The organism is Arsenicicoccus cauae, from assembly GCF_043162025.1.
Taxonomy (GTDB): Bacteria; Actinomycetota; Actinomycetes; order Actinomycetales; family Dermatophilaceae; genus Arsenicicoccus; species Arsenicicoccus cauae.
Window position 1 is genome coordinate 2,246,469 of sequence record NZ_CP171001.1, and the last position, 228,843, is coordinate 2,475,311.

At 72.7% G+C, this 228,843-nt stretch carries 203 protein-coding genes, 3 tRNA genes, 1 other RNA gene, 1 pseudogene and 2 riboswitches (2 of these 210 running past the window's edge); of the genes and pseudogenes, 116 read left to right on the forward strand and 92 right to left on the reverse strand.

The window, feature by feature from the left end:
- Both ACF3NS_RS10505 and ACF3NS_RS10510 read left to right on the forward strand, forming a co-directional pair.
- On the forward strand, window positions 1-61 hold the 3' portion of the coding sequence (locus ACF3NS_RS10505) for a hypothetical protein (RefSeq protein ID WP_154594032.1). 485 nt of this gene lie to the left of the window's left edge; the window shows 61 of its 546 coding nt (coding positions 486-546); its start codon lies off the left edge, out of view; its stop codon occupies window positions 59-61.
- An 89-nt stretch (window positions 62-150) separates the two neighbouring features.
- Window positions 151-223: transfer RNA gene (locus ACF3NS_RS10510), tRNA-Asn, on the forward strand.
- 144 nt (window positions 224-367) lie between these two features.
- On the opposite strand, the gene ACF3NS_RS10515 is transcribed toward ACF3NS_RS10510, so the two are convergent.
- Window positions 368-1,192 carry a transporter substrate-binding domain-containing protein gene (locus ACF3NS_RS10515; protein WP_392465953.1) on the reverse strand — a complete coding sequence of 275 codons (825 nt, stop codon included), beginning with the start codon at window positions 1,190-1,192 and terminating at the stop codon, window positions 368-370.
- A 115-nt stretch (window positions 1,193-1,307) separates the two neighbouring features.
- On the opposite strand from ACF3NS_RS10515, the gene ACF3NS_RS10520 reads away from it, so the two are divergent.
- A complete protein-coding gene (locus tag ACF3NS_RS10520; RefSeq protein WP_392465956.1) occupies window positions 1,308-2,138 on the forward strand; it encodes a DUF1206 domain-containing protein in 831 nt (276 codons plus the stop codon).
- 13 nt (window positions 2,139-2,151) lie between these two features.
- Here ACF3NS_RS10520 and ACF3NS_RS10525 read toward each other — a convergent pair whose 3' ends face one another.
- Together ACF3NS_RS10525 and ACF3NS_RS10530 are read right to left on the reverse strand one after the other, a co-directional pair.
- Window positions 2,152-3,255, reverse strand: coding sequence for a hypothetical protein (locus tag ACF3NS_RS10525; RefSeq protein ID WP_392465957.1), 1,104 nt, complete (start codon window positions 3,253-3,255; stop codon window positions 2,152-2,154).
- Window positions 3,256-3,354: 99 nt separating this feature from the next.
- Window positions 3,355-3,428 (reverse strand) — tRNA-Ile (locus tag ACF3NS_RS10530).
- Window positions 3,429-3,749: 321 nt separating this feature from the next.
- On the opposite strand from ACF3NS_RS10530, the gene ACF3NS_RS10535 reads away from it, so the two are divergent.
- The 3 genes from ACF3NS_RS10535 (at window position 3,750) to ACF3NS_RS10545 (ending at window position 7,458) form a co-directional block, all read left to right on the forward strand.
- Window positions 3,750-5,288 (forward strand): DUF1800 family protein, encoded by a 1,539-nt coding sequence (locus tag ACF3NS_RS10535; protein WP_392465960.1) that lies wholly within the window; start codon window positions 3,750-3,752, stop codon window positions 5,286-5,288.
- Window positions 5,289-5,300: 12 nt separating this feature from the next.
- Window positions 5,301-6,779, forward strand: coding sequence for a DUF1501 domain-containing protein (locus ACF3NS_RS10540; RefSeq protein WP_392465963.1), 1,479 nt, complete (start codon window positions 5,301-5,303; stop codon window positions 6,777-6,779).
- A gap of 142 nt (window positions 6,780-6,921) precedes the next feature.
- Window positions 6,922-7,458: a DUF3145 domain-containing protein gene (locus ACF3NS_RS10545; protein ID WP_154594037.1), complete on the forward strand. Its 537-nt coding sequence runs from the start codon at window positions 6,922-6,924 to the stop codon at window positions 7,456-7,458.
- 141 nt (window positions 7,459-7,599) lie between these two features.
- On the opposite strand, the gene fabF is transcribed toward ACF3NS_RS10545, so the two are convergent.
- From fabF to ACF3NS_RS10570, 5 genes are all read right to left on the reverse strand, one after another.
- Window positions 7,600-8,853 carry a beta-ketoacyl-ACP synthase II gene (fabF, locus tag ACF3NS_RS10550; protein WP_392465966.1) on the reverse strand — a complete coding sequence of 418 codons (1,254 nt, stop codon included), beginning with the start codon at window positions 8,851-8,853 and terminating at the stop codon, window positions 7,600-7,602.
- 94 nt (window positions 8,854-8,947) lie between these two features.
- The gene (locus ACF3NS_RS10555; RefSeq protein ID WP_019284666.1) at window positions 8,948-9,196 is read right to left on the reverse strand and encodes an acyl carrier protein; all 249 of its coding nucleotides are present in this window, start codon (window positions 9,194-9,196) and stop codon (window positions 8,948-8,950) included.
- 116 nt (window positions 9,197-9,312) lie between these two features.
- Window positions 9,313-10,356, reverse strand: a complete 1,044-nt coding sequence (locus tag ACF3NS_RS10560; RefSeq protein ID WP_154594039.1) for a beta-ketoacyl-ACP synthase III — start codon at window positions 10,354-10,356, stop codon at window positions 9,313-9,315.
- Complete coding sequence (locus tag ACF3NS_RS10565) at window positions 10,353-11,306, reverse strand: ACP S-malonyltransferase (RefSeq protein WP_392465968.1); 954 nt, start codon at window positions 11,304-11,306, stop codon at window positions 10,353-10,355. The genes ACF3NS_RS10560 and ACF3NS_RS10565 overlap by 4 nt, the downstream gene beginning before the upstream one ends.
- 131 nt (window positions 11,307-11,437) lie before the next feature.
- Entirely contained in the window at window positions 11,438-12,616 is a 1,179-nt protein-coding gene (locus tag ACF3NS_RS10570) for a helix-turn-helix domain-containing protein (RefSeq protein WP_311966657.1), read from the reverse strand.
- Between the two features lie 103 nt (window positions 12,617-12,719).
- Between ACF3NS_RS10570 and ACF3NS_RS10575 the strand changes: the two genes are divergently transcribed.
- The gene (locus ACF3NS_RS10575) at window positions 12,720-13,940 is read left to right on the forward strand and encodes a glycerophosphodiester phosphodiesterase (protein WP_392465970.1); all 1,221 of its coding nucleotides are present in this window, start codon (window positions 12,720-12,722) and stop codon (window positions 13,938-13,940) included.
- Between the two features lie 189 nt (window positions 13,941-14,129).
- On the opposite strand, the gene aceE is transcribed toward ACF3NS_RS10575, so the two are convergent.
- Together aceE and fdhD are read right to left on the reverse strand one after the other, a co-directional pair.
- The gene (aceE, locus tag ACF3NS_RS10580; RefSeq protein WP_288798196.1) at window positions 14,130-16,886 is read right to left on the reverse strand and encodes a pyruvate dehydrogenase (acetyl-transferring), homodimeric type; all 2,757 of its coding nucleotides are present in this window, start codon (window positions 16,884-16,886) and stop codon (window positions 14,130-14,132) included.
- A gap of 162 nt (window positions 16,887-17,048) precedes the next feature.
- A complete protein-coding gene (gene fdhD, locus ACF3NS_RS10585; RefSeq protein ID WP_154594041.1) occupies window positions 17,049-17,936 on the reverse strand; it encodes a formate dehydrogenase accessory sulfurtransferase FdhD in 888 nt (295 codons plus the stop codon).
- 156 nt (window positions 17,937-18,092) lie between these two features.
- Here fdhD and ACF3NS_RS10590 point away from each other — a divergent pair, with 156 nt between their 5' ends.
- From ACF3NS_RS10590 to ACF3NS_RS10615, 6 genes are all read left to right on the forward strand, one after another.
- Complete coding sequence (locus tag ACF3NS_RS10590; RefSeq protein ID WP_311966658.1) at window positions 18,093-18,521, forward strand: DUF3052 family protein; 429 nt, start codon at window positions 18,093-18,095, stop codon at window positions 18,519-18,521.
- Between the two features lie 84 nt (window positions 18,522-18,605).
- Entirely contained in the window at window positions 18,606-19,088 is a 483-nt protein-coding gene (locus ACF3NS_RS10595) for a peroxiredoxin (protein WP_154594042.1), read from the forward strand.
- 192 nt (window positions 19,089-19,280) lie between these two features.
- Window positions 19,281-19,353, forward strand: a tRNA-Val gene (locus ACF3NS_RS10600).
- A 1-nt stretch (window position 19,354) separates the two neighbouring features.
- The gene (locus ACF3NS_RS10605) at window positions 19,355-20,284 is read left to right on the forward strand and encodes a Nif3-like dinuclear metal center hexameric protein (protein WP_154594043.1); all 930 of its coding nucleotides are present in this window, start codon (window positions 19,355-19,357) and stop codon (window positions 20,282-20,284) included.
- Entirely contained in the window at window positions 20,274-21,014 is a 741-nt protein-coding gene (locus ACF3NS_RS10610) for a C4-type zinc ribbon domain-containing protein (RefSeq protein ID WP_311966659.1), read from the forward strand. The genes ACF3NS_RS10605 and ACF3NS_RS10610 overlap by 11 nt, the downstream gene beginning before the upstream one ends.
- Window positions 21,011-22,240, forward strand: coding sequence for a bifunctional RNase H/acid phosphatase (locus ACF3NS_RS10615; protein WP_392465975.1), 1,230 nt, complete (start codon window positions 21,011-21,013; stop codon window positions 22,238-22,240). Before ACF3NS_RS10610 ends, ACF3NS_RS10615 begins: the two co-directional genes overlap by 4 nt.
- A gap of 162 nt (window positions 22,241-22,402) precedes the next feature.
- Here ACF3NS_RS10615 and ACF3NS_RS10620 read toward each other — a convergent pair whose 3' ends face one another.
- A complete protein-coding gene (locus ACF3NS_RS10620; RefSeq protein WP_288798181.1) occupies window positions 22,403-23,149 on the reverse strand; it encodes a YaaA family protein in 747 nt (248 codons plus the stop codon).
- A gap of 33 nt (window positions 23,150-23,182) precedes the next feature.
- Here ACF3NS_RS10620 and ACF3NS_RS10625 point away from each other — a divergent pair, with 33 nt between their 5' ends.
- From ACF3NS_RS10625 to ACF3NS_RS10645, 5 genes are all read left to right on the forward strand, one after another.
- A complete protein-coding gene (locus tag ACF3NS_RS10625; RefSeq protein ID WP_392465977.1) occupies window positions 23,183-24,637 on the forward strand; it encodes an RNB domain-containing ribonuclease in 1,455 nt (484 codons plus the stop codon).
- A gap of 13 nt (window positions 24,638-24,650) precedes the next feature.
- Window positions 24,651-25,021, forward strand: an RNA gene (gene rnpB, locus ACF3NS_RS10630) — RNase P RNA component class A.
- Window positions 25,022-25,103: 82 nt separating this feature from the next.
- Window positions 25,104-26,642: a diguanylate cyclase domain-containing protein gene (locus tag ACF3NS_RS10635; RefSeq protein ID WP_392465979.1), complete on the forward strand. Its 1,539-nt coding sequence runs from the start codon at window positions 25,104-25,106 to the stop codon at window positions 26,640-26,642.
- Window positions 26,639-28,066 carry a diguanylate cyclase gene (locus ACF3NS_RS10640; RefSeq protein ID WP_154594047.1) on the forward strand — a complete coding sequence of 476 codons (1,428 nt, stop codon included), beginning with the start codon at window positions 26,639-26,641 and terminating at the stop codon, window positions 28,064-28,066. The genes ACF3NS_RS10635 and ACF3NS_RS10640 overlap by 4 nt, the downstream gene beginning before the upstream one ends.
- 9 nt (window positions 28,067-28,075) lie before the next feature.
- Window positions 28,076-28,723 (forward strand): MBL fold metallo-hydrolase, encoded by a 648-nt coding sequence (locus tag ACF3NS_RS10645; RefSeq protein WP_392465981.1) that lies wholly within the window; start codon window positions 28,076-28,078, stop codon window positions 28,721-28,723.
- A gap of 281 nt (window positions 28,724-29,004) precedes the next feature.
- Here ACF3NS_RS10645 and ppgK read toward each other — a convergent pair whose 3' ends face one another.
- Together ppgK and map are read right to left on the reverse strand one after the other, a co-directional pair.
- Window positions 29,005-29,781 (reverse strand): polyphosphate--glucose phosphotransferase, encoded by a 777-nt coding sequence (gene ppgK / locus ACF3NS_RS10650; RefSeq protein WP_392465983.1) that lies wholly within the window; start codon window positions 29,779-29,781, stop codon window positions 29,005-29,007.
- Window positions 29,782-29,801: 20 nt separating this feature from the next.
- Complete coding sequence (gene map, locus ACF3NS_RS10655; protein WP_392465986.1) at window positions 29,802-30,671, reverse strand: type I methionyl aminopeptidase; 870 nt, start codon at window positions 30,669-30,671, stop codon at window positions 29,802-29,804.
- Between the two features lie 97 nt (window positions 30,672-30,768).
- On the opposite strand from map, the gene ACF3NS_RS10660 reads away from it, so the two are divergent.
- Window positions 30,769-30,984: a methionine aminopeptidase gene (locus tag ACF3NS_RS10660; RefSeq protein WP_154594051.1), complete on the forward strand. Its 216-nt coding sequence runs from the start codon at window positions 30,769-30,771 to the stop codon at window positions 30,982-30,984.
- A 106-nt stretch (window positions 30,985-31,090) separates the two neighbouring features.
- Here the strand turns inward: ACF3NS_RS10660 and ACF3NS_RS10665 are convergent, their stop codons facing one another.
- Window positions 31,091-31,510, reverse strand: coding sequence for an SRPBCC domain-containing protein (locus ACF3NS_RS10665; protein WP_392465988.1), 420 nt, complete (start codon window positions 31,508-31,510; stop codon window positions 31,091-31,093).
- 234 nt (window positions 31,511-31,744) lie between these two features.
- Between ACF3NS_RS10665 and glnA (ACF3NS_RS10670) the strand changes: the two genes are divergently transcribed.
- The 3 genes from glnA (ACF3NS_RS10670) (at window position 31,745) to ACF3NS_RS10680 (ending at window position 38,384) form a co-directional block, all read left to right on the forward strand.
- A complete protein-coding gene (gene glnA / locus ACF3NS_RS10670; protein ID WP_154594053.1) occupies window positions 31,745-33,094 on the forward strand; it encodes a type I glutamate--ammonia ligase in 1,350 nt (449 codons plus the stop codon).
- A gap of 8 nt (window positions 33,095-33,102) precedes the next feature.
- Window positions 33,103-36,153 (forward strand): bifunctional [glutamine synthetase] adenylyltransferase/[glutamine synthetase]-adenylyl-L-tyrosine phosphorylase, encoded by a 3,051-nt coding sequence (locus ACF3NS_RS10675; RefSeq protein ID WP_392465989.1) that lies wholly within the window; start codon window positions 33,103-33,105, stop codon window positions 36,151-36,153.
- Between the two features lie 203 nt (window positions 36,154-36,356).
- Complete coding sequence (locus tag ACF3NS_RS10680) at window positions 36,357-38,384, forward strand: PhoX family protein (RefSeq protein ID WP_392469120.1); 2,028 nt, start codon at window positions 36,357-36,359, stop codon at window positions 38,382-38,384.
- 131 nt (window positions 38,385-38,515) lie between these two features.
- On the opposite strand, the gene ACF3NS_RS10685 is transcribed toward ACF3NS_RS10680, so the two are convergent.
- From ACF3NS_RS10685 to glnA (ACF3NS_RS10705), 5 genes are all read right to left on the reverse strand, one after another.
- Window positions 38,516-39,385: a diacylglycerol/lipid kinase family protein gene (locus tag ACF3NS_RS10685; protein WP_392465990.1), complete on the reverse strand. Its 870-nt coding sequence runs from the start codon at window positions 39,383-39,385 to the stop codon at window positions 38,516-38,518.
- A 41-nt stretch (window positions 39,386-39,426) separates the two neighbouring features.
- Complete coding sequence (gene citG, locus ACF3NS_RS10690) at window positions 39,427-40,356, reverse strand: triphosphoribosyl-dephospho-CoA synthase CitG (RefSeq protein WP_392465992.1); 930 nt, start codon at window positions 40,354-40,356, stop codon at window positions 39,427-39,429.
- On the reverse strand, window positions 40,340-40,813 hold the full coding sequence (locus ACF3NS_RS10695; RefSeq protein ID WP_392465994.1) for a citrate lyase holo-[acyl-carrier protein] synthase: 474 nt from the start codon (window positions 40,811-40,813) through the stop codon (window positions 40,340-40,342). Before ACF3NS_RS10695 ends, citG begins: the two co-directional genes overlap by 17 nt.
- A gap of 78 nt (window positions 40,814-40,891) precedes the next feature.
- Window positions 40,892-41,596 (reverse strand): vancomycin high temperature exclusion protein, encoded by a 705-nt coding sequence (locus ACF3NS_RS10700; protein ID WP_392465996.1) that lies wholly within the window; start codon window positions 41,594-41,596, stop codon window positions 40,892-40,894.
- 75 nt (window positions 41,597-41,671) lie between these two features.
- Complete coding sequence (glnA, locus tag ACF3NS_RS10705) at window positions 41,672-43,096, reverse strand: type I glutamate--ammonia ligase (protein ID WP_392465998.1); 1,425 nt, start codon at window positions 43,094-43,096, stop codon at window positions 41,672-41,674.
- A 145-nt stretch (window positions 43,097-43,241) separates the two neighbouring features.
- Between glnA (ACF3NS_RS10705) and ACF3NS_RS10710 the strand changes: the two genes are divergently transcribed.
- On the forward strand, window positions 43,242-43,706 hold the full coding sequence (locus tag ACF3NS_RS10710) for an RDD family protein (protein WP_392465999.1): 465 nt from the start codon (window positions 43,242-43,244) through the stop codon (window positions 43,704-43,706).
- A gap of 247 nt (window positions 43,707-43,953) precedes the next feature.
- Here ACF3NS_RS10710 and ACF3NS_RS10715 read toward each other — a convergent pair whose 3' ends face one another.
- Together ACF3NS_RS10715 and lipA are read right to left on the reverse strand one after the other, a co-directional pair.
- Window positions 43,954-44,757, reverse strand: coding sequence for a DUF4191 domain-containing protein (locus ACF3NS_RS10715; RefSeq protein ID WP_154594072.1), 804 nt, complete (start codon window positions 44,755-44,757; stop codon window positions 43,954-43,956).
- Window positions 44,758-44,799: 42 nt separating this feature from the next.
- Window positions 44,800-45,810 (reverse strand): lipoyl synthase, encoded by a 1,011-nt coding sequence (lipA, locus tag ACF3NS_RS10720; RefSeq protein ID WP_392466001.1) that lies wholly within the window; start codon window positions 45,808-45,810, stop codon window positions 44,800-44,802.
- Window positions 45,811-45,993: 183 nt separating this feature from the next.
- Between lipA and ACF3NS_RS10725 the strand changes: the two genes are divergently transcribed.
- Entirely contained in the window at window positions 45,994-46,536 is a 543-nt protein-coding gene (locus ACF3NS_RS10725; RefSeq protein ID WP_392466003.1) for an ASCH domain-containing protein, read from the forward strand.
- 49 nt (window positions 46,537-46,585) lie between these two features.
- Here ACF3NS_RS10725 and lipB read toward each other — a convergent pair whose 3' ends face one another.
- Window positions 46,586-47,296, reverse strand: a complete 711-nt coding sequence (gene lipB / locus ACF3NS_RS10730; protein WP_392466005.1) for a lipoyl(octanoyl) transferase LipB — start codon at window positions 47,294-47,296, stop codon at window positions 46,586-46,588.
- 154 nt (window positions 47,297-47,450) lie between these two features.
- Here lipB and ACF3NS_RS10735 point away from each other — a divergent pair, with 154 nt between their 5' ends.
- A complete protein-coding gene (locus tag ACF3NS_RS10735) occupies window positions 47,451-49,184 on the forward strand; it encodes a serine/threonine-protein kinase (RefSeq protein WP_392466007.1) in 1,734 nt (577 codons plus the stop codon).
- Window positions 49,185-49,483: 299 nt separating this feature from the next.
- Here the strand turns inward: ACF3NS_RS10735 and ACF3NS_RS10740 are convergent, their stop codons facing one another.
- The 5 genes from ACF3NS_RS10740 to ACF3NS_RS10760 form a co-directional block, all read right to left on the reverse strand.
- The gene (locus tag ACF3NS_RS10740; RefSeq protein ID WP_392466008.1) at window positions 49,484-50,401 is read right to left on the reverse strand and encodes a TIGR01777 family oxidoreductase; all 918 of its coding nucleotides are present in this window, start codon (window positions 50,399-50,401) and stop codon (window positions 49,484-49,486) included.
- Window positions 50,402-50,482: 81 nt separating this feature from the next.
- Window positions 50,483-52,339 carry a 2-oxoglutarate dehydrogenase, E2 component, dihydrolipoamide succinyltransferase gene (sucB, locus tag ACF3NS_RS10745; RefSeq protein WP_392466011.1) on the reverse strand — a complete coding sequence of 619 codons (1,857 nt, stop codon included), beginning with the start codon at window positions 52,337-52,339 and terminating at the stop codon, window positions 50,483-50,485.
- Window positions 52,340-52,400: 61 nt separating this feature from the next.
- Window positions 52,401-53,777, reverse strand: a complete 1,377-nt coding sequence (gene lpdA / locus ACF3NS_RS10750) for a dihydrolipoyl dehydrogenase (RefSeq protein WP_392466014.1) — start codon at window positions 53,775-53,777, stop codon at window positions 52,401-52,403.
- 169 nt (window positions 53,778-53,946) lie between these two features.
- Window positions 53,947-55,131, reverse strand: a complete 1,185-nt coding sequence (locus tag ACF3NS_RS10755) for a putative zinc-binding metallopeptidase (protein ID WP_392466016.1) — start codon at window positions 55,129-55,131, stop codon at window positions 53,947-53,949.
- Window positions 55,132-55,293: 162 nt separating this feature from the next.
- On the reverse strand, window positions 55,294-56,796 hold the full coding sequence (locus ACF3NS_RS10760; protein WP_392466018.1) for a leucyl aminopeptidase: 1,503 nt from the start codon (window positions 56,794-56,796) through the stop codon (window positions 55,294-55,296).
- A 117-nt stretch (window positions 56,797-56,913) separates the two neighbouring features.
- Here ACF3NS_RS10760 and gcvT point away from each other — a divergent pair, with 117 nt between their 5' ends.
- Both gcvT and ACF3NS_RS10770 read left to right on the forward strand, forming a co-directional pair.
- Entirely contained in the window at window positions 56,914-58,023 is a 1,110-nt protein-coding gene (gene gcvT / locus ACF3NS_RS10765; RefSeq protein ID WP_288799977.1) for a glycine cleavage system aminomethyltransferase GcvT, read from the forward strand.
- 120 nt (window positions 58,024-58,143) lie between these two features.
- The gene (locus ACF3NS_RS10770; RefSeq protein ID WP_392466020.1) at window positions 58,144-59,076 is read left to right on the forward strand and encodes a DMT family transporter; all 933 of its coding nucleotides are present in this window, start codon (window positions 58,144-58,146) and stop codon (window positions 59,074-59,076) included.
- A 7-nt stretch (window positions 59,077-59,083) separates the two neighbouring features.
- Here ACF3NS_RS10770 and ACF3NS_RS10775 read toward each other — a convergent pair whose 3' ends face one another.
- From ACF3NS_RS10775 to ACF3NS_RS10800, 6 genes are read right to left on the reverse strand one after another with little or no spacing between them, the layout of a single operon-like run.
- The gene (locus tag ACF3NS_RS10775; protein ID WP_392466022.1) at window positions 59,084-59,905 is read right to left on the reverse strand and encodes an adenosylcobinamide-GDP ribazoletransferase; all 822 of its coding nucleotides are present in this window, start codon (window positions 59,903-59,905) and stop codon (window positions 59,084-59,086) included.
- Entirely contained in the window at window positions 59,902-60,447 is a 546-nt protein-coding gene (locus ACF3NS_RS10780; RefSeq protein ID WP_154594082.1) for a bifunctional adenosylcobinamide kinase/adenosylcobinamide-phosphate guanylyltransferase, read from the reverse strand. Before ACF3NS_RS10780 ends, ACF3NS_RS10775 begins: the two co-directional genes overlap by 4 nt.
- Window positions 60,444-61,268: an ECF transporter S component gene (locus ACF3NS_RS10785; protein WP_392466024.1), complete on the reverse strand. Its 825-nt coding sequence runs from the start codon at window positions 61,266-61,268 to the stop codon at window positions 60,444-60,446. The genes ACF3NS_RS10780 and ACF3NS_RS10785 overlap by 4 nt, the downstream gene beginning before the upstream one ends.
- A complete protein-coding gene (locus tag ACF3NS_RS10790) occupies window positions 61,265-62,920 on the reverse strand; it encodes an ABC transporter ATP-binding protein (RefSeq protein ID WP_392466026.1) in 1,656 nt (551 codons plus the stop codon). Before ACF3NS_RS10790 ends, ACF3NS_RS10785 begins: the two co-directional genes overlap by 4 nt.
- Entirely contained in the window at window positions 62,917-64,062 is a 1,146-nt protein-coding gene (locus ACF3NS_RS10795) for an energy-coupling factor transporter transmembrane component T (protein WP_392466028.1), read from the reverse strand. The genes ACF3NS_RS10790 and ACF3NS_RS10795 overlap by 4 nt, the downstream gene beginning before the upstream one ends.
- 8 nt (window positions 64,063-64,070) lie before the next feature.
- Window positions 64,071-64,880 (reverse strand): SCO2322 family protein, encoded by an 810-nt coding sequence (locus tag ACF3NS_RS10800; RefSeq protein ID WP_392466030.1) that lies wholly within the window; start codon window positions 64,878-64,880, stop codon window positions 64,071-64,073.
- Between the two features lie 80 nt (window positions 64,881-64,960).
- Window positions 64,961-65,097: riboswitch (cobalamin riboswitch) on the reverse strand.
- Window positions 65,098-65,266: 169 nt separating this feature from the next.
- Between ACF3NS_RS10800 and ACF3NS_RS10805 the strand changes: the two genes are divergently transcribed.
- The 6 genes from ACF3NS_RS10805 to cobM all read left to right on the forward strand — a co-directional run bounded on the left by ACF3NS_RS10805 (window position 65,267) and on the right by cobM (window position 71,705).
- Window positions 65,267-66,457: a hypothetical protein gene (locus ACF3NS_RS10805; RefSeq protein WP_392466032.1), complete on the forward strand. Its 1,191-nt coding sequence runs from the start codon at window positions 65,267-65,269 to the stop codon at window positions 66,455-66,457.
- Between the two features lie 138 nt (window positions 66,458-66,595).
- Window positions 66,596-67,057 carry a cobalamin biosynthesis protein gene (locus ACF3NS_RS10810; RefSeq protein ID WP_392466034.1) on the forward strand — a complete coding sequence of 154 codons (462 nt, stop codon included), beginning with the start codon at window positions 66,596-66,598 and terminating at the stop codon, window positions 67,055-67,057.
- A gap of 55 nt (window positions 67,058-67,112) precedes the next feature.
- Window positions 67,113-68,204 carry a cobalamin biosynthesis protein gene (locus ACF3NS_RS10815; protein WP_311966667.1) on the forward strand — a complete coding sequence of 364 codons (1,092 nt, stop codon included), beginning with the start codon at window positions 67,113-67,115 and terminating at the stop codon, window positions 68,202-68,204.
- The gene (locus ACF3NS_RS10820; RefSeq protein ID WP_392466035.1) at window positions 68,201-69,709 is read left to right on the forward strand and encodes a cobyric acid synthase; all 1,509 of its coding nucleotides are present in this window, start codon (window positions 68,201-68,203) and stop codon (window positions 69,707-69,709) included. Before ACF3NS_RS10815 ends, ACF3NS_RS10820 begins: the two co-directional genes overlap by 4 nt.
- The gene (gene cbiE / locus ACF3NS_RS10825; protein ID WP_288799125.1) at window positions 69,706-70,932 is read left to right on the forward strand and encodes a precorrin-6y C5,15-methyltransferase (decarboxylating) subunit CbiE; all 1,227 of its coding nucleotides are present in this window, start codon (window positions 69,706-69,708) and stop codon (window positions 70,930-70,932) included. The genes ACF3NS_RS10820 and cbiE overlap by 4 nt, the downstream gene beginning before the upstream one ends.
- Window positions 70,929-71,705, forward strand: coding sequence for a precorrin-4 C(11)-methyltransferase (gene cobM, locus ACF3NS_RS10830; RefSeq protein ID WP_392466037.1), 777 nt, complete (start codon window positions 70,929-70,931; stop codon window positions 71,703-71,705). Before cbiE ends, cobM begins: the two co-directional genes overlap by 4 nt.
- 16 nt (window positions 71,706-71,721) lie before the next feature.
- Here the strand turns inward: cobM and ACF3NS_RS10835 are convergent, their stop codons facing one another.
- Window positions 71,722-72,843 (reverse strand): cobalt-precorrin-5B (C(1))-methyltransferase, encoded by a 1,122-nt coding sequence (locus ACF3NS_RS10835; protein WP_154594091.1) that lies wholly within the window; start codon window positions 72,841-72,843, stop codon window positions 71,722-71,724.
- 25 nt (window positions 72,844-72,868) lie between these two features.
- On the opposite strand from ACF3NS_RS10835, the gene ACF3NS_RS10840 reads away from it, so the two are divergent.
- Window positions 72,869-73,618, forward strand: a complete 750-nt coding sequence (locus ACF3NS_RS10840) for a cobalt-precorrin-6A reductase (RefSeq protein ID WP_392466039.1) — start codon at window positions 72,869-72,871, stop codon at window positions 73,616-73,618.
- Window positions 73,619-73,838: 220 nt separating this feature from the next.
- Here the strand turns inward: ACF3NS_RS10840 and ACF3NS_RS10845 are convergent, their stop codons facing one another.
- The gene (locus ACF3NS_RS10845) at window positions 73,839-74,150 is read right to left on the reverse strand and encodes a hypothetical protein (protein WP_392466041.1); all 312 of its coding nucleotides are present in this window, start codon (window positions 74,148-74,150) and stop codon (window positions 73,839-73,841) included.
- Between the two features lie 16 nt (window positions 74,151-74,166).
- Window positions 74,167-75,681, reverse strand: coding sequence for a GAF domain-containing protein (locus tag ACF3NS_RS10850; protein WP_392466044.1), 1,515 nt, complete (start codon window positions 75,679-75,681; stop codon window positions 74,167-74,169).
- A 205-nt stretch (window positions 75,682-75,886) separates the two neighbouring features.
- Between ACF3NS_RS10850 and ACF3NS_RS10855 the strand changes: the two genes are divergently transcribed.
- The 5 genes from ACF3NS_RS10855 to ACF3NS_RS10875 all read left to right on the forward strand — a co-directional run bounded on the left by ACF3NS_RS10855 (window position 75,887) and on the right by ACF3NS_RS10875 (window position 79,438).
- Window positions 75,887-76,930 (forward strand): amidohydrolase family protein, encoded by a 1,044-nt coding sequence (locus ACF3NS_RS10855; RefSeq protein WP_392466046.1) that lies wholly within the window; start codon window positions 75,887-75,889, stop codon window positions 76,928-76,930.
- Window positions 76,931-76,932: 2 nt separating this feature from the next.
- Window positions 76,933-77,730 (forward strand): iron-sulfur cluster assembly protein, encoded by a 798-nt coding sequence (locus tag ACF3NS_RS10860; protein ID WP_392466048.1) that lies wholly within the window; start codon window positions 76,933-76,935, stop codon window positions 77,728-77,730.
- Complete coding sequence (locus tag ACF3NS_RS10865) at window positions 77,727-78,761, forward strand: NAD(P)-dependent alcohol dehydrogenase (RefSeq protein WP_392466049.1); 1,035 nt, start codon at window positions 77,727-77,729, stop codon at window positions 78,759-78,761. The genes ACF3NS_RS10860 and ACF3NS_RS10865 overlap by 4 nt, the downstream gene beginning before the upstream one ends.
- 126 nt (window positions 78,762-78,887) lie before the next feature.
- Window positions 78,888-79,118 (forward strand): hypothetical protein, encoded by a 231-nt coding sequence (locus ACF3NS_RS10870; RefSeq protein ID WP_392466051.1) that lies wholly within the window; start codon window positions 78,888-78,890, stop codon window positions 79,116-79,118.
- The gene (locus tag ACF3NS_RS10875; protein ID WP_154594096.1) at window positions 79,115-79,438 is read left to right on the forward strand and encodes a putative quinol monooxygenase; all 324 of its coding nucleotides are present in this window, start codon (window positions 79,115-79,117) and stop codon (window positions 79,436-79,438) included. The genes ACF3NS_RS10870 and ACF3NS_RS10875 overlap by 4 nt, the downstream gene beginning before the upstream one ends.
- Window positions 79,439-79,616: 178 nt before the next feature.
- Here the strand turns inward: ACF3NS_RS10875 and ACF3NS_RS10880 are convergent, their stop codons facing one another.
- The 4 genes from ACF3NS_RS10880 to ACF3NS_RS10895 all read right to left on the reverse strand — a co-directional run bounded on the left by ACF3NS_RS10880 (window position 79,617) and on the right by ACF3NS_RS10895 (window position 84,131).
- On the reverse strand, window positions 79,617-80,153 hold the full coding sequence (locus ACF3NS_RS10880; RefSeq protein WP_154594097.1) for a DinB family protein: 537 nt from the start codon (window positions 80,151-80,153) through the stop codon (window positions 79,617-79,619).
- A gap of 506 nt (window positions 80,154-80,659) precedes the next feature.
- Complete coding sequence (gene cobJ, locus ACF3NS_RS10885; RefSeq protein ID WP_392466053.1) at window positions 80,660-82,189, reverse strand: precorrin-3B C(17)-methyltransferase; 1,530 nt, start codon at window positions 82,187-82,189, stop codon at window positions 80,660-80,662.
- A complete protein-coding gene (locus ACF3NS_RS10890; RefSeq protein ID WP_392466055.1) occupies window positions 82,189-82,818 on the reverse strand; it encodes a precorrin-8X methylmutase in 630 nt (209 codons plus the stop codon). Before ACF3NS_RS10890 ends, cobJ begins: the two co-directional genes overlap by 1 nt.
- Entirely contained in the window at window positions 82,815-84,131 is a 1,317-nt protein-coding gene (locus ACF3NS_RS10895) for a hypothetical protein (protein ID WP_392466057.1), read from the reverse strand. Before ACF3NS_RS10895 ends, ACF3NS_RS10890 begins: the two co-directional genes overlap by 4 nt.
- A gap of 193 nt (window positions 84,132-84,324) precedes the next feature.
- Window positions 84,325-84,404, forward strand: a riboswitch (cobalamin riboswitch).
- A 48-nt stretch (window positions 84,405-84,452) separates the two neighbouring features.
- Between ACF3NS_RS10895 and cobN the strand changes: the two genes are divergently transcribed.
- From cobN to ACF3NS_RS10940, 9 genes are read left to right on the forward strand one after another with little or no spacing between them, the layout of a single operon-like run.
- A complete protein-coding gene (gene cobN, locus ACF3NS_RS10900; RefSeq protein ID WP_392466059.1) occupies window positions 84,453-88,121 on the forward strand; it encodes a cobaltochelatase subunit CobN in 3,669 nt (1,222 codons plus the stop codon).
- Window positions 88,118-90,265, forward strand: a complete 2,148-nt coding sequence (locus tag ACF3NS_RS10905) for a VWA domain-containing protein (RefSeq protein WP_392466061.1) — start codon at window positions 88,118-88,120, stop codon at window positions 90,263-90,265. The genes cobN and ACF3NS_RS10905 overlap by 4 nt, the downstream gene beginning before the upstream one ends.
- Entirely contained in the window at window positions 90,265-90,879 is a 615-nt protein-coding gene (gene cobO / locus ACF3NS_RS10910; RefSeq protein ID WP_392466062.1) for a cob(I)yrinic acid a,c-diamide adenosyltransferase, read from the forward strand. The genes ACF3NS_RS10905 and cobO overlap by 1 nt, the downstream gene beginning before the upstream one ends.
- A 2-nt stretch (window positions 90,880-90,881) precedes the next feature.
- Window positions 90,882-92,282, forward strand: a complete 1,401-nt coding sequence (locus ACF3NS_RS10915) for a cobyrinate a,c-diamide synthase (protein WP_392466064.1) — start codon at window positions 90,882-90,884, stop codon at window positions 92,280-92,282.
- Window positions 92,279-93,346, forward strand: a complete 1,068-nt coding sequence (locus tag ACF3NS_RS10920) for an aminotransferase class I/II-fold pyridoxal phosphate-dependent enzyme (protein ID WP_392466067.1) — start codon at window positions 92,279-92,281, stop codon at window positions 93,344-93,346. The genes ACF3NS_RS10915 and ACF3NS_RS10920 overlap by 4 nt, the downstream gene beginning before the upstream one ends.
- On the forward strand, window positions 93,343-95,091 hold the full coding sequence (gene cobT, locus ACF3NS_RS10925; protein ID WP_392466069.1) for a nicotinate-nucleotide--dimethylbenzimidazole phosphoribosyltransferase: 1,749 nt from the start codon (window positions 93,343-93,345) through the stop codon (window positions 95,089-95,091). Before ACF3NS_RS10920 ends, cobT begins: the two co-directional genes overlap by 4 nt.
- On the forward strand, window positions 95,088-96,158 hold the full coding sequence (cobA, locus tag ACF3NS_RS10930; protein ID WP_392466071.1) for a uroporphyrinogen-III C-methyltransferase: 1,071 nt from the start codon (window positions 95,088-95,090) through the stop codon (window positions 96,156-96,158). The genes cobT and cobA overlap by 4 nt, the downstream gene beginning before the upstream one ends.
- A 52-nt stretch (window positions 96,159-96,210) precedes the next feature.
- Window positions 96,211-96,432, forward strand: a complete 222-nt coding sequence (locus ACF3NS_RS10935) for a hypothetical protein (RefSeq protein ID WP_154594106.1) — start codon at window positions 96,211-96,213, stop codon at window positions 96,430-96,432.
- Between the two features lie 2 nt (window positions 96,433-96,434).
- Window positions 96,435-97,799: a serine hydrolase domain-containing protein gene (locus ACF3NS_RS10940; protein WP_392466073.1), complete on the forward strand. Its 1,365-nt coding sequence runs from the start codon at window positions 96,435-96,437 to the stop codon at window positions 97,797-97,799.
- 4 nt (window positions 97,800-97,803) lie between these two features.
- Here the strand turns inward: ACF3NS_RS10940 and ACF3NS_RS10945 are convergent, their stop codons facing one another.
- On the reverse strand, window positions 97,804-98,640 hold the full coding sequence (locus ACF3NS_RS10945) for a class I SAM-dependent methyltransferase (RefSeq protein ID WP_392466075.1): 837 nt from the start codon (window positions 98,638-98,640) through the stop codon (window positions 97,804-97,806).
- Entirely contained in the window at window positions 98,637-99,236 is a 600-nt protein-coding gene (locus tag ACF3NS_RS10950) for a DUF3043 domain-containing protein (RefSeq protein WP_392466077.1), read from the reverse strand. Before ACF3NS_RS10950 ends, ACF3NS_RS10945 begins: the two co-directional genes overlap by 4 nt.
- 110 nt (window positions 99,237-99,346) lie before the next feature.
- On the opposite strand from ACF3NS_RS10950, the gene def reads away from it, so the two are divergent.
- The 10 genes from def to ACF3NS_RS11000 all read left to right on the forward strand — a co-directional run bounded on the left by def (window position 99,347) and on the right by ACF3NS_RS11000 (window position 108,187).
- Complete coding sequence (def, locus tag ACF3NS_RS10955; RefSeq protein WP_154594107.1) at window positions 99,347-100,036, forward strand: peptide deformylase; 690 nt, start codon at window positions 99,347-99,349, stop codon at window positions 100,034-100,036.
- Complete coding sequence (locus ACF3NS_RS10960) at window positions 100,033-101,208, forward strand: glycerate kinase (RefSeq protein WP_311966673.1); 1,176 nt, start codon at window positions 100,033-100,035, stop codon at window positions 101,206-101,208. Before def ends, ACF3NS_RS10960 begins: the two co-directional genes overlap by 4 nt.
- A 151-nt stretch (window positions 101,209-101,359) precedes the next feature.
- Entirely contained in the window at window positions 101,360-101,737 is a 378-nt protein-coding gene (gene erpA, locus ACF3NS_RS10965; protein WP_154594108.1) for an iron-sulfur cluster insertion protein ErpA, read from the forward strand.
- Between the two features lie 92 nt (window positions 101,738-101,829).
- Entirely contained in the window at window positions 101,830-102,810 is a 981-nt protein-coding gene (locus ACF3NS_RS10970) for a carbohydrate kinase family protein (protein WP_392466079.1), read from the forward strand.
- Window positions 102,807-103,505: a leucyl/phenylalanyl-tRNA--protein transferase gene (gene aat / locus ACF3NS_RS10975; protein ID WP_311966674.1), complete on the forward strand. Its 699-nt coding sequence runs from the start codon at window positions 102,807-102,809 to the stop codon at window positions 103,503-103,505. Before ACF3NS_RS10970 ends, aat begins: the two co-directional genes overlap by 4 nt.
- 252 nt (window positions 103,506-103,757) lie before the next feature.
- Window positions 103,758-104,564, forward strand: a complete 807-nt coding sequence (coxB, locus tag ACF3NS_RS10980; protein ID WP_375804524.1) for a cytochrome c oxidase subunit II — start codon at window positions 103,758-103,760, stop codon at window positions 104,562-104,564.
- Entirely contained in the window at window positions 104,564-106,330 is a 1,767-nt protein-coding gene (gene ctaD / locus ACF3NS_RS10985) for a cytochrome c oxidase subunit I (RefSeq protein WP_154594110.1), read from the forward strand. The genes coxB and ctaD overlap by 1 nt, the downstream gene beginning before the upstream one ends.
- The gene (locus ACF3NS_RS10990; RefSeq protein ID WP_154594111.1) at window positions 106,330-106,734 is read left to right on the forward strand and encodes a cytochrome c oxidase subunit 4; all 405 of its coding nucleotides are present in this window, start codon (window positions 106,330-106,332) and stop codon (window positions 106,732-106,734) included. Before ctaD ends, ACF3NS_RS10990 begins: the two co-directional genes overlap by 1 nt.
- 364 nt (window positions 106,735-107,098) lie before the next feature.
- The gene (locus tag ACF3NS_RS10995; protein WP_154594112.1) at window positions 107,099-107,611 is read left to right on the forward strand and encodes an Ig-like domain-containing protein; all 513 of its coding nucleotides are present in this window, start codon (window positions 107,099-107,101) and stop codon (window positions 107,609-107,611) included.
- 42 nt (window positions 107,612-107,653) lie between these two features.
- The gene (locus ACF3NS_RS11000; protein WP_154594113.1) at window positions 107,654-108,187 is read left to right on the forward strand and encodes a L,D-transpeptidase; all 534 of its coding nucleotides are present in this window, start codon (window positions 107,654-107,656) and stop codon (window positions 108,185-108,187) included.
- A 19-nt stretch (window positions 108,188-108,206) separates the two neighbouring features.
- On the opposite strand, the gene ACF3NS_RS11005 is transcribed toward ACF3NS_RS11000, so the two are convergent.
- The 5 genes from ACF3NS_RS11005 to ACF3NS_RS11025 form a co-directional block, all read right to left on the reverse strand.
- On the reverse strand, window positions 108,207-108,560 hold the full coding sequence (locus ACF3NS_RS11005) for a metallopeptidase family protein (protein ID WP_154594114.1): 354 nt from the start codon (window positions 108,558-108,560) through the stop codon (window positions 108,207-108,209).
- 98 nt (window positions 108,561-108,658) lie between these two features.
- Window positions 108,659-110,368, reverse strand: a complete 1,710-nt coding sequence (locus ACF3NS_RS11010) for a ubiquinol-cytochrome c reductase cytochrome b subunit (RefSeq protein WP_154594115.1) — start codon at window positions 110,366-110,368, stop codon at window positions 108,659-108,661.
- The gene (locus ACF3NS_RS11015; protein ID WP_230082955.1) at window positions 110,368-111,441 is read right to left on the reverse strand and encodes a ubiquinol-cytochrome c reductase iron-sulfur subunit; all 1,074 of its coding nucleotides are present in this window, start codon (window positions 111,439-111,441) and stop codon (window positions 110,368-110,370) included. Before ACF3NS_RS11015 ends, ACF3NS_RS11010 begins: the two co-directional genes overlap by 1 nt.
- A 52-nt stretch (window positions 111,442-111,493) precedes the next feature.
- Window positions 111,494-112,279: a cytochrome c gene (locus tag ACF3NS_RS11020; protein ID WP_288797639.1), complete on the reverse strand. Its 786-nt coding sequence runs from the start codon at window positions 112,277-112,279 to the stop codon at window positions 111,494-111,496.
- A gap of 76 nt (window positions 112,280-112,355) precedes the next feature.
- Window positions 112,356-113,006 carry a heme-copper oxidase subunit III gene (locus ACF3NS_RS11025; RefSeq protein WP_288797638.1) on the reverse strand — a complete coding sequence of 217 codons (651 nt, stop codon included), beginning with the start codon at window positions 113,004-113,006 and terminating at the stop codon, window positions 112,356-112,358.
- 126 nt (window positions 113,007-113,132) lie between these two features.
- Here ACF3NS_RS11025 and ACF3NS_RS11030 point away from each other — a divergent pair, with 126 nt between their 5' ends.
- Both ACF3NS_RS11030 and trpD read left to right on the forward strand, forming a co-directional pair.
- The gene (locus tag ACF3NS_RS11030) at window positions 113,133-113,570 is read left to right on the forward strand and encodes a response regulator transcription factor (RefSeq protein WP_154594118.1); all 438 of its coding nucleotides are present in this window, start codon (window positions 113,133-113,135) and stop codon (window positions 113,568-113,570) included.
- A gap of 8 nt (window positions 113,571-113,578) precedes the next feature.
- Entirely contained in the window at window positions 113,579-114,646 is a 1,068-nt protein-coding gene (gene trpD / locus ACF3NS_RS11035; protein WP_392469122.1) for an anthranilate phosphoribosyltransferase, read from the forward strand.
- A 61-nt stretch (window positions 114,647-114,707) separates the two neighbouring features.
- Here the strand turns inward: trpD and ACF3NS_RS11040 are convergent, their stop codons facing one another.
- Both ACF3NS_RS11040 and ACF3NS_RS11045 read right to left on the reverse strand, forming a co-directional pair.
- Window positions 114,708-114,989, reverse strand: a complete 282-nt coding sequence (locus ACF3NS_RS11040; RefSeq protein ID WP_288797637.1) for an Lrp/AsnC family transcriptional regulator — start codon at window positions 114,987-114,989, stop codon at window positions 114,708-114,710.
- 9 nt (window positions 114,990-114,998) lie between these two features.
- Window positions 114,999-116,786, reverse strand: a complete 1,788-nt coding sequence (locus tag ACF3NS_RS11045) for a DEDD exonuclease domain-containing protein (RefSeq protein ID WP_154594119.1) — start codon at window positions 116,784-116,786, stop codon at window positions 114,999-115,001.
- A 139-nt stretch (window positions 116,787-116,925) separates the two neighbouring features.
- On the opposite strand from ACF3NS_RS11045, the gene ACF3NS_RS11050 reads away from it, so the two are divergent.
- Window positions 116,926-117,159 carry a hypothetical protein gene (locus tag ACF3NS_RS11050; protein ID WP_154594120.1) on the forward strand — a complete coding sequence of 78 codons (234 nt, stop codon included), beginning with the start codon at window positions 116,926-116,928 and terminating at the stop codon, window positions 117,157-117,159.
- 21 nt (window positions 117,160-117,180) lie between these two features.
- Window positions 117,181-118,467, forward strand: coding sequence for a hypothetical protein (locus tag ACF3NS_RS11055; RefSeq protein WP_154594121.1), 1,287 nt, complete (start codon window positions 117,181-117,183; stop codon window positions 118,465-118,467).
- Between the two features lie 119 nt (window positions 118,468-118,586).
- Here ACF3NS_RS11055 and ACF3NS_RS11060 read toward each other — a convergent pair whose 3' ends face one another.
- Window positions 118,587-120,389 (reverse strand): AMP-dependent synthetase/ligase, encoded by a 1,803-nt coding sequence (locus ACF3NS_RS11060; protein ID WP_392466084.1) that lies wholly within the window; start codon window positions 120,387-120,389, stop codon window positions 118,587-118,589.
- 153 nt (window positions 120,390-120,542) lie between these two features.
- Between ACF3NS_RS11060 and ACF3NS_RS11065 the strand changes: the two genes are divergently transcribed.
- Genes ACF3NS_RS11065 through ACF3NS_RS11085 form a run of 5 tightly spaced genes read left to right on the forward strand, consistent with a single transcriptional unit; the run spans window position 120,543 to window position 123,940 of the window.
- Window positions 120,543-120,983, forward strand: a complete 441-nt coding sequence (locus ACF3NS_RS11065; protein ID WP_392466086.1) for an SRPBCC family protein — start codon at window positions 120,543-120,545, stop codon at window positions 120,981-120,983.
- Complete coding sequence (locus ACF3NS_RS11070; protein WP_392466087.1) at window positions 120,983-121,330, forward strand: hypothetical protein; 348 nt, start codon at window positions 120,983-120,985, stop codon at window positions 121,328-121,330. The genes ACF3NS_RS11065 and ACF3NS_RS11070 overlap by 1 nt, the downstream gene beginning before the upstream one ends.
- Window positions 121,327-122,292, forward strand: coding sequence for an ROK family glucokinase (locus ACF3NS_RS11075; RefSeq protein WP_230082956.1), 966 nt, complete (start codon window positions 121,327-121,329; stop codon window positions 122,290-122,292). The genes ACF3NS_RS11070 and ACF3NS_RS11075 overlap by 4 nt, the downstream gene beginning before the upstream one ends.
- On the forward strand, window positions 122,289-123,266 hold the full coding sequence (locus ACF3NS_RS11080; RefSeq protein WP_392466090.1) for an ROK family glucokinase: 978 nt from the start codon (window positions 122,289-122,291) through the stop codon (window positions 123,264-123,266). The genes ACF3NS_RS11075 and ACF3NS_RS11080 overlap by 4 nt, the downstream gene beginning before the upstream one ends.
- Window positions 123,263-123,940, forward strand: a complete 678-nt coding sequence (locus ACF3NS_RS11085; RefSeq protein WP_392466093.1) for an endonuclease/exonuclease/phosphatase family protein — start codon at window positions 123,263-123,265, stop codon at window positions 123,938-123,940. Before ACF3NS_RS11080 ends, ACF3NS_RS11085 begins: the two co-directional genes overlap by 4 nt.
- Before the next feature lie 50 nt (window positions 123,941-123,990).
- Here ACF3NS_RS11085 and ACF3NS_RS11090 read toward each other — a convergent pair whose 3' ends face one another.
- The gene (locus tag ACF3NS_RS11090) at window positions 123,991-124,530 is read right to left on the reverse strand and encodes a hypothetical protein (RefSeq protein WP_288799356.1); all 540 of its coding nucleotides are present in this window, start codon (window positions 124,528-124,530) and stop codon (window positions 123,991-123,993) included.
- 3 nt (window positions 124,531-124,533) lie between these two features.
- Window positions 124,534-125,295: a carboxylesterase gene (locus ACF3NS_RS11095; RefSeq protein WP_288799357.1), complete on the reverse strand. Its 762-nt coding sequence runs from the start codon at window positions 125,293-125,295 to the stop codon at window positions 124,534-124,536.
- Window positions 125,296-125,359: 64 nt separating this feature from the next.
- Between ACF3NS_RS11095 and ACF3NS_RS11100 the strand changes: the two genes are divergently transcribed.
- Genes ACF3NS_RS11100 through ACF3NS_RS11110 form a run of 3 tightly spaced genes read left to right on the forward strand, consistent with a single transcriptional unit; the run spans window position 125,360 to window position 128,107 of the window.
- Complete coding sequence (locus ACF3NS_RS11100) at window positions 125,360-126,274, forward strand: 1-acyl-sn-glycerol-3-phosphate acyltransferase (protein ID WP_375804521.1); 915 nt, start codon at window positions 125,360-125,362, stop codon at window positions 126,272-126,274.
- Between the two features lie 4 nt (window positions 126,275-126,278).
- On the forward strand, window positions 126,279-127,409 hold the full coding sequence (macS, locus tag ACF3NS_RS11105; RefSeq protein WP_392466096.1) for a MacS family sensor histidine kinase: 1,131 nt from the start codon (window positions 126,279-126,281) through the stop codon (window positions 127,407-127,409).
- Window positions 127,409-128,107, forward strand: a complete 699-nt coding sequence (locus ACF3NS_RS11110) for a response regulator transcription factor (protein ID WP_288799358.1) — start codon at window positions 127,409-127,411, stop codon at window positions 128,105-128,107. Before macS ends, ACF3NS_RS11110 begins: the two co-directional genes overlap by 1 nt.
- 39 nt (window positions 128,108-128,146) lie before the next feature.
- Here the strand turns inward: ACF3NS_RS11110 and ACF3NS_RS11115 are convergent, their stop codons facing one another.
- Window positions 128,147-129,004 (reverse strand): DUF1028 domain-containing protein, encoded by an 858-nt coding sequence (locus tag ACF3NS_RS11115; protein WP_288799969.1) that lies wholly within the window; start codon window positions 129,002-129,004, stop codon window positions 128,147-128,149.
- Window positions 129,005-129,090: 86 nt separating this feature from the next.
- On the opposite strand from ACF3NS_RS11115, the gene ACF3NS_RS11120 reads away from it, so the two are divergent.
- Together ACF3NS_RS11120 and ACF3NS_RS11125 are read left to right on the forward strand one after the other, a co-directional pair.
- Entirely contained in the window at window positions 129,091-130,452 is a 1,362-nt protein-coding gene (locus ACF3NS_RS11120) for a class II 3-deoxy-7-phosphoheptulonate synthase (protein ID WP_392466098.1), read from the forward strand.
- A 34-nt stretch (window positions 130,453-130,486) separates the two neighbouring features.
- Window positions 130,487-131,068 carry a molybdopterin-dependent oxidoreductase gene (locus tag ACF3NS_RS11125; RefSeq protein ID WP_154594129.1) on the forward strand — a complete coding sequence of 194 codons (582 nt, stop codon included), beginning with the start codon at window positions 130,487-130,489 and terminating at the stop codon, window positions 131,066-131,068.
- Window positions 131,069-131,124: 56 nt separating this feature from the next.
- Here the strand turns inward: ACF3NS_RS11125 and ACF3NS_RS11130 are convergent, their stop codons facing one another.
- From ACF3NS_RS11130 to ACF3NS_RS11140, 3 genes are read right to left on the reverse strand one after another with little or no spacing between them, the layout of a single operon-like run.
- Window positions 131,125-132,003, reverse strand: a complete 879-nt coding sequence (locus ACF3NS_RS11130) for a DMT family transporter (protein WP_392466101.1) — start codon at window positions 132,001-132,003, stop codon at window positions 131,125-131,127.
- A 57-nt stretch (window positions 132,004-132,060) separates the two neighbouring features.
- Complete coding sequence (pknB, locus tag ACF3NS_RS11135; protein WP_392466103.1) at window positions 132,061-133,977, reverse strand: Stk1 family PASTA domain-containing Ser/Thr kinase; 1,917 nt, start codon at window positions 133,975-133,977, stop codon at window positions 132,061-132,063.
- A 33-nt stretch (window positions 133,978-134,010) separates the two neighbouring features.
- Window positions 134,011-134,817: a transglycosylase SLT domain-containing protein gene (locus ACF3NS_RS11140; RefSeq protein ID WP_392466104.1), complete on the reverse strand. Its 807-nt coding sequence runs from the start codon at window positions 134,815-134,817 to the stop codon at window positions 134,011-134,013.
- Window positions 134,818-134,992: 175 nt separating this feature from the next.
- Here ACF3NS_RS11140 and ACF3NS_RS11145 point away from each other — a divergent pair, with 175 nt between their 5' ends.
- Window positions 134,993-135,382, forward strand: coding sequence for an Rv2175c family DNA-binding protein (locus ACF3NS_RS11145; protein WP_288799996.1), 390 nt, complete (start codon window positions 134,993-134,995; stop codon window positions 135,380-135,382).
- A gap of 66 nt (window positions 135,383-135,448) precedes the next feature.
- Here the strand turns inward: ACF3NS_RS11145 and ACF3NS_RS11150 are convergent, their stop codons facing one another.
- On the reverse strand, window positions 135,449-136,546 hold the full coding sequence (locus tag ACF3NS_RS11150; RefSeq protein WP_154594133.1) for a polyprenyl synthetase family protein: 1,098 nt from the start codon (window positions 136,544-136,546) through the stop codon (window positions 135,449-135,451).
- Between the two features lie 113 nt (window positions 136,547-136,659).
- On the opposite strand from ACF3NS_RS11150, the gene metF reads away from it, so the two are divergent.
- Window positions 136,660-137,571: a methylenetetrahydrofolate reductase [NAD(P)H] gene (gene metF, locus ACF3NS_RS11155; RefSeq protein WP_154594134.1), complete on the forward strand. Its 912-nt coding sequence runs from the start codon at window positions 136,660-136,662 to the stop codon at window positions 137,569-137,571.
- Here the strand turns inward: metF and ACF3NS_RS11160 are convergent.
- Entirely contained in the window at window positions 137,483-138,181 is a 699-nt protein-coding gene (locus ACF3NS_RS11160; protein ID WP_392466107.1) for a DUF4126 domain-containing protein, read from the reverse strand. The genes metF and ACF3NS_RS11160 overlap by 89 nt on opposite strands.
- Before the next feature lie 262 nt (window positions 138,182-138,443).
- On the opposite strand from ACF3NS_RS11160, the gene ACF3NS_RS11165 reads away from it, so the two are divergent.
- The 6 genes from ACF3NS_RS11165 (at window position 138,444) to ACF3NS_RS11190 (ending at window position 145,767) form a co-directional block, all read left to right on the forward strand.
- Complete coding sequence (locus tag ACF3NS_RS11165) at window positions 138,444-138,734, forward strand: DUF6504 family protein (RefSeq protein ID WP_154594136.1); 291 nt, start codon at window positions 138,444-138,446, stop codon at window positions 138,732-138,734.
- 76 nt (window positions 138,735-138,810) lie between these two features.
- Window positions 138,811-139,251 carry an SAV_6107 family HEPN domain-containing protein gene (locus ACF3NS_RS11170; RefSeq protein WP_289033852.1) on the forward strand — a complete coding sequence of 147 codons (441 nt, stop codon included), beginning with the start codon at window positions 138,811-138,813 and terminating at the stop codon, window positions 139,249-139,251.
- On the forward strand, window positions 139,241-143,047 hold the full coding sequence (locus ACF3NS_RS11175) for a DNA polymerase III subunit alpha (protein ID WP_288798043.1): 3,807 nt from the start codon (window positions 139,241-139,243) through the stop codon (window positions 143,045-143,047). Before ACF3NS_RS11170 ends, ACF3NS_RS11175 begins: the two co-directional genes overlap by 11 nt.
- Before the next feature lie 51 nt (window positions 143,048-143,098).
- Window positions 143,099-143,890 (forward strand): methyltransferase domain-containing protein, encoded by a 792-nt coding sequence (locus tag ACF3NS_RS11180; RefSeq protein WP_392466110.1) that lies wholly within the window; start codon window positions 143,099-143,101, stop codon window positions 143,888-143,890.
- Window positions 143,891-143,902: 12 nt separating this feature from the next.
- Window positions 143,903-145,162 carry a DNA polymerase IV gene (gene dinB / locus ACF3NS_RS11185; RefSeq protein ID WP_288798041.1) on the forward strand — a complete coding sequence of 420 codons (1,260 nt, stop codon included), beginning with the start codon at window positions 143,903-143,905 and terminating at the stop codon, window positions 145,160-145,162.
- Window positions 145,163-145,272: 110 nt separating this feature from the next.
- Entirely contained in the window at window positions 145,273-145,767 is a 495-nt protein-coding gene (locus tag ACF3NS_RS11190) for a DUF3040 domain-containing protein (protein WP_154594139.1), read from the forward strand.
- 25 nt (window positions 145,768-145,792) lie between these two features.
- On the opposite strand, the gene ACF3NS_RS11195 is transcribed toward ACF3NS_RS11190, so the two are convergent.
- A complete protein-coding gene (locus ACF3NS_RS11195) occupies window positions 145,793-146,266 on the reverse strand; it encodes a DUF456 domain-containing protein (RefSeq protein ID WP_288798040.1) in 474 nt (157 codons plus the stop codon).
- Window positions 146,267-146,357: 91 nt separating this feature from the next.
- Entirely contained in the window at window positions 146,358-146,567 is a 210-nt protein-coding gene (locus ACF3NS_RS11200) for a hypothetical protein (RefSeq protein WP_288798039.1), read from the reverse strand.
- Between the two features lie 211 nt (window positions 146,568-146,778).
- On the opposite strand from ACF3NS_RS11200, the gene ACF3NS_RS11205 reads away from it, so the two are divergent.
- The 3 genes from ACF3NS_RS11205 (at window position 146,779) to ACF3NS_RS11215 (ending at window position 151,562) form a co-directional block, all read left to right on the forward strand.
- A complete protein-coding gene (locus ACF3NS_RS11205; RefSeq protein WP_288798038.1) occupies window positions 146,779-148,896 on the forward strand; it encodes a type IIA DNA topoisomerase subunit B in 2,118 nt (705 codons plus the stop codon).
- A 91-nt stretch (window positions 148,897-148,987) separates the two neighbouring features.
- Window positions 148,988-150,460: an APC family permease gene (locus tag ACF3NS_RS11210; RefSeq protein WP_392466114.1), complete on the forward strand. Its 1,473-nt coding sequence runs from the start codon at window positions 148,988-148,990 to the stop codon at window positions 150,458-150,460.
- A gap of 127 nt (window positions 150,461-150,587) precedes the next feature.
- On the forward strand, window positions 150,588-151,562 hold the full coding sequence (locus ACF3NS_RS11215) for a sucrase ferredoxin (RefSeq protein WP_288798036.1): 975 nt from the start codon (window positions 150,588-150,590) through the stop codon (window positions 151,560-151,562).
- Window positions 151,563-151,568: 6 nt separating this feature from the next.
- Here the strand turns inward: ACF3NS_RS11215 and ACF3NS_RS11220 are convergent, their stop codons facing one another.
- From ACF3NS_RS11220 to ACF3NS_RS11255, 8 genes are all read right to left on the reverse strand, one after another.
- Window positions 151,569-154,208, reverse strand: a complete 2,640-nt coding sequence (locus ACF3NS_RS11220) for a DNA topoisomerase (ATP-hydrolyzing) subunit A (protein ID WP_392466115.1) — start codon at window positions 154,206-154,208, stop codon at window positions 151,569-151,571.
- 170 nt (window positions 154,209-154,378) lie between these two features.
- On the reverse strand, window positions 154,379-156,067 hold the full coding sequence (gene ptsP / locus ACF3NS_RS11225; protein WP_154594143.1) for a phosphoenolpyruvate--protein phosphotransferase: 1,689 nt from the start codon (window positions 156,065-156,067) through the stop codon (window positions 154,379-154,381).
- Between the two features lie 7 nt (window positions 156,068-156,074).
- Window positions 156,075-156,344, reverse strand: coding sequence for an HPr family phosphocarrier protein (locus ACF3NS_RS11230; protein WP_019284733.1), 270 nt, complete (start codon window positions 156,342-156,344; stop codon window positions 156,075-156,077).
- A gap of 115 nt (window positions 156,345-156,459) precedes the next feature.
- On the reverse strand, window positions 156,460-158,400 hold the full coding sequence (locus ACF3NS_RS11235) for a PTS fructose-like transporter subunit IIB (protein ID WP_392466122.1): 1,941 nt from the start codon (window positions 158,398-158,400) through the stop codon (window positions 156,460-156,462).
- The gene (locus ACF3NS_RS11240; RefSeq protein WP_154594144.1) at window positions 158,397-158,843 is read right to left on the reverse strand and encodes a PTS sugar transporter subunit IIA; all 447 of its coding nucleotides are present in this window, start codon (window positions 158,841-158,843) and stop codon (window positions 158,397-158,399) included. Before ACF3NS_RS11240 ends, ACF3NS_RS11235 begins: the two co-directional genes overlap by 4 nt.
- Window positions 158,844-158,882: 39 nt before the next feature.
- Window positions 158,883-159,827, reverse strand: coding sequence for a 1-phosphofructokinase (gene pfkB, locus ACF3NS_RS11245; RefSeq protein WP_288798031.1), 945 nt, complete (start codon window positions 159,825-159,827; stop codon window positions 158,883-158,885).
- Entirely contained in the window at window positions 159,824-160,585 is a 762-nt protein-coding gene (locus ACF3NS_RS11250) for a DeoR/GlpR family DNA-binding transcription regulator (protein WP_392466124.1), read from the reverse strand. Before ACF3NS_RS11250 ends, pfkB begins: the two co-directional genes overlap by 4 nt.
- A gap of 254 nt (window positions 160,586-160,839) precedes the next feature.
- A complete protein-coding gene (locus ACF3NS_RS11255) occupies window positions 160,840-161,505 on the reverse strand; it encodes a nitroreductase family protein (RefSeq protein ID WP_154594146.1) in 666 nt (221 codons plus the stop codon).
- A gap of 182 nt (window positions 161,506-161,687) precedes the next feature.
- On the opposite strand from ACF3NS_RS11255, the gene ACF3NS_RS11260 reads away from it, so the two are divergent.
- The 6 genes from ACF3NS_RS11260 (at window position 161,688) to ACF3NS_RS11285 (ending at window position 170,243) form a co-directional block, all read left to right on the forward strand.
- The gene (locus ACF3NS_RS11260; RefSeq protein WP_154594147.1) at window positions 161,688-164,366 is read left to right on the forward strand and encodes a GNAT family N-acetyltransferase; all 2,679 of its coding nucleotides are present in this window, start codon (window positions 161,688-161,690) and stop codon (window positions 164,364-164,366) included.
- A 35-nt stretch (window positions 164,367-164,401) separates the two neighbouring features.
- Window positions 164,402-165,043 (forward strand): DUF5998 family protein, encoded by a 642-nt coding sequence (locus ACF3NS_RS11265; protein WP_392466126.1) that lies wholly within the window; start codon window positions 164,402-164,404, stop codon window positions 165,041-165,043.
- 1 nt (window position 165,044) lies between these two features.
- The gene (locus ACF3NS_RS11270; RefSeq protein ID WP_289033846.1) at window positions 165,045-166,208 is read left to right on the forward strand and encodes an alkaline phosphatase family protein; all 1,164 of its coding nucleotides are present in this window, start codon (window positions 165,045-165,047) and stop codon (window positions 166,206-166,208) included.
- Window positions 166,208-166,876, forward strand: a complete 669-nt coding sequence (locus ACF3NS_RS11275; protein ID WP_154594149.1) for a thymidine kinase — start codon at window positions 166,208-166,210, stop codon at window positions 166,874-166,876. The genes ACF3NS_RS11270 and ACF3NS_RS11275 overlap by 1 nt, the downstream gene beginning before the upstream one ends.
- Before the next feature lie 120 nt (window positions 166,877-166,996).
- Window positions 166,997-169,699, forward strand: a complete 2,703-nt coding sequence (gene ppdK, locus ACF3NS_RS11280) for a pyruvate, phosphate dikinase (RefSeq protein WP_288799646.1) — start codon at window positions 166,997-166,999, stop codon at window positions 169,697-169,699.
- Between the two features lie 139 nt (window positions 169,700-169,838).
- Complete coding sequence (locus tag ACF3NS_RS11285; RefSeq protein ID WP_392466129.1) at window positions 169,839-170,243, forward strand: VOC family protein; 405 nt, start codon at window positions 169,839-169,841, stop codon at window positions 170,241-170,243.
- An 18-nt stretch (window positions 170,244-170,261) separates the two neighbouring features.
- Here the strand turns inward: ACF3NS_RS11285 and sepH are convergent, their stop codons facing one another.
- Complete coding sequence (gene sepH, locus ACF3NS_RS11290) at window positions 170,262-171,908, reverse strand: septation protein SepH (protein ID WP_392466132.1); 1,647 nt, start codon at window positions 171,906-171,908, stop codon at window positions 170,262-170,264.
- A gap of 215 nt (window positions 171,909-172,123) precedes the next feature.
- Between sepH and ACF3NS_RS11295 the strand changes: the two are divergent.
- The 9 genes and pseudogenes from ACF3NS_RS11295 to ACF3NS_RS11335 all read left to right on the forward strand — a co-directional run.
- Window positions 172,124-172,219: pseudogene (locus ACF3NS_RS11295) on the forward strand (trimeric intracellular cation channel family protein); the annotation flags it as partial.
- A gap of 55 nt (window positions 172,220-172,274) precedes the next feature.
- Window positions 172,275-172,751 carry a trimeric intracellular cation channel family protein gene (locus ACF3NS_RS11300; protein ID WP_392469123.1) on the forward strand — a complete coding sequence of 159 codons (477 nt, stop codon included), beginning with the start codon at window positions 172,275-172,277 and terminating at the stop codon, window positions 172,749-172,751.
- Window positions 172,748-173,920, forward strand: a complete 1,173-nt coding sequence (locus tag ACF3NS_RS11305) for a ferrochelatase (RefSeq protein WP_392469125.1) — start codon at window positions 172,748-172,750, stop codon at window positions 173,918-173,920. Before ACF3NS_RS11300 ends, ACF3NS_RS11305 begins: the two co-directional genes overlap by 4 nt.
- Before the next feature lie 26 nt (window positions 173,921-173,946).
- Window positions 173,947-174,822 (forward strand): inositol monophosphatase family protein, encoded by an 876-nt coding sequence (locus ACF3NS_RS11310; RefSeq protein ID WP_154594154.1) that lies wholly within the window; start codon window positions 173,947-173,949, stop codon window positions 174,820-174,822.
- Window positions 174,823-175,048: 226 nt separating this feature from the next.
- Window positions 175,049-175,345 (forward strand): DUF4193 domain-containing protein, encoded by a 297-nt coding sequence (locus ACF3NS_RS11315; RefSeq protein WP_029210022.1) that lies wholly within the window; start codon window positions 175,049-175,051, stop codon window positions 175,343-175,345.
- On the forward strand, window positions 175,332-175,784 hold the full coding sequence (gene dut, locus ACF3NS_RS11320; protein WP_288799478.1) for a dUTP diphosphatase: 453 nt from the start codon (window positions 175,332-175,334) through the stop codon (window positions 175,782-175,784). The genes ACF3NS_RS11315 and dut overlap by 14 nt, the downstream gene beginning before the upstream one ends.
- A gap of 36 nt (window positions 175,785-175,820) precedes the next feature.
- Window positions 175,821-176,570 (forward strand): DUF3710 domain-containing protein, encoded by a 750-nt coding sequence (locus ACF3NS_RS11325; RefSeq protein WP_288799476.1) that lies wholly within the window; start codon window positions 175,821-175,823, stop codon window positions 176,568-176,570.
- On the forward strand, window positions 176,570-176,980 hold the full coding sequence (locus ACF3NS_RS11330; RefSeq protein ID WP_392466134.1) for an OB-fold nucleic acid binding domain-containing protein: 411 nt from the start codon (window positions 176,570-176,572) through the stop codon (window positions 176,978-176,980). The genes ACF3NS_RS11325 and ACF3NS_RS11330 overlap by 1 nt, the downstream gene beginning before the upstream one ends.
- A gap of 2 nt (window positions 176,981-176,982) precedes the next feature.
- Window positions 176,983-177,657 carry a DUF3159 domain-containing protein gene (locus ACF3NS_RS11335; RefSeq protein ID WP_392466136.1) on the forward strand — a complete coding sequence of 225 codons (675 nt, stop codon included), beginning with the start codon at window positions 176,983-176,985 and terminating at the stop codon, window positions 177,655-177,657.
- Window positions 177,658-177,811: 154 nt separating this feature from the next.
- On the opposite strand, the gene ACF3NS_RS11340 is transcribed toward ACF3NS_RS11335, so the two are convergent.
- Complete coding sequence (locus ACF3NS_RS11340; protein WP_154594156.1) at window positions 177,812-178,519, reverse strand: TrkA family potassium uptake protein; 708 nt, start codon at window positions 178,517-178,519, stop codon at window positions 177,812-177,814.
- A gap of 13 nt (window positions 178,520-178,532) precedes the next feature.
- Window positions 178,533-179,195 (reverse strand): TrkA family potassium uptake protein, encoded by a 663-nt coding sequence (locus ACF3NS_RS11345; protein ID WP_288799470.1) that lies wholly within the window; start codon window positions 179,193-179,195, stop codon window positions 178,533-178,535.
- A 79-nt stretch (window positions 179,196-179,274) separates the two neighbouring features.
- Here ACF3NS_RS11345 and ACF3NS_RS11350 point away from each other — a divergent pair, with 79 nt between their 5' ends.
- The 3 genes from ACF3NS_RS11350 to acnA all read left to right on the forward strand — a co-directional run bounded on the left by ACF3NS_RS11350 (window position 179,275) and on the right by acnA (window position 185,676).
- Window positions 179,275-181,314 (forward strand): APC family permease, encoded by a 2,040-nt coding sequence (locus ACF3NS_RS11350; protein WP_288799468.1) that lies wholly within the window; start codon window positions 179,275-179,277, stop codon window positions 181,312-181,314.
- Entirely contained in the window at window positions 181,311-182,732 is a 1,422-nt protein-coding gene (locus ACF3NS_RS11355) for a class I SAM-dependent RNA methyltransferase (protein ID WP_289033420.1), read from the forward strand. Before ACF3NS_RS11350 ends, ACF3NS_RS11355 begins: the two co-directional genes overlap by 4 nt.
- A gap of 160 nt (window positions 182,733-182,892) precedes the next feature.
- Entirely contained in the window at window positions 182,893-185,676 is a 2,784-nt protein-coding gene (gene acnA / locus ACF3NS_RS11360) for an aconitate hydratase AcnA (protein WP_375804523.1), read from the forward strand.
- A 78-nt stretch (window positions 185,677-185,754) separates the two neighbouring features.
- Here acnA and ACF3NS_RS11365 read toward each other — a convergent pair whose 3' ends face one another.
- On the reverse strand, window positions 185,755-187,431 hold the full coding sequence (locus ACF3NS_RS11365) for an NAD-binding protein (protein ID WP_288797468.1): 1,677 nt from the start codon (window positions 187,429-187,431) through the stop codon (window positions 185,755-185,757).
- A 192-nt stretch (window positions 187,432-187,623) separates the two neighbouring features.
- On the opposite strand from ACF3NS_RS11365, the gene ACF3NS_RS11370 reads away from it, so the two are divergent.
- A complete protein-coding gene (locus ACF3NS_RS11370) occupies window positions 187,624-188,616 on the forward strand; it encodes a zinc metalloprotease (protein WP_288797467.1) in 993 nt (330 codons plus the stop codon).
- Window positions 188,617-188,665: 49 nt separating this feature from the next.
- On the opposite strand, the gene ACF3NS_RS11375 is transcribed toward ACF3NS_RS11370, so the two are convergent.
- The 4 genes from ACF3NS_RS11375 to ACF3NS_RS11390 all read right to left on the reverse strand — a co-directional run bounded on the left by ACF3NS_RS11375 (window position 188,666) and on the right by ACF3NS_RS11390 (window position 193,025).
- Entirely contained in the window at window positions 188,666-189,502 is an 837-nt protein-coding gene (locus tag ACF3NS_RS11375; RefSeq protein ID WP_392466140.1) for a carbohydrate ABC transporter permease, read from the reverse strand.
- Entirely contained in the window at window positions 189,499-190,566 is a 1,068-nt protein-coding gene (locus ACF3NS_RS11380; protein WP_392466142.1) for a carbohydrate ABC transporter permease, read from the reverse strand. Before ACF3NS_RS11380 ends, ACF3NS_RS11375 begins: the two co-directional genes overlap by 4 nt.
- A gap of 25 nt (window positions 190,567-190,591) precedes the next feature.
- Window positions 190,592-191,842 (reverse strand): extracellular solute-binding protein, encoded by a 1,251-nt coding sequence (locus tag ACF3NS_RS11385; protein WP_392466143.1) that lies wholly within the window; start codon window positions 191,840-191,842, stop codon window positions 190,592-190,594.
- 154 nt (window positions 191,843-191,996) lie between these two features.
- Window positions 191,997-193,025, reverse strand: coding sequence for a LacI family DNA-binding transcriptional regulator (locus tag ACF3NS_RS11390; RefSeq protein ID WP_392469127.1), 1,029 nt, complete (start codon window positions 193,023-193,025; stop codon window positions 191,997-191,999).
- Between the two features lie 134 nt (window positions 193,026-193,159).
- Between ACF3NS_RS11390 and ACF3NS_RS11395 the strand changes: the two genes are divergently transcribed.
- From ACF3NS_RS11395 to ACF3NS_RS11415, 5 genes are all read left to right on the forward strand, one after another.
- Window positions 193,160-195,277: a glycogen debranching N-terminal domain-containing protein gene (locus ACF3NS_RS11395; protein ID WP_392466145.1), complete on the forward strand. Its 2,118-nt coding sequence runs from the start codon at window positions 193,160-193,162 to the stop codon at window positions 195,275-195,277.
- A 74-nt stretch (window positions 195,278-195,351) separates the two neighbouring features.
- Entirely contained in the window at window positions 195,352-195,720 is a 369-nt protein-coding gene (locus ACF3NS_RS11400) for a hypothetical protein (RefSeq protein WP_392466148.1), read from the forward strand.
- Between the two features lie 100 nt (window positions 195,721-195,820).
- Window positions 195,821-197,674 (forward strand): 1-deoxy-D-xylulose-5-phosphate synthase, encoded by a 1,854-nt coding sequence (gene dxs / locus ACF3NS_RS11405; protein ID WP_392466150.1) that lies wholly within the window; start codon window positions 195,821-195,823, stop codon window positions 197,672-197,674.
- Between the two features lie 48 nt (window positions 197,675-197,722).
- Window positions 197,723-198,712: a TIGR03557 family F420-dependent LLM class oxidoreductase gene (locus tag ACF3NS_RS11410; RefSeq protein WP_289032643.1), complete on the forward strand. Its 990-nt coding sequence runs from the start codon at window positions 197,723-197,725 to the stop codon at window positions 198,710-198,712.
- The gene (locus ACF3NS_RS11415; RefSeq protein WP_288797460.1) at window positions 198,705-199,403 is read left to right on the forward strand and encodes an HAD family hydrolase; all 699 of its coding nucleotides are present in this window, start codon (window positions 198,705-198,707) and stop codon (window positions 199,401-199,403) included. Before ACF3NS_RS11410 ends, ACF3NS_RS11415 begins: the two co-directional genes overlap by 8 nt.
- A gap of 7 nt (window positions 199,404-199,410) precedes the next feature.
- On the opposite strand, the gene ACF3NS_RS11420 is transcribed toward ACF3NS_RS11415, so the two are convergent.
- Window positions 199,411-201,462, reverse strand: a complete 2,052-nt coding sequence (locus ACF3NS_RS11420; protein WP_392466152.1) for a M3 family metallopeptidase — start codon at window positions 201,460-201,462, stop codon at window positions 199,411-199,413.
- A gap of 188 nt (window positions 201,463-201,650) precedes the next feature.
- On the opposite strand from ACF3NS_RS11420, the gene ahpC reads away from it, so the two are divergent.
- The 3 genes from ahpC (at window position 201,651) to ACF3NS_RS11435 (ending at window position 204,887) form a co-directional block, all read left to right on the forward strand.
- The gene (ahpC, locus tag ACF3NS_RS11425) at window positions 201,651-202,214 is read left to right on the forward strand and encodes an alkyl hydroperoxide reductase subunit C (RefSeq protein WP_392466153.1); all 564 of its coding nucleotides are present in this window, start codon (window positions 201,651-201,653) and stop codon (window positions 202,212-202,214) included.
- A gap of 173 nt (window positions 202,215-202,387) precedes the next feature.
- Complete coding sequence (gene ahpF / locus ACF3NS_RS11430; RefSeq protein ID WP_392466154.1) at window positions 202,388-203,968, forward strand: alkyl hydroperoxide reductase subunit F; 1,581 nt, start codon at window positions 202,388-202,390, stop codon at window positions 203,966-203,968.
- Window positions 203,969-203,978: 10 nt separating this feature from the next.
- On the forward strand, window positions 203,979-204,887 hold the full coding sequence (locus ACF3NS_RS11435; protein WP_392466155.1) for a LysR substrate-binding domain-containing protein: 909 nt from the start codon (window positions 203,979-203,981) through the stop codon (window positions 204,885-204,887).
- Between the two features lie 11 nt (window positions 204,888-204,898).
- Here ACF3NS_RS11435 and ACF3NS_RS11440 read toward each other — a convergent pair whose 3' ends face one another.
- The 7 genes from ACF3NS_RS11440 to ACF3NS_RS11470 form a co-directional block, all read right to left on the reverse strand.
- Window positions 204,899-205,861 carry a DUF808 domain-containing protein gene (locus ACF3NS_RS11440; protein WP_154594170.1) on the reverse strand — a complete coding sequence of 321 codons (963 nt, stop codon included), beginning with the start codon at window positions 205,859-205,861 and terminating at the stop codon, window positions 204,899-204,901.
- A gap of 124 nt (window positions 205,862-205,985) precedes the next feature.
- Complete coding sequence (locus tag ACF3NS_RS11445; protein ID WP_392466156.1) at window positions 205,986-207,515, reverse strand: UDP-N-acetylglucosamine 1-carboxyvinyltransferase; 1,530 nt, start codon at window positions 207,513-207,515, stop codon at window positions 205,986-205,988.
- 144 nt (window positions 207,516-207,659) lie between these two features.
- A complete protein-coding gene (locus ACF3NS_RS11450; RefSeq protein ID WP_392466158.1) occupies window positions 207,660-209,777 on the reverse strand; it encodes a 3-hydroxyacyl-CoA dehydrogenase NAD-binding domain-containing protein in 2,118 nt (705 codons plus the stop codon).
- Window positions 209,774-211,051 carry a thiolase family protein gene (locus tag ACF3NS_RS11455; RefSeq protein WP_392466160.1) on the reverse strand — a complete coding sequence of 426 codons (1,278 nt, stop codon included), beginning with the start codon at window positions 211,049-211,051 and terminating at the stop codon, window positions 209,774-209,776. The genes ACF3NS_RS11450 and ACF3NS_RS11455 overlap by 4 nt, the downstream gene beginning before the upstream one ends.
- Window positions 211,052-211,197: 146 nt before the next feature.
- On the reverse strand, window positions 211,198-212,448 hold the full coding sequence (locus ACF3NS_RS11460) for an HRDC domain-containing protein (RefSeq protein ID WP_392466162.1): 1,251 nt from the start codon (window positions 212,446-212,448) through the stop codon (window positions 211,198-211,200).
- A 55-nt stretch (window positions 212,449-212,503) separates the two neighbouring features.
- Window positions 212,504-213,094 (reverse strand): response regulator transcription factor, encoded by a 591-nt coding sequence (locus ACF3NS_RS11465; RefSeq protein WP_288797453.1) that lies wholly within the window; start codon window positions 213,092-213,094, stop codon window positions 212,504-212,506.
- Between the two features lie 106 nt (window positions 213,095-213,200).
- The gene (locus ACF3NS_RS11470; protein WP_392466164.1) at window positions 213,201-213,782 is read right to left on the reverse strand and encodes a DUF3000 domain-containing protein; all 582 of its coding nucleotides are present in this window, start codon (window positions 213,780-213,782) and stop codon (window positions 213,201-213,203) included.
- Between the two features lie 79 nt (window positions 213,783-213,861).
- On the opposite strand from ACF3NS_RS11470, the gene hemE reads away from it, so the two are divergent.
- The 3 genes from hemE to ACF3NS_RS11485 all read left to right on the forward strand — a co-directional run bounded on the left by hemE (window position 213,862) and on the right by ACF3NS_RS11485 (window position 215,731).
- Window positions 213,862-214,923: a uroporphyrinogen decarboxylase gene (hemE, locus tag ACF3NS_RS11475; RefSeq protein WP_289032836.1), complete on the forward strand. Its 1,062-nt coding sequence runs from the start codon at window positions 213,862-213,864 to the stop codon at window positions 214,921-214,923.
- Between the two features lie 93 nt (window positions 214,924-215,016).
- Complete coding sequence (gene secG, locus ACF3NS_RS11480; RefSeq protein ID WP_154594174.1) at window positions 215,017-215,262, forward strand: preprotein translocase subunit SecG; 246 nt, start codon at window positions 215,017-215,019, stop codon at window positions 215,260-215,262.
- Window positions 215,263-215,380: 118 nt separating this feature from the next.
- Complete coding sequence (locus ACF3NS_RS11485) at window positions 215,381-215,731, forward strand: RNA polymerase-binding protein RbpA (protein ID WP_392466166.1); 351 nt, start codon at window positions 215,381-215,383, stop codon at window positions 215,729-215,731.
- Window positions 215,732-215,777: 46 nt separating this feature from the next.
- Here the strand turns inward: ACF3NS_RS11485 and pgl are convergent, their stop codons facing one another.
- From pgl to tkt, 5 genes are all read right to left on the reverse strand, one after another.
- Window positions 215,778-216,554 carry a 6-phosphogluconolactonase gene (gene pgl / locus ACF3NS_RS11490; RefSeq protein WP_392466168.1) on the reverse strand — a complete coding sequence of 259 codons (777 nt, stop codon included), beginning with the start codon at window positions 216,552-216,554 and terminating at the stop codon, window positions 215,778-215,780.
- Window positions 216,551-217,867 (reverse strand): glucose-6-phosphate dehydrogenase assembly protein OpcA, encoded by a 1,317-nt coding sequence (locus tag ACF3NS_RS11495; protein ID WP_392466170.1) that lies wholly within the window; start codon window positions 217,865-217,867, stop codon window positions 216,551-216,553. Before ACF3NS_RS11495 ends, pgl begins: the two co-directional genes overlap by 4 nt.
- Window positions 217,864-219,405, reverse strand: coding sequence for a glucose-6-phosphate dehydrogenase (gene zwf / locus ACF3NS_RS11500; protein ID WP_154594177.1), 1,542 nt, complete (start codon window positions 219,403-219,405; stop codon window positions 217,864-217,866). Before zwf ends, ACF3NS_RS11495 begins: the two co-directional genes overlap by 4 nt.
- An 88-nt stretch (window positions 219,406-219,493) precedes the next feature.
- Window positions 219,494-220,600: a transaldolase gene (gene tal, locus ACF3NS_RS11505; protein WP_154594178.1), complete on the reverse strand. Its 1,107-nt coding sequence runs from the start codon at window positions 220,598-220,600 to the stop codon at window positions 219,494-219,496.
- A 4-nt stretch (window positions 220,601-220,604) separates the two neighbouring features.
- Complete coding sequence (tkt, locus tag ACF3NS_RS11510) at window positions 220,605-222,830, reverse strand: transketolase (RefSeq protein ID WP_311966690.1); 2,226 nt, start codon at window positions 222,828-222,830, stop codon at window positions 220,605-220,607.
- Window positions 222,831-223,097: 267 nt separating this feature from the next.
- Here tkt and ACF3NS_RS11515 point away from each other — a divergent pair, with 267 nt between their 5' ends.
- Window positions 223,098-224,051, forward strand: coding sequence for a heme o synthase (locus ACF3NS_RS11515; RefSeq protein ID WP_392466171.1), 954 nt, complete (start codon window positions 223,098-223,100; stop codon window positions 224,049-224,051).
- Between the two features lie 298 nt (window positions 224,052-224,349).
- On the opposite strand, the gene ACF3NS_RS11520 is transcribed toward ACF3NS_RS11515, so the two are convergent.
- From ACF3NS_RS11520 to ACF3NS_RS11530, 3 genes are all read right to left on the reverse strand, one after another.
- Window positions 224,350-225,291, reverse strand: coding sequence for a heme A synthase (locus ACF3NS_RS11520; RefSeq protein ID WP_392466173.1), 942 nt, complete (start codon window positions 225,289-225,291; stop codon window positions 224,350-224,352).
- Window positions 225,292-225,415: 124 nt separating this feature from the next.
- A complete protein-coding gene (locus tag ACF3NS_RS11525) occupies window positions 225,416-226,162 on the reverse strand; it encodes an ABC transporter permease (protein ID WP_392466174.1) in 747 nt (248 codons plus the stop codon).
- Entirely contained in the window at window positions 226,159-226,866 is a 708-nt protein-coding gene (locus tag ACF3NS_RS11530) for an ABC transporter ATP-binding protein (protein WP_195849242.1), read from the reverse strand. The genes ACF3NS_RS11525 and ACF3NS_RS11530 overlap by 4 nt, the downstream gene beginning before the upstream one ends.
- A gap of 136 nt (window positions 226,867-227,002) precedes the next feature.
- On the opposite strand from ACF3NS_RS11530, the gene ACF3NS_RS11535 reads away from it, so the two are divergent.
- Both ACF3NS_RS11535 and sufB read left to right on the forward strand, forming a co-directional pair.
- The gene (locus tag ACF3NS_RS11535) at window positions 227,003-227,779 is read left to right on the forward strand and encodes a helix-turn-helix transcriptional regulator (protein WP_392466176.1); all 777 of its coding nucleotides are present in this window, start codon (window positions 227,003-227,005) and stop codon (window positions 227,777-227,779) included.
- Window positions 227,776-228,843: the 5' portion of a Fe-S cluster assembly protein SufB gene (gene sufB, locus ACF3NS_RS11540; RefSeq protein WP_154594183.1), read on the forward strand. It continues 354 nt past the right edge of the window; only the first 1,068 of its 1,422 coding nucleotides appear in the window; it begins with the start codon at window positions 227,776-227,778; its stop codon lies off the right edge, out of view. The genes ACF3NS_RS11535 and sufB overlap by 4 nt, the downstream gene beginning before the upstream one ends.

Below are 228,843 nucleotides of genomic sequence, written 5' to 3' on the forward strand. Positions count from 1 at the left end.
TGCCGTTGCTTCGGCCACCGCTGAGCTGCGCGACGCCGTGGGGCTCCCGCCGCAAGACTGACCGGAGTCGTGACGACGCACAGGTGTCAGGCGGATTCGGCCGCGGGCGCACTTGCTGCTAAAGTCTCTCTCGCGCCGCACGCGGTGCGATCCCCTGTAGCTCAATTGGCAGAGCAGCCGGCTGTTAACCGGCAGGTTATTGGTTCGAGTCCAATCGGGGGAGCAGCGAGGCCCTGACCAGCAAGGATACGGTCAGGGCCGTTCTGTTGGCGGTGCCTTCGCCCGAGGCTGTCGTCCTGACCCTGCTGCCCAGCTACCCAGCCCTGCCCAGCCCGCTCCCGGCGCGCAGGCCGGGGCGCGGCTCCCCTCATGAGCAGCCGGTCACCGGTGAGGGCGGCGCAGGGACGCTGCCCACGACGCCTGTCTTGACCAGCTGGTCGGCATACAGCCTGGCCCACGAGCCGTCCTCGATGGACTGCTCCAGGGCGGTCTTGACCCGCCCGCACAACGCGGCGTCCTCGTCCGTGACCCGCAGGTAGTAGTCGATCGTGCCCATGTCCGCCCCGACCACCCGGATGCTGCCCCGGAAGGGTGCCTCCGAGGCGTAGCCGCGCAGCGCCAGGCCCTCGTCGCTGACCGCGTCGACCGTGCCCTGCCGCAGCTCGGTGAGGCAGGTGGACAGGGTGCGGCGCAGCGCGAGCTTGGCCCCGGGGAAGGTCGTGGCCGCCGCGCGGGCCAGGTGGGTGCCGTCGACGAGGCACACCCGGCGACCGGCCAAGGACCGCGGCGTGACCTGACCCTGCTCCCCGGCTCGCACGGCGATGTCCTGCCCGCCGCGCAGGTACGGGCCCACCAGTCGCACGCCCGCCGGAGGCGTCGTCCCGGTGGGATAGGCCGCGACCAGCAGGTCGTAGGGCACGGCTCCGTTGGTCGGGGTGGCGCGGGGCTCGGGGACGTTGCTGAGGTTGACGTCCTTCTTGCCGGGGTAGCCCAACCGGGCGGCCAGGTCCCGGGCCAGCTCGCTCTCGAAGCCTGACTGGTCCCGCAGCACCCGCAGGCCCAGCCCCGGCCGGTCGTAGGACACCCCCACGACCAGGGAGTCGCGCCCGCACGCCGCGGTGACCAGGGCAGCGACCGTGGCGAGCGCCAGGCCCGCGGCGCGTCGACGACGCGGTCGTGGCGTGCGGGGCATCGCGGTCCTCTCCTCGGGGTGGTCCGTGGCCAACCTATCGGCCCTCGGGCACGATCCCGGCAACGGCAGGCCGGAACGGCCCACGCCGAGGACTGGTGACGGGCATCATGTGCCCATGAGCGTGCAGAGACGCAGCGGGTCCGCCTCCGGCGACGTGAGGGACCACCTGGAGGACGTCGCCCAGGCGGCCGGCGACCACCCCGCGACGGAGGCGGCGGTGAGGACGGGCTACGCCGTCAACGGCCTGCTGCACCTGCTGATCGCCTGGATCTGCCTGCAGCTGGCCATGCTCCACGCGACGGGCGACGCCGACCAGTCCGGCGCCCTCGCGGCCCTGTCCCAGCACACGCTCGGCCGGGTCGCGCTGTGGCTGGGGGTGCTGGGCTTCCTCGGGCTCGCCCTGTGGCAGCTGACGGAGGTGGTCGTCCCCGGGCTCGGGGGCGACAGCTGGCAGTCCCGGCTCAAGGACGGCGCCAAGGCCGTGGTCTACGCGATCCTCGCCTGGTCCGCCTTCGGCTTCGCGCGCGGCACGGGCTCGTCGGGCAAGCAGCAGGTGCAGGGCTACACCGCGAGCCTGCTGGGCGCGCCGGCCGGCCGGATCCTCGTCGCGGTGGTCGGGCTCGCCATCATCGGCGTCGGCATCTACCACGTCGTCAAGGGGCTGCGCCGCCGGTTCCTCGGTGACCTCGAGGACGACCCCGGCCCGCTCGCGGTCTACGCGGGGATGCTGGGCTACCCCACCCGCGGGGTCGCCCTGGCCGTCGTCGGCGGGCTCTTCGTCGCGGCAGCCATGGCCAACTCGTCGTCGCGGACCAACGGTCTCGATGGCGCCCTGCGCTTCCTGCTCGTCCAGCCCTATGGTCGGGTGGTCGTCGCCTTCATGGCCCTGGGGTTTGCGGCCTTCGGGGTCTACTCGTTCTTTCGGGCGCGGCACGCGGACGTATGACGGGGGCCCGGCCCTAACGGCCGTAGTCCACGGGGAGCACCTCGAGGCGGTCGATCGGGAACGGCTCGTGCTGGCCGTCGCCGCTGCCGTTGAGCGACTCCCACCCGCTGCCGGCACCGAGCAGCCTCGGGTAGGGGTCGGCCGTGAACGCCGAGGCGTTCTCCGCGCGGAAGCTCACGGCCCCGCTGGTGTCCCACACCACCAGGCCGAACTCCTGGGCCGCGCGGGCGATGGTCCGGGCCGTCCGGGTCAGGCGGAGGGAGTCCAGGTCGAGATCGGCGGGAAGCCGCAGTCGCTGGCCCTGGCGCAGCACCGACAGACCGCGGGGGTTGCGGCCGTCCGAGCGCACCGCGGGCCACGAGTGGGTCGGGGCGGGTGCGGCATACGGGACGGCCACCCCCACGACATGGTCGATGTGCCCACGGCGCAGCTCCTCGGCCCGGACGAGTCCACCGGCGAAGGGAAGCCCGGTGGCCGTCGTGCCGAGGGGGAACGGAAAGACCCCGTCGCTGCGCGAGGCGCCCCGGATCGACCCCCCGCCGCACGCCGTCCACGTCCCGTCCGGCCCGCGGGACAGGCGCCACAGGTCGGTGTAGCGGTCCGTGGCGGGGTCGTGCAGCGCCGCCTCGTGGTCGCTGCCGCCCGCCGGACGCAGGTCGTCCGGGATGCGCAGGCCCCGCAGCGAGGAGACGACGCGAGGGTCCAGCCGGCACCCGGGGGCCGCGCGGACGTCGTGGACCGGGTCGTTTGCGGTGGTGGTCACGAGTGGTGGCGTGTAGTCGTGCGTGTTGAGGGTGACGTTGGGCAGGCCTGGTCGGCCATGCTCGACGGCGGCGACCCGCAGGTCGCGGACGATGGCGGCGCTGTCGGCAGCCGTGGGGGTGGACGCGGGCAGCGGGGTGTACCAGAACGAGGACGCGGCGAACACGCGCTGGGGGACGGGCGTGCGACCAGCCGCCGGCGCCGGCCCAGCGCCGGCGGATCCTGACCCCTCCGTCGTCGTGGGGCCGGACGAGCATGCGCCGAGCGGTGCGCAGAGCAGCGCGGCGAGGGTCAGGCCGACGGTGAGGGCTGCGCGCGGCGGCATACGGCTCCCGTCTGGCCAGTCCTGGGCCATGGAGGTGAGGCCACGGACCACCCTGCGTCGAGTGGCCCGCCCCGAGCTGGTGGGCGGCGGGCCCGGGAGCGAGCGCTCCCGGGCCATGCTCGCCAGGCGTAGGCCGGGTCGGGCTTGAACCGACGACCGACGGATTATGAGTCCGCTGCTCTGACCGACTGAGCTACCGGCCCTGGGTCCGACGAGGGACCCCTCACCCTACCGTCACCGTCGGTGCGACCCCGCGTCGGGACAAGCGTCACCCACCATGGCTCGACCCAACCCCCATCATCGGCAGGCTTACGCTAAGTCAGCGAAGATCGTTCAAGGATTGGGCTGTGCGGGTGATAAGTCCCGCACTTGCGGTCATTCATGGTTACAGAATGTGTACTCCCTCTCGCTCACGAAGGTGGTCGCATGCCTGCCTCCCCCTCCTCACCAGGCTCATCTCGGGGTCGACCGGTCCCACCCCTCCTCCCCGGCCGGCGCCTCGGCCGACCACCACGCCCAAGGTCGTGAACCCGGACCCACGTCTCGTCCACACCGTCCCGGCGGTCGCGACGTCCGTGCACGCCCCCACGCTGCCGCTGCGCACGACCCCCGCGTGGCACCTCGCGCGCCGCGCGGCCCAGGCCCCCACAGCGGCCATCGTCGCCGACATCGAGCGGCTGGGCACGAGGGCGTGGATCAACCAGCAGCTCGACCCGGCGTCGATCCCCGACACGACGTGGGACGGCCTCGTCCAGCGCTGCTTCCCGTGGCTCAACCTGACCAACAAGCAGGTGCAGGACCTGACGGGAGGCGGCTTCCGTGGCAGCCCCGTCATGGCCCACGCCAACGCCGCGCGGCCGTTGTTCACCCACCGGGTTCTCTGGGAGAACGTCGTCACGATGTGGGGCGACCTGCTCTACGTCCCCTACCGCAGCAAGGCGGACAGCTTCACCCTCGAGTACGACTGGAAGGTCCTGCGTCGCCACGCCTTCGGGCGGTATGCCGACCTCCTGCACGCCGCCGTCACGCATCCCGCGATCCTCAACAACCTCGACAACGACGTCAGCTCCAGGGACAACCCCAACGAGAACCTCGGCCGGGAGATCCTCGAGCTCTACACGGTCGGGGTCGGGACCTACACGGAGACCGATGTCCGGCAGTCCGCCCTGATGCTGACGGGACACTCGGTCGACTGGGGCACCCGCGACTACGTGTACCACCCCGGGGCCCACCACGTGGGGCCGATCACGGTCATGGGCTTCAGCCACGCCAACGCCACGTCCGCCGGCGGACCGACGGCGCTGCGCGCCTACACGGACTACCTGGCGCGTCACCCGGCGACCGCGCGTCGCCTCGCCCGCGTGATCGCCACGAGGTTCGTGTCGGACACGCCGAGCGACGCCCTGGTGCAGACCCTCGCCTCGACCTACCTGGCGTCGGACACGGCGATCGTGCCGGTGCTCCGGCGCCTCTTCGACCACCCTGAGTTCTGGGCGTCGGTCGGCCACAAGTGGTCCCGGCCGGCCGAGCTCGCCGCCAAGGCCGTGCGTGCCTCCAAGCCCACCGGGTACTCCTTCGCGCAGCCCATCACCGCGAACCCGTGGGCCATGAGCAACTACTTCTGGTTCCTCTACCAGTGCGGTCACGCACCGCGCGACTGGCCGCGCGTGGACGGCTACCCGGACGACGCCGACGCGTGGCGCAGCACCATCGCCACGCTGTCGTCCTGGAACGTCATGCACGCCCTGGCCTGGGGATGGGGCGACGGGCCGACCTACCCGGACGAGCCGGACCAGGACCCCGGCCAGGGCCTCCCGCACTGGCACACCGCCCTCGGCGTCAAGGAGGGCGACAACGTCCTGGCGACGGCGCGGCGCATCACCTTCGCCCTGACGGGCTACGTCTGGCGGGACGAGGACATCGCCCCCATCGCGTCCTGGCTGTGCAGCTACGGCGAGCGGCCGGCCACGGCGGGGGACACGCTGCCGGACTACGCGGCCCGCGGCTGGCTGCGCGAGGCCGTGCGCCTGATCCTCGCCAGCCCCTACTCCTTCCTGCGCTGATCGGAGAGCACCGTGAGCACCCCCCGCAGCACGTCGACGGTCGCGGCCGACCGTCACGCACCCCTGGTCCATGAGGACCTGGTCACCCCGATGCACCATCACGACGAGTCACGCAATCACCTCGTGGTGCGCACCGAGGACGGGCCTCGGGTCATGTCGGCGGCCGACGCGGCGTCATACATCGCCCACGTCCGTCCCCCAGCCTGTCCGCACGAGGTGACCGAGGCAGCCGGCTGGCGCGGGCCGGTGCGGCGCCGCACCGTCCTGCAGGGCGCGGCCCTCGGCCTCGGGGCGCTGCTGGCGGAGTCCGCCGTGCCGCGCTACGCCTTCGCCGAGACGGCGACCCAGCGCGACCTGCTCGTGGTCATCTTCATCCGTGGTGGGGCCGACGGGCTCTCGCTCGTCCCGCCCGTCCAGGACAGCGCCTACCTCGCGGCCCGACCGACCATCCGGGTCACCGCGTCCCAGGCCCTGCCGCTGGGCGGCGCGGTGGGGCTCAACCCCGCGATGACGGGCCTCAAGGCGCTCTACGACGCGGGGGACCTCGCGGTCGTGCTCGGCGCGGGCAACCCGGCGGTGCGGCGTTCTCACTTCGAGGACATGAACGCCATGGAGTGGGCGGCCCCCGCCAACATGCGTTCGGGGTGGCTCGCCCGGCACCTCACCAGCAGCGGACCCACGACCGGGACCATCCGGGCGATCACCCGGGGGTCCCAGGTCGCCCTGTCGCTCAGCGCCCCCAGCATGGAGACCCCCGCGGTCGCCGAGCTGGCGAGCTTCGGGCTGCAGCCGACCTACACCAAGGACGGCGTCACCCGGGAGCGCATCACCGCCATCGTCGACCAGATGTATGCCCGCGCCGGCGGCGGTGCCGCCCTCACCGCGCGCTCCACGCTCGACGCCGTCGCCCGCCTCGCGGACCAGCGCGCGATCGCCGCCGAGGGCAGGTACGTGCCGGCCAACGGCGCCGCCTACCCCGACACGACCTTCGGCAAGGGCATGCGCGACGTCGCGCAGATCGCCAAGGCGGGCAAGGGGCTGGAGGTCGCCTGCATCGACAACGACGACTGGGACATGCACCGCAACCTCGGCGTCGCGCAGGACACCAACGGGTGGATGTGGCGTCGCGCCGCCGACCTGTCGGCCGGGATCACCGCCCTGCGCGCCGACCTCGGTGACCTCTGGCAGCGCACGACCGTGGTCACGATGAGCGAGTTCGGCCGCCGCGTCCAGGAGAACGGCGACCAGGGCCTGGACCACGGGCACGGCAACGTCATGTTCGTGGCCGGCGGGGGAGTCAACGGCGGCAAGGTCTACGGCACGATGCCCTCGCTCGCTCCGGCCAACCTCGTGCAGGGCGACGTCCCCATCACCACGGACTACCGGCAGGTGCTCAGCGAGGTCGTCGGGGGGCGACTGCTCAACGGCGGCAACCTCGCGACGATCTTCCCGGGCTTCACCCCCAGCGCGACCCCGCTCGGCGTCGTCTGAGGTGCTCGCACGGTGTGTCGTTCACCCGGAAGGCCTGGCGTCTCCAGGAATGATGGGGCATGATTGACGACGCAGCGTGACCAAAGCTCTCCTGGGTCCCGAGGTCGTTGGGGAAGACGTCCCTCGCACACAGGAGGTCCGGATGTCCGTTGCAGCCGATCTGCACAGGGGCGGCGACGCCACCCCGACGACGCGAGGCGTGGTGTTCATCCATAGCGCCTCTACTGCGATGTGCCCGCACGTGGCCTGGGCGCTCGAGGGTGTCCTCGGCACCGCGGTGACCCTCGACTGGACGAGCCAGCCTGCTGACGCGCGCCTCCGGCGCACCGAGGTCAACTGGGTCGGGCCGGCGGGCACCGGGGCCGCCCTCGCCAGCGCGCTGCGCGGCTGGGACTCGCTGCGCTACGAGGTGACCGAGGACCCGAGCCCCGGGTGCGACGGCTCCCGGTGGGCGCACACGCCCGACCTCGGCCTGCACCACACATGGATCTGCGCCAGCGGCGACGCCGTCGTCAACGAGGACCGGCTGCGCCACGCGCTGGCCCAGGCGCAGGGCGACCCCCGCGTGCTGGCGGAGATCGTCGACCAGATCCTCGGGGCCCCGTGGGACGCCGAGCTCGAGGCCTACCGCGAGGCCGGCGACGGTGCGCCCGTCCGCTGGTTGCACAAGGTCGGCTGACCGGAGCGTCACCTGGGCGGTGTGCGCGCCCGGGTGACCGAGACCGTATGCCGAGGGCCCGGCCGCTCCCGTGGTGGGAGGGGCCGGGCCCTCGCTGCTGCCATCCCGCAGTCACGGTCGCGGCAGCGGCGCCACGAGTGCTCAGCCGTGGCTCTTGATCACGAGTGCGACATTGGCCCCGCCGAACCCGAAGGAGTTGTTGAGCGCGGCCAGGTCGCCCTCCGGCAGGGTGCGCGCCGTGCCGGTGACGACGTCCAGGTCGATCTCGGGGTCCTGGGACTCCAGGTTGATCGTCGCCGGGATCGTGCGGTCCCGCAGCGCCAGCACGGCCAGGATCGTCTCCAGGGCGCCGGCGGTGCCGAGGAGGTGGCCGGTCATGGACTTGGTGGCCGTGACGGCGATATCGGCGGTGTGCTCCCCGAACGCCCGGTGGATGGCCCGGGTCTCGGCGACGTCGCCGACCGGGGTCGAGGTGGCGTGCGCGTTGACGTGCACGATGTCCGTGGTGGTCAGGCCCGCGTCCTCGATGGCCTCGACCATGGCGCGGGCGGCGCCGCGTCCCTCGGGCTCCCCGGCCGTGATGTGGTAGGCGTCGGCCGAGGCGCCCGCGCCGGCGATCTCGCCGTAGATGCGGGCGCCACGAGCGGCGGCGTGCTCCTCGGACTCCAGGACCAGCAGTGCGGCGCCCTCGCCGAGCACGAACCCGTCGCGGTCCTTGTCGTAGGGACGCGAGGCGCGCTCGGGCTCGTCGTTGCGGGTCGACAGGGCTTGCATCGCGGCGAACCCGGCGACCGGGAGGGGGTGGATGGCGGCCTCGGTGCCGCCGGCGACGACGACGTCGGCCTTGCCGCTGCGGATGAGGGTGAGGGCCTGGGCGATGCCCTCGGCGCCGGACGCGCAGGCGCTCACCGGCGTGTGGGCGCCTGCGCGGGCGGTCAGCTCGAGCGAGACCGCGGCGGCGGGGCCGTTGGCCATGAGCATCGGGACCGCGAGAGGGAAGACGCGGCGGGGTCCCTTGTCGCGCAGCACGTCCCACTGGTCCAGGAGGGTCTGCACGCCACCGATCCCCGTGCCGAGGCAGACCGCGAGACGCTCGGGCTCGACCTCGGGGGACCCCGCGTCGGCCCAGGCCTCACGCACGGCCACGAGGGCGGCCTGGGTGCTGGGGTCGTTACGACGGACCTCGACCTTGCTGAGGACGTCAGCCGTGGGGACGGCCAGGGTCGCGGCGAAGGTGACCGGCAGCTGGTGCTGCGCGACCCAGTCGTACGGCATGGGGCGGGCGCCGGAACGGCCCGCGAGGATCGCGTCCCAGGTGTCCTGGACGTTACCGCCGACGGGCGTCGTGGCACCGAGACCGGTGACGACGACGCGGCGGCTGCTCGAGGTGGTCATCTCGCTGCTCCTTGGTCGGTGAGGTGGGGGCCGGACGGGGCGGGCCGGGCGTCCAGCCGCGGCTCGCCCCGTCCGGAGGCGGGTGCGCCTCGGGTCAGCCCTGGGCCCCGTTGATGTAGGACACGGCGTCGCGCACCGTCTTGAGGTTCTTGACCTCGTCGTCGGGGATGCGGACGCCGAACTTCTCCTCGGCGTTGACCACGATGGTCATCATCGACAGGGAGTCGATGTCGAGGTCCTCGGTGAAGGACTTGTCCATCTGGACCTCGGCCGCGTCCAGGCCGGTCTCCTCGTTGACGATCTCGGCCAGGCCCTGGAGGATCTCGTTCTCGTTCATGGCCATCTCAGGCTCCTTACTCGGTTGCTCCGACCGTGCGGTGCGGAGGGTGGGATGGTGCGGGCTGACCCGATGGGTCCCGTCGGGCCGCGGGGTACTGGGGGAGGCGCCGGGCGCCACGGTCACGGCAGGACGACGACCTGCGCGGCATAGACCAGACCGGCGCCGAAGCCGATCTGCAGCGCCAGCCCACCGTGCGGTGCCTGGCCCTCGGTCAGCATGCGATCGGTCGCCAGCGGGATCGAGGCGGAGGAGGTGTTGCCCTGGTGCCGGATGTCGTCCGCGACGGGGACGTGCTCCGGCAGCTTGAGCTGCTTGACCAGCGCGTCGACGATGCGGATGTTGGCCTGGTGGGGGATGAAGGCGTCCAGGTCGCCGGCCGTGATCCCGGCCGCGTCCAGGGCCTCCCGGCAGACGGGAGCCATCGCGTAGACCGCCCACCGGAACACGCTCTGGCCCGCCATCGTGAGGTAGGACCACGGCATCGCGTCGCGGGGGCTCTGCTCCTCGAGGCTGCCGACGTGCGCGTGGTCGCGCAGGTCCACCCAGGAGTACTTGTTGCGGATGACGTCCCAGTCCTCGCCCTTGGAGCCCCACACGGTGGGTCCGATGCCCGGGAAGTCCGACGGCCCCACGACGGCGGCGCCGGCGCCGTCGCCGAAGATGAAGGCCGTGCCGCGGTCGTGCTTGTCGGTGAAGTCCGAGAGCTTCTCCACCCCGATGACGAGGACGAACTCGGCAGTGCCGCCGCGGACCATGTCGTTGGCCAGGCCGATGCCGTGGCAGTAGCCCGCGCAGGCCGCCGACAGGTCGAAGGCCGCCGCGGGCGTCGCGCCGATGCGGTGGGCCACGGCCGCGGCGGCGCTCGGCGTCTGGAAGGGGTGCGTCACGTTGGCGACGATGACGGCACCGAGCTGGTCGGCGCCGACGCCGGCCTTGGTGAGCGCGTCCTCGGCTGCGGCGCAGCTCATGTCGATCACGGACTCGTCCTCGCGGGCCCAGCGACGCTCCTCGATCCCCGACCGGCTGCGGATCCACTCGTCGGACGAGTCGATCCACTGGCAGACCTCGTCGTTGGTGACGACACGCTCGGGGCGATAGCCCCCGACGCCCCAGATGCGGGCGTGGGCGGCGCCGGAGCGCTCGGTGATGGTGGGCCTGGTCATGCGCTCGCTCCTTGGGTCGCCGCCTCGCCGTGCTCGCGGATCATCCGGTGCGCGGCCTCGAGGTCGTCGGGCGACTTCAGCGCCAGCAGCTCCACGCCGGGCATGGACCGCTTGGCCAGACCCACGAGGGTGCCGGCCGGGGGGATCTCGATGAGCCCGGTCACGCCCTGCTCGACCATCGTCTGCATGCACAGGTCCCAACGGACCGGGCTCGCGACCTGGCTGACCAGCCGCTGCAGCACCTCGCGACCGTCCCGCACGATCTGGCCGTCCTTGTTGGAGACGATCGGCACCCTGGCGTCATGGCTGGTCACGCCACGGGCGAGGACCTCGAGGCGAGCCTGCGCAGGAGCCATGTGCTCGGTGTGGAAGGCCCCGGCGACGGGCAGGGGGATGACCCGGGCCTTGGCCGGCGGGTCCGCCTTGAGGGCCTCGAGCTGCTCCAGGGTGCCCGCCGCGACGGTCTGCCCACCGCCGTTGACGTTGGCCGGCGTCAGCCCGTGACGCTCGAGGGTGGTCCGCACCTCGTCCGCCTCGCCCCCCAGGACCGCGGTCATGCCGGTGGGGGAGACGGCAGCGGCCTTCGCCATACCGGCTCCGCGCTCGCGCACGAAGACCAGGGCCTGCTCGGCGGTCAGGACGCCGGCGGCGCAGGCCGCGGTGATCTCACCGACCGAGTGGCCGCTGCCCAGTCCGATGGCCGGGTAGCCGGCCGAGGGGTGCTCGAAGAGCGCCAGGAGGCTCAGCAGGCCGGCGCCGACGATGAGCGGCTGCGCGACGTCGGTCTCGGTGATGGTGGGCTTGTCCGACTCGGTGCCGTGGGTGACCAGGTCGGTGCCGGCGACCGCGGAGAACCACTCCAACCGGTCGCGGAATCCGGAGAGCTCCAGCCAGGGGGCGAGGAAACCGGGGGACTGGGAGCCCTGTCCAGGGCACACGATCGCTAGCACCCGACCACTCTCCCCCGAAGCGGCCACCGGCGCCGTGCCGGAACGGCACGAGAATCGGTCTGGTTCCTTGGAGGATTCCTACAAAGCAGGGTCGTATGCCGGAACCTCCCGCGGGAGGGGCCTGCGCTCGCTCATCGCCAGGACTGCGGCGCCGCAGCGCCCAGCCGACCGAGCGCCAGCGCCAGCCGGACCGTGAAGGCGTCCCGGGACGAGGTGAGGTCCTGGCCCGTCACCTGCGCGATCCGCCCGAGGCGGTAACGGACCGTGTTGGGGTGGACGAACAGCACCCGGGCGGTCGCCTCGAGGCTCGCCTCGTCGAGGTACGCCGCTGCCGTCTCGAGCAGGCCGCCCCCGCTGTCGACGAGGGGGCGGTGGATGCGCTCGAGCAGCGCCCGGCGGGCGTGGTCGTCCCCCGCGAGCACGCGTTCGGGGAGCAGGTCCGAGGCGGCGACGGGGCGCGGCGCGTCCGGCCAGGCCCGGGCCGCGGCCAGGCCGGACAGGGCGGCCCTCGCCGAACGTCCGGAGGCGAACAGGTGCGGGACGGTGGGCCCGAGCACCACCGGCCCGTCGCCGAAGTAGGCCAGGAGCCGGCCGGCCGCGTCGGCGACGTCGCCGGTGCCACCCAGGATGACCACGAGGTGGCGCCCCTGGACCGCGCTCAGCGCCTCGACGTGCAGACGTCCGGCCGCTCGCCGCACCGCGTCGATCACCGCCGCGGTGTCCTCGTGCGGGCTCAGCCCCGCCACGACCGTCACGTGCCGGATCGACCCCCACCCGAGCGCGGTGGCGCGCGAGCGCAGCGAGTTGTCGGCCTCACCACGGATGACGGCGTCCACCACCAGGGACTCCAGCCGGGCGTCCCAGGCACCCCGCGACTCGGCGGCCTCGGCATACACCTGGGCGGCGGCGAAGGCCACCTCCCGGCTGTAGCGCAGCACCGCCTCGCGCAGGGCGGGCTCGTCGCCGGCGACAGCCAGTCCCTCGACCTCCTCCTCGACCACCCCCACGACCGACCGGACCAGGTCCAGGGTCTGGGCGAGCGAGACCGACCGCGTCAGCTCGCGCGGTGCCGTGCCGAAGACATCTGCGGTGACCATCGGGGGCGCCGTGGGGTCGCGCAGCCAGCCCAGGAAGCTGCCGATGCCGGCCTGGGCGACCAGCCCGACCCAGCTGCGGTCCTCCGCGCTGAGCGAGCGGTACCACTCGTGCTGCGCCTCGATGCGGGTCGTGGCGGCGGTCGCCAGGCGTCCGGCGCTGTCCTGGACCCGCTGCAGGGTGGCGGGTGAGGGGGCCGGGCGGGGGGAGGGCACGACGGCAGCCTAGTTGTATGACGCCGACAAGCCGTCACGCGGACGGCGGACGTTCACCCGGTGGCCGGGCGACGGTCGCCTGCCAGGGCTAGCGTGCACGCCCATGAAGCGAACCACCACCCTCGCGGCCGTCGTCCTCGCGGCGGCCCTGCTGCCCGTCAGCGCCTCGATGTCCTCCGCCAGCCCGGCCGGGTCCGGTGCCGCGCGCCCGTCGGCCGATGACGACTCGCGCTCGGCGGACCATCGCGGCAAGGACCACGGCGGCAAGGACCGCCGCTACACCGACGCCAAGGGCATGCCGTCGCCGCTCGTGGTCGCGCACCGCGGCGCGTCCGGCTACCGGCCCGAGCACACGATCGCCGCCTATGAGCTGGCGGTCGCGATGGGCGCCGACTACATCGAGCCCGACCTGGTGATGACCAAGGACGGTCAGCTGGTCGACCGGCACGAGCCCGAGATCTCCGGCACCACCGACGTCGCCGCGCACCCCGAGTTCGCGTCCCGCAAGACCACCAAGAAGCTCGACGGCGTCGACGTCACCGGTTGGTTCACCGAGGACTTCACGCTGGCCGAGCTGCGCACCCTGCGCGCCAAGGAGCGTCTGGCCACCGTGCGTCAGCGCAACACGATCTACGACGGGATGTACCAGGTCCCGACCTACGAGGAGGTGCTCCAGCTGCGCGAGCGCCTGTCGCGCCAGTACAACCGCACCATCGGCATCATCCCCGAGATCAAGCACTCCACGTACTTCCACGCCAAGGGCCTCAACCCCGAGCCGGTGGTCGTGCAGCTCACCGAGAGGTACGGCCTCAACAAGCGCAACGCGCCCATGTGGATCCAGTCCTTCGAGATCACCAACCTCAAGGACCTGCGCTTCCGCCACGGCTACAAGGCGAATTCGACCTTTCTCGCATGGACCGGGACCGGCCCGCTGGACGGCCCCTACGACCTGGTGTCGCGCGGCGACAAGCGGCTCTACCAGGACTGGATGACGCCGAAGGGCCTCAAGGAGATCTCCCGCTTCGCCAACGGCATCGGGCCGGAGAAGTTCTTCGTCATCCCCAAGAAGGCCGACGGCACCCTCGGCCAGCCCACGTCCTTGGTCGGCGACGCCCACCGGCTCGGGCTTAAGGTCATCCCCTGGACCTTCCGCAACGAGAACCAGTTCATGGCCAAGGACTTCCAGAACGGCACCAACCCGGCCGACTACGGCAAGGCGGTCCAGGAGCAGGTGACCTATCTGCGCACCGGGCTCGACGGGCTGTTCACGGACAACCCCGACACCGGCGTCGTCGCGCGCGACGTCCTCTGGGGTCGTCTCTAGCCGCCACCTCCGACAGCCCGCGGCCGGCGCCGAGTGGCCGGCCGCGCCGAGGGGTCGCGAAGTCACGCGACACGCCGTGAGACGCGGATCTGCGCCCCCTCGGCGGGACACCGCAGCAGACGTGAGGGCCTGGTCCACGTGGACCAGGCCCTCACGATCTCGGGGCGGGGAGGGGGCGGGGGGCGCCCGTCAGGCGTCGCCGCCCGCGTTGCCGCTGGTGCCCGCCGTGACGTCCGTCAGGCGGTACTTGTCCATCGCCTCCTGGGCGACCGAGCGCTCCACCACACCCTGCTTCGCGAGCGCCGCGAGGGTCTGCACGACGATGGACGGGCCGTCGATGTGCAGGTGGCGACGAGCCGCGGCCCGCGTGTCGGAGAAGCCGAAGCCGTCGGCACCCAGCGTGAAGTAGTCGCCCGGCACCCACGCGCGGATCTGATCCTGCACCGCGCGCATGTAGTCGGACACCGCCACGACCGGGCCCGGACGACCCTTGAGCGCCGTCGTGACATAGGCCTCGGGAGCGTCCTGCGAGGGGTTGAGGAAGGCCTGCTTGTCGACCGCCAAGCCGTCCCGGCGCAGCTCGTTCCACGAGGTCACCGACCACACGTCGGCGGCCACGCCCCAGTCCTTGGCGAGCAGCTCCTGCGCCTCGAGGGCCCACGGGACCCCGACGCCCGACGCGAGCAGCTGGGCCCGCTTGTCGCCCGCGTCACCGGCGTCCTCGGCCTCCTTCAGGAGGTACATGCCCTTGAGCAGGCCCTCGACGTCCAGACCCTCGGGCTCGGCCGGCATGACGATCGGCTCGTTGTAGACCGTCAGGTAGTAGATGACGTCCTCGGCGTTCTCGCCGTACATCCGGCGCAGACCGTCCTGCATGATGTGCGCGATCTCGTAGGAGTAGGCCGGGTCGTAGTGCACGACCGCCTCGTTGGTCGAGGCCAGCAGCGGGGAGTGCCCGTCCATGTGCTGCGTGCCCTCGCCGGTGAGCGTCGTCTTGCCGGCCGTGGCGCCGATCAGGAAGCCGCGGGTGAGCTGGTCCGCGGCGGCCCAGATGGAGTCACCGGTGCGCTGGAAGCCGAACATCGAGTAGAAGACGTACATCGGCACCATCGGCTCGCCGTGCGTCGCGTATGACGTGCCCGCCGCCGTGAACGCCGCCAGCGACCCGGCCTCGTTGATGCCGAGGTGCAGGATCTGACCGTTCTTGGCCTCGCGGTAGGCCAGCATCAGCTCGTGGTCGACGGGGGTGTAGTTCTGCCCGTGCGGGTTGTAGATCTTGATCGTCGGGAAGAACGAGTCCATGCCGAAGGTGCGGGCCTCGTCGGGGATGATCGGCACGACGCGTTGGCCGAACTCCTTGTCGCGCATGAGGTCCTTGAGCAGCCGGACCCACGCCATGGTCGTGGCGATGGTCTGCTTGCCCGAGCCCTTCTTGACCGTCGCGTAGGCCTTGTCCTCCGGCAGCTTGAGGGCCTTGCCGGGGTCGCGTCGCGACGGCAGACCGCCACCCAGCTCCTTGCGCCGCGTCCTCATGTAGGCGATGCGGTCGTCGTCCATGCCGGGGTGGTAGTACGGCGGCTGGTAGGGGTCGTCCTCGAGCACCTTGTCGGCGACGGGGATCTCGAGCCGGTCGCGCAGGTCCTTGAGGTCGTCGAGAGCGAACTTCTTCATCTGGTGCGTCGCGTTGCGGCCTGCGAAGTGCTGCCCGAGGAAGTAGCCCTTGATCGTGTGGGCGAGGATGACGGTCGGCACGCCGGTGGTCTCGGTCGCGGCCTTGTAGGCGGCGTAGACCTTCGTGTAGTCGTGGCCGCCACGGGTGAGACGCCATACCTCGTCGTCCGACCAGCCCTCGACCATCTTGGCCGTGCGCGGGTCGCGACCGAAGAAGTGCTCCCGGACGTAGGCGCCGTCGTTGGCCTTGAAGGTCTGGAAGTCGCCGTCCGAGGTGGTGTTCATGAGGTTGACCAGGGCGCCGTCGCGGTCGGCCGCGAGCAGCGGGTCCCAGCCGCGGCCCCAGACCACCTTGATGACATTCCACCCGGCCCCGCGGAAGAAGCTCTCGAGCTCCTGCATGATCTTGCCGTTGCCGCGGACGGGGCCGTCGAGGCGCTGCAGGTTGCAGTTGACGACGAAGGTGAGGTTGTCGAGCTCCTCGTTGGCCGCCCACTGCAGCGCACCGCGGGACTCCACCTCGTCCATCTCGCCGTCGCCGAGGAAGGCCCACACGTGCTGCTGCGAGGTGTCCTTGATGCCGCGGTTGTGCAGGTAGCGGTTGAACTGCGCCTGGTAGATCGCGTTCATCGGACCGATGCCCATGGACACCGTCGGGAACTCCCAGAAGTCGGGCATCTGGCGGGGGTGCGGGTAGGACGGGATCCCCCGGACCGTGCCGTCCACGACGTGCGAGTGCTCCTGGCGGAAGCCGTCGAGCTGGGCCTCGTCGAGGCGCCCCTCGAGATAGGCGCGGGCGTACATGCCGGGGGAGGCGTGGCCCTGGAAGAAGATCTGGTCGCCGCCGCCGGGGTGGTCCTTGCCGCGCCAGAAGTGGTTCATCCCGACCTCGTAGAGCGTCGCGGCGGATGCGTAGGTCGAGATGTGGCCGCCCACGCCGATGCCGGGGCGCTGGGCACGGTGCACCATCATCGCGGCATTCCACCGCAGCAGGCGGCGGTAGCCGCGCTCCGTGGTCTCGTCGCCCGGGTACCAGGGCTCACGCTCGGGCGGGATGGTGTTGACGTAGTCCGTGGACGTCAGCGAGGGGACGCCGACCTGGCGCTGGCGGGCCCGCTCCAGGAGCTTGAGCATGACGTAGCGGGCACGCTGCCGACCGCCCTCGTCGATGATCCCGTCGAGCGACTCGATCCACTCCTGCGTCTCCTCCGCGTCGATGTCGGGGAGCTGGTTCGGCAGTCCGTTGATGATCGGACCGACACCATCGCGTGCCACCACGCCTGTGTCCTTTCCTAGAGGAACCTCCCGGCGCACCTCGGATCTGGGCGCCGGGCGGGACGATCGCCCCCATCCTCCACCCAAGATGGGGTGCAGGTCACACCGTGGGCCGTTTGCCGGAAGGGCGAGCCCATTTGGCGGGGATCGGGCCGTGCAAAATCAGGCCGCCGTCGTCTCGTCGATCCGGTCGGGACGGCTGTATGCCGTGAACCGGGGCGGCCGGACGAAGGCCGCGAGGGTGACCCCCACGTCCCTGGCGAGGTCGACCGCCAGGGACGAGGGCGCCGACACGGCCGAGAGCACGGGGACCCCCGCCATGGCGGCCTTCTGCGTCAGCTCGAAGCTCGCCCGCCCGCTGACCTGCAGCACGTGACCGGTCAGGGGGAGCAGACCCTCGCGCGCCGCGGCCCCCAGGACCTTGTCGACCGCGTTGTGCCGCCCTACGTCCTCGCGGACGAGCAGCGCCTCGCCCCCGGGGGTGAACAGGCCCGCGGCGTGGACGCCGCCCGTCCTGTCGAAGGCCCCCTGGTGCTCGCGCAGCCTGTCCGGCATACGGACCAGGTCCGTCGCCCGGACGCGGACCGGGTCCGCGGCCACGTCGTGGGGGAGGCGGGTGCGGATGGCGTCGATCCCGGCCTTGCCGCAGACCCCGCAGGAGCTGGTGGTGTAGGTGCTCCGCGTCGCGCTGGTCAGCGCCTCGGCGGACCCGGCCCCGTCGCGCAGCGTCACGTCGACGACGTTGTAGGTCGGGGAGCCGTCCTCGCCCTCGTCCAGGCAGTGCATGAGCCCCAGGACGTCGTCGGCCGCCGCGATGACCCCCTCGGTGACCAGGAAGCCGATCGTCAGGTCGAAGTCGTCCCCGGGCGTACGCATCGTGACCGCGACGACCTCGCCGTGGACCCGGATCTCGAGCGGCTCCTCGACGGCGAGCGTGTCGGGGCGCGGTCGCACCGACACGCCCGGGCCGTCCGTCCCGGCCTGGCCGTCCTGCCCGCCCTCGTCCACCACGAAGCGGGTCGCCGGCACCCTCGTCGTCACGCGTCCCATGCCTGCCAGCGTACGCCGCAGCCGCCCCCGCCTGGGCGAGCGTCCTTGCCATGCGGCCTGCGATTGGGTGGACTAGGCCTCACGACCTCATCGTGGGGCCGTGATCGGAGCGTCCCCCCGGACGCGCCGGATCCGGACGGAAGGACCAGGACGACAGTGACGACGACCGCGGAAGCGGCCGCTGCGGCAGCCCATCTGACCAAGCTGGGGCTCGTCGAGGGCGCGGTGGTGCAGGAGCTCGGCTTCGATGACGACGTCGACCTCGACCTGCGCGACCGCATCATGGACCACATCGGTGCTGACCTCGCCGACGAGGATCACGGCGACGTGGTCGACGCGGTGCTCTTCTGGCACCGCGACGGCGACGGGGACCTCGTCGACGCGATCGTGGACGGCCTGACCGACCTCGACGACCAGGGCTTCATCGTGCTGATGACCCCGCGGGCCGGCCGGGGCGGGCACGTCGACCCGGCCGAGATCGCCGAGGCTGCGACCACCGCCGGCCTGCACGTCTCCGGCGCGCTCACCGGCTCGGCGGACTGGACCGGCACCCGCCTGGTCCCGCCGCGCGCCAAGAAGAAGTAGCCCCGCCGCGCGCCGGGGCGGTCGACGTACGGCACCGTCCCGTCGCTGAGTTGCGCTCGGGGCGCGGGTTGACAGACTGGGGCCATGAGCGACTCCCAGACCGCACCGTCGGTGGGCTCCGAGGCCCCCGACTTCACCCTCAAGAACCAGTTCGGCGAGGACGTGACCCTGTCCTCCTTCCGCGGCTCCAAGAACGTCGTGGTCGTCTTCTACCCCTTCGCCTTCTCCGGGATCTGCACCGGCGAGCTCTGCGAGATCCGCGACAACATCGCCGGCTTCCAGGGCGAGGACGTGCAGGTCCTCGCCGTCTCGTGCGACCCGATGTTCACGCTGCGGGCGTGGGCCGAGGACCAGGGCTACGACTTCCCGCTGCTGTCCGACTTCTGGCCGCACGGCAAGGTCGCCCAGGACTACGGCGTCTTCCTCGAGGGCGGTGGCCTGGCCAAGCGCGGCACCTTCCTCGTGGACCAGGACGGCAAGGTCGCCTGGACGCTGGTCAACGAGCCGGGCGAGGCGCGCGACTTCAGCGGCTACCACGAGGCGCTGGAGGCCCTCCGCACCCGCTGACCTACCGGGGGTAGGGGCATCGACCGGCCTTCGTCCCCCAGGTCGATGATCCCGCCGGGGGCAGGGGCATCAGCCGGGCTTCGTCCCCCAGGTCGATGATCCCGCCCCCGGTAGGCCGCGAGCCGTGGCGCGTCCGCACTCCTCGGCCCTGGCACAATGGGCGACCGCGACGGCCGACGGGTCGTCGCGACGGGGCCTGTAGCTCAGCTGGTAGAGCACTGCGTTTACACCGCAGCCGTCGTCGGTTCGAACCCGGCCGGGCCCACATGGACAGCGCCGCGACCGACGGCCACCGCACCCCCTCGCTCGCCGAGGTCCTCGAGGTGCTGCGTGGCCTCTACCCAGAGGACACCGCCCAGTCGTGGGACCAGGTGGGGCTGGTGACCGGCGACCCCGACCAGCCCGTCAGGTCGGTCCTCCTGGCCGTGGATCCCACGCTCGACGTCGTCGACGAGGCCCGCGACCTGGGTGCCGACCTACTGGTCACGCACCACCCCCTGCTGCTGCGGGGCGTGCACAGCGTGGCCACCACGACGGCCAAGGGCGCCGCGATCACCCGGCTCGTCGTCGCGGACGTCGCGCTCTACTGCGCCCACACCAGCGCGGACGTCGCCGACGCCGGCGTCTCGCCGGCCCTGGCCGACGCGCTCGGCCTGCTCGACGTGGAGCCGCTGGCCGTCGAGGAGGGCCAGCGGCTCGGACGCGTCGGACGGTTGGCCCGGCCGACGACGCTGAGGTCGCTGACCGAGCACTTGGCGCACGCGCTGCCGCCGACCCCCGTCGGCATCCGGGTCTCGGGCCCGGCCGACGCCCAGGTGGCTCGCGTGGCGGTGCTTGGCGGTGCCGGCGACAGCCTGTTCGACGAGGTCCGCGCGAGCGGGGCCGACGTCTACGTCACCTCGGACCTCAGGCACCACCCGGCCCTGGAGATGCGCGAGGAGGCCCGGGGCGGTGCGCCATACCTCGTGGACGCCGGCCACTTCGCGACGGAGTGGCTGTGGCTCGACGTGGCGCGAGAGGCGCTGCTCCAGGGTCTGTCGGCGCGCGGGGCTACGGTGGAGGCCACGGTGTCGACACGCACGACCGACCCGTGGACCTTCCTCGTCCCCACCGACGGCGGCTGCGACAGCGCCGATCACACCCGCACCCAGGGCGCCGGCCCTGCCCGACCCAAGGAGGACGCCGGTGAAGGCTGAACCCGCACGCCAGTGGCGCCTGCTCGACCTCGCCGAGCTCGACACCCGCCTGGACCAGATCGCCCACCGCCTCCGTTCCTCCGACGAGCAGCGAGCGGTCGACGCCGCCACCCAGCGGCGGCAGGCCCTGGACACCGAGCTCGTGCTCGCCCGCACCGCGGTGAGCGACGTCCAGCGCGAGATCACGCGGGCGGAGGACGAGGTCCAGATGGTCCGCGACCGGATGACCCGCAACCAGGGCCGTCTCGACTCCGGGCAGGGCACGGCCAAGGACCTGCAGGCGCTCCAGCACGAGCTCGAGTCGCTGCGCCGCCGCCAGGGCACCCTGGAGGACCTCGAGCTCGAGGTCATGGAGCGGGCCGAGGAGCACCAGGCCACGCTGGACCGGCTCGAGGCCCGGGCGGCCACGCTCCAGCAGGAGCTCGACGAGGCGACGGCTGCCCGCGACGAGCTGGTCCGCACCCTCGAGGCCGAGCGGGAGCAGGTGACCGGCCGTCGCGAGGGCGTCGCGGCCGGTGTCGGGGATGACCTGCTGGGTCTCTACACCAAGGTGCGGGACCAGGTCGGGGGCGTCGGGGCGGCGGCGCTGCGCCAGCGTCGCTGCGAGGGCTGTCACATGGAGCTCAACAACGTCGACCTCGGCCGCATCCGGGCTGCCGCCGAGGACGAGGTCCTCCGCTGCGAGGAGTGCCGCCGGATCCTCGTGCGCACGGCCGAGTCGGGTCTGTGACGCGGCTCGTCGTCGAGGCCGACGGGGGATCCCGGGGCAACCCGGGGGTCGCGGGCTACGGCGCGTTGGTGCGTGACGGCGCCACCGGCCGGGTGCTCGCCGAGCGCGCGGCGCCGCTGGGCAAGCAGAGCAACAACGTCGCGGAGTACTCCGGCCTCATCGCCGGACTCGAGGCGGCGGCGCGCATCGACCTGGCCGCCGACGTCGAGGTCCGCATGGACTCCAAGCTCGTCGTCGAGCAGATGTCCGGCCGGTGGAAGGTCAAGCACGAGGACATGCGCCGACTGGCCCTCGAGGCGCGCGAGCTGTGCCGCGCGCGGTCGGCTGCCGGCGGGTCGGTGCGCTTCACCTGGATCCCGCGGGCCGACAACACGGCGGCCGACAAGCTGTCCAACGACGGCATGGACGGCCTCACGATCGACAGGTCGTATGCCGAGGGCCCCGGCGCGTCGACCAACGACGGGACCCGGCCGGACGCCGTGAGCGACCGCGCCCCCGGGCAGGCACCCGTCATCGAGGAGGAGGCGGCGGACCGTGAGGACGGCGCCGAGGGGGTGCCCCTGACCGACCGTGAGGTCACCGACCCGGTGCCTGGCGCGGCCCCCGACCTCGGGGTGCCCACCCGCGTCCTGCTGGTGCGCCACGGCCTCACCGACTTCACCGTGCGTGGGCGGCTCGACGGGCGCGGGGGAGAGGACCCAGGGCTCAACCAGGACGGCGTAGCCCAGGCGCAGGCCTGCGCGGACGCCGTGCGGCGGCTCGTCGGGCCGGATGCCCGTGTGCTCACCAGCGGGTTGTACCGCGCCCGCCAGACGGGTGCGGCGATCGCCGCGGCCCTCGACGTCGAGGCCACCGAGGACGACCGGTTCGACGAGCAGGGCCTGGGGGACTGGGACGGGAAGTCCATGGGCCAGGTCGCCGCGCGGTGGCCGGACGAGCTGGCGGCCCTGCGGACCGACCCCGCCTACGCACGCCCCGGGGGAGAGAGCCATGACGAGCTGCGCGAGCGCGTCCTCGCCGGGTGGCGGGAGGTCGTGGCCGCCGGAGGGGCCACCGTGCTGGTCGGGCACCGCAAACCCTTCCTCGTGGTGCTGGCCGAGGTGCTCGGGATCCCGCACGACCGCTTCTGGCGGCTGGCGCTCGCGCCCGGCTCGCTGACCGGCGTCGAGGTGTGGGCCGACGGCAACGCCTCCGTGTCGTTCGTCAACCGGACCTCCCACCTCTGACCCTCTGCCAGGCGTCCACCCGGGCCCATTCGTCACCAATGACGTCTTCGCGGGAGACCATGAACGATCCACTCCCGCCAGAGGTGACCACTCGACGAGCGAGGGGCCCCGCCAGAGGTGACCACTCGACGGGGGAACGGAGGCAGAGGTCCGGCGGTCTGCCTAGCGCGGGGACGTGTCGAGGACGAAGGGGCGTCCGACCCGGGCTGGCGGCTCCAGCGTCACGTCGAAGGTCGCCGAGAGCGCGTCGGCCAGCGCCCGCGGGGTGCGAGGCGTCGTGCCCAGCTCGCAGATCGCCCGCGTGACGAGCCCACGTGTGTGCTTGGCCATGTGGGTGGCGCCGGGCACCCGCACCTGCACCCAGCGCCGTGCGAGCTCCCCCGCGGGAGGCCAGGCTGCGGCATACGTGCTGGACCGGCAGTCCACGACCAGGCCGCTCCCGGCGGCACCGGCGAGCAGCGGCTCGACCCGCGGCCGCCACCACGTCGCCAACGGCCCCAGCGCGCCGAGCCGCACGCCCATCGACAGCCGGTACGGCGCCACGCGGTCGGAGAGGCGCAGCGCGCCGTGCAGCGCGGACTGGACCACGACGAACCTCCGGGCCCGGCGCAGCCCCGCGGCGTCCAGGGACGCGAGGTCGAGCGCGTCGTACAGCACGCCGGCGTAGAGCTCGGACACCGGCACGGCGGGGGCGGTGTCCAGGTGCAGGTTCCGGGCGATCTCGTCGGCGAGCCCCCTCGACACGCCGAGCGTCGCGGGGGCGTCCTCGCGGGCGGACACCCGCTCGAGCTCCCGCGCCACCGCGAGCCGGGAGGGGGTCAGCTCCGGCCACGACAACGACTCGGGGCGCCAGGCCCGGCCCCGGGGGCGGGACGACTTCGACTCCGACGGGGGCAGCAGGATCAGCACCGGGACAGCCTAGGGCCCCCTAGAGTGACGCCCATGGCTGCGACCCGCACGATCCTGACCTCCGCCCCAGGGGGCGACGAGCTTCATCGCGCGTTCGACGCGATCCGCGCCGAGCTCGACGTGCCAGGCGAGTTCCCCGCCGAGGCGCTGGCCGAGGCGGAGCAGGCGGCTGGCCGCGCGGTGCGGGTCGGCGCCGACCTGACCGACCTGCCGTTCATCACCATCGACCCGGCGGGGGCCATGGACCTCGACCAGGCCATGCACCTGGAGCCGGACGGCGCCGGCGGCGTGCGGGTCCGCTACGCCATCGCCGACGTGCCGGCGTTCGTGAGCCCGGACGGCCCGATCGACGCGGAGGCGCGCCGCCGCGGCCAGACCATCTATGCCCCGGACCGGCGCACGCCGCTGCACCCGACGCGGCTCAGCGAGGACGCCGCGAGCCTGTTGCCCGGGGTGGAGCGTCCCGCGTTCGTGTGGGACCTGCGGGTCGACGCGGACGGCGCCGTGCGGCTGGAGTCCCTCGACCGCGCCATGGTGCGCTCCAGCGCGAGGCTCGACTACGAGCAGGTGCAGCGCGACCTCGACGCCGGCACCGCCGACCCGATGCTGGGGCTGCTCCGGCAGGTCGGCCTGGCGCGGCAGGCCCAGGAGCGCGCCCGCGGAGGGGCGAGCCTGCCGATGCCCGAGCAGGAGGTCGAGGGTGACGCCGAGCACGGCTACCGCCTCGTGCTGCGGCCGCTCGCCCCCGTCGAGGACTGGAACGCCCAGATCTCGCTCATGACCGGCATGGCGGCGGCCGAGGTGATGCTCGGCGCCGGCGTCGGGATCCTGCGCACCATGCCGCCGGCCGACGAGCGCGACGTCGCCCGGCTGCGGCGCCAGTGCGCCGCCCTCGGCGTCGCCTGGGGCCCGGACCAGCCGTATGGCGAGATGCTGCAGTCGCTGGACCGCACCGACCCGCGTCACCTCGCGGTGATCCACGCCGCCACGAGCCTGTTCCGGGGCGCGTCCTACACGCCGTTCGACGGCGCCGCGCCGGAGCAGACCCGCCACGCCGCCCTGGCCGCGAGCTATGCCCACGTCACGGCGCCCCTGCGGCGGCTCGTGGACCGGTTCGGCCTCGTGGTCTGCGAGGCTGTTGCGGCGGGCCGCGAGGTGCCGGGCTGGGCCCGGGCCGCTCTCCCGGCTCTGCCCGAGCTCATGCGCTCCTCAGACCGGCGGGCCAAGGCCGTCGAGCGCGCCTGCACCGACGCCGTGGAGGCGTCGGTGCTGGCGCCCCGCGTCGGAGAGACCTTCGCCGCCAGCGTCGTCGACCGGTCGGACAAGGGGCCCGCGCTCGTCCAGCTCGTCGACGTGCCCGTCCTGGCCCCCTGCTCCGGCGATGACCTCGAGCTGGGCAGCACCCTCGAGGTGAGACTGGTCGAGGCCTCGGTCGAGCGCCGCCGGGTGGCCTTCGAGGCGGTGGGCTCCCCGGCATACGGCCGCTAGACTGGCCCCGGGATGAGTCGGTCGGGCGATCGCGTCACCGTCATGGTGCCGAGGAACGTCCGGGCTTCGAAGGGCAAGGTGGTGGCTAACGGCCACCCGGGGCGACCCGCGGGACAGTGCCACAGAGAACAGACCGCCACCCGGCTCCGGCCGTGGTGGTAAGGGTGAAACGGTGGTGCAAGAGACCACCAGCGTCGTGGGTGACCACGGCGGCTAGGTAAACCCCACCTGAAGCAAGCTCAGACAGTGCGCGTCCGAGGGCTGCCCGCCCGAGCGCACGGGTGGAGCGCTCGAGGTGGTCGGCAACGGCCACCCTAGATGGATGATCGCCCATCCCCGGGAGACCGGGGTGGACAGAACCCGGCGTACAGACCGACTCATCCCGCCCACGGGCGAGTCACCGGATCACTACACTGCGTAGTCCAGGGTCTGCGGCGCCCCGCCGCCCCCCGAAAGCGAGGTATCGGTGGGACGTTGGTCGACCTCCCTCGGCCTCGGCTGCTTCTATCTCCTGCTGGCCGTCGTGGACCTGGTCACCTCGCGGACCGGGTGGGGCCTCGACCCCGCTCGGACGGTGCGGTTCGCGACGTATGCCGCGGCCTACCTCGTGCTGATGGGCTCCATCGCCTGGGCCCTGCGCCGGCACCCGTCGCGCCGCAACGCGTTCACGTACGCCCTGCTCGTGGCCTTTGGTGTGTACACCGTCGGGGACTACGTCAGCGACCTCACGGTCGACCTCGTCTACGGCCACGACCGGCAGCTGGCCGACCCCGGGGACGCCCTCATGCTCGGTGCCTACACCATCGCCCTCACCGGCTATGTGCGGCTGGTGGCGAGGGCGCGCGAGCGGGTCAGCCTCGCCCGCACCCTGGACACGATGATCCTGACCGTGGCTCTCGGCACGCTCGCGTGGATCACCCTCGTGGTTCCCGGGCTGCGGTCCCCGCTGTTCCAGGGGCACCCGTCCTCGGCCATCGTCTGCGCGCTCTTCCCCGTCCTGGACCTCGTGCTCCTGGCGGTCGGGGCGATCCGCGTGATGTCACGGCTCCCCGTCAGCTGGGGCGCCATCATCGGGCTGGCCTGCCCGGCCCTGCTGCTGGTGGGCGACTGCCTCGACTTCGCCAACCTGATCCGTGACCGCCAGGCGCCGGACGCCGCGCACGTCGCGTGGCTGCTCGCCTACGGGGCCGTGGCCGTCGCCGTCAACGCCCCCGCCGGCGCCAACCTGGGGACCGGCGGCCGGGAGCTGGATGCGCGGCTGACCGCGCGCCACCACGTCCCCTGGCTGTTCGGCATGGGGATGCTGCCCGTCGGCGTCTACGGCTGGCAGCTGGTCCACGCGCCGAGCGGCGGCTCCGTGCCGGACGGGTCGGCGCTGTCGGTGTCGATGCTGCTGATGTTCGCGCTGGTCGTGGCCAGGGCCGCCGGCATGCTCCGCACCTCCGACCAGCAGTCCGAGGTCCTCGAGGTGCTGGCCCGCAACGACCACCTCACCGGGCTGCCCAACCGGCGCACCGGTGACGCCGAGCTGGGCCGGGCGCTCCTGCGGGTGGAGCAGACGGGGGAGCCCCTCAGCGTGACCATCATCGACCTGGACCGGTTCAAGGCCTTCAACGACAGCTTCGGGCACCACGCGGGCGACGAGCTGCTCGTCGGGTGCGCCCACCGCTGGAGCGACCTGCTCGGCCCGGCCGAGGTGCTGGCGCGCTACGGAGGAGAGGAGTTCGTCCTCGTGACCGTGGGGCTGCCCACCTCGGCGGTCCTGGACCTGCTGGACCGGCTCCGAGCAGCGACCCCCCGGCAGCAAACCTTCTCCGCCGGGGTTGCCCAGTGGCAGCGCGACGACTCCGCCGCAGACCTGGTGGCCCGCGCCGACGAGGCGCTCTACGCCGCTAAGGCCAATGGCCGTGCGCGCACCTATCTGTGGGAGACGCGCGATCGTGCCGTCGACGCCGCAGGTGGCGCGAGCGGCGCGCGGCACGGGTCGGGTGGCAGGTCGCGGTGAAGGAGCGCCAGCTGGTCTTTCGCCTGGCGGCGACCATCGCCGCGGGCGTCCTCGTGACCTACCTGTGGGTGCCGGTCGAGGAACGACTCGACCTGGCCCGGGTGGCGATCGCAGTCGTGCCCCTCACCTTCCTCGCCGGCATCCTCCTCTATCGCCCGCCCGGCCGTGCCATCTGGTGGTGCCTGCTGGTCGGGACGGGAGCCTGGGGCCTGCTCACCCTCCCGCTGCCGGCGATGCGCGCGGAGGTCCTCCCGGGGGTGCTGGTGAGCGACCTGCTGTCCATCGTCGGTTATGTCGTGGTCATCGCGGGGGTCGTGTCGGCGTCCGGTCGCGTCACCAGCGAGGCCGCGCGCAGCGTGGCGCTGGACGGCACGATCTTCGGTCTCGGGTGCGCAGCCGTCATCTGGTCCTTCGCTGCCGAGACGCAGGTCGCCACCTCGGCGAGCACCTTCAGCACCGTCACGTCACCGTTGCTCGACCTGCTCGTGATCATCGCCGCGTCCCGGATCGTGCTGACGTCCGGCGGGGCGCCCTCCCCGGTCCTGCTCGTGCTCGGGCTGAGCGCCAAGACGGTCGGCGACGTCCTGCAGGTGGTCGACCCCATCCGCGTCCAGGGTGGCTACTCGAGCGCCATGTTCTGGTATGTCCTCAGCGCGCTCGTCTCCGGCCTGGGGGCCCTCCATCCGTCCATGGCGCGGTTCGCCGTGCGGTCGCACAAGCCGTCCGCCGGGCTCGAGCGGATCCATCTCAGCGTCCTGGCCGTCGCCGCAGTGATGCCGCCGCTGATGCTCCTGCGCCAGCACGACCGGCCCCAGGGGCTGAGCGCCTGGCCCCTGCTGGTCATGACGGCTGTCGTCTTCGGCCTGGTCATGCTTCGGCTGGGCCGGATGATGCGCCTGGTGGACCAGCAGCGCGACCAGCTGCAGTCGCTGGCCCGGACCGATCACCTGACCTCCTTGCCCAACCGGCGCACGGGGGAGGCGGAGATGCACCGGATGGTGGCGGAGGCCATCGAGCAGGACGTCCCGCTGGTGGTGGCCCTGCTCGACCTCGACCACTTCAAGGCCTACAACGACCTGCACGGCCACCCGGCGGGCGACCGGCTCCTCGAGACGACCGCGTCGGCCTGGCGCCGGAGCCTCCCGCCGGACGTCTTCCTCAGCCGGCATGGCGGCGAGGAGTTCCTGATGCTCGCCAAGGGGCGGCACCCGGACAACGTCCGGCTTCTGCTGGAGGGGCTGCGGGGCGCCGCGCGGACCGGCCAGACCTTCTCGGGCGGCGTCGCCGTGTGGGACGGCATCGAGAGCGTCGCGGCGATGGTGGCCCGCGCCGACGTGGCCCTGTATGCCGCCAAGGCCGGGGGCCGTGACGCCGTGCGGTTCTCCCAGACGCGCCCCGTGGTGCTGGACAGGGCCGACGCCTAGGGTTGAGGCATGCGTCTGACACATCTCGGTCATGCCTGCCTGCTGGTGGAGATCGCCGACCAGCGCGTCCTCATCGACCCCGGCACCCTCGCCGCAGGGTGGGAGGACCTGCGCGACCTCGACGCCATCGTGGTGACCCACCAGCATCCGGACCACCTGGACCCCGAGCGGGTGCCCGCGCTGGTGCGGGGCAACCCGGACGCCGCGTGGTACGTCGAGGCCCAGGCCCGCGAGCTGGTCGAGGTGCCCGGCTCGGTAGCCTTGGTGGGGGGCGACGAGGTGAGCGTGGGCGACGTCACGCTCCGCGGTGTGGGCGAGCAGCACGCGGTGATCAACGAGCACGTCCCGCGGATCGGCAACACCGGCGTGGTGCTGAGCGTCGACGGCGAGCCGACGGTCTTCCACCCCGGGGACGCCTACGACGCCGAGCCGGGAGAGGTGGACGTGCTGGCACTCCCGCTCAACGCCCCGTGGTGCGCCAGCAAGGAGACGATCGCCTTCGTCCGGCGGATCGGACCGAGGTATGCCGTCCCGGTGCACGACGCCCTGCTGTCACCTGCGGGGCGAGGCATCTACCTCGGGCATGCCAGAGACTTCAGCCTTGACCGGACCGAGGTCGTCGACCTCGCCGGCGGGGATGCCCGCACCTTCTCCTGAGCCGCGGCAAGGCATACCTACCGGGGGCCGGATCATCGACCTGGCGGACGAAGCCGGGCTGATGCCCTTACCCCCGGCGGGATCATCGACCTGGCGGACGAAGCCCGGCTGATGCCCCTACCCCCGGCGGGATCATCGACCTGGGGGACGAAGTCCGGCTGATGCCCCTACCCCCGGCGGGATCATCGACCTGGGGGACGAAGCCCGGCTGATGCCCCTACCCCCGGCGGGATCATCGACCTGCGGGACGAAGCCGGGCTGATGCCCCTACCCCCGGTAGGTCAGTGGCGGCGGGCGGCCTCGTCCGCCGCCAGCGCCGCAGCACCCACGATCCCCGCGCTGTTGAGCAGGGTCGCCGGGATGATCGGCGTGCGCAGGTCGAGCAGCGGCAGGAACTTCTTGGACTTCTTGGACACGCCGCCCCCGACCACGAACAGGTCGGGCCACAGGAGGTTCTCGAGGTGGGAGTAGTAGCGCTGGAGCCGCTCTGCCCACTCCTCCCAGGTGAGCTCCTTCGCCTCGCGCACGCCGTTGGACGCGCGGGTCTCGGCGTCGCGGCCGTCCAGCTCCAGGTGGCCGAGCTCCGCGTTGGGGATCAGGACGCCGTCGTGGATGAGGGCGATGCCGATCCCCGTGCCGAGGGTCGTGAGGATGACGAAGCCGTCCTTGCCGCGGGCCGCGCCGTAGCGCACCTCGGCCACGCCCGCCGCGTCGGCGTCGTTGACCACGTGGACGTCTCGCCCGAGCCGCTCGGTGAAGAGCTTGTCGGCGTCGCAGTCCAGCCACCGCTTGTCGATGTTGGCGGCCGAGCGCACCACGCCGTGGGTGACGACGCCCGGCACCGTGATGCCCACCGGCGCGTCCGGCCCCACCTCGTCGAGCTCGTCGATGATCTGGGCGATCACGTCGGCGACGGCCTCGGGCGTGGACTCCTCGGGGGTGGGGATCCGCACCCGCTCGGCGGCGAACTCGCCGGTCTCGAGGTCGACGGGGGCACCCTTGATCCCGCTGCCCCCGACGTCGATGCCGAGGGGGAGACTCTTGCTGCGTGAGGTCATGTGGTCCAGCGTATGTCGACTCACGCCGCCGTCAGGATCTGCGCACCGTTGTCGGTGACGACGATGGTGTGCTCGAACTGCGCGGACCGGCTCAGGTCGGCGGTCACGACGGTCCAGCCGTCGTCCCACAGGTCCCAGTCGCTGCCGCCACCGAGCGTCAGCATCGGCTCGACGGTGAAGGTCATGCCGGGCTCGATGACGGTGTCGTAGGCCGGTGCCGAGTCGTAGTGCGGGATGATCAGTCCGCTGTGGAACTCGGTGCCGATCCCGTGCCCGGTGTAGTCCCGCACCACGCCGTAGCCGAACCGCCGGGCGTAGGACTCGATGACGCGGCCGATGACGTTGACCTCGCGGCCCGGCCGAGCGGCCCGGATGCCGCGCATCATGGCCTCGTGCGTGCGCTCGACGAGCAGGCGGGACTCCTCGTCCACGTCCCCGACGAGATAGGTCGCGTCGGTGTCGCCGTGCACGCCGCCGAGGTAGACGGTGACGTCGAGGTTGACGATGTCGCCGTCCTCGAGGGGCCGGGAGTCGGGGATGCCGTGGCAGATGACCTCGTTGACGCTGGTGCACAGCGACTTGGGGAAGGCCTTGTAGCCGAGGGGCGAGGGATAGGCGCCGGCGTCGCAGATGAACTCGTGCACCACGCGGTCGATCTCGTCGGTCGTCACGCCGGGGGCGACCAGCGCCGCCCCGACGGCCATGGCCTGAGCGGCGATCCGTCCCGCGACGCGCATGCGCTCGATCGTCTCGGCGTCCTTGACCAGCCGGTCGCCGTCCTCGCGGATGTCCTGGCCCCGGTCGACGTAGTGCGGCCGCTCGATCTGGGAGGGGACGGCGCGCCGTGCGGAGACGCGGCCGGGGGCGACGGCGGGAGGGCTGATCGACATAGGCTGCAGTCTAGGGAGCCGCGCGCCCGGCTCCCCAATCACGACGGCACGACCGCCGGCTCACGGCACGACCGCAAGCTCGAGGAGGAGACCGACGATGGCCTACTGGTACAACGTGAGGACGAACCAGGTGGAGACCGATCAGGATCGTTCGCGCGACGATGACGTCATGGGGCCCTACGGCTCCGAGGCCGAGGCCCGTGCGGCGCTGTCGACCGCTCGCTCGCGCACGGAGGCGTGGGACGAGGAGGACGAGCGTCGGGCCCGCGAGGACGGCGACGAGCCGGATGCACCGGGGCCACTGGGTCTGTGAGTCGGCTCCGACACACCTGAGGACGGACCTGACGTATGCCGGAGCCGGTCACCCCCAGCAGGGGTGACCGGCTCCGGGCGTGCTTCCCGCTGGCGGGGAGGGTCTGTCAGAGGGCGTCCTGGTCGATGCGCTCGAGGGCGGCCTCCCACCGGGCCTTGAGGGCGTCGCGGTCGGCGTCGGTGTGCAGGTTGCTGTGGGTGACGTCCAGGCGGGTGCTGGACTCGCCGTCCTTGACGAGGTCCAGCTCGACCACGGAGGCAGGGGAGTCGGCTGTGTCGTCGGGGTGCCAGGAGAACCTGATCTGCTCGAGGGGGTGGAAGCTGCGGGCGACACCGTGCGAGCCGTCCGTGGCGCGCCAGGGCTCACCCTTGCTGCCGAGCTCGCCGCCCTCACCGAGGAGGGCCTCCGCGCCGTGCGGCTTCATGAGGACGTTCCACACGCTGTCGATGGGGTGGGACACCACGCGGCTCACGCTCACGGTGGTGTCCACGGCCTTGTCGACCGACTCGCTGCTCTGCTCTGTCATGGCGGACCTCGATCCGTTTCCGATCCTCGTCGACCGGTCCGGGGTGAACCGGCGTGCTGTCACCCTACTCCCGGCCGTGGCCGTCGGCGGGCCCGGGGGTGCCGGGTCACGGGCGGGGCACGAGCGCCGTCGCAGCGCGGTCCCGGGCGCCCGGGCCGACGCTCGCGGCGCGGGTCCGCGACACGCCAGCGCGTCCGTAACGCGGGCGAAACAACTGTGGGGGAGGCTGGGCTCATGAATCGCCAGGAGGAGTTCGTCCTGCGCTCCATCGAGGAGCGCGACATCCGGTTCGTACGCCTATGGTTCACAGACGTGCTCGGGACGCTGAAGTCGGTGGCGATCTCGCCCGCGGAGCTGGAGACGGCGTTCTCCGAGGGCATCGGCTTCGACGGGTCCGTGATCGAGGGGCTGGCCCGGGTCAACGAGGCCGACATGCTGGCCAAGCCCGACCCCACGACCTTCCAGGTCCTGCCGTGGCGCGGCGAGTCGCCGGGCACCGCCCGGATGTTCTGCGACCTGCACTCCACCGACGGGCAGCCGTCGCTGGCGGACCCGCGGCACGTCCTGCACCGCACGCTGACCAAGGCGGCGGACATGGGCTTCACGTTCTACGTCCACCCGGAGATCGAGTTCTTCCTCTTCGAGCAGGACGGCGACGGCTCCCGACGCGTGAGCAACCCGCCGCGCCCGATCGACCAGGGCGGTTACTTCGACCACCTGCCCCAGGGCACCGCCCACGACTTCCGCCGCGCCGCGATCACCATGCTGGAGTCGATGGGCATCTCGGTGGAGTTCAGCCACCACGAGGGTGCCCCCGGCCAGAACGAGATCGACCTGCGCTACGCCGACGCGATGAGCATGGCCGACAACATCATGACCTTCCGCACGGTCATCAAGGAGGTGGCGCTGGAGCACGGCGTCTACGCCTCGTTCATGCCCAAGCCGCTGGCGGACCACCCGGGGTCGGGCATGCACACCCACGTCTCGCTGTTCGAGGGCGACAACAACGCGTTCTACGAGCCCGGGTCCCGCTACCAGCTGTCCAAGGTGGGTCGGCAGTTCGTCGCCGGGATGCTGCGCCACGCACCGGAGCTCACGGCCGTGACCAACCAGTGGGTCAACTCCTACAAGCGGCTGTGGGGCGGTGGCGAGGCGCCGGCCTACGTCTGCTGGGGGCGCGCCAACCGCAGCGCGATGGTCCGCATCCCGCTCTACAAGCCCAACAAGGGCCAGGCGACACGCGTCGAGATCCGCACGATCGACACCGCCGCCAACCCCTACCTCGCCTACTCCGTGCTCCTGGCTGCCGGGCTCAAGGGGATCGAGGAGGGATACGAGCTGCCGGAGGAGGCCGAGGACGACGTGTGGGCGCTCACCGACGCCGAGCGCCGCGCCCTCGGGATCGAGGCGCTGCCGCGGTCCCTGGGTCGGGCGATCGATGCCATGGAGCGGTCGAACCTGGTCGCCGAGACGCTCGGCGAGCACGTCTTCGAGTTCTTCCTCCGCAACAAGCGCCAGGAGTGGGAGGAGTACCGCTCCCAGGTCACCCCCTTCGAGCTCGAGCGCCTGCTCCCGCGGCTCTGACCGGTCGTATGACGAGCGACCAGCCCTCGCCCCGGACCGCCGCCTCGTCGCGGACGGTCTCGGCCACGGGCGCGCTCGCGCGGCAGGGCTTCCACGACCCGACCCGTGCCCAGTCCCTGCTCGACGACCCGGCCCTCACAGGCCTGGTGGGAGACGCCCGCGACGACCTGGTCGCCGCCCTGCCGCCCACCGCGGACCCCGACCTGGCGCTGCTGTCCCTGGTCCGGCTGGCCGAGGCCGTGGCGGGTGACGGCCGCGACCCCGCCCCGTCGCAGGAGCTCGGCCGGTCGCTGCGCGAGGACCCCCTGGGCCGCGACCGGCTGCTGCACGTGCTGGGCGCCTCGTCGGCGCTCGGGGACCACCTCGTGTCCCACCCGCAGGACTGGCGGCGAGCGGCCGGTGCCTCTCGGCTTACGGCCGAGGAGCTCGTCGCCGTCCTGACCGACGCAGTGCGAGACCTCCCGACGGACCGGGCGCACGACGCCCTGCGGGCGACCTATCGCCGGGAGCTGCTCGCGATCGCGGCCCTGGACCTGACCAGCGACGACCCGCTCATGACCCTGCCCGACACGGCCCGGTCGCTCGCCGACCTGGCCGCGGCGGCGCTCGAGGCGGCACACGTCGTGGCCTGCGCCGAGACCGACGGTGCGCAGGGGGTTCGGCTGGCGGTCATCGGGATGGGCAAGTGCGGCGGACGCGAGCTCAACTACGTCAGCGACGTCGACGTGATCTTCGTGTGCGAGCCGGCTGACCCGGCCGTCGAGCCCGGCAGCCCCGAGGAGATGGCGGCGATGCGGGTCGGCACCCAGGTCGCCGGCGCCCTGATGCGGGCCTGCGCGGCCTCGACCGCCGAGGGATCCCTGTGGCCCGTCGACGCCGCGTTGCGTCCCGAGGGCAAGAACGGCCCTCTGGTCCGCACCGTCGCGAGCCACCTGCACTACTACCAGCGGTGGGCCAAGACCTGGGAGTTCCAGGCGCTGCTCAAGGCGCGTCACGTGGCGGGCGACGCCGAGCTGTCCGCCCGCTACCTCGAGGCGGTCACCCCGCTCGTGTGGGAGGCGTCGTCGCGCGACCACTTCGTCGAGGACGTCCAGGCGATGCGCCGACGCGTGGAGCAGCACGTCCCCGCCAAGGAGGCCGACCGGCAGCTCAAGCTCGGACCCGGCGGGCTGCGCGACGTCGAGTTCAGCGTGCAGCTCCTGCAGCTCGTCCATGGTCGGCTGGACCCGAGCCTGCGCTCCGGCACCACCCTCGAGGCCTTGGCGACCCTCGCTCGTGGCGGCTACGTCGGCCGCGACGACGCGGCCGTCCTCGACGAGGCCTATCGCATGCTGCGGTCGCTCGAGCACCGGATCCAGCTCTACCGGCTGCGGCGGACCCATCTGATGCCGACCGCCGAGGCGGAGCTGCGCCGGCTCGGCCGGTCTCTGCACCTCGACGGCGACCCGGCGACGGTGGTCGTCAAGGAGTGGCAGCGCCGGGCCCGCGAGGTGCGCCGCCTGCACGAGCGGCTCTTCTACCGCCCCTTGTTGTCCGCCGTCGCCCGGCTGTCCGCCAGCGAGGGCCGGCTGACGCCGGAGGCCGCCGGCGATCGGCTGGCCGCGCTGGGCTTCCGGGACCCCCGCGGCGCGCTGCGTCACCTGGAGGCCTTGACCGAGGGCATCTCGCGCCGCGCGGCGATCCAGCGGACGCTGCTGCCCGTGATGCTCGGGTGGTTCGCCGACGGCGCCGACCCGGACGCGGGCCTGCTGTCCTTCCGCAAGGTCAGCGAGGAGCTCGGCACCACGCACTGGTACCTCAAGATGCTCCGCGACGAGGGCAGCGCCGCCCAGCGGCTCGCTCACGTCCTGTCGTCCAGCCGGTTCGCCGCGGAGCTGCTCGAACGCACCCCCCACGCCGTCGCGGTCCTCGGCGACGACGTCGGGCTCACCCCCCGGTCCCTGGAGTCCCTGCGCTCGGTGATGCGGTCCGCCGCGCAGCGCAAGGACAGCTCGGAGGACGCGATGCTCGCGGTGCGCGGGGTGCGACGACAGGAGCTCTTCCGGGTGGCCGTCGCGGACCTCGTCGGGCTGCTCCCGCTGGACGAGGTCGGGCGGGCCCTGACCGCCGTCACGGCCGCCACGCTCGAGATCGCGCTCGAGACGGCCGTCCACAAGGTGGAGATGGAGCTGCGCGAGCCGCTCGGCACGCGGCTGCTGGTCGTGGGGATGGGGCGGCTCGGCGGCGGGGAGCTCGGCTACGCCAGCGACGCCGACGTGATGTTCGTCCACGAGCCCGAGGAGGGCGCGGCTCACGACGAGGTCGAGCTGCAGCGACGGGCGACCGCGGTCGTGCAGGAGCTGCGGCGCCTGACCGCCTGGGGCGGTCCCGAGCCGGCCGTCGGCGTCGACGCGGACCTGCGCCCCGAGGGCAAGAACGGTCCCCTCGTGCGGTCGCTGGAGTCCTACCGCACCTACTACGAGCGGTGGGCCCTCACGTGGGAGCGCCAGGCGCTGCTGCGGGCCCGTCCGGTCGCGGGTGACGCGGGGCTGGGGGAGCGCTTCGTCGCCCTCGTCGACCCCTACCGCTATCCCGACGGCGGGCTCGGCGCGTCACAGCTGCGCGACATACGCAAGCTCAAGGCCCGGATGGAGAGCGAGCGGCTGCCGCGGGGAGCCGACCGGCGGACCCACCTCAAGCTCGGGACCGGCGGGCTGAGCGACGTGGAGTGGACGATCCAGGTCATCCAGCTGCAGCACGGCCACGACGTGGCCGGGCTGCGGACCACGGGGACCCTGCCCGCCATCGAGGCCGCGCGGGCCGCCGGGCTGCTCGCCGACGACGAGGCGAACCTCCTGACCGAGGCCTGGGGGTCGGCCTCGCACCTGCGCAACGCCGGCATGCTGTGGCGCGGGCGGCCGGTCGAGAGCGTGTCCACCGACGCCCGCGACGCCGACGGGATCGCCCGCATCATCGGGCGGGGACCCGGCGAGGGGGGACTGCACGTCGACACCTACCTGCGGATCGCCCGCCAGGCCAGGGTCGTCGTCGACCGCCGGTTCTACGGCCACGAGGGGTGAGCGGTCACGCACCGTGAGGGCGGGTCACACCGGCCCGGCCCCTTTCACGGAGCGTTCACCTGGCATCCATCTGCGGGCCCTGACCGGGGCTGGCGGGGCTGGCTAGGTTCGGCCCGAACGTCCGACCCCCGCGTCGGCGTCGCCCCCTCCACCTCGCACCGATCCGGGAGATCATCGTGACCCACGAGCGCACCCTGCTGCCCATGGCCGGCATCACGCACGCCAACCGCAGCGCCGTCACCTGCCACCTCCGCTGCGGCGACGCCTGCTCCAGGCCCACCCCCAACGAGTCCACGCACGAGACCTTCGCCGAGGTCGCCTCCGCGGCGCTGTCCCGCCGTTCCGTCCTCGGTGGCGCGGGCGCCCTGGCCCTGGCCTTCGGTGCCGTCTCGACCGCCGTGGCCGAGCCGGCCGCCGCGCTGGTCGGCGCCAAGGACGACGGTCGCGGTCGCGGCCACGCGGGGCGTCGCGTCTCCGGCCTGTCCTTCATCGGCATCGCCCCGGTCGCCGACGACGTCGACCGGCTCACGGTCCCGGGCGGGTTCACCTACGCCCCGATCATCCGGTGGGGCGACCCGGTCCTCAAGGGCGCCCCGATGTTCGACCCCGAGCACCAGAGCGCCGAGGCCCAGTCGATGCAGTTCGGCTACAACAACGACTACACCGACATCATCGTGACCGACAAGCACGGCAAGAAGGCGCTGCTGGTCTGCAACCACGAGTACACCAACGAGAGCATCATGTTCCCGCCGACCATGGACCCGACCGAGGCGATCCGCACCGCCTGGGCCGCGCACGGCATGTCGGTGGTCGAGCTCACCCGCCCGGCCCGCGGCGAGCGGTGGACCTACCGCCGCGGTGGTCGCCTCAACCGGCGCATCACCCTGGACACCCCCTTCGCGGTCGACGGCCCTGCCGCCGGCAGCCCGCTGCTGCGCACCAAGGAGGACCCGACCGGACGCACGGTCCGCGGCACGATGAACAACTGCTCCGGCGGCACGACGCCATGGGGCACGGTGCTCTCGGGCGAGGAGAACTTCAACCAGTACTTCAAGGCCGAGGGCACCTCCAAGCAGGAGAAGCGCTACGGCCTGTCCCCGACGCAGGACACGCGCGGCTGGTCCAAGGTCGACCCGCGGTGGGACGCCCGTTCCGCCGACTTCCGCAACGAGCCCAACCGCTTCGGCTGGATCGTCGAGATCGACCCGATGGACCCGACCTCCACGCCGGTCAAGCACACCGCGATGGGCCGCTTCAAGCACGAGGGCGCCAACGTGATCGTGGCCGATGACGGCCGCGTCGTCGCGTACATGGGCGACGACGAGAGGTTCGACTACATCTACAAGTTCGTCTCCAGGCGCCGCTACGACGCGCGCCCCGGCAACGCCGCGCGCCAGCACAACCTGCGGCTGCTCTCCGAGGGCGACCTGTATGTCGCGCAGTTCACCGGCGACGGCATGGAGGACAAGGTCAACGACGGGTCCGGCGAGTGGATCGCCCTGACCCAGGGCGGCCGGTCCATGGTCAACGGCTTCACCCTCGAGGAGGTCCTCGTCTACACCCGCCTGGCCGCTGACGCTGCGGTGGGCTCCAACGGCAAGGGCCCCACCAAGATGGACCGTCCCGAGGACGTCCAGCCCAACCTCGTCACCGGTCGCATCTACGCCGCCTGCACCAACAACTCCGACCGCGGCAAGGAGGGCAAGGCCGGCACCGACGAGGCCAACCCGCGGCCGCTCAACAAGGACGGCCACATCGTCGAGATCACCGAGGTGGGCGGCGACCACACCGGCCGCCGGTTCACCTGGGACCTGGTCCTGATCTGCGGCGACCCCAAGACCGCCGGCACCTACTTCGGCGGCTACACCGGGCCCGTCGCCCCGATCTCGTGCCCGGACAACGTGGCCTTCGACAGCCGCGGCGACCTGTGGATCGCCACGGACGGCATGCCGAGCTCGCTGAAGTACAACGACGGGTTGTTCCACGTCGAGCTGGGCGGGCCCGAGCGCGGACGCGTGACCCAGTTCCTGGCCGTGCCGGCCGAGGCCGAGACCTGCGGGCCGGTCATCCACGACGGCGACGGCTCGGTCTTCGTGGCCGTGCAGCACCCGGGCGAGGACGGGACCTGGGCGGACCAGCACTCCTTCTTCCCGGACTACGTCAAGCAGTCCGGTCGGGGTCGCTTCGCCGGTCCGCGGCCGACGGTCGTGCAGGTCACTCGCATCAGCTGACCACGCCCCGGTCGTATGCCGACCGCCCCGGCGCCTCGTCGGATCCCCGTGATCCGGCGGGGCGCCGCCGTGCTGTGCCGTGGCTGTCGGTGTCGGTGCCGGTGCCGGTGCCGGTGCCGGTGCCGGCGCTGTCAGCGGCGCGGAACCAGCAGCCTCACGGCACGGGGGCGGACCCGGATCGTGCAGGGCGTCGTGCCGACGCGCTCCCCGTCGGCATAGACCGGCATCGGCCGAGGTGTCTCCAGCCGCAGGGACGCCACACGCTGGTGCTGCACCGAGCGGTCGCGCAGCGGACGGCGCAGGAGGGTCGCGACCAGACCGACGACGAAGCGCCACCAGGTCCGCGCGTCGTGGCACACCACGTCGAGCAGGCCGTCGTCGGCGACGGCCCCGGGGGCGACCTGGATGCCGCCGCCCTGGCTGCTCGTGCTGGCGACGGAGACCATCCAGGCGTCGAGGGTCGTGCGGGTCCCGTCCGCGACGTGGGTGATGGCCGTCGGCCGCACGAGAGGCAGCAGCGCCACCGCTGCCGCGACATAGATGAACGGGCCCCGTCGGTGGACTCGGTTGGCCTGCTCGTTGATCGCGGCGGTGAAGCCCAGGGTGGCGATCGTGAGGAAGGACTGCCCGTCGACGTCCCCGAGATCCATCCGCTGCTCGGTCCAGGACGGCAGCGCGGCCGCGGCGCGCAGCGGGTCCAGGGGGATGCGCAGGTGACGGCACAGATCGTTGCCGCTGCCGCCGGGCAGGGGAGCGAGGACGGCGCCGGACCTGGCCACGCCCGTCGCGGCCGCCCGCAGCGTGCCGTCGCCGCCCAGCACGACCAGCACGTCGTCGACCGCGGCGCCGGCCGCGACGGCGGTGACGTCCTCGAGGGACTCGCTCGCGACGACGGTGGCGTCGGCATACGGCCCGGTCAGAGCCTGTCGCGCCTGGTCCGGCAGCGCGGGGCGGCGACGCACCGCCCGGCAGGCCGGGTTGACCAGCAGGATGACGGTCATGCGCGGCCTCGGGGTGGGTGGTGGGTCCGGTCTGCGTCAGCCTAGTCGGCGCCGCTCGGCAGGTGCGCGAGCAAGTGGGTGACCGCGAGGAGGTCGGCGCACCCCCCTGGGCTGAGCCGTCGGCGGGTGAGGTCGACGTCGAGCCGGTGCAGCCGGGTCAGGGCGTCCGGGGCCCGGACGCCGCCCGCGTCCAGGAGGTCCCGCGCGCTGCGCTGCACGTGCCGCAGGCCGTCGAGGGAGCCGTCCTTGACGAGGGTGGTGTCGTCGGTCGTGGCCATCAGCACGAGCAACGCCTGCAGCATCGCGCGCCGGTCGTCCCCCGTCGCCTCCAGCACCGCCCGGTAGGCCGGGAGGGCGTGCCGCCGCACGGACGCATACCCGCCGGCGGCCTCGCCCCGCGCGCCGGCCATCCGGTGCTCGACGAAGGCCGCCTCGCCGTAGGTGCCCGGGCACTCCACGGCCGGGAGTTCGACCTCCACGAGGGGCCGTGCCATCCGTGCGGCCAGGTCCGTGAGGGAGCGCGCGGTGACGGGCAGCCCGCCGGCGGCCAGCCGCCCCGCGCAGCCGAGCAGCAGCCCGAAGGCGAAGACCGCCCCCTTGTGCGTGTTGACCCCGCGGGTGGCGGCGAACATCGCGTCCTCGCACCCCATCCCGGGCCTGCGCAGCCGCTGCAGGAACCGCGACGGTGCGTCGCGGTGCCCGGCGCGGCCCGTCTCGTGCAGCACCGGGAACCACGGCGCGATCGCGGTGATGCTCGCCCGGAAGGTCTCGGCGTCCATGTCGTCGTGCGCCCCGCACGACACCGGGTCGACGAGCCCGGGCTTGGGGCTCAGCTCGACCTCGGCGAGCAGGGCCTGCGTGGCGAGCCGGGACAGCCGGCCGGCCTGACCCCGGTCGTGCAGCGCGATCACGGTGGCCCGTGGCGGAGCGTCGCCGGTGGGGGTGGGCGTGGGTTCAGCGGTGGGCAGCACGGAGCACCTCCACGGCGCGCGCCAGGTCCGAGGCGTCGTGGGCCCGCGAGCGGGCGCAGGCGTGCGCCGGGCCGTCGCCCACCAGGCACCGTCGAGGGGGTGGCCCGAGCGACGTCCGCGACAGGGGGTGGTCGCCGTCGTGGACGTCGAGCACCCGCCACCGCTCCCCCTCGACCCCTGCCCGGACCGCGGCGACCGCCTCGTCCCTCGCCCGCACGAGGTCAGGGGAGGTCTTGACGGCGCCGGGCACCAGGAGCGTCACCCCGACGACCTCGCCACCCACCTCGATCGGTCGGGGCACACCGGTGATCGACACCGCCCGCTCGTAGAGCTCGGGGACCGTGGTCAGGGTCAGGCCTGCGGCGCGCAGGCGTTCCTCGACGTCGGGGCGGCCCGGGTTGGCCGTGATCCCGTGGTCGGTGACGAGCACGCAGATGATGTCGAGGTCGTCCTCCACACTCGGGACACTACGGCCCAGGGCTCGCGGCTCCTCCGGCGGGGTGGCCGTATGCCGACCGCCCGTCGCCCCCGTGGGTCACCGAGATCGGGCGTGGGCGAGCGCTCGCTGGACCGCCGGGTCGTGCTCCGGGTCGTCCTCGCGCCGAGGCCGGACGAGATCGATCAGGACCTTGCCACCGGCGACCCACTCGCGGGCCACGCCGTAGGCCCAGACGTTGCGGTCGGCGACCATCAGCGGCGTCCGGACCGACCAGTCGGCCACGCCCACGGCGTCCAGCCCGGCAGCCCGCGCGATCGCCAGGGCCCGCGGCAGGTGGTAGGCCTGGCTGACCAGCGCGATCCGGCGCAGCCCGTAGACGCGGCGGGCGCGCCGGCAGGTGGCGTAGGTGTCGACGCCCTCGCGGTCCTCCACGATCAGTGCCGGGTCGACGCCGTGGTCCTCGAGGTAGCGCCGCATGACCCCCGGCTCGTCGGCGCCGGGCAGGTCGGCGCCGGACACGACGACGACGTCGACGCGCCTCAGCCGCAGGAGCTCCAGCGCGCGGTCCAGCCGGGCAGCCAGGTAGCGGCTCGGCCGCCCGTCCGGCAGCACCCCCGCCCCCAGCACGACCGCCGCCTCGACGGTGGGCGAGCCGCCGGGGGAGTGGATCCGGTCGCGGGCGGACGTCAGGGCCCACGCCCGGGTGCCCGCGACGGCGGCCGCGGCGGCGACACCGCCGGCGAGGGCCGTGAGCGAACCCCAGCGCAGGACGGCGGCGGGGGAGGCGGGGGGCTTCGGCATACGGCTGATCCTGCCACCCGCCCACGCCGAAGGCGCCCCCTGCGGTCGGCAGGTGGGCGCCTTGGGCGTGACGGCTCAGATGGAGAAGTACATCTCGAACTCGTAGGGGTGGGGGCGCAGACGCAGCGGCGCGACCTCGTTCTCGGTCTTCCAGTCGATCCAGGTGCGGATCAGGTCCTCGGTGAAGACGTCGCCCTCGAGCAGGAACTCGTGGTCCTTCTCCAGCGCCGTGAGGACCTCCTCGAGGGTGCAGGGCACCTGCTCGATCCGCTCGTGCTCCTCCGGGGGCAGCTCGTAGAGGTCCTTGTCGATCGGCTCCGGCGGCTCGATGCGGTTCTTGATGCCGTCCAGTCCGGCCATCAGCTGCGCGGCGAAGGCCAGGTAGGGGTTGGCCGAGGGGTCCGGGATGCGGAACTCGATGCGCTTGGCCTTGGGGCTCGTGCCGGCGATGGGGATGCGGATGCAGGCCGAGCGGTTGCGGGCAGAGTAGACCAGGTTGACCGGGGCCTCGAAGCCGGGCACCAGGCGGTGGTAGGAGTTGGCGCTGGGGTTGGTGAACGCCAGCAGGGCCGGGGCGTGCTTGAGCAGACCACCGATGTACCACCGGGCGATGTCGGACAGGCCGCCGTAGCCCTGCTCGTCGTAGAACAGCGGCTTGCCGTCCTTCCACAGGGACTGGTGCGTGTGCATGCCGGAGCCGTTGTCGCCGAAGATCGGCTTGGGCATGAAGGTGGCGGTCTTGCCCTCCTCCCACACGGTGTTCTTGACGACGTACTTGAACTTCATGATGTCGTCGCCGGAGTGGAGCAGGGTGTTGAACTTGTAGTTGATCTCCTGCTGACCGGCGGTGCCCACCTCGTGGTGGCTGCGCTCGACCTCCAGCCCGACCCGGTCCAGGTTGAGGCAGATCCTGTCGCGGGTGTCGGCGAAGTGGTCCACCGGCGGCACCGGGAAGTAGCCGCCCTTGAACGCCGTCTTGTAGCCGCGGTTGCCGCCCTCCTCCTCGCGACCGGAGTTCCAGGCCGCCTCGACCGAGTCGATCGCGTAGAACGAGGTCTGGGCGTTGTTGGCGTAACGGATGTCGTCGAAGACGTAGAACTCCGCCTCGGCGCCGAAGTAGGCGGTGTCGGCGATGCCCGTGGACCTGAGGTAAGCCTCGGCCTTGATGGCGATGTTGCGGGGGTCGCGGCTGTACGGCTCGTCGGTGAACGGGTCGACGATCGAGAAGTTCATGATCAGCGTCTTCTCGGCGCGGAAGGGGTCGAGGTAGGCCGTCTTGACGTCCGGCAGAAGCTTCATGTCGGACTCGTGGATCGCCTGGAAGCCGCGGATCGAGGAGCCGTCGAAGGCCTGGCCCTCCGTGAAGAAGTCCTCGTCGAGCGACTTGGCCGGCACGTTGAAGTGCTGCATCACGCCCGGCAGGTCACAGAACCGGATGTCGACGAACTTGACGTCCTCGTCCTTGATGAAAGTCAGGACCTCTTCAGGGGTGCTGAACACATCGTCCTCCTGTGTGTCGTCGGCCCGACTGGCCGACCCGTTGCCCACCAACCTAGGGGCAGGCCGTTACCCGACCATGACTCCGATGTTTCCCGCGTGTTACACGCTGTCCAGCCGGACCCCTCCCGCCGGGTAGCCTGAGGAGGTGGTGGATCGCAGGGACGTCGGTGGGTGGCTCGAGGGGCCGGGTCGGCTGACCCAACAGGGTGCGTATGCCGGGGAGCGGCTGGGCCTGCCCGCGTCGGGTCCCGGCGCGATGGCCCCGCTCGGACGCCGCGTCCTGGCCCTGCTCGTCGACTGGCTGCTGTGCTGCGCCATCGCGATCGGGTTGTTGCGCATGCCGGTCGGCGCCACGGGCCTCGACTCGTTCATCCCGCTCGTGGTGTTCGCCGTCGAGAACGTCCTGCTCGTCGGCACGGCGGGGTGCACCATCGGGCACCGCCTGCTCGGCCTGCACGTCCGGCGCGTGGCGGGGGGACCGCTGGGAGTCGTGGGGGCCGCGCTGCGGACCCTCCTGCTCCTGCTGGTCATCCCGCCCGTGGTCTGGGACAGCGACGGCCGGGGCTTGCACGACAAGGCCGCCGGCAGCGTCATCGTCCGCACCCGCTGACACGCTCGGTCCCGCGTCCCCCGTCTCGGCTCGCGTCCCCCGTCTCGGGCTGCAGCACGAGACCGACGATGGCCGCCGAGACCCACGACGCCGGCCCGGGCGTGATCCTCGTCCCTCGGATCTAGCCCTGCCCTACGCGCTTCGTCAGCGACCTGCTTGACGCGGTCGCTTCCTCGCACTCCGCTACGGCCGAGGGCCCCAGGCTCGTTCCTCGCCCAGGGCCCTCGACCTCCATATACGCGCTTCGTCAGCGACCGCGCATGCCCTTGCGGTCCACCCGCGTCCGCGTCGGGTCCATCCCCGCCGGGATGCCCGCGCCGGCGCGCATGCCGTTCATGGCCTTGAGGCGCTTGTTGACCACGCCGACCTCCTCCTTGGTCAGCACCGGCTTGAGGCGCTGCACCTTGGAGGCGAGCTTGCGCACAGGCACCACCTCGACGTCCCCGCTCTGCCCCTCGGACTCGGCGTCGCCCACCCGCATGAGGTGGACGGGGGAGCCGGAGGCCAGACGCTCGACCTTGCGGCGCTCCTCGACGAGCAGCTTCTTGGCGCGAGCGGAGGGGCCCTCTGCGACAAGCACGACACCAGGGCGACCCACGGCGCGGTACAGGGTCGCGACGTTGGTGTAGTCCTGCCCCTTGGGTCGCCCGTCGGCGGCGATGGGCTGCTGCTCGATGAACCAGCCGCCCCGGCGGATGGAGGACAGTGCGGCCATGGTGGCGCCGGGCTTGCCCTCGATCATCGAGTAGGCACCGCGGTCGGTGCGTCGGCTCATCACGATCATCGCGGCGAGCGCGGCGAGCGGGATGCCGAGGATGAGGAAGTACCACGGGTGGCCGACGAGGAAGCCGATGGCGACCATCACCAGCAGCGTCAGGAGCGCGGCGCCGACCATCCACCGGGTGATCGTGGGGTCCACCTGCTTGGCGAAGCCGTAAGCCTGCTTCATCTGGGCGACGCGGCCCGGCTTGTTGGGGTCCTTGGGCGGCTTGGGCGCCTTGGCGCGCCCGAACCGCGACGCCTTCGTGCTGCCGGATGCTTCTCGTGCCATGGGGCGGATCTTACCGTTCTGTGGTGGTGGGGCCCGGGGGCGTCAGCGCTGGGCGAGCAGCGAGGACGCCTCCTGGCGGGTGGTCTGGTCGGCGGCGTCCGCGAGGTGCGACAGGTGCTCGGGCAGCGGGCGGCCGAACTCGCGCATCGCCTGGCTGTAGAGCTTGCCCGAGCGGTAGGACGAGCGGACCAGGGGCCCCGCCATGACCGCCTTCATCCCGCGGCCGAGCGCGAGGTCGCGCCAGTGCACGAACTCCTCGGGCTTGACCCACCGGTCGATGGGGTGGTGCAGCTTGGACGGCCGGAGGTACTGCGTGATCGTCAGGATGTGGCAGCCCTCGTCGACGAGGTCGCCGATGGCCTGCTCGATCTCGGCCTCCTCCTCGCCCATGCCGAGGATCAGGTTGGACTTGGTGATGAGCCCGGCGTCCTGCGCCATCGACAGGACGCGCAGCGACTTGTCGTAGGTGAAGGCAGGCCGGATCCGCTTGAAGATCCGGGGCACGGTCTCGAGGTTGTGCGCGAACACCTCGGGGCGGGCGTCGAAGACCTGCCCGACGAGCTCGGGCCTGGCACCGAAGTCCGGCGGCAGGATCTCGACCCCCGTGGTGGGGTTGAGCCGGTGGATCTCGCGGATCGTCTCGGCATACAGCCAGGCCGCCCCGTCGGGCTGGTCGTCCCGCGCGACGCCGGTCACGGTCGCGTAGCGCAGCTGCATCGTCGCGATGCTCTCCGCCACCTTGGTCGGCTCGCCGCGGTCCAGCGCGGTGGGGCGCCCGGTCGCGATGTCGCAGAAGTCGCAGCGGCGGGTGCAGACGTCACCGCCGATGAGGAAGGTCGCCTCGCGGTCCTCCCAGCACTCGAAGATGTTGGGGCAGGACGCCTCCTGGCACACCGTGTGCAGGCCCTGGCCCTTGACGCGCGACTGCATCTCGGAGTACTCCGGGCCCATCCTGGCCGTCGTCCGGATCCAGCTCGGCTTGCGCTCGATGGGGGTCTCCGCGTTGCGCGCCTCGACGCGCAGCATGCGACGACCCTCGGGTGCGACGGTCATGGTGCTCCTTGCGATCGTGTGCGTCAGGCCGTATGCCGACCCCTAGCAACCGGCCGAGTCCCGGGGGACGGGGGCGACCGTTCCCACAGGGTACGCCGCTGCACCGACACACCCCGAATGCGCCCGTGCGGGCTCGCCGGGGTCCCAGGAGCCCGGCATGGCCGCCAGGTCTACCGTGGTCTCATGCAGTCCCGGCCCTCCGACCCGCGCCCCGACCTCGTCGAGGCCTTCTGGACCGAGGCGTGGCTGCGCTCCGGCCTTGCCGGGGAGGAGGTCTATCAGGGCTTCTCCTCGTCCGCGGCCCTGCGGCCACCGGCCTGGTCCTTCGGTGACACGAGGGACATGGCCGACGAGCTGTGCGAGCTGGTGCTGGACGGCCGCAAGACGGCGACCTCGTCGCCGAGGTGGGCCTACCACGACGCGGACGGAGGCACCGACGGCACCGACGGCGCCGGTGAGCCCCTACCCACGGTCGGGTCGGTCACCATCCTCTGCGACGGGTCCGGCGCGCCGCGGGCGTTGCTGCGCACGACCCGCGTCCGGGTGGTGGCGTTCGACGAGGTGGCGGCCGACCACGCGCGCGCCGAGGGTGAGGGTGACCGGTCCTTGGAGGCCTGGCGCCGAGAGCACCAGGCGTTCTTGGAACGTATCGACGACGGCGAGCAGCCGTTCAGCCCCACCATGGAGGTCGTGCTGGAGGAGTTCGAGGTGCTCGCCCGCGCGTGACGGCGGTCCGGTCCGCAGGGGGCGGACGGCGTACGCCGTATGCCGGGGGTCAGTGCAGCAGATCGGGCAGGACCGTGGTCCCGGTCACGGTGCCGCGCAGCCGCGCGGCCTCGACCGCCTCGTCCGTGCTCATGTCGAAGACCCTCGCCAGGTGGTGCTCGGCGAGGGGGAGGATCTCCTGGACCGTGACGTCCCGGCCCAGCTCGTGCGACAGGGACGTCACGCCGGCGTCGGCGATCCCGCACGGCACGATGACCTTGGCCCAGGACAGGTCGCAGTTGCCGTTGAGCGCAAAGCCGTGCATGGTCACGTCGCGGCTGACCCGGATCCCGATCGCCCCGATCTTGCGATCGCCGCCGCGTGCGTCCGCCATCACCCACACGCCGCTGCGGCCGGCCACGCGGGCGGTCTCGACGCCGAGGTCGGCGCAGACGCCCATCATCATGTCCTCCAGCCGCCGCACGTGGGCCACGACGTCGCGGTTGCTCGGCAGGTGCACGATCGGGTAGCCGACGAGCTGACCCGGGCCGTGCCAGGTGATCTTGCCGCCGCGGTCCACGTCGACCACCGGGGTGCCGTCCCACGGCCGTTCGTGCGGCTCGGTGCGCTTGCCGGCGGTGTAGACGCGCTGATGCTCCAGCAGCAGCGTCGTGTCGGGGATCTCGTGGGCGACGACCTGCGCGTGGATCTCCCGTTGGTGGTCCCAGGCCTGCTGGTAGTCGACCAGGTCCGGCGCGAAGCCCAGGTGCTCGAAACGCATGCCACCACGATACGACCGGGGCAGGGATGCTCCGTCCACAGCCTTTGAACGTTCATGACCCCGCCTGTGGATGACGGAGCGACCCGGACCGCGACAGGCGGCATGGTGGTGGACGAGGGGGATCGGCCTCCTCCCGGCAGGCAGGAGGGCAGCCATGGCCAGGCCCGCGGTTCCCGGGTATGACGTCCAGGCCGTCCTTGGTGGCGGCGCCGCGAGCGTGGTGTGGCGCGCGGAGCGACTGTCCGACCGACGCGCCGTCGCGCTCAAGGTGTCGCGCGAGCCCCTACGGCTGGACGACCCCTGGCAGGCCAAGGGCTGGTCCACGGCACCGCGGGACGCCGAGAGCGTGCTGCGCGAGCTCGACTGGTTGCGGCAGGTCCACCACCCCGGCGTCGTGGAGCTGCTCGACGCCCTGGTCCTCGACGACCAGCGGGTCGTCGTCGTGCTGACTCTCGCGGAGGGCGGCTCGTTGTCCGACCTCGTCCGGTCGCGGGGTCACCTCACACCGTCGGAGGTGGTCTCGGTCCTGCTCGGGCTCGCCACCACGATCCGCGACCTGCACGGGGCCCGTCTGGTGCACGGGGACCTGTCGCCGGGCAACGTCCTGCTCGACGCGGCCGGGCGGCCCCTGGTGGGCGATCTGGGGACCCTCAGCGCCTTCGACGAGGCGGTCGAGGACCCCTGGGGGACGACGGGTTTCGTCGCTCCGGACGTCGTGGCGGGCGGCGAGCCGACAGCGGCGTCCGATGTCTACTCCCTCGGAGCGCTCGCGTGGTATGCGCTCGTCGGGGAGGCCCGCCCGGCGGCCACCGATCCGCGCGAGCTCGACGCCAGGGTCCCCGACACGCCCGCCGAGCTGCGGGACGTCATCCGGGCCTGCCTGGCGCCCCGCCCGGACGACCGCCCGGAGGTGGGCGACCTCGTCGACTCCCTGGCCGCGCTCGGCTCGGCCCCCGTGGAGGTCAGCCCGGCCGATCGCCCGGAGGACGTGACCCGGCGGGTGCGCGAGCAGGCCGCCGAGCAGGAGCGTGCGCTCACGCGCGCCCGGGTGCGGGCCCAGCACCTCGAGGAGGCGAGGCGCCGGGCCGCCCGTCCTCGGCTGCTGCTGTCCCGTCGCGCCCTGGCCCTGTCGATCGTCGTGGGGCTGGCCCTCGGCGTGCTGGGCGGCCGCTGGTGGCTGGACCGGCGTGATGCGCAGGCGGCTGCGGCGGCCGCCGCACGCCCCGCAGCGGTGACAAGCCGCCAAGGGGCGGCCGCGAGCGCCCCGGCGGCGACCAGCGCTGGGACCCGGTCGGGCTCGGCGCCCGCGCCGAGCGCACCGACGTCCACGGTTCAGGGTCCGCCTCAGGGACAGGGACAGGGACAGGGACAGGGACAGGGGCAGGGACAGGGACAAGGACCGGGTCAGGGGCAGGGGCAGGGGCAGGACCCGGTCAGGCCATCGAGTCGGTCGGACGGGGTGCAGACGGATGCTCGCGCCGTGCTGCAAGACCTGTTCGACGCCCGCGCGGCCGCCCTCATGGCCAAGGACGCGGCAGCACTCGGGACCGCCGACGCCGACGGCTCGTGGGCCCGCACGCACGACGACGAGACGATCGGTGAGCTACGACGCCGGGGCCAGAGCCAGCGGGGGCTGCGGTTCGTCGTGCAGCAGGCGCAGGCCGTCTCCAGCGCTGCTGGGTCCGCCACGGTGCGGGCGTCGGTCCGGCTGGGCGACTACACCTGGACGGAGGCCGGTGCCCCACCTCGGACCGCGGCCGGGCACGGGGGGCGCAGCGCCGACTACCACCTGCGGTGGACGGCGCACGGCTGGCGGCTCGACCGTGTCGACGAGCCGGGAGCAGGCGGCCAGAGCGTGGCGTCCGCGTCGCCCCGCACCGGGCCGTGACCCTGCGAGCTCACGCGTGACAACCGTGCCGGGCCTGCGGTGGGGGAGATGCGCCACAACGAGCCTGGGGGAGCCATGAGAGTGGCACGCGCCGCGTCCTTCGTCGCCGTCAGAGCCCTGGTCTGGGCGCTGTGGTCGTCCCGGGGGTTCGACGGCCGACATCCGGCCTGTCTCAACCTCGTGGGGCCGTTGCTCATGGCCCGCGGCACCGGCGCCGGGCTGTCGCTGGTGGCGGCGATCGCCGCCGTGGCGGGACGCCGCAGCAGGCCCGGGACCGTGGCCCCGCTGACGCGTCCTCGTCAGGGGCGCACCGTCAGGTCGTGCCAGGGGCTCGCCACCTGCCGCACGGCGTCCTCGAGCCGCGCGTGGCGCCATACGAAGCCGGTCTGCTCGAGCACGGCCGGGCGCACCAGCTGGCTGCCGAGGACGTCGTCCGCCAGCTCGCCGAGGGCGAGCCGGAGTGCCGCGGCGGGGGTGGGGACCACAGCCGGACGGTGCAGCGCACGTCCGAGGGCGCGGGCGACCTCGACCTGCCGAGCGCTGCCGGGCGAGACGAGGTTGACGGGGCCGTGGACATCCTCGTCGACGAGGTGCAGGAGGGCTCGCACCTCGTCCTCCATCGAGATCCACGGCCACCACTGACGCCCGCTCCCGATGGGGCCACCCAGGCCCAGGCGAGCCAGCGGGAGGAGCGGGCCGAGCGCGCCGCCGTCCGAGGTCAGCACCAGCCCCGTGCGGGCGAGGGCGACGCGCCGACCCCCGTCCTGCGCGGCGCAGGCCTCGAGCTCCCAGGCCTTGACCACGTCGGCGAGAAAGGTGTGCCCGGGGTCGCTGGCCTCGGTCAGCTCCTCCTCGCCCCGGTCGCTGCCATAGACGCCGACGGCCGACGCATTGATGAGGGGCACCCGCTCGCCGAGCCGGTCGAGGTGCTGGACCAGCGTTCGGGTGGTGTGGACGCGGCTCTCGAGGAGCTCGTGCTTGTATCGCGGCGTCCACCGACGTCCCACCGGCGCCCCGGACAGGTTGACGACCGCGTCGACGGGCTCGACCTGCCCCACGTCCACGTGTCCGGCGGTCGGGTCCCACCGGATCTCGTCGGCGCCCGAGGGCGGGCGACGCACCAGCCGGACCACCTGGTCGCCACGGGCGGCCAGCGCGCTGCGCAGCGCGGTGCCGATCAGGCCACTGGCGCCGCTGACCAGGATTCGTCGTGCCACGGGTGCCTCCCAGGTGCGTCGTGCGGAGATGGCCGCGGGCCGTGACCACCGGTGGTGACCACGGCCCGCAGACCGGATGGCTCAGAGCCCGAGCGAGGACTCGAACCTGCCCTCCTCCAGGCGCGCCTTGAGCGCCGAGAGGAACTTGCCGGCCAGCGCACCGTCGACCGCGCGGTGGTCGTAGGTGAGCACGAGGTACATCATCGACCGCACGGCGATCGCGTCGTTGCCCTCGGCGTCGGTGACGACGGCAGGCCGCTTGACGATCGCGCCCGTGCCGAGGATGCCGACGTTGGGCTGGTTGATGATCGGCGTGTCCAGCAGCGATCCGTTGCTGCCGATGTTGGTGATCGTGAAGGTCGCGCCACCCAGCTCGTCCGGCCCGACCTTGTTGGTGCGGGTGCGGTCGGCGAGGTCAGCGATCTTGCGGGACAGGCCGGCGATGTTGAGGTCGCCGGCGTCCTTGATGACCGGGACGAGCAGGCCGCGCTCGGTGTCGACCGCGATGCCCATGTGCTCGGCGCCGTGGTAGACGAGGCTGTCGCCGTCGATGCTGGAGTTGAGCTGCGGGAACGCCTTGAGGGCCTCGACCGCGGCAAGAGTGATGAACGGCAGGTAGGTGAGCTTGACGCCCTCCCGCTGCTGGAACTCGCCCTTGGCACGGGCCCGCAGCGCCACGACGCGGGTCATGTCGACCTCGACCGCCGCGGTCAGCTGCGCCGAGACGGACAGCGACTCCACCATGCGCTGCGCGATGACCTTGCGCAGGCGCGGCATCTTTTCGGTGGTGCCCCGCTTGGCCGCCGACGCAGGGTCGGCCGTCGGCACCGCCGTGGGCGCGCCACCGCCGGCGGGAGCCGCCGCGGCTGCAGGAGCCGCGGGCGCTGCAGCGGGGGCCGCCTCCGGCTCGGAGGCCTTCTTGGCGGCGTCGAGGACGTCCTGCTTGCGGATCCGGCCACCGACGCCGGTGCCCTTGAGGCTGGACAGGTCGACCCCGTTGTCGGCGGCCAGCTTGCGGACCAGGGGAGTGACGTATGCCGACGCATCGGCATCTCCCGTGGACTCGGCACGAGGCGCTGCGGCCTTCGGCTCGGGCGCCTGCTGCGGGGCCGCCTCCTGCTTGGGCTCCTCCTTGGGAGCCTCCTGCTTGGGCTCCTCCTTGGGAGCCTCCTGCTTGGGTGCCTGCTCCTTCGGCTCCTCGGACGCGGGCTCCTCCTGATTGGCGTCGTCACCGCCCCCGGAAGCCTCGCCACCGATGACCGCCAGCTCGGCGCCGACCTCGGCGGTCTCGTCCTCCTGGACGAGGATCTTGGTGAGCGTGCCGGCGAACGGGGAAGGGATCTCGGTGTCGACCTTGTCCGTGGAGACCTCGAGGAGCGGCTCGTCCACCTCGACGTCGTCGCCCTCGGCCTTGAGCCACCGGGTGATGGTGCCCTCGGTGACGGACTCGCCGAGCGCGGGCATCGTGACCTTGTCACCGCCGGAGACCGAGCCGCCGGAGGCCCCTGCGGAGCCGCCCTGGCCGGAGCCCGAGGTATCGGCGTCGCTCTCGTCCGCCGGCTCCTCCTGCTCGGTGGAGGGAGCCGCCTGGGCGGTCTCCTCGACCGTCTCCGCGGTCTCGGGCTGGGAGGAGTCGGACTGCTTGGCCTGCTCCGCGGCGGAGGTGTCCTCGTCGCCGGAGTCGTCCTTGGCGGGGGCGTCGCCGTCGCCGATCACCGCGAGGTCGGCGCCGACCTCGACCGTCTCGTCCTCCTCCACCAGGATCTCCTGGAGGGTGCCCGCGGCGGGGGAGGGGATCTCGGTGTCGACCTTGTCGGTCGAGACCTCGAGCAGGGGCTCGTCAACCTCGACCGAGTCACCCACGGACTTGAGCCAGCGGGTCACGGTGCCCTCGGTCACCGACTCGCCAAGGGCGGGCATCGTCACGCGTTCAGACATGTGTGAGTTTCTCCTTCGGTGAGCCGTTGACGTTCGATAGCCACCCTACTGCGACAGGGCGCTAGGAGTGCGCGTGGAGCGGCTTGCCGGCGAGAGCCAGGTGGGCCTCGCCGAGCGCCTCGTTCTGGGTGGGGTGCGCGTGGACGAGGGAGGCCACGTCCTCGGGCAGCGCCTCCCAGCCGTAGATCAGCTGGGCCTCGCCGACCTGCTCGCCCATGCGGGCTCCGATCATGTGCAGCCCCACGACCGGACCGTCCTTGCGTCGCACGAGCTTGACGAAGCCTTGCGTCCCGAGGATCTGGGACTTGCCGTTGCCGCCGAGGTTGTACTCGGAGCTCTCGACCTCGCCGAAGGCCTCCTCAGCCTGCTCCTCGGTGTAGCCGACGGACGCGATCTCGGGGTCGCAGTAGGTGACGCGCGGGATGCCGCGCTCGTCGATGCGGGCGGGCTCCAGCCCGGCGATCGCCTCGGCGACGTAGATGCCCTGGGCGAACCCGCGGTGCGCCAGCTGCAGGCCCGGCACGATGTCGCCGACCGCCCAGACCCCCGGGACGGACGTGCGGCAGTCCTCGGCCAGCACGTAGCCGCGGTCCGTGGCCACACCGATCTCCTCGTAGCCGAGCCCCTCGGTGACCGGGCCGCGGCCGACGGCCACCAGCAGCAGCTCGGCCTGCAGCTGCTCCCCGCCCTCGAGGGTGACGGTGACCTGGGCGTCCTCCTGCGCGGCGGAATCGAAGCGGGCGCCCGTGCGGACGGCGATCTTGCGCTTGCGGAAGGACCGCTCCAGCTGCTTGGAGATGGCGGGGTCCTCGGCGGCGACGAGACGGGGCAGCGCCTCGACGATCGTCACCTCGGAGCCGAAGCTGCGCAGCGCGGAGGCGAGCTCGACCCCGATGACGCCGCCGCCGAGCACGATGGTGCGCGCCGGCACCTCCTCCAGCCGCAGCGCCTGCTCGCTGGTCATGATCCGGCCACCGATGTCGAGCCCGGGCAGCGACTTGGCGTAGGACCCGGTGGCGAGCACGAGGTTGCGGCCGGTGAGGCGACGTCCGTCCACCTCGACAGTGTCCGGAGCGACGACCCGCCCGGTCCCCTCGACATAGGTGAGCCCGGCCGCCTTGACGAGGCCCTGGAGCCCCTTGTACAGGCGGTTGACCACGCCGTCCTTGTAGGCGTGGACGGCGGGCAGGTCGATCGACTCGAACGTGGCCCGGACCCCGAACTGGGCGCTCTCGCGCGCGGTGTCGGCAACCTCGGCGGCGTGCAGCAGCGCCTTGGTGGGGATGCAGCCGAGGTGCAGACAGGTGCCGCCCAGCTTGGACCTCTCGACCAGGGCCACCGACAGGCCCAGCTCCGCGGCGCGCAGCGCGCAGGCGTAGCCGCCGCTGCCCCCTCCGAGGATGACGATGTCGTAGGTGTCCTGCTGCTGGTCAGCCATGGTGCGCTCCCTTGCGTCTCGGCCGTCGGTGCTCGCGATGGCACCGGGGCGCTCGTGACGCCGCCGAAGCCGCGGTCATCCTCTCACCCGCGCGGCACGCCGGCGCAAGCCCGCCCAGGCTCAGCCGCGCCGTCGGGGCACGCCCCGCCGCACCGCCGGCCGCCCACGCTCAGCCGCGGGTCACGAGCCCTCGCCACGGGCCGCAGACGCCGGGGTCCAACCGCCCCGCCCGTGCCTCGGCCTCGAGGAAGGCGCGCTTGGCCATCCCCGCCGTGGACGCGCCCTCGACGGGCGCGGTGCGCGAGGTGCCGTAGAGGCACCAGTACGCGTAGCTCTCGGCGAAGTCCTCGGTGGGGTGGCTTGCCGCGTAGGTCGACACGAACGCCTCGGGGGCGGTGGCGTGGAAGGACCGGAGCTCCTCGGGGGAGGGCCGGCGGTCGGCATACAGGCCTGAGATCCGGCTGCGCTGGGCCGGCGTGTAGGTGCCGGCGTAGAACGCCACGAGGGGGCTCGACGGGTCGGCGCAGGTGCCGGCGTCGTCGATCACCCATGGGCAGCGGGGGTCGCGGGACGGGTGAGTCCGGTCCGGGTAGAGGCTGACGACGTGCCCGACCTCGTGGGCCATGGTGAGCAGCTGCTCGCTCGGCGCGAGGACGGTCGCGAGCGCGAGGCGGTAGCGCCGCGGGTCGGCCGGGTTGGGCTCGAAGAAGCCGGTACGAACCCCACCCTGGCGGGAGGGGTCCTGGAGCACCTCGGGCGGGTAGTCGTACAGGACGACCTGGTCGAGGGCGGCGAGGTGGGCCGCGGGTATGCCGGAGCGCAGGACCTCCCACCGCCACCGGTCGCACCCGTCTGCCGGACCGGCGCCGTCGAGCGCCTGCAACCGCCCCGCTCGCACGGCGTAGACGCGGCGCAGGCGGGCGCCCTGGCCGAGGCTCGCGGGGTCGTCGGTGTATCCCGTCCCGCTCGGCAGGCGCGCGGCGCGTCGTGCTCCTGAGGCGCCCTCGCCCCCGTCCTCGCACGAGGCCGGCAGGGGCCAGGTGAGGTGGCGGACGGCCTGGCCGTCCGCGGCGGTGACCGCGCTCCCCGACCTCGTCGGGCCGACCGGGCCGGGCGCCACGACGGGCCCCACGACGGGCGCCACGACGGGCGCGACGGCGGGCACGTCCCGAGGGATATCCGTGCGGCTCCGCCGGGAGGCCACCGGGCCCGGCCGGTCGTCGGCGTGCTGCGTGAGCGCCGCGAGCGTCGGCAGCACCAGGGTCGCCAGCGCGAGGAGGGCCGTTGCCGCGCCCAGGGTGACGTCACGACGGGCCCGAGGGGCGCGTCGTGGCTGGTGGGAGCGGTGGGGCACAACGGCATCTCACCCCAGCGCAGCCCTCCGTGGCGGGGCCTCGACGGAGCTCGGCACCCGTCCTGCCGATCACTATCGCGCACAGGGACGGCGCCTGTCACGAGAGTGATCGGGCGCCGTCCCTACGGGTGATGGGGCGCGTCAGCGCCCGTGGAGTCGTCCTCAGTCGGCGCTGAGCACCTCGGCGAGACGGACCAGCGTGGCGACGCCGAAGCCGGTGCCGCCCTTGGGCGCGACCCCGCGAGGGGCCTGCTCGTTGAAGGACGGGCCCGCGATGTCGACGTGCGCCCACGGGATGGGGTGTCCGTCTGCCTGGGGGACGAACTCCTTGAGGAACAGCCCGGCGGTCAGCATGCCTCCGGCCGGACCCGCCTTGTGGGCGATGTCGGCCACCTCGGTCTCGAGCCCCTTGCGGTAGGCCGCGGGCAGGGGCATGGGCCACAGGTCCTCGCCCATGTCGTCGCCGGCGCTGCACACGCGGGTGCGGAAGTCGTCGTCGTTGCCCATGACGGCGGCCACCTCGTGCCCGAGGGCGACGACCTGGGCGCCGGTGAGGGTGGCGATGTCGACGATCGTGTCCGGCCCCTCCTCGCCGGCCGCACACATCGCGTCACCAAGGACCATGCGTCCCTCGGCGTCGGTGTTGAGGATCTCGACGGTCATGCCGTTGCGCATGGTCACGACGTCGGAGGCGCGCTGGGCGGTGCCCGACGGCATGTTCTCGGCGAGGCCGAGCCAGCCGGTGACCTGGATCGGCAGGCCCAGCTCCGCGATCGCGAGGACGGCGCCGGCGACGGCGGCCGCGCCCGCCATGTCGGACTTCATGGTGGCCATGTTGTTGGCGGGCTTGATGTCGAGACCGCCGGAGTCGAAGGTCATGCCCTTGCCGACGAGGGCCAGGTGGTGCGTGGCCTTGGCCGGCTTGTAGGACATCGACACGAGCCGGGGCGCGTGCGCCGAGCCCTGGCCGACGCCCAGGATCCCACCGAAACCGCCCTTGGCGAGGGCCTTCTCGTCGAGCACCTTGATCTTGACCTTCGAGGCGGTGGCGCGCTCGCGCACGCTGTCGACGAAGGTCTGCGGGTAGAGCAGGTTGGGGGCGGTGTTGACGAGGTCGCGGGCGTAGCCCACGGCCTCGGCGACCGCGGCGGCCCGCTTCACGGCGGCCTTGACGGCGGAGTCGCGCCCACGGTCGGTCACGACGGTCACGGTCTCGACGACGGTGGGCGGGGTGGACGTGCCGCGCTGGGCCGTGAACCGGTAGGCCCCGAGGGCAGCGCCCTCGGCGACGGCGCCGACGGCCGTGGAAGTGCTGCCCGGGAACGCGACGGCCACCGTGCCGGCGTCCTTGATGGCGCGGGTGGCGGTCGCGGCCGCACGGCGCAGGGCGTTCTCGTCGACGAGCTTCTTCTTGGCGGGCTCGGGGCCGAGGCCCGCGAGCACCACGCGGGGTGCCTTGACCCCGGGCACGGCGGGCAGCACCACCGTGGAGTCGGCGGCGCCGGTGAAGCCCAGGGTGGGCAGGGCCCCGGCGAGGTAGGTCGTCGTGGCCTCGGGGAGGCCGGACGGGAGGACGGGTGACGCGTCGCCGCCGAAGGCGCCGACGACGAGGACGTCGACGGCGAGGTCTGCGGCGGAGCGCGCGGTGACGGTGAGCGAGGTCACGACAGCTCCTGGGTGGCGGAAGTGCGGATGGCGGTTGGTGCGGCCCGGCAAGGCCTTCCGGACAACCTAGCCTCCCGGCGCGATGCGTGCCCAGCGGCCCCTTGTAGTGTCGGCCCCATGACGGAAACTTCACTGAGGAAGTCCCCCCTCCACGAGAGGCATGTCGCGCTCGGCGCCAAGATGGCCGACTTCGGCGGCTGGGAGATGCCGATCGAGTACCCCGGCGGCGGCGTGATCCGCGAGCACACCGCGGTCCGCGAGCGCGTCGGCATCTTTGACGTCTCGCACCTGGGCAAGGCCAGGGTCTCCGGCAAGGGCGCCGCCGACTTCTGCAACGCCTGCTTCACCAACGACCTGCGCAAGGTCGAGCCGCCCAAGGCGCAGTACACCATGTGCTGCGACGAGCAGACCGGTGGCGTCGTCGACGACCTGATCCAGTACGTCAAGAGCGACGACGAGGTCTTCCTCATCCCCAACGCCGCCAACACGACCGAGGTCGTGCGCCGCATGCGGGACAGGCTGCCCGACGGCCTGGAGCTGACCAACCTGCATGAGGAGTACGGCGTGATCGCGGTCCAGGGCCCGCGCTCCGAGGACGTGGTCAAGACCTTGGGGCTGCCGACCGACCTGGAGTACATGTCCTTCGCCGAGGCGGAGTGGAACGGCCGCCCGGTCATCGTGTGCCGCACCGGCTACACGGGGGAGAAGGGCTACGAGCTGCTGCCGACCTGGGACAACACCCCGGCCGTGTGGGACGCGCTCGTCGAGGCGATGCAGCCCTACGACGGCCTGCCGTGCGGGCTCGGTGCGCGGGACACGCTGCGCACGGAGATGGGCTACGCGCTGCACGGTCACGAGCTGTCGATGGACATCACCCCCAACATGGCCCGCGCGGGGTGGGCGGTCGGCTGGGGCAAGGAGGAGTTCTGGGGCAAGGAGGTGCTCGCGGCGCAGAAGGCCGCCAAGGAGTGCCGCCTGTCCTGGGGCCTGCTGGTCACCGGCAAGGGGATCCCGCGCAAGGACTGCGTGATCAAGGACGCGGACGGTCGCGAGATCGGTGTCGTCACCTCCGGGACCATGTCGCCGACCCTCAAGCAGGGCATCGCGCTGTGCCTGCTGGACCGTGGCGCTGCGGAGGGCGACGAGGTCGTCGTCGACGTGCGCGGCCGCGCGGTGGCGGCCACCGTCACCAAGCCGCCCTTCGTCCAGGGTGGTGCCGCGAGCTGATCGGCATACGGCACCTGAGAGGGTCTCCTGCCGTATGGCGACAGGCCCTCGCAGCGTGTCGCCGCGCGGTGCCGGCCGGACCGTCGCGCAGGCACCCGCCGCGGTCGTTAGCGTGGCGGCGTGCTGCGTGGCTCCCTGCTCGTCCTGATCTCCGCCGTCGGCTTCGGGGTCAATCCGCTGCTCGCGACGGCGGCATACCGCGCGGGCGTCGGCGTGCCGACGGTCCTGCTCTACCGCTTCGCCGTGGCGGCGGCGGTGCTGTGGGCCCTGTGCGCGAGCCGGGGGGTGGTGCGTCCGCTCGGCCGCCGCGCCGTCGCCGGGCTGACCATCGCCGCACTCGCGTACGTCCTGCAGGCCGCGACCTACTTCTACGCGGTCCAGCAGATCTCGGTCGGACTGGCGGCCCTGCTGCTCTACCTCTACCCCTGTCTCGTGGCGCTGGTGACGGCGCTGGCCGCCCGCGTGGTCCCGTCGCGCGCCGTGGTGCTGTCGCTGGTGCTGTCCTTCGCCGGGATCGGTCTCGCGCTCGGGCGCGTGAGCGGTGCGGGCAGCCTCCCGGGGGTGCTGGCGGGGGTGGCGACGGCCCTGTGCTACACGGCCTACGTGCTGCTGACCGACCACCTTGGTGCCACCGTCCCGCCGCTGCCGGCCAGCGCCTGGGTGTGCACCCTCGCGACCGGGTTCGTCGTGGTCGTGACGTCCGTGACCGGGACCTTTGACCCCGCGCAGGCTCTGCGAGCCCCCTGGGCGGTGGCCGGGGTGGGCCTCGCCGGTGGGGCTCTGGCGATCGCGACCTTCTTTGCCGGGGTGGCCGTGGTGGGCGCGACGCAGGCGTCGATCGTGTCCACCGTCGAGCCGATCATCTCGGTGGTGGGCTCGGCGCTGCTGCTGGGCGCGGCGATGACGGAGTCGCAGTGGGTCGGCGCGGCGACGGTGCTCGCGGGGTCAGCGGTCGCGGTGCTCGCCCATGCCCGGCAGGACGACGTGGTGGAGGAGGTTGCCATGGAGGGCACGCAGGTGCACGGGCGGCCACGCCGCGCACCGCAGGGGTGAGGCCGGGTCAGACCAGCAGCGAGGCCACCACCAGCGACAGGGTGAGCGACACCTCGATCGCCGCTCCGAGGACGTCGCCGGTGATGCCCCCGAGGCGCCGCACGGCACGCTCCACCACGAGCCAGCAGCCCACGAGTCCTGCTGCGGCACACGGGAGGACGTGCCACCAGCCGGCCGGCGTGGCGGCCGCGCCCAGCAGGCCCGCCCCCGCCAGCAGCACCGCCAGGGCCGCCCCGGCCTGCCACGGCGCGACGCTGCCGGCGACCATGGCCCCGAGCCCGCCCGGGCGGGCGCTCGGCACGCCCCGAAGGCAGCCCCAGGCGAGCACGTGCCGACTCACGACGAGGGCGACGGCACCGAGCGCGACGCCGTGCCAGGACGAGGCGAGCGCCCCGAGGCTCGCGGCCTGCAGCAGCAGCAACAGCGCGATGGCGGTGGCCCCGGAGGGGCCGACGTCGCCGGTCCGCATCACCGCGAGGGCGCGGTCGCGGTCATAGCTCGACGACAGCCCGTCGGCGTAGTCCGCGAGCCCGTCCTGGTGCATCGCCCGAGTGAGCAGCACGAGCAGGGCCACCGCGACGGCCCCGGTGACCAGGGGCGGCGCGGCCGCCCATCGCGCCACGAGAGCGCAGCCGACCCACGCCGCGAGCAGGGGCAGCGTGGCGAGCGGGGCGAGGAGCATGGCGACGCCGGCGACGGGTCGGTCGACGCGACGAGGTGGCGGCACGGGCACCGCGGAGAGCATCCCCCAGGCGAGGCGCAACCCGTCGGCCCACCGGCCCGACCCGGTCCCGCCCACGGCAGGGGCGTCGCCGTCCGTCCCGCTCACGGCACCACCGGCGCCGTCGACAGGTCGAGGACCCGCCCGGCGACCACGAGCGCGACCCGGTCCGCGACGGCCGACACGTCGGCGTTGACGCGCCCCAGCTCGTCGCGGAACATCCGTCCCGAGGCGTGCTCGGGCACGACGCCCCACCCGACCTCGTTGGTGACGAGGACGACGTCGACCCGGGCGGCGCAGAGAGCGCCGACGAGTCCTTCGCGCGCCCGGCCCACCTCCTCGGCCGCGGCCACCGGGTCGTCCCAGGCGCCGGCGTCGTCCACGAGCCGGGTCACCCAGGTGCCGAGGCAGTCGATCAGCACCGGCGAGCTCGACGAGCACACGACGGCGGCGAGGTCGGACGACTCGACCGTGGCCCAGCAACCAGGCCGACGCTCCCGGTGCGCGGCGACCCGCCGTGCCCACTCGCCGTCGCCGCCGAGGGGCACGAGGCCGGGGGCCACGTAGGCGGCGGGCCGGGAGGCGGGGACGAGGCTCTCTGCATACCGGCTCTTGCCGGACCGGACCCCGCCGGTGACGAGGGTGATCATGCTGCCTCCTGCGGGACGCTGACGTCCCTGTCGACGAAGGTGGGCGACGCGTCGAAGCGGGCGCGCCGGACCGCCCGCCGCAGGACGCGGTCGACGGCGGGCCCGGCCCACCACACGAGCACGGCGGTGAGCAGGCCGCGGGGCAGGTCCCAGCCGAGCGAGGTGAGGACGTAGAAGGTGGCGTAGTGCGCCGCATTGGTCGCGAGGTCCCCGCCCGGCACGAAGCCGGCGCCCTCGGGGGCCATGGAGGTCGCAAGGAAGGGCCAGAACCAGAGGTTCATGACGAGGCCGTAGCCCAGGCCGGCCAGCAGGCCGTAGACCGCGAGCAGGCCCCGGCGGCCGAGCCTCCCCAGCCGGGCCGTCGGCAGCAGCCCCGCGCCCAGCGCGACCCAGCCCGCCGTGATCATCTGGAACGGCACCCAGGGACCGATCGTGCCGGTGAGCAGGCCGCCGGTGAGCAGCGCGAGCGCCCCGACGACGAAGCCGGCGCCCGGGCCGAGCACCGCGCCGGCCATGACCAGCAGGAAGAACATCGGCTCCAGCCCGGCCGTGCCCGCGGAGAGGACCCGGAGCCCGCCCCCGGCGGCGCACAGGACCCCTATGACCGCCACCGTCTTGGCGTCGAGGCCGTCGGCGGTGACCTCGGCCAGGCAGACGAGCGCGAGCAGCCCGAGGAGGGCGGCAAAGACCCAGGGCGCGTCGTGCGCGTGCGCGAGCACCGCAGGCGAGGTGGTGACGAACGGCCACAGGAAGGCCGCGGCGCACACGAGGCTGACGAGCAGCAGCGTGAGGGCCGAGGTGGGGCGCATCCGCAGGTTCATGGGCGGCCTCGTACGACGCCCGCGCGGGTCACCAGGTCCGTGGCCGCCGGGACCGTGAGCACCGGCAGGGGGTGCAGGACCTTGGCCACCTGCGGCGCGAACGCCGTGGAGGCCGAGAGCACCTCGTCGGCGGGACCGTCGGCCACGACCTCGCCCTCCGCGAGCAGCACGACGCGGTCGGCGACGTCCGCGGCGAGCTCCACGTCGTGGGTGGCGAGGACGACGGCGCGACCCTCGGCGGCCAGCTGGTCCAGGACGTCGACGAGGCGGGCCTTGGCCGTGTAGTCCAGTCCGCGGGTCGGCTCGTCGAGCAGGACGACCCGGGGTGCGCCGGTGAGCACCACGGCGAGGGCGAGCAGCAGGCGCTGCCCCTCGGACAGGTCACGCGGGTGGCGGCCGTCCAGGTCGGCGGGCTCGGTCGGCCCCAGCAGGCGTGACAGCAGGGCCCGGCAGGTCCCCACGACCACCCCGAAGTCGTCGTCGGCCGCGTGGCACTCCCGCGCGACGGTGTCGGCGTGCAGGAGGGAGCCGGCGTCCTGGGGGACCAGACCGACGTGGCGCACGAGCTCGCGCGCCCGGGTGGAGCCCGGGTCGACGCCGTCCACGCGGACCCGGCCACGCGACGGCCGCAGGGTGCCGGTGAGCACGCGGAGCAGGGTGGACTTGCCGACACCGTTGCGACCCATGAGGGCGACCACCTGGCCTGCGGGGGCGTCGAGGTCGACGCCCCCGAGCACCGGCCGGCCGTCCCGGACGACGGCGAGGCCGTCGACGGCGACGCAGGGCGCGCCAGGCTCCCGACGACCGGTGCCGGCGCGGCGCGCCGTGACAGGGCGCGCCGCGGCGAGTCGGTCGCGCAGCGGCCGCACGGCACGACGGGCGTCACGCACCGACAGGGGCAGCGGCGACCAGCCGAGGGCCCGGCCCAGCCCGACGACGGGCGGGTGCACGGTGGAGCGGGCCATCGCCGCCGCGGGGGGCAGCACGTCCGAGCAGGTCGCCCCCTGCAGGAGCACGATGCCGTCGGCGTGGTGCACGACCCGCTCGAGGCGGTGCTCGGCGACCACGACGGTCATGCCGACGTCGTGCACCAGCCGGGTGATCGACGACAGGACGTCCTCGGCGGCCACGGGGTCGAGCGCGGAGGTGGGCTCGTCGAGGACCAGGATGCGGGGGCCGGCCGCCAGCACGGCGCCGATGGCGACGCGTTGCTGCTGCCCGCCGGACAGGCTGCGCAGCCCTCGGTCGCGCAGGTCGGCGAGGCCGAGCAGGTCGAGGGTCTCCTCGACGCGGCGCCGCATCGCGGTGGGCGACAGCCCGATGGCCTCCATGCCGTAGGCCAGCTCGTCCTCCACCGTGTCGGTGACGAAGGACGCGGCGGGGTCCTGGACCACCATCGCGACGACGTCGGCGAGGTCGCGTGGCCGGTGGGTGCGGGTGTCGCGTCCGGCGACCTGCACCCGCCCGGAGACCGCCCCGCCGCTGAAGTGGGGGACCAGTCCGTCGAGGCTGCGCAGGAGCGTCGACTTGCCGGACCCCGTCTCGCCGACGACGAGCACCAGCTCACCCTCGTCGACGTGCAGGTCGGCGTCCTGCAGCGCCGGTCGGGCCGCTCCGTCGTAGGTCACCGTCCAGCCCTCGACCCGGATCACGCCGCGACCTCCCGTCGCTGTCGCTGCGCCGTTCGCCGCGCGGCGGCGGCGTCCCGGGCGGCCGGGCGAGGCAGGGGAGGGGCGGCGACGGCGGCGAGCGCCGCGCCGACGATGGCGACGAGCGCCGGGACGACGAGCGGCGGAGGGGTGAGCGGGACGGCCTGCAGGGTGAGTCCCGGCACCTGCCGGGCCGCGAGCGTCACCAGGGTCAGGGCCGGTATGCCGCCCGCCAGCGTCACGCCCCACTCGGGCCATCCCCAGGGGTCGCGGCGGTAGCGGGTGCGGGTGTCGTGGCGGGCTCCGAGGACCAGGGCGAGGGTGCTGACCAGCACGCCGAGGACGAGCAGCGGCCACCCGAGGGGCGACCCGGCGGAGCCGTCCAGGACGGCGTACACCCCGGCGACCAGGCCGATCAGGCCCGCGACGGTGACGGCGCCGGACCAGCGCCGTGCCCCGCCCTCGCGGGGGTGGCGGCCGTAGCCGCGGGCCTCCATCGACGCGGCCAGGTCGAGCGAGCGGTCGAAGGCCGCCTCCAGGGCGGGCACCAGGGTGCGGGCCAGCTCGCGCGGGCCGCGCCCGTCGTGGCCCCGCAGGCGGCGGGCGGTGCGCACGGCGCGGGCGTCGACGACCATGCGCGGGGCGAAGGACAGGGCGACGACCACGGCGGTCCCGACGTCGTAGAGGGTGGCCGGGACGTAGCGCAGGAGGCGCCGCGGGGAGGCCAGGGCGTTGGCGGCTCCGATGGCGGCCAGCATCGCGGCGAGCTGCAGGCCCTGCCAGAGCGCGGCCAGGACGCCCTCGAGCGTCACCGGGCCGCCGAGACGCAGGCTGCCCGCCGCCTCGGGGAGCGGCACGCGGGGCAGGGTGACGAGCACGACCTGGCCCGTCGCGCCCCCGCCCACGAGGATCGACAGGCCGACCCGCAGCGCGATGGCGACCAGCCCCAGGGCGAGGAACATCGTCAGGGGTGCGTCCGCGTGCGGGTCCTCGCGCAGCGCGACGACGAGGATCGCGACCGCGACGACGGCGAGCAGCAGCAGCGGGTTGTCGGTCCGGGACGCGGCCGTCGCGAGCCCCAGGGCCCAAAGCCACCACGCCACGGGGTGGACCCGTCGCGGCACGCGTGCTCGACCGGACGTCACGAGGTCCGTCAGCGCCCGTCCGTGCGGCGGCGTCGGGCCATGGCCCAGGCCGCGGCGGCGAGCAGTGCGAGGACGGCGACCACGCCGACGACATACGCGGTCGTGCTGGAGGACGAGCTCGAGGACGCGGCTGCGGCGGCGGACGAGGAGGCGGCCGCGCCCGAGGTGGCGGCTGAGGACGAGGCCGAGCGGACGTCGATGGTCACCGGCTGGTCAGCGGCCTTGGCGGCGGCGGGCACGTCCGCGACGGTGTCGCTGCAGCCGCTCGCCGGGTATCCGTCGATGCCGCAGACCATGGCCTTCTCGACGCGGGGCTTGGCCGCCGCCGCCAGGACCTGGGCCCCGGTCGCCGAGGTGGGCACCGTCACGCAGGTGGCGTAGGGGGCCGGCACGGTCGCGCCCTGCTCCCGTGCGTCCGCCGCCCGACCGAAGTCCACGACCACGCCCACGCGCTTGCTCCCGGAGACGGCCGGGGTCGAGGCGCAGGCCTGGTCGAAGGTCACGACCGCACGCGGCAGGCGCGGCGTGCTCGTGTCGCCCAGGGCGAAGCGGTAGCCCTCGACCGACCCGTCGGCCGGCGTCGTGCCGTCGGGCCCCTTGGTCGCGAAGCCCCACGTGCCGTTCGTCAGCTGGTAGTAGCCCCAGAAGCGGTAGGCGTCCGCCGCGTGGGCGGGCGCCGCGAGGGCGATCGTCGACACGAACGCCGACAACAGCGTCGCCAGGAACAGGGCGAGCACCGCGGTGATCGGCGTGACGACGTTCCCACCCGCCCTGCGGGGACGGCCGGCACGAGAGATGGAGCGGGACGTGGAGGACACGGGCGACCTTCCTTGGCGGGCGTGGGCCGCCTCGGAACTGCCCGGGACGAGCTCCACCCGCATGCCACGGCGGATAGACGGAGCCGACGCGCAGGACGGGCGGTCCGGCTGCTCCAGGCCACGGATGGCGCCAGGAGGTCACGGTTGCGGGTCAGCGCCGGAGTCTCACCGGCTTCCCCGCCCTGCGGTGTTCGGTGCCCGCAGCCTACCAACGGGAACCCTGGCCCGGCCCCGGGGGTTGGCAGGGGTGGACCGGCAACGGCCAGGGTCGCGACAGGGTGGACCCTGGTCGGATCGGGCTCCGCCGGCCCGGATCGGCGAGTAGGTTCGAGTCAGCGGCCGGCCCGCCAGGGCCGCCGACACCAGGATCCAAGGGGGACACCAGGATGGACACGCGCAGCAGGATCATCGCCGGCCTCGTCGCCGCGCCGCTCGCGATCGGGACGCTCGCCGCCTGCGGGGCAGGCACGACCGGCAGCGACGCCATGGCGGCCGCGGCGGTCGGGTCGGACGCCAAGGGAGCGTTCTTCTCCGCCTACGACAAGACCGGTGACAGCAAGCGCCAGCGCGTCACGACCAAGCTCGAGGCGAGCCCGGACACGATCATCAAGCTCGCGTCGAGCATGGGCAGCGGCAGCGGGGGCTCCACCAGGACGCCGAGCGTCTCGCCCAAGATCGCCCAGCTGATCTCCGGGTCGTCCATCGTCGTCGACATGCAGTCGACGGGGGCGGCGCTCAAGGACGAGACCGACCCGACCAAGATCAACACCTCGATGTCCTGGAAGACGGACTCGGACCTGTTCAACCTCAGGACCGCCGCGCAGGACACCTTCGTCAAGCTCGACCTGGCCAAGATCGCCGACCAGACCGGCGCGTTCTCCATGGCCGACGTGCAGGGCGTGCTCGGGCAGGCGCCGAGCTGGATCAAGGACGCCGTCAACGGCAAGTGGGTGGGCTTCGACAAGGGCACCGTGGAGCAGCTGGCGAAGTCCAGCGGCGGCGCCGCCGCCACAACCAACCCGACCCAGCTCACGCCCGACCAGACCAAGCAGCTGACCGCCGCCGTCAAGAGCAACCTCGACACCAACGGCACGTTCACGAGCGAGGGCGACACGGTCAAGGTGCAGGTCAAGATCCAGCCGTTCCTGACCCAGATGTTCCAGGACGGCAAGCGGATCGCGCCCAAGCAGTTCACCGACCAGATGGTCAAGGACGCCACCAAGAGCCTCGCCGAGCTCAAGGCCGGCTCGGTCCTGGCCTTCGACGCCACGATCGCCGACGGTCGCTTCACCGCCGTCAAGGGCGACGTGATGCAGGTCCTGAGCTGGTTCGACGAGACCAAGGCCGAGGACGCCAAGAGCAGGAAGGAGCTGCAGGACCTCAAGGCCAAGAACCTGCACCTGACCCTGGTGTCCCAGATCTCCGAGCTCGACCGTGACCTGACCAAGCCCGAGGGCGCCCGCATGGTCACCAAGGCCGAGCTGGAGCAGCTCGGTGGCATGGGTGGCTCGATGGGGAAGTCCTCGTCCGGCTCGGGCTCGGGCTCGGCGGTGCCCTCGGCCCCGCCCGCCGGCTGACCAGGTCCACGCCTCACAGACCGCAGCAAGCACCGCAGCACCAGCGCGAGAGCCCGTCCCCGGCCAGGGGGCGGGCTCTCGGCATACCCGCCCGTCCGGTCGGGAGGACGACCTGGGCACGGTGGCAGGATCGCGCCCATGAGTGAACTGATCCTGGGGGTGGGCACCCGGTCCGGCGCCCCCGTCGACGAGCTCGTCGCGCTGGTCGACGGGCTGGTCGAGGACCAGCAGGTCGACGGGCTGGTCGGGGGGCTCGACGGAGGACGGTTCGACGAGCAGGTCGACGGTCCCGCCGACGGCGACGCGGTCGTCCCCCGCGACACGGTGGCCGCCGTCGTGACCTCCACCCGCAAGCGGACGGAGCCTGCCGTCGTCGAGCTGGCGAGGCATCTCGGCGTGCCCCTGCAGACCTACGACGACGAGACGCTCGCGTCCCAGCAGGTCGCGGCGCCCAGCGAGGTCGTGCGTCGCCACGTGGGCGTGCCCAGCGTCGCCGAGGCGGCGGTGCTGGCGGCCGGCGGCGCGGTCGTCGCCCGGGCCCGGTCGGCGACCGCGACGGTGGTCCTCGGACGCCTGCCCGGAGCCGCCCTGACGCCCTGAGCGACTCCCCTGGCCAGTGGCCCGGGCAGCCTCACGAGGTGGATAGGGTGTGCGGGTGCAGTGGCTGGAGCGTGTCGGACCGCGGGCGGGGGGCCTGGTCCTGGGGTATGCCGCAGACCTCGTCCTCGCCGACCCACGCCGGGCCCACCCGGTGGCGGCCTTCGGCGGGGCGGCGGCCCGGCTGGAGCGCCTGACCTATCGGGAGGCCCGCTCGGCGGGGACCCTGCACGTCGCCCTGCTCGTCGGCGCGGTGACGGGCGCGGGGGGCCTGGTGGAGCGCGGCCTGCGTGACCGGCCGCTGGCCCGGACGGCGGCCACCGCGGTCGCCACCTGGGTCGTCCTCGGCGGCACCAGCCTGGCGCGCGAGGGCGACGCCATGGCGCGGCTCCTCGACGCCGACGACCTGCCCGGTGCGCGAGACCGCCTGAGCCACCTCTGCTCCCGCGACCCGGACGGCCTGGCCGCGGACGAGCTGGCCCGGGCCGCCACCGAGTCCTTGGCCGAGAACACCTCCGACGCCGTCGTCGCCCCGCTGCTGTGGGGCGGGCTGCTGGGCGTGCCGGGCCTGCTCGGCTACCGCGCGATCAACACCCTCGACGCGATGATCGGCTACCGCAACCGGCGCTATCGCGAGTTCGGCTGGGCCGCAGCCAGGCTCGACGACCTCGTCAACCTGGCGCCGGCCCGCGCGTGCGCCGCGCTGACCGTGGCGCTGGCCCCGCGGCACGGCGGCGACCGGGCCGAGGCCCTGCGCGCGTGGCGCGAGGACGCCCCCCACCACCCGAGCCCCAACGCCGGTCCCGTCGAGGCGACCTTCGCCGGGGCCCTGGACGTGCGGCTCGGGGGGGCCAATCGCTACGACGACGAGGTGGAGGACCGCGGCACGCTGGGTCGCGGACGTGCGGTCGTCACCGCGGACCTGGCTCGGGCCGTGCGTCTCTCGCGGACCATCGGCGCGGCGGCCCTGGCCGTGGCGGCGATCGTCGGAGCGGTGGCGGACGGCATACGACCGGCCCGAGGACCCGTCGGCCCGGCGCACCGCCTCGCCGAGCGCGGGGACGGGACCACCACGACAACGGCGACAACAACGACGACGACAATGACAACAACGACGACAACGACGACGACGACGGGCGGGCAGGCATGACCAGGGGGCTGCTCGTCGCCGGGACGACGTCCGACGCGGGCAAGTCGCTCGTCACCGCGGGCATCTGCCGCTGGCTGGCCCGCGAGGGGGTGCGCGTCGCGCCGTTCAAGGCGCAGAACATGTCCAACAACTCGATGGTCTGCCCCGACGGCGCCGAGATCGGGCGGGCCCAGTGGGTGCAGGCCCTCGCGTGCGGCGTCACGCCCGAGGCCGCGATGAATCCCGTGCTGCTCAAGCCCGGCTCGGACCGCCGCAGCCACGTCGTGCTGCTCGGGCAGCCGTGGGGCGAGCTGCAGGCGGGGGAGTGGGCGACGGGGCGCCGGGCGCTGGCCGAGGCGGCGTTCGAGGCCTTCCGTGACCTGTCGTCCCGCTTCGACGTCGTCATCGCCGAGGGTGCGGGCTCGCCCGCCGAGATCAACCTGCGGTCCGGGGACTACGTCAACCTCGGGCTCGCGCGCGCCGTCGGCCTGCCCGTCGTGGTGGTCGGGGACATCGACCGCGGCGGCGTGCTGGCCGCGTTCTACGGCACCCTCGGGATCCTGGACCCGGAGGACCAGGCGTGCATCAAGGCCTGGATCGTCAACAAGTTCCGCGGCGACCTCGGGCTGCTCGAGCCCGGCCTGCGCATGCTCGAGGAGCGCACCGGAGGCCGGCCCGTTCTGGGCGTCGTCCCCTACCTGCGGGACGTGTGGCTCGACTCCGAGGACGCCCTGGCCATCTCCGGCTGGTCGCGCGCCGGGTCCCGCGCCGGCGCCGGCTCGCCCGCCGGCTCGCCAGAACCCTTGCGGGTGGCGGTGATCCGGCTCCCCCGCGTCAGCAACGCGACGGACGTCGATGCCCTCGCGATCGAGCCCGGCGTGCAGGTCGAGGTGACCGCCGACCCTGCCGTCGTGGCGGCGGCCGACCTCGCGGTCCTGCCCGGGTCCCGCGCCACGCAGAGCGACCTCGCCTGGCTGCGCTCGCGCGGGCTCGACCGCGCCGTCGTCGAGCGCGCGGAGGCCGGGCGGCCCGTGCTCGGGATCTGCGGTGGCTACCAGATGCTCGCCGAGCAGATCCACGACCCGTATGCCGTCGAGAGCCCCGCTGCCGCAACGGTGCCCGGGCTCGGGCTGCTGCCGACGCGGGTGACCTTCGCGCGGGAGAAGCGCCTCGGGACGCCGACCGGGCAGTGGCACGGGCACCGGGTGACGGCCTACCTCATCCACCACGGCGTGAGCGAGCGCACCGACGCGCAGGCGTCCAAGCGGTATGCCCAGACCGTCCCCTTCCTCGACGGGTGGCAGCGCGGCTCGGTGTGGGGGACCACCTGGCACGGAACCTTCGAGAACGACGGCTTCCGGCGCGGCTTCCTGCAGGTGGTGGCCGAGCGGACCCGTCCGGCGTGGCGGCCCGAGCCCGGCGCATCGGCCTTCGCCGAGCAGCGGACCGCGATGCTCGACCGGTTGGCCGACGCCGTCGCCGACCACCTGGACACCCGCGCGCTGAAGGAGCTGATCGGACTGTGAGCGCACCCGTGGTGGTCGTCGGCATCGGCGCGGACGGGTGGGCCGGCCTCGCCGACCGCGCCCGCGCCGCCGTCAGCGGCGCCGACGTCCTCGTGGGCAGCCCGCGCCAGACCGACCTCGTCGTCGGCCACCACCGAGCGCGGGTCGAGCCGTTGCCGGTGCCCCTGCGCGAGGGCCTGCGCCCGCTGCTCGACGGGCTGGGCGACGACGTCCGGGTCGTGGTGCTCGCGAGCGGAGACCCCATGCACCATGGCATCGGGCGCACCCTGGCCGAGCTGCTGGGCCCCGACAGGGTCGACGTGATCGGGGCGCCGTCATCGTTGTCCCTGGCCTGCGCCCGCCTCGGCTGGGGTCTCGAGGACGTCGACGTGGTGTCCGCCGTGGGCCGCCCGCTCGAGCGCCTCGCCGTGGTGGCGCACCCGGGCCGCCGCGTCCTCGTGCTGTCCCGAGATGCCTTGACCCCCAAGGCCGTCGCCACGTTGCTCACCGAGCACGGCCTGGGGGACAGCCTGCTGTGGGTGCTCTCGGACCTCGGCGGCCCGGCCGAGCGGGTCGTCGAGGGCGTCGCTGCGTCGTGGGACGCCGACCCCGGCAGCCCGCTCAACATCGTGGCGGTGCAGTGCCTCTCGTCATACGACTCGTCGGTGGGGCTCGTGCCGGGGCTCGCGGACGCGCTCTACGAGACCGACGGGCAGCTCACCAAGCAGCACGTGCGCGCCGCCACGCTGGCGGCGCTGCGCCCGGCGCCGGGGGAGCTGCTGTGGGACATCGGTGGTGGGTCCGGCAGCATCGGCATCGAGTGGCTGCGGGCGCACCCGACGTGCCGCGCCGTCACGGTCGAGCCCCGCCCCGACCGGGTCAAGCGGATCCGCCGCAACGCCGAGCGGCTCGGCGTGCCCGGCCTGCAGGTCGTCGAGGGTCTGGCGCCTGGCGCGCTGGCCGGGCTGTCGCGGCCGGACGCCGTCTTCGTCGGGGGCGGGCTGACCGCCGACGGTCTCGTGCCGGCCGTCCTGGACGCCCTGCGCCCGGGTGGCCGACTCGTCGCCAACACCGTGACCTTGGACTCGGAGGCGTTGCTGTTCACCATGTTTCGTCGGTATGGCGGCTCGCTCACCCGCCTCGAGGTGTCGCACGCCGACGCGGTGGGGGGCTTCACGTCGTGGAGCCCCGCGCGCCCGGTCACGCAGTGGTCCGTCGTCCGACCCGAGGAGCTGCCCGCATGACCGTCCACTTCATCGGCGCTGGTCCCGGGGCGGCCGACCTGATCACCGTGCGCGGTCTGCGGCTGCTGCAGGCGTGCCCCGTCGTGCTCTACGCCGGGGCGCTGGTCCCGGACGAGCTGCTCGCCGAGTGCCGCGCCGACGCCCGCCTGGTCGACACCGCGCACCTGGACCTCGACCAGATCATGGCCGAGATCGTCGCCGCCCACGAGGCGGGCCACGACGTGGCGCGGCTGCAGTCGGGGGACCTGTCGGTCTTCTCGGCGGTCGCGGAGCAGGTGCGCCGGCTGGAGGCGGCGGGGATCGACTACGTCCTGGTGCCGGGGGTGCCGGCCTTCGCCGCCGCGGCGGCCGCTCTGGGCCGCGAGCTCACCGTCCCCACCGTCGGGCAGACGATCATCCTGACGCGCCTGGCCCGCAACGCCTCCGCGATGCCCGAGCACGAGACCATCGCCACCCTCGGCCGGTCCCGTGCCCTGATGGCCCTGCACCTCGCCACGCATCTCGCGGACGAGGTGGCGGCCGAGCTGGCCCCGCACTACGGGCTCGACTGTCCCGCAGCGGTGGTCGCGATGGCGAGCCGGCCCGAGCAGGTCGTGTGGCGCGGTACCCTCGGCGAGCTCGGTGACGCGGTGCGCGACCACGGGCTGCGACGGACCGCCATCATTCTGGTCGGGCAGGTGCTCGCGGCGTCGGAGTTCCGCGACTCGCACCTCTACTCTCGCGAGCGGGACCGGCACGACTGCGCCCTGCCCCCGCCCATCGCCCCCCGCTGAGCGCCGGGGCGGCAGGTCAGGCGGGGTCGACACGCCCCACGATCGTGCCCGCCCGGTCGATGCACACCACGTCGACCAGGACCGGCGCGCCCTGCAGCACCTCGAGGGCGCTCTGCCGGGCGGCATACGCGACCTCGTCCCCGAGGGGCACCCCCGCCTCCCGGCACAGGGTGAGGGCCTCGAGCCCCGTGTTGACCCCGTGCAGGCGGCCGACGAGATCGGCTGGGGCGCCGGCCTGCTCGGCGAGCGCGGCCAGGTGCGCCTTGTCGACCTGGGAGCGCCCCGAGTGCAGGTCGAGGTGGCCGTTGGCGAGCTTGGACAGTTTGGCGAAACCCCCGCAGATCGTCAGCCGCGGGCGGGGGTGCTGGCGCAGGTACTTGAGCACCGCACCGACGAAGTCGCCCATGTCGAGCAGCGCCGGCGTCGGCAGGTCGTAGAGCTCGGTCACGACGCGTTCCGAGGTCGAGCCGGTGCACCCCGCGACGTGCGGCAGGCCGAGCGCCTCCGAGACGTCGATGCCGCGGCGGATGGAGTCGATCCACGCCGCGCAGGAGTAGGGGACGACGACCCCGGTCGTGCCGAGGATGGACAGGCCGCCGACGATGCCGATGCGGGGGTTCCAGGTGTGCGGGGCCATCTCGACGCCCTGGTCGACGCTGATCTCGATGTCCACGTCGGGGTCGGGCGCCCCCTCTGCCATCCCGACGGCTTCGCGCACGGCCTGGCGCATCAGCTGACGCGGGACCGGGTTGATGGCCGGCTCACCGACGTCGAGGGGCAGGCCCGGCAGCGTCACCCGCCCGACCCCGTGGCCGCCGCGGAACACCACCCCCGTGCCTGGCGCGCCGTGCCGCACGCGGGCCCGCACGACGGCGCCGTGGGTCACGTCCGGGTCGTCGCCCGCGTCCTTGGTGACCGCGGCCTCGGCCCAGCCGTCGCCGTGGGCCTCCGCGGTCAGTGCGAACGCCGGTGTGCGGCCCTTGGGCAGCGTGATGGTGACCGGGTCCGGGAAGTCCCCGGTCAGCAGCGCCGTCCACGCCGCCTTGGTCGCGGCGGTCGCGCACGCCCCCGTCGTCCATCCCGGCCGCAGCCCCGTGTGCTCCAGCTGCGCCTCGCGACCGCCCGTGACCTGCGCCATGGCGGCATTGTCGCACTGTGATGAGATGGGTCTCGTGACCAGTCACGTGCTCGTCCTCGGCGGCACCACCGAGGCCCGTCAGCTGGCAGCGCTCCTCGCGGAGCGCCCCGAGTCGTATGCCGTCCGCTACTCCCTCGCCGGGGTGACGTCCGCGCCGCGGGTCCCCGACGTCGAGGTCCGGGTCGGGGGCTTCGGTGGCGTGGCCGGGCTGACGGCATACCTCCGCGCGGAGCGCGTCGACGTGGTCGTCGACGCCACCCACCCCTATGCCGCCCGGATGAGCGAGCATGCGGCGCAGGCCTGCTCGCAGGTCGGCGTGCCCCTGGTGGCGCTGCGCCGGCCGGGGTGGGAGGAGCAGGACGGCGACGACTGGCACCGTGTGCCGACGCTCGCGGACGCCGCCCACATCGGGGCCTACCTGGGGCGGCGGCTGTTCCTGACGATCGGGCGCCAGGAGGTGGGGGAGTTCGCGTTCCTGCACGACACCTTCTGCCTGGTGCGGTCGGTGGACCCGCCTGCGGTGGTCCCGCCGTATGCCGAGGTCGTGCTGGCTCGAGGGCCGTTCCGCGTCGAGGGGGAGCTGGCGTTGTTGCGCGAGCACGCGATCGACGTGGTGGTGACCAAGGACAGTGGGGGCACGGCCACGGCCGCCAAGCTCGAGGCGGCGCGGCGACTCGGGCTGCCCGTCGTGATGGTCGACCGCCCGGACGTGTCGGACGTGCCGACCGTCGACGACCCCGAGGCCGCCGTGGCGTGGCTGGAGGCGCGGCGATGAGGATCATCTCGGCCGACGAGGCGCGATCGGCCTGCGCAGGCTCGGCACACGGGGAACGTTCCGCGTCCGCCAAGGTGGGGCGACCGCCCTGGCCGTCCTGGTGGGGCTGACACGCCTCGCAGACCTGCGCCAGAGGCAGGTCGGCGTCCGTTGGTGGATCCAGCTCGTGCTCGTCCTCCTGCTGGTCTGCACGACGCTCCGCGCCGTGCTGGAGTGGCGCTCACGGGCCCGACTTGCCCGCGCCCCAGGCGATCTCACTGCGATGACCGTGGCTCCTGAGGTGCACACCACCCACCACCGCTTCGCCGCGGGCCCGCAGCCGGCAGGCACCGAGCACGACGACGACGACGTCGGGGGCGATCGTGTCGATCGACTCGAGGATGTGGCGGAGCATCCCCTGCAGCGCCCGGATCGGCTGGCCCTGGCGCTCGGTCAGCCGCGTGTGCGCCCGCGCGTGGTGGTTGCGGTGCAGCAGCGACGGCGCGTCGACGACGAGCGTCGGCGGGCACGAGACCCGCGTGCATGCTCCCACGCGGGTCGCGACGGGGTCAGGTCGCGCGGGGGACGTGGATGTCGTAGTGCGCGATCTTGCGGTAGACCGTGGCCCGGCTCATGCCGAGCTCCTCGCCCGCCTCCTTCATCGAGATGCCGGGACGGGTCAGCACCCGGACGATCTCGTCGCGCTCGAACGTCTCGATCCTCGTCAGGCGTCGGGAGGCGCCCGAGAGCACGTCGGCCGGGAGGTGGCGTACGTCGATGGTGTCACTGCGGCGGGCCGCCTGGGTGACCACCTCGACCAGTCGGCGCGCGTTTCCGGGCCACCCGCAGTCGCGCAGCGCCGCCTCGGCGGCGTGGGTGAAGGTGACCTCGCGACCGCGTGCGCGTCGGGCCGCCAGACGCGCGAGCGGGAGCACGTCCTCGGTACGCTCGCGCAGCGGCGGCACCGCCACGATGGTGTCGACGAGCGGTGTCAGGGCCGGCGGGAGCGCGTCGAAGCGACTCGCGGTCATCGCGAACGGGACATGGTCGCCGCCGTGCGCCCGGACCCGCGCCTGCACGACGAGGTCGCGCACGTGCTCGGCCACCCACTCCGGCAGCAGGGCGACGTCGCGGACGAGGATGCTGGTCCCGGGCTTGCCGAGCTCCGGGATCCAGAGCCCCAGCCACGCCTCGCTGTCCTGGGGTGCCGGAGGTGAGGCGGCAAGGATCCGGTCGCGCGGGAAGGCCTGCCGCAGCGCCTGGGCCAGGACGGTCGCCCGCCCGGCGCCCTCCTCGCCTACGGCCAGCACGATCCGCTCGTCGCGGATCGCCGTGCCTGCCCGGCCCAGCACGTCGGCCCAGGCCGGTCCGAGGTCCGCCAGGCTTCCGGTGCCCGGCTCCAGCCGCGAGGTCTCGACCCGGAACACCTCGCCGCGCTGCGGGACCCGCGCCTTCTGGCCGCGCGAGCGCGCCAGCATCATCGCGGAGGTGTTGCTCGCCGCCGACTGGGCGAGCGCGAGCAGGAGGTTGCTCGACTGGGTCGACCACGTGGTGAGGTTGACGCAGCCCTCGAGGTGACCGCTGATCGGGTCGAGCACGGGCACGGCCGCGCACGTGTAGGTGCAGAGGCTGAGGGCGTAGTGCTCGTCGGCGCGGACGACCGTTGGCGCACGGTCTGCGATGGCGAGGCCGAGGCCGTTGGTCCCGACGGCACGCTCGGCGTACGCGAAGCCGGGCGCGAGGTGGACGGCGTCGAGGGCGCGGAGCAGCGAGGTGTCGCCGCTCATCCGGTTGAGGACGAGGCCGTCGGCATCGGTGAGCATGAGGGAGACCGGCTCGTTGATGAGGGTCTGGTGCAGGCTGGCGAGCACCTCGCGGCCGCACTCGAAGAAGAGCGACTCATCGTTGAGCGTGCCGGTGAAGGACGGCTCGACCGCCTCCAACGAGACGCCGTAGTCCTCGCTGCGCTGCCACGAGGCGACGAGGCGATCGGACATCCGTGAGCCGAGGGCGGGGGTGGGGCCGAGCGAGCGCCGCACCTCACGGTGGCGACGGGCCCGCTCGCACACGGCCTGGTCGTCCACCGGGACCACCTGCCTCTCCTGCTCGCCTCCTGTGACCGACGTTACATCCTCGGCTGCGACACGACCTCAGGGATGCGTCTCAAATTGAGACGCCCGCGGATCTCAGATTGAGACGTCGTCGCAGGGCGACGGCCCGTCGCGACGACCTAACCTGCGGAGGGTCGCGTGATCAGCGTCACGTCATGACCCGAGCAGGAGGACGCACATGTACACCAAGGACGGCGAGTCCTACTTCATCGTCGACGCCCACATCGCCCTGTGGGACGCGCGCCCGGAGAACCAGCGCAACATCCACGGCAAGCAGTTCATCGACTGCTTCTACGACTACCACCGCAACCTCTCCCCGGAGGACCAGGCCTGGGAGTACGACGAGTTCCTCTACCAGGGAGGCGAGCGCCTCATGCGCGACGTCTTCGACGCCGGGATCGTCGACCATGCGATCTTCCAGCCGGCTCACCTCGGTGAGTTCTACGCGACGGGCTTCGCGCAGGCCGAGGAGTCGTTCGAGCTCGCGCGGGCCAACCCCGGCAAGCTGACGTACAACCACCACTTCGACCCCCGCAACGGCGAGGCCGGTCTCGACCAGTTTCGGGCCGACCACGAGGCCATGAAGTTCCGCGGGGTCAAGCTCTACACCGCCGAGTGGCACGGGCAGTCGCGGGGCTGGAAGCTGAGCGACCCGTGGGCCTACCGCTACTTCGAGGTGTGCCGCGAGCTGGGCATCACGAACGTGCACATCCACAAGGGCCCGACGATTCGCCCACTCGACCGCGACGCGTTCGACGTCGCCGACGTGGACCACGTCGCCAGCGACTTCACCGACCTCAACTTCGTGGTCGAGCACGTCGGCCTGCCGAGGCTGGAGGACTTCTGCTGGATCGCGACGCAGGAGCCCAACGTGCACGGCGGCCTGGCCGTCGCGATGCCGTTCATCCACACGCGTCCGCGATACTTCGCGCAGATCATCGGCGAGCTCATCTACTGGATCGGCGAGGACCGCATCCAGTTCTCCAGTGACTACGCGATCTGGACGCCGCGTTGGCTCGTGGAGCGCTTCGTCGACTTCCAGATCCCCGACGACATGAGCGAGTACGCCCCGATCACGACAGCGCAGAAGAAGAAGATTCTCGGGCTCAACGCCGCCAAGATGTACGACATCGAGGTGCCGGCCGAGCTCCGTCTGCCCACGGCGGGGGAGACCGCGACCGGGCCCCGCGAACCGGAGCGCGCCGACCTGGCGGCGGTGTGACGATGACGCTCGCACCAGCCCTGACGTCGTACGGCGACGAGGTCCGCATGGCGCTCTCGGCGGTCCTCGACCCGGAGCTCGACGAGCCGATCACCGACCTCGGGTTCGTCCGGTCCGTCGCGGTCGACGATGCCGGGGGAGTGGAGCTGCACCTGCGGCTGCCGACATCGTTCTGCTCGCCGAACTTCGCCTATCTGATGGCCTCCGACAGCAAGGACGTGCTCACGGCGCTTGCGTGGACCGGGCAGGTCGTGGTCGAGCTCGACGACCACCACGACTCCGACAAGATCAACGCCGGGCTCGCGGCCGACGCCGGCTACCGCGGCACCTTCGCCCACGAGGCGGAGGAGTCGCTCGACGAGCTGCGCACGACGTTCCGACGCAAAGCGCACACGGCCGCCATGGAGCGGTGCCTGACCGCCCTGCTGCGCGCCGAGCCCGACCGCGACGTCGAGTCGCTGGGCTCGGTGACCCTGGCCGAGCTCCCGGCCGGACCGCACACCGACGCGCTCCTGAGGCGCCGGGACACCGTCGGACTGCCCCTCGACCCGGATGCCCTGGTGCTCGTCGACCACGACGGGGTGCCGCCGGACGACGTACCCCTCGCCGTGCGGCGGGCCCGGTCCACGCGCATCTCGATCGACGGCAACGCGCACTTCTGCCGCGGCCTCCTCCGGACCCGCTACCCCGGGTCCGAGGAGGACCAGGTCCACCGCCCGGACGGCGCGGAGCGCGCCGACGAGGCGTACGACCCCACCTTCATCCCCCTCACCTCCCTACGGAAGGACCCCCTGTCATGAGCAAGATGCGAGCCGTCCAGGTCGTCGGCTACCACCAGGACCTCGAGATGCGCGAGGTCGACGTCCCCGAGGCCTCGGGACCGTTCGACGTCATCGTGCGGATCGGCGGCGCCGGCGTATGCCGCACTGACCTCCACATCCTCGAAGGACAGTGGGCGGAGAAGACCGGCGTCGCGCTGCCCTACACGATCGGCCACGAGAACGCCGGCTGGGTGCACGCCGTCGGCTCCGCGGTGACGAACGTCCGCGAGGGCGACAAGGTGATCGTGCACCCGCACATCACCTGCGGCCTGTGCCGCGCCTGCCGCACCGGAGACGACGTCCACTGCGAGAACAGCCAGTTCCCCGGCGTCGACACGAACGGAGGGTACGCCGAGTACCTCCGCACGTCGGCGCGTAGCGTCGTGCCCATCGACGACGACCTCGAGCCGGCCGATGTCGCCGCCCTGGCCGACGCCGGGCTGACGGCGTACCACGCAGCGGCGAAGGCGGCGAGGCGGCTGACGCCCCGGGACACCTGCGTCGTCATCGGCGCCGGAGGCCTCGGCCACATCGGCATTCAGGTCATGAAGGCGCTGTCGCCCGCGCGCCTGGTGGTGGTCGACCGAAACCCGGAGGCCCTCAAGCTCGCGCTGGACCTCGGCGCCGACCACGGAGTGGTGGCCGCGGGCAGCCAGGTCGAGGAAGTCCTCGAGATCACCCGCGGCACAGGGGCGGAGGTGGTGCTCGACTTCGTCGGCGAGGGCGGCTCGACCAGCGAGGGCATCGCGATGACACGCCAGGCCGGCGACTACCACGTCGTGGGCTACGGCGAGAACGTCGACGTCCCCACGATCGACCTGATCTCGGCGGAGAAGAACGTGATCGGCAACCTCGTCGGGTCGTACAACGACCTGTGCGACCTCATGGCCCTCGCCGCTCGAGGCGCGGTCACCCTGCACACGCAGAAGTACGCCCTGGACGACTTCCAGACGGCGATCTCGGACCTCGACGCCGGCCGCGTGCGCGGTCGCGCGATCCTCACCCCCTGACAAGGAGCACGAGCCTGAAGTCGTCCGGCGCGCTCCAGGGCTCGGTGATGAGCCGGGGCCTCGGACGTGAGCGCCTCGGCCCTCGCGCTCGCCGTGGTGGTCACGCTCGCGGGCTTTGCGCTGTGAGTGGAGGCGGCGCTGCCGCTGCCGTCGATCATCACGGGCGGGTTCGCCGGCGCGGCCGTCTTCTTCGACACCGGCTTCGACCTCGGCGGCGCGCTCCTGGCGATCGTCGTCGGGACGGTGTTCGTTATCGTGTCGGAGAAGGTCGGCGGGCTCATCCAGTCGTCGATCGGCTCCGCGCAGACCGCCACGACGCGCGTCGCCACCCCCACAACCCGAGGAGACACACGTTGATCTTCATCACCGCCAAGTTCCCCGTCCGTCCTGAGCACGCCGACGCCTGGCCCGAGATCTCCCGTGCCTTCACCGAGGCCACGCGCGCCGAGGAGGGCTGCCTGTGGTTCGAGTGGTCGCGCAGCCTGGACGACAGCAACGAGTACGTCCTCGTCGAGGCGTTCCGCGACGGCGATGCCGGTGGCGCGCACGTCAACAGCGACCACTTCAAGGCTGCCCAGGCCGAGCTGCCGCAGTACCTCTCCGCGACGCCGAAGGTCGTCAGCCAGTCCGTCGACCAGGACGACTGGAGCGAGCTCGGCGAGATGCAGGTCGACTGACCCTCGGCGCGCCGGTGCGCGATCGTGAGCAGCCACGACAGCGCCTTGCCGCTGGCCGCGTCGAACCGAGCACTGGTGCGCCACACCTCGCCGCCTCGTCACCGTCAAGGCCGCGGTCGAGCGGTTGCGCGCCTGACCGGCCCGGCGGCGAACGGGCTGCTGGTCCGGGTCGACCGGATCAGTAGCCCGTCCGGCCGTCGACGGCCTCGCGGAGCAGGTCCATGTGGCCGAGGTGGCGGGCATATTCCTCGACGAGGTGCACCAGGATCCACCTCAGGTTGAGCTGCTCGCCGTGGCGGAGCCCGCGGACGGGCGCGTCCAGGTCGGACCAGGCCGCAGCGGTGGCCCGGGCGGTGACCAGCACCTGCTCGTATGCCGCGACGTCCGCCACCGCAGTCGCCGGCGACCCGTCCTCGAAGTCCCCGTCTGGGCGGTCGGGGGTGCAGTAGCGGTCGGGCACGTCCTCGTCGAGGAGGACCGCGCGCAGCCAGTACTCCTCGACCTCGGTCAGGTGGCGGATGACGCCCAGCAGGCTCAGGCTCGACGGCGGGACCGCGCGTCGGGCCAGATGCTCCGCGTCCAGGCCCGCGACCTTGAGCAGCACCGTCTCGCGGTAGAGCTCGAGCCAGGTGTCGAGGCTCTCGCGGTCACCCGCGAGCTTGGGTGGGTCGATGCGCTCGTCGGCGCGCTCGGGGACGACGTGGTGAGTGGGCATGCGGGCACGCTAGCGCAGCAGCCCGATCCTCATGCAGTCACCCCGTTGCGCGCCGAGGTGGGGAGACGTGCCGGGTGTCGGTGGGGGTGATGACCGTGAGCACCCCGTCCGGGTCGAGGTGCCGGGTGAACCCGGGGGCCTCCATCGCGTAGTTGTGCGCCTCGCACAGGCCGACCGCGTTGTCGGCGCTGGCGGGTCCGCCCCGCGCGTAGGGCCGGGCGGGTCCTCGTGGCGGATGGGCGCGTCGCAGTAGGGGACCCGACAGGTCCCGTCCCGCCGGACGACCAGGCGCCGCACGATCCCGGTGAAGGATCGGCGCTTCGCGTCCATGGACGCCAGCTCGCCGGTGTCGGGGTCCGCGAAGAGACGGCGAAGCCACGATGTCGGGGCAGCTCGCCCGCCAGCTCCCGGTCGGCGCGCAGCTGCGCCGAGCCCGCCGCGTGGCGGATCCGCTCGAGCAGAGTGAGCTGCTGGACGGCGTCGGCCGCGTCGTCGCCATCCAACTTTCAATCCGGATAGCGGCGCGGGGTCCACGCCACGACCTGCGCCGCGCCACCGGGGCGGCGCGTCACCATCTGCGTCTGCGACGACCCGACGAGCAGCAGGGTGCGCATGTCCACCTCGTCGCACGGCAGGTCCGCCAGCCGTATGACGCGCACCCGCTCCTCGGGGCCGCCCACGTCGCGGGCGATCACCACGGGCGTGTGGGGGCCGCGCAGCGACAGGGCCAGCGCCTTCAGCTCCACGACCTGCTCGCGGCGCGAGCGCGAGGCGGGGTTGTAGATCGCGACGACGAGATCGGCCTCCAGGGCTGCCCGCACCCGCGCCGAGACGACCGACCACGGCTTGAGCCGGTCCGACAGCGAGATCGTGGCGTAGTCGTGCCCGAGGGGCGCACCAGCCCGCGCGGCGGCCGCGTGCGCCGCCGTCATGCCCGGGCACACGCGCACCGGGATGTCCTGGTAGCCAGGCTCGCTCGCGACCTCCAGCACCGCGGTCGCCATGGCGAAGACGCCCGGGTCCCCGGAGGAGACGACGGCCACGTGGCGCCCCCGCCGGGCCAGGTCCAGCGCGAAGGCCGCGCGCTCGGACTCCACCTTGTTGTCCGACTCATGGCGGATCTGCCACGGCCGCACCGGGACTCGTCTGACATAGGTGGTGTAGCCCACGAGATCCGTTGCGGCGGCGAGGACTCCGCGAGCCTCGGGGGTGAGCCACTCGGCGCCCGCGGGTCCCGTCCCGACCACGGTGACCGACCCGAGCGGCACCGAGGCACCGACGGCGGGCAGGGGAGCGGGCTTGCGCGGCATACGGCTCGGCAGCAGCACGACGGAGAAGTAGGGGACCTCGGCCGGGTCCACGTCGCGGGCCGGCAGGGCGCGTTCGCCGGACATGGTGGCTCGCTCGACATAGACGGCGTCGTCGAGCCGACCGGCGCGCTCCAGGGCGAAGCGGACGCCGGCGAAGGTGCGGCCCAGCTTCATGATCACGGCGCTGTCAGTCGACTGGAGGGCCGCGACGAGCTCGTCCGCGGGCAGCGTGCCGGGGACCACCGTCAGCAGCTCGGTGTCCTCCACCAGGGGCGTGCCCGCGACGGCGGCGGCGGCCGTGATCGAGGTGACCCCGGGGATCACGGTGGTGTCGTATGCCGCAGCCAGCCGCTGGTGCAGGTGCTGGTAGGAGCTGTAGGTGAGGGGGTCGCCGAGGGACAGCACGGCCACGGTGCGGCCGGCGTCGAGGTGGGTCGCGAGGCGGGCCCGGCACTGCTCGTAGAAGGCGGCGAGCTGGTCGTCGTAGTCGTCGCACTCCTCCGTCGTGACGGGGTAGACGAGCTGCTCCTCGATCACCCCCTCGCGCAGGTGGGGATCGGCGATCAGCCGGGCGGTGGAGCGGCCGTGCCGGGCGGAGTGGTAGACGACGACATCGGCCTCCTCGATGGCGCGAACCGCCTTGAGCGTCAGCAGCTCCGGGTCGCCGGGGCCCAGCCCGACGCCGATCAGCCGGCCGGGCCTCGGGTGGTCGTCCTCGGCGGCCATCACTCGACCTCGGAGGCGATGGCGTTGAGCGCCCCGCACGTGATCGCCGAGCCGCCACCCCGGCCGTGCACGACGAGGTAGTCCAGACCCAGGTCGTTGGCGGCCAGCGCCTCCTTGGACTCGACCGCGCCGATGAACCCGACGGGGATCCCGACCACCGCCGCCGGGCGAGCCTCGGTGTGCCGCAGCAGGTCCAGCAGGTGGAAGAGCGCGGTCGGGGCGTTGCCGATGGCGACGACGGCGCCGTCGAGCCGGTCGCCCCACAGCTCGAGCGCGGCGGCCGAGCGGGTCGTGCCGAGCTGGCGGGCCAGGTCCGGCACCCGCGGGTCGTTGAGCAGGCAGATCACCTCGTTGTCGGCAGGCAGCCGCTTGCGCGTGACCCCGGACGCCACCATCTGCGCGTCGCACAGGATCGGAGCTCCGGCCTGCAGGGCGGCCCGGGCGCGTTGGATCACGCTGGGGGAGTAGGCGATGTCGTCGACGAGGTCGACCTGGCCGCTGGCGTGGATCATCCGCACCGCGACGTAGGCGACATCCTCGGGCAGGTGGTCCAGCCGCGCCTCGCGCCGGATCGTCGCGAAGGACCGGCGGTAGATCTCGGCGCCGTCCTTGATGTAGTCGTGCGTCACGCAATGCTCCCAGCGGTCGTCAGCAGGGCGATGGCCTGGCCGGAGGAGACTCTCTCACGGCTCGGGCCCTGCTGCGGCGCGTGGGAGCCGTCATGCAGGAACATCTCGAACTCGTCGGTGCCGGTCGCCACGAGGGCGTGGTGGGCGGTCGCGGGGTGGCCGCACTGGCGGGCGCATCCGGACCACATGACCGGCAGGCCGTCCAGCGGCTCGGTGCCCAAGGAGTCGACGAGGTCCTGGGCGCGGGCCTGCACGTCAGCGTGGGACCGCGCGCACAGCGGCAGGCCGGTGCAGGCGTGCACGTCGAGCCAGGGGTCGGCCGGGTCGGTGGCCCACCCGGTCCGGGCGAGCGTCTCCCGCAGGGCGGCGGCCTGGTCAGCGGGCACAGCTCGTATGACGACCGCGTGCCACGGCGTCACGCGCAGCTGCCCATCCCCCTGCTCGGCCACGTCGCAGGCGGCGCGCCACCCGGCGCTGCTGACGGCGGCCATCGGCGCCTTCGCCAGCACCGCCACGCGCCCGTCCCCGTCGGGGACCGTCCCCGCGAGGCGGGGCTGCTCGGTGGCGCGGCGCACCGCCTGGTCGGCGGGCTGCAGGGACGCGCCGACCCGGTCGTGCAGGTCGTCGCGGGCGGCGGGGGACAGGTCGTCGACGTTCCAGACCTCCTCGGCGTGGTCCGCACGCACGGCGAGCCAGACCCGGCAGACGTCGGCCAGGGTGGCCGCCACGGCGGCGGGGTCGGCGAGCGGGCCCACGGCACAAGTGTCCTCGTCTCGGCCTGAGCCCAGGGCGAGGACCAGCTGGTCGTGGTGCACCTGGGCGGTCAGGTCGAGCGGCAGGGAGGCGACGTCGCCGGAGCCGTCGTCGAGACCGATGAGGAATCGTCCCGCGAGACCGGTCAGCTCCGGGGCCGCGCAGATGGCCCGGTCCAGCGCCTGGGCGACCGGGATGACGCCGGCTCGCCCGTCGATCCCCGTCAGGGGGCTGACGACGACGTTGCGCGTGCGCTCGTGGGTGCGGGAGGGCAGCAGGCCGGCGGCCTCGACCCGCTCCGGGAACTGCGCGGCGTCGTCCTCGCTCAGGCCGCGCAGCTGCACGTTGGCCCGGGTGGTGAAGAGCACGTGTCCGTCGCCGAGCTCGTCGGCGAGGTCGCCCAGGAGCCGGGCCTGGGCGACGGTCATGGGCGACCCGGCGAGGCGGACGCGCGCGATCTTGCCGTCCGAGGCCTCGAACATGCGCAGCGCCCCGGGGCACTTGTCGGGCACGGCGTGGCGCTCGAGGACGGGCGGGACAGCAGAGGCGGAAGTCACCATGTTCGCCGAGCATAGTGAGGTGCCGGGGAAGCAGATGGGGCGGGGCCAGGTCGCTCGGTGCCCAGGCACCGCAGTACACGTTTCTTGTCGACCAAAGCAGGGGTGTGCCTGCGTCGGGCGGCGACATACGGGCTGCTAGGCTCCCGACCAGCCGGGGTGACCGCCCCGGCGCATACCGCTGACGGCAGCAGCGGAGGAATCCGGTGCAACTCCGGAGCGGTCCCGCCACTGTGAGCGGCCCGGGCGCAGCCCGAGGTCGCGAGCCAGGAACTCCCGCCGTCGACGCCACCCACGGGCGAGGACACCCGGGATAGGACCTGCATGCTGACACTGCTGTCCACGTCGGACACCGACCTGCGCAGCGCACGAGCGGCCGACGGCCCCGTGACCTGGCGCTATGCCAACCCCAACCGCGTCTCCATGGACGAGCTCGACGAGCTGCTGGACGGCACCGACCTCGTCGTCGTGCGTCTCCTCGGCGGACGGCGTGCCTGGGAGGAGGGGCTGGACCACCTGCTGGCGGGCTCGCGGCCCGTCGTCGTCCTGACGGGGGAGCAGGCCCCCGACGCCGAGCTGATGTCCGCCTCCACCGTGCCCGCGGGCGTGGCTGCGCAGGCCCATGCATACCTGGCGCACGGTGGCGCTGACAACCTCGCCGAGCTGGCGTCCTTCCTGTCCGACACGGTGCTGCTGACCGGGAACGGCTTCGCCCAGCCGCAGGCCGCGCCGTCCTGGGGCCCGCTGGACGACACCGTCGCGCTGACCTGCCCCGACGGTGACGAGCGACCCTGCGTCGCCGTCCTCTACTACCGCGCCCACCAGATGAGCGGCAACACGGCCTTCGTGCGTGACCTGGCCGACGCGCTCAAGGCTGCGGGCTCGCGAGCGCTGCCGCTCTATGTCGCGTCGCTGCGCACCCCCGAGCCCGAGCTGATGGCCACCCTGGCCCAGGCCGACGCCGTCATCACCACCGTGCTCGCCGCCGGTGGCACCACCCCCGCCGCCGCGCAGGCCGGTGGCGACGACGACGCGTGGGACGCCGGCGCCCTCGCCGACCTCGACGTACCCGTCATCCAGGCGCTGTCGCTGACCTCCTCGCGCGAGGAGTGGCTGGCCAACGACGACGGCACCACCCCGCTGGACGCCGCCACCCAGGTCGCGGTGCCCGAGTTCGACGGGCGCCTCATCTCGGTTCCCTTCTCTTTCAAGGAGATCGACGAGGACGGCCTGCCCGTCTATGTCACCGACCCCGAGCGCTGCCGCCGCGCCGCCGGGATCGCCCACGCCCACGCCCGGCTGCGCCATGTGCCCCCGGCGGAGCGGCGCATCGCGATCGTGCTGTCCGCCTACCCGACCAAGCACGCGCGCATCGGCAACGCCGTCGGCCTCGACACCCCCGCCTCCACGCTGGACCTGCTGCGGGCCCTGCACGAGCGCGGCTATGACATCGGCCCGCTGACCGGCGAGGGCGCCCTGCCGGGCCTGGAGTCCGGCAACGGCGACGACCTGATCAAGGCGATCATCGCCCGGGGCGGCTACGACCAGGCCTGGCTGACCGAGGACGAGCTGGCGGCAAACCCGTTGCGCGTCAAGGCCTCCGACTACGCACGGTGGTTCGCCGACCTGCACGAGGACTTCCGCGCCGAGATCGTCCAGGGCTGGGGCGAGGCCCCCGGTGAGATGTACCTCGACACCTCCCGCGCCGGTCGCGGCGAGGCCGGCGACCTGGTCTATGCGGGTCTGACCGCCGGCAACGTCGTCGTGCTCGTCCAGCCGCCGCGCGGCTTCGGGGAGAACCCGATCGCGATCTACCACGACCCCGACCTCGCGCCCTCGCACCACTACGTCGCGGCCTACCGCTGGCTGGAGGCGGACCAGGCCGACGGCGGCTACGGCGCCCACGCGATCGTGCACGTCGGCAAGCACGGCAACCTCGAGTGGCTCCCCGGCAAGGGTGCCGCCCTCGCCGGTGACTGCGCCCCCGACGCGGTGCTCGGCAACCTGCCCTTCATCTATCCCTTCCTCGTCAACGACCCGGGCGAGGGCACCCAGGCCAAGCGCCGCTCGCACGCCACCCTGGTCGACCACCTGGTCCCGCCCATGACCCGGGCCGACTCGTATGGCGACATCGCCCGCCTCGAGCAGCTCCTCGACGAGTACGCCACCGTCTCGGCGATGGACCCCGCCAAGGCGCCCGCCGTCCGGCAGCAGATCTGGACGCTCATCCAGGCCGCGCGCCTCGACCACGACCTCGGGCTGACGGATCGGCCCGAGCTCGACGACGCCGACGCCTTCGACGAGTTCGTGCTGCACGTCGACGGCTGGCTGTGCGAGATCAAGGACGTCCAGATCCGTGGCGGACTGCACGTGCTCGGGCAGGAGCCGACCGGCGAGGCCCGCGTCTCGCTGGTGCTGGCGATGCTGCAGGCCACCCAGATCTGGGGCGGCGACCGGGCCCTGCCGGGCCTGCGCACCGCCCTCGGCCTGGACGAGTCGGCCAAGAAGCGCGGCGAGACCGACGCCGTCGAGGCCGCCGCGCGTGCGTTGGTGGAGGGCATGGAGGCTCGCGGCTGGGACGGCGACGCCATCGACGCCGTGCTCACGGCGATGCCGGAGCGCCCGGGGGCGGACCCCGCCGGCATACGAGCCGTGCTGCAGTTTGCCGTGGACGAGGTCGTGCCGCGCCTCGCGGGCACCGGCGGCGAGATCGACGCGGTGCTGCACGCCCTGGACGGCGGCTTCGTCCCGAGCGGACCGTCCGGGTCGCCGCTGCGCGGGCTGGTCAACGTGCTGCCCACGGGGCGCAACTTCTATTCCGTGGACCCTCGCGCCATCCCCAGCCGTCTCGCCTACGAGACCGGGGTGAGCCTCGCCGAGTCGCTGGTGCACCGCTACCGCGAGGACAAGGGGGAGTGGCCCGACTCGGTCGGCCTGTCGCTGTGGGGCACCTCGGCGATGCGCACCGCCGGCGACGACATCGGAGAAGCACTGGCGCTCATGGGGATCCGCCCCATCTGGGACGGCGCGTCCCGGCGCGTCACCAGCCTGGAGCCGATCCCGCTGACCGAGCTCGGGCGTCCGCGGGTCGACGTGACGCTGCGGATCTCCGGCTTCTTCCGCGACGCCTTCCCGCATGCCGTGGGCCTGCTCGACGACGCCGTGCAGCTCGCCGCCTCGCTGGACGAGCCGGCCGGCGACAACTTCGTGCGCGCGCACGTGCAGGCCGACCTGGCGCAGGGGACCGAGCAGCGCAAGGCCACCACCCGCATCTTCGGCTCCCGCCCCGGCACGTATGGCGCCGGCCTGCTGCAGCTGATCGACTCGCGGGACTGGCGCACCGACGCCGACCTCGCCGAGGTCTACGAGGTGTGGGGCGGCTACGCCTACGGCCGCGACCTGGAGGGGGTGCCCGCCCGCGACGAGATGCGCTCGGCCTACCGCCGCATCCGCGTCGCCGCCAAGAACGTCGACACCCGCGAGCACGACATCGCCGACAGCGACGACTACTTCCAGTTCCACGGCGGGATGGTCGCGCACGTCCGGTCGATCACGGGGGAGAGCCCCGAGGCCTACATCGGGGACTCCACCCGCCCCGAGCACGTCGCCACCCGCACCCTGGTCGAGGAGACCAGCCGCGTCTTCCGCGCCCGCGTCGTCAACCCCAAGTGGATGTCCGCGATGCGCCAGCACGGCTACAAGGGCGCCTTCGAGATGGCCGCGACCGTCGACTACCTCTTCGGGTATGACGCCACGACCGGCGTGGTCGCCGACTGGATGTACGACCGGCTCACCCAGGAGTACGTCCTCGACGAGACCAACCGCGAGTTCCTCGCCGAGGCCAACCCCTGGGCGCTGCACGGCATGGCCGAGCGGCTGCTCGAGGCCGTCGAGCGGGGCCTGTGGGAGTCGCCGGACCCGGACGTCCTGGCCGAGCTGCGCGCCGCCTACCTCGACGCCGAGGGTGAGCTCGAGGGGGCGGACGAGCGATGAGCACCGTTACGGCGCAGACGTTCCCGTTCTCCGCGGTCGTGGGGATGGACGACATGGGGCTGGCGCTTTGCCTGTCCGCGGTGTCCCCGGCCATCGGCGGCGTCCTCGTACGCGGCGAGAAGGGCACCGCCAAGTCCACCATGGTGCGCGCCCTCGCCGCCGTGCTGCCACCGGTCAGCGTGGTTGCGGGAGACAGGTTCTCGTGCGACCCGGGGGCGCCGGACCCGGACTGCCCGGACGCCGCCCGGCACGGTGACGGGTCGGTGACGCGGCCCGTGCGCCTCGTCGAGCTGCCCGTCGGGGCGTCCGAGGACCGCGTCGTCGGCTCGCTGCACCTGGACCGGCTGCTGTCCTCGGGGCAGGTCGCCTTCGACCCCGGCCTGCTCGCGCAGGCGCACCGCGGCGTGCTCTACGTCGACGAGGTCAACCTGCTGCCCGACCACCTGGTCGACACGTTGCTGGACTCCGCGGCGATGGGGCGCGCCCGCATCGAGCGGGAGGGCGTATCCGTCACGCACGCAGCCCGGTTCGTGCTGGTCGGGACGATGAACCCCGAGGAGGGGGAGCTGCGCCCGCAGCTGCTCGACCGGTTCGGCCTCGCCGTCGACGTCACCGCGTCGCGCGACCCCCGCGTGCGCGTCGAGGTCGTCCGGCGCCGGATGGCCTACGAGGACTCCCCGGCCACCTTCCAGAGCGCGTATGCCGACGCGGAAGCCGCCCTGGCCAGTCAGATCGTCGCCGCCCAGTCGTTGCTTGGGCGGGTCCGGCTCGGTGACGACGCGATCGAGCGGATCGCCGCGATCTGCGCGGCCTTCGACGTGGACGGGATGCGCGGCGACCTGGTCACCGCCCGGACCGCCGTTGCCCACGCCGCCTGGTGCGGGCGGGACGCGGTGTCGGACGAGGACATTCGTGTCGCGGCCCGGCTGGCGCTGCCGCACCGCAAGCGCCGCAACCCCTTCGACGACGGCGCGGAGCACGACCTCGAGGACATCCTGGACGACACCCTGCCTGAGCAGCCTGACCAGTCTGAGCGGCCCGAGCCGCCGGAGGACCCGGAGGACCCGGATCCGACCGACCCGGATCCGACCGACCCGGAGCCGACAGACCCCGACGGCGGCCCGTCCGGCGACGGGGGCAGCACCCCGCCGACTGGTCAGTCCCCGACGGACACCACCCCGCCGACTGGTCAGTCCCCGACGGACGCCAGCACCGAGGCCGAGGACCCGCAGGGGGACAACCGCACGTCCGGAGCCCCGGCGCGGCCCGGTGGTACGGCGGGGGAGCGGGCCGGATCGGCATACAAGGCACGGCTGCTCACCCTGCCTACCGCGGGCACCGGTGTGGCGGGCAGGCGTTCGACGGCGGACACCGCGACCGGGCGCCACGTGCGCGCCGTCGCCCCGGACGACCCACGAGGACAAGGGATCTCAGTCACCGGCACCGTCCTGCGCGCCGCCTCGCGCGTGGTGTCGGGACGTGCCGCCGGTGACCCGCTGGGGGTGCACCCCGGCGACCTGTGCCGCAGCGTGAGGCGGGGCAAGGAGGGCAACCTCGTCGTCTTCGTCGTCGACACGTCCGGCTCGATGGGCGCCCGGCAGCGCATCCGCGAGGTCAAGACCGCCTGCGTGTCGCTGCTGCTCGACGCCTACCAGCGGCGGGACAAGGTCGCGGTGCTGACCTTTGCGGGGCAGCGGGCCGACCTGGTGCTGCCGCCGACGACCAGCGTCGAGCTGGCCGAGCGGCTGCTCGCCCGCGTGCCCACCGGCGGCCGGACCCCGCTCGCCGAGGGGCTCACCGCCGCCTACGAGCTCGTCCGCCGCGAGCGCGCCAAGGACCCGCACCGCCGCGCGCTGCTCGTCGTGCTGACCGACGGCCGCGCGAGCTCTGGTGGGCGGCAGGCGATCCCGCGCGCCCACCGGGTCGCCGCGGGCATCGCCCACGCCGGCATCGCCAGCGTGGTGGTGGACTGCGAGGAGGCCCGCGCCGGCTTCCGCCTCGGCCTGGCCCGCGACCTCGCGCGCCACCTCCGGGCTGAGCACCTCGAGCTGAGACAGCTCGCGGCGGAGCAGCTGTCGGGCGCCATACGGCAGCGAACCGGCGCCGGCAGCGCCGAGACTCGCACCCCCAGGAGCGTGGCCTGATGCCCAAGGGAGTCCCCACCACCGTCCCGGCCGACGGGCTCACGACGCGCCAGCGCCGCAACCGGCCCCTCGTCGTCGTCCACACGGGTGAGATGAAGGGCAAGTCCACCGCCGCCTTCGGGCTCGCGCTGCGCGGCTGGAACCAGGGCTGGCGCATCGGCGTGTTCCAGTTCGTCAAGAGCGCCAAGTGGAAGGTCGGCGAGGAGAACGCCCTCAAGGCGCTCGGCCGCCTGCACGAGCAGACCGGCGAGGGCGGACCCGTCGAGTGGCACAAGATGGGCGAGGGCTGGTCCTGGACCCGCAAGGCCGGCACCGACGAGGACCACGCCCAGGCTGCGCTCGAGGGCTGGCGCGAGATCCAGCGCCGCCTCGCCGCCGAGGCCCACGACGTCTACGTCCTCGACGAGTTCACCTATCCCATGAAGTGGGGCTGGGTCGACGTCGACGAGGTCGTCACCACGCTGCGCGACCGCCCCGGGCACCAGCACGTCATCATCACGGGTCGCGACGTGGACCCCCGGCTCGTCGAGGCCGCCGACCTGGTCACCGAGATGACCAAGGTCAAGCACCCCATGGACGCCGGGCAGAAGGGCCAGCGAGGCATCGAGTGGTAGAGATGGCTCGGGCGGCAGCGCCGTCGACGCGGCTGCCCCGCGTGGTGATCGCCGCCCCCGGGTCGGGCAGCGGCAAGACCATGCTGACCACCGGGATCCTGGCGGCGCTCACCCGCCGCGGTGTGGTCGTGTCGCCGCACAAGGTGGGGCCGGACTACATCGACCCCGGCTACCACGCGGCGGCATGCGGGCGGGTCGGCCGCAACCTCGACGCGCACCTGCAGGGCGTCGAGCGGATCGTGCCGCTGCTGCTGCACGGCGCGCTGACCCCCGAGCCGGCCGACGTGGCCGTCATCGAGGGCGTCATGGGGCTCTTCGACGGGCAGCTGGGCGGACGCGGCTTCGCCTCGACGGCCCATGTGGCGCAGCTGACCTCGTCGCCGGTCGTCCTCGTCGTGGACGGCGCGCACACCTCGCGCTCGGTGGGCGCGACGGTCCTGGGCTTCTCCCGCTACGACCCCGGGGTGCGGATCGCCGGCGTCATCCTCAACAACATCGCCTCCGCGCGGCACGAGGCGGAGGCGCGAGACGGCATCGAGGAGACCGGGATCCCGGTCATCGGCTGCGTCCCGCGGGTGCCCGAGGTCGTCGTGCCGTCGCGTCACCTGGGGCTCGTCCCCGCCGCCGAACGCTCGCCCGAGGCCGCCGCCGCCGTGGACGCCCTCGCCGACATGGTCAGCGCCCACGTCGACCTGGATGCGTTGCTCGAGGTCGCCGGTGCCGCAACGGATCTGGCAGGGGAGCCTTGGTCGCCGTCCGCGGCGCTGGGCGCCCTCGCAGCCCCCGCCGGATCGCGCGGTGGGGTCGCCGTCGCGGGGGGTCGAGCCTTCACCTTCGGGTATGCCGAGACCACCGAGCTCCTCGCCGCCGCCGGGCTGTCCGTCGAGGTCTTCGACCCGCTGGTGGACACCGAGCTCCCCTCTGGTGTCTCAGGACTCGTGGTCGGGGGCGGCTTCCCCGAGGTGCACGCCGTCGACCTCGCCGCCAACCGTTCTCTGCTGCAGTCGATTCGGTCGCTGGCGGCGGGCGGGGCCCCGGTCTCGGCCGAGTGCGCCGGGTTGCTCTACCTCGGGCAGACGCTGGACGGGCACGCGATGGCCGGGGTGCTGCCCACGCGCGCGGAGTTCGGGCGCCGGCTCACCCTCGGCTACCGCTCCGCCGTGGCGCTGACCGACTCGGTGCTCGCGCGCGCCGGGACCCGGGTGACCGGGCACGAGTTCCACCGCACCCAGGTCGTGGCGGCCGACGGGGACGCGCAACCCGCCTGGGCGTGGGCCGACCGCGACGGCGGATCTCGCGTCGAGGGTGTCGTCCAGGGCACCGTCCACGCGAGCTACCTGCACGTCCACTGGGCCGGGCAGCCCCACCTCGCCCGGCGGTTCGTGGAGGCGGTGGTCTCGTGACCGGAGCGGTCGACCCGGGGCACCACGGGGACGTGGAGGCGCGAGGCGCGCGGCTGGACCTCGCGGTCAACGTCGCGGTGGCGCAGCCGCCGGCGTTCGTCGCCGAGGCCATCGTCCGCGAGGTCCCACGCCTAGCCGCCTACCCCGACCCCACCGCAGCCACCGAGACCTTGGCCGCCGAGCTCGGTGTCCCCCCCGGGTGCGTCCTGCTGACCAACGGGTCAGCCGAGGCCTTCACCCTCGTCGCCCGCCTCCGCCCCTGGCGCGAACCCCTCGTCGTGGAGCCGCAGTTCACCGAGCCGGCGGAGGCGCTGCGGCACGCCGGCACGCCTGCCACCGCGCACCTCCTCGACCCGGCCACCGGGTGGGCGGTGGACGGCGCGTCCGTCCCCGCCGCGGCCGACCTCGTGGTCGTCGGCAACCCGACCAACCCCACCTCCCGCCTGCACCCCCGCGAGCAGATCCTGCGGCTCGTGGACACCGCCACCACCCCCGACGACCGGGTGCTGCTCGTCGACGAGGCCTTCCTCGACGTCTCGACCGACCCCGCCCAGACGGTCGTGCCCGACGCCGCCTGCCGCACCGCGGGCGACCGCACCATCCTCGTCACCGGCAGCCTCACCAAGACCTTTGGCCTGGCGGGCCTGCGTGCCGGCTACGTCGTGGGGCCGGAGCGCGAGATCGACCGGCTCCGACGCCTCCAGCCGCACTGGTCGGTCAACGCGCTGGCCCTCGCTGCCGTCCTCACGGTCTGCACCCCGCGGGGTCGCGACTTCCGCGACGAGCAGCGAGCCCGCTTGCGCGCCAACGCGTCCCACCTCGCCACCACCCTGCGCGCGTGTGGCCTGCACGTCCCCGTCGATCCTGACGGGCCCTTCGTCCTGGCCCAGCACCCCCGCGCGGCCAGCCTGCGAGAGGGCCTGCGCGCCACCGGGATCGCCGTCCGCCGGGCCGACACCTTCTGGGGCCTGGACGACACCTGGTTGCGGTTCGCCGCGCGAGACAGCGGCCCGGTCGACGAGCTGGCGGCCGGCATACGACAGATCGAGGAGGAGATCCGATGAGCTCCAACGCCTTTGACCGGGCCGGCCGTGAGGCTGTCTATGACGTCATCCGCGAGCGGCGCGACATCCGCTCCACCTTCACGATGGACCCGATCGACGACGCCACGCTGACCCGCGTCCTCACCGCCGCGCACATGGCGCCGAGCGTGGGGTTCAGCCAGCCGTGGGACTTCGTGCTGATCCGCGACGAGGAGCGGCGCCGGCGCGTCCAGCGGCTGGCGCAGCGGCAGCGGGACGAGTTCGCCGCGAGCCTGCCGAGCGACCGTCAGCGGATGTTCGACGGGCTCAAGATCGAGGCCATCTGCTCCACGCCCCTCAACGTCGTCGTCACCTGCGACCCGACCCGCGGCGGTCCGCACACCATCGGCCGGCACGCCGACCCGCGGATGACGAGCTTCTCCACGGCCACCGCCGTGCAGAACCTCTGGCTCGCCGCCCGCGCCGAGGGCCTCGGCGTCGGCTGGGTCAGCTTCTTCGACCCGCACGAGCTGGCCCGCGAGCTGGCGCTGCCCGAGCACCTCGAGGTCGTCGCCTACCTGTGCGTCGGGCACGTCAGCGCGTTCCCGCCCGCCCCCGAGCTGCAGACGACGGGCTGGGCCCGCCGTCGGCCCCTCGCGTGGGCCGTGCATGATGAGACCTGGTCCACCCGCACCCTGCCCGGAGGAGTCCCCGTGTCGCTGCTCGACGAGACCATCGCCGCCATCACCCCCGCCGACGCGACGGTCCTCGAGCTGGCGCAGGCGCGGCAGGCCCAGCTGACCAAGCCACCGGGCGCCATGGGCCTGCTCGAGTCCACGGGGGAGCGCGTCGCCGCCGCGACCGGGGAGTGGCCACCACGCATCCCCTCGCCGGTCGCGCTGGCGGTCTTCGCCGGCGACCACGGGGTGCAGGCGCACGGCGTCTCCCCGTGGCCGCAGGAGGTGTCGGTGCAGATGGCGGTCAACATCGCGACGGGTGGCGCCGTGTGCAACGCCGCCGCCCGCCAGGTCGGCGCCGAGGTCGACGTCGTCGACGTGGGCCTGGCCGCGGACCTGCCCGCCATGCCGCACCTGCTCGTCCGCAAGGTCGCGCGCGGCACGGCCGACCTGTCCGAGGGCCCGGCCATGACCGCCGAGCAGGTCCACCAGGCCATCGAGGTGGGCATCGACGTCGCCCGCGACCTGGTCGCGCAGGGCAACCGCCTGCTGCTGGCCGGCGAGGTCGGCATCGGCAACACGACGCCCGCGGCCGCCCTCGTCTCGGTCTTCACCGGTCGCGCCCCCGAGGAGGTCACCGGCCGCGGGGCAGGCCTGGACGAGGCCGGTCGCGCCGCCAAGGTCGCCGTCGTCGAGCGTGCCATCGCCACCAACGGTGCCACCCGCGAGGACCCGCTCGCGGCCCTCGCCGCCGTCGGAGGCCTGGAGCACGCCGCCATAGTCGGCTTCCTGCTCGCGGCCGCCGCCGAGCGCACCCCCGTGGTCCTCGACGGCGTCATCGTCTGCTCGGCCGCGCTGGTGGCCCAGGCCCTCGCACCCGACTGCGTCGACTACTTCGTCGCCGGGCACGCCGGCGTCGAGCCCGGCATCCTCGCGGCGCTGTCGACCCTCGGTCTGGAGGCGCTGGTCGACCTGGACCTGCGCCTCGGCGAGGGCAGCGGCGCCGCCCTCGCCGTCCCGCACGTGCAGCTGGCCGTGCGCATGCTGACCGAGGTCGCGACCTTCGAGTCGGCCGGGGTGAGCGGCAAGGACGCCGAGGCGCACGCATGACGGCACCGACCTGGCGGCTCGCCGGCGTCCCCGTCCTGGTGGCCGGCGGTGGGCCCGGCGCCCTCGTCGAGGTGGTGCGGCTGCGCGAGCGGGGGGCCGACGTCACGGTCGTCGCGCACGAGCTCGTCCCCGCGCTGGAGGACCTCGTGGACCGTGGTCTGGTCGCGCGGGGCGCAGACGTGACGGAGGCCGACCTCGTGCGCGCCTCGCGCCTGGTCGTCGACGCCCGCGACCGGGCGGAGCAGGGCGAGGGACCCGACGTCCTGGCCCTCGCCGCGGAGGCGGGCGTCCCGGCATACGGCCTCCAGGGGACCGACCAGGTGACGGGCGCGCAGGGCCCGGCCGGCACGGGCTCGGTCGTCCTGGTCGGTGGCGGCCCCGGGGACCCCGGTCTGCTCACCAGGCGGGGGTATGACGCCCTGCGGGCGGCCGACGTCGTCGTCACGGACCGTCTGGCGCCGGTGAGCCTGCTGTCCGAGCTGGCGGCCCACGTCGAGGTGATCGACGTGTCCAAGATCCCGCGAGGCCGGTTCACCCCGCAGGAGGAGATCAATCGTGTGATCGTCGAGCACGCCCTACAGGGGCGCCGCGTCGTGCGGTTCAAGGGCGGGGACTCGTTCGTGTTCGGGCGCGGCTACGAGGAGGTGCTGGCCTGCCGGGAGGCGGGCGTGCCGGTGGAGGTCGTCCCGGGCGTCACCTCGGCGGTGTCCGTCCCCGAGCTGGCCGGCATCCCGGTCACCAACCGCGGCACGGTGCAGGGCTTCACCGTCGTCAGCGGCCACGCGGCGCCGGACGACCCCCGCAGCTCCGTCGACTGGGACGCCCTGGCGCGGGCCGGCACGACGATCGTCGTGCTCATGGGCGTCGAGACCCTGCCACGGATCGCCGGGGCCCTGCTGGCGGCCGGCCGCGAGCCCCGGACGCCCGTCGCCTGCGTCATGGACGGCGGGCTTCCCTCGATGCGCACCGTCCGCACGACCTTGGGCGCCCTGCGCGACGAGGGTGTGCCGGAGGGCCTGGTGCCCCCGGCCGTGACGGTCGTGGGCGACGTCGCCGCGCTGTCGTGACCCGCGGCGCGCGCCGTCAGCCGGCCTACCTCTCCCGACTAGGGTTGGCGGCATGAGCACCGACGCCTACACCTGGTCCTACCTCGACGCCGACGGCCGCCCGACGACCTCCGACGCGCTGCCGGCGCTGACCTTCCCCAGCCAGGGCGAGGCCGAGGCGTGGTTCGCAGAGGAGTGGGAGGAGGTCAGGGCCGCCGGCGTCGACGCGGTGGCCCTGCTGCGCGGCGAGGACGTCGTCTACGGCCCCATGTCGCTGCAGGCGATGGGGGAGTGACGGTGCCTGACCTGCTGCCTGCCGACCTCGCCCGCACCCTGCAGCACCTGGTGGGCACCGCGCAGCACGAGTGGCGCAGCCCCGGCGTGAGCGCGGGCGTGGTGCGCGACGGGCGGCTCGTCTGGTCCACCCACGTGGGCTCTGCCCGCCTGGACGTCGACGCCGGCACCCCCGGCCCCAGCGCCCACGACGACACGCAGTTCCTCATCGGCTCGGTCACCAAGACCTTCAGCGCCGTCACGATCATGGCCCTGCGCGACCGGGGTCGGCTGTCGGTGGAGGACACGCTGGACGACCTGCTGCCCGGGACGCCGTTCGGCGACCTGACGATCCGGTCGCTGCTCGCCCACGCGTCGGGCCTGCAGCGCGAGCCGGTCGGCCACCTGTGGGAGTCCTTCGAGGCGCCCGACGAGGACGCCCTCTTGAGTGACCTGGTCCGGGCCGAGCGCGTGCTGCCGCCCCAGCGGGCGTTCCACTACTCCAACCTCGCCTACGCCCTGCTCGGGCAGGTCATCTCCCGGGTCGAGGAGCGCCCCTGGGAGGACGTGGTGCAAGAGGTGGTGCTCGAGCCGCTCGGTATGACGCGCACCGGCCTCGTCCCGGACGAGCAGGACCGGGCGCACGGCTACCAGATCCACCCGCACGCCCGCACCGCCACCCTCGAGCCGGTCATCGACCTGCGCGCCACCGCGCCGCTCGGGGGCCTCTGGTCGACCGTGGCCGACCTCGGCCGCTACGCCGCGTTCTGCTCCGACGCGGGGCGGTTCGACGTCCTGGCTCCGGAGACGATCGCCGAGATGTGTAGCCCGGTGATCATGGCCGACCCCGAGGACTGGACCACCGGCCAGGGCCTCGGCTTCGGACTCTTCCGCCGGGGCGAGCGCGTGCTCGCCGGCCACGGGGGCGCCATGCCCGGCTTCCTCACCGGCCTGCGCTTCCGGCCCCGTGACCGGGTGGGGGCCGTGGTCTTCGCCAATGCGACGTCCGGCCCCTCGCCGCTGGTCCTCGCCACCGACCTGCTGTGCGCCCTGCTGGACCACGAGCCCACCACGCCCGGCGCCTGGACGCCCTCACCGCGGGACGACGAGCGCGACGCCCTGCTGGGTCGCTGGTGGTGCGAGGGATCGCCCCTCGACTTCGAGGTGCGGGGCGACGCCCTGTGGTCCACGATGCCAGGCTCGCGCGGGATGCTCGACGACACGCGTTACGAGCAGGTGGACCGGGACCTCTACCGCGCGGTCGAGGGGCGCGAGCGCGGCGAGCGGCTGGAGGTCGTCCGCGCCGACGACGGGCGGATCCGCAAGCTCTACTTCGCGACCTACGCCGTCACCCGCGAGCCGCTCGCCTTCGCCGACCTGGAGGCGTGACCGGTCACAGGACGGGGCCGCGGCCCTCCCCGCGCCGACCCACGAGGTGCATCAACGTGCCCGCCCGCCGGTAGGGCTCGGTGCGGCCGAGGCGCTCCTCCATGTCGAGGATCGCGGCCAGCTCGGCCGGGTCCGCGGGCACCGGGGTGTCGATGGCGACGCCGTCGCTGAACGTCCGTATGCCGTACCAGTACTCCAGCGAGCACCGGATCCCGCCGAAGAACGCCCCGAGGCGCTCCAGGGAGTCCGCCCGGCACTCGACCCCGAGCTCGTTGGTGTAGCGCGGGTCGCGGCGCTCCCAGGCCGACCGCTCGACCTCGTCGAGCAGGGCGGTGGCGCGGGCGAAGTCCCCCCGCTGCACGTGCCGCCAGGCCATGGCGCCGGCGTTGCGTGCGACGACCGACACGATGCCGTCGACGTGGACGCGGCGTCCGAGCGCGCGCAGAGCGGGGTTGGGGTCCTCGACATACATCAGGACGCCGTGGCAGAGCACGGCGTCGAAGGTGCGGCCCTCCAGGCCGGGGACGGCGTCCAGCGTCTCCAGGGAGCCGTCCAGCACCCGCAGCCGCGCACGGACGCTCGAGGGCTCCTGGGCCAGAGCGGTCCCGCAGACCGCCCGCATCACGGGGTCGGGCTCCACGGCCACGACCTCGTAGCCGTCGCGCGCCAGCTGGATCGCCTGCGTCCCCTGGCCCGCCCCGACGTCGAGGACGGTGGCGGGGGGCAGGGGGAGGTGCACCGCGAGCTGCCGCCGGACGAGCTCCTGGCGCACCACGTTGCGCAGCAGGCCCTGCCGGTCGAGCCAGTGCCCGCGACCCCGTCCGAAGCCCGCTCCGGTCACCGGGGGTGCTCGCCCCGCTTGACCTGGGGTCGCGGGACGCGCGTGGGGCGCAGCTGGAAGGCCCGCATGCCGGAGTAGAAGCCGGCTCGGGGAGGCCAGATCTCGCCCGGGTGGGTGGCCGCGAACTTCCGCTTCATCGCGTAGTGCACGATCGTCTGCTCGACGATCCCCAGCAGGATGACGCCGTAGGTCAGGACCATCACCGCGGTGATCAGGGCCGGGTTCTTGAGCTGCCCGACCAGCAGCGACAGGACCATCGCCACGATGAGCGCGGGCATCGTGAACTCCGCGATGTTCCATCGCGCGTCGACGTAGTCGCGCATGTAGCGACGCGCCACGCCCCGGTCGCGGGGGAGCAGCGCCCACTCCTCGCCGCGCATCATGGCCTGCTGCTGCTTGGCGCGCTCCTCGCGCGACGCGGCCCGGTCGCGCTGGGCCGCGGCCTTGCGGTCGGTCTCGATCAGCGGGCGCCGCCGGGCGGCCTCGGCCTCGCGCCGCTTGGGCGTGGGGCGGTTCTTGGCCCCGGGGCGGTCCTGGTGGGCCTGCTCCTCGAGCTGCTCGAGGGTCGCTGCCTCGGTCTTCTTGCGTCCTAGCACGAGGGCCAGCCTATCGGCCCGCACCTCCGCTGGGCCGCACGGCTCACGGGCGCTCGCTCGTCCGACGGTAGGCTCGGGCTGCCGACCGCCCCGCCGAATGGAGTCCTCGCATGTCCGTCCGTCCCGTCGTCATCTACGGCGAGCCCGTGCTGCACCGTCGCGCGGAGGCGGTGACCGAGTTCGACGACGCCCTCCGGGGACTGGTCGAGGACATGTACGCGACGATGGACGCGGCCAACGGCGTGGGCCTCGCGGCCCCCCAGATCGGTGTGGGGCTGCGGATCTTCACCTACGAGATGGACAACGAGGACGGGGTGCCTCGGCGCGGGGTGGTGGTCAACCCCGTGGTCACGACCTCCGGCAAGCCGTCCGACGACCCGGATCCGCACGACGACGCGGAGGGCTGCCTGTCGGTCCCCGGCGAGTCCTTCCCCCTGGTCCGGCCCCAGCGCGCGCACGTCATCGGCCAGGACCTCGACGGCAACCGGGTCGAGTGGGACGCGACCGGCTGGTTCGCCCGATGCATGCAGCACGAGTACGACCACCTCAACGGCACCCTGTACGTCGACCGGCTCGAGGGCCGCTGGGCCCGCAAGGGCAAGCGCATGCTCAAGGCCAACGGCTGGAACGTCCCCGGCCTGACCTGGATGCCGGGGGTCGACGCGGATCCCTTCGGCCACGACGCCCCGGGTGCCGTCGGCGACGGTGACGGCGACGCCGACGGTCATGGTGGTGTCGAGGGGGACCAGCCGGCCGAGGGGACGACCGTCGCGGAGGGCGGGGGGACCGGGCGGCCGTGAGGGTCCTCGTCGCCCCCAGCGCCTACCGCGGCACCCTGACCGCCGCCCAGGCCGCCGACGCGATCGCCGAGGGCTGGCGGCGGGCCGCGCCCCACGACGAGGTGCTGGCCCTCCCGCTGTCGGACGGCGGGGAGGGTTTCGTCGACGTGCTGAGCGCGCTCGCCGGTGCTCGCCCCCTGGCCACCACGGTGCGCGGGCCCCTCGGCGACCAGGTCCCCGGGGTCGTGCTGCTGCTCGAGGGCCCGTCGGGGACGATCGCGTATGTCGAGGCCGCCCAGGCCTGCGGTCCCGCCCTCCTGCCGGCCGACCGGCGCGACCCGCGACGCGCCTCGTCGTACGGCGTCGGCCAGCTCGTACGCGAGTCGGTCGCCGCGGGGGCCTCGCGGGTGGTCATCGGCGTGCGCGACCTGCTGTGCAACGACGGCGGCTACGGCTTCTGGTCCGCGCTGGCCGGGCGACCGGCTCCAGGGACCCAGGAAGACGCTCTACCTGACGTCGAGGTCGAGGACTGGGGCTGGCTGCACCAGCTGCGTCGATCCCTGGTCGAGGTGCAGCTCGTCGTGGCAACGCCCGACGAGCTGCCCCTGCTGGGTCTGCAGGGCACCTCGGCGCAGCAGAGCCCTGCTCGCGGGGCCACGCCCGAGCAGGCCCAGGCGTTGGAGGGGAGGCTCGGGGCCCTCGTCGACGCCGTGGGTCGCGTCCTCCCCGGCCCCACCGATCTGCTGACCGGCCGTAGGCGCCGCCTCGACAAGCTCACGGGCGCGGGCGCCGGAGGGGGCCTCGGCTACGGCGTGCTGGTGCTCGGCGGCTCCATCCAGCCGGTGGGCGAGACCCTCGCCGCGGCGCTGGACCTGGACGGCGCCGTCGCGGCCTGCGACCTGGTCGTCACGGGGGAGGGTCGACTGGACTGGGCGAGCCTGCGGGGCCGGGTGGCGGCGGTGGTCGGCGAGACGGCGCTGCGCCACGCGCGTCCCGCGATCGTCATACCCGGTCAGAGCCTCGTCGGTCGGCGCGAGTGCGCAGCGATCGGCGTGACCGGCATCTATCCCGTCGCCGACACGCTGACGGCCGTGCCGCGGTCGATGGCCGACCCCGCGGGCACCCTCTCGGCCAGGGCCACACGCGTCGCACGCACCTGGTCACCGGCCCCACCGTCACCGGCGACGGGCTGACGTCGTCGTCCGTGCCCGCCCGGGGAGCGGCCCTGGTCGATGCGCACGGCGCGCCCGGGAAGTTTCCGGGAACACGATCCGGTGTGCGAAGGTTGTTGTTCGTATCCCGCCGACCTGTGCGGGGGATCCCGAACCATGGAGGAGACTGCTCATGAGTCTTCAGGACGACACCCAGACGCGCGCGGACTCGGTCACCGCTGCCACGCACGGGGTGCAGCTCACCGACGTCGCCGCCGTCAAGGTCAAGAGCCTGCTCGAGCAGGAGGGGCGCGACGACCTCCGGCTGCGCGTGGGCGTGCAGCCCGGCGGCTGCTCCGGCCTCATCTACCAGCTGTACTTCGACGAGCGCACCCTCGACGGTGACCTCGTGCGCGACTTCGACGGTGTCGAGGTCGTCGTGGACCGGATGAGCGCTCCGTACCTCGACGGCGCCTCGATCGACTTCGCCGACACGATCGAGAAGCAGGGCTTCACGATCGACAACCCCAACGCCGGCAGCAGCTGCGCGTGCGGGGACTCGTTCAGCTGATCGGTCCCGTCGGCAGCGTCCGGCGACCACGAGGGGGCGGCACCGCATCGCGCGGCGCCGCCCCCTCGTCGCGTGCGGGGTAGGGTCTGCCCGTGCAGATCGTCGTCACCGGGTCCATCGCGACCGACCACCTCATGACCTTCCAGGGCCGATTCGCGGACTCGCTCCTGGTCGAGCAGCTGGACAAGATCTCGGTCTCCTTCCTCGCCGACAGCCTCGACGTGCGACGGGGAGGGGTGGGGGCCAACATCTCCTTCGGCCTGGCGGCCCTCGGGCAGCGCCCGGTCCTCGTGGACGCCGTCGGCAAGGACTTCGAGGACTACCGGACGTGGCTGGTCGACCACGGGGTGGACTGCGACCACGTCCACCGTTCGCACGACCAGCACACCGCCCGGTTCGTGTGCACCACCGACCGAGACCTGGCCCAGATGGCGACCTTCTACGCGGGCGCGATGAACGAAGGCAGCCGCATCGACCTGGCGCAGGTCGTGGCGGCGCTCGGGACCGTCGACCTGGTGGTGATCGCCCCCAGCGACCCGGAGCGGATGACCCGACATACCCAGCAGTGCCGCGAGCTCGACATCCCCTTCGCCGCCGACCCCTCCCAGCAGCTGGCCTTCATGGACGGCCCGGCCATCCGCGAGCTGATCGACGGGGCGCACTACCTGTTCACCAACGAGTACGAGCTGCACCTGGCGGCGCAGAAGACCGGCTGGACCGTCGACGAGATCACCGACCGGGTGCGGGTGCGCGTCACCACCAGGGGCAAGGACGGCGCCGAGATCATCGCCCGCGGGCAGGAGCCCGTGCGCGTGCCGGCCGCGCTCACCGAGCAGGTGGTGGACCCCACGGGCGTCGGAGACGCCTTCCGGGCCGGCTTGCTCGCCGGCGTCGCGGCGGGGCTCGGCCACGAGCGGTCCGCCCAGCTGGGGTCCATGCTCGCGACCCACGTCCTCGAGACGACGGGCACGCAGGAGTACCACCTCGACCACGACGGCTTCTACGCCCGCCTGGCCGGCGTCTACGGCCAGGAGGCGGCGGACGAGCTGGCCGGGGCCGTCACGGTGCGGTGACACCTCCGGTCGAGCCGCCGCCGAGCCCCTGGCGCCTTACCCTGGAGGGCGCCGAGCCGGGCGAGGACGTCGTGGGCGTGGGCGCGGACCTGGGGCCCGGCACGCTGCTGGCGGCCTACCGGGCAGGGATGTTCCCCATGGGGCTGGGGGACGGCGGTCGCGGCCCGCTGGGCTGGTGGTCGCCCGACCCGCGAGGCGTGCTCGAGGTGACGGACCTGCGCGTCACCCGCTCCCTGCGTCGTTCCTGCCGCCGGCTGCAGGTGCGGGTTGACACGGCGTTCGACGACGTAGTGGCGGGGTGTGCGGACCCGTCCCGCTCCGGGCGGTGGATCACCCCGGCCGTCGCCCGGGCCTACGCCGAGCTGCACCGTCTCGGCTGGGCGCACAGCGTCGAGGCGTGGGACGGCGACCAGCTCGTGGGCGGGTTGTACGGCATCGCCGTCGGGGGCCTGTTCGCGGGGGAGTCGATGTTCCACCGCAGCACGGACGCCTCCAAGGTCGCGCTCGTCGGTCTCGTCGAGCTCCTCGGCGCGGACCTGCCGGACGTGCGGGCGGCCGGCGGCGACCGTCTGGTGGACGTGCAGTGGAGCACCCCGCACCTCGCCGGGCTGGGGGTCAAGGAGGTCTCACGGGCGGACTACCTGGCCCGGCTGCCCCGGCTCCTACGGAGCCGGCTGCCGGACGTATGGCGCTGAGCCGCCGGGGCGTCCGGGGCTGCGGACCGGTGCGGCGAGACTCACATCACGACTCGCCCGACAACGGTTCCGTCCGGCGTGCGGGGAGGCGATCAAGGCCATTCACAGGGTAGTGTTCGGGTGTCGTTCCACCTGTAGGAGTGCTTCACATGTCGGAAGGTGCGTCTGTTGCGCAGGCACGATGACTCATCGCGAGGAACCAAGCGCTCCCGTCTGCTGACGGGCGGCCTGGGGCTTGCGGTCCTGACCACGTTGGTGAGCGGCTGCAGCGAGGCCGCGCAGCGCGGCTTCCTGCCTCAGGGGGCGACCGTCTCCACCGAGCGCATCGAGAACCTCTGGGTCTGGTCGTGGATCGCCGCGCTGGTCGTGGGGTGCATCGTCTGGGGACTCACCATCTACTGCATGGTCGCCTTCCGCCGCAAGAAGTCCGACACGGGCTACCCCGCGCAGCTGCGCTACAACGTCCCGGTCGAGATCTTCTACACCGTGGTGCCGATCCTCATGGTGGGCGTGCTGTTCTACTACACCGCCCGCGACGAGGCCGCCCTCCTGGACACGTCCGAGAAGCCGGACGTCACCGTCAACGTCGTGGGCAAGCAGTGGAGCTGGGACTTCAACTACGTCGAGGCCAACACCTACGAGGCGGGCAAGCAGGCCGCGCTCGACGGCAAGCCCGGCGCCGAGGCGGCTCTGCCCACCCTGGTCCTGCCCGTCGACAAGCGCGTGGAGTTCGTGCTCACGAGCCGCGACGTCATCCACTCCTTCTGGGTGCCGGCCTTCCAGCAAAAGCTGGACATGATCCCGGGGCGGGTCAACAAGTTCCAGGTGGTCCCCGACCGGATCGGCGACTACAAGGGCAAGTGCGCCGAGCTCTGCGGCGCCTACCACTCGGAGATGCTGTTCAACGTCAAGGTCGTCTCACAGGCGGACTACGACAAGCACATCGCCGACCTCAAGGCCTCGGGGCGCACCGGGCAGCTCCCCAACGGCCTCAACCGCGAGAAGCTCGAGCCGACTGAGCAGGCCAAGATCCCGACCACGCAGGGGAGCAGCAACTGATGGCCACCGCAACGACGAGCCGAGCGCCGCACACGCCTCGAGAGATCCGGAGCGAGCGGCGCAAGAAATCTATCGGGACGCAGATCGCCAACATCCTCACGACGACCGACCACAAGCTCATCGGCAACATGTACTTCGTGACCTCGGTCGCGTTCTTCATGCTCGGTGGTCTGCTCGCCCTGCTGATCCGCCTCGAGCTCTTCGGGCCCGGTCTGCAGATCGTGGACAACAAGGAGCAGTTCAACCAGCTGTTCACGATGCACGGCACGATCATGCTGCTGCTGTTCGCGACCCCGCTGTTCGCCGGCTTCGCCAACGCGCTCATCCCGCTCCAGATCGGTGCCCCGGACGTCGCGTTCCCGCGGCTCAATGCGCTGGCCTACTGGATGTACCTCTTCGGCGGCCTCGTCGCCGCCTTCGGCTTCCTGACCCCCAACGGCGCCGCCTCGTTCGGCTGGTTCGCCTACGCGCCGCTGTCCGACGCGAGCTACAGCCCCGGCCTCGGCGGCGACCTGTGGGTCTTCGGCCTTGCCCTCACCGGCTTCGGCACGATCCTCGGTGCGGTCAACTTCATCACGACGATCCTGTGCATGCGCGCGCCGGGCATGACGATGTTCCGCATGTCCGTCTTCACGTGGACCGTCCTGGTGACCTCGCTGCTGGTCATCATGGTCTTCCCGGTCCTGGCCGCGGCGTTGTTCGCCCTGGGTGCCGACCGCAAGTTCGGGTCCTTCATCTTCTCGCCGGAAAACGGCGGCCCCGTCCTGTGGCAGCACCTGTTCTGGTTCTTCGGCCACCCCGAGGTCTACGTCATCGCGCTGCCGTTCTTCGGCATCATCAGCGAGGTCATCCCGGTCTTCTCCCGCAAGCCGATCTTCGGCTACAAGACCCTGGTCTTCGCGACCGTGGCCATCGCCGCGCTGTCGATGTCGGTGTGGGCGCACCACATGTACGTCACGGGCCAGGTGCTGCTGCCCTTCTTCTCCGTCATGACCATGCTCATCGCCGTCCCCACGGGCGTGAAGTTCTTCAACTGGATCGGCACGATGTGGGGAGGGTCCCTGACGTTCGAGACGCCCATGATCTGGGCGATCGGCTTCATCGTGACCTTCTGCTTCGGCGGCCTGACCGGCGTCATCCTGGCCAGCCCGGCCATGGACTTCCACCTGTCCGACTCCTACTTCGTCGTGGCGCACTTCCACTACACGGTGTTCGGCACCGTCGTCTTCGCGATGTTCGCGGGCTTCTACTTCTGGTGGCCCAAGTTCACCGGCAAGATGCTCGACGAGCGACTCGGCAAGATCCACTTCTGGATGCTCTTCGTCGGCTTCCACGGCACCTTCCTCATCCAGCACTGGCTGGGTGTCGAGGGCATGCCGCGCCGCTACGCCGACTACATGCCCGAGGACGGGTTCACGCTCTTCAACCAGATCTCGACCTACTTCGCCGTGATCCTCAGCCTGTCGATGCTGCCCTTCCTCTACAACGTCTGGCACACCGCCCGCACCGCCCCCACGGTGCTGGTCGACGACCCGTGGGGCTACGGCGCGTCGCTGGAGTGGGCGACGTCGTGCCCGCCCCCGCGGCACAACTTCCACAGCATCCCGCGGATCCGTTCCGAGCGCCCCGCCTGGGACCTGCACCACCCGGACGCGGAGGGTGCCCACCCCGAGGCCGACCCGGCCACCATGGAGCGCCTGGGCGCAGACGCTTCGCAGCGTGGGCGAGCCACCGCGACCGCCGCGCACCGAGAGGACCGTCACTGATGCGCACCGCCGTCAAGCTGTTCACGATCCTCGGCTTCTTCTTCCTGCCGGTCGGGATCATCTACGGCTTCGTGACCAGCTGGTCCGAGCCCGTCGGCGTCGTGGCGCTGCTGCTGCTGGTCCCCGAGATGTGGATGTCGGCCTTCTACATCAACGCCACGGCCAAGCGCCTCCCCGGGGTCGGCCCCGAGGACAACCCGCGCGGGGAGATCGCCGACGCCGAGGGGGACTACGGCTTCTTCGCGCCCCGGTCCTGGTGGCCGATCCTGCTGGCGGGTGCCGCGGCCCTGATGTTCATGGGGTTCGCCGTCGGCTGGTGGTTCTTCATCCTGGCTACGGGCCTGGGCATCATCGGGCTGATCGGTTGGGTGTTCGAGTTCTTCCACGGGGAGCACGCGGTCTGACGCCGCCGGTGCAACCTGGCGGGCCCCGGGGACGTCCTGTCCCCGGGGCCCGTTCGCGCACCCCGGCAACCGGCCACCGGCCACCGGCAGGCGGCCTCCCGGCCGAGCGCCGGGCTGCGCGGACACGCCACAGCTCGACCATGATCCAGGCAGCCCGATCGGTCCTGGAGGAGGACCCAGGGCGCTCACGCAGGGGGGGAACGCTTGACCCGAACGACGCAGACCAGCAGGACCGCCACGCTGGCGGTGAGCCTGGCAGTGATGACGGGGGCCACGACGGCCCTGGCGGGCTGCTCCCGCGCCCAGTCGGGGGCGGGGGAGGCCCGCAGGACGGACGGCAGCCCCGAGCGCCTCACGGAGCGCTGTGGCCCCCTCCACGACCACGCCCGCCGGGGTTGCCCCGGTCAAGGTGACGGTGACCCCCGCGGACGGCGCCCGCGGGGTCGAGCCCGCCGCCTCCGTGACCGTCTCCGCCACCGGCGGTCAGGTCCGGGACGTCGTCGTGACCGACCGGTCCGGGGCTCACGTCCCGGGGACGGTCAAGGACGGCGCCTGGACCCCGCAGCGTCGTCTGGGGCTCGACTCGACCTATTCGGTGCGCTCGGTCGTCAGCCTCTCCGACGGGACCTCTCAAACGGCGTCGTCGTCCTTCCGGACGCTCAAGCCGGCGACCACCGCGAAGTACACGCTCCTGCCCTCCGACGACACGGTGGGAGTCGGCATGCCGGCGATCGTGCAGCTCGCCTCCGCCGTCAAGACCCCGCAGCAGCGCGCCGAGGTCGAGCGCAACGTGGAGATCACCACCGTGCCGGCCGTGGAGGGGTCCTGGGGCTGGCTCGACGACCGCCAGCTGATGTGGCGCCCCAAGGACTACTAGAAGCCGGGCACGCGAGTCACCGTCAACGCCCGGCTCGCGGGCGTGCAGACCGGGGCGGGCAAGTACCTCGTCCGGGACGACACCCGCTCGTTCACCATCGGCCGGTCGCAGGTCAGCACCGTCGACATGAGGACGCACCACATGGCCGTCGTCCGGGACGGCGAGCAGATCAACAACATCCCGGTGACGACCGGCAAGCCGGGGTTCACCACCCGCTCGGGCACCAAGGTGATCATGGAGAAGGTCGGCGCGATGACCATGGACTCCGAGACGGTCGGCATCCCCAAGGGCAGCCCCGAGTACTACAAGCTCGACACGAGGTGGAACATGCGGATCACGTGGACCGGGGAGTTCCTCCACGCCGCACCCTGGTCGCAGTGGGCCCAGGGCAGGCGCAACGTCTCGCACGGCTGCACCAACATGGGCCTCGACGATGCCCGCTGGATGTTCGAGAGCTCCATGGTCGGCGACGTCGTGCGGTTCACGGGCTCGGACCGACCCTTCGAGCCCACAGAGGGCATCGGGGTGTGGCAGTACTCCTGGCCGCAGTGGCAGCAGCAGAGCGCCCTTCGCTGACGACCGGGAGCGGGGGCGCTCAGCCCCACCCCATCGCGTGCAGCCGTTCGTCGTCGATCCCGAAGTGGTGAGCGATCTCGTGCACCACGGTGACGGTCACCTCGTTGCGCAGGTGGTCCAGGTCGTCGCACATGCGGCTCAGGGGACCGCGATAGAGGTAGATGCGGTCCGGCAGCAGCGCCTCGGCGCCCCAGCCGCGCTCGGTGAGGGGAGTCCCCTCGTAGAGCCCCAGTAGGTCGCCGAGCTCCTCGGGGGGTTCGTCCTCCACGAGGAAGACCACGTTGTCCAGCAGGTCCATCAGGGCCACGGGCACCTCGTCGAGGGCAGCTCCGACGGCGTCGTCGAAGGTCGCGTCGTCCACGAGAACCGGCATGCCCCCAGCCTGCCACGTCGGCCCGGACAGGGCAGGAACGCGGCACGGGCGCCCTCCCGAGAGGGGAGACGCCCGTGCCGCGGCGGAGCCGAGGAAGGTCAGCTGCGCTCGACCTCGACGGGCCGGTGACCATCGATCGCCTCGTGGCCATGGCCGTCGTGGTGCGCGGCAGCGAGGTCGCGCGGGGTGACGGGCGGGATGTCGTCCTCGAAGAAGAAGCGCGACAGCCGAGCACGACGCTTGTCCGAGGTCGTCCCCGGTCGCGGCACGCCGTTGGCGTCGGTCGCGTCCCCCAGCTCGAGCGGACGGGCCGCCTCGTACTCGACGAGGTTCCACCGGGTGTACTCGTCGATGTCCTCGTGCTTCTCCGAGAAGGCGCCGTCCGCGGTGCGCATGATGCGACCCGTCTCACGGCCATGCAGCACCAGGTCGCGGTCGCGGCGCTGCAGGGAGATGCAGACGCGCTTGGTAGCCCAGAAGGCCACGAGCGGCAGCACGAAGAAGCCGATGCGCAGGAACCACGTGATGTCGTTGATGGACAGGTGCAGATGCGTGGCGATCAGGTCGTTGCCCGCGGCGGCCCACAGCACGGTGTAGGCCGTGATGGCGGCCAGACCGATGGCCGTGCGCGTCGGGGCGTTGCGAGGACGCTGGAGCAGGTGGTGCTCACGGTCGTCACCGGTGATCCAGCGCTCGAAGAAGGGGTAGGCCCCGAGCAGGACGTAGACGAGGGGGAGCAGGAGCAGCGACCCGATGAGGACACCGTAGGTGAGCGTGAAACCGCCGAACGAGACCTCGGTCCAGCCGGGCATCAGGCGCAGGGCACCGTCGGCGAAGCCCATGTACCAGTCGGGCTGCGACCCCGCCGTCACCTGCGTCGGGTCGTAGGGGCCGTAGTTCCAGATCGCGTTGATCGAGAAGAGGCCAGCGATGAGGGCCGTGATCCCGAAGACGATGAAGAAGAAGCCGCCCGCCTTCGCCGTGTAGACCGGCATGAGGGGGTAGCCAACGACGTTCTCGTTGGTCCGGCCGGGCCCGGGATACTGCGTGTGCTTGTGGACCATCACCAGGATCAGGTGGGCGGCCAGCAGCCCGACCAGGATCGCGGGCAGCAGCAGCACGTGCGCAGCGAAGAGTCGCGGGATGATCGCCTCGCCGGGGAAGCCCCCGCCGAAGAGGAAGTACACGAAGTAGGAGCCGATGACCGGGATCGTCAGCATGAAGCCCTGGGCGGCGCGCAGGCCCGTGCCCGACAGGAGGTCGTCGGGCAGGGAGTAACCGGCGAAGCCTTCGACCAGCGCGAGCATGGCCATGAGGGCACCGATGACCCAGTTGATCTCACGCGGCTTGCGGAAGGCCCCGGTGAAGAACACACGGAACATGTGCACGACCAGCGCGACGACGAAGATGAGGGCCGCCCAGTGGTGGATCTGCCGGATGAGCAGACCACCGCGCACGTCGAAGGAGATGTCCAGCGTCGAGCGGTAGGCCTCGGACATGTGGATGCCCTTGAGCGGGACGTAGGAGCCGTCGTACTCGACGTGGCCGGCGCTCGGGACGAACCACATGGTCAGGAAGACCCCGGTGATCAGACAGATGATCATGGAGTACATCGCGACCTCGCCGAGCATGAACGACCAGTGGTCCGGGAAGACCTTGCTCATCATGTAGCGGACGCCCTTGGCGGCACCGGTGCGGTCGTCGACCCACCCGCCGACGCCCGCCACTCCACCGGGCTTGCGTGCCGGGCGGACCTCGCGGATGTCGTCGGCCCGCAGGTCGTTGGTCGAACGGGTGGTGGTGCTCATCAGCCACGCTCCCAGAAGCTCGGGCCGACTGCCTCGGCGAATCCTGAATCGGCGACGAGGTAGCCCTCGTCGTCCACCGTGATCTTGAGCTGCGGCAGCGGACGGTGTGCTGGGCCGAATATTACCTTGCAATCCTGCGTCACGTCGAAGGTCGACTGGTGGCAGGGGCACAGCAGGTGGTGCGTCTGCTGCTCGTAGAGGCCAACTGGGCACCCGACGTGCGTGCAGATCTTGGAGTACGCGACGATGCCCTGGTAGCCCCAGTCACGCTCCTTCTTGACCTTGATGTCGTCCGGGTCAAGACGCATGAGCAGGACCGCGGCCTTGCCCTTCTCGTTGAGCGGGTGCTCCGACTTCTCGATGCCCTCGGGCAGGACGTGGTAGACGGAGCCGATCGTGACCTCGTCCGCCCGGATCGGGAGGTTCTGCGGGTCCCGCATGAGACGAGGACGACGGCCCTTCGGCCAGTGCTTCTCGTCCCAGAAGGTCGTCGACAGGTCGTTGCCCGGCAGCGGACCCAGCCCCCCGACCACCGGCAGGACCAGCGGGATGGCGAACAGGCCGAGCGCGCCGCCCAGCGTGGCCTTGATGAGCGGACGACGGTTGAGCTGGGCCGCCTCGCCGCCCTCGCCGAGCGCCGCGGCGAAGGCAGCCCGCTCGTCGGGCGAGCTGCGGAGCTCATGACGCTCCTCGACGACCTCGTGGTCGGGCATGAGCGTCTTGGCCCAGTGCACCGCCCCGGCGCCGATGAAGAACAGGCTGATCGCGAGAGTCAGCCCCAGCCCGACGTGCATGGCGAGGACGTTGCCGAGGAAGGGGATGGCGACGTAGGTGTGCTGGGGGATGGCGAAGTAGAGCACGACGAACGCCAGCGTGCCGAGGATCGACAGCAGGAACATCGTGGCCACCTGGCGCTCCGCGCGACGGGCGGCGGCCGGGTCCTTGTCGGCGAGGCGCTCGACGTGCGGGGGGAGGCCGGGGTTCTGGAAGCGCTTCGGGATCCCGCCGTGGCCGACGACGTCGCCCTGGTCGAGACGAACCGCACCCTTGCCGAAGTCGTTGGAGTCAGTCATGCGCTGCGATGCCCCATCAGGAACGGAGTGGTTGGTCTGGTCGTTCATGTCCTCAGGCCGCCTTCTTGCCGAGCCACACCGCGGCGACGATCATCAGGCCGATGCCCAGCGTCCAGGCCAGCAGGCCCTCCGGCACGGGCCCGAGGTTGCCGAGGGCGGCGCCTCCGGGGTTCTTGTCCTCGTCCATGGCCTTGAGGAAGGTGATGACGTCGCGCTTGGCCTCGGGGCTGAGGTTGGCGTCGTTGAAGACGGGCATGGACTGCGGGCCGGTCTGCATCGCCTCGTAGATGTGCTTGCCCTCGACGCCCCGCAGCGTCGGCGCGAACTTGCCGCGCGTCAGGGCACCGCCCGACCCGACCGCGTTGTGGCACATGGCGCAGTTGACGCGATAGATCTCGCCGCCCTCGGCCGCATTGCCGCCGCCCTCGGTGAACTCCTCCGAGGGGACAGCGGGCCCGGCGCCCAACGTCGCCACGTAGGCGCCCATCTGACGGATCTGCTCCTCGTTGAACTTCGGCGTGTTGCGGGCCGCCTGGACTGCGGGGGCCGCCATCGGCATACGACCGGTCCCCACCTGGAAGTCGACGGCCGCAGCGCCCACGCCGGCGAGGGTCGGGGCGTCGGGACCACCCTCGGCGTTGAGGCCGTGGCAGCTGGCGCAGTTGGCGAGGAAGAGCTTCTTGCCCTCCTCGACGTCCTGGGCGCTCGAGGCGGTGGCCGTGGCTGTCGCGTCCTGCGGCTTGGCCACGGCGTAGGCCGCACCCACCACGAAGAGCATGGCCAGGAGGAGAACGAACAGTGTGGCGGGGTGCCTGCGCCGGGCGGCCAACGCGTTCACGAAAGGGTCCTGTCGTCGACGGTCATGGGGCGGGTGCTGCTGGGTGTGTCGAGCTGCGGGGAGCGGGTCTGCACTGTTACTTGAGGATGTAGATCACGGCGAAGAGCGCGATCCACACGACGTCCACGAAGTGCCAGTAGTAGGAGGTGACGATCGCTCCGGTGGCCTGGGCGTGGGTGTAGCGACGGGTCGTGAAGCTGCGGGCGATGATGAGCAGGAAGGCGATGAGCCCGCCCGTCACGTGGATGGCGTGGAAGCCGGTGGTCATGTAGAAGACCGAGCCGTAGCCGTTGGAGTTCAAGGTGATGCCCTCGCTGGACAACTTGGCGTACTCCCAGGCCTGGCCGGAGACGAAAACAGCCCCGAAGAGGTAGGTCAGGACGTACCACTCGCGCATGCCCCAGCGGCGCACGTCCAGCAACGACCCGGTGCGGGCGGGCTGGCCGGCCTCGGCCTTCCACACGCCGAGCTGGCACCAGACCGAGGAGATGACCAGGATCAGCGTGTTGACCGCGGCGAAGGCGACGTTGTGCTTGGGCGTCTCGGCGGCCCACTGCTCCGGCACGACCCCCCGGATCGTGAAGTACATCGCGAACAGGCCCGCGAAGAACATGAGCTCGCTGGAGAGCCAGACGATCGTGCCCACCGAGGCGAGGTTGGGCCGGGTCGCCGGGCCGAGCGCGGCATGGCTGGGGGAGCTGTGGTGCACAGCGGATGCAGTCGACACGCCGCCATCTTGCCCCAAAAACGCGGGACTTGCCCAACGACAGGCGACCTCCGGAGAGTCGGCCGCCCGAGACGCCCCTCGGATGCCGGTCGGGCGGCCCGCGCGGGGGCCGCTAGGATCGGGCGCATGACCGCGAGCCACACTGCTTCGTCCAGCGGCGCCGACGCCCTCCGCGGGCTTCGCGTCCTGCTCTACTCCGACGACGTCACGACGCGTGACAAGGTCCGCCTGGCGGTCGGCAAGCGCCCGGCCAAGGACGTGGTGATCGAGGCCTGGCACGAGGTCGCGACAGGCGAGATGGCGCTGCGGGGCGCCGAGAACGGCCAGTTCGACCTGCTCATCCTGGACGGGGAGGCCGGCAAGGTCGGGGGGATGGGCCTGGCCCGGCAGATGAAGAACGAGATCTACGGCTGCCCACCCATCCTCGTGCTCACCGGCCGCCCCCAGGACAGCTGGCTCGCGGCCTGGTCTCAGGCCGACCTCGCCGTGCCGCACCCCCTGGACCCGCTCGCGCTGGCGACCGGCGTCTGCGAGCTGGTGCGCCGCGACCGCACCCGCGCGTGACGGAGATCATGCCGGGGCCGGGGCCATTCACCTGGCCCACGGTGCTCAGCGGCCTGATCGACGGTCGCGACCTGTCCGTGGACGAGGCGCGCTGGGCGATGGGGCAGATCATGTCGGGCGAGGCGACCCCGGTCCAGACGGCCGGCCTCCTGATGGCTCTGCGCGTCAAGGGCGAGACGGCCGACGAGCTGCGCGGTCTCGCCGACGAGATGCTCGCCCACGCCCGTCCCCTCGTCGTCCCCGGGCCGACGCTCGACATCGTCGGCACCGGCGGGGACCGAGCCAACACCGTCAACATCTCGACCATGTCGTCGCTGGTCATCGCCGGCGCGGGGGTACGGGTGGTCAAGCACGGCAACCGTGCGGCGTCCTCCAAGTCCGGCTCGGCCGACGTCCTGGAGGCCCTCGGCGTGGGTCTCACCCTGCCCCCTGAGCGCGTGGCCGAGGTGGCGGACGAGGCCGGCATCACGTTCTGCTTCGCGCGGTCGTTCCACCCCTCGATGGCGCATGCGGCCGCGGCGCGTGGAGAGCTGGGCGTCGGGACCGCCTTCAACTTCCTGGGTCCCCTGACCAACCCGGCCCGGCCCACCTATGCGGTGGTGGGGTGCGCCGACGCGCGTATGGCGCCCCTCATGGCCGGCGTCTTCGCAGGGCGGGGGAGCGACGCCGCCGTCTTTCGTGGGGACGACGGTCTGGACGAGGTCACGGTGTCCACGACCACGTCGGTGTGGTGGGTCTCGGGCGGCGAGGTCGTCGAGCGCACCCTGGACCCGCGCGCGCTGGGCTTCGAGCTGCACGACCTGTCCACGCTGGTCGGTGACGACGCCGCGCACAACGCCGGGGTGGTGCGCCGGCTGCTCGCGGGCGAGCGCGGCCCCGTGCGGGACGCGGTCCTGCTCAACGCGGGCCTGGGCCTCGCGGTCGCGGGCGCCCGGGACGCGGGCGGTGCCGCTGACCACGCGACCTTCGTGGCGCTGGTGGCCGACGGGGTCGAGCGGGCGCGCCGTGCGATCGACGAGGGCGCCGCCGCCCAGGTGCTGGAGCGGTGGGTGGCAGCGACGTCGACCTCGAGCTGAGGTCGAGGTGCTGGGGCGCCTCGCCGGGCAGGTCCCTACGCGGCGTCCGACGCGTGCGGTCTCAGCCGTCGACGCCGAGGCTGAAGGCGGCCTCGAGGTCGTGCCGCGAGTAGGTGCGGAAGGCGATGTGGGTCTGGGTCCCCACGACCCCGTCGACCTTGTTGAGCCGGTCGGCGATGACGTCGGCGAACTCGTCGTGCTCGCGCACGCGCACCATGGCGACGAGGTCGACGTCCCCGGTCACCGAGTAGACCTCGGTGACGCCCTCGAGCTCGGCGATGGCCTGGGCCACCTCGGGGATGCGGTCGACGTCGGCGTTGATGAGGACGATGGCTGAGATCACAAGCCCACCCTAGTGCGCCACCAGCGAGGCCGTCCCCCTCGACCGACGGACCGGCCAGGCGTCGAAGCCGGGGTCGGTGGCCGCCGCCACCAGCGGCTCCAGCCGGGCGTGCTCGCCCTGGGCGCCGTGCACGGGGCAGCTCCACGACCCGTCGAGCTCGACCAGCCGGACGCCGTCGGTCTCGAGCCAGCGCAGGACCAGCTCGGTCTCCTCCGTGCCGACCGCGCCTCGCAGCCCCACGGAGGAGGGCTCCGGCACGTGCTCGGCGGAGGCGCGCAGGGCCTCGACGTGCGGCATCGGGTCGGCCCCGGCCGGGGTCACGACGGTCCCGGCCAGTCTGCCGTGGCGGACGCACACGACCTCCCACCCGCCGCCGGGAGCGCGACGGGCGGCGACCAGCTCGGGCGTGGCACGCAGGGGCGCGAGCCGTTGCGCCTTGCCCGCCCCCCGCACCAGGGCGAGCAGCCGGTCCCGCACGACGCCGGCCTCCTCGTAGCGGTCCTCGCCGGACAGGTCCGCCATGCGGCGGTGGAGCGCCCCCACGACCGCACGGCAGTCCCCCCTCAGCATGTCGCGCACCCGATCCGCTACCGCTGCGTAGTCCTCGACCGTCTGGTCGCCCGTGCACGGGGCGCCGCACCGCCCCATCTCCGCGAGAGCGCACGCGGTGCCGCGGGGGCGCAGACTCAGTCTGGAGGTGCACTGGCGCAGCGGCACCGCGTCGTGGACCGCCGCCACCGCCGCCTCTGCGGACAGCCGCGAGGTGTAAGGGCCGGAGTAGGTGGCGCCGTCGTCGCGCAGCTGCCGCACGAGGGACAAGCGGGGAAAGGGCTCGTCGGTCAGCTTGATCCACACGCCGCGGTCGGGGTGCCGGGACCGCCGGTTGTAGCGGGGCTGGTGGGCGGCGATCAGCCGCAGCTCGCGGACCTGGGCCTCGAGCCGGGTGCCGCACACGATAGGGGTGACGGACTCGGCGAGCGCGACCATCTCCGCCATCCGCGTGCGTCGCTCGGACGCCGTGAAGTAGGAGCGGACCCGGGACCTGATGTCGTGCGAGGTGCCGACGTAGAGCGGCCGACCCTGGGCGTCCTTGAAGACATAGACCCCGGGCCGGGACGGCAGCCCCTCGGCGAGGTGCCGCTTGCGTCGCTGGGCGGGGGACACGCGCGAGGTGAAGGTCAGGAGCTCGTCGAGGGTGTGCACCCCCTGGTTGCCGACCCGGCCGATCAGCTCGTGCAGGACGTCGACGGTGGCCTTGGCGTCGTGCAGCGCCCGGTGGTCGGGGATGGTGCGGGAGGAGAACAGCGCCGCCAGCGTGGCGAGCTTGTGGTTGGGCGCCTCGTCGCGGGGCACCAGCTGCCGGGCGAGGTGCACGGTGTCGAGGACGCGGACGGCGGGCCAGTCCAGGCCGCAGCGCTCCGCAGCGGCCCGCAGGAACCCCACGTCGAAGCGGGCGTTGTGCGCGACCAGCACGCTGCCCCGGGCGAACTCGAGGAAGGAGGGCAGCACCTGGGCGATCGACGGCGACTCGGCGACCATGGCGTCGGTGATGCCGGTGAGCACCGAGATGAAGGCCGGGATGTGCGCGTGCGGGTTGACCAGCGTCTGGAACTCGCCCAGCTCGACCCCGCCGCGGACCTTGACCGCACCGATCTCGGTGATGGCCGAGGTGGCGGGGCTGCCGCCCGTCGTCTCCAGATCCACGACGACGAAGGTGGTCTCCGCGAGGGTGGGGCCCAGCTCGTCGAAGGTGCCCTGGACGGCGTGCCCGGTGCGGAGGGTGGGGGTCGAGCTCATGGCGACGACCCTAGGGGCGGCCACCGACAGACCCCCGCGGCGGGCCGTCGACACGCTGGTGACCCGGGGTCTGTCAGTGGTGGCGCCTAGCGTCCTGGACATCGGGACCGTCCGGTCCCGCCGACGTGAGGAGTCACTCATGCTGCTGGAGTGCCGCACCTGCCCCGTCCGTGGTGACGCCTGCCGCGACTGCATGGTCAGCGCCCTCGTGGAGGGGCCCGCCGTGCCGCTGGACCCGCGCGAGCTCGCCTTCGTGGCGCAGCTCGTCGGGGCCGGGCTCGTGAGCCGTGACCACGCTCGGGAGCTGTATGCCCGCCGCCAGCCGGTGTCCGCGGGCCACGGCGACCCGCTCTCGGGCACGCGGGCCGGCTGAGCCGGTGGCTATGGTGTCGCCGTGACGAGTCCGCGCCCGAGAGCCCGCTGGTGGCCCGTAGTGCTCGGCTTCGTCCTGGCGGCGAGCCTGCTGGCGGTCGCGGTCCTCGGGTGGGGACGACTGACCGCCACCGACCTCGGGGCGGCGACCCCGGCAGGTCGCTCCACCACAACGGCCCTGGCCGGGGTCCAGGAGCTCCTGGACCGGCGGGTGGCGGCGGCACGGTCCGGGGATGCGAGCGCGTGGCTCGCCGACCTGGACCCGTCCGCGACGTCGATGCTTGACCGGCAGCGGGCCCTCTTCCGCTCCCTGCGGGCCCTCAAGGTCGAGGGGCTGACGTTGCGGGCCGAGCGCTTCCTGCCCGGCCCGGCGGTCCGCGCCGACGGCACGGTGGGCGACGGCACGGCACGGGTGGACGCCGTCGGTGCCTGGACCCTGCCGGGGGTGGACGCCCGGCCCGCGCCCTTCGCCGTGGAGCTCACCGTCCGCAGGCAGGGAGCCGGGTGGGTGCTGGTGGACGACACGGCCGTGGGGACGGTCCGTCAGGCCTTCGACCTGCCGGGGCTGCAGGTGCGCCGCACCGCGGCGGGCGTCGTGGCGGGCAACGCGTCCGCGGCGCACCTGGACGAGGTCGCCGCCGACCTGGCGGGGGCGCGCGCCCAGGTGGAGCGAGCCTGGGGCCGACTCGCCCACCTGCCGGCCGTCGTGGTGCCGAGGACGGAGGCCGAGTTCGCCTCGCTCACCCGTCGCACGGGCCAGGACACCTCCCAGGTCGCCGCCGTCACCTACGGGATGCTCGAGGAAGGCTCCACCGCCCGCGGTGATCGGGTGGTCGTCAACCCGCGGGCGTGGTCGCAGTCCACCCGGCAGGGACGACGCATCGTGCTCGCCCACGAGCTCACGCACCTGGCCGTCCGAGGGTCGACCACGCACCCCGTGCCCCAGTGGCTGAGCGAGGGTTATGCGGTGCACAGGTCCTACGCGGGGCTGCAGGTCGACCCCCGCCAGGCGGCTCCCGAGCTGCTCGACGCCGTCGCCCGGGGACGGCTGCCGACGAGCCTCCCCGCTGACGCGCGCTTCGAGGGGGCGGCCTCGGGCACGGCCTACGACGAGGCCTGGCTGCTCGTCGACTGGCTGGCCCGGACCTACGGCGAGGAGACGCTGCGCCGGGTCTACCGCGAGGCAGGGGCAGGGGGCTCCGTCGAGGAGGCGCTCGGGAGGATCGGCCTCAGCGAGACCGACCTGCTCGTGCGGTGGCAGCAGGAGCTGCGTCGGCTGGCGGGGGCGCCTCAGGAGCCGGTCCCGTGATCAGGTCGGCTGCACCGACGCCGTGATCGGGCCGGCTGTGGCGACGCCGTGACCGCTCCGGAGGACCCGCGGCGCGGTCCGCACGACCCCGCCGACGCCGTGACCGACCGCCAGGCGCCTCAGTCGTCGGAGACCGGCCCGCCGTACATCGCGTCGATCACCGGCGCGAAGTCTCGCACCACGAGGTGCCGCTTCACCTTGAGGGAGGGGGTGAGGTAGCCGTTGGCCTCGGTGAAGTCCTGGTCGAGGATGGCGAACTCGCGGATGGACTCGGCCCGCGAGACGGCCTCGTTGGCGTGCGCCACGGCCTCGTGGACCTCCCGTCGCACCCGGGGGTGCGACGGGGCGTCGGCGAAGTCCACCTCACCCAGCCCGTGACGCGCGGCCCAGCCGGGCCACATCTCCTCGTCGAGGGTGACCAGCGCACCCACGAACGGCCTCTTCTCACCGACAACGATGCACTGCGACACGACCGGGTTGGACCGCAGGCGGTCCTCCAGGACCCCGGGCACGACGTTCTTGCCGCCAGCCGTCACGATGATCTCCTTCTTGCGACCGGTGATGCGGACGTGACCGCTGTCGTCTATCGAGCCGAGGTCGCCGGTGCGGAACCACCCGTCGGTGAACGCTGCAGCCGTGGCCTCGGGGTTGCCGCGGTAGCCCCGGAAGACGTTGACGCCCCGGGTGAGCAGCTCGCCGTCGTCCGCGACCCGGCACTCCACACCAGGCATGGGCCGCCCGACCGTGCCGATCTTGAGGCCGGGCACGTCGTTGACGCTCATGGGGGCGGTCGTCTCGGTCAGGCCGTATCCCTCGAGGACCGTGACGCCGATGCCGCGGAAGAAGTGTGCCAAACGAGGACCGAGCGGGGCACCTCCCGAGACGGCGTAGCGGACCCGACCGCCCATGGCGTCCCGCAACTTGCGGTAGACGAGGCGGTCGTAGACCGCGTGCTGGAGCCGCAGCGTCACGGGGACCCGCCCTTGGTCCATGGCCCGGCTGTGCGCGATGGCGACGCGGGCGGCGGCGTGAAAGACCTTGTGCGTGCCGGCCACCTCGGCCTTGGCCTCGGCCCCGACGTAGACCTTCTCGAGGACCCGGGGGACGACGAGCAGGAAGGTCGGCCGGAAGGACTGAAGGTCGGCCATGAGGTTCTTGATCGACGGGGTGTGTCCCATCCGCAGGCCGTAGTCCACGACGAGGACCTCGATGAGCCGACCGAACACGTGCGCCAGCGGCAGGAACATGATGGTCGAGGCGTCGTCCGTGACGACCTCGGGGAGGTGGTGGCGGGTGTTGTCCGACAGGGTCATGAAGTTGGAGTGGGTGAGCTCGGCACCCTTGGGCCGGCCTGTCGTGCCGGACGTGTAGATGATCGTGGCCAGGTCCGAGGGGCCCGCCAGCCGCGCCCGCTCGTCGACGACCTCGTCGGCGACCGTGGACCCGGACTCGACGAGCCGGCCGAGGCCCCCGTCGTCGATGACCCACACCTCGCGGAGGTCGGGGAGCCGGTCCCGCACGTCCGCCACCGAGGCCGCGTGCTGGGGCTTCTCGACGACGACGGCCGCGGCCCCGGAGTCCTCGAGGATCCACGCGATCTGCTCCGCGGAGCTGGTCTCGTAGATCGGGACGCTCACGGCGCCCGCGGTCCACAGCGCGAAGTCGGTCAGCGTCCACTCGTAGCGGGTGCTCGAGAGGATCCCGACGCGCTCTCCGGGCTCGATCCCCGCCGCGACGAAGCCCTTGGCGAGTGCCCAGACCTCGTCCCGCCACTGGGCGGACGTGACGTCCTGCCAGGCCTCGCCAACCCGGCGCCCGAACACCACGCGGTCCGGGTGCCGCGCCGCGTTGCGCGTGACCAGCCCGGCGAGGTTCCCCTCGGTGGGTGCGGGGACGATGATGGGCGTGCTGGTGGCGTCCACGGGCTGCTCCTTGGCTCGACGTCGGACCGGATGCAGGCTACAGCCGGCGGAACCTACCGGAGAGTAACCATATTCCCGGCCCCGCGGTGTCGGATGTGGCCGGACCCACACGCTCGGGAGCGCCCGGGCGTCGTCCTGGCTAGGGTGGCACCCATGGCCCAGCGCACCGAGTCCAGCATTGTCATCCCTGCCTCTCCGGCGGCCGTCCTCGACGTGGTCGCGGACGTCGCGTCCTATCCCGAGTGGACGCCCGAGATCCGCTCGGTGGAGGTCCTGTCCGAGGACGACGGCTGGGCCGAGCAGGTGCGGTTCTCCCTGGAGGCCGGGCCCGTCAAGGACACCTACACCCTGGCCTACGACTGGGACGTGGACGAGGACGGAGCCGGCACGGTCTCCTGGCACCTCGTGGAGGGCGGCGTCCTGAAGGCCATGGACGGGTCCTACCTCCTCGAGCGCGTGGACGGCGGCACCAAGGTGACCTACGCGCTCGGCGTCGACGTGAGGCTGCCGATGCTGGGCGCCATGAAGCGGGCCGCCGAGAAGCGCATCGTGGAGGGTGCGCTGCAGGGTCTGGCCGGGCGCGTCCGCAGCTGATGGGCGCAACCCACGAGACGGCCGGGGCCGGCACGGTCGACGAGGAGTCGCGCCGGCTCAAGGAGCTGCTGAGGGCAAGCCTGGGCACCCAGGCGTCCCTGCCCGACCAGCCCGACGAGCGGGACCAGCCCGACGAGCGGGACGAGCGGGAGGCGTCCGCCCACGCGGCGGGCACCTGCCCCGTATGCCGGGCCAGCCGCCTCGTCCACGCCGTGGCCCCGGACATGATCGACGAGGTGGGACGCGGGGTGGAGGCACTGGGGCGTTCGCTCCGGGCCGTCGCGACGGCGGCCAGACGGCATACTGACGAGCACCTGCACGCACGGACGGATGAGGAGCGAGGATGACCACCATCGGTCTGGACGTGGGCGGCACCAAGATCGCCGGCGCCCTGGTGGACGAGGACGGCGCCGTCGTCGCCCGGGCCCGCCGGGAGACGGGGATCCCCAGTGCGGAGTCCGTGGCCGGCGCCTCGGCGGACCTCGTGCGTGAGCTGGCGCAGCACCACGACGTCAAGGCCGTGGGCATGGCGGTGGCCGGGTTCGTGGACAAGTCCGGCGCGCACGTCGTCTACGGCACCAACCTGGGTATGCAGGACGAGCCCATGAAGCAGCGCATGGAGTCGCTCATCGACTACCCGGTCATCCTCGACAACGACGCCAACGCGGCCGCCTGGGGCGAGTTCCGGTACGGCGCCGGCCGCGACAGCGACGACATGCTGCTGGTCACCGTGGGGACCGGCATCGGGGGCGGGATCATCCTCGACAAGCGCCTGCTGCGCGGGGCGTACGGCTTCGCCGCCGAGATCGGGCACATGCGGGTGGTGGTGGACGGTCCCCGGTGCGGCTGCGGCAACCGCGGCTGCTGGGAGATGTACGCGAGCGGCAGCGCCCTGCTGAGGTCCGCCAAGGAGCTTGTCTCCTCGGGCACCCCCCATGCGGCCCGGCTGCGCGAGGCATGCGGTGGGCGGGCCAAGGACCTCAAGGGTCAGGCGATCACCGAGCTGGCCGCGAAGGGCGACCTCGCCAGCATCGAGCTGCTCGAGGACCTGGGGCGCTGGCTCGGCGAGGGGTGCGCCAGCATGACGGCGATCCTCGACCCGGACATGATCGTGGTCGGCGGGGGCGTCGTCGAGGCGGGCGACCTCCTGCTCGACCCGGCCCGTCATGCCTATGGACGCCACCTCACGGCGCGTGGGCACCGCCCCGTGGCACGGTTCGTGCCGGCCTCGCTCGGCAACGACGCCGGCATGATCGGCGCCGCCGCCATCGCTGCCGAGGTCTACGACGGGGCGGGGGCGGACGCGTGAGCGATCTCGCCATCGGGATCGACATCGGCGGCACCAAGGTCGCCGGGGGCGTGCTCGACCAGCAGGGGGCGATCGTGGCGCGCGCCCGCCGGGACACCCCGCACCGCAGCAAGAGCCCGGGCGTGGTCGAGGACACGATCGTCGGCGTCATCGAGGACCTGCTGGTCCAGGTGCGCCGCGAGGAGGTCCTGGCCGTGGGCGTCGGCGCGGCCGGATGGGTCTCGGCGGACCGCGCGACCGTGCTGTTCGCGCCGCACCTGTCCTGGCGCAACGAGCCGCTCCGGGAGCGGCTCTCGACCCGGGTGCCGGTCCCGGTCTACGTCGACAACGACGCCAACGCGGCGGGGTGGGCGGAGCACCGCTTCGGCGCCGGTCGCGGCGAGACCCACCTCATGATGATCACGCTCGGCACCGGCATCGGCGGCGCCCTCGTCATGGACGGGCAGGTCCAGCGCGGACGGTACGGCGTGGCGGGGGAGTACGGCCACATGATGGTGGTCCCCGGCGGCCACCGGTGCGAGTGCGGCAACCGTGGCTGCTGGGAGCAGTACGCCTCGGGCAACGCCCTGGTCCGAGAGGCGCGCAGCCTCCTGCTGGCCAACTCGCCGGTGGCCCACGACCTGCTGGAACGTCTCGGCGGCGAGGACCAGGCCCTGACCGGACCCGTGATCACGGAGGCCGCCCAGGACGGCGACCAGACCTGCGTCGAGCTCATCGCGGAGATCGGACGGTGGCTCGGCACCGGTCTGGCCAACCTCGCGGCGGCCCTCGACCCCGGCAGCTTCGTCATCGGCGGCGGCGTCAGCGCCGCCGGGGACCTGCTGCTCGGCCCGGCCCGCGAGACCTTCGCCCGCGAGCTGACCGGGCGTGGCTACCGCCCCATGGCGCGGATCCTGCAGGCCAGCCTGGGCAACGAGGCGGGGCTCATCGGCGCGGCGGACCTCGCGCGCAGCGAGGCCCTCGCGACGTCATGACGGTGCGCGTCGCGAGCTACAACACCCGCGACTTCCTGGACGACCGCAGGGCCGCCGCCCGCGTGGTGCGAACGCTGGCGCCGGACGTCCTGCTGCTGCAGGAGGCTCCGCGGCGGTTCTGGCCCGGCCCGCTGGTGCGCAGCTTCGCCCGCGAGACCGGCCTGCGCTGGCCAGGCGGCCACCGCGGCTCGGGCGGGACGACCGTCATGCTCTCGGACCGCCTCACCCTCGTCGACTGCCGGCACCACGGCCTACCGGTGCCGCTCGGTCAACGGACCCGAGGGTATGCCGTCCTGCGCGCCCAGCTCCCCGAGGGGCCGCTCCTCACGGCGGTGAGCGTGCACCTGGGGTTGTTCGAGGGGCAGCGGCTCAGGCACACGCACCAGATCCTGCGCGACCTGCCGCGCGAGGGACCGCTCGTGCTCGCCGGCGACCTCAACGAGGGCCCGGGCGGACCCAGCTGGCAGACCATCGCCAGGGTGCTCGACGTGCTGTCGGTGGAGGAGCCGACCTACCCTTCGTGGGCTCCGGTCGAGATGCTCGACGTGGTCTGGGGGAGGGGCCTGCGCCGGGTGGACGGCACCCCACCGCCGCTGGACCGAGGAGGCCGGGACGTCCGGCGCGCCTCGGACCACCTGCCGGTGTGGGCGGACGTCGACCTGCTCGCGCCCTGACGAGCGGGGCGCTGGGCCTCGGCGGCCCAGAGGTGCACCTCGTCCTGCGGTCACACCCGCGCGCCGTCGTCGTCCTCGTCGTGCGTGCTGGGCAGACGCAGCACCAGCCCCGCGAAGGCCGCGACGGTGGCGAGCCCCGCCAGCCACAGGTAGATGCGCGGGGTGGTGTGGCCCGTCAGCACCAGCAGCAGCAGCACGAGCGGGCCGGCGCAGAGGCCGACGAGGATCGCCCACCAGACGGGGTCGGAGCGCCACGACGGCATCGGGGCAGGCGGCGGTGGCACGTAGTGGTCGTCGGGGTCGTCGGGGTCGACGGGCGGGCTCCAGGAGCGGTGGTCGGTCCCCATCGACAGCCCCGACGCAGGGTCGCGGTAGACCAGGCGCGGGTCCAGGGCGCGACGCTGCTGCGGCGTCCCGGTGGGTGGCGGAGGAGGCACCGCCTCGGTGGCGTGAGCGGGACCGGCAGCCGCGCCCTCGCCCGGTCGACCCTCACCCGGGAGGTCATCTGAGGTCGACCCGTCCTCGGTGTCCCAGCGCGCGACGATCTCCTCGAAGCGGGCGTTGATGTCGTCCGGCTCGTGGGTGGCCATGGGTCAGCCTCGCCGCACGCGCTCGACGAACTCCACCGAGCGGTCGTGGATCACGTGCGCGTCGTGGTCGAGGGTCGCGACGTGATAGCTGTCGGCGAGGCGCACGTGCGTGACGTCGGTGCTGGAGATGCGGCTCAGCAGGAGCTCGGAGCTGGAGGCCGGGACCACGTGATCCTCGTCGGACTGCAGGAGCAGGACGGGCTGGGTGATGTCCGGCAGGTCCCGCACGGTCAGGGCCCACAGCTGCACCATCGACGACAGGGCGTGCAGGGGGGTCCGGTCGTAGGCCAGCTCGGTCACCCCGCTCGCCCGGATGTCGCTCGCGATCCCGGGGATCGACGGCGCCAGCCGGCGCATGAGGGGGAGGGCCCGCAGGCGGTGGTCGTCGCTGCGGTAGGCGGGATTGACCAACATGAGGCCCGCCACGCTGGGCCCGTGCAGCTGCGCGAGCCGGGTCACGAGCGCGCCGCCGAGGCTCAGCCCGGCGACGAAGACGGTGTCGCACTCGTCGAGCAGGCGCAGCAGCTCGCGCTCGAGCACGGCGATCCAGTCGTGCCACTCGGTGCGGTTCAGCGCCTGCCAGGTCGTCCCGTGCCCCGGCAGGCGGGGCAGGCGCACGGCATACCCCTGGTCGGCGAGGTGCTGGGCCCAGGGCCGCATGGACTGCGGACTGCCCGTGAAGCCGTGGCTGAACAGCACGCCGACCCCGTGCCCCTCGGATCGCCCAGGGCTGCTGAACGCCTCGGCACCTGGCAACACCTGCACGTCGACCTCCTGATGGCTGAGCCGCGCGTCACGGCCGTCCCAGGGTAACCGGGGCTGGGTTAGAGTGCTGATCACGCGCGCGCAGATCGAGGTGGCTACGGTGCTCTACTGGTTCTTCAAGTCGCTGGCCCTCGGCCCGCTGCTGAAGGTGCTCTTCCGACCCTGGGTCGAGGGCTCCGAGCACGTCCCCACCCGTGGTGCGGCGATCCTCGCCAGCAACCACCTCTCCTTCTCCGACTCGTTCTTCCTGCCGCTCGTCCTGAGCCGGCGCATCACCTTCCCGGCCAAGATGGAGTACTTCACGGGTCGGGGGGTCAAGGGGCGGCTGACCGCGGCCTTCTTCCGCGGGGTCGGGCAGATCCCCATCGACCGCACGGGCGGCTCGGCGAGCGCCGCAGCCCTGCGCTCCGGTCTCGAGGTCCTGCACCGGGGCGAGCTGTTCGGCATCTACCCCGAGGGCACGCGGTCCCCGGACGGTCGGCTCTACCGCGGCAAGACCGGGGTGGCGCGCCTGGCGATCGAGGCCGGGGTCCCCGTCATACCGGTCGCCATGATCGGGACCGACAAGGCCCAGCCGACCGGCAAGCTCATCCCCAAGGTCATGCGCATCGGAGTGCGCTTCGGCGAGCCGATCGACTTCTCGCGGTATGCCGGGATGGAGGGCGACCGTCACGTCCTGCGCGCCATGACAGACGAGATCATGTACGCCCTCATGGAGCTGTCCGGCCAGGAGTATGTCGATGAGTACGCCGCGACCCGCAAGCAGCGGATGGTGGAGACGGCACGGGCCAAGGCCGAGGAGGCCAGGGTGCGGGCGCGCGAGCTGCAGGACCAGACGCGCGTCAAGGCCGACGAGGCGCTGACCCGGGCCAAGGAGCTCGGGGACCCCGCGGCGCTGAAGGAGCTGGGCGACCAGACCCTGGCGCGCGCCGAGGAGGCCATCGCCAAGGCCAAGGACCGACGCACGCACAAGGACTGAGCCGATGGCTGCGCGGCGCTCGACGATGGCCGGCCTGGAGCGGGGCATCTGGCGCGGCATCGACGTGTTCCGCCTGCTGGCGCTGTGCTACGCAGCCTCGATGGTGTGGATCCACCGGGACACCATGACCCGTCCCTGGGTGGCCTGGCTGGTGCTCGTCGTCCTCGCGGCCTGGTCCTGCTGGCTCGCGACGCGTCAGGCCCGCAGCGCCGGCACCCTGGGGGCTGACCTCGCCCTCGCCTGCGGCGCGATCCTCGCGACCATCGCGGTGCACCCGCCGGAGCTCATCGCCGGCGGTTCCACGACGATCCCGTCCATGTATGCCGCCGCGCCCGTCGCCGCCTGGGCCGTCAGCTGGGGCCTACGGGGCGCCCTGGTGTCCGCCGGTGTCGTGACCGTGGCCAACCTCGTCGAGGTCGGCCAACCGACCGGCGCGACCATCTACAACACCTTGCTGCTCGTCGTCGTGGCCGCCTGCCTGGGCCTCTGCATGGACCTCGGCCGCCGCAGCCAGGCGGCGCTCCACGAGGGTCTGCGCCTGCAGGCGGAGGCGGCCGAGCGGGAACGAATCGCCCGCGTCGTCCACGACGGGGTCCTGCAGACGCTCGCGCTGATCCACCGCCGCGGGGCCCAGGCGGGCGGCGAGGCCGCGGCGCTCGGGGCGCTGGCAGCCGCCTCCGAGCGCGACCTCCGCTCGCTCGTGACGGCGGCCCGGCCCCGCGAGCGTCCCGGCACCGTGACCAGCATCGACGTGCGGGCCGCCCTCATGGCTCTGGCTGGGCCGGGGGTGGAGGTCGTGGCACCCGCCGAGGCCGTTCCCCTGCCGTCCCGGCGGGGTCAGGAGCTGGTCGCCGCCGTGGGTGCCCTGCTCGACAACGTCGCCCGCCACGCCGGACCCGGGGCGCGCGCCTGGGTGCTGCTCGACGACCTCGGCCCGGCGATCGAGGTCACGGTCCGTGACGACGGCTGCGGCATACCGCCCGGTCGTCTGGAGGAGGCGGAGCGCGACGGCCGGCTCGGCGTCGCGTCCTCGGTGCGCGGTCGCCTGCGGGACCTCGGGGGAGAGGCGACCGTCCGATCGACCATGGGGCGAGGCACGACCGTGCGGCTGTGCCTGCCCACCCAGGAGGAGTGATGACCCAGCGGAACGACACCGACCGCGACGGACGCCGGACCTCGGTGCTCGTCGCCGATGACCACCCCATGTGGCTGGACGCCGTGGTGCGCGACCTCGACGACGCGGGGTACGACGTCGTCGGCACCGCCACGGACGGGGAGGCGGCGGTGCGCAGGTCGCTCGCCACCCGGCCCGACGTCCTCGTCCTCGACCTCAACATGCCGGGGCTGCAGGGGCAGGAGGTCTGCGCGCGCCTCGCCGCGGCCGGCCTCGGCACGCGGGTGCTGATCCTGACGGCGAGCGGGGAGCAGCAGGACGTCCTCGACGCCATCAAGGCCGGCGCGACGGGCTACCTGCTGAAGTCCACCGGCCGCACGGAGTTCCTCTCGGCCGTGCGGGCGACGGCCGAGGGTCGCGCCAGCTTCACGCCGGGCCTGGCCGGGCTGGTCCTGGGGGAGTACCGCCGCCTGGCGTCACGGTCCGAGCGGCATCCGGAGCCGGACGCCGCTCCCGTCCCCGAGCTGACGGCGCGCGAGGTGGAGGTGCTGCGGCTGGTGGCGACGGGCATGTCCTACAAGGACATCGCCGCCGAGCTCACCATCAGCCACCGCACCGTGCAGAACCACGTCCAGAACACCCTGACCAAGCTGCAGCTGCACAACCGCGTCCAGCTGGTGCGCTATGCCATCGACCAGGGGCTCGACGGCCCGGCCTGACCGAGGCTGGACCTCCGCCTGACCTTCGCCTGACCTTGGTCAGAAGGTCGGGAAGCGCTCGCTGGTCTGCTCCGGCGGCAGCGTCTGCTCGCGCAGCACCTGCAGCACCCGCGCGTCGATGCCGTCCGGCGTCAGACGCATCTCGAGGTTCTCCATGGCGCCCCACGCGTCGAGGGCCGTGGCCACGTCGCCGGCGTAGCCCAGCCGCTCCAGCCGCTCCCGCACGTCCTCGAGCAGGGGGCCCTCCAGGGGCAGCACCTTGGTCGGGCGGCCGAAGTGGAGCTCGTTGAGGGCCACCAGCCGGTGCAGCTCCTGCACCGGCTGAGGGTGGTCGTCGACCCGCAGGTCGGCCAGCACGCCGCAGGCGTCGTAGCCCGCGCCCGGGAAGGTCGCGTAGACGCCGGCGCTCTGACGTCCCCGGCGGTCCCCGCCGGCCCGGTCACCGGCGAGCAGGGTCTCGACGAGCCGGTCGACGAAGGGCAGGTGCGCGCCCTCGAGCCAGGTGCGCTCCATCGACGTGACGACCTCCTCGCCCGTGAGGATGTTGCCCTGGATCGCGTAGCCGCCGTCCGCGTCGCGACCCGCGACCCCACCGCACCACGGCACGCAGTCGGCGCCAGTGAAGGTCACCTGGCTGGTCGCCCCCACGATCCCGACCTGACGGGTAGCGGCCTGGGAGTCCTCGCCGGTGATCCGTGCCAGGGCCTCGTCGGCGGTCAGGCCCTCCTCGAGCCGGTCCAGCGCGGCGACCCGGTAGCCGGCGTTGGCGAGCGCCTGGCTGGCGACCGCCCCGACCCCCGGGCGCACCATCGCCACCGGTCCGCTGGCGGCGAGGAACCTGCTCGCGACGGCGACGCCGTAGGCGTCTCCGACGTTGGCCACGATCGAGAACGTCATGCGTCGACCCTAACGTCTGGGGGAGCCCGGGGCGCGGCGCCCGTGATGCGGACGCGTCCTGGTGCGTGCGGCGAGGGCCGTAGGCTGTGGCCGTGAGTACCCAACCCGCTCCCGAGCTCCTGACGGCCCTCGACGCGTGGCGCGACCTGCCCGCCGCCCAGCAGCCGTCGTGGCCGCAAGGGTCCGGGCTGGAGGCGGCGGTGGACACGCTCCGCTCGATGCCGCCGCTGGTGTTCGCCGGGGAGTGCGACCAGCTCACCGACCGGCTGGCCTCGGCGGCCCGCGGCGAGGCCTTCGTGCTGCAGGGCGGTGACTGCGCCGAGACCTTCGCCTACGCCACGGCGGACAACATCCGGGACCGGGTCAAGACCCTGCTGCAGATGGCGGCGGTCCTCACCTACGGCGCCAGCGTGCCGGTCGTCAAGATCGGCCGTATGGCGGGGCAGTACACCAAGCCCCGCTCCTCGGACACCGAGACGCGGGGGGAGGTCACGCTCCCGGCCTACCGCGGCGACATGGTCAACGACTTCGAGTTCACCCCCGAGTCGCGCCGGCCCGACCCGCAGCGCATGGTCCGCGGCTACCACGCCAGCGCCGCGACGCTGAACCTCGTGCGGGCGTTCACCACGGGCGGGTTCGCCGACCTGCGGCACGTCCACGCGTGGAACCGCGGGTTCTCCGCCAACGCCGAGTACGCCCGCTACGAGTCCATGGCGCGCGACATCGACAAGGCCATGCGGTTCATGCTGGCCTGCGGCGCCGACTTCGACGCGATGCGGTCGGTCGAGTTCTACGCCAGCCACGAGGCGCTGCTGCTGGAGTACGAACGCGCGCTCACCCGGATCGACCACCGCACGGGGGTCGCCTACGACACGAGCGGCCACATGGTGTGGGTCGGCGAGCGCACCCGCCAGCTCGACGGGGCCCACCTGGAGTTCGTCGCCCGCATCCACAACCCGGTCGGCGTCAAGCTGGGCCCCTCCACCACCGGCGACGACGTGATGGCGATCGTCGACAAGGTCGACCCCGAGCGTCGTCCCGGCCGACTGACCTTCATCACGCGCATGGGGGCCGGCACGATCCGACAGGCGCTGCCGCCCATCGTCGAGCGGGTGCAGCAGGAGGGAGTCCTGGTGACCTGGGTGACGGACCCCATGCACGGCAACACCCACACGAGCGCGAGCGGCTACAAGACCCGCGACTTCGACGACGTGGTCGACGAGGTGCGGGGGTTCTTCGAGGTGCACGCCGACCTCGGCACGATCCCCGGTGGCATGCACGTCGAGCTCACCGGCAACGATGTCACCGAGTGCACAGGCGGGTCGATCCGCATCGAGGACGCCGACCTGTCGGCGCGCTACGAGACGGTGTGCGACCCGCGGCTCAACCACCAGCAGAGCCTGGAGCTGGCCTTTCTCGTGGCCGAGATGCTGGCCCAGCGGTCCTGAGCCGCACCTGGGCAGATGTGAGAGAGTTCGTCGCATGCCTCGCACCGAGCCGCGCACCGTGCCCCCCGGGCAACGGCTCGTCGCGGAGCTGCCGGTGCAGCACTACGGACGGGTGCCGGTGCTCTCGCCCGAGACGTGGACGTTGTCGATCGTCGGCGAGACGGCCGGGCCGGACCGGGTCCTGACCTGGGAGGACCTGCAGGCGCTGCCGCGTGACACCCTGGTGGCCGACCAGCACTGCGTGTCCAAGCTGACCAGCCAGGACGTCGTGTGGGAGGGGGTCCTGGTGCGGCACGTCGTGGACCTCGCGCCCCCGGCCGACGGCGCGGGCCACGTGCTCGTCTCGGCGACCTACGGCTACAGCGCCAGCCTGCTGCTCGACGACCTGATCTCCCCGCGGTCGCTGCTCGCCACGCACCGCAACGGCGACCCCCTGGCCGCCGAGCGAGGAGGTCCGGTGCGCCTGGTCGTGCCGCACCTCTACGGCTACAAGGGCCCCAAGTGGGTCGGCGAGATCGCCTACCTGCGGGAGCCGGTGCGCGGCTTCTGGGAGCAGCGCGGCTATCACCTGGTGGGTGACGTATGGCGGCAGGAGCGGTACTCCTACCAGGAGTGAGCGTGAGCGCACGCCCGCCGGACCTGTCTGCACGGCCGGTCGACGCGCGGGTGGGCTCACGGCTCGTGGTGCAGCGCCTCCAGCGGAGGGCCGTCCGCCCCGCGACCACGGCGGCCCGCGAGCTCCACGACATACATCGCGGCTAGGACGAGACCGCCGCCGAGCACCATCCGCGAGGTCACCGACTCCCCGCCCAGCGTGACGGCGAAGCCGGCGGCGAAGACCGGCTCGAGCGTCATCACGATCGCTGCGCGGCTGGCGCTCAGGTGGGCCTGCGCCCAGGTCTGGGCCCAGAGCGCGCCGGCGCCGGCCACGACCGCCATGTAGACCACGGCCCACCAGGCGCCGGTGCTGGGTGGCAGACCCACACCGTCGACCGCGGCCACGACCGAGCATCCCACCGCGAGCGCGACCATCTGGACGGTCGACAGGGCGGTGGCGAGCTCGGCGGTGGAGAACCTCGCGACGCCGAGGATGTGGATGGCGTAGACCGCGGCGCAGGCGAGAGTCAGCGCCTCGCCGAGGCCCACCGGTGAGGCCACGTCACCGAGGGACAGGACGGCGAGGCCCAGGACCGACAGCACCACGGCGACCCAGGTGGCGCGGCCGACCCGCTCGCGGAGCAGGAGGGCGCCGAGCACGGGAGTGAGGACGACGTACAGGCCGGTGATGAACCCCGACCGGGAGGCCGCGGTATGGGCGAGCCCCACGGTCTGCAGGACCTGGGCGACGGCGTAGACGAGGCCGAGCAGCACGCCGGCCACGCAGGCGCGCCGGTCCAGGGTCTGCAGGCTGCGGCCGAAGAGCAGGAGCAGGCACACGGCCGCGATGGTGAACCGGACGGCCAGGAAGTCCACCGCGTCCATGGAGCCGAGCAGGTCGTGGATGAGGTAGAAGGTCGAGCCCCACACCGCCGTCACCGCGACCAGGGCCATGGTGGCGACCCCCGGGCGAGGGGTGTCGCGGTGTCTCGAGGAGGCCGCGTCCGCCACTCAGACCACCACGATGGTGACGGTGCTGCCCTTGGGGGCGCGCCCCCCGGAGGGCCGCTGCTGCGACACGAGGCCGAACACCTCGCCCAGGGGTGACGAGACGCGCACCTGGAACCCCGCGGCCCGCAGCGCGGCCACGGCGTCGTCCTTGCTGCGCCCCCTGACGGACGGCACGTCCACCATCTCAGGCCCCTTGGACAGGGTCACCGTGACCGGGTCGCCCTGGTGGAGTGTGCCACCGGCGGGGGACTGCTGGGTCACCGATCCCTCGGGCACGGTGGTGGAGTAGACCCGCTCGGGGCCCTCGGCATAGGTCAGGCCGACGGTCGTGAGGGCGCGGCGCGCCTCGGCCGCGGTGCGCCCCGTCAGGGAGGGCACCGGGATAGGGCGACGGCCCTTGCTGACGACGAGGGACACCTTGATGAGCGGGCGCAGCGAGGTGCCCGCGGCCGGGTCCGTGGAGACCACCTGGCCCGCGGGCACCTGCTCGTCGTAGGCCTCGGTCACCGCCCCGACGGCCAGGCGGGCACCCTCGAGCGACTGCCGCGCCGCGTCGGTCGGGGTCCCCCGCACCTGGGGCACCTGGTGGCGCTCGGGGCCGCGGCTCACCACGAGGGTCACGTCGTCGGTGCGGTGCAGCCGCGTGCCCTCGCCCGGCGTGGCCTGGATGACCGAGCCCTGGGGGACCTGCTCGTCATAGGTCTCCTCGACGGACGCGTCCAGGTGCGCCGCGGCGAGCCGGGCCTGGGCCTCGGTGAGGGGGACGCCCGTGAGGGTCGGCACGGTGGTGGGGGCGCCGGGGCCCTGCGTGAGGTACCACGCCGCGCCGCCGCCCACCAGCAGCAGGAGCGCCAGCAGGGGCACCAGCAGGCGCAGCCGCCGTGGGCCACGCGGGCCGCCGACGGGTGGGATCGCGCCGCGCGTGGCCCCGGCGGGGGCGCCCGGCTGCACCGGCGTCGGGATGGGTCGGGCCGAGCCGGCTGCGCCGGACCGGGGTATGGCGACCGTCGGGGTCGCCCTGGCGGCGGCGGCCTCCGGCTCGCGGGGCCTGGCGTCGAGCTCGTCCGGCCCGAGCGCCGACCGGACCTCGCGCAGCCGCGCCGCGAGAGCCGCCCCGTCGGCGGGGCGCTCACCGGCGTCGCGGTGGGTGGCCCAGGCGATCACCTCGTCCAGCACGGCCGGCACGCTGGGGACGGCCTCGCTGGGCGCGGGGATGCTGCCGTGCACGTGCTGGTAGGCCACGTGGATCGGGGACTCGCCCTCGTAGGCCTTCTGCCCCGTCAGCAGCTCGTAGAGGACGAGGCCGGTGGCGTAGACGTCGCTGCGGGCGTCGGCGATGCCCCGCTCGACCTGCTCGGGGGACAGGTAGGACACGGTCCCGAGGATCGTGCTGCTGGCGGCGGTGACGGTCTGGGCGGTGACGGCCCGCGCCAGACCGAAGTCCGCCACCTTGACGCGGCCGTCGTCGCGGATGATGACGTTCTCGGGCTTGACGTCCCGGTGGATGATGCCCGCCTGGTGGGCCACCCCGAGTGCCTCGGCCAGCGGCACCACGAGGTCCAGGGCCGCGCGCACCGTCAGGGGCGCCTCGGCGTGGACGACCTCGCGCAGGGTGCGCCCGGGCACGAGCTCCATGACGAGGAACATGTCGTCGTGGTCGACGCCCTGGTCGAACACCGCGACGATGCGGGGGTCGTTGAGGCGGGCCGCGGACCGGGCCTCGCGCTGGAACCTCGAGGCGAAGGACTCGTCGTCGGTCAGGCCCCTCCGCAAGATCTTGACGGCGACCTCACGGTCGAGGCGCTCGTCGAGGCCCTCCCACACGGACGCCATGCCTCCGTCGGCGATGTGCCGGACCAGGCGGTAGCGCCCGTCCAGCACCCGTCCCGGGGCGGTGAGGTCGGTGGGGCGAGGCACCGTCCGATCCTAGGCGGGGGAGCCGCCGCGGCCTCACATCCGGGACCGGTGTGCCTTGACCGAGGCGACGTAGCGCCGCGTCTCGCGGTACATCCCGCGCTGCGTCACCGAGGGGAGACCCTGGTAGTAGGCGCCGATCGCGGCGTCCTCGCTCCCGGCGGTCGCCTGCAGCTGCTTGAGGATGACCACGCCGGCCGTCACGTTGTCGCGGGCGTCGCCGAGATCGAGGCGCCGCCCCGCGAGGGCGGAGGCCCATCGGGCGTTGGCGGGCATCACCTGCATCGCGCCGCGGGCGCCGACGTGGGACGTGACGTCCTGGCGCCACCCGGACTCCTGGAGCCCCACGGCGAGGGCGAGGCGGCGGTCGACGCCGTGCTCGGCGGCCACCTGCTCGATGAGGGCGCGGACCTGGGCCTGCTGCGCGGCCCGCGAGGTGGTCGGGGCGGGCCTCGGCGTGGCTGCCGCACGGCGTGCCGCGGTCGGCGGCGCCGGCGCTGCTGCCTGGACGCGCCTGATCGGCGCGCTCGTCGTCGGGGCGGCGGCCTTGGTCGCGGACGCGGCGCCGGGGACGGGGATCACGAGCCGCTGGCCCGGGTGGATGCGTCGTCCCCCGGCGGGAAGGGCGTTGGCCGCGACGACGGCCTGCACCGTGGTGCCGGCACGACGGGCGATGGTGTACGTCGAGTCGCCACGGCGGACGACGTAGTCCCCCGCGGCCACGGTGCCGGCGGCGGGAGAGCTGCCGGTGACGGGGGCGGCGGCCGGCGGGGTGGTCGAGGCGGTGCTGGGGACGACCGCGGCGGCGATCGTGACGGCGGCGATTCCGGCGATGAGGGGCATCGGGGGGTCCTTGCGGTCGGTGGGTCCGGGTCAGGAGGCTGCTCGGGTCGTCCCCTGCCTGCTGGGCGGCGACGGGCCGCGGCACGTTGAACGATCCATCACTCACCAGTGAAGCACGGTCACCCGGATGGCGCACCCGTGCGCGTCGACCTGAGCGCATGGCACCCTAGGGGACGTGAGTCGCTCCGCAGCCCCTGACCAGGTCCTCCTCGCCCGCCTCGACGAGCTCGTTCCCGGATGGGTCACCGTGCCCGACGTGGCCGAGACGTGCGCCGTCCCGCTGTCGACGGTCCGGTCGTGGCTCGCAGAGGGCGAGCTCGCCTCGGTGCGCCGCGGCGAGCGCAGGGTCGTCAGCGTCCCCTCGACCTTCCTGCAGGACGGCGCTCCGCTGCACCTGCTGCGCGGCACGCTCTCGGTGCTGCACGACTCCGGGCTCAGCGACGCCGAGGCGATCGCCTGGCTCCACGAGCCCGACGACACGCTGCGCACCGGCACCCCGGTCGGCGACCTGCGCGCGGGGCACCGCACCGAGATCCGCCGCCGGGCCCAGGAGCTGGCCTTCTGAGGGTGCCCCGGCGCTGCGGGCACCTCCCGGCATACGGCTGAGGACCGGCGGCCGGTCGCGACCCCGTCAGCTGGTGCGGGTCGTGGCGTAGGCCGCGAGCTCGACGAGGACCTGCCGACCCTCGTCGAGCAGGGCTGCGGTGTCGTCGAGCCGCTCCAGGCCCTGCTGCACGAGCCGGTCGATGTCGCGCTCCACGGCGTCGACCGCCCCCGCGGCGAGGATCGTCTCGCACATCCAGGCCACCGTCTCGTCGTCGACGGCGGCGTCGCCGAGATGGCGGGCGAACCTCGCCGCGCGCTCCTCGTCGAGGGCGGCCAGGGTGTGCGCCACGAGGACGGTGTGCTTGCCCTCGCGCAGGTCGTCGCCGGCGGGCTTGCCGGTCGTCACCGGGTCCCCGAAGACGCCGAGCAGGTCGTCGCGCAGCTGGAAGGCCTGCCCCACCGCCAGCCCGAACTCGCCCAGCTTCTTGAGGTCGCCCTGCTTGGCGCCCGCGGCGGCCGCCCCGATGACCAGGGGGTGCTCGATGGAGTACTTCGCGCTCTTGTAGGTGATGACGCGGTGCGCCAGCCGCAGCCGCTGCTCGGTCGTGAGGTGGTCCCAGCCGCGCGCCGCCTCGAGGACGTCCAGGAACTGCCCGCCCATGAGCTGGGTCCGCATCTCGTCGAACACCGGCCGCGCGCCCTGCAGCTCGTGCCGGCTCAGGCCGGAGCCCGCGAACATCGAGTCGGTCCAGGTCAGGCAGAGGTCGCCGGCGAGGATGGCCCCGGCCACCCCGAACCGCTCCGACAGGCCCTCCCACCGCTGCTCCGCGTGGTGCGCGGCGAGCCGACGGTGCGCGGACGGCAGGCCGCGCCGGGTGTCGCTGTCGTCCATGACGTCGTCGTGGATCAGCGCGGCGGCCTGGAAGAGCTCCATGGCGGCGGCCGCCCGCACGATGGCCTCGTTGTCATCGCCCCCGGCGGCGCGGTAGCCCCAGTAGCAGAAGGCGGCGCGCAGCCGCTTGCCCCCGCGGAGCAGGTCCGCGATCGCGTCGACGAGCAGTCGGGTGTCGCGGCCCACGGGCGCGAGCTGGGACGTGCGCAGGGCGATCTCTTCGTCGATCTCGGCCTGGACCCGGTGACGCAGCTGCGCCAGGTCGACGATCTCGGTCCCTGCGGTGGTCATCCCGGCATCCTCCGTCGGTGCGGCCCTGCGGCGCGGTGGGTACGGCGACACGGGGGTGCCCACATGTCGGTGCAGCCCGAGCCTACGCGGTCGGCTCACCTAGAGTCGCGGCCATGGCACCGGGCTCGTCCTTCCTCGCTCCTCGCGACCTCTCCGGCATCTCCATCCCGGACATGCTGCGGGCCGAGGGGACGAGCTTCAGCTTCGAGTTCTTCCCGCCCAAGGACGACGAGTCCGAGCAGGTGCTGTGGGAGGCGGTCCGCCACCTGGAGAAGAAGCGCCCGTCCTTCGTGTCGGTGACCTACGGCGCCGGGGGATCCACCCGCGACCGCACGGTGCGGGTGACCCGGCGCATCGCGGAGGAGACGACCCTGCTGCCCATGGCGCACCTGACCTGCGTCGCCTCCTCGCGGGCCGAGCTGCGCAGCGTCGTCGGGGCGTATGCCGACGCCGGGATCCGCAACGTCATGGTGCTGCGCGGTGACCCCGCGGGCGGCCTCGGCGCCCCCTGGGTGGCCCATCCCGAGGGGCTGGACCACGCCGACCAGCTGGTGGCCCTGGTCCGTGACCTGGGCGGCTTCACGGTGGGGGTGGCGGCGTTCCCCGACAAGCATCCCGAGTCGGCCTCGCTCGAGCAGGACGCCGACGTGCTCGTCGCCAAGCAGCGGGCCGGCGCGGACTTCGCCGTGACGCAGATGGTCTTCGACGTCGACAACTACCTGCGGCTGCGGGACATGGTGACGTCCCGCGGCGGCACCCTCCCGATCATCCCCGGCCTGATGCCCATCACGTCGGCCAGGCAGGTCGCGCGCATGGCGGAGCTGTCGGGATCGGCCCTGCCCGTCGCCGTGACGTCCCGGCTGGAGGCGGTCGGTGACGACGCCGAGGCCGTGCGCGAGGTGGGGGTCGAGATCGCGACCGAGCACGCCGCCCGGCTCATGGCCGAGGGCGCTCCGGGGCTGCACTTCTACACGATGAACCGGTCGACCGCGACGCTCGAGGTCTTTGCCAACCTGGGGCACTGACCTTGGAGGGGTCTGCCCTTCCGGCGCCGGTGCCCCAGTCGTCGTACCTCCGCTTGAGCCGGGCGATGCGGCGCAGCAGCCAGACCACGGCGACGATGCCGGCGAGCAGCAGGACGCCGGCGACGGCCGCGGCGGCCCAGGGGTGCTCGGTGGCCAGGGTCATCACCCCGATGACGGCGACGTCCTCCGCCGAGGAGATCGCGACATTGCTGACCGGCTCCGGCGAGGCGTTGACCCCCGCGCGGATCCCGGCCTTGACGCCGTGGCTCGCCAGGGCGCTGAAGCCACCGGTCGCGGCGGCGAAGGCCTGCTCCAGACCCGACCCCTCGTGCCCGGCCAGGAGGTAGCCGAGGGTCGCTCCCACAGCGGGGCGCACGAAGGTGTGCACGCCGTCCCACACGGAGTCGAGGTAGGGGATCTTGTCGGCGAACATCTCCAGCAGGAACAGCACCGCGGCGGCGACCAGCACGTCCGTGCGGGTCAGCACGTGCGGGACCAGGTCGATCGAGAAGAACCGCCCGGCCAGGCCCATGACGAGCACCACCGCGTAGGCGTTGATGCCGCTCGCCCAGCCGCTGGTGAAGACCATCGGCAGCAGCTCGGTCCCCATGCGTCCTCCTGCATGCTCGGTGCTCGTGATGGCTCGGTGCTCGTGATTGCTCGTGCTCGTGCGTGATGTCGTCGGCGACGCCCCACCGTATCCGGTCCGGGTCCCGCCGGAGGGGGATTCGAGCGTAGTCGGGAAGGACTGACCAGCGCCGATGCGCAAGTGGGTGACAGGGGGGTGGGGTCTGTCGGTGGTCGGCCCTAGAGTTCTCTTCATCGAACACATGTTCGGTCAGGTGGGTCGGTTGTTCGAAGGAGGAGCGGTCATGAGGCGGTGCGAGGACACCATCGAGGTCAGGTACGAGCTCAGGCAGGAGGGCCGGCCGGTGCAGTTCATCTGGCGGGGGCGCCTCTACGACGTGCGCTCGGTCGTCGACCACTGGCGCGAGCGTCGCCCCTGGTGGCGCGAGGTGCCCGACACCCGGTCCATCACCCCCGCCGACCTCGAGGAGGAGGTCTGGCGGGTCGAGGCGGCCCCCGGCCGCTCCGGCTCCCTCGGCGTCTACGACCTGGCGGTGCGCGGCTCGCGCTGGCAGCTCGTCCGGCTCTCCGACTAAGCCCCTTCCCACCTCTGCGGCCGGCCCTCCCGGCCGGCTCTCCCCGACCAGACCGTATGACGAAAGCAGGTGCACGATGACCGCCACGATCGCCACGAGCACGCGGCCGCCGCTGACGACGGCGACGCTCGACCTGCTCGACCGCGCCTACGTCGCCCTCGCCGAGGCGACCTGCGCGGGCACGACCGCCGACCGCTACGTCGCGGCGCACCTGTCGGGCCTGCGCGCCGGCGCGGCGCTGCTCGCCACCAGGGGACCGGTGCCGGGCCGGGGGCGGCCCCGCAGCGTGTGGGAGCTGCTGCCGGCCGCCGCACCCGAGCTGGGGGAGTGGGCCGCGTTCTACGCCGCGTCGGCGAGCCGCCGCGCGGTCGCCGAGCGGGGCGGCCACGTCTCGGCGCGCGAGGCCGACGACCTGGTCCGGGCCTCGGAGACCTTCCTCGCCCTGGTCGAGTCCGCCCTCGGGGCCCCACCGCACGCGCCGCTGCCGTCCCTGCAGGTGGTCACCGGTGGCCGATGACTTCGTCCACCTGCACGTGGCGTCCGGCTGCTCCCTGCGCTACGGCACCACTCCGCCGGCCGACCTGGTCGACCTTGCCGCGGGGCACGGGCAGGGCGCGCTGGCGCTGACCGACCGCGACGGTCTCTACGGCGCCGTGAAGTTCGCCCAGGCCTGCCTGGCCCGGGGCGTCGACCCGATCCTCGGGTCCGACCTCGCGCTGGGCGAGGTCGCCGGGCAGCGCATCCGGCCGGTGGGTCGCACCCCGGTGCGTGGCGGTGCCGTCGTGGACCCGAGGCTGCCCCGGGTCACCGTGCTCGCCCGGGGGCGATCCCGGGTCGAGCAGGGGCGCGGCTGGGCGCGGCTGTGCCGACTGGTGTCGGCGACCCACCTGGCGGGCGAGCGGGGCGAGCCGGTGACGAGCCGCGTGCTGGTGGCCGAGCACGCCGACGCCCTCACGGTGCTGGTCGGACCGGACTCCGACGTGGGCCGAGCGATCCTGCGAGGTCGGTCCGACCAGGCTCGGCAGCTGCTGGAGCGGTGGCGGCACGCGCTGCCCGGGGACGCGCTCGTCGTCGAGGTCGTCCTGCACGAGGGGCCACCGGGATCCGTGGGCAGCCGCCGCCAGGCGGCCGCTCTGCTCGCGCTCGCCGACGAGGTCGGGGTCCCCGCCGTGCTGACCGCCGCCGTGCGCCACGGCCGCCCCGACGACGCGGTGACGGCCGACGTCCTGGACGCCGCCCGCCGCCTGGTCGCCCTGGACACCCGGCACCTCGACCGGGTGACCACGCTCGGCCACCTCGCCTCCACCCCGGACATGCTCGCCCTGGCCCGCCAGGCGTGCGGCGGGGACCGGGCTCGTGCCGACGAGCTGGTGCGCGCCACGCTGCGGGTGGCCGACGACTGCCGGCTCGACGCGCGCCGCGACCTCGGGATCGGGTCCGTGCAGCTGCCCGAGCCCGGCATCCTCGGCATACGGCCCGGGCAGTCCCCCCAGGCCGTCCTGGACGAGCGCTGCCGAGGTGCGCTGCTGACCCGCTATCCCGACGCGGGCGACAGCGAGCGCAGGGCCATCGAGTCCAGGCTCGACGACGAGCTGGGGGTCGTCGCCGGCCTCGGCTACCCGACCTACTTCCTCACCGTCGCGACCGTGTGCGACCTGATCCGCGAGATGGACGGCCGGGTCGCGGCGCGCGGGTCGGGCGCCGGCAGCCTGGTCAACTACCTGCTCGGGATCAGCGGCGTCGACCCGATCCGCCACGACCTGCTGATGGAGCGCTTCTGCTCGCCGCTGCGGGCGCAGCTGCCCGACATCGACATCGACGTGGAGTCCGACCGGCGCACCGCCATCTACGAGCGCATCCTGCAGCGCTTCGGCGGCGACCGGGTGACCTGCGTGTCGATGATGGACACCTATCGGGTGCGCCATGCCGTCCGCGACGTCGGGGGAGCGCTCGGCATGCCCCCGATCGAGGTCGACGCGATCGCCAAGGCCTTTCCCCACATCCGCGCCCGGGACGCCCGCAACGCCATCGCGGACCTGCCCGAGCTGCGGGCCAGCGGCCTGGACGCGCCACGGCTGCAGACCTTCTTCGACCTCGTGGAGCGGGTCGACGGGTTGCCCCGGCACGTCGCCCTGCACCCGTGCGGGGTGGTGCTGTCCAACTCCGGGTTGCTGGACCGCACGCCGGTCGAGGCCAGCTGGCTGGGCTTCCCCATGAGCCACTTCGACAAGGACGACGTCGAGGCCATGGGACTGCTCAAGCTCGACGTCCTCGGCATCCGCATGCAGTCCTCGATGGCGCACGCCGTGGCCGAGGTCGAGCGGGTCGACGGGATCCGCATCGACCTGGACGACCAGGCCCAGGTGCCGCTGGACGACGAGGCGACCTTCCGCCTGATCCGGAGCGCCCACACCCTCGGCTGCTTCCAGATCGAGTCGCCCGGGCAGCGCGAGCTCATCGGCAAGTTCGGGCCGGAGAGCTTCGACGACATCATCATCGACATCTCGCTGTTCCGTCCGGGACCGGTCAAGTCCGACATGATCACCCCCTTCCTGCGGGCCCGTCAGGGCTGGTCGGAGCCGGACCACCTGCACGAGACCCTCGTGCCCGCGTTGCGCGAGACCGCGGGCGTCGTGGTCTTTCACGAGCAGGTGCTCCGCATCGTCGCCGAGACGGCGGGCGTGACGCTCGCCGAGGCGGACGAGGTCCGCCGCGCCATGGGATCCCCTGAAGGTCAGGTCGAGGTCGAGGCCTGGTGGCGCCCGGCAGCGGCGGCACGCGGCTACTCCCCGGACGACGTCGACCGCATCTGGGCCGTCCTCAAGGCCTTCGCGTCGTTCGGCTTCTGCAAGGCGCACGCGGCGGCCTTCGCCCTGCCGACCTACCAGTCCGCGTGGCTCAAGACCCACCACCCGGCGGCCTTCCTCGCCGGGGTGCTCACCCACGACCCGGGGATGTACCCCAAGCGACTGATCCTCGACGATGCCCGCAACCTCGGCATCGCGGTCCTCGGCCTGGACGTCAACGCCTCCGACGACACCTACCGCGTCGAGAAGGTCGCGCCCTGGGAGGAGCCTCCACCGCAGATCCTCGACCAGCAGACCCGCTCCCGGCCCGTCCACCCCGACCTGCCCGACGGGCGGGCCTACGGCATCCGGCTGTCCCTGTCGGACGTCAAGGGCATCAGCGAGGCCGAGGTGCAGCGCCTGGTCGCCGGCCGGCCCTACGTCACGCTGGCCGATGTGTGGAACCGCGCCCAGCCCTCGCGTCCTGTCCTCGAGCGGCTGGTGATGGCCGGGGCGCTCGACTCGCTCTACGGCCTGTCGGGCCACCGGGCGGTCGCCGGGCTCGGCCGTCGCGGCAAGGTCACCCGCCGGGACCTGCTCCTGCACGTGGCCGAGCTCGAGCGCTACAGCCGGGCCACGGCGCGCAGGGCGCCGCGTGGTCGCCGGGGGAGCGCACCCACGGTCCCCGACCGACAGGCCGCCTACCCGCAGCGCGCCGACCTGAGGCTCGCCGCGCCGGACGTGCGCTCCGCCGCTGCGCGCCAGTCCCGGCAGCACGCTCCCGTCGTCCCGGCCGGGCAGCAACCCGTCCAGCTGTCCCTCGACCTCGGGGACGAGCCCACGCTGACCGTGGGCAGCGGTCTGCCCGAGATGACCCAGACCGAGCGGGTGCGCGCCGAGCTCGACGTGCTGGGGCTCGACGCGACCGCGCACGTCCTCGAGCCCTACGCCCCTATGCTGCAGGCCCTGGGCGTCGTGCGGTCCGCGGACCTCCTGGGGTGCCGCAGCCGTGCCGTCGTGCACGTCGCCGGTGTCAAGGTCGCCACCCAGACCCCACCGGTCCGCTCGGGGCGGCGAGTCGTCTTCCTCACGCTCGACGACACGACCGGGCCGGTCGATGCGACCTTCTTCGAGGACGTCCAGGGGCCCTACGCCGCCACCGTCTTCCACTCCTGGATGCTGCTCGTGCGGGGCGAGGTGCGCCGCACCGGTCCCCGGGGGATCTCGCTGCGGGCGACCGGCTGCTGGGAGCTCGGGGCGCTGTGGGAGGCCTGGCTGCAGGACGGGCCGCGGGGCGTGCACGACCTGCTCGCCCGCGTCGACGCCGAGGCCCGGGAGCTCGCCGCCGAGGCCGAGCGGGCCACCGGCACGGCCGGACCCCACCCGCGCCGGGTCCTGCGCCACGCGTCGGGGTTCGAGCAGTCGCCCTATGCCGACATCCGGCCTGCGGGGGGCGACCAGGGCGAGGCCCACCGCACGCCGCCGCGCAAGCTGTGGCACTCCAGCCCGGGCAGCTCGGGGCACTAGGGTGGACGAGACGGCGCGTCCGCGCGCACCCCGCCCCGAAGGAGCCCTCCGATGCCCGACCACGCGGACCGTCCCGCGGCCCGTCGCTCCCGCGGTGCCGGGGTCGAGACCAACCTGCGCACCGCCGCGGTGTGGGAGGCCGTCCAGTCCGTCACGGACGACCTGTCGGCCCAGCTCGACCGTCCGCTGCGGGTCCTCGACCTCGGCGGTGGGACCGGTGGCGTCGCCGTCGCGCTCGGTGGGCTCGGGCACGAGGTCACCGTCGTCGACCCCAGCCCCGACGCCCTGGCCGCCCTCGGCCGTCGCGCCCGCGAGGCCGGCATCGCCGACCGCGTCCGTGGTGTCCAGGGTGACGCCAGCACGCTGCGGGAGGTGCACGAGGTCGGCACGGCAGACCTGGTGTGCTGCCACGGGGTCCTGGAGTTCGTCGACGACCCGAGCGACTCCCTCGCCCAGATCAGTGCCGCCCTCACCCCCCACGGCGTCCTCAGCCTGGTCGTCGCCCAGCGGCTGGCCGTCGTGCTCGCGCGCGCCATCGCGGGGCAGTTCGGGCAGGCCCAGCACGCCCTCACCACGCCCGAGGGCACCTGGGGGGCCGCCGACCCCCTGCCCCGCCGGTTCGACCTGTCCTCCGTCTCGGCCCTCGTCGAGGCCGCGGGCCTGGAGATCATCGACACCCACGGCGTCCGCATCTTCAGCGACCTCGTCCCGTCGGCCCTGGTGGACTCCGAGGCCGACCGGATGGCGCTGCTGGACCTCGAGCGCGCGGCCGCGAGCCACCCAGACTTCGCGATCCTCGCGCAGCTCGGCGCGGCGCTGCACGTCATCGCCGCACGGCACTGAGGCGGGCGCGCCGTGAGCCGGCGACAGTTCCGCCTTGACGACCCAGAGGCACAGCCCGGGGACCTGGACGACACCGGCTGCCACATCCTGCACGTCGACATGGACGCCTTCTACGCCTCCGTCACCCTGCTTGAGCACCCCGACCTCGTCGGCACGCCGGTGATCATCGGTGGGGGCACGCGCGGGGTGGTGCTGTCGGCGACCTACGAGGCGCGACGCTACGGCGTCGCGTCGGCGATGCCGATGGCCCGGGCGCGGCGGCTGTGCCCCCAGGCGACCGTCCTGCGGCCCGACCACCAGCGCTACGCGGAGGTGTCTCGGGGCGTCATGGCCGTGTTCCGTTCGGTCACGCCCCTCGTCGAGCCCCTCTCGGTCGACGAGGCCTTCCTCGACGTTTCGGGATCCCTGCGCACCCACGGTCGCCCCACGCGGATCGCCCACCAGGTCCGCGACGCCGTCACCGACGAGCAGGGCATCACCTGCTCGGTCGGCGTCGCCCCCACCAAGTTCGTCGCCAAGCTCGCCTCCGGCCTCGCCAAGCCCGACGGGCTGCGCGTCGTGCCGGTCGAGGACGTCGTGGCGACGCTGCACCAGCTGCCGGTCGCGGCCCTCTGGGGCGTCGGTGACCGGACCGAGGAGACGCTGCTGCGCCTCGGGCTGCGGTCGGTGGCCGACATCGCCCACACCCCGGTCGCGACCCTGCAGCGTGCCCTCGGCCCGGCCATGGGCGCCTCGCTCCACGAGCTGGCCTGGGGTCGTGACCCGCGCCGCGTCACCCCGGTCCACGTCGACAAGAGCGTGGGCGCCGACGAGACCTTCGGTCACGACATCGACGACCCCGTCGAGATCCACCGCCACCTGCTGGGGCTCGCCGACCGATCCACCGCCCGGCTGCGGTCCCAGGGGATGATGGCGCGCACCGTCTCGATCAAGGTCCGTTTCTCCGACTTCACCACCATCACCCGGGCCAGGACGCTGCGGGAGCACACCGACGTGAGTCAGGACGTCTACCGCACCGCGCGCGACCTGTTCGACGCGCTGGGTCTGCAACGCGCCCGGATCCGCCTCGTCGGGGTGCGGCTCGAGGGGCTCCAGGACGCCGGGCTGGTGCCGCGTCAGGGCCTGCTCGACGAGCGCGAGCACGGCTGGCGGGACGCCGAGCGGGCGGTGGACCGGGCCAGCGCGAGGTTCGGGGCGGGTGCCGTGCGGCCCGCGAGTCTGGTCCGACCTGGGGACGGATCTACCACAACCCCTCGCCGGGATCTATCCTGAAACCATCTTCGTTGAGTCAGACGGAGACCGCCGCGACGATGCTCCTCGTGCCGCCGCGACCCGGTCGCCCACGGACTCACGACCGCACGACCCCGAGGGAGGGGAGCCAGATGCCGCTCTCAGAGCGTGAGCAGGCGCTGCTCGAGCAGATGGAGCAGGCGCTGTATGCCGAGGACCCGCGCTTCGCGGCCCAGCTCGCGAGCGCCAGCTCGGCCCCCGGGCGCCGTCGGCGCTACCTCCTCGGCGCGGTCGGCGTTCTCGCCGGGCTCGGCGTCGTCCTCCTCGGCGTGACGCAGCAGCAGGTGTGGATCGGTGTGCTCGGCTTCCTGATCATGGTGGCGTCCGGGTTCTACGCCCTGGCCACGCCGAGGCGTCGGCTCGGCTCTGTGGGCGGGGACGGCACCGTCCAGCAGCACCAGGGCCGACGCTTCGGCCGTCCCGGTGGGCGGTCGACGGGCGGGCAGGCGGTCGGATCCACCAGGTCGACCCGGGCCGACCGTGCTCCCCGCGTCACGGGACGCGCCCCGCGCACCCAGAGGTCCGGGAGCTTCATGCAGCGCCTGGAGCAGCGCTGGGACGAGCGTCGACAGCGCGGGGAGCTCTGAGCCTCGCCGACCGGCGCCGCAGGCGCTAGGCCCAGACGAGCCCGGCCGCCCAGGACGCGCTGATCAGCAGACCAGTCGAGAGCTCGATGAGCATCGACAGGCCCACCGCCTTGAGCGCGTGCACGGTCGAGGGCCAGGCCGATCCCGTCGAGCCCAGCCGCTGCAGCTCCGACACGAACACCCCGAGCACGAAGCCGCCGACGGCCCCGACGACGGGGATCACGAAGAATCCCACGACGGCCACGAGCACGCCCGCGACCAGAGATCGGGTCGGGACGCCCCCGGTGCGCAGGCGTCGCCCCGGCAGGACGTACTGCAGGGCCAGGCCCGCGGCATACAGCACCGTGACGAGTACGGCGAGCCACCAGGTCTGGGTGACCACCGCCCACACCAGGACGGCACCCCAGACGAGCAGCAGGCCCGGGAGCACGGGGACCACGATCCCCAGGAGCCCGACGACGACACACAGGGCGAGCAGGACGGTCACGGTGGTGGTCACGCCCTCAGCCTAGAGGCAGCACGACGAGACCCCCGCCGTCGCCGGTCGGGGGTCTCGTCTCGCCGTCCTCGCGGACGGTCGGGATGCGCCGTCAGCTGCTCGACGACGTGTGCAGCCGGTCGGTCTGGTCGTCGATGTCAGCAGCCAGGGGGCGCAGGCGGTCCAGGTGCTCGCGCCCGTGGTGGGCGCAGAACAGCAGCTCACCTCCGGACGCGAGGCGGGCTCGGATGTAGGCCTGTGCGCCACAACGGTCGCAGCGGTCGGCTGCGGTCAGTTCGCTCGGTGCCAGTGCAGTGGTCACGATGGGCCTCTCTTTCACGTCAGTGGGGGTCGCTCCCGGACAGCTGTGGGTGCGGCCTCTACGGCGGTGACAACAGTCAAGCACGCGCATTCGTTCCCACCCGCGCATTTCTCGCTGGGCGGAGCGCCCGCGGGCGTCCCACCGCCCCGGCGAGGGCTCCGTGTGGCGAGCCTGCGAGGGGGTGTCGGACCCGGCGGGTACCCTGCCGAGCGTGTCAGACGCCACCACCCCCGCCAGCACGAGCCCCGACACCTACTCGGCGCGCCACCTCCAGGTCCTCGAGGGGCTGGAGGCCGTCCGCAAGCGGCCGGGGATGTACATCGGGTCCACGGACAGCCGCGGCCTGACGCACTGCCTGTGGGAGATCATCGACAACGCCGTGGACGAGGCGCTCGGCGGCCACTGCGGCCACATCGAGGTCGTCCTCGGGCGGGACGGCTCGGTCGTGGTGCGGGACGACGGGCGGGGCATGCCGGTCGACAAGGAGCCCCGGACGGGGCTGTCCGGGGTCGAGGTGATCTTCACCAAGCTGCACGCCGGCGGCAAGTTCGGTGGGGGATCGTATGCCGCGTCCGGCGGCCTGCACGGCGTCGGCGCGAGCGTCGTCAACGCCTTGTCCAGCCGCCTAGACGTCCAGGTGGACCGGGGGGGCAAGACCTACCAGATGAGCTTCCGGCGGGGAGAGCCCGGCACCTTCGAGGACGGCGCGGCCCCGGGCCCCGACAACGCCTTCACGCCGTTCGAGCAGACCTCGGAGCTGCAGGTCGTCGGCAAGACCAGGCGCGGGGTGACGGGGAGCCGGGTGCGCTACTGGGCCGACCACCAGATCTTCGTCAAGAACGCCTCGCTCGACCGCTCCGACCTGGTGGCCCGGGCCCGGCAGACGGCCTTCCTCGTGCCCGGGCTCGCGATCGCCGTGCGCGACGAGCGGGACCTCGACGGCGAGGGCGTCTACGAGGAGACCTTCCAGAACGACGGCGGGATCAGCGAGTTCGCGGAGTTCCTCGCCTCCGACCCGGCCCTGACCGACGTCTGGCGCCTGCAGGGCAGCGGCGAGTTCACCGAGACGGTGCCGCAGCTGGACGCCCGCGGCCACATGGTGAGCACCGAGATGACGCGCGAGTGCACCGTGGACGTCGCGGTGCGCTGGGGGACCGGTTACGAGACGCGGACCGAGGCCTTCGTCAACATCATCCACACCCACAAGGGCGGCACCCACGTCAGCGGCTTCGAGCAGGCCCTCATGAAGGTCTTTCGCAAGCAGCTCGAGGTCAACGCCCGCCGCCTCAAGGTCGGCACGGACAAGGTCGACAAGGACGACATCCTCGCAGGGCTCACGGCGGTCGTGACGGTGCGCCTGGCGGAGCCGCAGTTCGAGGGGCAGACCAAGGAGGTGCTCGGCACCAGCGCGGTGCGCGCGATCGTGGCGCGCGTGGTCGAGCGCGAGCTGACGGCCCTGCTGACCTCCTCCAAGCGGGGGGAGAAGGCCCAGGCCGCCTTGCTGCTGGAGAAGGTCGTCTCCGAGATGAAGTCGCGGATCTCGGCGCGGCAGCACAAGGAGACCCAGCGCCGCAAGAACGCCCTCGAGACCAGCACCCTGCCCAGCAAGCTGGCCGACTGCCGCAGCAGCGACGTCGACCGCTCCGAGCTGTTCATCGTCGAGGGTGACAGCGCGCTCGGCACCGCCAAGCTGGCCCGCGACTCGGACCACCAGGCCCTGCTGCCGATCCGCGGCAAGATCCTCAACGTCCAGAAGGCCTCCGTGGGCGACATGCTCAAGAATGCCGAGTGCGCGGCCATCATCCAGGTCATCGGCGCCGGCAGCGGGCGCAGCTTCGACCTCGACGCCGCGCGCTACGGCAAGGTGATCGTGATGACGGACGCCGACGTCGACGGCGCCCACATCCGGACCCTGCTGCTGACCTTGTTCTTCCGTTACATGCGCCCCCTCGTCGAGGCGGGCCGGGTGTACGCCGCCGTCCCCCCGCTGCACCGGATCGAGGTCGTCGGTGCGGGCTCGCGCAAGAACGAGCTCATCTACACCTACAACGAGCAGCAGATGCGCACCACGGTCCGGCAGCTGGAGCGCAAGGGCCGCCGGATCAAGCAGCCGATGCAGCGCTACAAGGGCCTCGGCGAGATGGACGCCGACCAGCTGGCCGAGACGACGATGGACCCACGCCAGCGCACGCTGCGGCGGGTGACGCTCGCCGACGCCGAGGCGGCCGAGCGCGTCTTCGAGCTCCTCATGGGCAACGAGGTGGCCCCCCGCAAGGACTTCATCGTCGACTCCGCCCATTCCCTCGACGCGGAGCGCATCGACGCCTGAGCCGCCCGACGGTCACGATCTGGGCGCCGATCTGCCCGCGTCGGGCCCTCCGGGGTGGACGAAACCGTCTCCGTCGGTGATCGTCTCAGCCATGAGTGACAACGACACCTCGCCGATGACCGGCACGGCGGAGCCCAGCGCCGGCGACGGCAAGCCCGAGCTGCACCGGGCGATCGGACCCGGCCTCCTGCTGCTGTTCATCGTCGGTGACATCCTCGGCACCGGCGTCTACGCGTTGACGGGCAAGGTGGCCAAGGAGGTCGGCGGCGCGGTCTGGCTGCCGTTCCTGTGCGCCTTCGTCGTCGCGATGCTCACCGCCTTCAGCTATCTCGAGCTGGTGACGAAGTACCCCCGGGCGGGTGGGGCGGCGGTCTACACCCACAAGGCCTTCGGGGTGCACTTCCTCACCTTCCTGGTCTGCTTCACCGTCATGTGCTCGGGCCTGACCTCCGCCTCCAGCGCCGCGCAGGCCTTCGCCGGCAACCTCAACAAGGCGGCGCACCTCGGGTGGCAGTCCGGGGGCACCATGCTCCTGATCGCTGCCCTCGGCTTCATGACCCTCGTGGCCATGATCAACCTGCGCGGCGTGGGCGAGAGCGTCAAGGTCAACGTCGTGCTGACCCTGGTCGAGCTGTCCGGCCTGCTCATCATCATCGCCATCGGCCTGTGGGCGATCATGCAGGGCAAGGGCGACGCCGCGACCCTCACGCAGTTCAACGTCAAGGAGGGCTACAACGTCTTCACGGCGGTGGCCTCCGCGACGGCGCTGGCGTTCTTCGCGATGGTGGGCTTCGAGGACTCGGTCAACATGGCAGAGGAGACCAAGGACCCCGTCAAGACCTTCCCCAAGATGATGCTCATCGGCCTGTCCATCACGGGCGTGATCTACGTCCTCGTGGCCATCGCCTCGGTCACGCTCGTCAAGCCCGCCGACCTCGGAGAGGGGGAGACTCCCCTGCTCAAGGTCGTGCAGGCCGGTGCCCCGGCCTTCCCCATCGCGATCTTCGCGGTCATCACGATGTTTGCCGTGGCGAACTCGGCCCTGATCAACATGCTGATGGCCTCGCGCCTGCTCTACGGCATGGCGCACGAGGGCGTCCTGCCCGTGACCCTCGGCAAGATCCTCCCCAACCGGCGCACCCCCTGGGTGGCCATCCTGTTCACCACCGTCCTGGCCTTCGGCCTGATCTGGTTCGCCGACCTCAAGGCGCTGGGAGGGACGACCTCCTTCCTGCTCCTCGTCGTCTTCACCATCACCAACATCGCCGTCCTCGTGCTCCGCAAGGACCGCGTCGAGCACCGGCACTTCACGGCCCCGACGGTCATCCCCGTGATCGGAGCGGCCCTGTGCGCCTTCCTCGCCTCTCCGCTGTCCAAGCGGGACCCCAAGGACTACCAGGTCGCCGCCGTCCTGCTGGTCGTCGGCGTCGCGCTGTGGATCCTGCACTGGCTGTCCACCAGGTTCATCGGGACCGGTCGCACCAACCGGCCCGAGCGCGTCGAGGAGCTCGGTGCCTACCACGAGGACCTCAACAAGCAGCGCGAGGGCCACCCCTGGACCTGACCGCCGCCGACAACGATGCACACGCTCGGCTACGGCAGCGTCGCCGCTCGTGCTGGCGGGGTGACGACGGCGGGGTCACGACGGCGGGGTCACGACGGTTCGAGGACGCCCGGCATAGGGTGGGCGGGTGACTCCCGAGCGCCCCGACCCCACCGCCAAGCTGCCCGCGACGGCCTGCTCGCTGTCGTGGGAGGGCGCGGGTCACCCGGTGCGGGGCACGGCCGCGATGGCGGACTTCTGGATCGCCCTCGAGCAGCCCGGCCCCTGGGGCCGGGACGCGTTCACCGAGTCCTGGCTCGACCCCGCGCTGGGGGACCGGCTGGAGGGTGCCTGCGCGCGCGCCGGGGGACGGCTCGTGCTCATCCGGTCGATCGCCGACCACCGGAGGCAGGCCGATGGCGCCCCGCGGCAGGTCTACGTCGCCGGCGACCTGCGCGGCGCCTCGGGCGGCCCGTGGCTGCTCGCCGGCGCCATCGTCGACCCGGCCGACCTGCTCGGCCTTGACCTGCCCGCGCTGGTCGACGGGGGGCCGCAGGACGTGCTGCGGGCGCTGCCCGGCCTGCACCGCACCGACGCCGGCATCCTGCTCGTCTGCACCAACGGCAAGCGCGACGTCTGCTGCGCGGTGCGCGGCCGGCCCGTGGTGCTCCAGGGTGCCCGTCACCGGCCGGGTCAGGTGTGGGAGTGCACCCACACCGGTGGGCACCGGTTCGCCCCCACGGGGATCGCGCTGCCTAGCGGCCACACGATCGCCCGGCTGACCGGGGAGCTGGCGGTGCAGGTGGTTGATGCCGAGGCCCGGGGCGAGCTGTGCCTCGCGGCCCTCGACGCCGCCCACGACCGCGGGCGCAGCCACCTAGAGCTGCCCGTGCAGGCCGCCGAGGCCTGGGTCCGCGAGCGCACCCACGAGACCTCGTTGGCGGCTCTGGCCAGCACCGTGGAGCGGGGCGACGAGTGGGACGCTCAGGTGCGCGTCACGCACGAGGACGGGCGGGTGTGGCGGCTGCGGGTCCACAAGGAGCCGACGGGGGAGCGGCTGCACGACTCGTGCGGCAACGACCCGGCCCCCGCCCACCGGTTCCACGTCGACGAGCAGGACTGACCGAGGTCACTGCGTCGAGGTCTGCACCACGTCGTCGAGGCTGTCCGGGTCGTAGTCGTCGCGGTCCACGACCACCCGCTCGCGCGTCGGTCCGGTGTTGGGCGGCAGGTCGAAGAGCCCCTCGCCCTGGGCCGTCCCGGCGGCGTCGGAGGACGTCGGCGAGGAGGAGGCCGCCGCCCCGGCGCTCACGGGTGAGCCCGTGGGCAGCGGACCGCCGATCCCCGCGATGGGGCCCTTGGCGGGCACGCCGGAGCCGTCCCGCTTGCCGGTCGCCTCGGGCAGCGGGACCGCCACGCCGTTGGGCCCGCAGGCCCGGGCGGGCAGGTCACCGACCCAGGCCAGGATCAGCTGGTCCTGCCCGTGCAGGAAGCGCTGGCACCGGACCCCGCCCGTGGCCCGGCCCTTGACGGGGTACTCGCCGAGCGGGGTGACCTTGATCGAGGGGGTCTGCGTGCCCGGGAGCGCTTCGGCAGTCCCTGCCCCGGTCACGACGACCGACTCCGCGGACGGCTCGACCGCGCCGAACCACAGGGCAGAGGCCTTGGCGGAGAGGCGGATTCCCGCCATACCTCCTGCGGTGCGGCCCTGGGGCCGGACCGCCGAGGCGGGGAAGTGCAGCAGCTGCGCGTCCGTCGTCACGAAGCACAGGTGCTCGTCGCCGGTGCGCAGCTCGACCGCGCCGACCACCCGGTCGCCCGGCTTGAGCGAGATCGCCTCCCACTCCCTGCGGTTGCCGGGGTAGTCCGTCGTCACCCGCTTGACTACGCCCTGCGCCGTCCCCAGCGCGAGGCCGCGGGACTGCGGGGCCAGAGACATGAGCGTCAGCGGCACCTCGTCCTTGCCCAGCTCGACATAGGCCGCGAGCGGCGCGCCGCCGGACAGCGAGGGGGCGCCGTTGGTCGGTGGGAGTGTCGGCAGCTCCAGCGCAGACAGCCGGACCACCCGCCCGGTCGAGGTGACCAGGCCGACCTCGCCCCGTGCCGTCGTCGCCACGGCGGCGACCACCGCGTCGTGCTTGGACCGGCCGCCCTCGTTGGACAGGGCGCTGCCGTCGGCCGTGCGGGCCAGCAGCCCGGTGGCGGACATCAGCACGTGGCAGGGGTCGTCGGCCACCTCCAGCGGCGTCGCCGAGGTCGCGGGGGTGCCCGCGGACTCGAGCAGGACCGTGCGGCGCGGGGTGCCGTGCTGCTTGGCGACCTCGCCGAGCTCGGTGGACACGAGCCGCAGCAGCAGACCCTCGTCGGCCAGGAGCTCGCGCAGCTCGGCGATCTCGCGCTGCAGCTCGTCGCGCTCCTTCTCCAGTTCGATGCGGGAGAACTTGGTGAGGCGCCGCAGCTGCAGGTCCAGGATGTAGGTCGCCTGCGCCTCGGAGAGCTCGAACACGTCCATCAGGCGCGCCCGGGCGATCCCCGCGTCGTCAGAGGTGCGGATGACCTGGATGACCTCGTCGATGTCGAGGATCGCGACGAGCAGGCCCTCGACGAGGTGCAGGCGGTCCTCCTTCTTGCCGAGGCGGAACTGCGAGCGGCGGCGCACCACGTCGGTGCGGAAGTCGACGTAGACGCGCAGCAGGTCCTTGAGCCCCAGAGTCTGCGGCTGGCCCTTCACGAGCGCGACGTTGTTGATGCCGAAGGAGTCCTCCATCGGCGTCAGCTTGTAGAGCTGCTCGAGGACCGCGTCCGGGTTGAAGCCGTTCTTGATCTCGATGACGAGGCGCAGCCCGTGCTTGCGGTCGGTGAGGTCCTTGAAGTCGCTGATGCCCTGGAGCTTCTTGGACTGCACGAGGTCCTTGATCTTGTCGCGGACCTTCTCCGGACCGACCAGGTAGGGCAGCTCGGTGACGACGATGCCCTTCTTGCGGGCGGTGATGCTCTCGACGCGGCAGGTGGCGCGGGTCCTGAAGGTGCCGCGGCCCGTGAGGTAGGCGTCACGGATGCCCTCCAGACCGATGATCCGGCCGCCGCAGGGCAGGTCCGGGCCTGGCACGAACTTCATCAGGTCGTCGAGCGAGCAGTCCGGGTGGGCGATGAGGTGGCGCGCAGCGCCGATGACCTCCACCAGGTTGTGCGGCGGCATCTGCGTCGCCATACCGACCGCGATGCCCGAGGCGCCGTTGACGAGGAGGTTGGGGAAGGCCGCCGGCAGGACCCCCGGCTGGGTGAGCTGCTCGTCGTAGTTGGGGACGAAGTCGACGGTGTCCTCGTCAAGACTGCCCAGCATGGCCAGGGCGGCGGGTGCCATCCGGGCCTCGGTGTAGCGGCTCGCGGCCGGTCCGTCGTCGAGGGAGCCGAAGTTGCCGTGCCCGTCGACCAGGGGCAGACGCATGGTGAACGGCTGCGCCTGACGGACGAGGGCGTCGTAGATCGCGGTGTCGCCGTGGGGGTGGTACTTGCCCATGACCTCGCCGACGATGCGGGAGGACTTGACGTGGCCGCGGTCGGGGCGCAGACCCAGCTCGTGCATGCCGTAGAGGATGCGCCGCTGGACGGGCTTGAGGCCGTCGCGGGCGTCCGGCAGCGCGCGGCTGAAGATCACCGAGTAGGAGTACTCCAGGAAGGCCTGCTGCATCTCGTCGGAGACGTCGATGTCGATGATGTTCTCGACGAAGTCGTCGTCCAGGGTGGGAGCGGTGGTGCGGCGCGCCATGCGGGTGCAGTCTCCTTCGTGGGTGGATCCGCTCCATCCTGCCTGTCGGGCACCCCATCAGGCCGTATGGCGCGCCGGGGCCACCGCCTGACGGGGAGACGCACGAGGCCCGGTGCGCCAAGGGGGTAGCGCACCGGGCCTCGCGCCGGCTGGGCCGGCCGATCAGACCGTCAGAGCAGGTCGAGCATGATCGGGTCCGCCAGGTCGAGGACGGCCTGGCGGGCCTTGCGGGCGGAGCGGGCCTTGAGGGCCGCCGTGGCCATCCGCTGGCAGGCCCCGAGCTCGTGCAGGCTGAGCGCGGTGCGCACGGCCGCCAGCTTGGGGGTCGCCATCGACAGGGAGGAGACACCGAGACCGACCAGCACGAGCGCGAGGAGCGGGTCACCGCCGGCCTCGCCGCACACGCCGATCGGCTTGCCCGTCGCCCGGCCGCCCTCGCAGGCCATCTTGACCAGGTCGAGCAGCGGCGGCTGCCACGGGCTCAGCAGGGGCGCCAGCGCGCCCTGCATGCGGTCCGCGGCCATGGTGTACTGCGACAGGTCGTTGGTCCCGAGCGACGCGAAGTCGCACACCTCGAGGATGTCCTTGGCGCGGATCGCCGCCCCCGGGACCTCGATCATGGTGCCGCCCTTGGGTAGTCCCACGGCCTTGACCTGCTGGGCGAACCAGCGGGCCTCCTCGCGGGTGGCCACCATCGGGGCCATGACGCGCACGTCGGCGCCCGTCGCCTGGTAGGCCGCGGCCAGGGCCTGGAGCTGGGTGTCCAGAAGGTCCTGACGCTCGCGCTGGAGCCGCAGGCCGCGCACTCCGAGGGCGGGGTTCTCCTCCTCGCCGAGGTCGGCGAAGGCCAGCGGCTTGTCGGCCCCGGCGTCGAGGGTGCGGACGACCACGCGACGCTCGGGGAAGGCGCGGAAGACCCGGGTGTAGGTCTCCGTCTGCTCCTCCAGCGTGGGCGCGTCCTCGCGGTCGAGGAAGAGGAACTCCGTGCGGAAAAGCCCCACGCCCTCGCAGTCCAGCTTGCCGGCCTTCTCGGCGTCCTCGGCGGTGCCGATGTTGGCCAGGAGGGCGACCTTGGTGCCGTCGCGGGTGACGCCGACCCCGCTGACGTTGGACAGGGCGGCGGCCCGGCGGCGGGACCGCTCGGCGAGCTGCTCCTGCTCGTCCTCGGTGGGGTTGACGATGACCTCGCCGACGCCGCCGTCCAGCGCCACGACCGTGCCGGCCGGGATCTCCAGGGCGCCCTGGACCCGCACGACCGCGGGGATGCCCAGCTGGGCGGCGAGGATGGCGGTGTGGCTGGTCGGTCCGCCGGCCTCGGTGACGATCCCGCGCACCTTGTCGATGTCCAGGGTCGCGGTCTCGGCGGGCGCCAGGTCGTTGGCGACCAGGACGCTCGGCTCGTCGAAGTCGGGGACCCCCGGCTCGGGCTCACCCAGCAGGCGGGCGACCGTGCGGTCCCGGACGTCGCGCAGGTCGGTGACGCGCTCGGCCATGTAGCCGCCGAGCGACTCGAACATCGTGCAGAACTCCTCGACGGCCGCGGTGACGGCGGTCGCGGGACCCTTGCCGGCGTCGAGCTGGGTGTCGATCCCCCCGGCGAGCCCGGGGTCGCGGGCCATCATGACGGTGGCCTGCAGGATCGTGGCGGCCTTGGGGTCGGCCTTGGCGGCCCGCGCCTCGAGGCCGGCGGCAACCTGCTCCATCGTCTCGCGGACGTGGGCCTTGGCCGCCGCCGCGTCGGGGGCGGCGGGCTCGTGGGCTGGTGCCGTGGGAGCCGGCCGGACCTGCACGACAGGTCCGGCCGACGTGCCCACGCTCACACCGATGCCGCTCAGCTGACGGTGCGGGGCGTCGGTCATCGCCGGGTCACTCGTTGTCGAGGTCGCGCTCGAGCAGGGCGACGAGCTCTCCGAGCTTGTCCTCGGCGCCGTCGCCCTCGGCGGAGAGCGTGACGACGTCGCCGTGCTTGGCGCCCAGGGCCATGACGGCCAGGATGCTGCGGGCGTCGACCGGGGTCTGGCCCTCCTTGGCGATCGTGACGGGCAGGCCCGTGGCCGTGGCGGCCTGGACGAACATCGAGGCCGGACGGGCATGCAGGCCGACGGACGACGCGATGGTGACGTTGCGAGAAGCCATGAGGATCAGTCCTTCTGGGTGTGCGGTGGTCGGTCGTGGGACTCACCGTATGCCGGGGACGTGGTCCCCGTCATACCGGGCTGGTGCAGGTGGTGCTGTGCTGTGCTGTGCTGGGTCAGGCGGTGACGGCGTCCTGCGCCGCCGACGTGGACGCCACGACCCGGCGGCTCTCGTCGGCGCCCTTGAGCGCGACGACGAGGAGCCCGGTGATGACGGATCCGACGATGACGGACAGGAGGAACATCAGCGGGTTGGTGATCAGCGGCGTGACCCACAGACCGCCGTGCGGGGCGCGGCTGCCGGAGCCGAAGGCCATGATCAGCGCGCCGGCGACGCCGGAGCCGACCATGGACGACAGGATGACGCGCCACGGGTCGGCGGCGGCGAACGGGATGGCTCCCTCGGAGATGAAGGACGCCCCGAGCAGCCAGGAGGCCTTGCCGTTCTCCTGCTCGGCCTTGGTGAAGAGCTTGGGCCGCAGGGCGGTGGCGAGGGCCATGCCCCAAGGGGCGACCATGCCGGCGCCCATGACGGCCGCCATGATCTTGAGCTGGGGAGCGTCGGTGGCGCCCGCCGCCACAGCAGACAGTCCGGTGGTGCCGAAGGTGTAGGCCACCTTGTTGACGGGACCGCCCAGGTCGAAGCCCATCATGAGCCCGAGGATGAGCCCGAGCAGCACCGCGTTGGAGCCGGACATGCTCGTCAGGCCGCTGCTCAGGGCGTCCATCAGACCCTTGATCGGTCGGCCGAGCAGCAGGATCATCGCGCCCGCGGTGATCAGCGTCGACAGCAGCGGGATGACGACGACGGGCATGACGCCGCGGACGCCCTTGTGGACCTTCCAGCCGGAGATCCAGCGGGCCACGAAACCGGCGAGGAAACCGGTCACGATGCCGCCGAGGAAGCCGGCGCCCATGGTGTTGGCGATGAACCCGCCGACGATGCCCGGGACCAGGCCCGGCCGGTCGGCGATGCCGTAGGCGATGAACCCGGACAGGATCGGGACGAGGAAGCCGAAGGCGGCCGCGCCGATGAGGAAGAGCAGCGCCGCCCAGTGCATCCCGTCGCCGGGGTTGAAGGCGTTCTGCAGGACGGTGACCTTGTCGGTGGCTCCCGCCGGGTTGAGGGTGTACATCGACGTGACGTCGATGGCGCCCTGCTTGCCGCCGAAGAGCTGGGCGAGCATGAACCCGAGCGCGATCATGATGCCGCCGGCCGCGACGAACGGGATCATGTAGGACACGCCGGTCATCAGCCACTGGCGGATCTTTGTGCCGGTGCCGACGCGCTCCCCCTCGCGGGCCGGGGTGGCCCCCGCTGCGGCGGTCGTCGTCGCGGCAGCCGCTGCCGGGGCGGTCGAGCCCGCCTGGCCGCGCTCGGCGACCAGGCGCTGGATCTCGGCGATGAGTGCAGGGGAGTCGGACACGGCCCGCTTCACGCCCACGTCCACCGTGGGCTTGCCGGCGAACCGCCCGACGTCCTTGACCTCGAGGTCGTGGGCGAAGATCACGCCGTCGGCCGCGTCGATGACCGACTGGTCGAGCGGCTCGGATCCTGCCGACCCCTGGGTCTCCACGACCATGGTGTGGCCGGCGTCCTTGGCGGCCTGCTCGAGGCCCTCGGCGGCCATGTACGTGTGCGCGATGCCGGTCGGGCAGCTCGTGACGCCGACCAGGGTGAGGGAGCGGGCACCACCGGCGGCGTCGCCCGAGGCAGCACCGGCCGACCCGGCGGGCGACGGCGTACGAGTCTGCTCCGCTGCCCCGACCGCCTGGGCCACCAGCGTCGGGGCGTCGGAGACGGCCCGCTTGACGCCGACGTCGACGGTCGGCTTGCCAGCGAACCGGCCGGCGTCCCTGACCTCGAGGTCGTGGGCGAAGATCACGGCGTCCGCGGCGTCGATGACCGACTGGTCCAGCGGCTCGGAGCCCGCGGACCCCTGGGTCTCGACGACCATCTCGTGCCCGGCCTCGCGCGCCGCCTGCTCGAGGGCCTCGGCGGCCATGTACGTGTGCGCGATCCCCGTCGGGCAGCTCGTGACCCCGACCAGCCTCACTGCTCGACCTCGGACCGGACGATCTGGACGACCTCGGCCGGGGTGACGGCGTTGCGCAGGGACTCCTTGAACTCGGCGCGCATGAGCTTGCGGGCGAGCATGGCCAGGATCTTGAGGTGGTCCTCGCCGCCGCCCTCGGGCGCCGCGATGAGGAAGATGAGGGTGGCCGGGCCGTCCTCGGACCCCCAGTCGATGCCCTCGCGGGACCGCCCGAAGACCAACGACGGCTCCGTCACGTGCGTGGACCGGCAGTGGGGGATGCCGATGCCGCCGGGCAGCCCGGTCGCCATCTGCTCCTCGCGCTTGCGCACGTCGTCGAGGAAGCCCTCGAGGTCGGTGACCCGGCCCTCCGACGCCAGGGTCTGGCCGAGGGTCCGGGTGGCCTCGGTGCGGTCCGTGGCACGGAGGTCCAGCACGACCTGCTTCTCGGTGATGAGGGACATGATCTCTCCTTGATGGGGTGGGGTCTGGTGGGCGGCGTCTCAGAGAGACAGGGTGAGGTCGACCGGGTCGCTGACCCTGACGTCGATCCTCGCAACATCCTCGGGAGTCGGCACCTCGGTGCCCGGCAGGCACACCGCGGCGGACCCGAAGGCGACGGCGGTGCGCAGCGCGACCGACGGGGCGTCGCCCCGGCTGAGCGCGTGGAGGTAGCCCGCGAGCAGGGAGTCGCCGGCGCCGACGGTGGACAGCGGGTGGGTGATCGTCGCGGCGGCGTGGGCGACCTCGTCCGGGGTCACCAGCAGGGCGCCCTTGCTGCCGAGGCTGACCACGACGCTGCCGACGCCGCCGGCGATCAGGGTGCGGCAGGCGTCGACCACGTCGCCGAGCGTCGCGAGCGGGCGGCCGACGAGCTCCTCCAGCTCCTCGTCGTTGGGCTTGATGAGGTCGGGCGAGGCGCCGACCGCCGCCGCCATGGGGGCTCCGCTGGAGTCGATGGCGACCTTGGCGCCCGCCTCGTGGCCGCGGCGCACGAGGTCGACGTAGAACGCGGGGTCCAGTCCCGGGGGCAGGGAGCCGCACCCGACGAGCCAGGCCAGGCCCTGGTCGGCGGCGCGGTCGACAGCCGCGAGCAGCGCCGCGACCTCGTCCTCGGACAGGGCCGGGCCCAGCTCGTTGACCTTGGTGGTGGTGCCGTCCGGCTCGACGATCCCGACGTTGGCGCGGATGCTGCCCGAGATCTCGACAGCCTCCACGGGCAGGGCGATCTCCCGCAGGAGGGTCTGCATGATCTGGCCCTGCGGGCCCCCCACCGGCAGCACCGCGACCGTGTCGGTGCCGTTGACGGCGAGGGCGCGGGAGACGTTGATGCCCTTGCCGCCCGGGTCGAGGCGCGAGTCGGTGGCCCGCTGCACGGCGCCACGCTGCAGCGTCGTCACCGCGATCGTGCGGTCGACGCTGGGGTTGGGTGTCAGGGTCAGGATCACGCGCGGACCACCTCCGGGCCGTGGGCTTCGAGCTCTGCGGCGGTCTCGGGGTCGAGGCCGCTGTCGGTGACGATGGTGTCGACGTCGCTCAGCCGCCCGAACCTCGAGAAGTGGGCGACGCCGATCTTGCTGTGGTCGGCCAGGACCACGACACGCTGGGCGACGGTGACCATGGCGCGCTTGACGGAGGCCTCCGACGGGTCCGGGGTGGTGAGGCCCTCGTCCAGGGTCAGGCCGTTGGTGCCGATGAAGGCGACGTCGACGTGGATGTCGCGCAGGGCGTCCACCGACCAGGAGCCCACGGAGGCGAGGGTCTTGGCCCGCACCCGCCCGCCGAGCAGGTACAGCGCGACGTCCTCGCGGGTGCTGACCACCTGGGCGATGGACAGGGAGTTGGTGACGACGGTCAGCTCGCCCCCCGTCGGCAGCAGGTGAGCGAGGGCCAGCGTCGAGGTGCCGGCGTCGAGCAGGATGCTGCCGTCGACAGGCACCAGCTCACGGGCGCGCTGGGCGATGGCGGACTTCTCGGCGGTCCGCTGCTCGGAGCGCATCTGGGTGGTGGGCTCGAAGGCGAGCTTCTCGATGGCGATCGCCCCGCCGTGGACCCGCCGGACCAGGCCGTGGCGCTCCAGCACCGTCAGGTCGCGCCGGATGGTCTCGGGCGTGACGTCGAGCTCGGCCGCGAGCACGGCGACCTCGACGCGGGACTGCGAGCGGGATCGCTCGACGATCAGCTGGTGACGCTCGTGCTGGTGCACAGCGACCTCTCCTTCATCGGGCCTGGCCCGCCCGTCGTCGACGACGGGCGAGCTCCGCGGCCCCGCCAGACGGCGACGGCTCCCGGATGCCGCAACGGTAAACCCGGTTGTGTTTGTTATGCCAGAGATGACGCGAACAGACATGGCGAGGTGACGCGTTCTGGCGCGTTCACGCCCGTGGTGCATGTCCGAGCAGACGTGACGGATGTCCGATTCCTACAACGGTGGCGCCGCGCGACGGTGCGCTCGTCTCGTCATACGGGGTTGTCGCCGCCGCTGCGGTCCGCCGCGCTCGGCCCGGCAGGGAACGGTCGCCCGAACGCACCGTCGTGGGCCACCTCCGCCAACGGGCGCCGGCGTCGCGAGGCGCTGCCCGGCGCCCCGCGGTCGCCGCCCGGGTCGGGATGACCCAGGGCCAGCGTCGCCACCAGGCGCCGGTCGGCCGGTATGCCGAAGGCCTCGCGTACGGCGTCGTGACGCCCCCGCGGCACCCCGAAGAACAACCCGCCGAGACCCTCGTCGTGGACCGCGAGCAGCGCCAGCAGGGCCGCCATGCCCGCGTCGACGTCCCAGTAGGGGATGGGCCACCGCTCGGTCGAACGGTCGCCCCACCTCTTGTCGGGCTCGGCGTAGCGGTCCAGGTAGCGCTCCGGGTCGCTGCACACCAGCACCAGGCAGGGAGCCGTCAGCAGGCCGCGCAGCCAGGCGTCCGGCGGCCCGGGGCGGCGGGTCGCCTCCCAGTAGCGGTCGACGTCCGGCCGTCGCGAGAGGACCACGAAGTCCCAGCCCTGGGACCAGCCGGCGCTCGGCGCGTGGGTCGCGTGGGTCAGCGCCCGCACCAGCACGTCCCGCGGCACCGGCCGGTCGGGGTCGAACCGGCGGTGCATCCGGCGGGTGGTGACGAGAGTGCCGTGATCCATCACCAGAGCGTGACACAGTGACCGCGTTGGATCGGCACCCAGCCCATGAGCGGACTGGGACGTCGAAGGGGCATGACCACAGCGACGATCGTCCTCGACGTCTCGGCAGCCACGACGGCATGTCGTGGAGCAAGGTGCAGGTCGCCGGCGCACCCTGAGGCGGGACGTGGGATCCTGACGGCATGAGCGCGCAGCGTGGCAGCCACGGACCTGGCCGGCTCGGTGTCTCCGACCCCAGCTCGTGGGAGGCGGACGTCGTCCTGCGGGACGGGTCGGTGTGCCACCTGCGCCCGATCCGTCCGGACGACCGGGAGCGGGTCCAGGCCTTCCACTCCCGCCAGTCGCCTGAGTCGATCTACCTGCGGTTCTTCGCCCCGATCAAGGAGATCAGCGCCAAGGACCTGACCAGGTTCACCGAGGTCGACCAGGTCGAGCGGGTCGCCCTCGTGGCGACCGTGCGCGACGACATCATCGGGATCGGCCGCTACGACACGATCCGACCCGGCGTGGCCGAGGTGGCCTTCAACATCTCCGACCACTACCAGGGCAAGGGCATCGGCTCGGTGCTGCTGGAGCACCTGGCGGCCATCGGCCAGGAGCTGGGCGTGGAGGAGTTCGTGGCCGACGTCCTCCCGCAGAACCGCAAGATGATGAAGGTCTTCACCGACGCGGGCTACGAGGTCAAGCACTACTTCGACGACGGCGTCATCGCCGTCACCTTCCAGATCCGGCCCACCGTGCGTTCCGAGCTCGTGCGGCTGTCGCGCGAGCACCGCTCCGAGGCGGCCAGCATCCGCACCGTCGTCGAGCCCGCCTCGGTGGTCGTCGTGGGCGCCAGCCCCCGGGTCGAGGCGCTCGGTCACCTGATCCTCGACAACCTGCTGCGGGGCGGCTACACCGGGGGGCTGCACGCCGTCCACCCGACGGCGTCCGAGGTCCTCGGCGTGCCCTGCCACCCCTCCGTGAGCGCCATCGGCGAGCACGTCGATCTGGCCGTGGTGGCCGTCCCGGCGTCGGAGGTGCTGGGCGTCGTCGATGACTGCGCCGCCGCGGGCGTCAAGTCCCTCGTCGTGGCGTCCTCCGGCTTCGCGGAGTCCGGTCCGGAGGGGCGCGAGCGGCAGCAGGAGCTCCTGCAGCACGCCCACGCCAATGGGCTGCGGGTCGTCGGCCCCAACACCATCGGCGTCGCCAACAACGCCCTGCACCTCAACGCCACCGTCGCGCCCCGGCTCCCCAGGCCGGGCACGCTCGGCCTCTTCGCGCAGAGCGGGGCCCTCGGCGTGGCCGTCCTGGACGCCGCGTCACGGCGCAACCTCGGGGTCTCGGTGTTCGCCTCCGCCGGCAACCGCGCCGACGTGTCGGGCAACGACCTCATGCAGTACTTCATCGACGACCCGGGCACCGAGGCGGTGGGCATGCACCTCGAGTCGGTCGGCAACCCCCGCAAGTTCTCCCGTATCGCGCGGCAGCTCGCGGCCTCCAAGCCGGTCATCGTGGTCAAGTCCGGCTACTCCGGCTACTCGGTCCCGCCGGGGCACCCGGTGCGCCCCACCCGCGTGCCCCGGGAGGCCTTCGACGCGATGATGACGCAGGCCGGGGTCATGCGCGTCGAGAACGTCCACCAGCTCTTCGACGTCGCCGCCCTCGTCACCTCCCAGCCGCTGCCCCGCGGTCCGCGGGTGGCGATCGTCGGCAACGCCCACGCCCTCGGGGCACTCACCGCCGACGCGTGCCTGAACCGCGGCCTCCAGGTCACCCACGGGCCGGTCTCGCTGGCCCCCGAGGCGACCGCTGAGGCCTTCGCCGAGGCCCTGCGGGCCGCGCTCGACGACGCGGCCGTCGACGCCGTCCTCACGTGCTTCATCCCCCCGCTCATCACCGCCGACGAGTCGATCGTCAGCACCGTCGCCCAGGTGGCCGACGGCAGCGACAAGCCCGTCCTCGGCACCTTCCTCGGCATGCGCGGGGTCGCGGACCCCCGCACCGGTGAGGGACCCGGCCACGTGGGGGCGGTCCCGGCCTACCCGATGCCCGAGGACGCCGTGCTGGCGCTCGACCAGGCCGTCCGCTACGCCGCCTGGCGCGAGGCCGACAACGGCGAGCGGGTGACCTACGACGACATCGACCGGCACGCCGCCTTCGCCGTCATCGACCACGTGCTGCAGGACGCCCCGCAGGGCCGCGTGCTCACCGACGACGAGGCGCAGGATCTCCTCGAGGCCTACGGGGTGCCCGTATGGCGCCGCGTGCGGGTCTCGTCGCCGGACGAGGCAGCCGCGGCCGCCGCGGTGGTGGGCTACCCCGCGATGATCAAGTCCGTGTCCCAGGTGCTGCGGCACTCGCCGGGGCTCGGGGCGCTCCGGCCCGACCTCGACGACGAGAAGGAGGTCCGCGAGGCCTACGCCCACCTGGTGTCGAGGTTCGGGTCGTTCGGGGACCTCGCCCTGGTCGTGCAGGCCATGGCCGGGCCCGGGGTGGCCTGCGTCGTCCGGTCCACAGAGGACGCGTTGTTCGGACCCGTCGTGAGCTTCTCCGTCGCGGGCGCGCCGACCGAGCTCCTCGGGGACGTCAGCCACCGCATCCCCCCGCTCACCGACCGTGACGTCACCGACCTCGTGACGACGGTCAAGGCCTTCCCGATGCTCGACGGGCACCGCGGCGCGCAGCCCGTGGACCTGGCGGCGCTGCACGACGTCATCGGGCGGGTCTCCGTGCTCGCCGACGACTTCCCCGAGGTCGCCGCGCTGGAGCTCAACCCCGTGAACGCCCGCCCCGGCGGGGTCGACGTGCTCGGCGCCGAGATCACCGTCGCCCGGCCCGGGCTGCGCACCGATGCCGACCGCCGGGCGATGACGGGCTGACGCGCGTGACGGGTCGGTCGCCCGCAGGTGCCACAATGGCGGCCATGCCTCGCGCCTCGCAGACCCCGGCCGACCTGCTCCCACACCCCTTGCGGCGTGACATCGAGAGGGCCGGCTACTACCCGGCCCTCGTGGCGGACGTCATCGCCGAGGCCGCCTGCGGCGAGGAGGTCGTCGAGCACCTGGTCCACCAGGAGACGACCTTCGACCACGACGGCATCCTGCGCCACGTGACCGTGCTGGTGCTGACCCCCTCCCGGCTCGTGGTGGGGCACGTCGACGACCACGTCGACGCCGCCGCGTCCGCCGGGGTGCCCCGCACCGGCCGGGCGGCCGACCGTCCCGTCGACACGGTCGTGACGGCGACCTCGGAGTCCGTGCCGCTGTCCTCCGTCCGCGGCGTCATGCTCACCCACGTCGTGGCGTCGGCGGCGTCGTACCGGCCCGGGAGCCTCGGGGGAGAGGTGACGGTCTCGCTCGGGTGGGGAGCCGTCAACCGAGTCGACCTGATGCCGGCCACCTGCGACAACCCGGACTGCGACGCCGACCACGGCTACGAGGGCACGATCTCCAGCGACGACATCTCGTTCCGGGTGAGCGCGGACGCCGACGGGCCGGAGGCCGTCGCGCAGGCCCGGGCGTTCGCGCGGGCGCTGTCCCTGGCCACGGGGCGCTGACGTGCGGCGGGAGGCGGTCGCCCGGCTGGCGGACGCCTACTCGGGCCTGGGGCTCGCCGACGTGCTCCCCGGCGTCGCGCGCTCCCTCGGGGTCGACCTCGGGCCGCGCGAGGTGGGACGGCTGACGCTGCCGCGGTCGCGGCGCGCCGTCGTCGTGCTCGTCGACGGGCTCGGTCGTCACCTGCTGGAAGCCCGTCGCGGTCACGCGCCGTTCCTGCGGGCAGCCATGTCCGGCGCGCCGGGGCTGCACGCGGGGTTCCCGTCCACCACGGCCACGAGCATGGGGACCTTCGGGACGGGGCTGCCGCCGGGTGCCCACGGCCTGGTCGGCTACCAGGTGCTCGTGCCGGGCGAGGACCGCACCTTCAACGAGCTGGCCTGGGACGAGGGCGTCGATCCCTTCGTGTGGCAGCCGCACGACACGGTCCTGCAGCGGTGTGAACGCGCCGGGGTCGCGGTGACCCGCATCGGGCCGCACTACTTCGACGGGTCCGGCCTGACCAACGCGGCCCTGCGTGGCGGCGCCTTCCTCGGCGCCAAGGACCTCGACGCGCGCGTGGAGGTGGCGGCGCGCGCCGCGGCGTCGGGTCCTCGCACCCTCACCTACCTCTACTGGGGAGAGCTCGACAAGACCGGCCACGTGCACGGCTGGCAGTCCCCGGAGTGGACCGCCGAGCTCGAGCACGTCGACGACCAGCTCGCCCGGCTGCGCCGACTGCTCCCCGACGACTGCGCCCTGCACGTCACGGCCGACCACGGCATGGTCGACGTCCCGCTGGACCGTCGGCTCGACATCGCCGCCGAGCCCGACCTCGCCGACGGCGTGCGCCACGTCGGGGGAGAGCCGCGCTCCCTGCAGCTGTATGCCGAGGACCCCGGCGCCTCGGGGGTCGCCGCCATGGTTCGGCGCTGGTCCGAGCGGCTCGGGGACGAGGCGCTCGTCAGGACGCGCGAGCAGGTCGTCGACGAGGGGTGGTTCGGCCTGGTGGAGGCCGCGGTCGTCCCCCGCATCGGCGACGTGGTGGTCGCCATGACGGGGTCGGTGGCCGTCGTGGACTCGCGCACCATGCGGCCCGAGCTGATGGGTCTGCTCGGCGTGCACGGGTCGGTGACCGAGCAGGAGACCGCCATACCCCTGCTCTCCTGGCCGGCGAGGAGGGGCTGATGATCGAGCAAGACGCGGGCCGTCCCAGCCCGGACCAGAACCCGTTGTTCGGCATCTGCCACCTCGCGCCGGCCGTGGGGCGCCTGCGCCTCCACGCCGGTCTGATGGGCGCGGGCAAGTCGGCGCTGGCGATCCAGGTGGGCTTCCACCGGCGCCAGGCGGGCCGTCCCGGCCTGATCTTCACGTCCGCGGACCGCGCGGGGTCCGGCACCCTGTCCTCCCGGCTCGGGCTGTCGGTCTCGGCCCGCGAGTTCACTGAGGACACCGACTTCGTCGCGACGATCGGTGAGGCGCTGCCGCCGCGCGGCTTCGTCATCGTGGACGAGGCGCAGTTCCTCACACCCGCCCAGGTCGACGAGCTCGCGCTGCTCGTGGACGAGATGGCCGTGGACGTGGACTGCTTCGGGCTGCTCACGGCCTTCGACTCGCACATGTTCCCCGGCTCCCAGCGGCTCGTCGAGCTCGCCGACGACATCCTCGACCTCGTCGAGGTGCTGTGCTGGTGCGGGCAGGCGGGTCGGGTCAACGCGCGCATCGAGGACGGCGCCGTCATCCGGTCCGGCTCACAGGTGGCGGTCGGCGACCTGGGCGGTGGCGCAGGCGCGACCTATCGCGTGCTGTGCCGACGGCACTGGCGCGAGGGAGAGCCCGGTCCCGGCGTCCTGTGACGCGATGTGACCTGCACCACCGACCCCCGAGTGGGGGGCCTGCGGGGTTCGGGTTAGGTTGGGGCCACCAGGGCGAGCACCGACGGCTCGTGACCAGAGGGTTGTCAAAGGGGACGATCGATGACGACGTACGTGTACGACTTCGAGCACGGTGACAAGGACCAGAAGGATCTGCTCGGGGGCAAGGGTGCCAACCTCGCCGAGATGACCAAGCTCGGTCTGCCGGTGCCGCCGGGCTTCACCATCACCACCGAGGCCTGCCGCGCCTACCTCGAGCAGGGCCAGGCCCCCGCGGAGCTGGGGGTCCAGGTCACCAAGGAGCTGCGGCTCCTCGAGCAGAAGATGGGTCGCCGGCTGGGCAACGCCGACGACCCTCTGCTCGTGTCGGTGCGGTCCGGGGCCAAGTTCTCGATGCCGGGCATGATGGAGACGGTCCTCAACATCGGTCTCAACGACGACTCCGTGGAGGGGCTCGGCCGCATCGGCGGCGACGAGCGGTTCGCCTGGGACTCCTACCGCCGGCTGATCCAGATGTTCGGCGCCACCGTCATGCACATCGAGTCGCGCCGGTTCGCCGACGCCCTCGACGCCAAGAAGGACCAGCACGGCGCCAAGACCGACCCCGAGCTCGGTGTCGAGGCGCTCCGGGAGCTGGTCGGCGAGTACAAGCAGATCGTCCGCGACGAGACCGGACGCGACTTCCCCCAGTGGCCCCGCGAGCAGCTGGACATGGCCATCATCGCCGTGTTCAAGTCCTGGAACACCGAGCGCGCCCGGCTCTACCGCCGCCGGGAGCGCATCCCGCACGACCTCGGCACCGCCGTCAACGTCTGCACCATGGTCTTCGGCAACATGGGCGACACCTCCGGCACCGGCGTGGCGTTCACCCGCGACCCCTCCACCGGCCACTCGGGCCACTACGGCGACTACCTGATCAACGCCCAGGGCGAGGACGTCGTCGCCGGCATCCGCAACACGATGTCCTTGGCGGACATGGGCACCCACCACCCCGAGCCCTTCAAGCAGCTCGAGCAGAACCTGCACCTGCTCGAGACGCACTACCGCGACCTGTGCGACGTCGAGTTCACGGTCGAGCGGGGCAAGCTGTGGATGCTGCAGACCCGCGTCGGCAAGCGGACCGCCAACGCGGCCTTCCGGATCGCCAGTCAGCTGGTCGACGAGCAGCTCATCACGATGAACGAGGCCCTCGAGCGGGTCACCGGCGAGCAGCTCGTCCAGCTGATGTTCCCGCAGCTCGACCCCGACGGGGACCGGACCCTGCTCGCCCGGGGCATGGCGGCCTCGCCCGGCGCCGCGGTCGGCACGATCGTCTTCGACTCGGCGGCCGCCGTCGCCAAGGCCGCAGAAGGGGAGCAGGTCCTGCTCGTCCGTCGCGAGACCAACCCCGACGACCTGTCGGGCATGATCGCCTCCGTGGGCGTCCTGACGGCCCGCGGCGGCAAGACCTCGCACGCGGCCGTGGTCGCCCGGGGAATGGGCCGCACCTGCGTCTGCGGGGCCGAGGAGCTCCAGATCGACGCCAACGCCAAGACCCTGGTGGTCGGGGACCAAACCTTCGGCGAGGGCGACTGGCTGTCCATCGACGGCGCCACGGGCGAGGTCTTCGACGGCCGGCTCGAGGTCGTCCCCAGCCCCGTCATGCGTTACCTCGAGCACGGGATCGAGCGCGGCGTCGAGGGGCTGGACGACGAGACCACCGAGCTCGTCAAGGCCGTCGACCGATTGCTGAGGCACGCCGACAAGGTGCGCCGCCTCGACGTCCGCACCAACGCCGACACGGCCGAGGACTCCCGGCGCGCACGCCAGCTCGGGGCCCAGGGCATCGGCCTGTGCCGGACCGAGCACATGTTCCTCGGCGATCGCCGGGTACTCATCGAGCGGATGATCCTCGCCACGTCCGACGAGGACAAGCAGTCGGCGCTCGACGCGCTCCTGCCGCTCCAGCGCCAGGACTTCGTCGAGATGCTCGAGGCCATGGACGGGCTCCCGATGACCGTGCGCCTGCTCGACCCGCCGCTGCACGAGTTCCTGCCCGACCTGACGGAGCTGTCCGTCAAGGTGGCGGTGGCCGAGGCCAAGGCCGAGACCGACCCCCACGACGTCGAGCTGCTGGCCGCCGTGCGCAAGCAGCACGAGTCCAACCCCATGCTCGGCCTGCGCGGCGTCCGCCTCGGCCTCACCGTCAAGGGCCTGTTCGCGCTGCAGGTGCGCGCGCTCGCCGAGGCCGCCGCCATCCGCAAGCAGGCGGGCGGCGACCCCCGGCCGGAAGTCATGGTCCCCCTGGTGGGCTCGATCAACGAGCTCGACCTGATCCGTGACGAGGCCGAGCGGATCATCGCCGAGGTCGCCGAGCAGCAGGGGGTGCAGCTGCAGATGCCCATCGGCACGATGATCGAGCTGCCCCGCGCGGCGCTCACGGCCGAGCGCATCGCCGAGTCCGCCGACTTCTTCTCGTTCGGGACCAACGACCTGACCCAGACGACCTGGGGCTTCTCGCGCGACGACGTCGAGGCGGCCTTCTTCACCAACTACATGGACAAGGGCGTCTTCACGGTGTCGCCCTTCGAGACGATCGACCGCACGGGCGTCGGCCGCCTCGTCCAGCTCGGTGCCGAGGGTGGCCGCGCCGGCAATCCCCGCATCCACCTCGGTGTCTGCGGCGAGCACGGTGGCGACCCCGCGTCGATCCACTTCTTCGACTCCGTCGGCCTGGACTACGTGTCCTGCTCGCCCTTCCGCGTGCCGGTCGCCCGGCTCGAGGCCGGGCGCGCGACGGTCGGGGACAGCGACGCCACCGCCTGACTCTGCGGTATGACGTGCGCGTCGGCCCCGGCACCGTCCGGGACCGGCGCGCACGTCCGTCATATCGACCCGTCCCAGCAACGCGGCTCGCATCGCCATCAGGACGCCGGACGTCCGCATCCCGTGCCAGGCTGGGCCCATGAACCTTCGTTGGTACACCCTGGTCATCGACTGCCACGACATCGCTGCGCAGGCCCGCTGGTGGGCCGAGGTGCTCGACTGGCACATCGTCTACGAGGATGGGCACGAGGTCGCCGTCATCCCCCGCGACATGACGGACGAGCCCATCGCCGCCGATCGGTGGGCCTCCACCCCACCCGGCCTGGTGTTCGTCCCGGTGTCCGAGTCCAAGGCGGTCAAGAACCGTCTCCACATCGACCTCGCGCCCCACGTCGACGACGACCGTGAGGCGCAGATCGACCGGCTGGTGGCGCTCGGGGCTCGCCGGGTGGACGTGGGTCAGGACCGCACGGACGTGACCTGGGAGGTCCTCGCAGACCCGGAGGGCAACGAGTTCTGCGTGCTGTCCTCGCGGGACCGCTGAGCGCGACCCGTCAACCGGTCACTCGGGCTTCGCGCCGAACATGATGTCGTCCCAGCTGGGGACGGACGGGCGACCGGCCTTGCGGCGCGTCTGGGCACGCCGCTGCGAGCGGTTGCCCGGGGGTGTGGCCCCGCCCGCCTGCGCAGGCTCGGTGCGGTCGGGACCTGCCTGGTCGGACGCTGCCTGGGCGGCCTCGCGCTGGTCGGGCTCCGACGTCTCGGGCGTCTCGGGCTCGGCCGCCCTGGAGCTGGTCCCGCTCGTGTGGTCGGCCAGCGACCTGGACTCGTCGTCACCATGGTCCAGGTCGGGCAGGGCTACCTGACCCGGCACGCGAGGGTGCGGCCGCGGAGCGGTGTCAGGTGCCTCGGTCTCGGGCTCCTCGGCGGCGGGCTCCTCGGCATCGGGGGCGAGCTCGTCGCTGGAGCCGTCAGGTCGCAGCGCCGCGGGGTTCACGGGGCCACCCTGGGGCAGGGCGGGCTCGTCGGGCGAGGGCCGCGAGGACTCGCCCTCGCGGTCGGCGATGACTTCGTCGACGACGGCGTCCAGCTCGCCCACGGACCCCGCGGACAGGGCCGCGGCGATCTCCTCGCGGTCCAGGGGCACCGTGGCCTCGGGGGTCGGCCCAGCCTCCGACGGCGCAGCCGGCGCGGACTCGGCCGGCCCCGTCTCCGGCTGCGCGGTGGACCGGGCACCGCGCCGGCGCGCACGTCCGCGTCGCGGCGCGCGCTCGACGGACGTCTGCTCAGCGGGAGACTGCTCGACGGGAACCTGCTCAGCGGGCGACTGGTCGGGGGCCTGCTCGACCTCCGCGGCCATCAGCGGCTCCTGCGTCGGCACGGCGCGCGCTGGCCTCGCCGGGACGCGTCGACGACGAGCGCGGCTGCGCTCCCGCATCGAGTCGACGAGGTCGCTGTCCTCGTCGTCATCGTGCTGGCGGCGGGTCCGCGCGGGCTCGGGAGCCGTGATGGGGCGCAGGTCGTCACCGCCGTCGTCGCTCTGCTGGGGGGAGTGGATCCCGCCCTCGGACTCGACGTCGTAGACGCGGGGCGTGGCGGTGAGCGGCACCAGCGGAGCCGGGCCCGTGGTGCTCGGTGCGTCATCGCCGGTCAGCCAGCGCGCCTCGTCGTCGATCGGCTCCACGGCGCGGGTGCCGAGATCGAAGTGCCACCGCGCCTCGCGCAGCCGCCCACCGGCGGCGAACGTCAGGGCCAGCGTCCACGGCGAGTCGGCGCCGCGCCACGCGTCCCAGGACGCGCTCGTGGGGTCGACACCCCGCTCGGTCAGGCGGTCGGCCACGCGGCTCGCCAGCAAGGGGGACGGCTGGCCGCCCGGGGACCGCAGCCGCACCGACGTCGCCAGCCCGGCGACGTGCTCCCGCTCGGCGATGATCGGCCCCTCGTAACGGGCGATCCGCTCCAGGGACCATCCCGTGAGCTCGGCCACCTCGTCGGCCGAGGCACCAGCGCGGATGAGGGCCTGGACCTGGCGAGGGCCGGCGGACGGGGCGGCGGCACCCCCCTCCGCGGGGCGGGGACGCTCGTGGCGCACGGCCGATCGCAGCGCCGAGTCGAGCGGGACCCGGTAGCGGGCGCCGTCGTCGGTCGCGAGCAGCAGATGCACGCCGTCGTCCGCGATCCCGACCAACCGCAGGTCCTGCACGCTCATGAAGTCTCCGTCCTACCGCTAGCAGGCCCGGCGCGGGGGTGCCCAGCACATGCCCAGTACACGTCGACCCTAGGTTTTCACGGAACCAGGCGTCCACCAACCGACCACGCCGACCGGCCACGCCGACCGACGCAGCCGGCCCCACCCGCTCCTCCCCGGCGTCGTGGGCAAGGGATGCGGGGCGGGGACGGCTCGGCCACTAGGCTGCTCTGGACATGGTGACCTCCTACCCCCAAGCTCTGCTGGGCCTCGACCTCGTCGGCGTCTTCGCCTTCGCCCTGTCCGGGGGCCTCGTCGGTGTCCGCAAGGGGCTCGACATCTTCGGCGTGCTCGTGCTGGCCTGCGTGACCGCGCTGGGGGGAGGGGGTGCTGCGCGACGTCGTCCTGGACGTCCGCCCGGTCGGTCTCACCGACTGGCGCCTCGTGCTGGCGGCGGTGATCGCCGGGCTGGTCGCCTTCGGCTACGCCCACGTGGTGCAACGCCTGTCCAAGCTGGTCCTGACCTTCGACGCCTTGGGGCTCGCGACCTTTGCGATCGCCGGGACGGTCAAGGCGCTCAGCCTCGACGCGCCCGCCCTCGAGTCCGTCCTCATCGGCTTGATGACCGCGGTGGGCGGCGGCATGGTGCGCGACGTCCTCGCCGGGGTCGTGCCGGAGGTGCTGCGCACCCAGCTGTATGCCGTGCCCGCCCTCGCCGGCAGCGCCCTGCTCGTGGCCCTGACCTCCCTGGACGTGACCGGGCCGGTGCCGAGCATCGTCTGCGCAGGCTTCGTCTTCGCCGTCCGGATGGCCGCGCTGCGGTGGCACTGGTCGGCACCCCGATCCCCGAGGAGTCTCCCGTGACCGCACGACCCGAGCAGGCCCGCGAGGACGTCGACCCGTCCGACGGCACCCGCGGCCCCTCCGTCCCCAGCGCCCCCAGCGACCCTTACGACCCTTACGACGCAGTGCTCGTCCTGTCCTTCGGTGGCCCCGAGCGCCCCGAGGACGTGCTGCCCTTCCTGAGGCAGGTCACGGCCGGACGGGGCATCCCCGACGAGCGTCTGGCCGTGGTGGGGCAGCACTACTACGACCGCGGGGGACGCAGCCCCGTCAACGACCTCGGCCGCGCGCTCGTCGCCGCGCTGCACGACGAGCTGGGGCGTCGCGGCACCGAGCTGCCCGTCGTACTGGGCAACCGCAACTGGTCGCCCTGGCTCGACGACGCCCTGCGGTCCCTGCACGACGGCGGGGCGCGCCGGGTCGTGACGGTGGTGACGAGCGCCTTCTCGTCATACTCCTCCTGCCGGCAGTATCGCGAGAACCTGTCGGACGCCGTGGACGCCCTCGGCGCCGAGGGTCGCGAGCTGGTCGTCGACAAGGTGCGCGTCTACGCCACCCACCCCGGCTTCGCCCGCACCATGGCCGGCCTCGCGGCCGACACCGCCGCCGGGCTGCCGCGCGAGGTGCTCCCCTCGACCCGCATGGTCCACGTGACGCACTCCATCCCGCTGTGGATGCAGGAGTCCTCCGGGCCGAAGGACGCGCCTGACGTGTCCTACCGCCACCAGCACGAGCAGCTCGCCGCGCTGGTCGACGCCACCGTCGAGCAGCGCCTCGGCGTCCCGCTGCCCAGCACGCTGGCCTATTGCTCGCGCTCCGGCCCGCCCTCTCAGCCATGGCTCGAGCCCGACATCAACGAGCACCTCGCGGACCTCGCCGGCGAGGGGGTCTCGGACGTGGTCGTGGCCCCGATCGGCTTCGTGTCGGACCACATGGAGGTCGTCTACGACCTCGACACGGAGGCCGCGGCCACGGCCGCCGCCCTCGGGCTGCGGCTGCACCGCGTGCCCACGGTGGGCACGCACCCGGACTTCGTGGCCGGTCTGGCCGACCTGGTGCTGGAGCGAGCGGCCGAGGCCCGTGGCGAGGTCGTCGAGCGGGCGGCGGTGCCCCCGGGCGCCTTGTGGTCGACCTGCCCGGCGGGGTGCTGCGCGGGGCGCGAGGACCGGCCGGCCCTCTGCGGGGGCTGAGCGCGGGCCGGTGCCAGAATGGGTTCATGTCGCAGACCCCGCAGCCACCCGCCGGCATCGACCTGCTCGCTCTGGAGTCGCTGGCCCTCGACGTCGCCCGCACCTGCGCCCGCCTGATCGTCGACGAACGACCCCGCGACCTGGGGGTCGCGGCCACCAAGTCCAGCCGCACCGACGTCGTCACGATCATGGACCGGCGCTCCGAGGATCTGGCCCGCGAGCTGCTCGGCCGGGCCCGTCCGGACGACGGGTTCCACGGCGAGGAGAGCAGCCGCGTGGCGACCACCTCGGGCATCACCTGGGTCGTCGACCCGATCGACGGGACGGTCAACTACCTCTACGACATACCCGCGTATGCCGTCTCCGTGGCCGCCGTGGTGGGCGACCCAGCCGTCCCCGGGGCCTGGGCCCCGGTCGCCGCGGCGGTGGTGGACGCGGCGCGCGGCGATGCCTACGTCGCGCGGCGCGGGGGCGGCGCGCGCCTGCTGCGGACCGACCCCCGGCGACCCGAGGCGGGGCACGAGGAGCAGCCGCTCGCCTGCGCGGCGACGGACGACCTCGGCGGGGCGCTGTGCGGCACGGGCTTCGGCTACGACGCGGACGTGCGGGCGGAGCAGGGGCGCGTCGTCGCGGGGGTGCTGCCGCAGGTCCGCGACGTCCGCCGCGGCGGGAGCGCGGCGCTCGACCTGTGCTGGGTCGCCGAGGGACGCCTCGACGTCTACTACGAGCAAGGGCTGCACGAGTGGGACCTCGCCGGGGCCTGGCTCGTCGTCACCGAGGCCGGGGGCCAGGTGCTGGGGCTGCGCGGCTCCGCCCCGGCAGACCCCTTCACCGTCGCGGGCCCGCCCGCGCTGACCGGCATGCTCGTGCCGGTGCTGGAGGGGCTGGTCGCGCCGTCCTGAGCCCCGCCAGAGCGCCGGTCAGGGGGGCGCCCAGAGTGCCGGTCAGGGGACCGATCAGAGCGTCGGTCAGAGGGCCGACCCAGGCCGACCCTCTCCCGAGATGCAGCCGATCTCGATTTCGGGCACAATGCGCCGCGAGCCCGGGCACAAAACCGACCAGCGATGCGTTGGACCCGGCGCACCGTCGGGGGAGGTCCCCGCCGAGAGCTGCATGGAGAGGGCCCACATGGCAACTGACTACGACGCACCGCGCAAGACCGACGACGACCTCTCCGAGGACTCCATCGAGGAGCTCAAGGCTCGTCGCGGCGACACCGCCTCGTCGAGCGTGGACGTCGACGAGACCGAGCAGGCCGAGGGCTTCGAGCTGCCCGGGGCGGACCTGTCCGGCGAGGAGCTCTCCGTGCGTGTGCTCCCGCGCCAGGCCGACGAGTTCACCTGCAGCCGTTGTTTCCTCGTGCACCACCGCAGCCAGCTCGCCAAGGAGGTCGGCGGCCAGCCGGTCTGCCGTGAGTGCGCCTGACGAGATCGAGGTGCTGCTGCTCCGGCTCGACCCGGAGCTGGCGCCCCCGGCATACGCCCACCACGACGACGCCGGTGCCGACCTGCGCGCCCGCGAGGACCACGTCCTCGGCCCGGGGGAGCGGTGCCTGGTCCCGACCGGGGTCGCGGTCGCGATCCCGCAGGGGTATGCCGGCTTCGTCCACCCGAGGTCGGGGCTGGCCGCACGGCACGGGGTGACGATCGTCAACGCGCCCGGCACGGTGGACGCGGGCTACCGGGGCGAGATCCTCGTCAACCTGCTCAACACCGATCACGAGCACGCGGTCCGGATCAGCCGCGGCGATCGCATCGCCCAGCTCGTCCTCCAGCGCGTCTCCCGCGCCAGGTTCCGGACAGTAGACTCGCTGCCGGAGTCCGTCCGCGGAGTCACCGGGCACGGGGCCAGCGGACGCGCCTGACGACCCACGCCCCACCACCTGAAGGACACCGATCCCGTGGCTCTCTTCCGCCGAGGCAAGGCCGGCAAGGCCGACGTCGACAGCACCGCCGCCGACACCACGACGCAGGCCCCCGCCCCGCAGCCGGCCAAGGAGCAGGGTCCCTACGACCGCACCGAGGTCAGCGAGCTCGGCGAGCGGCTGGACCTCGGGTCGCTGTGGGTCCCCGGGATCACCGGCATGGAGCTGCGGCTCGAGCTCGACCAGCAGACCGGGGACGTCGTGGCGGTGAGCTGCCACCTGGCGGGCTCGGCCCTGCAGCTGCAGGCCTTCGCCGCGCCGCGGACCCTCGGCATCTGGGACGACATCCGCGACGAGATCGCGGCCGGCATCCAGGGGCAGGGCGGCGCGGCCGAGACGCGCGACGGCAGGTTCGGCACCGAGCTGGCGGTCCAGATGCCCACCGGCCCCGGCAGCTTCGCCCCGGCGCGCTTCCTCGGCGTCGACGGCTCTCGCTGGTTCCTGCGGGGGTTCCTGTCAGGCCCGGCCGCGGAGGACGACCAGCAGGCGGCCGAGCTGCTGCAGGTCTTTGCCGATGTGGTGGTGGTGCGCGGCGACCAGGCGATGGCGCCCCGGGAGCTGCTGCCCCTGACCCTGCCCGAGGGAGCCCAGCCGGGCTTCGACGAGGCCGGTCAGGACGGTCTGGACAGGCACGACGGGCACGACGACGCGCGGCACCGGTCCGCTCGTGGGACCGACGACCTCCAGCCCTTCGAGCGCGGGCCCGAGATCACTGAGATCCGCTGATGGCCACGCGCGCCGACCGCCGAGGCGGCTTCCTGCGCCGAGCGCTGCACCGGATGGTGCGACCGGCGGAGGAGATCGAGGACCACGAGCTTCGCTCGGACTCCGACCGGCTCGGCGTGACCTGCATCGCCGATCTCGTCGACCGCGAGATCGCCACGGTCTCCGGCGCGGTCCGGTCCACGACCCTGAGCCCCGAGGGCACGGTGCCCGCGCTCAAGGCCGAGATCTACGACGGCTCCCAGCCCCTCCAGCTCATCTGGCTCGGCCGGCGCCGCATCGCGGGCGTCCGTCCCGGCACCTACCTCACCGCCCACGGGCGCGTCTGCCGGGTCGAGGGCGTCCCCACCATCTACAACCCCCGCTACGAGCTGCTGCCCGGGCGGGGCACGCCCACCGCCGGGGGACGGTGACCGTGTCCGCCGACGTCGAGACGGTCGAGCATCTGATTCGCGCGCGGCTGGCCACCGCCGTCGGGGGCCTGCGGGGGTCGATCGAGGCCGCGCTGCCCACGATCGCCTTCGTCGTCGTGTGGCTGGTGACGAGCGACGTACGCACCGCGGTGATCGCCTCGCTCGTCCCCGTGGCCGTCCTGCTCCTGGCGCGGCTCGTCCAGCGGCAGACGCCCCAGTACGTCCTGTCCAGCCTGGTCGCGACCGCGCTCGCGGCGTTCTTCGCGCTCCGGTCGGGGCGGGCCGAGGACGCCTTCCTGCCCGGCATGGCGCTCAGCGCCGCCTACCTCGCCGGGACGCTCCTGTCGATCCTCGGACGGGTGCCGGCCGTCGGCTTCCTCGTGGCCATCGGCGACCCGGGCTACCGCGAGGACCCGCTCGGGTGGCGGCGCAACGAGCCGCTTGTGCGGGTGAGCGCCCGCCTGACCTGGGTGCTCGTGTGCTTGTTCGCGCTCCGACTGCTCGTGATGGTCCCGCTCTACCTCGCCGGTCAGGTCGCCGCCCTCGGCGTCGCCAAGATCGCCCTGGGGTGGCCCGCCTACCTCGCCGCGATCGCCGTGATGGGCCTCATCCTGGTCAAGGGAGCCACCCCGGTGGAGCGCGAGGAGCTGGGGCACGAGGCGGACCGGCAGCTCTGAGCTGAGGTCCGGGTGTGTCGAGCGCGAGGCGGCGGACACCATACGACCTGAGCCCAGTGCCGCCGACGCACCTACCCCCGGTAGTCACATCGACCGGCCTTCGTCCCCCAGGCTGATGCCCCTACCCCCGGTAGTCACATCGACCGGGGGTAGGTCAGTCCTCGTCGTCCTCGGCGTGGTCGACCTCGGCGCGGGGCTTGCGGTGACCGGGGGAGAGCAGGTCCTCGAGGCGGTCCTCGACCTCCTGCACGGTCAGGAACAACAACTCGTCCCCGGCCTCGACCGAGTCGTCCCGGGTGGGGGCGATCGGCAGCCCGTCCCGGATGATCCCCACCAGCGCCGTGTCCCGGGGCAGATCGACGTCGCCGACGCGGCTGCCGGCATACGGGCTGTCCGGGGGGAGGGTGATCTCCACCATCGTGGCCCCGCCCTTCTGGAAGGTGAAGATCTGCACGAGGTCGCCGATGCTCACGGCCTCCTCGACCAGGGCGGTCATCAGGCGCGGCGTCGAGACGGCCACGTCCACGCCCCACGACTCGTCGAACATCCACTCGTTGCGCGGGTTGTTGACGCGAGCCACGGTGCGAGGCACGCCGAACTCGGTCTTGGCGAGCAGCGACACGACCAGGTTGGCCTTGTCGTCGCCGGTCGCCGCCACCACGACGTCGCAGTCCGCGAGCCCCGCCTCGGTCAGCGAGGTGATCTCGCACGCGTCCGCCAGCAGCCAGGAGGCCTCAGGGACGCGGCTGGCCTGCACGTCGTCGGCGTCCTTGTCGACGAGCAGGACCTGGTGGCCGTTGTGGAGCAGCTCTCGGGCGATGGACCGACCCACGGACCCGGCTCCGGCGATGACGACTCGCATGGACTGGCTGACCTCACTCCGTGGGCGGCGCGGCGGCGAGCACGCGCTCGATGGCTGGGATGTCCTCGGTGGTCGACAGGACCCGGACGATGTCGCCCTCCTGCAGCACCGTGTCCGGGCCCGGGAGCATCCCGACACCGAGACGGCTGAGGTAGGCCACGCGCGCCCCGGTGGCGGACTCGACCGTCGACAGCCGCAGGCCGACCCAGCTGCGGTCGATGGCGACCTCGCTGAGGGCGACCTGGCCGCTCGGGTCGATGAACTCCGGCACGGAGCCCTGGGGCATGAGGCGGCGGACGACCCGGTCGACGGTCCACTGGACGGTGGCGACGGTCGGGATCCCGAGCCGTTGGTAGATCTCGGCGCGGCGGGGGTCGTAGATGCGGGCCACCACGTGCTCGACGCCGAACGTCTCGCGGGCCACGCGGGCGGCGAGGATGTTGGAGTTGTCGCCGTTGCTGACGGCCGCGAAGGCGTAGGCCGACTCGATGCCGGCTTCTTTGAGCGTGTCCCGGTCGAAGCCGATGCCCTTGACCCGGCGGCCCTCGAACCCGCGTCCCAGCCGGCGGAAGGCCGCGGCGTTCTGGTCCACCACGGCCACGTCGTGGCCGCGCTCCTCGAGGCTCAGCGCCAGCGTCGATCCGACTCGGCCGCAGCCCATGATCACGAAGTGCACGGTGAGAACGCTACACCGGGCGCGCCCACCGTCCTCGGCCGCGCCACCGGTGGCGCTCGCCGGGAATACAGTGGGCGTCGTGTCAGATCTAGGTCGTGCGCTCAAGCGCGTCGTCGTCGGTCCCGCCATGAGGTCGGACAAGCTGGGGGAGACCCTCCTGCCCAAGCGTCTGGCGCTCCCGATCTTCGCCAGCGACGCCCTGTCGTCGGTGGCCTACGCCCCGGACGAGATCTTTCTGACGCTCGCGCTCGCCGGCGGGGCGTTCGCCACGACCCACTCCTGGCAGATCGGTCTCGGCGTCGTCTTCGTCATGGTCGTCGTGGTGATGTCCTACCGCCAGAACGTCCATGCCTACCCGAGCGGCGGCGGGGACTACGAGGTCGCCAACGAGAACCTCGGCCCGTGGGCGGGTCTCGGCGTGGCGAGCGCCCTGCTCGTGGACTACGTCCTGACGGTGGCCGTGTCGATCTCGTCCGGCGTCCAGAACGCCACCGCCGCCATACCCGCCCTCGACGGGCACGAGATGCCGGTCGCCGTGGCCCTCATCGTCCTGCTGACGGCGATGAACCTGCGCGGGGTCCGCGAGTCCGGCAAGGCCTTCGCCATCCCCGTCTACGCCTTCATGCTGTCCATCATCGGCATGGCGGTGTGGGGCATGGTGCGCTCGGCGAGCGGGTCGCTGCCGCAGGCCGAGAGCGCGAGGTTCGAGCTGCTGCCCGAGCACGGCTACGAGGGGCTCACCGGCATCGCCCTGGTCTTCCTGCTGCTGCGGGCCTTCAGCTCCGGGTGCGCCGCCCTGACCGGCGTCGAGGCGATCTCCAACGGGGTCCCGGCGTTCGAGAAGCCCAAGTCGCGCAACGCGGCGACCACGCTGCTGCTCATGGGCGCCTTGTCGGTGACGATGCTCATGTCGATCGTCTACCTCGCCATCCAGACGGGGGTGAAGTATGCCGAGAACCCGCAGGAGCAGCTGCTCCTCGACGGCCGGCACGTGGGCCCCGGCTACGTCCAGCACACGATCATCGGTCAGCTCTCGCTCGCGGTCTTCGACAACTTCCCCCTCGGCGTCGTGGTGGTCTCGGCCGTCACCGGCCTCATCCTGGTCCTGGCCGCCAACACCGCCTTCAACGGCTTCCCGGTCCTCGGGTCGATCCTCGCCAAGGACGGCTACCTGCCCCGCCAGCTGCACAACCGGGGCGACCGGCTGGCCTACTCCAACGGCATCATGATCCTGGCGGCCGCCGCGATCGTGCTGGTGATCATCTTCGACGCCGAGGTCACCAAGCTGATCCAGCTCTACATCGTCGGGGTGTTCGTGTCCTTCACCCTGAGCCAGGTGGGGATGATCCGGCACTGGAACCGCCTGCTGCGCGACGGCGACGGCGACGCCAGGCAGCGTCGGCAGCACCGCACGAGCCGCGTCGTCAACTATGTCGGCGCGTTCATGTCCGGCTCCGTGCTCATGGTCGTCCTGGTCACCAAGTTCGCGGCCGGCGCCAAGTACGCCATCCTCGCGATGCTGGTGCTCTTCGTCATGATGAAGGCGATCCGCCGGCACTACTCGCACGTCAGCCACGAGCTCGCCGTCCCCGAGGACGACACCCTGGAGGGTCGCCTGCCCTCGCGCGTGCACGCCGTCGTGCTGGTCTCCAAGGTCCACAAGCCGACGCTGCGGGCCCTCGCCTACGCCCGTGCCTCCCGTCCCTCGACCCTCGAGGCGATCACCGTGGCCGTCGACCCCGAGGAGGGCGAGCGCCTGCAGGAGGAGTGGCTGCGCCGCGGGATCCCGGTGCCGCTCAAGGTGCTCGACTCGCCCTACCGCGAGATCACCCGCCCGGTGCTCGGCTACATCGCCTCGATCCGACGCACCTCGCCGCGCGACCTGGTCATGGTCTTCGTCCCGGAGTACGTCCTCGGCCGGTGGTGGGAGTCGATCCTGCACAACCAGAGCGCGTTCCGCATCAAGAGCCGGCTGCTGTTCATGCCCGGCGTGATGATGACCAGCGTCCCCTACCAGCTCCGCTCGTCCGACGACCTGCGCGACGAGCTCGACGCGGCGACCGCCGCCCAGGACCGCGGCCGCGGCCTGGTCCACGCCGAGGAAGGCCCCACCCCGTGAGCGGACCCCACCGCACCCCCAAGAGCTCGTCCGGTCGCCCCGGCAGGACCACCGGTCACGGTCGGGGGCGCGGACCCCGGACCTCGCCCGCCCGCGAGCGCCGCGTCAAGGGGGAGTCGCTGGTCGGCACGGAGGCCGAGCTCGAGGTCGGCAACGTCGGCCACGGTGGCTTCTGCGTCGGGCGCCTCGACGGCCGCGTCGTCTTCGTCCGACACAGCCTGCCGGGGGAGCGCGTGCGCGTCCGGATCACCGAAGGCGGCACGGGCGACCGCTTCCTGCGGGCGGACGCCGTCGAGGTGCTGGTCGCCTCGCCGCACCGGGTCGAGCCACCCTGCCCGTATGCCGGGCCCGGTCGCTGTGGCGGCTGCGACTGGCAGCACGCGTCCCTGCCGCACCAGCGCGAGCTCAAGGCCGCCGTCGTCCGCGAGCAGCTGGACCGCCTCGCCGGCCTCGACGTGGAGGGCCTGGTCGTGGAGCCGGTGGAGGGCACGGGCGCCGACGACGGGCTGGGCTGGCGCACGCGGGTCGAGTTCGCCGTCACCGCCGAGGGTCGCGCGGGGCTGCGCCGGCACCGCTCGCACGAGGTCGAGGTCGTCGACGACTGCCTGATCGCGACCCGCCCGGTCATCGACAGCGGCGTGCTCGCCACCTCGTGGGACGGCTGCTCGGGCGTCGACGTCGTGGACGCCTCGGGCCTCGAGGAGGCGGTGCTCGTGCCGCTGCACGCCGACGGGACCGCCGGCGCCGACCCGACGGCGCTCGAGCTGGTCGGCTTCGAGGACTGGGAGCACGGCTTCGAGGTCTCGGCGCGCGGCTTCTGGCAGGTCCACCCTGGCGCCGCCGCGACCTTCCTCGCAGAGGTGGTGGAGCTGCTCGACCCCGTCGAGGGCGAGCACGCGCTCGACCTCTACTGCGGCGTGGGGCTGTTCGCCGCGGGGCTCAGCGATGCGGTGGGGGAGTCGGGGCACGTCCTGGCCGTCGAGGCCGATGCCAAAGCCGTGGACCACGCGCTCGACAACCTCGCCGAGCACGCGAACGTCGAGGTGCGGCAGGGCCGCGTCGACGCGGTGCTGGGGCAGGCGGCGCGCGGCGGCATACGGGCCGACGTGGTGGTCCTGGACCCGCCACGGTCGGGGGCGGGTCGACGGGTGATGGGGCAGATCACCCAGCTGGGGCCGCGGGCCGTCGCGTACGTCGCGTGCGACCCCTCCGCCCTGGCGCGCGACCTCGCCGTCGCCGAGGAGCTCGGCTACCTCCTGACCGACCTGCGGGCCTTCGACGCGTTCCCGATGACCAGCCACGTCGAGTGCATCGCCCTGCTCGAGCCGGCCGGGGAGGCAGCGGACGCCGAGGTCGACGAGGACGCCGAGGGCGAGGAGGGCGACGAGGACGAGGAGACGGCTCGCCGAGCCCCCTGACCAGCGCCCCTGGACCACCCTGCCCTCGCCCCGGCGGCGTGGGTGGGGGACAATCAGCGGGAGCACCACCCCGCGTACGACAGGTGTCTTGACGTCAAGACACCGCCGTGAGATCGTTGTCTCGACGTCGAGACAATCACCCCTCGTGGAAGGAACAGGCGTGAGCCAAGAGAGTGTGAACAGCTTCGGAGCCAAGGACACGCTGGAGGTCGGTGACGCGTCCTACGAGGTCTTTCGCCTCGACAAGGTCGAGGGCAGCCAGACGCTTCCGTACTCCCTGAAGGTGCTGCTGGAGAACCTCCTGCGCACGGAGGACGGCGCCAACATCACCGCCGATCACATCCGGGCCCTCGGCGGCTGGGACGAGAAGGCCGAGCCCGACACCGAGATCCAGTTCACGCCGGCGCGCGTGATCATGCAGGACTTCACGGGCGTGCCCTGCATCGTCGACCTCGCCACGATGCGCGAGGCCGTCGCCGACCTGGGCGGGGACCCCGCTCGCATCAACCCCCTGGCCCCCGCCGAGCTGGTCATCGACCACTCGGTGCAGATCGACTCCGCGGGCAACCCCAGGTCCTTCCAGATCAACCAGGACTTCGAGTACCAGCGCAACAACGAGCGCTACCAGTTCCTGCGCTGGGGCCAGACCGCCTTCGACGACTTCGTGGTGGTCCCCCCGGGCACCGGCATCGTGCACCAGGTCAACATCGAGCGCCTCGCCCGCGTCACGATGTCCCGCGGCGGCCAGGCCTACCCCGACACCTGCGTCGGCACCGACTCGCACACGACGATGGTCAACGGGCTCGGCGTGCTCGGCTGGGGCGTCGGCGGCATCGAGGCCGAGGCGGCCATGCTGGGTCAGCCCGTGTCGATGCTCATCCCGCGCGTCGTCGGCTTCAAGCTCACCGGGTCGATGAACGCCGGGGTCACCGCCACCGACGTCGTCCTGACCATCACCGAGATCCTGCGCAAGCACGGCGTGGTGGGCAAGTTCGTCGAGTTCTACGGCGAGGGCGTGGGCGAGCTGCCCCTTGCCAACCGCGCCACCATCGGCAACATGAGCCCCGAGTTCGGCTCCACCTGCGCGATCTTCCCGATCGACGACGTGACCTTGGACTACCTGCGCCTCACCGGTCGCGACGAGGAGCAGGTCGCCCTCGTCGAGGCCTACGCCAAGCTGCAGGGCATGTGGCTGGACCCCAGCGCGGAGGCGCGTTACAGCGAGCTCGTCGAGCTCGACCTGAGCACCGTGGTGCCGTCGATCGCCGGACCCAAGCGCCCCCAGGACCGCATCGTCCTCACCGAGGCCAAGGAGTCCTTCCGCAAGGTCCTGCCGACCTACGTCAAGAACGCCGAGGGCGGGGACGTCGAGGGCGCGTCCTTCCCGGCCTCGGACGCCCCGGCCCAGGGCAGCGACCCCGAGAGCGGCGGCGCGGCCCCGGCCACCGAGGGCAACGGCTCCTCGCGCCCCTCGCGCAAGGTCTCGGTCACGACCGACAAGGGCACCTTCGAGCTGGACCACGGCCACGTGGCGATCGCCTCGATCACCTCGTGCACCAACACCTCCAACCCGTCGGTCATGATGGCTGCGGCCATGCTGGCCAAGAACGCCAACGAGCGCGGCCTCAAGGCCAAGCCGTGGGTCAAGACCTCCATGGCGCCGGGCTCCCAGGTCGTCACCGGCTACTACGACAAGGCCGGCATGTGGCCGCACCTGGAGGCCCTGGGCTACCACCTCGTCGGCTACGGTTGCGCCACCTGCATCGGCAACTCCGGGCCGCTGGACGACGAGATCAGCCAGGCGATCAACGACAACGACCTGTCGGTGTCCGCGGTCCTGTCGGGCAACCGCAACTTCGAGGGCCGCATCAGCCCGGACGTCAAGATGAACTACCTGGCGTCCCCGCCGCTGGTCATCGCCTACGCCCTCGCCGGCACGATGGACTTCGACTTCGACGCCGAGCCGCTCGGGCAGGACTCCGAGGGCAAGGACGTCTACCTCAAGGACATCTGGCCCTCGCCGGAGGACGTCGAGCGCACGATCAGCGAGTCGATCAGCCGCGACCTCTTCGTCGCCGACTACCAGGACGTCTTCGCCGGGGACGAGCGGTGGCAGGGCCTGCAGACGCCCGAGGGCAAGACCTTCGCGTGGGACCAGGAGTCCACCTACGTTCGCAAGCCGAGCTACTTCGACGGCATGACCATGGAGCTCACCCCGGTCGAGGACATCTCGGGTGCCCGCGTGCTCGCCAAGCTGGGCGACTCGGTCACCACCGACCACATCAGCCCGGCCGGGTCGATCAAGGCCGACAGCCCCGCGGGGACCTACCTCGCGGAGCACGGGGTCGAGCGCAAGGACTTCAACTCCTACGGCTCGCGCCGCGGCAACCACGAGGTCATGGTGCGGGGCACCTTCGCCAACATCCGTCTCAAGAACCTCCTGCTGGACGGCGTCGAGGGCGGCTACACCCGCAACTTCCTCGCGGGCGGCGAGCAGACGACGATCTACGAGGCCTCCGAGGCCTACCAGGAGGCCGGCGTCCCGCTGGTCATCCTCGGTGGCAAGGAGTACGGCTCCGGCTCGTCGCGCGACTGGGCGGCCAAGGGCACGCGCCTGCTGGGCGTCAAGGCGGTCATCACCGAGTCCTACGAGCGCATCCACCGCTCCAACCTCATCGGCATGGGCGTGCTGCCCCTGCAGTTCCCCCAGGGCGAGTCCGCCGACTCCCTGGGCCTGGACGGCACGGAGACCTTCGACATCAGCGGGGTCACCGAGCTCAACGAGGGCCGGACGCCCAAGACCGTGCACGTCACGGCCACCAAGGAGGGCGGCGAGACCGTGGAGTTCGACGCGGTGGTCCGCATCGACACCCCCGGCGAGCGCGACTACTACCTCAACGACGGCATCCTGCAGTACGTCCTGCGGTCCCTCGTCACCGCCTGACGACCACGTCGTCCGGCTGGTCGTGGCCCGGCCCTCCTCGCGGGGGACCGGGCCACGGTCGTATGCCGGACCGCGCCGTCACAGCGGGGGACGGCACGCCAGCCGCAGCTGCCCCAGCCCCGTCCGGGTCGCCGCGACGGCGATCCGGTCACCGGGACCGAACGCCTCGTCCGGCTCGTTCCACACCCACGCGCCGTCGGCCCGCCGCACGGCGAGCAGCCGGACCTGCCCGGCCTGGGAGAGCTGGGACGGCAGCATCCCCACGAGCCCCGCGTCCGGCTCGACCTGCAGCTCGGTCAGCAGCACCACCCGCCGCCCCACGGGGACGATCGTCGAGCGTGGCCGCCCCAGCGCCGCCGCGACGAAGGCGGGCGCCGTCAGCATCGACACCGACCGTGTGGCGCCGAGGCGCAGTCGCCGCTCGACGCGGGTCGCCAGGTCGTCGTCGTAGAGCCGGGTGACGATCCGCAGGTCCTCCCGCGCCGCCCTCGCTACCAGGGAGATCTCGAGGTTGACGGCGTCGTCGTCGGTGAGGGCCATGGCGGCGTCGCAGCGGTGGACGCCGGCCTCCTCCAGGGTCGACGGGTCGCTGGCCTCGCCGATGACGACCGGCACCTTGAGGCGGCGGACCCGGTTGACGCCGTAGGCCTCCTCGTTGCGCTCGACCGCCACCACTGGGATCCCCCGCTCCCGCAGGCCCACGACGACCGCGGTGCCGATCCGGCCGAGCCCGCACACCACCACGTGGTGCCGGGGCCGTCCGCGGACGCTTCCGGTGAGGGTGGCGAGGCGAGAGCTGGTGAGGGCATCGGTCATGACGGCGGTCAGGCCCGAGGCGAGCAGCAGGCCCATCACCTGGATGACGATCGCCGTGAAGCGCACGGTCAGCTCGGCGTCGTCCGGGTCGCCGTAGCCCGTGCCCGTCGCCGTCGTGAACGCGAGGTAGAGGGAGGTCAGCCAGTCCTTGCCCGCGGAGCTGTGGAAGTAGGCCGTGCTCGCGAGGATCACGCCCAGCAGCAGCAGGAGCACGATCCGCTGGCGCCGGTCGAGGAGCCGGGCAGCGCCACCGAGCAGCCCGCGGGTGCGCACCTGCCGGCCGGAGTGCCGGTGCTGGGTGCCGATGACCACGGCGCCCCCGCCGTCGCTCGCGGACTGCCTGCCGTCCCCCACCACGGCCTGGGCTGCCACGGCCTGGGCTGCCACGGCCGGGCCGGGCCCGGCGTCCGGGAGAGGTCCGCGCTCCGGGTCTCCGAGCCGGGCCAGCACCTGCCCCGCGACCGATGCTCTCGGACCCACCACCACGTCGCGGCCGCCGAGGCGCACCGCCTGCACCTGGCCGTCACCGAGGGCCGCGCCGATGAAGGCCGGGGCCGCCAGCTGGGCGGGGGACAGGACGGTGCAGTCGCCGAGCAGGGGGGCGAGCCGCGAGCCGAAGGCCGGGTTGACCACCTCGAGGACGATGGGCACCCCGGCGTCGGCATCCTCGACCGCCAGGGCCGTCCGCGTGGACGCGACCTCATCACGACCGAGGACGATCACGGCGCGGGCCCGGTGCACGCCGGCCTCGCGCAGGGCCCGCTCGTCCGTGCGGGCCGCCTCGACGATCGTCGCGCCCCCGGCCCGCAGCTCCGCCACGACCACCGGGTCGGCCGTCGGCGAGACCACGACGACGGCCGGCGTGCGCGACCGGGTCAGCTCCTCCACCACACGCACCGTCGTGGTCTCGACACCGACGACGATGACGTGCTGGTCCATGCCTCGCATCGTAGGGGCCCCGCCACAGGGTGCCCGCGCCGACAGGGGCGCGCACCGACAGGGGCGCGCACCGACAGGGGCGCGCACCGACAGGGGCTCCTGGGAACGAGCCGGACGTTTCGCCCATACGGGTGCTGACGTGACGGGCGGTTCCGGCATACGGTCACGCCACCCCCAACGAAAGGCTCCGCCATGTCCCGCAGGCTCGCGCTCCCTGGTGCCCTCGTGATCGCCGCCGCAGCGGCCATCACCGCCGGACCCGCCGCCGTCGCCTCGTCCACCCGCGCCGACCAGGGCCCGGCGAGCAGTCGGCCGACGAGCAACCCCGTGCGGACCGCCTCCCGCCCCTCCGCCGGGGTGCAGGACTGCCTCGACCTGTTCTCGGCCGCCCGCAAGAAGGACACGTCCGCCGCCGAGGAGCCGGACGTCACCCGCGGCAGCGGCGCCAGGGCCTACGGCGTCCTCAAGAGCTTCCCCCAGCTGGCCCCCGGCAGCGTCACGGTCCCCGTCGTCTTCCACGTCACGTCCGACCACCTGCTCACCGACGCCGAGCGGGCGCGCTACGAGCGGATGATCGCCGCGCAGATGGACGTCATGAACGCCTCCTACAGCGGGGCGACCGGCGGGGCCGACACCCCCTTCCGCTGGCGACTGGCGGGCATCGACTACACCGTCAACCCCGCGTGGTACACCGTCGTCCCGGGCAAGACCGAGAAGGCCATGAAGGCCGCCCTGCACACGGGCGACTCCCGCACCCTCAACGTCTACACCGGCGACATCGGCGACGGTCTGCTCGGCTGGGCGTACTTCCCCAAGGACTACAACAACGGTCGCGACTACCTCGACGGGGTCGTCATGCTCGACGAGTCCATGCCGGGCGGCACCGCGGGCAAGTACGCCCTCGGCGACACCCTCGTCCACGAGGCCGGGCACTGGCTCGCGCTGTACCACACCTTCCAGGGTGGCTGCACCTGGTCCAACGACTTCGTGGCGGACACCCCAGCCGAGGCCCACCCGCAGTTCGACTGCCCGGTCGGCGCGGACTCCTGCGACGCGCCGGGACTGGACCCGATCCACAACTTCATGGACTACACGCAGGACTCCTGCATGGACAGCTTCACGCCCGGCCAGGCCAAGCGGATGAGCGACGCCTGGCAGTACTTCCGCGACCCGGTCAAGGGCTGACCGCCGGGGGGACGACGAGGCCCGGCCGGGGGGGCCGTCGAGGGCTGGGTCAGCCCTTGACGGCCCCCTCGTTGGCGCCCCGGACGAGGTGGCGCTGGAAGGCGAAGAACAGGATCGCCACGGGGATGGTGGTGATCAGGGCTGTCGCCATCTTGAGCGGGAACTGCGTCCCGGACCCCAGCCCGCCCACCGTAAGGTCGGCCAGCCCGGTGACGAGGGTCTTGTGCTCGGGGTTGCCCGTCACCACCAGGAAGTGGCTGAACTCGTTCCAGGACCCCTGGAAGGACAGGATGGTCAAGGTGATCAGGGCGGGCCGGGCCATCGGAAGGATCACCGACCAGAAGGTCCGGAAGACCGAGGCGCCGTCGAGGCGCGCAGCCTCCTCGATGGTGACCGGCACGCTGTCGAAGAACTGCTTCATGATGAAGACCCCCGCCGCGTCGACCAGCAGCGGCAGGATCATCGCGGCGTAGGTGTCGTAGATGCCGAGGTACTTGACCATGAGGAACTTGGGGATGAGCAGCGCCACCCCCGGCACGGACATGACGGTCAGCACGAACGCGAAGACCACGCCCCGACCGCGGAAGTGGAGCCGCGACAGGGCGTAGCCGGCGAGGGAGTCGAAGAACACCCGCCCGGCCGTCACGGCCACGGTCACGACCACCGAGTTGGTCAGCCAGCGCAGGATGGGCAGCCCGCTGTCACCGCTGCCGAGCACGGCGCTCCACGCCTGGGTGGACAGGGGGTGGGGGAGCAGTGACAGGGGGTTGGCCGAGGCGTCCGGGTCGGTCTTGAGGGACGTCGCCACCTGTATGACGAAGGGGTAGAGGTAGACCACGGCCGCCGCCACCAGGACGGCATACGCCACGGTGCGTCGGAGCCTCATCGCGCCCCCTCGTCCCGCTCGGTCATGACCCGCCGCTGCACCCAGGTGAGCAGCACGATGATCACGAAGATGATGAAGGCCATCGCGGCGCCGGTCCCGAACCTGCCCTGCTTGAAGGACTGCTCGTAGGACAGGTAGGCCGGGGTGAGGAGTGTCTTGCCGGGGGAGCCGCCGCCGGTCGCGTAGACCTGGTCGAAGACCTGCCAGGTGCCGATCAGGCCCAAGGTGACCACCAGGAAGAGCACCGACCGCAGCTGCGGCAGCGTGACGTACCACAGCTTGCGCCAGCCCGTGGCGCCGTCCAGCGCCGCGGCCTCGTCGACGTCCTCGGGCAGGTCCTGCAGTGCCGCGAGGAACATCAGCATGAAGGTCCCGGTCGTGGTCCACACGGCGAGCAGGATCAGGACGAGCATGGCGACCGACGGACCCGACAGCCACTCCCACACGCTGCGCCCGAGGACCTGGGTCTGCGCCCAGACGGGATCGGTGACGCCCACCCGCTCGAGCAGGAGGTGCAGCACGCCCGCCGGCTCGGCCATCCAGTTGGGTCCGTCGACGCCGAACAGCCGAAGGAAGGCGTTGACGGCGCCGCTGCCGGAGAACAGGAACAACAAGACGGTCGTGATGGCGATCGAGCTCGTGACGGACGGGAAGTAGAAGGCCGTCCGGAAGAAGCCCTTGCCCTGCAGGGCCTTGGCGTCGACGACGAGCGCGAGGCCGAGGGCCAGCACCGTCTGCAGGGGGACCACGAGCAGGACGTACCAGAAGGTGTTGCCGACCGAGGTCATGAAGTCGCGCCCCGTCAGGCCCTGGCCGGTCAGCAGCGTCGCGTAGTTGTCCAGGCCGACCAGGGGAGCGTTGCCCTGGACGAACGGGTCGCCGTTGCCGTTCCAGCGGGTGAAGGACACGTAGAGCGCCATGCCGATCGGCACGACCAGGAAGGTGCCGAGGACCAGGATCAACGGCAGGGTGAAGGCCCAGCCGGCCGCGGTCTGCCCGGCGTGGATGCCGGGCCCGGAGCGGGCCCGTCGCAGTCGGGGCCGCGTCGCCGTGGGGAGGGTCATGACCGTCCTCTCGCTGCAGGCTGCGTCAGCCCTTGAGGGCGGCCTCGGCGTTGCCCTGCATCTGGGTGAGGATGGCCTTGGGGTCGCCGGTGGCCAGGGACTCGATCTTGGCGTTGGCGTCCGCGATCACGGCGTCGAAGCCGGGTGTGGTGGGCATGCCCTTGCCGTACTCCGCGCCGGCGACGAAGGCGGCGTCCGCGGGGGTGGCCGCCTGGTACTTGGCCATGGCGGACGTGGTTGAGGGCATGACGCCGAAGGCCTGGGCGGCGCTCAGCTGCTGGACGTCCTGGCCGAGGAACTTCACGAGGTCCACCGCGGCAGCCTGGTTCTTGCTCTTGGCGGCGATGCCCCAGCAGTTGGTGAACATCAAGGTGCCCTTGCCCTTGGGGCCGGCCGGGAGCTCGGCGACCTTGACCTTGAGGTCGGGGGCGTCCTTGGCGAGGGCGCCGCGGATCCAGTTGCCCTCGATGGTCATCGCGGCCTTGCGCTTGACCAGGGCCTCGCCACCCCACCCGGCGTCGACCTGCTTGGAGAACTTCATGGCGCCGCCGCGCAGGAGCTTCTGGGCCTCGGTGAGGCCGGCGAGGTTCTCCGGGGAGTCGACCGTGGCCGTCCGGCCGTCGGGGGACAGCACCCAGCCGCCCGCCTGGGTCATGAAGGCGCCCACGCGCTGGAGCTCCGGGGAGATCACCAGCCCGGTCTGCGAGCCCTGGGTCAGGCGGGCGGCGACCCGCTCCAGACCGGCCCAGTCCTGGGGGACGTCGGCGTCGGTGAGCCCGGCCTTGGCCCACAGCTCCTCGTTGATGACCAGGGCTAGGGTGGAGAAGTCCTTGGGCGCGCACTGGAGCTTGCCGTCGATCGTGAAGGTGTCCTTGAGGGACGGGACGTAGTCGAGACCGGTGAGCTGGTCGCCGTAGGCGTAGAGGTTGCCGGCCTTGGCGAAGGTGCCCACCTGGGCGGGCTCGAGGTAGAAGAGGTCGGCCGGGGAGCCCCCGGCGAAGCCCTTGGCCAGCTCCTCGGGCAGCTTGGCGGTGCCCGTCACCTGGACCGTGGTGCCGGTCTTGGCGGCCCAGGCCTCCGTGGCCTTGCGCACCGCGCCGAGCTCGACGTCGTTGGAGACCCCGACGAGCATCCGCAGGGTGGCTGGGCCGGACTGGGAGGCGGGCGCGCTGCTGCTCGGTGCGGCATCGAAGGCGCCTCCCCCACAGGCGCCGAGGGCGAGGGCGGTCGTCGCGGCGAGGCTGACGACGACGGTGGTGCGGGTGGGGAGGGGCATCGTGGGCTCCTGGGTCTGGTGGGGCGTGATCTGGGGTCCCGGTGGGGAGGTGGTGGGGTTGGATCGTTCATATCGAGGGTTGTCCCGTATGTCGACCGCCAGGGCCGCGAGGCGGGGACGGGCCGAGACGTGGGGCGGGGTGCCACGATCAGGCTCAGCGCCGTCGCGTGCTGCCGGCGTGTCGGAGGGTGGGTGCCAGGAGGGCACCCTCGGCGGGGGCCTCGCCGTCGGTGAGGAGGACGTCGATCTGGGTGAGCAGGTGCTCGACGATCTCGGCCAGGGGCTGCACCACGGTCGTCAGGTCGAACATCCCGGCGGTGCTGGTGCCGTCGAAGCCCACGAGGCCGATGTCCCGGCCGGGCTCGAGGCCGGCCGCGACGACGGCCTGCCAGGCGCCGAGGGCCACCATGTCCGAGACGCACACGACCGCGTCGCCAGGCTGCAGCGACCCCAGCAGGTCGGCCGCCGCGGCCTGGGCCCGCGGCAGGTCCTGCTCGGTGCGGGCCACCAGGGCGTCGTCGAGCACGCCGAGCTCCGACGCGGCCTCGCGCCACCCCTGGTAGCGGTCGTCGCCGACCGCCGAGCCCTCGGGCCACCCGAGGAAGGCCACCCGGCGGTAGCCCTGGTCGACGACGTGGCGGACGGCCGAGGCGGTCCCGATGCGGCCGTCGACGTCCCCCCAGGCGGTGAAGCCGGGGTCGTCCCAGACCCGGCCGAAGGTCACGAAGGGGATGCCCTGCTCGGTGAGCCACTGCGGCCGCGGGTCGCCGTGGTGGGTGCCGTAGAGCACGAAGGCGTCCACCAGGTGCGCGCGCACCATGGACTCGTAGCCCGAGGTGGCGGGGGCGGGGGAGTCCGTCCCGAAGGTGACCACGTGGCAGCGGTGGCTGCGGGCCGCGAGGGAGAGCTGGCTGAGGAAGGGATAGGCGATCTCGGCGTTGGCGGCGGCACCGCCCCGCGCGTCCAGCTCGAGGCCGATCGCCCCGGCCCGCTGCTCGCGCAGGGACTTGGCGGCGGAGCTGGGGCGGTAGGCGAGCCGGTCGATCTCGAGCTGCACGCGCTGCAGGGTCTGCGGCGCGACCCGGTCCGGGCGGTTGACGGCATTGCTGACGGTCTGTCGTGAGACATTGGCCGCCCGGGCGACGTCGTTGATCGTTGCGCGGCGGTGCCCCATGCTGCTCATCGTCACCATCGACTCCTTGGACAGGCTGTGCGATCGCTTCGAGGTATTATCGCCTTTGAACGATCAGAATCATCCTGACCCCGGGCAATCAGACTGTCAACAGCGGACGCTCGGGTTTCACGAGAGGTCGTCCCGTGCCTGAGCAGTGCCGCCTGACACCCGACACCCCCCGCCGGCAGCCGTGGCTGCACGAGCTGGAGCTGGCCGTTCACGGTAATGCCACGGCCCTGTCCACGCACGACGGGACGATGGGCGCCCCGGGCACGGGGGTCTTCGTCGACGACCGCCGCGTCGTGTCCCGCCTCGCGGTCCTCGCCGACGGCCAGACCGGCGACCTGGTGACGTCCTCGAGCGTTGGCCAGGAGACGCAGGTGCTCACCTCCCTGCGCCACCTCGGCACGCCCGGCCCGGACCCGACGGTCGAGCTGCGGCGCACCAGGGTGGTGCAGGACGCCGGGATGACCGAGACGCTGCGCCTGACCTCGCGCGCGGCCGAGACCGTGCGCACCCGGCTGACCGTGGAGATCGGCGGTGACGGTGCCTCCCTCGGCGCGGTCAAGTCCGGCGAGCCCGCCGGCCCGCTGCTGCCCTCGATGACCGCCGGGGCGCGTACGCCCGACGTCGTCCTCACCTGGTCGGACGACCGCCACCTCACCCACGTCACGGCCGAGCCGCGGCCCACCGTCATCGAGGCAGGCGAGGCGGGGCAGCCCTCGTGCATCGGCTTCGACCTCGAGGTGCCCCCGGGCCAGACGAGATCGGTGCGCCTGTCGGTGGGCACGCAGCGGCTGGCCTCCTCGGCGTTCGACGCCGACCCGGGTGCGGACCTGGTGGACTGGTCCGCGGTGCGGGTCCGGGCCGCCGACACCCGCCTGGACGTCGTCGTGAGCAGCGCCCTCGAGGACCTCCGCCACCTGACGATGCGGGACCCCGAGGCTCCCGACGACGTTTTCGCCGGCGCCGGGTCCCCGTGGTACCTCACGTTGTTCGGCCGCGACTCGGTCTGGGCGGCCCGGCTGTCCCTGCCGTTCGGGACCGCCCTGGCGGGCGGGACGCTGCGCGCCCTGGCCCGGCGGCAGGGACGCGTGGACGACCCCGCGACCGCCGAGCAGCCCGGCAAGATCCTCCACGAGGTGCGGCGGGAGCAGTACGTCGACGACGTGACTGGCCTGGCCCTGCCGTCCACCTACTACGGCACCGTTGACGCGACGTCGCTATGGGTGTGCCTGCTGCACGACGCGTGGCGGCACGGGCTCCCCGAGGACGAGGTGCGCGCGCTGCTGCCGCCCCTGCGGGCGGCGCTCGCCTGGATCTCCCGCCAGGTGCAGGACAGCCCCGACGGGCTGCTGCGCTACGTCGACCGCACCGGCACGGGCCTGGCCAACCAGGGGTGGAAGGACAGCGGTGACTCGATGCGCCGCAGCGATGGCAGCATCGCCCCGGCGCCGATCGCGCTGCTTGAGGCACAGACCTACGCCGTCGAGGCGGCCCGCAGGGCTCGGGCCCTGCTGGCGGCGCTGGACCCCGGCCGGTCGCAGGAGGGCGAGGACCTCGACCGCCTGGCCGACGTGCTGCAGACCCGGGTCCGCCAGGCCTTCTGGGTGCGCGGTCCGCGGGGGCCGCACCTGGCCATGGCCCTGGACGCGGACGGCAGGCCCGTGGACGGCATCGGGTCCAACATGGGCCACGCCCTCGGGTCCGGTGCCCTCACCGCGGACGAGGCGGCCCTGGTCGCCGACACCCTGACCGGCCCGGACCTGCTCGGCCCCTACGGCATCGCCACCCTGTCCCGCAGCAACCCCGCCTACAACCCGATCGGCTACCACACGGGCTCGGTGTGGGTCCACGACACGGCGATCGGCCTGCTCGGGCTGGTGGCCGAGGGCCGCGCGGAGCGGGCCGGCGACGTGGCTCGTGCGCTCGTCGCCTCGTCGGCCGCCTTCGGCTACCGGTGGCCGGAGCTGTATGCCGGGGACCCCGTCCTCGCCCGCCCCGCACCATATCCGGCGTCCTGCCGCCCCCAGGCGTGGTCCGCCGCATCGGCCGCCGCCGTCGTGACCGCCGTCCTCGGCCTGCGGGTCGACGTGCCAGGCCGCCACGTCGAATTGCGGCCGCTGCCGTCGCTGCCCTTCGGACCCCTCACCGTGAGCGGCCTGCGGTACGGCCCCACGGCGTTCGCCGTGTCGGTCGCGGCGGACGGGACGACCTCGGTGCAGGGCCTGCCGGACGACGTCACGGTGTCGACCGGCTGACGGCGTACGGTCTGGTCGACCGGCCCGACCTCCCCTGGGGAGGGTCTGTCACAGGGGCGCGGCACACTGTCCCCATGACCGCGCACGTCCCGCCAGGCTGGCCCGAGGCGATCCCGCCGCCCGAGAGCCCGGGGTGGCGCGAGCACGCCGTCCCGTGGCTGCTCGACCAGTGCCCGGCCGACTTCCGGGGCTATGCCTCCTGGCGCCGTCACCCGCAGGCGCTCGCGTGGGTGGCGGTGCAGCACGTGGACGCCCAGCTCGCCGCGATGCGCGAGGCCTACCGCCAGGTCCGCGTCGCGCTCGGCGAGGAGCTGCCGCCCGAGGCGCTGCGCGAGGTCATGGAGGACCTCGAGGCCGAGGGGGTCCGTCTGCGCGGGACGGCGCGCAGCGTCCGCCTGGTGCACGAGGCCCTCCAGGGGCGCAGGTTCGTCCCCCGGCTGTGAGCCGACCCGCCCCTGCGCGACCACCGGCCTGGTCTAGACTCGCAAGTCGCGTCCTCTTCCGAAGGAGTCGGATCCACTCGTGGCTCAAGGTGCTCAAGGTGTGCTCTCGACCATCACCAGCCCGACGGCGCTGCGTCGGCTGCCCGCCTCCCGCCTCCCCGCGCTGGCGGCGGAGATCCGGGAGTTCCTCGTCACCCAGGTCGCCAGGACGGGCGGCCACCTCGGCCCCAACCTCGGTGTCGTGGAGCTGACCATCGCCCTGCACCGCGTCTTCGAGTCGCCGCACGACACGATCGTCTTCGACACCGGCCACATCAGCTACGTCCACAAGCTGCTGACCGGACGCCAGGACTTCTCCCGCCTGCGGTCCCAGGGTGGCCTCTCGGGCTACCCCTCCCGCGCGGAGTCCGAGCACGACGTCGTCGAGAACTCCCACGCCTCGACCTCGCTGTCCTGGGCCGAGGGGATCGCCATCGCCCACCAGCTCAAGGGCGACCGGCAGCGGCACACCGTCGCCGTCATCGGGGACGGCGCACTGACCGGCGGCATGGCCTGGGAGGCGCTCAACAACATCGCGGCCCGCAAGGACCTGCCGCTGGTCGTCGTCGTCAACGACAACGAGCGGTCCTACGCGCCGACCACCGGCGGGCTCGCCGAGCACCTGTCCATGCTGCGGACCACGCAGGGCTACGAGCGGGTGCTGAGCCTCGGCAAGCGCGCCATCTCGGGGGCCCCCGTCGTGGGGCGCCCGGCGTTCGAGACCCTGCACGGCATCAAGAAGGGGATCAAGGACATCGTCGCCCCGCAGGGGTTGTTCGAGGACCTCGGGATCAAGTATGTCGGCCCGGTCGACGGGCACGACGAGCACGCCCTCGAGGTGGCGCTGCGCCAGGCCAAGGGCTACGGCTCGCCGGTGCTGGTGCACGTCCTCACCAAGAAGGGCAAGGGCTACCGCCCCGCGCGCCAGCACGCCGACGACCAGTTCCACGCGGTCGGGGTGATCAACCCCGAGACGGGCCTGCCCCTCGAGGTGTCGGGCCGCTCCTGGACCGACGACTTCTCCGACTCGATGGTCGCCCTCGGCGAGGAGCGCGACGACGTCGTGGCGCTGACCGCTGCCATGCTCATCCCGGTCGGGCTGCGCGACTTCTCCCTCAAGTTCCCCGAGCGGGTCATCGACGTCGGCATCGCCGAGCAGCACGCGGTGACCATGGCCGCCGGCCTGGCCTATGCCGGGCTGCACCCGGTCGTCGCGATCTACTCGACCTTCCTCAACCGCGCCTTCGACCAGCTGCTCATGGACTGCGCGCTGCACCGCGCGGGCGTGACCTTCGTGCTGGACCGCGCCGGCGTCACCGGCTCGGACGGCGCCTCGCACAACGGCATGTGGGACATGACCTTGGCCAACGTCGTGCCGGGGCTGCACCTCGCCGCCCCCCGCGACGGCGAGCAGATCGAGCTCGCGCTGCGCCGCTCGGTCGACATCACCGACGCCCCGTCGGTCATCCGCTTCGCCAAGGGCAACCCGCCTGCGCCGATCCCGGCCCTCGAGCAGCACGGCACCGTCGACGTCCTGCACGGCCCGGGCGAGGAGCACGTCGACACCCTCGTGGTGGCGGTGGGCTCCATGGTGCCGACCGCCCTCGGCGTCGCCGCCCGCCTCGAGGACGCCGGCCGCACCGTCCGGGTCGTCGACCCGGTGTGGGCGCTGCCGGTCGGCGCGGACGTGGTGCAGGAGGCCCGGCGCGCGGACCAGGTCGTCGTCATCGAGGACAACCTCGTCTCCGGAGGGGTGGGCTCCGCCATCACCCTGGCGCTGCAGCAGGCCGGGGTGACCGCCAGGGTGCGGCCGTTCGGGATCCCCAAGGAGTTCCTGGACCACGCCTCCCGCGGCCAGGTGCTCGCCGCGATCGGGCTCACGCCCGACGCGATCGCGCAGGCCCTGCTCGCCTAGCGGCCGGGCGAGGTCTACCGACCCGGCCTCCTCGGGTATGCCGACCCCATGACCCGATTCGGCTACACCCTGATGACCGAGCAGGCCGGCCCCAAGGACCTGGTCCGCTTCGCCCGCCAGGCCGAGGACGTCGGCTTCGACCTCGAGGTGGCGAGCGACCACTACTTCCCGTGGCTGAGCGCGCAGGGCCATGCCCCCTTCGTGTGGAGCGTCCTCGGGGCCGTCGCCCACGTCACCGAGCGCGTCGAGCTGATGACCTACGTCACCTGCCCGATCCTGCGCTACCACCCCGCCGTCGTGGCGCAGCAGGCGGCGACCGTCCAGATCATGGCCGACGGCCGGTTCACCCTCGGGCTGGGGGCAGGGGAGAACCTCAACGAGCACGTCGTGGGGGCGGGCTGGCCCGCGGTGTCCGCGCGCCAGGACATGCTGGCCGAGGCCATGGAGATCATCCACGAGCTGCACACCGGCGAGCTGGTGACCTACGACGGGGAGTACTACCGCGTCGACTCGGCCCGGATCTGGGACCTGCCCGACCAGGGCGTCGAGCTCGCCCTCGCCGCGGGCGGTCCCCATGCGCTGCAGCGGTGCGCGACCTTCGCCGACCACCTCGTCGCGACCGAGCCCGACCGCGACCTCGTCGCCGCGTGGGACGACCTGCCGGGCAAGCCCGGCATCGGCGCCGGCGCCCGCGCCATCGGGCAGATCCCCATCAGCTGGGACCCCAGCAGGGACGCCGCCGTGCAGCGCGCCCACGAGCAGTTCCGCTGGTTCGCCGGCGGCTGGGCCGTCAACGCCGACCTGCCGACCACGGCCGGGTTCGCGGCGGCCACGCAGTTCGTGCGTCCCGAGGACGTCGCCGAGGCCATCCCCTGCGGGCCGGACCTCGACGCCATCGTCGAGAGCGTGCGCCCCTACTGGGAGGCCGGGTTCACCGACGTCGCGCTCGTCCAGATCGGCGGCGACACCCAGGACGCCTTCCTGGAGGAGGCCGCCGGCCCGCTGCTGGAGCGTCTGCGGGAGGCCTCCCGTGGCTGACCTGCGACCCGGCGTCCTGTTCGACGTCGACGGCACCCTGCTCGACACCAACTACCTGCACGCCCTGGCGTGGTGGCGGGCACTGCGGGCCACCGGCCACGACCAGATCACGATGCAGCAGTGCCACTCGGCCATCGGCATCGCCAGCGAGGGTCTGGTCCGCCACCTCACCGGGGGCGAGGACGCGCAGGCCGTGGACCGGCACAGCGAGGAGTACGAGCCCCTCAAGGCCGACCTCACGGCGTTCCCCCGCGCGGCCGACCTGCTGCGCGCCTGCCACGACGCGGGGCTCCTGGTCGTCCTGGCCACCAGCGGGCAGGAGGGCGACCTGGAGTGGATGGTCCCCGCGATCGGCGTCTCGCAGGAGGTGCTCGCGGGCGCGACCACCAGCGGCGACGTGGAGGAGGCCAAGCCCGAGCCGGACCTGCTGACGGTCGCCGTCAAGCGCTACGGCCTCGACCCGGAGCGGACCGTCGTGGTCGGCGACACCGTCTGGGACGTCGCGGCGGCCGAGCGGGCGGGGCTGCCCTCGATCATGGTCACCTGCGGCGGCATCGGGCGGGCCGAGCTGCTCGAGGCCGGCGCCGACGAGGTGTATGCCGACCCCGCCGACCTGCTCGCCCATCTCGACTCGTCCCTGCTGGGGCAGCTGGCGCGCCCGCTCGGCGAGGACACCGCGGGCCGGGCCTAGCGCCGCGTCACGCCAGCCCGTGCCGGTCCAGGAGGTGCTGCACGTCGGGGTCCTGCCCACGAAACCTGCGGTAGACCTCGGTGACGTCCAGGGACCCGCCGCGGGCCAGCAGCTCGCGCCGGAACCTCTCGCCGGTCTCGCGGGTCAGACCGCCGTTCGCGGCGAACCACGCCACCGTGTCGGCGTCGTAGACCTCCGACCACATGTAGGAGTAGTAGCTCGCGGCGTACCCGCTCGCGAAGACGTGCGAGAAGTAGGTCGACCGGTAGCGCGGCGGCACCAGGTCGAAGGCCATGCCGGCCCGCTCCAGCGCCTCCTGCTCGAAGGCCTCCACCTCGTCCGCCGACGAGGGGAGGCGGTCCAGCGGGGTCTGGTGCCAGGCCTGGTCGAGCAGCATCGCGGCATACGACTCGGTCATCTCGTGGCCCTGGTCGAACTCCCGGGCCTCGAGCAGCGTGGCGATCCACTCGGGGGGCATGGGCTCCCCGGTCTCGTGGTGCACGGCGTAGCGCGCGAGCAGCTGCGGGTCCCAGGCCCAGATCTCGTTGACCTGGCTCGGGAACTCCACGAAGTCCTGCGGGGTCGCGGTCCCTGAGCGCGAGGGGTAGCGCACGTCGGACAGCAGACCGTGCAGGTCGTGACCGAACTCGTGGAAGAGGGTGATCACCTCGTCCCAGGACATCAGGGTGGGGCGACCGGGTGCGGGCCGGGACAGGTTGCACGTGTTGGTGACCACCGGTCGGTGGCCGAGCAGGGTGCTCTGGTCCAGCAGCGAGGTCATCCAGGCACCCCCCTGCTTGCCGGGGCGGGTCCAGGGGTCCAGGACCACGGCACCCAGCACCGAACCGTCCGGCTCGCGCACCTCCAGGACCCGGGCGTCCGCCGTGTAGCCGACGAGCCCCGGCTGCTCGTGGAAGGTGATGCCGTAGAGCGCGGTGGCCGCGGCGAAGACGCCTTCGTGCAGCACGCGCTCGAGCTCCAGGTAGGGGCGCAGGAGGCTCTCGTCCAGCGAGTAGCGCTCGCCGCGCACGAGGTTCGCGACATACGGCCAGTCCCAGGGCTCGAGCACGGCCCCCGGCTCGACCTGCTGCAGCCGCTCCTGGAGCACCTGCGCCTCGGCGCGCGCGTTGCGCACCGCGGCGGGCCCGACCCGGGTGAGGATCTGCATGACCGCCTCCGTCGACCCGGCACAGCCGTCGGAGGCGACGTACTCGGCGTAGTGCTCGTGGCCGAGCAGCGCCGCCTTCTCCGCCCGCAAGCGGGCCGTACGCACGACGAGGTCACGCGTGTCGTGCTCGCCCGAGAGCCCTCGGGAGACCGAGGCCCGGTGGAGCTCCTCGCGCAGGGTCCGGTCCTGGAGCACGGCGAGGCGCGGCTGCACGGTCGTGTTGACGAGCTCGACCAGCCAGCCGTCGAGCCCACGGGCCTGCGCGGCGGCCCGGGCGCCGTCGACCTCGGCGTCGTCGAGGCCGGCCAGCCGGTCCCGGTCGGTGACGTGCACCGCGGCGGCGTTGCGACCGGCGACGGCTCGCTCGTTGAACTCGGCCGCCAGCGTGGCGAGCTCGGCATTGATCTCGCGCAGGCGCGCCTGGCCGGCGTCGTCGAGGGCGATCCCTCCCCGCTCATAGGCGCGGACGGACTCGTGCAGCAGCCACGCCGTCTCCTCGTCCGGGGTCACCTCGCCGGCCTCCACCCGCGCCTGCAGGGCGAGGAGCCGGTCGTAGAGTCGCCGGTCGAGCAGGATCGTGTCGGCGTGGGACGCCAGGAGCGGTGCCAGCTCGCCGCGGATGGCGTCCCGCCGGTCGTTGGTGTCCGCCGCCGCCACGGGCCAGAAGGCGTCCATCGAGCGACGCAGGGTCTGCCCGGAGCGCTCCCAGGCCTCCAGGACGTTCTCGACGGTGGGGACCGACGCGTCGGTGGCGACGGCGTCCAGCTCGCGCAGCTGCTCGGCCATGCCCTCGAGGATCGCCTCGCGGTAGTCGTCGTCCTCGAGCTCGGAGTACGGCGGCAGGTGGTGGGGGAGGGCGGAGGGGGACAGCAGCGGGTTGGGACGCGTCATACCCGTAGTCAATCCCATCCCCGGGGTGGGTGTCTCCGCACCGTCGCGCAAGCGTGGAGGCAGCGACGGATTGACGCCGCCTATCTCACACATGCACACAAACGATCGACCCCGGCTTTCGTTTCGGCCTTGATCCATATAGATTCTATATCGGCAGTTCCCACCAGCACCGTAGCCAAGGAGCACGCATGAACCTCATGAACACCAAGATCCTCCCGTTCTCCACCACCGCCTTCAAGAGTGGCGAGTTCGTGGACGTGAGCGAGAAGGACGTCCTCGGCAAGTGGGCCATCTTCTTCTTCTACCCGGCGGACTTCACCTTCGTCTGCCCGACCGAGCTGGGCGACGTCGCGGACCACTACGAGGAGCTGCAGAAGCTCGGCGTCGAGGTCTTCTCGGTGTCCACCGACACGCACTTCGTGCACAAGGCCTGGCACGACACGTCCGAGACCATCGGCAAGATCGACTACTACATGCTCGGCGACGCCAGCGGTGTCATCACCAACAACTTCCAGAACATGCGTGAGGGCGCCGGCCTCGCCGACCGCGCCACCTTCCTGATCGACCCGGAGGGCACCATCCAGTTCATGGAGGTCACCGCCGAGGGCATCGGCCGCAACGCCGCCGAGCTGCTGCGCAAGGTCAAGGCCGCCCAGTACGTCGCCGCCCACCCGGGCGAGGTCTGCCCGGCCAAGTGGGAGGAGGGCGAGGCCATCCTCGCCCCCGGCCTGGACCTCGTCGGCAAGATCTGACGCCAACCTCGGGAGTCTCCCGAGCAGGTCGTAGGACGAGCCCACCCGCTCGTCTACGCACCCCCACGTGCCGCGGCGGGTGGCCGGACCCCGGTCACCCGCCGCCGCCGTCCTCACCCCCGCCGCCGCCCTCACCCCAGCCGCCCCTGTCTTACCGAACCAAGGAGTGTCCCGTGCCCGTACTCGACGCCGCCATGACCACCCAGGTCACGTCCCTGCTCGTCAACGTCAAGGAGCCGATCGAGCTGGTCGCGTCCCTCGACGACCGGCCCAAGGCCGACGACCTGCGTCAGCTCCTCGAGGAGATCGCGGCGCTGTCGGACAAGGTCAGCCTGCGCACGGACGGCACGTCGAGCCGCCGCCCGTCCTTCCGCATCGAGCGCACCGGCACCGACGTGGGCGTCGAGTTCGCGGGCATCCCGCTCGGCCACGAGTTCACCTCGCTGGTCCTGGCGCTGCTGCAGGTGGGCGGGCACCCGATCAAGGAGGATGCCGAGACCATCGAGCAGGTGGCGGCGATCGACGGCGACTTCGAGTTCGTGACCTACATGTCCCTGTCCTGCCAGAACTGCCCGACGGTGGTCCAGGCGCTCAACGCGATGTCGGTCATCAACCCCCGCATCCGGCACACCGCGGTCGAGGGCTCGCTCTTCCAGGACGAGATCGAGGAGCACGGCATCAAGGCCGTGCCCACCGTGTACGTCAACGGCGAGCTGTTCGACTCCGGCCGGATGACGATGAGCGACATCCTCGGCCGGATCGACTCCGGGGCGGCGGACCGCGCCACCGAGAAGCTCAACGACAAGGAGCCCTACGAGGTGCTCGTCGTCGGGTCCGGCCCCGCGGGCGCGGCGGCCTCGATCTACACCGCCCGCAAGGGGATCCGCACCGGCCTGGTCGGCGAGAGGTTCGGCGGGCAGGTGCTCGACACGATGGCCATCGAGAACTTCGTGTCCGTCTCCTACACCGAGGGGCCGCGCTTCGCCGACTCCCTCAAGGAGCACGTCGGACAGTATGACGTCGACGTGGTCACCGGCCCGGCCGCCACCGAGCTCGTGCCCGCCGACACCGAGGGCGGCTACCACACGGTGCGGTTCGGCGGGGCCGAGCTGCAGGCCCGCTCGGTCGTGCTCGCCACCGGGGCGCGCTGGCGCCACATGGGCGTGCCCGGCGAGGAGGAGTACCGCAACAAGGGCGTCACCTTCTGCCCGCACTGCGACGGACCGTTGTTCAAGGGCAAGCGCATCGCCGTCATCGGCGGCGGCAACTCCGGCGTGGAGGCCGCCATCGACCTGGCCGGCGTCGTCGGCCACGTCACCCTGATCGAGTTCCTCGACGAGATGCGCGCCGACCAGGTGCTCCAGGACAAGCTGCGCAGCCTGCCCAACGTCGACGTCATCCTGTCCGCCCGGACGACCGAGGTCGTCGGGGACGGCAAGCAGGTCACCGGCCTGCGCTACGAGGACCGCACCTCGGGCGAGGCCCGGGAGCTGCAGCTCGAGGGGATCTTCGTCCAGATCGGGCTGCTGCCCAACACCGAGTGGCTCAAGGGTGCGGTCGAGCTGACCGACCGCGGCGAGGTCGTCGTGGACGCGATGGGGCGCACCTCGGTCCCGGGCGTCCTCGGTGCCGGGGACTGCACCACCGTCCCCTACAAGCAGATCGTCGTGGCGCAGGGTGCCGGGGCGACGGCCGCGCTGTCCGCCTTCGACCACCTGATCCGCACCTCGGCACCGTCCCCGGCGATGGCCTGACGGGTCGCTCGTGAACCTCAGGGACCTGGAGTACCTCGTCGCCCTGGCGGACCACCGGCACTTCGGCCGGGCGGCGGCTGCGGCATACGTCAGCCAGCCGACCCTGTCCACCCAGCTCAAGAAGCTCGAGTCGGAGCTGGGCGTGGACCTCGTCGAGCGCGGCACCCGCCAGGTGCTGCTGACCGCGGCGGGGGAGCGGGTGGTCGAGCGTGCCCGGTCGATCCTGGGGCAGGCGCAGGACATCCGCGACATCGCCCGCTCCGCCCGGGACCCCCGGGCGGGGCGGTTGCGGCTGGGCTTCTTCCCGACGCTCGGGCCCTACCTGCTGCCGCACGTCGTGCCCGCCCTGCGCGAGCGGCTGCCCGACGTCGAGCTGCTGCTCACCGAGGCCAAGACGGGCGAGCTGCGCGAGCAGCTGCACGCCGGGGGTCTGGACGCCGCCCTGATCGCGCTGCCCGTCATCGACGAGGCCCTGCACGTGCGCCCGTTGTTCCGCGAGGACTTCCTGCTCGCGGTGCCGGGCGACCACGAGCTGGCCGCCGACGACGGGCGCCTGGCCGCCGGTCGGCTGGCGGGCGAGGACCTGCTGCTGCTGGCCGAGGGCCACTGCTTGCGCGACCAGGCGCTGGACGTCTGCCAGACGGCCGGCGCCCGGGAGCAGTCCGGCTTCCAGGCCACCAGCCTGGAGACCCTGCGGCACATGGTCGCGGCGGGGGTCGGCACCACCTTGCTGCCGCGGCTCGCCGTGTCGCCCCCGAGCCGCAACCCCGACGGCGTGGTCCTGCGGGAGTTCGGCGGCGAGGCGCCGCACCGGGACATCGCCATGGTGTGGCGGCGCAGCAGCGTGCAGGCACCCCTGCTGGACGAGGTGGCCGAGGTCTTCGGCGCGCTGCCGGCGGGGCTCGTCACCCCGCTCTGACCTGCCGGTCGTCAGCGGGCGGGGTGCTCCTCGGCGGGCTCGTCCTTGCCCCGCCTGACCAGGTGCAGGACCGTCACGACCACCGCGCCGACCGCCAGGCCCACGACCGCGGAGCAGAGCGTGTTGGTGAGCCAGCCGAGGACACCTCCCAGCGGGCCGGTGGCGTGCCGGACGGCCTCCTCCAGGTGGTGCACCAGGGCGTACGGCGGATGCCAGCCGAGCGTGTCGACACCCACCAGCAGGATGTGACCGCCGACCCACAGCATCGCCACGGTGCCGATGATCGCCAGCCAGCGCAGCAGGACCGGCATCGCCCTGACCAGCCCGTTGCCGAGGGCCTGCGCGGCGCCGTTGCTCTGCTTGGCCAGGTGCAGGCCGATGTCGTCCATCTTGACGATGAGCGCCACGAAGCCGTAGACGCCGATGGTGATCACGATCGCCACGATGACCAGCGTCATCGCCCGGGTCCACAGGCTCTCCCTGGCCACCTCGTTGAGCGCGATGACCATGATCTCGGAGGACAGGATGAAGTCGGTGCGGATGGCGCCGGAGGTCATCGCCTCCTCGGCCTCGTCCCCGCTCATCGACGCCGTGGCGTCGCCCGCGTCGTGGCCGTGACCCGAGACCTTCTCCCAGATCTTTTCCGCGCCCTCGAAGCACAGGTAGGTGCCGCCGAGCATCAGCAGCGGGGTGAGCGCCCACGACGCGAACTGGCTGAGCAGCAGCGCCGCCGGCAGGATGAACAGCAGCTTGTTGCGCAGGGAGCCGATCGTGATCCGCTTGATCATCGGCAGCTCGCGGTCGGGCGTGAACCCCGTGACGTAGCGCGGCGTCACCGCGGTGTCGTCGACCACCACACCGGCGGCCTTGGCGCTGGCGCGGCCTGCGGCGGCACCCACGTCGTCCACGGATGCCGCGGCCAGCTTGGCCATGGTGGCGATGTCGTCGAGCAGGGCAGCGAGTCCGCCGGCCATGGAGGTCCTCCAAGGGTCGGGATGGGAGATGGGGTGGGGAGAAGAATCGTGAGCGCCCCAGCGGGCCCGCCCCACGATACGTGGAACGGGCCGCCGTGAGGGCGTGGTGCCGCGGTCGCGCCGCTCAGATGTCGCGGAAGGTGCTGACCCCGGCGCCGAGGGCCGTCAGACGCTCCGCAAGGTCCTCGTAGCCGCGGTTGATGACGTAGACGTTGCGCAGGACGGACGTGCCGGGAGCCGCCAGCATGGCCAGGAGCACCACGACGGCGGGGCGCAGAGCGGGCGGGCAGACCACCTCGGCCGGGCGCCAGCGCGTCGGGCCGCTGATCATCACCCGGTGCGGGTCCAGCAGCTGGACGTTGCCTCCGACCCGGGTGAGCTCGGTGAGGTAGATCGCGCGGTTCTCGTAGACCCAGTCGTGGATCATCGTGGTGCCCTCGGCCGTCGCCGCGATCAGCGCGAAGAACGGGAGGTTGTCGATGTTGAGGCCGGGGAACGGCAGCGGGTGGATCTTGTCCCGCGGGGCCGTGAGCGGGCCGGGGACGTGGGTCAGGTCGACCAGGCGCGTCTTGCCGTTGGCCGAGAGGTACTCCTCGGACAGGGTGTAGCGCATCCCCATCGTCTCCAGGGTCGCGAGCTCGATCTCCATGAACTCGATCGGCACCCGCTCGATGGTGATCTCGGACCTGGTGACGACGGCGGCCGCCAGCAGCGACATCGCCTCGATCGGGTCCTCGGAGGGGGAGTACTCGACGTCGCGGTCGATCTCGCGCACGCCGCGCACCGTCAGGGTGGTCGTCCCGATGCCGTCGACCTGGACGCCCAGCTCCTGGAGGAAGAAGCACAGGTCCTGCACCATGTAGTTGGGCGACGCGTTGCGGATGACGGTCTCGCCCTCGTAGCGGGCCGCCGCCATCAGGACGTTCTCGGTGACCGTGTCGCCGCGCTCGGTCAGCACGATCGCCCGGCTCGGCCAGGTGTCGGTGGAGACCTCCGCCTGGTAGGCCCCCTGGGTCGCCTCGACGGCGAGCCCGAAGTGGCGCAGGGCGATGAGGTGGGGCTCGACCGTGCGGGTCCCCAGGTCGCAGCCTCCGGCATACGGCAGGGAGAACTCCTCGAACTCGTGCAGCAGGGGGCCGAGGAACATGATGATCGTGCGGGTGCGCTTGGCGGCGGCCTCGTCCATCGAGGCGAGGTCGATCGTGGCGGGCGGGGTGATGCGCAGGTCGTTACCGCCGTCGATCCACTCGGTGCGGACCCCGATGCTGCCGAGGACCTCCAGGATCCGGTTGACCTCCTCGATCTTGGCGAGGTTGCGCAGGGTGGTCGTGCCCTTGTTGAGCAGCGAGGCGCACAGGGTCGCGACCGCGGCGTTCTTGGACGTCCGCACCTCGATCGAGCCGGTGAGGCGGCGCCCACCCTCGATGCGCAGGTGCTGCGGCCCGGAGTGGCCCATGGAGACGAACTCGGCCTCCAGCTCCTTGCCCAGGGCGGCCAGCACGTCGAGGGACAGATCGTGCTCGCCCGCCTCGATCTGCTCGATGTCGGTGCCGGTCATCCCGACCCGCTCGGCGAGGTCCTGGGTGGTGAACCCGCGTCGGACGCGCGCCTCGCGGACGAGCGTGCCGATGCGGCGGAGGTAGCCATCAGTCATGCCTTCCATCGTAGGTCAGCCGAGACCGCGGACCCGGATTGGTCCACCTCCTCGGAGTGGCACCGGGGCGGGGCAGGCACGCCGACGGAACGGTCCGGCCATGCTGCCTCGCAGCGTGGCCGGACCGGCGGATCCGTCACTCGGTCAGCGGGTTGCCTCGGCCGTCCCCGGCGGCAGGAAGCGACGCCCGGTGACGCGCTCCGAGGTGCCCGTACGGTCGAGCAGGGGAGTGAGCCCGCCGTTCCAGAACTGGAACCCGGCGCCCGTGATCATGGCGAGGTCCAGGTCCATGGGGGCGCTGACGACCCCCTCGTCCAGCATGATCCGGGCCTCCTCGGCGAGCCCCGCGAGGACCTGCTCGCGCACCTGCTCCGGCGTCAGGACCACCGGGTCCGTGGGCGACTCCTGCAGGGCCAGGACCTCGGGGTCCAGCACCGTGCGGCCCTCGACCTGGGTGTAGTAGCCGCGCTTGCCGGCCTCGACCACGCGCCGCAGGGCGGGGGAGACGTAGAACCGGTCGGGGAAGGCCGCCGCGAGCGACTCGTTGTTGTGCAGGGCGATGGCCGGACCGACCAGGCCCATCAGGACGAACGGCGGCATGGGCGCGATCCCCGCGAAGCCCTGGTCCGCCACGTCGATCGGTGTGCCCGCGTCGACGATCCGGGCCATGTCGGACATGAACCGGCCGAGCAGCCGGTTGACGATGAAGGACGGGGAGTCCGCGCACAGCACCGTCGTCTTCTTGAGCTGTCGGCCCACGGCGAAGGCGGTGGCCAGGGTCGCGTCGTCGGTGCGCTCGCCGGTGATCACCTCGAGCAGCGGCATGACCGCGACCGGGTTGAAGAAGTGGAGGCCGACGACCCGCTCGGGATGCTCCAGCCGGGACGCCATCGCCGTGATCGACAGCGACGAGGTGTTGCTGGCGAGGACGCACTCGGGGGAGACGACGGCCTCGACCTCGGCCCACACCTGCTGCTTGACCGACATCTCCTCGAAGACCGCCTCGATGACGAGCTCCACGTCCGCCATGCCGGCCTTGGTGGTGTCGCCGCTGATCAGCGCCTTGTAGCGGTTGACCCGGTCCTGGTCGAGTCGACCCTTGGCGGCGAGCTTGTCGATCTCGGCGTGGACATGGGCGACGCCCTTGTCGACACGCTCCTGGTCGAGGTCGGTCATGATCACCGGCACCTCCAGCCGCCGGACGAAGAGCAGCGCGAGCTGGCTGGCCATCAGGCCGGCACCGACGATCCCGACCTTCGTGACGGGCCGGGCCAGGCTCGTGTCCGGGGCTCCGGCCGGCTTCCTGGCGCGGCGCTGGACCAGGTCGAAGGCGTACAGCCCAGCGCGCAGCTCGTCGCTCATCAGCAGGTCACCGAGCGCCTCGTCCTCGGCAGCGAAGCCCTCCTCGCGGCTCGCGGTGCGGGCCGCGGACAGCAGGTCCAGGGCCCGGTATGCCGAGCGCGAGCTGCCACCGGTGCGCGCGGTCACGGCGCGTCGGGCCGCCGCGATCGCCCCCTCCCAGGCCGCCTCGTCCCGATCCACGTCAGGTCGTTCGACCGCGACCTCGCCGCGGACGACCTGCCCCGCCCAGGCCAGCGAGCGCTCCAGGAAGTCGGCCGGCTCGAGCAGCTGGTCGGCCAGCCCGAGGCGGGCGGCCTCGGCACCGCTGAGCGTCATGTTGTTGCTGAGCGGGTTGTCGATGACGACCTTGAGGGCGCCCTCGACGCCGATGAGGTTGGGCAGCGTCCAGCACCCGCCCCAACCCGGCACGAGACCGAGGAAGACCTCGGGCAGCGCGACCGCCGGCACCGAGGCGCTGATGGTGCGGTAGTCGCACGCCAGCGCCACCTCGACACCGCCGCCCATGGCGGCGCCGTTGACGAAGGCGAAGCTAGGCACCCCGAGCTCGGGCAGCAGGGCGAAGGTCTCGTGGCCGAGCCGCCCCATGGCGACGGCCTGCTCGCGGTCGGTCACCGAGGGCACACCGGTCAGGTCGGCGCCCACCGCGAAGACGAAGGGCTTGCCGGTGATCCCGACCGCGACGATCTCCCCGGCCGTGGCCCGCTCGCGGCACCGCTCCAGGGCTGCCCGCAGCTCCAGCAGGCCCCGGGGACCGAAGGTGCTGGGCTTGGTGTGGTCGCGGCCGTTGTCGAGGGTGACCAGGGCCAGGGTCCCGCCACCACCGGGCAGCTCGACGTCGCGCACGAGCGCGTGGGTGACGACCTCGTCGTCGAAGGCCGCCAGCAGGTCCGTGTGGGTCATCGCTGCTGCTCCTGCTGCTGGTGGTGGTGGTGGTCGGTGTCGGTGTCGGTGTCGGTGTTGGTGTTGGTGGACGAGCGGTAGTCGGCGTGGTGCGGGTTCTCCCAGACGACGGCGCCACCCATGCCGATGCCGATGCACATGGCGGTCATGCCGTAGCGCACCTCGGGGTGCTCGGCGAAGTGCGCGGCGAGCTGGGTCATCAGGCGCACGCCCGACGAGGCGAGCGGGTGGCCGGTCGCGATCGCTCCGCCCCAGGGGTTGACGCGCGGGTCGTCGTCGGCGATGCCGAAGTGCTCGAGGAAGGCCAGCACCTGCACGGCGAAGGCCTCGTTGAGCTCGAACAGGCCGATGTCCTCGATGCGCAGGCCTGCCTGCGCGAGGGCCTTCTCGGCGGCCGGGACGGGTCCGTAGCCCATCACCTCCGGCTCGACGCCGACGAAGGAGTAGGTGACGAGCCGCATCTTGACGGGCAGCCCCAGCTCGGTCGCGGCCTCCTCGGAGGCGAGGAGGCAGGCGGTGGCCCCGTCGTTGAGCCCGGCAGCGTTGCCGGCGGTGACCCGGCCGTGGGGACGGAACGGCGTCGAGAGAGAGGCGAGGTCCGCCATCGTGACGCCGGGGCGGGGCGGCTCGTCGGCGGTGGCGAGTCCCCAGCCCTTCTCCACGGAGCGGACGGCGACCGGGACCAGGTCGGGCTGCACCTTGCCCGCGGCGTAGGCCTCGGACAGCTTGCGCTGGGAGCCCACGGCGAAGGCGTCGCAGCGCTCCTTGGTGAGGCTCGGGTAGCGGTCGTGGAGGTTCTCGGCGGTCTTGCCCATGACCAGGGCGGACTCGTCGACGAGCCGCTCGGAGACGATCCGGGGGTTGGGGTCGACGCCCTCGCCCATGGGGTGGCGACCCATGTGCTCCACGCCCCCGGCGACCACGACGTCGGCGGCGCCCATCGCGATGGACCCGGCGGACGTGGTGACCGCCGTCATGGCCCCGGCGCACATGCGGTCGATCGAGTAGCCGGGGACGGTGCTGGGCAGACCCGACAGCAGCGCCGCCATCCGGCCGAGGGTGAGGCCCTGGTCGCCGATCTGGGTGGTGGCCGCGACGGCGACCTCCCCGATGCGCTCGGGTGGCAGGGACGGGTTGCGGCGGACGAGCTCACGGATGCAGGCGATGACCAGGTCGTCGGCGCGGGTCTGGGCATAGATGCCCTTGTCCCCGGCGCGGCCGAACGGCGTGCGGACGCCGTCCACGAAGACGACCTCGTGCAGGGTGCGGGGCACGGTGGCCTCCCAGGTCGAGGGGATGGGTACCCGTCGGATGCTACTTGCGGGTAATCCCGATGTCAGCACCAGCGCGCCGCGACGTGACCGGCCCCACGTCCACGTCCCCGTCGTGTGGGCCGCGGGTGCCGCCGTCGGCGCGACTCCTAGACGCGCGGGGGATAGGGGTGGTCGGACGCCGCCTCGGCCAGCAGGGGCGACACGAGCCCCGCCTGCCACGGCCGGGCACCCAGGTCGAGGAGGATCTCGCGGAAGCCCTGGGCCGACTCGTCCACCGGAGGGGCCCAGACCACCCGCCGCAGGGTGTCAGGGGTCAGGAGGTTCTCCGCGGGGACGGCCACGCTCGCGCTCAGACCGGCCACGAGCTCCTTGACGGCGCCGAGCCGGGCGGCGGCGACCGGGTCCTTGTCGGCCCAGGCACGTTGCGGAGGTGGGCCGTCGCTCGGGAGGTGGTATGCCGGGAGCTCGTCCTCCGGCAGGAGCATCGCGCGGTCCACGGCGGCCAGCCAGACCTGCGGGTTGCGCTGCACGGCGCGCGGGGTCCGGCGGGTGCCGTCGGCGCCGGAGGGCAGGGCGAGCTCGACGATCGCGGCGTCGCCGAGCACGCGTCCGGGGCTGCAGTCACGATCCTGGGCCAGGCGGTCGCGGGTCTCCCACAGCTCGCGGACCACGGCGAGCCCGCGCCGGGTGCGCACCTTGTGCAGGCCGGAGGTCTTGCGCCACGGGTCGACCTTGGGCGCCGGGCCGCGGAAGTGGGTGAGCGCCTCGAACTCCTCGGCGGCCCAGCCCGACTTGCCCTGGGAGCGCAGGTCCTCGTCCACGGCGTCGCGCAGGTCCACGAGGACCTCGACGTCGAGCGCGGCGTAGACGAGCCACGGCTCGGGCAGGGGGCGGGTGGACCAGTCCTGGGCGCTGTGCTCCTTGGCGAGCGTGATCCCGAGGTAGTGCTCCATGGCGGCCGCCAGCCCCACGCGGGGCCGGCCCGCGAGCCGGGACCCCAGCTCGGTGTCGAACAGGCGGGTGGGGTGCAGCCCCAGGTCGGCGAGGCAGGGCAGGTCCTGGGTGGCCGCGTGCAGCACCCACTCGACGTCGCCGACCACGTCCTGGAGCTCGGACAGGTCGGGGCACATCACGGGGTCGACGAGCCAGGTGCCGGCCCCGGCCCGGCGCAGCTGCACGAGGTAGGCCTTCTGCCCGTAGCGGAAGCCCGACGCCCGCTCGGCGTCGATGGCGATGGGGCCGTGCCCGTCGGCCACGGAGGCGACCAGCTCGCGCAGCCGACGCTCGTCCTCGACCACGGGGCGCAGGGCCTCGGCGGGCGCCGACACCAGGCGCGGCTCGGGGGTGTCCGCGGGGGCGTCCGCCGTCGGGTCGTCGGGCGAGGTCAGGTCCGTCACGCCCTCCAACCTAACCCGCCGCGCGGGCCGTCCCACGGCGACGTCCCGGCGGTCGTCAGGTGATCAGGCCCCGGCGCAGCGCGGTGTAGGTCATCGCGGCCCGGTCACCGGTGCCGAGCTTGCGGGCGATGCGGGCCAGGTGGCTCTTGACCGTGAGGGCCGACAGGCCGAGGGAGGCGCCGACCTCCTTGTTGGTCTTGCCCTGGGACACGAGCTGCAGGACCTCGACCTCGCGGGCCGAGAACTGCTCGTTGCCGGCTCCCCGGGTGCCTGGCCCGGCCGGGGGCTGCCCGCCCGTCCGGATGTAGGCGCGGACGCCGGTCTTGAGGGCGCCGCGGACGTAGATCGGGTCCTCGGAGTCCGAGAGCACGATCGTGCGGCGCCAGCCACGGGCCCGCATCTCGTGCAGCAGCGGGATGCCGGAGCCGTCGGGGAGGGTCAGGTCGGCGATGCAGAACTCGCCGGCGGGGACCTCGCGGGCCACGACCCGGGCGCGCTCGATCGTCTGCGCCTCGATGATGTGCCCCTCCGTGATGCGCCCCAGGGCACGGCGCACCATGGCGCCCGTGTGCGGCCCCGCCGAGATGACCATGGCGCTGATGGGCTGCGGGCGCGCCATCCGGGCGTTCTTGGTGATCACGCTCACGGTGCCCCTCCCTGTCTGCGTGCACGACGCTGGTGATGTTGAAGATTCTAGAACGGGACTAGTGCCGAACGGGTGAGATTGGCCGAACTTTCGTGACTGCCCGTGGTCACCGACGGGAGGTCAGGAGAGCGACGCCCTCGGGCAGCGGGGGCAGGCCGCCGAGGGTGCACAGCAGCTGGGTCCAGGCCTCGAGGTGCGGGGCGAGGTCCTCGTCGACCGGGGTCCAGGACGCCCGGACCTCCATCTCCACGGTCGTGGCCTCCTCCGCCAGCTCGCCGAACCGCTCGCTCACCACGTGGGTGACGGTGCCGGCCAGGGCGCTCGCGCGGGCCCCGGCATCGGCGAGGGCGTCCTCGAGCCAGGCCCACCCGACCGCACCTAGGGCAGGATCACCGGCCAGCTCCGTCTCCAGCCGGGCCTTGGCGAAGGTGACGACCCGCCACTGCCCCTCCCACTGGTCGGGGGCGGAGGGGTCGTGCAGGACCACGAACCGCCCCGAGGCCACTTCCTCGTCCGTGCGCCGGTCGGGCACGACGTCGGCGGCCAGCGCGAACGAGTACGGGGCAAGCCGCCCCGGCGCGGGCACCTCCTCGACCAGCACCTCGGGGCGGCGGCGGGCATCGCGCAGCCGGGTGAGCACCGCGTCGAACCGGCGCGCGCTCTCGTCCGTCAGGGATCGGTCGGGCACCTCCCGAGGCTATGCGGGGGGCCGCCCGCGGACGCGGCGGCGCGCCGACCGACCGGTCCGCCGTGCGAGGATCGTCCGCGTGGACACCCCTGCAGCCAGCCCGGTCCCCCCGACCGCCCGGGAGAGCCTCCTCGTGCGCGCCGCCCGCCGCCGCCCCGTGCCCCGCCCGCCGGTGTGGTTCATGCGCCAGGCCGGCCGCTCCCTGCCCGAGTACCGCGCGGTCCGCGAGGGCACGACGATGTTCGAGGCCTGCCGCAACCCCGACCTCACCACCGAGATCACCCTGCAGCCCGTGCGTCGTCACCACGTCGACGCGGCGATCTTCTTCAGCGACATCGTCGTGCCGCTGGCGGCGGTCGGGGTCGACGTGGACCTCGTCGCCGGCGTCGGTCCGGTCATGGCCGAGCCCTTCCGCGGCCGCGCCGACCTGGACCGCGTCCCGGAGCTCGACCCCGAGATGGTGCCCTACGTCACCCAGGCGGTCCGCCAGACCGTCACGGCGCTCGGCGAGACCCCGCTCATCGGCTTCGCCGGTGCACCGTTCACGCTGGCGTCATACCTCGTCGAGGGCGGGCCGTCCAAGAACCACGAGCGCACCAAGGCGCTGATGCACGCCGACCCCCGGCTGTGGCACGACCTGTGCGCCCGCCTCGCGCAGATCTCCGGGACCTTCCTGCGGGTCCAGGCAGAGGCGGGAGCCTCCGCGATCCAGCTGTTCGACTCCTGGGTGGGGGCGCTGCCGCGCCGCACCTACGAGGCCCAGGTGCAGGAGCACTCGGCCGCGGCGCTGCACATGGTGGCCGAGGCCACGGACGTGCCACGCATCCACTTCGGCGTGGGGACCGGCGAGCTCCTCCCGGCCATGGGCGCAGCCGGGGCGGACGTCGTGGGCGTGGACTACCGCGTCAACCTCCTCGACGCCTCGGAGCGGCTCGGGCCGGGCTACGCCGTTCAGGGCAACCTCGACCCGGCCCTGCTCTTCGCCCCCTGGGAGGCCCTCGAGGCCGAGGTGCGCCGCATCGTCGACGAGGGACGCCAGGCTCCGGGTCACATCTTCAACCTCGGCCACGGTGTGCTGCCCAGCACGGATCCCACCGTCATCACCCGCGTCGTCGAGCTGGTCCACGAGCTGGGCCGGTAGCATGGGGGCTCGCGCCAGGCCCCACCGGCCGCCGCTCACGACCCGTCCCGCCCGACGGCCCCCCACCGGGCCGCCCCGACAGATGGTTGCCGCATGACCGTAGTCAAGATCGTCCTCGAGGTGCTGCTCGTCCTGGGCGGCCTCTTCCTGACCCTGCTGATCCTGCTTCACAAGGGCAAGGGCGGCGGCATGTCCGACATGTTCGGGGGTGGGGTGTCCAACACCCTCGGCGGGTCCAGCGTGGCCGAGCGCAACCTCGACCGCTTCACGATCGCCGTCGCCGTCGTGTGGTTCTCGTGCGTCGTCGCGCTGGGGCTGATCCAGCGTTTCAGCGGCTGACGCAGCCGCTCACCGGAGCAGGCGGCCCGAGGGGGGAGCCGCCCTCCCACCCACTTGCGGGCACCTGGGCCCGCCCCGGTCCTGCAACCAGTCGGGACCGGTAGCTCGAGGAGAAACCATGTCGGGTGGTAACGCCATCAGGGGCAGCCGCATCGGAGCGGGCCCCATGGGAGAGGCGGAGCGCGGGGAGTCCGCACCGCGCCTGGCCATCAGCTACTACTGCGCCCGCGGTCACGAGACCCGCCCGGCGTTCTCGCAGGAGGCCGGGGCCGACCTCCCCGCCGAGTGGGACTGCCAGCGGTGCGGGCTCCCCGCGGGGCTCGATCCCGACGACCCGCCCGCACCACCGCGCACGGAGCCTTACAAGACCCACCTCGCCTACGTCAAGGAGCGACGCAGCGACGCCGACGGCCAGGCCCTGCTGGACGAGGCGCTCGCGGGCCTGCGGCAGCGCGGGCTGATCCAGTAGGCACCGCCCGACGGGTCCCCCCCCGACCTGCCCCGTCGCGGTCACGTCAGGGCAGGTCGCCGGCCGCCGCCTCGTCGACCAGCCACAGCGTGCGGCGCCGCCCGCGGACACCGGCGGCCGGGGCCTCGTGCACGTCCGCGCCGCCGGTGGCCGCCGCCACGGCCTCGGCCTTGTCCTCGCCCGCGACCAGCAGCCACACCTCGTCGGCGGTGCACAGCGCGGGCATGGTCAGCGACAGGCGCGCCGGCGGCGGCTTGGGGGAGTCCGTCTCGGGCACGACCGTGCGGTCGGTCACGTCCAGCGTCGCCTTGCCCGGAAACAGGCTGGCGACGTGCGCGTCCGGGCCGACGCCCAGCATGACGACGTCGAAGGCCGGCACGTCGACGCCGTCCGGTCCCCGCCGCGCGGACCCGGCGGCCACCCGCGCCAGCTCGGCGGCATAGCGCTCCGCCGCGGCGGCGATGTCGCCGCCCTCGGCGTCGTCGGTGGCGGGCAGCTCGTGGACGTTGGCAGGGTCGAGCCCGAGGGCGGCCATCCGCCCCAGGCCCGCCTCGCGCGCCTGCGTTGCGTTGCGGTCCGCGGACTCGCGCTCGACATACCGCTCGTCCCCCCACCACAGGTGCACGAGCTCCCAGGCGACCGCGGGCGCGGCGGGGGAGTCGACGAGCGCCTCCACGAGGGCGTTGCCCATCGACCCGCCGGTGAGGACGACGTGCGCCTCGCCGTGCTCCGCCTGGACGTCCGTGATGGTGGTGACGAGGCGGGCGGCGACGGCGGCCGCGAGGGTCGTCTTGTCGCGGTGGACGATCACCTGCGCGCTCATGAGGATGCCTTCTTGGCGGCCGACTTCGTCGTGCCGGTCTGCTTCTTGGTCGACGCCTTCTTGGTGGTGGACTTCTTGGTCGACGCCTTCTTGGTGGAGGTCTTCTCGGCCCCCTGCTGCGCGGTCGCCGCCCTGTCCGCACCCGGGTCGCCCTGACCGACGGTCGGTCCGTCGGAGACCCGGCTGCCGACACGCTTCTGCCTCTCGGCGCGACGCCCGACCTCGCCATCCGGTGCCTTGTCCGTGGCCACCACCTCGTCGCGATCGGTGTCGACGGTCACCATGTCGCTGGACGTCTGGCGGGACCGCTGGCCCGCACGACGCGCCATCAGCCGGGACTCGTCGGGCGAGGGTGCCTTGCCGGCCCGGACCAGGGCGCTGGCCAGCGAGGACCGGTCGGTGACGCGTCGCAGCCCCTCGACCAGGGCGAGCTCGTAGACCTCGTCGGGGTCGAGCCGTCGCAGCTCGTCGGTCAGGCACTCGGCGTCGGACCGCCGCGTGAGCCCCACCCGGCGGACGGGCTGCTCGGGATGGGAGAGCGTGGCGATGGTGGTCCCCTCGGGACGGACCAGGTCCAGCGGCCCGGAGGGCCGATCGAGGCGGACGCTGATCAGGCCCGACCCCTGGGGGCTACGGCCGCGAGTGACCGGCACGTCGAGCGCCCCGGCCAGCCAGCCCGCGAGCAGGTCGGTGGCCGAGGAGTCGATGCCACCGACCACGACCGCGCTGGTCACCGGCTCGTAGGGCTGCTGGTCGAGGGCCGCCGCCAGCAGGGCGCGCCACAAGGTGATCCGGGACCACGCGAGGTCCGTGTCGCCCGGCGCGTAGTTCTTGGCCCGCCTCTTCAGCTCGGCGTGGGGGTTCTTGGCGACGGCGGAGTCGTTGATGCGCCGCTGGCACATCGCGCCGACGGGGTCGCTCGCGAGGTCGACGGGCGCGTCGCCCGGCCACCAGCCGACCACGGGGGAGTCCGGCAGCAGCAGCGGCAGCACCAGCGCGGCGCCGTGGTCGTTGACCTCGCCGTACAGCCGCATCACGACCACCTCGGAGGCGCCCGCGTCGCCCCCGATCCGGATCTGTCCGTCGACGCGGCTCGACCCCCGGCGGTTGCCGTGGACGAGCGCGACCACGCGACAGGGGTGCATGTGCGAGGACTCCACGGCGGCCTCGATGGCCTCCTCGGCGCGATCCTCGTCGACCACGATGATCAGCGTGAGCACCCGGCCGAGGGCCATGGCGCCGCTGTCGTTGCGGATCTGGACAAGCTTCTTGGTCAGGGCCGAGGTCGAAGTCTTGGGCAGGTCGATGATCACGGCATCCTCCACTCGCGGCCGTCACGGGCCATCATCTCGTCGGCGCTGGCCGGGCCCCAGGTCCCGCTGGGGTACGGATCGGGGCGGCCGTTCGCGGCCCAGTACTCCTCGACCGGGTCGAGGATGCGCCACGACAGCTCGACCTCCTCGTTGCGGGGGAACATCGACGGCGCCCCCAGCAGCACGTCCAGGATCAGCCGCTCGTAGGCCTCCGGCGACTTCTCCGTGAAGGAGTTGCCGTAGGTGAAGTCCATCGTGACGTCGCGGACCTCCATCTGCGCGCCCGGCACCTTGGACCCGAAGCGGAGGGTGATGCCCTCGTCCGGCTGGACGCGGATGACGATGGCGTTCTGCCCCAGCTCCTCGGTCTCGGTGTCATCGAACGGCAGGTGGGGGGCCTTCTTGAAGACCACGGCGATCTCGGTGACCCGCTTGCCGAGCCGCTTGCCGGTGCGCAGGTAGAAGGGAACACCGGCCCAGCGGCGCGTGTCCACCTCGACCTTCATGGCCGCGTAGGTCTCGGTCGTCGAGCCGGGCTTCATGCCCTCCTCGTCCAGGAAGCCCACGACCTTCTCGCTGCCCTGCCAGCCCTCGGCGTACTGCCCGCGGGCCGTCGAGGCGGCGAGGTCGTCGGGCAGCCGCACCGACGCAAGGACCTTCTCCTTCTCGGCCCGCAGGTGCTGGGCCGTGAACGCGGTGGGCTCCTCCATCGCCGTCAGCGCGAGCAGCTGCAGCAGGTGGTTCTGGATGACGTCGCGGGCCGCGCCGATCCCGTCGTAGTAGCTCGCCCGACCGGCCACGCCGATGTCCTCGGCCATCGTGATCTGCACGTGGTCGATGTGGTGGGAGTTCCAGACCGGCTCGAACAGCTCGTTGGCGAAGCGCAGGGCCAGGAGGTTCTGGACGGTCTCCTTGCCGAGATAGTGGTCGATGCGAAAGACCGAGTCGGGGGCGAACACGCCCTCGACGATGTCGTTGAGCTCGCGCGCCGACTCCAGGTCGTGCCCGAAGGGCTTCTCGATGACGACGCGGCGCCACTGACCGGGCTCGGCCGTCGCGAGCCCGCTGCGCTCGAGCTGCTGGCAGACCTGGCCGAAGAAGCCCGGCGGGATCGACAGGTAGAACGCGGTGTTGCCGCCGGTGCCGCGGTCGCGCTCGAGCTGGTGCACCGTCTCGGCGAGCAGGTCGAAGGCCTCGTCGTCGTCGAAGGTGCCGGGCACGAACCGGATCCCCTCGGCGAGCGACTTCCACGTGGACTCGCGGAAGGGGGTGCGCGCGTGCTCCTTGACGGCGTCGTGCACGATCTGGCCGAAGTCCTGGTCGGCCCAGTCCCGCCGCGCGAAGCCGATGAGCGAGAAGCCCGGGGGCAGCAGCCCGCGGTTGGCGAGGTCGTAGATCGCCGGCATGACCTTCTTGCGGGACAGGTCGCCGGTCACGCCGAACAGCACCAGGGCGCAGGGGCCGGCGATGTTGGGCAGGCGCTTGTCCCGGACATCCCTGAGCGGGTTGTGGTCGGCGGTCACTGGGGTGGGGCTCAACTGGTCTCTCCCGTCGGCTGGGTGCGTGCGGCCGTATGTCGTGGCCGACCCGCCGCCTCGTGGGTGGAGGCGGCGGGCCGCGTCACGGTCAGTGCTTGTCGAGCTCTGCCTGGACCGTCTCGAGGAGCTCGGTCCAGGACTTCTCGAACTTCTCGACGCCCTCGCGCTCGAGCTGCTCGACCACCTCGACGTACGAGATGCCTTGCCGCTCCAGGGCGTCCATCACCGCGTCGGACTCGTCGTAGGTGCCGGTGATGGTGTCGCCGGTGATCTCGCCGTGGTCCGCCGCCGCGTCGAGCGTCTTCTCCGGCATGGTGTTGACGGTCTGCGGGGCGACGAGCTCGTCGACATACATCGTGTCCTGGTAGGCCGGGTCCTTGACCCCGGTGGAGGCCCAGAGCGGGCGCTGGACGTGCGCCCCGTCGTCCGCGAGGTTGGCCCAGCGCGGCGTGCCGAACTGCTCCTGCCAGGCCTGGTAGGCCAGGCGGGCGTTGGCCAGGCCGGCCTTGCCCTTGAGGGCAGTGGCCTCGTCCGTGCCGACCTCGTCGAGGCGCTTGTCGACCTCGGTGTCCACGCGGGACACGAAGAAGGACGCCACCGAGTGGATCTGCGACAGGTCCTTGCCCGCCTCGCGCGCCTGCTCGACACCGGTCATGAAGGCGTTCATCACGGCGCGGTAGCGGTCGAGGCTGAAGATGAGCGTCACGTTGACCGAGATCCCCTCGGCCAGGACCCGGCTGATGGCCGGCAGGCCCTCGACCGTGGCGGGGATCTTGATCATGACGTTGGGGCGGTCGACCGCGGCAGACAGCTCCTTGGCCACCTGCACGGTGCGCTCGGTGTCGTGCGCCAGCCGGGGGTCGACCTCGATGGAGACCCGTCCGTCGACGCCGTCGGTCCGGTCGTAGACCGGGCGCATGATGTCGCACGCGTCCCGCACGTCCGTGGTGGTGAGGGCAAAGACCGCGCGCTCGACATCGGCGCCCTCGGCCTTGAGCTCCGTGACCTGCGGGGTGTACTTCTCACCCTTGGCCAGGGCCGACGCAAAGATCGAGGGGTTCGTGGTGACTCCCACGACGCCCTTGGTGTCGACGACCTCCTGGAGGTTGCCGGTGGAGATGCGCTCGCGTGACAGGTCGTCCAGCCAGATGGAGACGCCTGCGGCCGCGAGGGCCTCGAGGTTCTTGCTCGTCATGCGATCACTTGCCTTCCTGGCGCTCGGCCGGGGCGGAGGACTCGAAGCCCGGGTCCTTGGAGGCGTAACCGGGTGCGGTGTCGCCGGGGGTGGGGTCGCCGGACTCGGCGACCGACGCCTTGGCGGCCTCGACGACGGCCTCCGGCGTGAAGCCGAACTCGCTGAACAGCGTCTTGGCGTCCGCCGACGCGCCGAAGTGGTCGATCCCGATGATCCGGCCGGCGTCGCCGACGTAGTCGCGCCAGCCCATCGTGGAGCCGGCCTCGATGCTGACGCGGGCCCGGACGGCCTTGGGCAGCACCTGCTCGCGGTAGGCCTCGTCCTGCTGGGCGAACCACTCCTGGCAAGGCATCGACACGACGCGCGTGGCGACGCCCTGGGCCTCGAGCAGCTCGGCGCCGGCCATGGCGACCGAGACCTCGGAGCCCGTCGCCATCACGATGACGTCGGGTGTCTGCTTGCTGGCCTCGACCAGGACGTAGGCCCCCCTGGCCACCTGCTCGACCGAGGTCGAGGCGGGGTCGAGGATCGGCAGCGCCTGGCGCGACAGGGCGATGCCCGTCGGGTTGCCGTGGCGGGTCAGGATCGTCTGCCACGCGTGGGCGGTCTCGTTGGCGTCGGCGGGACGGACGACGTCCAGGCCCGGGATCGCGCGCAGCGAGGCGAGGTGCTCGATCGGCTGGTGGGTGGGTCCGTCCTCGCCGAGACCGATGGAGTCGTGCGTCCACACAAAGATCGAGTCGGCCTCCTGGATCGCCGCCAGACGCACCGCCGGGCGCATGTAGTCCGAGAACACGAGGAAGGTGCCGCCGTAGGGCCGGGTGAGCCCCTCGAGGGCGATGCCGTTGACGATCATGCCCATGGCGTTCTCGCGGACCCCGAAGTGCAGGGTGCGCCCGTAGGGGCCGCCCTGCCACTCGGAGGTCTGGCGGTCCTCCGGCACGAAGGAGGGCTGCCCGCCCATCGTCGTGTTGTTGGACTCGGCGAGGTCGGCGGAGCCGCCCCACAGCTCGGGGAGGACGTCGGCGAGGGCGGTGAGCACCTTGCCGGACGCGGCGCGCGTCGCCAGCCCCTTGTCGTCCGGCTCGAAGGTCGGGAAGGCCTCGGCGTAGCCGTCGGGGACCTCGTGGGCCCGGACGCGGTCGAGGAGCGCGGCGCCCTCGGGGTTGGCCGAGCGCCACGCCTCGTAGCGCTCGTCCCAGCCCTTGCGCAGCTCGGCGCCACGGTCGCGCACCGAGCGCACGTGGGCGAGGACCTCGTCGGAGACGTCGAAGGTCTTGTCGGGGTCGAACCCGAGCAAGGACTTCATCCCCTTGATCTCGTCGTCGCCGAGCGCGGAGCCGTGAGACTTGCCGGTGCCCTGCTTGGTGGGGGCGGGCCAGGCGATCACGGTGCGCAGCACGATGAAGGTCGGCTTGTCGAGGACCGTGCGGCCCTGCTCGATCGCGGCATAGAGGGCGTCGACGTCCTCGACGTAGTCCTCGTCGCGCACGCCGTGCTTGGTGCGCCACTCGACCACGCGCACGTCCCAGCCGTAGGCCTCGTAGCGTGCCGCTACGTCCTCGGAGAAGGACACGTCGGTGTCGTCCTCAATGGAGATCTGGTTCTGGTCGTAGATCAGCGTGAGGTTGCCGAGCCGCTGGGTGGCCGCGAGGGAGCTGGCCTCGCTGGCGACGCCCTCCATCATGCAGCCGTCGCCGGCGATGCAGTAGACGTCGTGGTCGAAGACGCTCTCGCCCGGGGCGGCCGCGGGGTCGAAGAGCCCGCGCTGGCGTCGTTGCGCCATCGCCATACCGACCGCGGTCGCGACCCCCGACCCCAGCGGGCCGGTGGTGAGGTCGACGCCCTCGGTGTGGTGGACCTCGGGGTGGCCGGGGGTCTTGGACCCCCACGTGCGCAGCGCCTCGATGTCCTCGAGCTCGAGGAGCCCGGAGTAGTAGAGCTGGATGTACTGCGTCAGGCTCGAGTGCCCCGCCGACAGGACGAAGCGGTCGCGACCCAACCAGTGCGGGTCCGAGGGGTCATGACGCATGACCTTCTGGTAGAGCAGGTACGCCGCGGGGGCGAGGCTGATCGCGGTCCCGGGGTGCCCGTTGCCGGTCTTCTGCACGGCGTCCGCCGCCAGGGTGCGGACGGTGTCGACGGCGCGGACGTCCACGTCGCTCCAGCCGACCTGCTCGGCGACGGGGTCGGACACCTGTCGGCCGTGGGCCTTGGGGGTGATGCTCACGTGGTCACACTTCCTTCGTGGTCGGAGTCACATCGAGCCTATCGACTTCTACCCACCCCTCATGACCTTGATCCGGCGCGGGCACCATCCCGGGCGAGGCGTGGGGGAGGTCATACCGCGAGTACCGGCGTGCCGCGTCGCACGGCGTCGCCGGCCCACGCGGGACGGGATAGGATCGGGAGGCCTGTCCGCAAACCCCGCCGATGGCGAGCCCGCTCGACCACCCACCGGCCCGGTCCGGACCCCGCCCGACGACCGAAGGACACCGTGACAGCCTCGCAGCCGCGCACCGCGCCTGATCGGACCGGTGCCCCGTCGTCGCGCTTCAGCTACACCGTCAAGAACTACATGGCGCTGACGAAGCCGCGCATCATCGAGCTGCTCCTCGTCACGACCTTCCCCGTCATGTTCCTCGCGCAGCGCGGTCTGCCGGACTTCTGGCTGGTGGTCAGCACCCTGGTCGGCGGCTCGCTGTCCGCCGGCGCGGCCAACACGCTCAACTGCTACCTCGACCGGGACATCGACCGCCTCATGGCGCGCACGCAGAACCGCCCGCTCGTGACGGGCGAGATCTCGCCATCGGCGGCGATGCGCTTCGGGATCGTCCTCACCGTCGTGTCGACGTTGTGGCTCGGGTTCTTCGTCAACTGGCTCTCGGCCGTCCTGTCGGTCAGCGCGATCCTGCTCTACGTCGTCTTCTACACCCTCGTGCTCAAGCGCCGGACCTCGCAGAACATCGTCTGGGGCGGCGTCGCCGGGTGCATGCCGGTCCTCATCGGGTGGGCGGCCGTCACGGAGTCGATCTCGTGGACGCCGGTCGTGCTCTTCCTGTGGATCTTCTTCTGGACGCCGCCGCACTACTGGCCGCTGTCGATGCGGTTCAAGGACCAGTACGCCGCGGCGGGCATCCCCATGCTCCCCGTGCTCAAGCAGGACACCTCGGTCGCTCGCCAGATCGTCGCGTACGCCTGGGCGACCGCGCTGATCTCACTGGTGCTGGTGCCGGTGGCCGGCATGGGCTGGATCTACCTGGTCACCGCGATCCTCTCGGGCGGGCTCTTCCTCCTCGAGGCCTACAGGCTGCTGGGTCGCGCCCAGGACCCCGCCAACGCCACGACGGCCTCGCTCAAGCCCATGCGTCTGTTCCACTACTCGATCACCTACGTGACGCTGCTGTTCATGGCCGTGGCGATCGACCCCCTCGTGCACCTCCCCCTCTGACCTACCGGGGGTAAGGGCATCAGCCGGGCATCGTTCCCCAGGTCGATGATCCCGCCCCCGGTAGGAGCATCAGCCGGGCATCGTCCGCCAGGTCGATGATTCCGCCCCCGGTAGGAGCATCAGCCGGGCATCGTTCCCCAGGTCGATGATCCCGCCCCCGGTAGGAGCATCAGCCGGGCATCGTTCACCAGGTCGATGATCCCGCCCCCGGCGAGTCTGCAGGCCGTATGCCGACCGCCCGCCGTCAGGATGCCGCGCTGCTCGGGCTCGGCGAGCAGGTCCGGTGCGCGAGCGCCCGTCAGCGGCGGCGCGCGGTGAGCACGCCCTGCGTCAGCAGGACGGTGAAGAGCGCCGAGAGCAGCAGGTGGACGGCCACCACCGCGATGGGCCGACCGGTGAAGTACTGCACATAACCCACCAGGCCCTGCAGCAGCGAGAGCGCCAGCGTCCAGTCCCAGGCGCGGCGGAAGGGGGCGGGCACCTCGACCAGGCGGGATGCCACGACCAGGGCGACGGCCAGGCCGAGGAAGAGCATCACGGAGTCGGCGTGGAGCCAGCTCGTGGCGTGAGGGTCGAAGCCGAAGCGGACGTTCTCGTCCTTGTCACCGCTGTGGGGGCCGGAGCCGGTGACGGCGGTGCCCAGCACGCAGACGACGCCACCCACGGCCGCGGCGGCCCACGCCAGACGCTGGACCACCGTCGGCACGGCGCGCTGGGGGGCGTCGTCCCCCTCGCGGTAGCGGTAGAGCAGGTAGGTCGCGTTGGCCACCAGGAACAGCGAGATCAGGAAGTGCGGGGACACGGTGCGCGGGTCAAGCCGGGCGAGGACGATGATCCCGCCCACGACCGCCTGCACCAGCACGAACAGCAGCGGCACCGCGCACGCGTAGACGAACCGGCGACGGGATCGCCAGAACCGCCTCGCGGCGAGCACGAGAACCCACGCGGCGATCACGACGAGCACCGGAGACATCAGGCGGTTGCCGAACTCGATGAACTTGTGGAAACCCTCGGTCTGCTCGCCGGTGGGGACGAGCGACCCCGGCGTGCACTCAGGCCAGGTGGGGCACCCGAGACCCGACCCCGTCAGGCGGACGAGGCCACCGGTGAGGATGATCGCGACGTTGCCGACGAGGTTGGCCACGAGGGCGATCCACATCCAGTCCCGGGCCCCGCGCGGGGGCGTCACGACGTCCGCGGGGGAGTGGGTCGGTGCGCCGGGGGTGGTCGAGGTGCTCACCAGGACAGCCTAGTGCGCGCGTGCACAAGCGCCGGCACCCACCCCGGCGAGCAGCGCGGCACCAGGGCGCCAGGGCGACAGGTCAAGACGGCACCACCGTATGACGGGGCGGCTCGGGGTGAGGTCAGTCGGACCAGCGGAAGAAGCGGGCCGCCGCGGCGCTGAGGACCGCGGCCCAGACCAGCAGGACCAGCAGGGGCTGCAGCGGCAGACCGTGGTGCTCGAACGCAGAGCGGAAGCCGTCCCCCAGGGCGGCGGACGGCAGGTAGGACACCAGGCGGGACCACGGCTCCGGCAGCGTCGAGCCGGGGATGAGGATGCCGCCCAGCCCGAGCATGAGGACCCAGACGAGGTTGGCCAGCGCCAGGGTGGCCTCGGCGCGCAGGGTGCCGGCGAACAGCAGCGCGAACCCGACGAAGGTCGTCGTCCCGAGGCACCAGAACACGACGAAGGGCAGCACACCCACGACGTCGGGACGCCAGCCGAGGAGCAGCCCGACCACGGACAGCACGGCGAACTGGATCACCTGCACCACCATCACCGCGATGACGCGGGCGAGGACCAGGCCGCCCTTGCCGAGCGGCGAGGCACCGAGCAGCCGCAGCACGCCGTAGCGGCGGTCGAAGCCGGTCTGGATCGCCTGGCCGGTGAACGCGCTCGACAGCACCGCCAGGGCCAGCACGCCGGGCACGACCACGTCGACGCGCCGACCGGGCCCGAGGTCGGGCCAGGGCGCGAGAACCCCGCCGACGAGCGCGAGGGCCGGCAGGACGATCGACACGAGCGTCTGCTCGCCGTTGCGCAGGAAGGTGAGCGTGTCGAAGGTCGCCTGGGCGCGGACGCGCGCGGCGGTGGGTGCGGGGCGGCTCATCGGGCCTTCCTCGTCAGCTCGAAGTAGACGTCCTCCAAGGACCGGCCCGCGCACAGGTCGGCGGGGGCGCCCTCGCCGACGACGTGCCCGTCGCTGATCACGACGAGGTGGTCGGCGAGCCGCTCTGCCTCCTCGAAGGAGTGGGTCGTGACGACGACCCCGACCCCGCGGTCGCGCGTCTCGCGGACGAGGTCCCACACGTCGAGCCGTGCGTGCGGGTCGAGGCCCGCCGTCGGCTCGTCGAGAAAGACCACCTCGGGACTGCCGACGAGCGCCGCGGCGAGGGCCACGCGCTGCCTCTGCCCGCCCGACAGGCGGCGGACCGTCGTGCCGGCGAACCGGTCGATCCCCAGGCGCGAGACGAGGTCGTCGACGGGCGCCGGGTCGGCATACAGGCGGGACAGGTGTCGCAGCAGAGCGACCGGCCTGGCACCGTTGGGCAGCCCGCCGTCCTGGAGCATGACGCCGACGCGGGCCCGGTGCTCGGCCGAGGCGTCCCACGGGTCGGTGCCGAGCACGCGAGCCACGCCGTCGTCCGGCCGCTGGAGGCCCTCGAGGATCTCCATGGTGGTGGTCTTGCCGGCGCCGTTCGGCCCCAGGACCGCCGTCACGCGACCGAGCTCGGCGCTCCAGGTCATGTCGTCGACGGCGCGCACCGAGCCGAAGCTCCTGCGCAGCCGCTCGGTGGTCACCGCTACCGTCACGGACGGCGAGTGTACGCGCGATCCCCGGACAGCCCCGAGGCCCCCCGGCCGGCGACCGCCGGATAGGCAAGCCTTGGTAGATGCTCCCAGGGAATTAGGTAACATCGGTGTTGTGTTTATCGGACATGAGGCTGACGTGACGGGTACCCAGACCCCGCAGCGCTCCCGGACCGTCGAGGCGGTGCGGGATTCCGGCACGCGCGGCCGCGTCCAGCAGTTCGTCTCCGAGCACGGTCCGATCACCGCCGCCGCCATCGCCGAGCGGCTGGGCGTCACGACCACCGCCGTGCGTCGCCATCTGGACGCCCTCACCGACGCGGGGCTGATCGAGGAGCACGCCAGCGCCCCGGCCATGCGGGGCCGGGGGCGTCCGGCGCGCGCCTTCGTCCTGACCACCGCCGGGCACCAGGCCCTCGACAGCTCGTACGACGACGTCGCCACCTCCGCCCTGCGCTACCTGTCCGAGCAGGTGGGGGAGCATGCCGTCGAAGCCTTCGCCCACCAGCACGTCGCGTCCTTCGAGGACCGCTACCGTGCCCGGGTCGAGGCGGCCGGCGACACGCCGGAGGCGCGCTCCCGGGTCCTTGCCGAGGCGCTCACCAGGGACGGGTATGCCGCGTCCAGCCGCCCCCTCACGCTGGCGGACGGCTCGACGACGCTGGGCGTCCAGCTGTGCCAGGGCCACTGTCCCGTCCAGCAGGTCGCGTCCGCGTTCCCGCAGTTCTGCGAGGCGGAGCAGCAGGCCTTCTCGCGGCTGCTCGGCGTCCACGTCCAGCGCCTGGCGACGCTGGCGCACGGCGAGCACGTGTGCACGACCTTCGTGCCCCTCAGCGCACTCACCAGCGACGCACTCACCAACGACGCACTCACCGACGACCACCCCACCCACCCCGACGAAAGGTCCGAGCGATGACCACCAACATCGAGGAGCTGAACCCCGGCCTGCAAGGTCTCGGCCGGTACGAGTACGGCTGGGCCGACAGCGACGTCGCGGGCGCAACCGCCAAGCGCGGCCTCAACCCCGGCGTGGTGCAGGACATCTCGTCGCGCAAGAACGAGCCGCAGTGGATGACCGACCTGCGGATGAAGTCGCTGCGACTGTTCGACAAGAAGCCCATGCCGAGCTGGGGCAGCGACCTCACGGGCATCGACTTCCAGAACATCAAGTACTTCGTGAAGTCCACGGAGAAGCAGGCGACCACCTGGGACGAGCTGCCCGAGGACATCAAGGCCACCTACGACAGGCTCGGCATCCCCGAGGCCGAGAAGCAGCGCCTCATCGCGGGCGTGGCGGCGCAGTACGAGTCCGAGGTCGTCTACCACCAGATCCGCGAGGACCTGGAGGAGAAGGGCGTCATCTTCGTCGACACCGACACGGGTCTGCGTGAGCACGAAGACATCTTCAAGGAGTACTTCGCCAGCGTGATCCCCGCCGGCGACAACAAGTTCGCGGCGCTCAACACCGCGGTCTGGTCGGGCGGGTCGTTCATCTACGTCCCGCCGGGCGTCCACGTGGACATCCCGCTGCAGGCCTACTTCCGCATCAACACCGAGAACATGGGCCAGTTCGAGCGGACGCTGATCATCGCGGACGAGGGCTCCTACGTGCACTACGTCGAGGGCTGCACGGCGCCGATCTACAAGTCGGACTCGCTGCACAGCGCCGTCGTGGAGATCGTCGTGAAGAAGAACGCCCGCGTGCGCTACACGACCATCCAGAACTGGTCCAACAACGTCTACAACCTCGTCACCAAGCGCGCCACCTGCGAGGCCGGCGCCACCATGGAGTGGGTCGACGGCAACATCGGCTCCAAGGTGACGATGAAGTACCCCGCCGTCTTCCTGCTCGGCGAGCACGCCCGGGGCGAGACGCTGTCGATCGCCTTCGCGGGCGAGGGCCAGCACCAGGACGCCGGGGCCAAGATGGTCCACGCCGCGCCGCACACCTCCAGCTCCATCGTCTCCAAGTCGGTGGCG

Bases quoted from the DNA above. Each gene is read 5' to 3' on its own strand.
- ACF3NS_RS10835 (WP_154594091.1), bottom strand. From the start codon at position 72,843: ATGGCGCAGGTCACGGGCGGTCGCGAGGCGCAGCTGGAGCACACGGGG.
- fabF (WP_392465966.1), bottom strand. From the start codon at position 8,853: ATGACCACCTCGAGCAGCCGCCGCGTCGTCGTCACCGGTCTCGGTGCC.
- ACF3NS_RS10840 (WP_392466039.1), top strand. From the start codon at position 72,869: ATGGGTCTCGTGACCAGTCACGTGCTCGTCCTCGGCGGCACCACCGAG.
- ACF3NS_RS11010 (WP_154594115.1), bottom strand. From the start codon at position 110,368: ATGAGCACCACCACCCGTTCGACCAACGACCTGCGGGCCGACGACATC.
- lipA (WP_392466001.1), bottom strand. From the start codon at position 45,810: ATGACCGTCGCACCCGAGGGTCGTCGCATGCTGCGCGTCGAGGCGCGC.
- fdhD (WP_154594041.1), bottom strand. From the start codon at position 17,936: ATGGGACGCGTGACGACGAGGGTGCCGGCGACCCGCTTCGTGGTGGAC.
- ACF3NS_RS10915 (WP_392466064.1), top strand. From the start codon at position 90,882: ATGGCTCGGGCGGCAGCGCCGTCGACGCGGCTGCCCCGCGTGGTGATC.
- ACF3NS_RS11365 (WP_288797468.1), bottom strand. From the start codon at position 187,431: ATGGACCAGCACGTCATCGTCGTCGGTGTCGAGACCACGACGGTGCGT.
- ACF3NS_RS10515 (WP_392465953.1), bottom strand. From the start codon at position 1,192: ATGCCCCGCACGCCACGACCGCGTCGTCGACGCGCCGCGGGCCTGGCG.
- ACF3NS_RS11085 (WP_392466093.1), top strand. From the start codon at position 123,263: ATGACGGTGCGCGTCGCGAGCTACAACACCCGCGACTTCCTGGACGAC.
- ahpC (WP_392466153.1), top strand. From the start codon at position 201,651: ATGAACCTCATGAACACCAAGATCCTCCCGTTCTCCACCACCGCCTTC.
- ACF3NS_RS11070 (WP_392466087.1), top strand. From the start codon at position 120,983: ATGGGCGCAACCCACGAGACGGCCGGGGCCGGCACGGTCGACGAGGAG.
- ACF3NS_RS11445 (WP_392466156.1), bottom strand. From the start codon at position 207,515: ATGACTGATGGCTACCTCCGCCGCATCGGCACGCTCGTCCGCGAGGCG.
- ACF3NS_RS10665 (WP_392465988.1), bottom strand. From the start codon at position 31,510: ATGACAGAGCAGAGCAGCGAGTCGGTCGACAAGGCCGTGGACACCACC.
- ACF3NS_RS11400 (WP_392466148.1), top strand. From the start codon at position 195,352: ATGACCGCGCACGTCCCGCCAGGCTGGCCCGAGGCGATCCCGCCGCCC.
- ACF3NS_RS11410 (WP_289032643.1), top strand. From the start codon at position 197,723: ATGACCCGATTCGGCTACACCCTGATGACCGAGCAGGCCGGCCCCAAG.
- ACF3NS_RS10735 (WP_392466007.1), top strand. From the start codon at position 47,451: ATGGCCAGGCCCGCGGTTCCCGGGTATGACGTCCAGGCCGTCCTTGGT.
- ACF3NS_RS11160 (WP_392466107.1), bottom strand. From the start codon at position 138,181: ATGGGGACCGAGCTGCTGCCGATGGTCTTCACCAGCGGCTGGGCGAGC.
- ACF3NS_RS10780 (WP_154594082.1), bottom strand. From the start codon at position 60,447: ATGATCACCCTCGTCACCGGCGGGGTCCGGTCCGGCAAGAGCCGGTAT.
- ACF3NS_RS11130 (WP_392466101.1), bottom strand. From the start codon at position 132,003: ATGGCCCTGGTCGCGGTGACGGCGGTGTGGGGCTCGACCTTCTACCTC.
- ACF3NS_RS10935 (WP_154594106.1), top strand. From the start codon at position 96,211: ATGAGCACCGACGCCTACACCTGGTCCTACCTCGACGCCGACGGCCGC.
- ACF3NS_RS10555 (WP_019284666.1), bottom strand. From the start codon at position 9,196: ATGGCCATGAACGAGAACGAGATCCTCCAGGGCCTGGCCGAGATCGTC.
- ppdK (WP_288799646.1), top strand. From the start codon at position 166,997: ATGACGACGTACGTGTACGACTTCGAGCACGGTGACAAGGACCAGAAG.
- ACF3NS_RS11210 (WP_392466114.1), top strand. From the start codon at position 148,988: ATGAGTGACAACGACACCTCGCCGATGACCGGCACGGCGGAGCCCAGC.
- ACF3NS_RS11230 (WP_019284733.1), bottom strand. From the start codon at position 156,344: ATGGCTTCTCGCAACGTCACCATCGCGTCGTCCGTCGGCCTGCATGCC.
- ACF3NS_RS10525 (WP_392465957.1), bottom strand. From the start codon at position 3,255: ATGGCCCAGGACTGGCCAGACGGGAGCCGTATGCCGCCGCGCGCAGCC.
- ACF3NS_RS11450 (WP_392466158.1), bottom strand. From the start codon at position 209,777: ATGACCCACACGGACCTGCTGGCGGCCTTCGACGACGAGGTCGTCACC.
- ACF3NS_RS10990 (WP_154594111.1), top strand. From the start codon at position 106,330: ATGCGCACCGCCGTCAAGCTGTTCACGATCCTCGGCTTCTTCTTCCTG.
- ACF3NS_RS10685 (WP_392465990.1), bottom strand. From the start codon at position 39,385: ATGACCGTCATCCTGCTGGTCAACCCGGCCTGCCGGGCGGTGCGTCGC.
- ACF3NS_RS11140 (WP_392466104.1), bottom strand. From the start codon at position 134,817: ATGCCCCTCATCGCCGGAATCGCCGCCGTCACGATCGCCGCCGCGGTC.
- ACF3NS_RS11090 (WP_288799356.1), bottom strand. From the start codon at position 124,530: ATGGCCACCCACGAGCCGGACGACATCAACGCCCGCTTCGAGGAGATC.
- ptsP (WP_154594143.1), bottom strand. From the start codon at position 156,067: ATGACCGACGCCCCGCACCGTCAGCTGAGCGGCATCGGTGTGAGCGTG.
- ACF3NS_RS10860 (WP_392466048.1), top strand. From the start codon at position 76,933: ATGACGCTCGCACCAGCCCTGACGTCGTACGGCGACGAGGTCCGCATG.
- ACF3NS_RS11125 (WP_154594129.1), top strand. From the start codon at position 130,487: ATGCCTCGCACCGAGCCGCGCACCGTGCCCCCCGGGCAACGGCTCGTC.
- ACF3NS_RS11440 (WP_154594170.1), bottom strand. From the start codon at position 205,861: ATGGCCGGCGGACTCGCTGCCCTGCTCGACGACATCGCCACCATGGCC.
- ACF3NS_RS10785 (WP_392466024.1), bottom strand. From the start codon at position 61,268: ATGAACCTGCGGATGCGCCCCACCTCGGCCCTCACGCTGCTGCTCGTC.
- ACF3NS_RS11015 (WP_230082955.1), bottom strand. From the start codon at position 111,441: ATGACTGACTCCAACGACTTCGGCAAGGGTGCGGTTCGTCTCGACCAG.
- ctaD (WP_154594110.1), top strand. From the start codon at position 104,564: ATGGCCACCGCAACGACGAGCCGAGCGCCGCACACGCCTCGAGAGATC.
- map (WP_392465986.1), bottom strand. From the start codon at position 30,671: ATGTCGATCAGCCCTCCCGCCGTCGCCCCCGGCCGCGTCTCCGCACGG.
- ACF3NS_RS11375 (WP_392466140.1), bottom strand. From the start codon at position 189,502: ATGAGGCTCCGACGCACCGTGGCGTATGCCGTCCTGGTGGCGGCGGCC.
- glnA (WP_154594053.1), top strand. From the start codon at position 31,745: ATGAATCGCCAGGAGGAGTTCGTCCTGCGCTCCATCGAGGAGCGCGAC.
- cobO (WP_392466062.1), top strand. From the start codon at position 90,265: ATGCCCAAGGGAGTCCCCACCACCGTCCCGGCCGACGGGCTCACGACG.
- ACF3NS_RS11170 (WP_289033852.1), top strand. From the start codon at position 138,811: ATGACCGCCACGATCGCCACGAGCACGCGGCCGCCGCTGACGACGGCG.
- ACF3NS_RS11150 (WP_154594133.1), bottom strand. From the start codon at position 136,546: ATGACCACCGCAGGGACCGAGATCGTCGACCTGGCGCAGCTGCGTCAC.
- ACF3NS_RS11330 (WP_392466134.1), top strand. From the start codon at position 176,570: ATGGCCACGCGCGCCGACCGCCGAGGCGGCTTCCTGCGCCGAGCGCTG.
- metF (WP_154594134.1), top strand. From the start codon at position 136,660: ATGGCACCGGGCTCGTCCTTCCTCGCTCCTCGCGACCTCTCCGGCATC.
- ACF3NS_RS11045 (WP_154594119.1), bottom strand. From the start codon at position 116,786: ATGAGCTCGACCCCCACCCTCCGCACCGGGCACGCCGTCCAGGGCACC.
- cobT (WP_392466069.1), top strand. From the start codon at position 93,343: ATGAGCTCCAACGCCTTTGACCGGGCCGGCCGTGAGGCTGTCTATGAC.
- gcvT (WP_288799977.1), top strand. From the start codon at position 56,914: ATGACGGAAACTTCACTGAGGAAGTCCCCCCTCCACGAGAGGCATGTC.
- ACF3NS_RS11420 (WP_392466152.1), bottom strand. From the start codon at position 201,462: ATGACGCGTCCCAACCCGCTGCTGTCCCCCTCCGCCCTCCCCCACCAC.
- ACF3NS_RS10675 (WP_392465989.1), top strand. From the start codon at position 33,103: ATGACGAGCGACCAGCCCTCGCCCCGGACCGCCGCCTCGTCGCGGACG.
- sucB (WP_392466011.1), bottom strand. From the start codon at position 52,339: ATGTCTGAACGCGTGACGATGCCCGCCCTTGGCGAGTCGGTGACCGAG.
- ACF3NS_RS10680 (WP_392469120.1), top strand. From the start codon at position 36,357: ATGGCCGGCATCACGCACGCCAACCGCAGCGCCGTCACCTGCCACCTC.
- ACF3NS_RS10645 (WP_392465981.1), top strand. From the start codon at position 28,076: ATGCGTCTGACACATCTCGGTCATGCCTGCCTGCTGGTGGAGATCGCC.
- ACF3NS_RS11030 (WP_154594118.1), top strand. From the start codon at position 113,133: ATGACCGCGAGCCACACTGCTTCGTCCAGCGGCGCCGACGCCCTCCGC.
- ACF3NS_RS11110 (WP_288799358.1), top strand. From the start codon at position 127,409: ATGACCCAGCGGAACGACACCGACCGCGACGGACGCCGGACCTCGGTG.
- ACF3NS_RS10810 (WP_392466034.1), top strand. From the start codon at position 66,596: ATGAGTGAACTGATCCTGGGGGTGGGCACCCGGTCCGGCGCCCCCGTC.
- sepH (WP_392466132.1), bottom strand. From the start codon at position 171,908: ATGAGCGTGCAGGACCTGCGGTTGGTCGGGATCGCGGACGACGGCGTG.
- ACF3NS_RS11065 (WP_392466086.1), top strand. From the start codon at position 120,543: ATGGCCCAGCGCACCGAGTCCAGCATTGTCATCCCTGCCTCTCCGGCG.
- ACF3NS_RS11180 (WP_392466110.1), top strand. From the start codon at position 143,099: ATGCCCGACCACGCGGACCGTCCCGCGGCCCGTCGCTCCCGCGGTGCC.
- cobM (WP_392466037.1), top strand. From the start codon at position 70,929: ATGACCGTCCACTTCATCGGCGCTGGTCCCGGGGCGGCCGACCTGATC.
- ACF3NS_RS11370 (WP_288797467.1), top strand. From the start codon at position 187,624: ATGTCCCGCAGGCTCGCGCTCCCTGGTGCCCTCGTGATCGCCGCCGCA.
- ACF3NS_RS11525 (WP_392466174.1), bottom strand. From the start codon at position 226,162: ATGAGCCGCCCCGCACCCACCGCCGCGCGCGTCCGCGCCCAGGCGACC.
- ACF3NS_RS11310 (WP_154594154.1), top strand. From the start codon at position 173,947: ATGTCGCAGACCCCGCAGCCACCCGCCGGCATCGACCTGCTCGCTCTG.
- lipB (WP_392466005.1), bottom strand. From the start codon at position 47,296: ATGCGTTTCGAGCACCTGGGCTTCGCGCCGGACCTGGTCGACTACCAG.
- ACF3NS_RS11285 (WP_392466129.1), top strand. From the start codon at position 169,839: ATGAACCTTCGTTGGTACACCCTGGTCATCGACTGCCACGACATCGCT.
- ACF3NS_RS10545 (WP_154594037.1), top strand. From the start codon at position 6,922: ATGTCCGTTGCAGCCGATCTGCACAGGGGCGGCGACGCCACCCCGACG.
- lpdA (WP_392466014.1), bottom strand. From the start codon at position 53,777: ATGGCTGACCAGCAGCAGGACACCTACGACATCGTCATCCTCGGAGGG.
- ACF3NS_RS11485 (WP_392466166.1), top strand. From the start codon at position 215,381: ATGTCGGGTGGTAACGCCATCAGGGGCAGCCGCATCGGAGCGGGCCCC.
- ACF3NS_RS10895 (WP_392466057.1), bottom strand. From the start codon at position 84,131: ATGGTGACTTCCGCCTCTGCTGTCCCGCCCGTCCTCGAGCGCCACGCC.
- ACF3NS_RS10805 (WP_392466032.1), top strand. From the start codon at position 65,267: ATGGACACGCGCAGCAGGATCATCGCCGGCCTCGTCGCCGCGCCGCTC.
- ACF3NS_RS11050 (WP_154594120.1), top strand. From the start codon at position 116,926: ATGCTGCTGGAGTGCCGCACCTGCCCCGTCCGTGGTGACGCCTGCCGC.
- pgl (WP_392466168.1), bottom strand. From the start codon at position 216,554: ATGAGCGCGCAGGTGATCGTCCACCGCGACAAGACGACCCTCGCGGCC.
- macS (WP_392466096.1), top strand. From the start codon at position 126,279: ATGGCTGCGCGGCGCTCGACGATGGCCGGCCTGGAGCGGGGCATCTGG.
- ACF3NS_RS10605 (WP_154594043.1), top strand. From the start codon at position 19,355: ATGGACAGCGCCGCGACCGACGGCCACCGCACCCCCTCGCTCGCCGAG.
- cobN (WP_392466059.1), top strand. From the start codon at position 84,453: ATGCTGACACTGCTGTCCACGTCGGACACCGACCTGCGCAGCGCACGA.
- ACF3NS_RS10865 (WP_392466049.1), top strand. From the start codon at position 77,727: ATGAGCAAGATGCGAGCCGTCCAGGTCGTCGGCTACCACCAGGACCTC.
- ACF3NS_RS10625 (WP_392465977.1), top strand. From the start codon at position 23,183: ATGGCTGCGACCCGCACGATCCTGACCTCCGCCCCAGGGGGCGACGAG.
- tal (WP_154594178.1), bottom strand. From the start codon at position 220,600: ATGACGAGCAAGAACCTCGAGGCCCTCGCGGCCGCAGGCGTCTCCATC.
- ACF3NS_RS11115 (WP_288799969.1), bottom strand. From the start codon at position 129,004: ATGACGTTCTCGATCGTGGCCAACGTCGGAGACGCCTACGGCGTCGCC.
- ACF3NS_RS10560 (WP_154594039.1), bottom strand. From the start codon at position 10,356: ATGACCAGGCCCACCATCACCGAGCGCTCCGGCGCCGCCCACGCCCGC.
- ACF3NS_RS11190 (WP_154594139.1), top strand. From the start codon at position 145,273: ATGCCGCTCTCAGAGCGTGAGCAGGCGCTGCTCGAGCAGATGGAGCAG.
- erpA (WP_154594108.1), top strand. From the start codon at position 101,360: ATGAGTCTTCAGGACGACACCCAGACGCGCGCGGACTCGGTCACCGCT.
- ACF3NS_RS11255 (WP_154594146.1), bottom strand. From the start codon at position 161,505: ATGGATCACGGCACTCTCGTCACCACCCGCCGGATGCACCGCCGGTTC.
- ACF3NS_RS10520 (WP_392465956.1), top strand. From the start codon at position 1,308: ATGAGCGTGCAGAGACGCAGCGGGTCCGCCTCCGGCGACGTGAGGGAC.
- ACF3NS_RS10880 (WP_154594097.1), bottom strand. From the start codon at position 80,153: ATGCCCACTCACCACGTCGTCCCCGAGCGCGCCGACGAGCGCATCGAC.
- ACF3NS_RS10715 (WP_154594072.1), bottom strand. From the start codon at position 44,757: ATGGCACGAGAAGCATCCGGCAGCACGAAGGCGTCGCGGTTCGGGCGC.
- ACF3NS_RS11220 (WP_392466115.1), bottom strand. From the start codon at position 154,208: ATGGCGCGCCGCACCACCGCTCCCACCCTGGACGACGACTTCGTCGAG.
- secG (WP_154594174.1), top strand. From the start codon at position 215,017: ATGACCGTAGTCAAGATCGTCCTCGAGGTGCTGCTCGTCCTGGGCGGC.
- ppgK (WP_392465983.1), bottom strand. From the start codon at position 29,781: ATGACCTCACGCAGCAAGAGTCTCCCCCTCGGCATCGACGTCGGGGGC.
- cobJ (WP_392466053.1), bottom strand. From the start codon at position 82,189: ATGGCCGCCGAGGACGACCACCCGAGGCCCGGCCGGCTGATCGGCGTC.
- ACF3NS_RS10820 (WP_392466035.1), top strand. From the start codon at position 68,201: ATGACCAGGGGGCTGCTCGTCGCCGGGACGACGTCCGACGCGGGCAAG.
- trpD (WP_392469122.1), top strand. From the start codon at position 113,579: ATGCCGGGGCCGGGGCCATTCACCTGGCCCACGGTGCTCAGCGGCCTG.
- ACF3NS_RS11340 (WP_154594156.1), bottom strand. From the start codon at position 178,519: ATGCGAGTCGTCATCGCCGGAGCCGGGTCCGTGGGTCGGTCCATCGCC.
- ACF3NS_RS11265 (WP_392466126.1), top strand. From the start codon at position 164,402: ATGGCGGCCATGCCTCGCGCCTCGCAGACCCCGGCCGACCTGCTCCCA.
- ACF3NS_RS11315 (WP_029210022.1), top strand. From the start codon at position 175,049: ATGGCAACTGACTACGACGCACCGCGCAAGACCGACGACGACCTCTCC.
- ACF3NS_RS10700 (WP_392465996.1), bottom strand. From the start codon at position 41,596: ATGCCGAAGCCCCCCGCCTCCCCCGCCGCCGTCCTGCGCTGGGGTTCG.
- def (WP_154594107.1), top strand. From the start codon at position 99,347: ATGTCCGTCCGTCCCGTCGTCATCTACGGCGAGCCCGTGCTGCACCGT.
- cobA (WP_392466071.1), top strand. From the start codon at position 95,088: ATGACGGCACCGACCTGGCGGCTCGCCGGCGTCCCCGTCCTGGTGGCC.
- ACF3NS_RS10595 (WP_154594042.1), top strand. From the start codon at position 18,606: ATGAGCGACTCCCAGACCGCACCGTCGGTGGGCTCCGAGGCCCCCGAC.
- ACF3NS_RS11075 (WP_230082956.1), top strand. From the start codon at position 121,327: ATGACCACCATCGGTCTGGACGTGGGCGGCACCAAGATCGCCGGCGCC.
- ACF3NS_RS11385 (WP_392466143.1), bottom strand. From the start codon at position 191,842: ATGCCCCTCCCCACCCGCACCACCGTCGTCGTCAGCCTCGCCGCGACG.
- ACF3NS_RS10660 (WP_154594051.1), top strand. From the start codon at position 30,769: ATGGCCTACTGGTACAACGTGAGGACGAACCAGGTGGAGACCGATCAG.
- ACF3NS_RS10725 (WP_392466003.1), top strand. From the start codon at position 45,994: ATGCAGTCCCGGCCCTCCGACCCGCGCCCCGACCTCGTCGAGGCCTTC.
- ACF3NS_RS11380 (WP_392466142.1), bottom strand. From the start codon at position 190,566: ATGACCCTCCCCACGGCGACGCGGCCCCGACTGCGACGGGCCCGCTCC.
- ACF3NS_RS11275 (WP_154594149.1), top strand. From the start codon at position 166,208: ATGATCGAGCAAGACGCGGGCCGTCCCAGCCCGGACCAGAACCCGTTG.
- ACF3NS_RS11240 (WP_154594144.1), bottom strand. From the start codon at position 158,843: ATGTCCCTCATCACCGAGAAGCAGGTCGTGCTGGACCTCCGTGCCACG.
- ACF3NS_RS10575 (WP_392465970.1), top strand. From the start codon at position 12,720: ATGAAGCGAACCACCACCCTCGCGGCCGTCGTCCTCGCGGCGGCCCTG.
- ACF3NS_RS11390 (WP_392469127.1), bottom strand. From the start codon at position 193,025: ATGAGCAGCATGGGGCACCGCCGCGCAACGATCAACGACGTCGCCCGG.
- ACF3NS_RS11260 (WP_154594147.1), top strand. From the start codon at position 161,688: ATGAGCGCGCAGCGTGGCAGCCACGGACCTGGCCGGCTCGGTGTCTCC.
- ACF3NS_RS10855 (WP_392466046.1), top strand. From the start codon at position 75,887: ATGTACACCAAGGACGGCGAGTCCTACTTCATCGTCGACGCCCACATC.
- ACF3NS_RS11005 (WP_154594114.1), bottom strand. From the start codon at position 108,560: ATGCCGGTTCTCGTGGACGACGCGACCTTCGACGACGCCGTCGGAGCT.
- ACF3NS_RS11165 (WP_154594136.1), top strand. From the start codon at position 138,444: ATGAGGCGGTGCGAGGACACCATCGAGGTCAGGTACGAGCTCAGGCAG.
- ACF3NS_RS10905 (WP_392466061.1), top strand. From the start codon at position 88,118: ATGAGCACCGTTACGGCGCAGACGTTCCCGTTCTCCGCGGTCGTGGGG.